The 223237-nt window shown below is 66.3% G+C and carries 221 protein-coding genes, 2 tRNA genes, 1 pseudogene and 1 riboswitch (2 of these 225 cut by a window edge); of the genes and pseudogenes, 122 read left to right on the top strand and 102 right to left on the bottom strand.

Annotation, left to right across the window (positions count from 1 at the left end):
- Positions 1-61 carry the final stretch of a G8 domain-containing protein gene (locus FN976_RS06810; protein WP_255440209.1) on the top strand. It extends 2735 nt beyond the left edge of the window, so only the last 61 of its 2796 coding nucleotides appear in the window; its start codon lies beyond the left edge, outside the window; its stop codon occupies positions 59-61.
- Positions 62-67: 6 nt separating this feature from the next.
- Here FN976_RS06810 and FN976_RS06805 read toward each other — a convergent pair whose 3' ends face one another.
- Entirely contained in the window at positions 68-1867 is a 1800-nt protein-coding gene (locus FN976_RS06805) for an ATP-binding response regulator (RefSeq protein WP_186510771.1), read from the bottom strand.
- Positions 1868-2025: 158 nt separating this feature from the next.
- Here FN976_RS06805 and FN976_RS06800 point away from each other — a divergent pair, with 158 nt between their 5' ends.
- A complete protein-coding gene (locus FN976_RS06800) occupies positions 2026-4035 on the top strand; it encodes an NHL repeat-containing protein (RefSeq protein WP_186510770.1) in 2010 nt (669 codons plus the stop codon).
- A gap of 3 nt (positions 4036-4038) precedes the next feature.
- Here the strand turns inward: FN976_RS06800 and FN976_RS06795 are convergent, their stop codons facing one another.
- Together FN976_RS06795 and FN976_RS06790 are read right to left on the bottom strand one after the other, a co-directional pair.
- Positions 4039-4542, bottom strand: coding sequence for a hypothetical protein (locus FN976_RS06795; protein WP_145892225.1), 504 nt, complete (start codon positions 4540-4542; stop codon positions 4039-4041).
- 6 nt (positions 4543-4548) lie between these two features.
- Entirely contained in the window at positions 4549-5241 is a 693-nt protein-coding gene (locus FN976_RS06790) for a M12 family metallopeptidase (protein ID WP_145892224.1), read from the bottom strand.
- A 114-nt stretch (positions 5242-5355) separates the two neighbouring features.
- Between FN976_RS06790 and FN976_RS06785 the strand changes: the two genes are divergently transcribed.
- The 6 genes from FN976_RS06785 (at position 5356) to FN976_RS06760 (ending at position 13000) form a co-directional block, all read left to right on the top strand.
- Positions 5356-6393, top strand: a complete 1038-nt coding sequence (locus FN976_RS06785; protein WP_145892223.1) for an adenosine deaminase — start codon at positions 5356-5358, stop codon at positions 6391-6393.
- Between the two features lie 87 nt (positions 6394-6480).
- On the top strand, positions 6481-7560 hold the full coding sequence (locus tag FN976_RS06780; RefSeq protein ID WP_145892222.1) for a BMP family ABC transporter substrate-binding protein: 1080 nt from the start codon (positions 6481-6483) through the stop codon (positions 7558-7560).
- A 6-nt stretch (positions 7561-7566) separates the two neighbouring features.
- Entirely contained in the window at positions 7567-8853 is a 1287-nt protein-coding gene (guaD, locus tag FN976_RS06775) for a guanine deaminase (RefSeq protein ID WP_145892221.1), read from the top strand.
- A gap of 101 nt (positions 8854-8954) precedes the next feature.
- Positions 8955-11510, top strand: coding sequence for a glycosyl hydrolase 53 family protein (locus FN976_RS06770; protein WP_145892220.1), 2556 nt, complete (start codon positions 8955-8957; stop codon positions 11508-11510).
- An 84-nt stretch (positions 11511-11594) separates the two neighbouring features.
- On the top strand, positions 11595-12161 hold the full coding sequence (gene dcd / locus FN976_RS06765; RefSeq protein WP_145892219.1) for a dCTP deaminase: 567 nt from the start codon (positions 11595-11597) through the stop codon (positions 12159-12161).
- Complete coding sequence (locus FN976_RS06760) at positions 12161-13000, top strand: hypothetical protein (RefSeq protein WP_145892218.1); 840 nt, start codon at positions 12161-12163, stop codon at positions 12998-13000. The genes dcd and FN976_RS06760 overlap by 1 nt, the downstream gene beginning before the upstream one ends.
- Here the strand turns inward: FN976_RS06760 and FN976_RS06755 are convergent.
- Complete coding sequence (locus FN976_RS06755) at positions 12993-13904, bottom strand: delta(1)-pyrroline-2-carboxylate reductase family protein (protein WP_145892217.1); 912 nt, start codon at positions 13902-13904, stop codon at positions 12993-12995. The two genes, FN976_RS06760 and FN976_RS06755, sit on opposite strands and share 8 nt — an antisense overlap.
- Before the next feature lie 116 nt (positions 13905-14020).
- Here FN976_RS06755 and FN976_RS06750 point away from each other — a divergent pair, with 116 nt between their 5' ends.
- Together FN976_RS06750 and FN976_RS06745 are read left to right on the top strand one after the other, a co-directional pair.
- Positions 14021-14365 carry a hypothetical protein gene (locus FN976_RS06750; protein WP_145892216.1) on the top strand — a complete coding sequence of 115 codons (345 nt, stop codon included), beginning with the start codon at positions 14021-14023 and terminating at the stop codon, positions 14363-14365.
- A gap of 7 nt (positions 14366-14372) precedes the next feature.
- Positions 14373-14693 carry a hypothetical protein gene (locus FN976_RS06745; RefSeq protein WP_145892215.1) on the top strand — a complete coding sequence of 107 codons (321 nt, stop codon included), beginning with the start codon at positions 14373-14375 and terminating at the stop codon, positions 14691-14693.
- Between the two features lie 10 nt (positions 14694-14703).
- On the opposite strand, the gene FN976_RS06740 is transcribed toward FN976_RS06745, so the two are convergent.
- Positions 14704-16641 (bottom strand): PAS domain-containing hybrid sensor histidine kinase/response regulator, encoded by a 1938-nt coding sequence (locus tag FN976_RS06740; RefSeq protein ID WP_255440184.1) that lies wholly within the window; start codon positions 16639-16641, stop codon positions 14704-14706.
- Between the two features lie 146 nt (positions 16642-16787).
- On the opposite strand from FN976_RS06740, the gene FN976_RS06735 reads away from it, so the two are divergent.
- The 4 genes from FN976_RS06735 (at position 16788) to FN976_RS06720 (ending at position 22775) form a co-directional block, all read left to right on the top strand.
- Positions 16788-18038 carry a saccharopine dehydrogenase family protein gene (locus tag FN976_RS06735; RefSeq protein WP_145892213.1) on the top strand — a complete coding sequence of 417 codons (1251 nt, stop codon included), beginning with the start codon at positions 16788-16790 and terminating at the stop codon, positions 18036-18038.
- 106 nt (positions 18039-18144) lie between these two features.
- A complete protein-coding gene (locus FN976_RS06730; RefSeq protein WP_255440183.1) occupies positions 18145-20016 on the top strand; it encodes an AI-2E family transporter in 1872 nt (623 codons plus the stop codon).
- Between the two features lie 129 nt (positions 20017-20145).
- A complete protein-coding gene (locus FN976_RS06725; protein WP_145892212.1) occupies positions 20146-21645 on the top strand; it encodes a glycosyltransferase family 2 protein in 1500 nt (499 codons plus the stop codon).
- Positions 21642-22775 carry a DegT/DnrJ/EryC1/StrS family aminotransferase gene (locus tag FN976_RS06720; RefSeq protein ID WP_145892211.1) on the top strand — a complete coding sequence of 378 codons (1134 nt, stop codon included), beginning with the start codon at positions 21642-21644 and terminating at the stop codon, positions 22773-22775. Before FN976_RS06725 ends, FN976_RS06720 begins: the two co-directional genes overlap by 4 nt.
- A gap of 7 nt (positions 22776-22782) precedes the next feature.
- Here FN976_RS06720 and FN976_RS06715 read toward each other — a convergent pair whose 3' ends face one another.
- The 3 genes from FN976_RS06715 to FN976_RS06705 form a co-directional block, all read right to left on the bottom strand.
- Positions 22783-23214 (bottom strand): hypothetical protein, encoded by a 432-nt coding sequence (locus FN976_RS06715; RefSeq protein ID WP_145892210.1) that lies wholly within the window; start codon positions 23212-23214, stop codon positions 22783-22785.
- 135 nt (positions 23215-23349) lie between these two features.
- Entirely contained in the window at positions 23350-24327 is a 978-nt protein-coding gene (locus tag FN976_RS06710; RefSeq protein WP_145892209.1) for a tripartite tricarboxylate transporter substrate-binding protein, read from the bottom strand.
- Positions 24328-24354: 27 nt separating this feature from the next.
- Positions 24355-25521: a mandelate racemase/muconate lactonizing enzyme family protein gene (locus FN976_RS06705; protein WP_145892208.1), complete on the bottom strand. Its 1167-nt coding sequence runs from the start codon at positions 25519-25521 to the stop codon at positions 24355-24357.
- A 103-nt stretch (positions 25522-25624) separates the two neighbouring features.
- Here FN976_RS06705 and FN976_RS06700 point away from each other — a divergent pair, with 103 nt between their 5' ends.
- Positions 25625-26545 carry a LysR family transcriptional regulator gene (locus FN976_RS06700; protein WP_145892207.1) on the top strand — a complete coding sequence of 307 codons (921 nt, stop codon included), beginning with the start codon at positions 25625-25627 and terminating at the stop codon, positions 26543-26545.
- A 44-nt stretch (positions 26546-26589) separates the two neighbouring features.
- Here FN976_RS06700 and FN976_RS06695 read toward each other — a convergent pair whose 3' ends face one another.
- Together FN976_RS06695 and FN976_RS06690 are read right to left on the bottom strand one after the other, a co-directional pair.
- Entirely contained in the window at positions 26590-26838 is a 249-nt protein-coding gene (locus FN976_RS06695; RefSeq protein WP_145892206.1) for a hypothetical protein, read from the bottom strand.
- Between the two features lie 40 nt (positions 26839-26878).
- Positions 26879-27316 (bottom strand): hemerythrin domain-containing protein, encoded by a 438-nt coding sequence (locus FN976_RS06690; protein WP_145892205.1) that lies wholly within the window; start codon positions 27314-27316, stop codon positions 26879-26881.
- 140 nt (positions 27317-27456) lie between these two features.
- Positions 27457-27561, top strand: a riboswitch (TPP riboswitch).
- A 73-nt stretch (positions 27562-27634) separates the two neighbouring features.
- On the opposite strand from FN976_RS06690, the gene FN976_RS06685 reads away from it, so the two are divergent.
- Positions 27635-28072, top strand: coding sequence for a thiamine-binding protein (locus FN976_RS06685; protein WP_222432778.1), 438 nt, complete (start codon positions 27635-27637; stop codon positions 28070-28072).
- An 18-nt stretch (positions 28073-28090) separates the two neighbouring features.
- Here the strand turns inward: FN976_RS06685 and FN976_RS06680 are convergent, their stop codons facing one another.
- Genes FN976_RS06680 through FN976_RS06660 form a run of 5 tightly spaced genes read right to left on the bottom strand, consistent with a single transcriptional unit; the run spans position 28091 to position 33080 of the window.
- The gene (locus FN976_RS06680; RefSeq protein ID WP_186510769.1) at positions 28091-28852 is read right to left on the bottom strand and encodes an ABC transporter permease; all 762 of its coding nucleotides are present in this window, start codon (positions 28850-28852) and stop codon (positions 28091-28093) included.
- A gap of 4 nt (positions 28853-28856) precedes the next feature.
- Positions 28857-30473 carry an amidohydrolase gene (locus FN976_RS06675; protein ID WP_186510768.1) on the bottom strand — a complete coding sequence of 539 codons (1617 nt, stop codon included), beginning with the start codon at positions 30471-30473 and terminating at the stop codon, positions 28857-28859.
- Positions 30474-30486: 13 nt separating this feature from the next.
- Positions 30487-31458, bottom strand: coding sequence for an ABC transporter substrate-binding protein (locus FN976_RS06670; protein WP_145892202.1), 972 nt, complete (start codon positions 31456-31458; stop codon positions 30487-30489).
- Positions 31459-31509: 51 nt separating this feature from the next.
- On the bottom strand, positions 31510-32289 hold the full coding sequence (locus FN976_RS06665; protein WP_145892201.1) for an ABC transporter permease: 780 nt from the start codon (positions 32287-32289) through the stop codon (positions 31510-31512).
- Positions 32286-33080: an ABC transporter ATP-binding protein gene (locus FN976_RS06660; RefSeq protein ID WP_145892200.1), complete on the bottom strand. Its 795-nt coding sequence runs from the start codon at positions 33078-33080 to the stop codon at positions 32286-32288. The genes FN976_RS06665 and FN976_RS06660 overlap by 4 nt, the downstream gene beginning before the upstream one ends.
- 92 nt (positions 33081-33172) lie before the next feature.
- Between FN976_RS06660 and FN976_RS06655 the strand changes: the two genes are divergently transcribed.
- Entirely contained in the window at positions 33173-33895 is a 723-nt protein-coding gene (locus tag FN976_RS06655) for a GntR family transcriptional regulator (protein ID WP_145892199.1), read from the top strand.
- A 49-nt stretch (positions 33896-33944) separates the two neighbouring features.
- Here the strand turns inward: FN976_RS06655 and FN976_RS06650 are convergent, their stop codons facing one another.
- Positions 33945-34427 (bottom strand): DUF456 domain-containing protein, encoded by a 483-nt coding sequence (locus FN976_RS06650; RefSeq protein WP_145892198.1) that lies wholly within the window; start codon positions 34425-34427, stop codon positions 33945-33947.
- A gap of 108 nt (positions 34428-34535) precedes the next feature.
- On the opposite strand from FN976_RS06650, the gene FN976_RS06645 reads away from it, so the two are divergent.
- Genes FN976_RS06645 through FN976_RS06635 form a run of 3 tightly spaced genes read left to right on the top strand, consistent with a single transcriptional unit; the run spans position 34536 to position 38162 of the window.
- Positions 34536-36224, top strand: coding sequence for an FAD-dependent oxidoreductase (locus tag FN976_RS06645; protein ID WP_145892197.1), 1689 nt, complete (start codon positions 34536-34538; stop codon positions 36222-36224).
- Positions 36225-36277: 53 nt separating this feature from the next.
- Positions 36278-37267 carry a hypothetical protein gene (locus tag FN976_RS06640; RefSeq protein WP_145892196.1) on the top strand — a complete coding sequence of 330 codons (990 nt, stop codon included), beginning with the start codon at positions 36278-36280 and terminating at the stop codon, positions 37265-37267.
- 25 nt (positions 37268-37292) lie between these two features.
- A complete protein-coding gene (locus FN976_RS06635; RefSeq protein ID WP_255440180.1) occupies positions 37293-38162 on the top strand; it encodes an alpha/beta fold hydrolase in 870 nt (289 codons plus the stop codon).
- A 13-nt stretch (positions 38163-38175) separates the two neighbouring features.
- Here FN976_RS06635 and FN976_RS06630 read toward each other — a convergent pair whose 3' ends face one another.
- From FN976_RS06630 to FN976_RS06610, 5 genes are all read right to left on the bottom strand, one after another.
- Positions 38176-39084, bottom strand: coding sequence for a pirin family protein (locus FN976_RS06630; protein ID WP_145892195.1), 909 nt, complete (start codon positions 39082-39084; stop codon positions 38176-38178).
- A 76-nt stretch (positions 39085-39160) separates the two neighbouring features.
- Positions 39161-39517 carry a hypothetical protein gene (locus tag FN976_RS06625; RefSeq protein ID WP_145892194.1) on the bottom strand — a complete coding sequence of 119 codons (357 nt, stop codon included), beginning with the start codon at positions 39515-39517 and terminating at the stop codon, positions 39161-39163.
- Between the two features lie 59 nt (positions 39518-39576).
- Entirely contained in the window at positions 39577-40107 is a 531-nt protein-coding gene (locus FN976_RS06620; protein ID WP_145892193.1) for an AAA family ATPase, read from the bottom strand.
- 5 nt (positions 40108-40112) lie between these two features.
- Positions 40113-41825, bottom strand: a complete 1713-nt coding sequence (gene recJ, locus FN976_RS06615; protein WP_145892192.1) for a single-stranded-DNA-specific exonuclease RecJ — start codon at positions 41823-41825, stop codon at positions 40113-40115.
- On the bottom strand, positions 41822-42730 hold the full coding sequence (locus FN976_RS06610) for a phosphoglycerate mutase (RefSeq protein ID WP_255440178.1): 909 nt from the start codon (positions 42728-42730) through the stop codon (positions 41822-41824). The genes recJ and FN976_RS06610 overlap by 4 nt, the downstream gene beginning before the upstream one ends.
- Positions 42731-42782: 52 nt before the next feature.
- Between FN976_RS06610 and FN976_RS06605 the strand changes: the two genes are divergently transcribed.
- Both FN976_RS06605 and FN976_RS06600 read left to right on the top strand, forming a co-directional pair.
- On the top strand, positions 42783-44036 hold the full coding sequence (locus FN976_RS06605) for a lipoprotein-releasing ABC transporter permease subunit (RefSeq protein WP_145892190.1): 1254 nt from the start codon (positions 42783-42785) through the stop codon (positions 44034-44036).
- Entirely contained in the window at positions 44029-44712 is a 684-nt protein-coding gene (locus tag FN976_RS06600; RefSeq protein ID WP_145892189.1) for an ABC transporter ATP-binding protein, read from the top strand. The genes FN976_RS06605 and FN976_RS06600 overlap by 8 nt, the downstream gene beginning before the upstream one ends.
- A 34-nt stretch (positions 44713-44746) precedes the next feature.
- On the opposite strand, the gene FN976_RS06595 is transcribed toward FN976_RS06600, so the two are convergent.
- Positions 44747-45598, bottom strand: coding sequence for an alpha/beta fold hydrolase (locus FN976_RS06595; RefSeq protein ID WP_145892188.1), 852 nt, complete (start codon positions 45596-45598; stop codon positions 44747-44749).
- 38 nt (positions 45599-45636) lie between these two features.
- Between FN976_RS06595 and FN976_RS06590 the strand changes: the two genes are divergently transcribed.
- Positions 45637-45855 carry a hypothetical protein gene (locus FN976_RS06590; protein WP_145892187.1) on the top strand — a complete coding sequence of 73 codons (219 nt, stop codon included), beginning with the start codon at positions 45637-45639 and terminating at the stop codon, positions 45853-45855.
- 37 nt (positions 45856-45892) lie between these two features.
- Here the strand turns inward: FN976_RS06590 and FN976_RS06585 are convergent, their stop codons facing one another.
- Genes FN976_RS06585 through FN976_RS06570 form a run of 4 tightly spaced genes read right to left on the bottom strand, consistent with a single transcriptional unit; the run spans position 45893 to position 50032 of the window.
- Positions 45893-46930: a VWA domain-containing protein gene (locus tag FN976_RS06585; protein WP_145892186.1), complete on the bottom strand. Its 1038-nt coding sequence runs from the start codon at positions 46928-46930 to the stop codon at positions 45893-45895.
- Between the two features lie 42 nt (positions 46931-46972).
- Positions 46973-47974, bottom strand: a complete 1002-nt coding sequence (locus FN976_RS06580) for a DUF58 domain-containing protein (RefSeq protein WP_145892185.1) — start codon at positions 47972-47974, stop codon at positions 46973-46975.
- A complete protein-coding gene (locus tag FN976_RS06575; protein WP_145892184.1) occupies positions 47955-48968 on the bottom strand; it encodes an AAA family ATPase in 1014 nt (337 codons plus the stop codon). Before FN976_RS06575 ends, FN976_RS06580 begins: the two co-directional genes overlap by 20 nt.
- Positions 48969-49012: 44 nt before the next feature.
- Positions 49013-50032 (bottom strand): S1C family serine protease, encoded by a 1020-nt coding sequence (locus FN976_RS06570; protein WP_145892183.1) that lies wholly within the window; start codon positions 50030-50032, stop codon positions 49013-49015.
- An 85-nt stretch (positions 50033-50117) separates the two neighbouring features.
- Here FN976_RS06570 and FN976_RS06565 point away from each other — a divergent pair, with 85 nt between their 5' ends.
- The 7 genes from FN976_RS06565 (at position 50118) to FN976_RS06535 (ending at position 58091) form a co-directional block, all read left to right on the top strand.
- The gene (locus FN976_RS06565) at positions 50118-50984 is read left to right on the top strand and encodes a TatD family hydrolase (protein WP_145892182.1); all 867 of its coding nucleotides are present in this window, start codon (positions 50118-50120) and stop codon (positions 50982-50984) included.
- Positions 50981-51745, top strand: a complete 765-nt coding sequence (locus FN976_RS06560) for a spermine/spermidine synthase domain-containing protein (protein WP_145892181.1) — start codon at positions 50981-50983, stop codon at positions 51743-51745. The genes FN976_RS06565 and FN976_RS06560 overlap by 4 nt, the downstream gene beginning before the upstream one ends.
- Positions 51746-51780: 35 nt before the next feature.
- Positions 51781-53577, top strand: a complete 1797-nt coding sequence (tfpB, locus tag FN976_RS06555) for a type IV pilus assembly ATPase TfpB (RefSeq protein WP_145892180.1) — start codon at positions 51781-51783, stop codon at positions 53575-53577.
- A gap of 134 nt (positions 53578-53711) precedes the next feature.
- Entirely contained in the window at positions 53712-54200 is a 489-nt protein-coding gene (locus FN976_RS06550) for a tripartite tricarboxylate transporter TctB family protein (protein WP_145892179.1), read from the top strand.
- Positions 54201-54216: 16 nt separating this feature from the next.
- The gene (locus FN976_RS06545; protein WP_145892178.1) at positions 54217-55734 is read left to right on the top strand and encodes a tripartite tricarboxylate transporter permease; all 1518 of its coding nucleotides are present in this window, start codon (positions 54217-54219) and stop codon (positions 55732-55734) included.
- A gap of 171 nt (positions 55735-55905) precedes the next feature.
- Positions 55906-57189: a DUF3422 family protein gene (locus tag FN976_RS06540; protein WP_145892177.1), complete on the top strand. Its 1284-nt coding sequence runs from the start codon at positions 55906-55908 to the stop codon at positions 57187-57189.
- On the top strand, positions 57189-58091 hold the full coding sequence (locus FN976_RS06535) for a DMT family transporter (RefSeq protein ID WP_145892176.1): 903 nt from the start codon (positions 57189-57191) through the stop codon (positions 58089-58091). Before FN976_RS06540 ends, FN976_RS06535 begins: the two co-directional genes overlap by 1 nt.
- Here the strand turns inward: FN976_RS06535 and FN976_RS06530 are convergent.
- Together FN976_RS06530 and FN976_RS06525 are read right to left on the bottom strand one after the other, a co-directional pair.
- A complete protein-coding gene (locus tag FN976_RS06530; protein WP_145892175.1) occupies positions 58088-59008 on the bottom strand; it encodes a M48 family metalloprotease in 921 nt (306 codons plus the stop codon). The two genes, FN976_RS06535 and FN976_RS06530, sit on opposite strands and share 4 nt — an antisense overlap.
- A gap of 7 nt (positions 59009-59015) precedes the next feature.
- Positions 59016-59600 (bottom strand): SH3 domain-containing protein, encoded by a 585-nt coding sequence (locus tag FN976_RS06525; protein ID WP_145892174.1) that lies wholly within the window; start codon positions 59598-59600, stop codon positions 59016-59018.
- A gap of 33 nt (positions 59601-59633) precedes the next feature.
- On the opposite strand from FN976_RS06525, the gene FN976_RS06520 reads away from it, so the two are divergent.
- A complete protein-coding gene (locus tag FN976_RS06520) occupies positions 59634-60431 on the top strand; it encodes an SDR family oxidoreductase (protein WP_145892173.1) in 798 nt (265 codons plus the stop codon).
- Positions 60432-60444: 13 nt separating this feature from the next.
- On the opposite strand, the gene FN976_RS06515 is transcribed toward FN976_RS06520, so the two are convergent.
- Positions 60445-61344, bottom strand: a complete 900-nt coding sequence (locus tag FN976_RS06515; protein WP_145892172.1) for a DMT family transporter — start codon at positions 61342-61344, stop codon at positions 60445-60447.
- Between the two features lie 113 nt (positions 61345-61457).
- Between FN976_RS06515 and FN976_RS06510 the strand changes: the two genes are divergently transcribed.
- The 4 genes from FN976_RS06510 to FN976_RS06495 all read left to right on the top strand — a co-directional run bounded on the left by FN976_RS06510 (position 61458) and on the right by FN976_RS06495 (position 64408).
- Positions 61458-62441, top strand: a complete 984-nt coding sequence (locus FN976_RS06510; protein WP_145892171.1) for a quinone oxidoreductase family protein — start codon at positions 61458-61460, stop codon at positions 62439-62441.
- Positions 62442-62513: 72 nt separating this feature from the next.
- Positions 62514-63149, top strand: coding sequence for a hypothetical protein (locus FN976_RS06505; RefSeq protein WP_145892170.1), 636 nt, complete (start codon positions 62514-62516; stop codon positions 63147-63149).
- A gap of 6 nt (positions 63150-63155) precedes the next feature.
- Positions 63156-63953, top strand: coding sequence for an NUDIX hydrolase (locus FN976_RS06500; protein WP_145892169.1), 798 nt, complete (start codon positions 63156-63158; stop codon positions 63951-63953).
- 89 nt (positions 63954-64042) lie between these two features.
- Positions 64043-64408, top strand: coding sequence for a response regulator (locus tag FN976_RS06495; RefSeq protein WP_145892168.1), 366 nt, complete (start codon positions 64043-64045; stop codon positions 64406-64408).
- Here the strand turns inward: FN976_RS06495 and FN976_RS06490 are convergent.
- The 4 genes from FN976_RS06490 to FN976_RS06475 all read right to left on the bottom strand — a co-directional run bounded on the left by FN976_RS06490 (position 64393) and on the right by FN976_RS06475 (position 70555).
- Positions 64393-66063 (bottom strand): Na/Pi cotransporter family protein, encoded by a 1671-nt coding sequence (locus FN976_RS06490; RefSeq protein WP_145892167.1) that lies wholly within the window; start codon positions 66061-66063, stop codon positions 64393-64395. The two genes, FN976_RS06495 and FN976_RS06490, sit on opposite strands and share 16 nt — an antisense overlap.
- A 32-nt stretch (positions 66064-66095) precedes the next feature.
- Positions 66096-66602, bottom strand: coding sequence for a signal peptidase II (gene lspA, locus FN976_RS06485; protein WP_145892166.1), 507 nt, complete (start codon positions 66600-66602; stop codon positions 66096-66098).
- On the bottom strand, positions 66602-69442 hold the full coding sequence (gene ileS, locus FN976_RS06480) for an isoleucine--tRNA ligase (protein WP_145892164.1): 2841 nt from the start codon (positions 69440-69442) through the stop codon (positions 66602-66604). Before ileS ends, lspA begins: the two co-directional genes overlap by 1 nt.
- Before the next feature lie 102 nt (positions 69443-69544).
- Entirely contained in the window at positions 69545-70555 is a 1011-nt protein-coding gene (locus tag FN976_RS06475) for a bifunctional riboflavin kinase/FAD synthetase (RefSeq protein ID WP_145892162.1), read from the bottom strand.
- A 225-nt stretch (positions 70556-70780) separates the two neighbouring features.
- Here FN976_RS06475 and FN976_RS06470 point away from each other — a divergent pair, with 225 nt between their 5' ends.
- Positions 70781-71341, top strand: a complete 561-nt coding sequence (locus FN976_RS06470) for an HNH endonuclease (protein ID WP_145892160.1) — start codon at positions 70781-70783, stop codon at positions 71339-71341.
- A gap of 95 nt (positions 71342-71436) precedes the next feature.
- Here FN976_RS06470 and FN976_RS06465 read toward each other — a convergent pair whose 3' ends face one another.
- The 4 genes from FN976_RS06465 to FN976_RS06450 all read right to left on the bottom strand — a co-directional run bounded on the left by FN976_RS06465 (position 71437) and on the right by FN976_RS06450 (position 75892).
- A complete protein-coding gene (locus FN976_RS06465; protein ID WP_145892158.1) occupies positions 71437-72816 on the bottom strand; it encodes an alpha/beta fold hydrolase in 1380 nt (459 codons plus the stop codon).
- 66 nt (positions 72817-72882) lie between these two features.
- Positions 72883-73998, bottom strand: coding sequence for an acyl-CoA dehydrogenase family protein (locus FN976_RS06460; RefSeq protein ID WP_145892156.1), 1116 nt, complete (start codon positions 73996-73998; stop codon positions 72883-72885).
- Between the two features lie 13 nt (positions 73999-74011).
- Complete coding sequence (locus FN976_RS06455) at positions 74012-75190, bottom strand: acyl-CoA dehydrogenase family protein (protein ID WP_145892154.1); 1179 nt, start codon at positions 75188-75190, stop codon at positions 74012-74014.
- A 27-nt stretch (positions 75191-75217) separates the two neighbouring features.
- Positions 75218-75892 (bottom strand): YceH family protein, encoded by a 675-nt coding sequence (locus tag FN976_RS06450; RefSeq protein WP_145892152.1) that lies wholly within the window; start codon positions 75890-75892, stop codon positions 75218-75220.
- A 24-nt stretch (positions 75893-75916) separates the two neighbouring features.
- On the opposite strand from FN976_RS06450, the gene purN reads away from it, so the two are divergent.
- The 4 genes from purN to FN976_RS06430 all read left to right on the top strand — a co-directional run bounded on the left by purN (position 75917) and on the right by FN976_RS06430 (position 79701).
- Complete coding sequence (gene purN, locus FN976_RS06445) at positions 75917-76498, top strand: phosphoribosylglycinamide formyltransferase (protein WP_145892150.1); 582 nt, start codon at positions 75917-75919, stop codon at positions 76496-76498.
- Positions 76498-77766, top strand: a complete 1269-nt coding sequence (locus FN976_RS06440) for an RsmB/NOP family class I SAM-dependent RNA methyltransferase (protein WP_145892148.1) — start codon at positions 76498-76500, stop codon at positions 77764-77766. The genes purN and FN976_RS06440 overlap by 1 nt, the downstream gene beginning before the upstream one ends.
- Before the next feature lie 132 nt (positions 77767-77898).
- Positions 77899-79113: a DesA family fatty acid desaturase gene (locus tag FN976_RS06435; protein ID WP_145892146.1), complete on the top strand. Its 1215-nt coding sequence runs from the start codon at positions 77899-77901 to the stop codon at positions 79111-79113.
- Positions 79114-79185: 72 nt separating this feature from the next.
- Complete coding sequence (locus tag FN976_RS06430; RefSeq protein ID WP_145892145.1) at positions 79186-79701, top strand: hypothetical protein; 516 nt, start codon at positions 79186-79188, stop codon at positions 79699-79701.
- A gap of 7 nt (positions 79702-79708) precedes the next feature.
- On the opposite strand, the gene FN976_RS06425 is transcribed toward FN976_RS06430, so the two are convergent.
- Positions 79709-80839: an IS1595 family transposase gene (locus FN976_RS06425; protein WP_186510766.1), complete on the bottom strand. Its 1131-nt coding sequence runs from the start codon at positions 80837-80839 to the stop codon at positions 79709-79711.
- A gap of 156 nt (positions 80840-80995) precedes the next feature.
- Between FN976_RS06425 and FN976_RS06420 the strand changes: the two genes are divergently transcribed.
- Positions 80996-81268 (top strand): DUF6471 domain-containing protein, encoded by a 273-nt coding sequence (locus FN976_RS06420; protein ID WP_145892141.1) that lies wholly within the window; start codon positions 80996-80998, stop codon positions 81266-81268.
- 233 nt (positions 81269-81501) lie between these two features.
- Here FN976_RS06420 and FN976_RS06415 read toward each other — a convergent pair whose 3' ends face one another.
- Positions 81502-82848 carry an ATP-binding protein gene (locus FN976_RS06415; protein ID WP_186510765.1) on the bottom strand — a complete coding sequence of 449 codons (1347 nt, stop codon included), beginning with the start codon at positions 82846-82848 and terminating at the stop codon, positions 81502-81504.
- Between the two features lie 228 nt (positions 82849-83076).
- Here FN976_RS06415 and FN976_RS06410 point away from each other — a divergent pair.
- Positions 83077-83154 (top strand) — tRNA-Ile (locus FN976_RS06410).
- Positions 83155-83219: 65 nt separating this feature from the next.
- Here the strand turns inward: FN976_RS06410 and FN976_RS06405 are convergent.
- Entirely contained in the window at positions 83220-84116 is an 897-nt protein-coding gene (locus FN976_RS06405) for a LysR family transcriptional regulator (RefSeq protein WP_145892136.1), read from the bottom strand.
- Positions 84117-84257: 141 nt separating this feature from the next.
- On the opposite strand from FN976_RS06405, the gene FN976_RS06400 reads away from it, so the two are divergent.
- The 3 genes from FN976_RS06400 to FN976_RS06390 are packed head-to-tail and all read left to right on the top strand — an operon-like array spanning position 84258 to position 86358.
- On the top strand, positions 84258-85238 hold the full coding sequence (locus FN976_RS06400) for an aldo/keto reductase (protein WP_145892134.1): 981 nt from the start codon (positions 84258-84260) through the stop codon (positions 85236-85238).
- A 10-nt stretch (positions 85239-85248) separates the two neighbouring features.
- On the top strand, positions 85249-86022 hold the full coding sequence (locus FN976_RS06395; protein ID WP_145892132.1) for an SDR family oxidoreductase: 774 nt from the start codon (positions 85249-85251) through the stop codon (positions 86020-86022).
- 12 nt (positions 86023-86034) lie between these two features.
- Positions 86035-86358 (top strand): putative quinol monooxygenase, encoded by a 324-nt coding sequence (locus FN976_RS06390; RefSeq protein WP_255440174.1) that lies wholly within the window; start codon positions 86035-86037, stop codon positions 86356-86358.
- A 712-nt stretch (positions 86359-87070) separates the two neighbouring features.
- Here FN976_RS06390 and rpmG read toward each other — a convergent pair.
- The 3 genes from rpmG to trxB all read right to left on the bottom strand — a co-directional run bounded on the left by rpmG (position 87071) and on the right by trxB (position 88632).
- Positions 87071-87241 carry a 50S ribosomal protein L33 gene (gene rpmG / locus FN976_RS06385; RefSeq protein ID WP_055899695.1) on the bottom strand — a complete coding sequence of 57 codons (171 nt, stop codon included), beginning with the start codon at positions 87239-87241 and terminating at the stop codon, positions 87071-87073.
- Between the two features lie 11 nt (positions 87242-87252).
- Entirely contained in the window at positions 87253-87486 is a 234-nt protein-coding gene (gene rpmB, locus FN976_RS06380) for a 50S ribosomal protein L28 (protein ID WP_145892130.1), read from the bottom strand.
- 192 nt (positions 87487-87678) lie between these two features.
- On the bottom strand, positions 87679-88632 hold the full coding sequence (gene trxB, locus FN976_RS06375; RefSeq protein WP_145892128.1) for a thioredoxin-disulfide reductase: 954 nt from the start codon (positions 88630-88632) through the stop codon (positions 87679-87681).
- A gap of 157 nt (positions 88633-88789) precedes the next feature.
- On the opposite strand from trxB, the gene FN976_RS06370 reads away from it, so the two are divergent.
- The 3 genes from FN976_RS06370 to lolA all read left to right on the top strand — a co-directional run bounded on the left by FN976_RS06370 (position 88790) and on the right by lolA (position 92632).
- On the top strand, positions 88790-89464 hold the full coding sequence (locus tag FN976_RS06370; RefSeq protein WP_145892126.1) for a Crp/Fnr family transcriptional regulator: 675 nt from the start codon (positions 88790-88792) through the stop codon (positions 89462-89464).
- A 139-nt stretch (positions 89465-89603) separates the two neighbouring features.
- Positions 89604-91931 carry a DNA translocase FtsK gene (locus tag FN976_RS06365; RefSeq protein ID WP_145892124.1) on the top strand — a complete coding sequence of 776 codons (2328 nt, stop codon included), beginning with the start codon at positions 89604-89606 and terminating at the stop codon, positions 91929-91931.
- Between the two features lie 65 nt (positions 91932-91996).
- Positions 91997-92632 (top strand): outer membrane lipoprotein periplasmic chaperone LolA, encoded by a 636-nt coding sequence (gene lolA / locus FN976_RS06360; RefSeq protein WP_145892122.1) that lies wholly within the window; start codon positions 91997-91999, stop codon positions 92630-92632.
- Positions 92633-92730: 98 nt separating this feature from the next.
- On the opposite strand, the gene FN976_RS06355 is transcribed toward lolA, so the two are convergent.
- Positions 92731-93102 carry a hypothetical protein gene (locus FN976_RS06355; protein WP_145892120.1) on the bottom strand — a complete coding sequence of 124 codons (372 nt, stop codon included), beginning with the start codon at positions 93100-93102 and terminating at the stop codon, positions 92731-92733.
- A 26-nt stretch (positions 93103-93128) separates the two neighbouring features.
- Here FN976_RS06355 and FN976_RS06350 point away from each other — a divergent pair, with 26 nt between their 5' ends.
- The 6 genes from FN976_RS06350 (at position 93129) to FN976_RS06325 (ending at position 98964) form a co-directional block, all read left to right on the top strand.
- Positions 93129-94421, top strand: a complete 1293-nt coding sequence (locus tag FN976_RS06350) for a replication-associated recombination protein A (RefSeq protein WP_145892118.1) — start codon at positions 93129-93131, stop codon at positions 94419-94421.
- Between the two features lie 246 nt (positions 94422-94667).
- Positions 94668-95597: a branched-chain amino acid ABC transporter permease gene (locus FN976_RS06345; RefSeq protein WP_145892116.1), complete on the top strand. Its 930-nt coding sequence runs from the start codon at positions 94668-94670 to the stop codon at positions 95595-95597.
- Between the two features lie 13 nt (positions 95598-95610).
- Positions 95611-96744 carry a branched-chain amino acid ABC transporter permease gene (locus FN976_RS06340; RefSeq protein ID WP_145892354.1) on the top strand — a complete coding sequence of 378 codons (1134 nt, stop codon included), beginning with the start codon at positions 95611-95613 and terminating at the stop codon, positions 96742-96744.
- On the top strand, positions 96741-97565 hold the full coding sequence (locus FN976_RS06335; RefSeq protein WP_255440173.1) for an ABC transporter ATP-binding protein: 825 nt from the start codon (positions 96741-96743) through the stop codon (positions 97563-97565). The genes FN976_RS06340 and FN976_RS06335 overlap by 4 nt, the downstream gene beginning before the upstream one ends.
- Complete coding sequence (locus FN976_RS06330) at positions 97562-98284, top strand: ABC transporter ATP-binding protein (RefSeq protein ID WP_145892114.1); 723 nt, start codon at positions 97562-97564, stop codon at positions 98282-98284. Before FN976_RS06335 ends, FN976_RS06330 begins: the two co-directional genes overlap by 4 nt.
- A 101-nt stretch (positions 98285-98385) precedes the next feature.
- Positions 98386-98964 (top strand): hypothetical protein, encoded by a 579-nt coding sequence (locus FN976_RS06325; RefSeq protein WP_145892112.1) that lies wholly within the window; start codon positions 98386-98388, stop codon positions 98962-98964.
- Positions 98965-99028: 64 nt separating this feature from the next.
- Here FN976_RS06325 and FN976_RS29125 read toward each other — a convergent pair whose 3' ends face one another.
- The 3 genes from FN976_RS29125 to FN976_RS06310 all read right to left on the bottom strand — a co-directional run bounded on the left by FN976_RS29125 (position 99029) and on the right by FN976_RS06310 (position 101855).
- A complete protein-coding gene (locus FN976_RS29125) occupies positions 99029-99526 on the bottom strand; it encodes an outer membrane beta-barrel protein (protein ID WP_349291351.1) in 498 nt (165 codons plus the stop codon).
- A gap of 126 nt (positions 99527-99652) precedes the next feature.
- Positions 99653-100612, bottom strand: coding sequence for a Bug family tripartite tricarboxylate transporter substrate binding protein (locus FN976_RS06315; RefSeq protein ID WP_145892108.1), 960 nt, complete (start codon positions 100610-100612; stop codon positions 99653-99655).
- 184 nt (positions 100613-100796) lie between these two features.
- A complete protein-coding gene (locus FN976_RS06310; protein ID WP_145892106.1) occupies positions 100797-101855 on the bottom strand; it encodes a CDP-6-deoxy-delta-3,4-glucoseen reductase in 1059 nt (352 codons plus the stop codon).
- Between the two features lie 44 nt (positions 101856-101899).
- Between FN976_RS06310 and FN976_RS06305 the strand changes: the two genes are divergently transcribed.
- From FN976_RS06305 to FN976_RS06295, 3 genes are all read left to right on the top strand, one after another.
- Positions 101900-102823 (top strand): SDR family oxidoreductase, encoded by a 924-nt coding sequence (locus FN976_RS06305; protein WP_145892103.1) that lies wholly within the window; start codon positions 101900-101902, stop codon positions 102821-102823.
- Positions 102824-102909: 86 nt separating this feature from the next.
- A complete protein-coding gene (locus FN976_RS06300) occupies positions 102910-103233 on the top strand; it encodes an H-NS histone family protein (protein ID WP_145892101.1) in 324 nt (107 codons plus the stop codon).
- 131 nt (positions 103234-103364) lie between these two features.
- The gene (locus FN976_RS06295; protein WP_145892099.1) at positions 103365-104753 is read left to right on the top strand and encodes a UDP-glucose dehydrogenase family protein; all 1389 of its coding nucleotides are present in this window, start codon (positions 103365-103367) and stop codon (positions 104751-104753) included.
- Positions 104754-105140: 387 nt separating this feature from the next.
- On the opposite strand, the gene FN976_RS06290 is transcribed toward FN976_RS06295, so the two are convergent.
- Positions 105141-106064 carry a S1C family serine protease gene (locus tag FN976_RS06290; RefSeq protein WP_255440170.1) on the bottom strand — a complete coding sequence of 308 codons (924 nt, stop codon included), beginning with the start codon at positions 106062-106064 and terminating at the stop codon, positions 105141-105143.
- Between the two features lie 180 nt (positions 106065-106244).
- Here FN976_RS06290 and FN976_RS06285 point away from each other — a divergent pair, with 180 nt between their 5' ends.
- Positions 106245-107489 (top strand): glycosyltransferase WbuB, encoded by a 1245-nt coding sequence (locus FN976_RS06285; protein WP_145892095.1) that lies wholly within the window; start codon positions 106245-106247, stop codon positions 107487-107489.
- On the opposite strand, the gene FN976_RS06280 is transcribed toward FN976_RS06285, so the two are convergent.
- Positions 107474-108910 carry a mannose-1-phosphate guanylyltransferase/mannose-6-phosphate isomerase gene (locus FN976_RS06280; RefSeq protein WP_145892093.1) on the bottom strand — a complete coding sequence of 479 codons (1437 nt, stop codon included), beginning with the start codon at positions 108908-108910 and terminating at the stop codon, positions 107474-107476. The two genes, FN976_RS06285 and FN976_RS06280, sit on opposite strands and share 16 nt — an antisense overlap.
- A 132-nt stretch (positions 108911-109042) precedes the next feature.
- On the opposite strand from FN976_RS06280, the gene FN976_RS06275 reads away from it, so the two are divergent.
- The 11 genes from FN976_RS06275 (at position 109043) to FN976_RS06225 (ending at position 121359) form a co-directional block, all read left to right on the top strand.
- Positions 109043-109786 carry a sugar transferase gene (locus tag FN976_RS06275; RefSeq protein WP_255440168.1) on the top strand — a complete coding sequence of 248 codons (744 nt, stop codon included), beginning with the start codon at positions 109043-109045 and terminating at the stop codon, positions 109784-109786.
- 125 nt (positions 109787-109911) lie between these two features.
- Positions 109912-110568: an LbetaH domain-containing protein gene (locus tag FN976_RS29755; RefSeq protein ID WP_145892091.1), complete on the top strand. Its 657-nt coding sequence runs from the start codon at positions 109912-109914 to the stop codon at positions 110566-110568.
- 26 nt (positions 110569-110594) lie between these two features.
- Positions 110595-111548, top strand: coding sequence for a glycosyltransferase family 2 protein (locus tag FN976_RS06265; RefSeq protein ID WP_255440208.1), 954 nt, complete (start codon positions 110595-110597; stop codon positions 111546-111548).
- A 139-nt stretch (positions 111549-111687) separates the two neighbouring features.
- Positions 111688-112683 (top strand): FAD-binding oxidoreductase, encoded by a 996-nt coding sequence (locus tag FN976_RS06260; protein WP_145892088.1) that lies wholly within the window; start codon positions 111688-111690, stop codon positions 112681-112683.
- Positions 112684-112697: 14 nt separating this feature from the next.
- Positions 112698-113471, top strand: coding sequence for a glucose-1-phosphate cytidylyltransferase (gene rfbF, locus FN976_RS06255; protein ID WP_145892086.1), 774 nt, complete (start codon positions 112698-112700; stop codon positions 113469-113471).
- A complete protein-coding gene (gene rfbG / locus FN976_RS06250; protein WP_145892084.1) occupies positions 113462-114538 on the top strand; it encodes a CDP-glucose 4,6-dehydratase in 1077 nt (358 codons plus the stop codon). Before rfbF ends, rfbG begins: the two co-directional genes overlap by 10 nt.
- A 10-nt stretch (positions 114539-114548) precedes the next feature.
- Complete coding sequence (gene rfbH, locus FN976_RS06245) at positions 114549-115892, top strand: lipopolysaccharide biosynthesis protein RfbH (RefSeq protein ID WP_145892082.1); 1344 nt, start codon at positions 114549-114551, stop codon at positions 115890-115892.
- Between the two features lie 10 nt (positions 115893-115902).
- Entirely contained in the window at positions 115903-116787 is an 885-nt protein-coding gene (locus FN976_RS06240) for an NAD-dependent epimerase/dehydratase family protein (protein ID WP_145892081.1), read from the top strand.
- Positions 116784-117818: a GDP-mannose 4,6-dehydratase gene (locus tag FN976_RS06235; protein ID WP_145892079.1), complete on the top strand. Its 1035-nt coding sequence runs from the start codon at positions 116784-116786 to the stop codon at positions 117816-117818. Before FN976_RS06240 ends, FN976_RS06235 begins: the two co-directional genes overlap by 4 nt.
- Positions 117819-118137: 319 nt before the next feature.
- Positions 118138-119295: a glycosyltransferase gene (locus FN976_RS06230; RefSeq protein WP_255440207.1), complete on the top strand. Its 1158-nt coding sequence runs from the start codon at positions 118138-118140 to the stop codon at positions 119293-119295.
- A 960-nt stretch (positions 119296-120255) separates the two neighbouring features.
- A complete protein-coding gene (locus tag FN976_RS06225) occupies positions 120256-121359 on the top strand; it encodes a glycosyltransferase family 2 protein (protein WP_145892075.1) in 1104 nt (367 codons plus the stop codon).
- 88 nt (positions 121360-121447) lie between these two features.
- On the opposite strand, the gene FN976_RS06220 is transcribed toward FN976_RS06225, so the two are convergent.
- Entirely contained in the window at positions 121448-122668 is a 1221-nt protein-coding gene (locus tag FN976_RS06220; RefSeq protein ID WP_145892073.1) for an O-antigen ligase family protein, read from the bottom strand.
- Between the two features lie 183 nt (positions 122669-122851).
- Complete coding sequence (locus FN976_RS06215) at positions 122852-124006, bottom strand: hypothetical protein (protein ID WP_145892071.1); 1155 nt, start codon at positions 124004-124006, stop codon at positions 122852-122854.
- A gap of 508 nt (positions 124007-124514) precedes the next feature.
- Here FN976_RS06215 and FN976_RS06210 point away from each other — a divergent pair.
- Positions 124515-125438 (top strand): glycosyltransferase family 2 protein, encoded by a 924-nt coding sequence (locus tag FN976_RS06210; RefSeq protein ID WP_145892070.1) that lies wholly within the window; start codon positions 124515-124517, stop codon positions 125436-125438.
- Here the strand turns inward: FN976_RS06210 and FN976_RS06205 are convergent.
- From FN976_RS06205 to FN976_RS06180, 6 genes are all read right to left on the bottom strand, one after another.
- Positions 125422-125649, bottom strand: a complete 228-nt coding sequence (locus FN976_RS06205) for a hypothetical protein (RefSeq protein ID WP_145892068.1) — start codon at positions 125647-125649, stop codon at positions 125422-125424. The genes FN976_RS06210 and FN976_RS06205 overlap by 17 nt on opposite strands.
- 388 nt (positions 125650-126037) lie before the next feature.
- Positions 126038-126280, bottom strand: a complete 243-nt coding sequence (locus FN976_RS06200; RefSeq protein ID WP_145892067.1) for a hypothetical protein — start codon at positions 126278-126280, stop codon at positions 126038-126040.
- A gap of 82 nt (positions 126281-126362) precedes the next feature.
- Positions 126363-128624, bottom strand: a complete 2262-nt coding sequence (locus FN976_RS06195; protein ID WP_349291344.1) for a polysaccharide biosynthesis tyrosine autokinase — start codon at positions 128622-128624, stop codon at positions 126363-126365.
- 27 nt (positions 128625-128651) lie between these two features.
- A complete protein-coding gene (locus FN976_RS06190) occupies positions 128652-129083 on the bottom strand; it encodes a low molecular weight protein-tyrosine-phosphatase (RefSeq protein ID WP_145892065.1) in 432 nt (143 codons plus the stop codon).
- Positions 129083-130243: a polysaccharide biosynthesis/export family protein gene (locus FN976_RS06185; protein ID WP_145892063.1), complete on the bottom strand. Its 1161-nt coding sequence runs from the start codon at positions 130241-130243 to the stop codon at positions 129083-129085. The genes FN976_RS06190 and FN976_RS06185 overlap by 1 nt, the downstream gene beginning before the upstream one ends.
- 122 nt (positions 130244-130365) lie before the next feature.
- A complete protein-coding gene (locus FN976_RS06180; RefSeq protein ID WP_145892061.1) occupies positions 130366-132576 on the bottom strand; it encodes a YjbH domain-containing protein in 2211 nt (736 codons plus the stop codon).
- Positions 132577-132802: 226 nt separating this feature from the next.
- Here FN976_RS06180 and FN976_RS06175 point away from each other — a divergent pair, with 226 nt between their 5' ends.
- The gene (locus tag FN976_RS06175; protein WP_145892059.1) at positions 132803-133402 is read left to right on the top strand and encodes a hypothetical protein; all 600 of its coding nucleotides are present in this window, start codon (positions 132803-132805) and stop codon (positions 133400-133402) included.
- On the opposite strand, the gene galE is transcribed toward FN976_RS06175, so the two are convergent.
- The 4 genes from galE to FN976_RS06155 form a co-directional block, all read right to left on the bottom strand.
- A complete protein-coding gene (galE, locus tag FN976_RS06170; protein ID WP_432417850.1) occupies positions 133399-134328 on the bottom strand; it encodes a UDP-glucose 4-epimerase GalE in 930 nt (309 codons plus the stop codon). The genes FN976_RS06175 and galE overlap by 4 nt on opposite strands.
- Positions 134329-134395: 67 nt before the next feature.
- Positions 134396-134629 carry a hypothetical protein gene (locus FN976_RS06165; protein ID WP_145892056.1) on the bottom strand — a complete coding sequence of 78 codons (234 nt, stop codon included), beginning with the start codon at positions 134627-134629 and terminating at the stop codon, positions 134396-134398.
- Positions 134630-134781: 152 nt separating this feature from the next.
- On the bottom strand, positions 134782-135141 hold the full coding sequence (locus FN976_RS06160; protein ID WP_145892054.1) for a VanZ family protein: 360 nt from the start codon (positions 135139-135141) through the stop codon (positions 134782-134784).
- A gap of 18 nt (positions 135142-135159) precedes the next feature.
- A tRNA-Leu gene (locus FN976_RS06155) sits at positions 135160-135246 on the bottom strand.
- A gap of 41 nt (positions 135247-135287) precedes the next feature.
- On the opposite strand from FN976_RS06155, the gene cysM reads away from it, so the two are divergent.
- Together cysM and FN976_RS06145 are read left to right on the top strand one after the other, a co-directional pair.
- Positions 135288-136205 (top strand): cysteine synthase CysM, encoded by a 918-nt coding sequence (gene cysM / locus FN976_RS06150; RefSeq protein ID WP_145892052.1) that lies wholly within the window; start codon positions 135288-135290, stop codon positions 136203-136205.
- Positions 136202-136729, top strand: coding sequence for an NUDIX hydrolase (locus tag FN976_RS06145; RefSeq protein WP_145892050.1), 528 nt, complete (start codon positions 136202-136204; stop codon positions 136727-136729). Before cysM ends, FN976_RS06145 begins: the two co-directional genes overlap by 4 nt.
- A gap of 13 nt (positions 136730-136742) precedes the next feature.
- Here the strand turns inward: FN976_RS06145 and fcl are convergent, their stop codons facing one another.
- Positions 136743-137708 (bottom strand): GDP-L-fucose synthase, encoded by a 966-nt coding sequence (gene fcl, locus FN976_RS06140; RefSeq protein WP_145892048.1) that lies wholly within the window; start codon positions 137706-137708, stop codon positions 136743-136745.
- Positions 137705-138832 (bottom strand): GDP-mannose 4,6-dehydratase, encoded by a 1128-nt coding sequence (gmd, locus tag FN976_RS06135; protein WP_145892046.1) that lies wholly within the window; start codon positions 138830-138832, stop codon positions 137705-137707. Before gmd ends, fcl begins: the two co-directional genes overlap by 4 nt.
- A gap of 85 nt (positions 138833-138917) precedes the next feature.
- Here gmd and FN976_RS06130 point away from each other — a divergent pair, with 85 nt between their 5' ends.
- Positions 138918-139145 (top strand): sulfurtransferase TusA family protein, encoded by a 228-nt coding sequence (locus FN976_RS06130; RefSeq protein ID WP_145892044.1) that lies wholly within the window; start codon positions 138918-138920, stop codon positions 139143-139145.
- Here the strand turns inward: FN976_RS06130 and galU are convergent.
- Positions 139142-140029, bottom strand: a complete 888-nt coding sequence (gene galU, locus FN976_RS06125; protein ID WP_145892042.1) for a UTP--glucose-1-phosphate uridylyltransferase GalU — start codon at positions 140027-140029, stop codon at positions 139142-139144. The genes FN976_RS06130 and galU overlap by 4 nt on opposite strands.
- Positions 140030-140134: 105 nt before the next feature.
- On the opposite strand from galU, the gene FN976_RS06120 reads away from it, so the two are divergent.
- Complete coding sequence (locus tag FN976_RS06120) at positions 140135-141148, top strand: NAD(P)-dependent oxidoreductase (protein WP_145892040.1); 1014 nt, start codon at positions 140135-140137, stop codon at positions 141146-141148.
- A gap of 18 nt (positions 141149-141166) precedes the next feature.
- Here the strand turns inward: FN976_RS06120 and FN976_RS06115 are convergent, their stop codons facing one another.
- From FN976_RS06115 to FN976_RS06095, 5 genes are all read right to left on the bottom strand, one after another.
- Complete coding sequence (locus FN976_RS06115) at positions 141167-142969, bottom strand: polysaccharide biosynthesis protein (protein WP_145892038.1); 1803 nt, start codon at positions 142967-142969, stop codon at positions 141167-141169.
- Between the two features lie 56 nt (positions 142970-143025).
- Positions 143026-145839 carry a valine--tRNA ligase gene (locus tag FN976_RS06110; RefSeq protein ID WP_145892036.1) on the bottom strand — a complete coding sequence of 938 codons (2814 nt, stop codon included), beginning with the start codon at positions 145837-145839 and terminating at the stop codon, positions 143026-143028.
- Positions 145840-145848: 9 nt separating this feature from the next.
- Positions 145849-146037 carry a DUF2783 domain-containing protein gene (locus FN976_RS06105; RefSeq protein WP_145892034.1) on the bottom strand — a complete coding sequence of 63 codons (189 nt, stop codon included), beginning with the start codon at positions 146035-146037 and terminating at the stop codon, positions 145849-145851.
- Entirely contained in the window at positions 146037-147752 is a 1716-nt protein-coding gene (locus FN976_RS06100) for an FAD-dependent oxidoreductase (RefSeq protein ID WP_145892032.1), read from the bottom strand. The genes FN976_RS06105 and FN976_RS06100 overlap by 1 nt, the downstream gene beginning before the upstream one ends.
- 106 nt (positions 147753-147858) lie before the next feature.
- Entirely contained in the window at positions 147859-148476 is a 618-nt protein-coding gene (locus FN976_RS06095; RefSeq protein WP_145892030.1) for a VOC family protein, read from the bottom strand.
- Between the two features lie 213 nt (positions 148477-148689).
- Between FN976_RS06095 and FN976_RS06090 the strand changes: the two genes are divergently transcribed.
- From FN976_RS06090 to FN976_RS06080, 3 genes are all read left to right on the top strand, one after another.
- A complete protein-coding gene (locus tag FN976_RS06090) occupies positions 148690-149112 on the top strand; it encodes a rubrerythrin family protein (protein ID WP_145892028.1) in 423 nt (140 codons plus the stop codon).
- A 93-nt stretch (positions 149113-149205) separates the two neighbouring features.
- Positions 149206-150558, top strand: coding sequence for a (Fe-S)-binding protein (locus FN976_RS06085; protein WP_145892026.1), 1353 nt, complete (start codon positions 149206-149208; stop codon positions 150556-150558).
- 4 nt (positions 150559-150562) lie between these two features.
- On the top strand, positions 150563-151153 hold the full coding sequence (locus FN976_RS06080; protein ID WP_145892024.1) for a DUF3501 family protein: 591 nt from the start codon (positions 150563-150565) through the stop codon (positions 151151-151153).
- 105 nt (positions 151154-151258) lie between these two features.
- On the opposite strand, the gene ugpQ is transcribed toward FN976_RS06080, so the two are convergent.
- The 5 genes from ugpQ to ugpB all read right to left on the bottom strand — a co-directional run bounded on the left by ugpQ (position 151259) and on the right by ugpB (position 156298).
- Positions 151259-151993, bottom strand: a complete 735-nt coding sequence (gene ugpQ / locus FN976_RS06075) for a glycerophosphodiester phosphodiesterase (RefSeq protein ID WP_145892022.1) — start codon at positions 151991-151993, stop codon at positions 151259-151261.
- 13 nt (positions 151994-152006) lie between these two features.
- Complete coding sequence (locus FN976_RS06070; protein WP_145892020.1) at positions 152007-153014, bottom strand: sn-glycerol-3-phosphate import ATP-binding protein UgpC; 1008 nt, start codon at positions 153012-153014, stop codon at positions 152007-152009.
- A gap of 6 nt (positions 153015-153020) precedes the next feature.
- Complete coding sequence (ugpE, locus tag FN976_RS06065) at positions 153021-153875, bottom strand: sn-glycerol-3-phosphate ABC transporter permease UgpE (RefSeq protein WP_145892018.1); 855 nt, start codon at positions 153873-153875, stop codon at positions 153021-153023.
- Positions 153876-153919: 44 nt separating this feature from the next.
- Complete coding sequence (ugpA, locus tag FN976_RS06060; protein ID WP_145892016.1) at positions 153920-154801, bottom strand: sn-glycerol-3-phosphate ABC transporter permease UgpA; 882 nt, start codon at positions 154799-154801, stop codon at positions 153920-153922.
- Positions 154802-154990: 189 nt separating this feature from the next.
- Entirely contained in the window at positions 154991-156298 is a 1308-nt protein-coding gene (ugpB, locus tag FN976_RS06055) for a sn-glycerol-3-phosphate ABC transporter substrate-binding protein UgpB (RefSeq protein ID WP_145892014.1), read from the bottom strand.
- Between the two features lie 175 nt (positions 156299-156473).
- Between ugpB and FN976_RS06050 the strand changes: the two genes are divergently transcribed.
- The 25 genes and pseudogenes from FN976_RS06050 (at position 156474) to FN976_RS05935 (ending at position 182111) form a co-directional block, all read left to right on the top strand.
- On the top strand, positions 156474-160364 hold the full coding sequence (locus FN976_RS06050) for a DUF3683 domain-containing protein (RefSeq protein ID WP_145892012.1): 3891 nt from the start codon (positions 156474-156476) through the stop codon (positions 160362-160364).
- Between the two features lie 238 nt (positions 160365-160602).
- On the top strand, positions 160603-161901 hold the full coding sequence (locus FN976_RS06045; RefSeq protein ID WP_186510761.1) for a FecR family protein: 1299 nt from the start codon (positions 160603-160605) through the stop codon (positions 161899-161901).
- Between the two features lie 214 nt (positions 161902-162115).
- Entirely contained in the window at positions 162116-163630 is a 1515-nt protein-coding gene (locus tag FN976_RS06040) for a ShlB/FhaC/HecB family hemolysin secretion/activation protein (RefSeq protein WP_186510760.1), read from the top strand.
- A 36-nt stretch (positions 163631-163666) separates the two neighbouring features.
- Entirely contained in the window at positions 163667-164080 is a 414-nt protein-coding gene (locus FN976_RS06035; protein WP_145892006.1) for a gamma-butyrobetaine hydroxylase family protein, read from the top strand.
- 7 nt (positions 164081-164087) lie between these two features.
- Entirely contained in the window at positions 164088-164819 is a 732-nt protein-coding gene (ubiE, locus tag FN976_RS06030; RefSeq protein WP_145892004.1) for a bifunctional demethylmenaquinone methyltransferase/2-methoxy-6-polyprenyl-1,4-benzoquinol methylase UbiE, read from the top strand.
- 46 nt (positions 164820-164865) lie between these two features.
- Positions 164866-165819 carry a Tim44 domain-containing protein gene (locus FN976_RS06025; RefSeq protein ID WP_255440163.1) on the top strand — a complete coding sequence of 318 codons (954 nt, stop codon included), beginning with the start codon at positions 164866-164868 and terminating at the stop codon, positions 165817-165819.
- Between the two features lie 33 nt (positions 165820-165852).
- Positions 165853-166440, top strand: coding sequence for a ubiquinone biosynthesis accessory factor UbiJ (locus tag FN976_RS06020; protein WP_145892000.1), 588 nt, complete (start codon positions 165853-165855; stop codon positions 166438-166440).
- Positions 166437-167993: a ubiquinone biosynthesis regulatory protein kinase UbiB gene (ubiB, locus tag FN976_RS06015; RefSeq protein ID WP_145891998.1), complete on the top strand. Its 1557-nt coding sequence runs from the start codon at positions 166437-166439 to the stop codon at positions 167991-167993. Before FN976_RS06020 ends, ubiB begins: the two co-directional genes overlap by 4 nt.
- 43 nt (positions 167994-168036) lie before the next feature.
- Positions 168037-168402: pseudogene (locus tag FN976_RS29685) on the top strand (sodium:solute symporter family transporter); the annotation flags it as partial.
- Between the two features lie 61 nt (positions 168403-168463).
- Positions 168464-169480, top strand: coding sequence for a sodium:solute symporter family transporter (locus FN976_RS06010; RefSeq protein ID WP_349291343.1), 1017 nt, complete (start codon positions 168464-168466; stop codon positions 169478-169480).
- A 76-nt stretch (positions 169481-169556) separates the two neighbouring features.
- Positions 169557-169913, top strand: coding sequence for an FmdB family zinc ribbon protein (locus tag FN976_RS06005; RefSeq protein ID WP_145891996.1), 357 nt, complete (start codon positions 169557-169559; stop codon positions 169911-169913).
- 5 nt (positions 169914-169918) lie between these two features.
- The gene (locus FN976_RS06000; RefSeq protein ID WP_145891994.1) at positions 169919-170527 is read left to right on the top strand and encodes a DUF502 domain-containing protein; all 609 of its coding nucleotides are present in this window, start codon (positions 169919-169921) and stop codon (positions 170525-170527) included.
- A 49-nt stretch (positions 170528-170576) separates the two neighbouring features.
- A complete protein-coding gene (gene aspS / locus FN976_RS05995) occupies positions 170577-172364 on the top strand; it encodes an aspartate--tRNA ligase (protein WP_145891992.1) in 1788 nt (595 codons plus the stop codon).
- A 46-nt stretch (positions 172365-172410) separates the two neighbouring features.
- Positions 172411-172860, top strand: coding sequence for a dihydroneopterin triphosphate diphosphatase (gene nudB, locus FN976_RS05990; RefSeq protein WP_145891990.1), 450 nt, complete (start codon positions 172411-172413; stop codon positions 172858-172860).
- Positions 172857-173585: an endonuclease/exonuclease/phosphatase family protein gene (locus tag FN976_RS05985; protein ID WP_145891988.1), complete on the top strand. Its 729-nt coding sequence runs from the start codon at positions 172857-172859 to the stop codon at positions 173583-173585. The genes nudB and FN976_RS05985 overlap by 4 nt, the downstream gene beginning before the upstream one ends.
- An 8-nt stretch (positions 173586-173593) precedes the next feature.
- The gene (gene clsB, locus FN976_RS05980; RefSeq protein WP_145891986.1) at positions 173594-174808 is read left to right on the top strand and encodes a cardiolipin synthase ClsB; all 1215 of its coding nucleotides are present in this window, start codon (positions 173594-173596) and stop codon (positions 174806-174808) included.
- A gap of 8 nt (positions 174809-174816) precedes the next feature.
- Positions 174817-175845: a ligase-associated DNA damage response exonuclease gene (locus tag FN976_RS05975; RefSeq protein ID WP_145891984.1), complete on the top strand. Its 1029-nt coding sequence runs from the start codon at positions 174817-174819 to the stop codon at positions 175843-175845.
- 1 nt (position 175846) lies between these two features.
- On the top strand, positions 175847-177541 hold the full coding sequence (locus tag FN976_RS05970) for an ATP-dependent DNA ligase (RefSeq protein WP_145891982.1): 1695 nt from the start codon (positions 175847-175849) through the stop codon (positions 177539-177541).
- A complete protein-coding gene (locus tag FN976_RS05965) occupies positions 177538-178368 on the top strand; it encodes a DUF4124 domain-containing protein (protein ID WP_145891979.1) in 831 nt (276 codons plus the stop codon). Before FN976_RS05970 ends, FN976_RS05965 begins: the two co-directional genes overlap by 4 nt.
- A gap of 58 nt (positions 178369-178426) precedes the next feature.
- Positions 178427-179149, top strand: coding sequence for a GTP cyclohydrolase I (gene folE, locus FN976_RS05960; protein ID WP_432417849.1), 723 nt, complete (start codon positions 178427-178429; stop codon positions 179147-179149).
- Between the two features lie 17 nt (positions 179150-179166).
- Positions 179167-179589: a BLUF domain-containing protein gene (locus FN976_RS05955; protein WP_145891975.1), complete on the top strand. Its 423-nt coding sequence runs from the start codon at positions 179167-179169 to the stop codon at positions 179587-179589.
- Between the two features lie 10 nt (positions 179590-179599).
- Positions 179600-180478, top strand: a complete 879-nt coding sequence (locus FN976_RS05950) for a DMT family transporter (protein WP_145891973.1) — start codon at positions 179600-179602, stop codon at positions 180476-180478.
- On the top strand, positions 180475-181290 hold the full coding sequence (locus FN976_RS05945) for a DUF429 domain-containing protein (protein ID WP_145891971.1): 816 nt from the start codon (positions 180475-180477) through the stop codon (positions 181288-181290). The genes FN976_RS05950 and FN976_RS05945 overlap by 4 nt, the downstream gene beginning before the upstream one ends.
- 7 nt (positions 181291-181297) lie before the next feature.
- Entirely contained in the window at positions 181298-181666 is a 369-nt protein-coding gene (locus FN976_RS05940) for a DUF2784 domain-containing protein (RefSeq protein ID WP_145891969.1), read from the top strand.
- Between the two features lie 49 nt (positions 181667-181715).
- Positions 181716-182111: a DUF6841 family protein gene (locus FN976_RS05935; RefSeq protein ID WP_145891967.1), complete on the top strand. Its 396-nt coding sequence runs from the start codon at positions 181716-181718 to the stop codon at positions 182109-182111.
- A 9-nt stretch (positions 182112-182120) separates the two neighbouring features.
- Here FN976_RS05935 and FN976_RS05930 read toward each other — a convergent pair whose 3' ends face one another.
- The 4 genes from FN976_RS05930 to FN976_RS05915 form a co-directional block, all read right to left on the bottom strand.
- A complete protein-coding gene (locus tag FN976_RS05930; RefSeq protein WP_145891965.1) occupies positions 182121-183770 on the bottom strand; it encodes a SulP family inorganic anion transporter in 1650 nt (549 codons plus the stop codon).
- A gap of 126 nt (positions 183771-183896) precedes the next feature.
- Positions 183897-185216 carry a sulfatase family protein gene (locus tag FN976_RS05925; protein ID WP_145891963.1) on the bottom strand — a complete coding sequence of 440 codons (1320 nt, stop codon included), beginning with the start codon at positions 185214-185216 and terminating at the stop codon, positions 183897-183899.
- Positions 185216-186211, bottom strand: a complete 996-nt coding sequence (locus FN976_RS05920) for a Bug family tripartite tricarboxylate transporter substrate binding protein (protein ID WP_145891961.1) — start codon at positions 186209-186211, stop codon at positions 185216-185218. The genes FN976_RS05925 and FN976_RS05920 overlap by 1 nt, the downstream gene beginning before the upstream one ends.
- A 12-nt stretch (positions 186212-186223) precedes the next feature.
- A complete protein-coding gene (locus FN976_RS05915) occupies positions 186224-187189 on the bottom strand; it encodes a Bug family tripartite tricarboxylate transporter substrate binding protein (protein WP_145891959.1) in 966 nt (321 codons plus the stop codon).
- A 96-nt stretch (positions 187190-187285) separates the two neighbouring features.
- On the opposite strand from FN976_RS05915, the gene FN976_RS05910 reads away from it, so the two are divergent.
- From FN976_RS05910 to FN976_RS05900, 3 genes are all read left to right on the top strand, one after another.
- Positions 187286-187804: a MarR family winged helix-turn-helix transcriptional regulator gene (locus FN976_RS05910; RefSeq protein ID WP_145891956.1), complete on the top strand. Its 519-nt coding sequence runs from the start codon at positions 187286-187288 to the stop codon at positions 187802-187804.
- Positions 187801-190254 (top strand): ligase-associated DNA damage response DEXH box helicase, encoded by a 2454-nt coding sequence (locus FN976_RS05905; RefSeq protein WP_145891954.1) that lies wholly within the window; start codon positions 187801-187803, stop codon positions 190252-190254. Before FN976_RS05910 ends, FN976_RS05905 begins: the two co-directional genes overlap by 4 nt.
- Positions 190255-190378: 124 nt before the next feature.
- Entirely contained in the window at positions 190379-190810 is a 432-nt protein-coding gene (locus FN976_RS05900) for a BON domain-containing protein (RefSeq protein ID WP_145891952.1), read from the top strand.
- A 42-nt stretch (positions 190811-190852) separates the two neighbouring features.
- On the opposite strand, the gene FN976_RS05895 is transcribed toward FN976_RS05900, so the two are convergent.
- From FN976_RS05895 to FN976_RS05870, 6 genes are all read right to left on the bottom strand, one after another.
- Positions 190853-192025, bottom strand: coding sequence for a zinc-binding metallopeptidase family protein (locus tag FN976_RS05895; protein WP_145891950.1), 1173 nt, complete (start codon positions 192023-192025; stop codon positions 190853-190855).
- A gap of 64 nt (positions 192026-192089) precedes the next feature.
- A complete protein-coding gene (locus tag FN976_RS05890; protein ID WP_145891948.1) occupies positions 192090-192404 on the bottom strand; it encodes a BON domain-containing protein in 315 nt (104 codons plus the stop codon).
- Positions 192405-192493: 89 nt separating this feature from the next.
- A complete protein-coding gene (locus FN976_RS05885) occupies positions 192494-192946 on the bottom strand; it encodes a hypothetical protein (RefSeq protein ID WP_145891946.1) in 453 nt (150 codons plus the stop codon).
- A gap of 27 nt (positions 192947-192973) precedes the next feature.
- Complete coding sequence (locus FN976_RS05880; protein WP_145891944.1) at positions 192974-193348, bottom strand: hypothetical protein; 375 nt, start codon at positions 193346-193348, stop codon at positions 192974-192976.
- Positions 193349-193359: 11 nt separating this feature from the next.
- A complete protein-coding gene (locus FN976_RS05875; RefSeq protein WP_145891942.1) occupies positions 193360-193674 on the bottom strand; it encodes a DUF883 family protein in 315 nt (104 codons plus the stop codon).
- A 136-nt stretch (positions 193675-193810) separates the two neighbouring features.
- Positions 193811-195187 (bottom strand): CHASE3 domain-containing protein, encoded by a 1377-nt coding sequence (locus FN976_RS05870; RefSeq protein ID WP_145891940.1) that lies wholly within the window; start codon positions 195185-195187, stop codon positions 193811-193813.
- Between the two features lie 142 nt (positions 195188-195329).
- Here FN976_RS05870 and FN976_RS05865 point away from each other — a divergent pair, with 142 nt between their 5' ends.
- Positions 195330-195962, top strand: a complete 633-nt coding sequence (locus FN976_RS05865; protein ID WP_145891938.1) for a response regulator — start codon at positions 195330-195332, stop codon at positions 195960-195962.
- Here FN976_RS05865 and FN976_RS05860 read toward each other — a convergent pair.
- The gene (locus FN976_RS05860; RefSeq protein ID WP_145891936.1) at positions 195959-196357 is read right to left on the bottom strand and encodes a response regulator; all 399 of its coding nucleotides are present in this window, start codon (positions 196355-196357) and stop codon (positions 195959-195961) included. The two genes, FN976_RS05865 and FN976_RS05860, sit on opposite strands and share 4 nt — an antisense overlap.
- A gap of 209 nt (positions 196358-196566) precedes the next feature.
- On the opposite strand from FN976_RS05860, the gene FN976_RS28785 reads away from it, so the two are divergent.
- The 4 genes from FN976_RS28785 to FN976_RS05845 all read left to right on the top strand — a co-directional run bounded on the left by FN976_RS28785 (position 196567) and on the right by FN976_RS05845 (position 199263).
- Positions 196567-196719, top strand: a complete 153-nt coding sequence (locus FN976_RS28785) for a hypothetical protein (RefSeq protein WP_186510759.1) — start codon at positions 196567-196569, stop codon at positions 196717-196719.
- Between the two features lie 83 nt (positions 196720-196802).
- The gene (locus FN976_RS05855) at positions 196803-197084 is read left to right on the top strand and encodes a UxaA family hydrolase (protein ID WP_145891933.1); all 282 of its coding nucleotides are present in this window, start codon (positions 196803-196805) and stop codon (positions 197082-197084) included.
- Between the two features lie 14 nt (positions 197085-197098).
- Positions 197099-198274 carry a UxaA family hydrolase gene (locus FN976_RS05850; RefSeq protein ID WP_145891931.1) on the top strand — a complete coding sequence of 392 codons (1176 nt, stop codon included), beginning with the start codon at positions 197099-197101 and terminating at the stop codon, positions 198272-198274.
- Between the two features lie 2 nt (positions 198275-198276).
- On the top strand, positions 198277-199263 hold the full coding sequence (locus tag FN976_RS05845) for an Ldh family oxidoreductase (RefSeq protein ID WP_145891929.1): 987 nt from the start codon (positions 198277-198279) through the stop codon (positions 199261-199263).
- Positions 199264-199356: 93 nt separating this feature from the next.
- Here the strand turns inward: FN976_RS05845 and FN976_RS05835 are convergent, their stop codons facing one another.
- From FN976_RS05835 to gpmA, 3 genes are all read right to left on the bottom strand, one after another.
- Positions 199357-200118: a HesA/MoeB/ThiF family protein gene (locus tag FN976_RS05835; RefSeq protein WP_145891927.1), complete on the bottom strand. Its 762-nt coding sequence runs from the start codon at positions 200116-200118 to the stop codon at positions 199357-199359.
- A 135-nt stretch (positions 200119-200253) separates the two neighbouring features.
- Positions 200254-201693 (bottom strand): S41 family peptidase, encoded by a 1440-nt coding sequence (locus FN976_RS05830; RefSeq protein WP_145891925.1) that lies wholly within the window; start codon positions 201691-201693, stop codon positions 200254-200256.
- 153 nt (positions 201694-201846) lie between these two features.
- Positions 201847-202593 (bottom strand): 2,3-diphosphoglycerate-dependent phosphoglycerate mutase, encoded by a 747-nt coding sequence (gene gpmA / locus FN976_RS05825; protein WP_145891923.1) that lies wholly within the window; start codon positions 202591-202593, stop codon positions 201847-201849.
- A 58-nt stretch (positions 202594-202651) separates the two neighbouring features.
- Here gpmA and FN976_RS05820 point away from each other — a divergent pair, with 58 nt between their 5' ends.
- The 4 genes from FN976_RS05820 to FN976_RS05805 all read left to right on the top strand — a co-directional run bounded on the left by FN976_RS05820 (position 202652) and on the right by FN976_RS05805 (position 204924).
- Positions 202652-203062: a rhodanese-like domain-containing protein gene (locus FN976_RS05820; RefSeq protein ID WP_145891921.1), complete on the top strand. Its 411-nt coding sequence runs from the start codon at positions 202652-202654 to the stop codon at positions 203060-203062.
- Between the two features lie 20 nt (positions 203063-203082).
- Entirely contained in the window at positions 203083-203349 is a 267-nt protein-coding gene (grxC, locus tag FN976_RS05815) for a glutaredoxin 3 (RefSeq protein WP_145891919.1), read from the top strand.
- Between the two features lie 83 nt (positions 203350-203432).
- Complete coding sequence (gene secB / locus FN976_RS05810) at positions 203433-203900, top strand: protein-export chaperone SecB (protein ID WP_145891917.1); 468 nt, start codon at positions 203433-203435, stop codon at positions 203898-203900.
- Positions 203901-203919: 19 nt separating this feature from the next.
- Positions 203920-204924 (top strand): NAD(P)H-dependent glycerol-3-phosphate dehydrogenase, encoded by a 1005-nt coding sequence (locus FN976_RS05805; RefSeq protein WP_145891915.1) that lies wholly within the window; start codon positions 203920-203922, stop codon positions 204922-204924.
- A gap of 22 nt (positions 204925-204946) precedes the next feature.
- On the opposite strand, the gene FN976_RS05800 is transcribed toward FN976_RS05805, so the two are convergent.
- Positions 204947-205270 carry a thioredoxin family protein gene (locus tag FN976_RS05800; RefSeq protein ID WP_145891913.1) on the bottom strand — a complete coding sequence of 108 codons (324 nt, stop codon included), beginning with the start codon at positions 205268-205270 and terminating at the stop codon, positions 204947-204949.
- An 86-nt stretch (positions 205271-205356) separates the two neighbouring features.
- On the opposite strand from FN976_RS05800, the gene FN976_RS05790 reads away from it, so the two are divergent.
- Positions 205357-205683, top strand: coding sequence for a hypothetical protein (locus FN976_RS05790; RefSeq protein WP_186510758.1), 327 nt, complete (start codon positions 205357-205359; stop codon positions 205681-205683).
- Positions 205684-205692: 9 nt separating this feature from the next.
- Here the strand turns inward: FN976_RS05790 and FN976_RS05785 are convergent, their stop codons facing one another.
- The 3 genes from FN976_RS05785 to FN976_RS05775 all read right to left on the bottom strand — a co-directional run bounded on the left by FN976_RS05785 (position 205693) and on the right by FN976_RS05775 (position 209363).
- Complete coding sequence (locus FN976_RS05785; RefSeq protein ID WP_145891911.1) at positions 205693-207477, bottom strand: CHASE domain-containing sensor histidine kinase; 1785 nt, start codon at positions 207475-207477, stop codon at positions 205693-205695.
- Positions 207474-208757, bottom strand: coding sequence for an ABC transporter substrate-binding protein (locus FN976_RS05780; protein ID WP_145891909.1), 1284 nt, complete (start codon positions 208755-208757; stop codon positions 207474-207476). The genes FN976_RS05785 and FN976_RS05780 overlap by 4 nt, the downstream gene beginning before the upstream one ends.
- 204 nt (positions 208758-208961) lie before the next feature.
- Positions 208962-209363 (bottom strand): PaaI family thioesterase, encoded by a 402-nt coding sequence (locus FN976_RS05775; RefSeq protein ID WP_145891907.1) that lies wholly within the window; start codon positions 209361-209363, stop codon positions 208962-208964.
- Between the two features lie 59 nt (positions 209364-209422).
- Here FN976_RS05775 and nadC point away from each other — a divergent pair, with 59 nt between their 5' ends.
- The 5 genes from nadC to FN976_RS05750 all read left to right on the top strand — a co-directional run bounded on the left by nadC (position 209423) and on the right by FN976_RS05750 (position 213648).
- Positions 209423-210280: a carboxylating nicotinate-nucleotide diphosphorylase gene (gene nadC, locus FN976_RS05770; protein WP_145891905.1), complete on the top strand. Its 858-nt coding sequence runs from the start codon at positions 209423-209425 to the stop codon at positions 210278-210280.
- A gap of 124 nt (positions 210281-210404) precedes the next feature.
- Entirely contained in the window at positions 210405-211532 is a 1128-nt protein-coding gene (gene nadA / locus FN976_RS05765; protein WP_145891903.1) for a quinolinate synthase NadA, read from the top strand.
- The gene (locus FN976_RS05760; RefSeq protein ID WP_145891901.1) at positions 211529-211975 is read left to right on the top strand and encodes a hotdog domain-containing protein; all 447 of its coding nucleotides are present in this window, start codon (positions 211529-211531) and stop codon (positions 211973-211975) included. The genes nadA and FN976_RS05760 overlap by 4 nt, the downstream gene beginning before the upstream one ends.
- A 93-nt stretch (positions 211976-212068) precedes the next feature.
- A complete protein-coding gene (locus tag FN976_RS05755; protein WP_145891899.1) occupies positions 212069-212416 on the top strand; it encodes a YciI family protein in 348 nt (115 codons plus the stop codon).
- A gap of 5 nt (positions 212417-212421) precedes the next feature.
- Positions 212422-213648 carry an RNA polymerase sigma factor gene (locus FN976_RS05750; protein ID WP_255440160.1) on the top strand — a complete coding sequence of 409 codons (1227 nt, stop codon included), beginning with the start codon at positions 212422-212424 and terminating at the stop codon, positions 213646-213648.
- 37 nt (positions 213649-213685) lie between these two features.
- Here the strand turns inward: FN976_RS05750 and FN976_RS05745 are convergent, their stop codons facing one another.
- The 10 genes from FN976_RS05745 to FN976_RS29370 all read right to left on the bottom strand — a co-directional run bounded on the left by FN976_RS05745 (position 213686) and on the right by FN976_RS29370 (position 222959).
- Positions 213686-215074 (bottom strand): FkbM family methyltransferase, encoded by a 1389-nt coding sequence (locus FN976_RS05745; protein WP_145891895.1) that lies wholly within the window; start codon positions 215072-215074, stop codon positions 213686-213688.
- A 30-nt stretch (positions 215075-215104) separates the two neighbouring features.
- Positions 215105-215497, bottom strand: a complete 393-nt coding sequence (locus FN976_RS05740; protein ID WP_145891893.1) for a VOC family protein — start codon at positions 215495-215497, stop codon at positions 215105-215107.
- A 10-nt stretch (positions 215498-215507) separates the two neighbouring features.
- Positions 215508-216131: a hypothetical protein gene (locus tag FN976_RS05735; protein ID WP_186510757.1), complete on the bottom strand. Its 624-nt coding sequence runs from the start codon at positions 216129-216131 to the stop codon at positions 215508-215510.
- A gap of 220 nt (positions 216132-216351) precedes the next feature.
- Positions 216352-217932 carry an L-aspartate oxidase gene (gene nadB, locus FN976_RS05730; protein WP_145891888.1) on the bottom strand — a complete coding sequence of 527 codons (1581 nt, stop codon included), beginning with the start codon at positions 217930-217932 and terminating at the stop codon, positions 216352-216354.
- A 3-nt stretch (positions 217933-217935) separates the two neighbouring features.
- Complete coding sequence (locus FN976_RS05725; protein ID WP_186510756.1) at positions 217936-218787, bottom strand: segregation and condensation protein A; 852 nt, start codon at positions 218785-218787, stop codon at positions 217936-217938.
- A 1-nt stretch (position 218788) separates the two neighbouring features.
- A complete protein-coding gene (locus FN976_RS05720; protein WP_145891886.1) occupies positions 218789-219016 on the bottom strand; it encodes a DUF3460 family protein in 228 nt (75 codons plus the stop codon).
- 19 nt (positions 219017-219035) lie between these two features.
- Positions 219036-220688: a SulP family inorganic anion transporter gene (locus FN976_RS05715; protein ID WP_145891884.1), complete on the bottom strand. Its 1653-nt coding sequence runs from the start codon at positions 220686-220688 to the stop codon at positions 219036-219038.
- A gap of 152 nt (positions 220689-220840) precedes the next feature.
- Entirely contained in the window at positions 220841-221065 is a 225-nt protein-coding gene (locus tag FN976_RS05710; RefSeq protein ID WP_222432775.1) for a hypothetical protein, read from the bottom strand.
- Positions 221066-221077: 12 nt separating this feature from the next.
- Positions 221078-221971, bottom strand: coding sequence for an N-formylglutamate amidohydrolase (locus FN976_RS05705; RefSeq protein WP_255440156.1), 894 nt, complete (start codon positions 221969-221971; stop codon positions 221078-221080).
- 4 nt (positions 221972-221975) lie between these two features.
- Positions 221976-222959, bottom strand: a complete 984-nt coding sequence (locus FN976_RS29370; protein WP_145891880.1) for a Bug family tripartite tricarboxylate transporter substrate binding protein — start codon at positions 222957-222959, stop codon at positions 221976-221978.
- Between the two features lie 130 nt (positions 222960-223089).
- Between FN976_RS29370 and FN976_RS05695 the strand changes: the two genes are divergently transcribed.
- A protein-coding gene (locus FN976_RS05695; RefSeq protein ID WP_255440155.1) for a LysR substrate-binding domain-containing protein crosses the window boundary here: on the top strand, positions 223090-223237 show its start. The gene runs 719 nt beyond the window's last position; 148 of the gene's 867 nt are visible here — the first part of the coding sequence; its start codon is at positions 223090-223092; its stop codon lies off the right edge, out of view.

Here is a 223237-nt window from a genome sequence, read left to right as displayed (position 1 = left end):
CCCGTCGGCGTTCAGCGACGAGACGCTGTACCGGCCGTTCTACCTGCGCGTGACGCAGTGAAGGATGCTATGCCGGTTGCGGCCGGCAAGCCGAAGAGAGGGCCTCCAGCAGCCGCGGCGCGCTGACCGGCTTGAACACGGTCGGCAGGCCCGACTCGCGGACCTGCCGCAAGGCCTCGGGACCGGTCTCGCCGGTCACCATGACGGTCGCCACGTGGATGCCGTGCTCGGGCCCGAGGCTGCTCGCGAACTCCAGGCCGCTCGTGCCGCTGCCCAGGCGCCAGTCGCACAGGAATGCGTCGATGCGCCCGGCCCAGCGTGGATCCTGCAGCAAGGCAAGCGCCTGCTGGCAATCGGACGCCGTGAGCACCTCGATGCGGTGGCCGGACAGCACGCTGCGCACCGCCGCCAGGATGTCGTCCTCGTCATCCAGGACGAGCACGCAGGAGGGCAGGGCGAGCGGCGTGACGGGCGCCGCGGCCGGCAGTCGTGCCGCCGCCGGCACCGTGCTCGCGGCGAGCGCCTTGCCGGCGGGCACTTCGATGCGAAACACGCTGCCGCGCCCCGGGGTGGACTGCAGGCGGACCGGCAACCCGAGCAGCGCCGAGAGCCGGCGCACCACGGCCAGGCCGATGCCCAGGCCCTGCGAGCGGTCGCGGCCAGGATTCCCCAACTGGAAGAACTCTTCGAAGATGCGTTCGTGCTGGCCGGCCGGCACGCCCATGCCCGTGTCCCAGACCTCGATCGCCAGGCCCGCGCCGCGCGGCCGGGCGGCCACCAGCACGCCGCCGCGCGCGGTGTACTTGATGGCGTTGCTGACCAGGTTGGCCAGCATGCGCTCGAGGTGGCGTTCGTCGGTCAGCACGACGGCCGTGGTCGAGCGGAAGCGCAGGTGCAGGCCTTTCTCGTTGGCCTGCGGGGCGAACAGCGCATTCAACCGCTGGAACACGTGCTGCAACGGCACGCCGGCTTCCAGCACCTGCACGACGCCGGCGTCGAGCTTCGACACGTCCAGCATCGCGTCGAGCGATTCGCTGAGTGCGCGCACCGCGTCGAGCGAACGCGAAGCGCTCTCGTGCTGTGGCGTTCCGCGCAGGTCGTGCTCCAGCGCCGCGCTGAAGAGGGCGATGGCATGCATGGGCTGCCGCAGGTCGTGGCTGGCGGCGGCGAAGAAGCGGGATTTTTCGGTGCTGGCGAGTTCCACCACCGCCAGCTGTTCCGACAGGCGTGCGTTCAATGCCGCGTTCAGGAAGTGCGCGTGCAGCGAGTCCGCCAGCATCTGGTTGTGCTGCAGCGCGAAGCGCATGCTCAGGTAGAGATAGAGGAACGCCAGGACGGCCGCGACCCGCAGCGTGGCGCTGTCGTGCAACGCGAGCGCGATGCACAGCTGCACGATGATGGGCAGGCAGAAGGCGAGGATGGCGCCGCGCACCGGCGCCACCCAGGTCTGGCCGCCGCTGTGGATGGCCAGCACGCTCACGGTGACGAGCGCCAGCCCGGCCATGTCGTTCGCATCGAACATCACCAGTGGCGCAGCGCCCCAGATCGCGCCGTTGATGCCCAGCCGCAGCAGGTAGCCGCGCACCCAACCCGGGTCGTGCACCACCGAGGGATCGCGGAAGTAGCGGCCAACCCAGAAGGAGCGCACGAGCTGCGTGAAGTGCATGGCGCCGCCCCACACCAGCGCCCACGAATTGCCGAGCCGGAAGTACATGTACATCCACAGCACCAGGGCCATGGAGATCGCCACCACGTTGGAGTTGCGGTTGGTGCGGAAGATGAGCGAGAACTGCTCTTCCCGCACCAGCCGACGGATGCGCTGTTCTTCCTCGGCAGGGATGTCGATCGGCGCGGCCGTGATGGTCATGCGGGCTTTCTTGGTGCGCGCCAGCATAGTCGGGCTGCCACGGCCGGGCAACCCGTCGCGCCCTTTTTCGATTCTTTACCGGTGCGATGCGTCCGTGTGTCATCTCCCGGGGAGGTGCCATGCTAATTTTGCTGCGACCGATCCAGACGAGACGTCCCATGCAGATCCAGACCCTCCTTCTTCGTTGGCGCGTTGCGGCGCCATGGCTCATGGCCGCGGCCCTCGTGGCTTGCGGTGGGGGCGGCGGCAGCCCCGGCGAGAACCCACCTCCGGCCGCGCAGATCACACTGCTGGCAGGCTCCCTGCAGTCCGCGGGGACGGCGGACGGCATCGGCACGGCGGCGCAGTTCAACGGTCCTCGCGCGGCCGCGCAGGCGCCGGACGGCACCATCTTCGTGGCGGACACCGGCAACCACACCATCCGGCGCATCGCTCCGGATGGCGCGGTCTCGACGCTCGCCGGCGCCGCCGGACAGGCGGGTGCGGCCGACGGCGCCGCCACCAGCGCGCGGTTCTCGTCGCCTTCCGGCATCGTGCGCAGTGCGCAAGGCGAGCTGTTCGTTGCGGACACCGGCAATCACACCATTCGCCGGATCGCCATCGACGGAACGGTCTTCACGTTGGCGGGTTCCGCCGGGCAGCGCGGCGCCGTGGACGGCACCGGGGCGGCAGCGCGCTTCGATGCGCCGCGTTCGCTCGCCTTCCATGCGGACGGGACCCTGCTGGTGGCCGATCGCAGCGGGGCGATCCGGCGCGTCCGCACGGACGGCCAGGTCACCACCTTCGCGGGGCAATTGGGCCAGAGCGGCTTCGTCGTCGCGGATGGAACAGCGGCGCGCTTCACCATCTTGAACGGCATCGCGGTCGACGGTGCGGGCAACGTCGTGGTGTCGGAATTCGACGCCGCCGGCTCCACCTCGGTGGGACGCCTGCGCCGCTTCGATTCGCTGGCGCGTGCCCTGCCGTGGGGTGCCAGGCCGCAGGGCGTGGTGGAAGTGCCCATGCCGATGGGCATTGCCGCGCTCGGTTCCGGCGAGGTCCTCGTCGCATCGAGCGGCGTGTTCGCGCCGGTGCCGAGCGTCAACGACGTCCACAACAGCATCCTGCGCATTGACCTGGCGGGCGAGTCGCGCGTGATCGCCGGCGAGAACGGGCCGCTCGGGCGCGGCAGTGCGGATGGGCCAGGCGCGGCTGCACGGTTCAACCATCCGGAAGGCGTCGCTGTCGGCATCGGCGGGCGCATCCTCGTGGCCGATACGCAGAACCACGCGATCCGGCAGATCGACGATCGCGGCCTGGTGACCACCGTGGCCGGCGGCGCCGGCATCGGCCTGGTGGACGGGGGCGGTGCCGCCGCGCGCTTCCACGCACCGGCGAGCATCGCGGCGCTGCCGGATGGCTCCTTCCTCGTCGCGGACAGCGGCAATGCGCGCGTCCGCCGCGTGACGCGCAGCGGCCAGGTCAGCACCTTGACCTTCACCGGCGAAGCCGGCACGCCGGCGACAGGGAGCTTCCAGACCCTGGGCCGCAGCGTGACCGCGTTGGCGGCATCGCCCCAGGGCGACGTCTACGCCAGCCGCGTCTTCACCAACAGCCTCTACGACCTGGTGGAGATCGAAGGAACTGTCGTGCGTTCGCTGCTCCCGGTGTGGTCCCCGGTGCTCGCCGCCGGCCGCGATGGCTCCCTGTACTTCGCCAGCGGGGGTGGCGCCACGCTGGACCGCCTGCGGGCCGACGGCACCCGCGAGGTGCTGGCCTCCGGGTTCCAGTCCGCTGCGTTGGCGGTCAACGAGGCCGGCACGGTCTATTCCGCCGGGTTCGACCACGTGATCCGCACCGTGAGTCCGGCGGGCCAGGTGCGCGTGCTGGCCGGCGCGGCGGGCCAGGCCGGCGCGAACGATGGCGACCTGCAATCCGTGCGGTTCAACCAGCCGCGCGCCTTGACGCTGGACGCCGCAGGCCGCTTGTACGTGGCCGATGCGACGGGCATCCGCCGGATCGGGGTGGACGGCAGTGTCGAGCGCATCGTGGGCGGCGCGGGCCAGGTCGGTGCGGGGGACGATCCGCTGCTGCGCGCGGTCCGGCGGATCATGGGCTTGGCATGGCTGGACGGGGTGCTCTATGCCACCGTCGACCACGCCGTCCTGCGGATCGATGCGGCCCGCTGACGCTCAGCCGAGCCGGGGCGGCAAGGGTGGCGGGCTCTGCGGCGGCGGCGGTGCCGGCCGGCCGCTCCGCTGCTCCCAGGTGGCGGGGCGCAGCAGCACGAGAGACAGCGCCACCCGGCCGCCAGCGTGCTCGACGGCAAGCTCCAGGACCAGGTGATCCTGTTCCGGCGATTCCCAGGCCAGCGGCCGCGCCCCGCCTGCCGCATCTTCCAGGCTCGTGATGGCCGTTTCCGCGGGCAGATGGATGCGCACCGGCCCCAGGCCGCCGGGGAGATGCAAGGCGATGGCCGCGCTCGCGGCGTCATCCTCCCCCCAGGCGCCGAGCCAAAGCGCCTCCTCGGGCCAGCAGGGCACCGCCAGTGATGCGGAGTCCAGCACGACGAGCGGCGCGACGCCCCAGCTGCGCAGGCGCGCGTCGGCCCGCCAGTGCGCCAGCGCGATGCGCTGCAGCGCGATCCGCACCGCGCCGATGGCGAGCACCTCCCGATCGACGCGCCAGGCTTGCACCGTTTCCTATCCGTAGAGTTTCCTGATGGTGGCCTTGTCCCCCGTCGACAGCCGCGGCGAAGGCAGGAAGCTGCTGCCGTCGGTGGTCCAGTGCGCGGGGACGGTGTAGATCATGACCGAGACGTCGTCGAAGTCCGTGACGGCCTGGCCGGCCGCGAACTTCGCGAATACGTTGTCGTCGATGGTCCGCTTGTCCCAGTTGTTGGGTTTGTCCCCGAGTTCGGCGTAGACGGCCGGCTTGTTCCAGCTGATGCCGGCCTTCGGGTGGTTGTGTTCGTGCAGCAGGCCCAGCGCGTGGCCGAACTCGTGGATCACGACGCTGGAGAAGTCGTCCTCGGCCGTGTCCAGGGTGGCCCAGCCCAGGTTCATCGTCGGCTTGTCCGCGGCGATGTCGAGGCACTCGGTGCCGACGTACGACCAGGAGCCCGCGCGCTCCTTGAAGGCGATCCGCATGTCCGACCTCTCGCCAGCACGGGCGGGCACCATGCTGAGTTTCACACCACTCACCAGCCAGGCGCGTGCCGCCGCCAGCACCCGGTCGTGCAGGGCGGGGCTTCCTTCGAGGAAGCGGATTTTCAGTTCCGTCCCTTTCGGCCAGCACCTGTCGACTTTGGCCACCCCGCGGGTGGCCTTCTCGCTCACCCGCCTGCCGCCCGGCACGTCCCGTGCCGTGCAAACCCACTGCTTCCGGTCTGTCATGGAATTCCTCCTGAATGTCGCTGGCCGTCGGATGGCCGGCCGAAGGCGATTGCGCGGTCATCTCCGGGCCGCGTCAACCCGCATTTGAGGTACGGCTGCGTGACAATGGCACCCATGACCGCCATCCGCCCCATCCCCTCCGACCGCCTGCCCGCCCTCCTGGCCGCGATGCCGAAGGCGGAGCTGCACATCCACATCGAAGGCTCGCTCGAGCCGGAGCTGATCTTCGCACTCGCCCAGCGCAACGGCGTTGCCATTCCGTACGCCAGTGTCGAGGAACTGCGCAAGGCCTATGCCTTCACCAACCTGCAAAGCTTCCTGGACATCTACTACGCCGGGGCCAGCGTGCTGCTGAAGGAGCAGGATTTCTACGACATGACGTGGGCTTACCTGGAAAAGGCCGCGGCCGACAACGTCGTGCGCTCCGAGATCTTTTTCGACCCGCAGACCCACACCGCACGCGGGGTCGCCATGCAGACGGTCATCGACGGGCTGCATCGCGCCTGCACCGATGCGAAGGCCAAGCTCGGTGTGGATGCCGAGCTGATCCTCTGCTTCCTGCGCCACCTGAGCGAGGAAGATGCTTTCGACACGCTGGAGCAGGCCCTGCCCTTCAAGGACAAGTTCATCGGCGTCGGGCTGGACTCCAGCGAGGTGGGCCATCCGCCGGAGAAGTTCGCGCGTGTGTTCGCCAAGTGCCGTGCGCTCGGCCTGCACCTGGTGGCGCACGCTGGCGAGGAAGGACCGCCCGCCTATGTGTGGTCGGCGCTCGACGTGCTGAAGGTCGAGCGCATCGACCACGGCGTGCAGTCCCCGAAGGATCCGGAGCTGGTCAAGCGGCTGGCGAAGGACCGCATCCCGCTCACCGTGTGCCCGCTGTCCAATCTCAAGCTGTGTGTGTTCCCGCAGTTGGCCGATCACAACCTGAAGGCGCTGCTCGATGCCGGGCTGGTGGCCACCGTCAATTCGGACGACCCGGCCTACTTCGGTGGCTACATGAACGAGAACTTCCTGCAGACCTTCGCCGCCACCGGCATGACTGCGCAGCATGCGTACCAGCTGGCGCGCAACAGTTTCGAGGGGAGTTTCGCCCGGGAGGCGGACAAGCGGCGCTACATCGAAAAGCTGGACGCCGCTTTCGCGGCCGCCTGAAACGGCAGGCCGCGAGGGGCGGTAAAATCGCGAAGCCGCTGTGCCCCCAGCGGCTTTTCCGTTCCAGGGGCCATGTAGAGGACCACCATGTACAAAAACCTCGCAGCCGCGCTCGCGGCCGCCTGTTGTTTTCTTCTCCCATCCGTTTCCAACGCGCAGCAGGCCGGGCCGCTGAAGATCGGCTTCGTCCATGTCGGGCCCATCACCGACGCCGGCTGGGTGCGCCAGCACGAGGACGGCCGGCTGGCGGTGCAGGCCGCGCTTGGCACCCGCGTCAAGACGACCGCTGTCGAGAACGTGCCCGAAGGCCCGGACGCCGAGCGTGTCATCCGTGACCTGGCAGCCACCGGCCACCAGCTGATCTTCACGCCCAGCTTCGGCTACATGGAGCCCACGCTCAAGGTGGCGAAGGACTTCCCCGATGTGAAGTTCGAATCGATCACCGGCTACAAGACGGCGACCAACGTGGCCGTGGCCAACGCGCGCTATTACGAGGGCCGCTACCTGGCCGGCATCGCTGCCGGGCGCATGACGAAATCCAATGTGGCCGGCTACGTCGCCGGGTTTCCGATTCCCGAGGTGCTGCAGGGCATCAATGCCTTCACGCTCGGCATGCGTTCGGTGAACCCGAAGGCGCAGGTGAAGGTGGTGTGGCTGAACGCCTGGTTCGACCCGCCGAAGGAGCGCGATGCGGCCATGGCGCTGTTCAACCAGGATGTGGACGTCATCGCCTTCCACACCGCCTCCACGGCCGTGATGGCCGCGGCGCAGGAACGCGGCAAGCTCGCCGTGGCCTATCACTCCGACATGCGCAAGGCGGCGCCGGACGCCCAGATCGTCGCGGTGACGCACCAGTGGGGCGACTACTACACGCGGCGCGCGCGCGCCGTGCTGGACGGAAAGTGGACCAGCGGCAATGTGTGGGGCGGCGTCAAGGAAGGCATGATCCGCGTCGGCCACTTCGGGCCCAAGGTGCCGAAGGCCGTGCAAGAGGAAGTGCTGGCGCGCCAGAAGGACATCGCCGCCGGCAAGCTGCGCCCTTTCGCGGGACCGATCGCGGACAACGAGGGCAAGGCGGTCGTTTCGGCGGGGCAGGGCATGACGGACGAACAGATACTGTCCATGAACTTTCTCGTATCGGGGGTGCAGGGGAAGATTGCACAATGAAGGACCATGCAAGCCTTCCGCGCCGCCCTCCTGCGATTCGCTGACGACCGTTCGGCCCTTTACGAAGAAGACGGCCTGCTCGTGGTCGGGCCGGACGCACAGGGCCGGCCGGTGGTGCGAGCCGCCGGGGGCTACGCGGCGCTGGCGCCCAACTACCCGGGCGTCGCGATCGAGCACCTGCCAGGCCGCATCCTCGCCCCGGGCTTCATCGACCTGCATGTGCACTTCCCGCAGACGGACGTGATCGGTTCGCCGGCCGAGGGCCTGCTGCCCTGGCTGGAGAACTACACCTTCCCGCACGAGTCGCGTTTCGCCGACCACGCGTATGCCTGCGGTGTCGCATCGGTGTTCCTCGACGAGCTGCAGCGCAACGGCGTGACGACCGCGCTCACCTTCTGCACTTCGCATCCGCACTCGGTCGATGCGCTGATGGAGGAATCGCAGCGGCGCGGCCTGCGCATGATCGGCGGCAAGGTGCTGCAAGACCGGCATTCGCCCGATGGCGTGCGCGACGAAACCGAGCAGTCGCTGATCGACACCGAAGCGCTCATCCGGCGCTGGCACGGGCAGGGCCGTCTCGGCTATGCCATCACGCCGCGCTTCGCGCCGAGCTGCACCGAGGCGCAGCTGCGCGGCGCCGGCGAACTGGCGGCGCAGCACCCCGACGTCTGGATCCAGTCGCACGTGGCGGAGAACAAGGAAGAAGTGCGCTGGGCCCGCGAGCTGTTTCCGGCGGCGCGCAGCTATCTCTCGATCTACCAGGACTTCGGCCTGCTGCGCGAGCGCGCCATCTACGCGCACTGCATCCATTTCGACGACGACGACCGCGCGTTGATGCGCGACACGGGCGCGGCGGCGGCGGTCAGCCCCACCAGCAACCTTTTCCTGGGCAGCGGCTTCTTCGATTACGAGGGCGCGGACCGCATCGGCTTCAAGTACGGCCTGGCCAGCGACGTCGGCGGCGGCACCAGCTTCAGCCCGTTCCACACCATGCTGGCGGCCTACTACGTGGCACGCGAAGGGCAGACCAAGCCCGGCTTGTCGCTCAGCCCGCAGCATTTGTGGTGGCAGCACACGGCGGGCGCCGCGCAGGCGCTGGGGCTGGACGGCGTGGTCGGCAACCTGCAGCCTGGCTGCGAAGCGGATTTCGTGGTGCTGAACCCGAAGGCCACGCCACTGCTGGCACGCAAGACGGCCGCCGCGCGCGACCTGGGCGAACTGCTGTTCTCGCTGATCGTCCTGGGGGACGACCGGGTCGTGGAACGCGTGCACATCACGGGCGGCGCCACCTAGCTTCTGCGCTACGGACCCTGTATTGCTGCGCGCGGGTCAATGGGGCACACTGCCCGAGTCGCACGCGCGCGCAAGACGCACGAACGCCGCCGGAGGAATTCATGCACTTTTCGATCAGCTTCAGTCGGCGGCTCGCTACTGCTTTCGCACTCGCCACGGGCCTGTGGCAATCGCCGGCCGCGGCGGTGGAGGACCGCTTCGACGGCAACGCGCTAGACTGGTGCAAGTGGGAGGATGTGAGCACCAGTGGCACCGTGCGCCAAAACGGCGAACTGATCCTCACCAGTCAGCCCGCGCCTTCTTTCGGCAGTGCGCGTGTCTTGACGCAATACCGGCTGACTGGTGACTTCGACATGCAGGTGGACTACCGGCGCGTGGCCGGTTTCGACGCCGCGCTGGCGCCCTCCGGCCCTACCGTCTTCGACCAGTTGAACGTTGCGCTGGGTCTGCATTGGAACGAATCGCGCTTCATCCAGTTCTCCCGCTCCAAGACGTCAGGCGGCGAACAGGTGTCGGTCTACTCGAGCCTGCCTGCGCACGCCGGCCAGAATGGGACCCCGGCCGATGCCAGCGGAAGCACCGGCTCGCTGCGCTTGGTGCGCACGGGAACCCGCCTGGCCTATCTGCACGGCACCAGCGGCAACTGGACACCCGTGGGGCAGCTGGAGGTGCCGTCTACGCCCGTGTCGGCCTACCTCGCGGCAACCACCGTCGTGAGCGGGACCAGCGGGCCATCGATCAGCGCGGCATTCGACAACTTCAAGGTCAACAGCGGCGCGACCGACCAGACGGATCCGCCGGCGCTGGCGCCCTTCGCCCGCCGGTCCGACTTCCTCGTGGGCGGTGTTTCGGAGAATTGGCCGGCTTTCCGCTACCAGTCAAGTTCCAGGATCGACCCGAACCTGCTGGCGCGTTTTCGCGCCGAAGGCATGGGCTGGATCAGGGTGGGCGTGACCACGGCTTCCGTGCCCATCCTGGACGCCATGCCCCCCGGCCGCTGGAACACACTGCAGTACGACCCGGCGACCTGGGGTTCGCGAGAGTACGCGGCGGCGACGCTGCAGGATGCGGCGGCGGCCGGCATGCGGCTGTACGCCTATCTCTATTTCAGCGACCGGGCCGCCAACTGGGGCAATCAGAAAGCACCGGCCGCCTGGGCGGGCAAAAGCGTACAGGAGACGGCGCAACTGATGGAGCAGCACGCCTTCGACACCGCCTCGTACTTCAAATCGCGCGGCCTGAACGTCGAGATCTACGAGCTCGGCAACGAGACCGACCTCGGGATGGCGGGCTTCGAACCCGGAGGCCGCATCTCCGTCCCGTCTGGCGTGGATTTCGTGAACAACCATGAATGGCTGCGCGACAACGTCTGGAACATCCAGGCGGAGCTGCTCAAGGCGGCGGCGCGCGGCATCCGGCGCGCTGCGCCGCAAGCGCGCATCGCCTTGCACCCAGCGGGGGTGGAAGTCGGCGTGGGCACCGGTTTCGCACCGGCCTTCTATGCCGCCATGCGCGACTTCGGCGTCGATTACGACATCGCGGCCCTGTCCCACCCCTACGCCTATTTCGACTGGAAACTGCACCGCTATTCCACCATGTGCTGGTTCAAGCGGCTGGGCCAGATCGTGGACCGTGTGGCCAGCCCCGGCCGACCGGCGATGCTGGTGGAGGTTTCGTATCCGCACGATCCGCGCGGCCTGCGGGCCCAGCCGATGGCGGATTTCCCGTTCACTCCGGCGGGACAGTCCGGCTGGCTGCTCGCGCAGCTCGGGTTTGCCAGCCGGCACCCCGCGCTGGCCGGGTGGTTCTATTTCTATCCTGAGTTCCACCCGGCGATCGGGTCGTACGACCCTCCGCTTGACTACGGTGGCCTCATGGCGAGCTCGAGCGCGGCCCAGCCTGCGCTCAGCCAGCTGCGCGCCAACCTCGAGAGCTCGCTCGCGCCGCTGCAACCGCAAACCGGCGTCTGGGGGATCGATGCGGAACTCAACGGCCAGCCGGGACGAGGCTTCCAGCTGGCCGCCAGCGGCAACAATCTCGTCCTGAGTTTCTACGGTTACGAGCCGAATGGGGCCGCGCGCTTCTGGCTCGCTGTCGGGCCGATGGCCGACAACCTGTTCAGCGGCACGCTGCTCGCCTATGACGGTGGCACGGCCTTCGGCGACAACTACAAGCCGGCGCGGTTCTCCGGGCCGGCCGGTGCGGTGCAATTGCGCTTCACGTCTTCCACCGAAGGGGAAATCACCTTACCCGGTGAAGCGCCCAAGCGCATTTCGCGCGTGCGCTTCGGCAGTGGCGGCACGGGCAACGCCATCACGCCGCGGCGCGGCGTCTGGTCCATCGACGTGGAGACCAATGGCCAGCCCGGCCGCGGTTTCCAGCTGGACCACCAGGGCAGCACCATGGCGCTGTCCTTCTATGGCTACACGGCCTCGGGTGCCAGCCGCTTCTGGCTGGCACTGGGTTCGCTCGCCGACAACCGCTTCGGCGGCGAGCTGGAGTCGTACGACGGCGGCACCGCTTTCGCCGGCGCGTACCGCCCGGCCCAGCGTGGCGCGAGCGCCGGCCCGGTGACCCTGGTGTTCACGGGCGAGCGGACGGGCATCCTCACATTGCCTGGTGAGGCGCCCAAGGCGGTGTCGCTGCTGGAGTTCTGACCATGCCGTTCTCGCGCCAAGGCGCAAGCACCTTTCGTGGGCGCGGCTGCGCTTGCCTAGAATGTGCCCAGAGGACATCCCACAATGACGATCAAGAGCGACAAATGGATCCGGCGCATGGCCGAGCAGCACGGGCTGATCGAGCCCTTCGAGCCGCAGCAGGTGCGCCAGGTGGACGGCCGCCGCGTCATCAGCTACGGCACCTCGAGCTACGGCTACGACATCCGCTGCGCGCCCGAGTTCAAGGTCTTCACCAACATCCACAGCACGGTGGTGGATCCGAAGAACTTCGACGAGAAGAGCTTCGTCGACTTCCACGACGACGTCTGCATCATCCCGCCCAACAGCTTCGCGCTGGCCCGCACATTGGAGTACTTCCGCATCCCGCGCAACGTGCTGACGATCTGCCTCGGCAAATCGACGTATGCCCGCTGCGGCATCATCGTGAACGTGACGCCTTTCGAGCCCGAATGGGAAGGCTATGTGACGCTGGAGTTTTCGAACACGACGCCGCTGCCTGCAAAAATCTACGCGGGCGAGGGCTGCGCGCAGGTGCTGTTCTTCGAGAGCGACGAGGTCTGCGAGACCAGCTACAAGGACCGCGGTGGCAAGTACCAGGGCCAGCGCGGGGTGACGCTGCCGAAGGCCTAGTGGCCCACATCCGCCTGCTGTTGGGGCCGGCACTGTGGTGCGTGCTGCTTGCGGCCGCGGCGGCGGATCCGCAGCGCATCCAGCTTTCTGCCGATGCCGGGGAGGCACGGGTGGTCGCCAGCGCCATCCACGACTATCGCAGCGCCGCACAGGCCATCGCCGGCGTTCTGGGCAACGAGCTGCGACTGCCGGTGCCCGCGTACACGATGGAGGTGCATGCGACCCGCGCCGGCTTCGAGGCCGGGCTGGTCCAGCACCTGAAACTCACGCCGGAAAGCGCGCGCAGCACCGCCGCCTTCGCGAAGGCGGCGGTGGGCGGCCGCCGCGTGCTGGTGAACGATCCGCTGTTGTCCGCCGATCCGTGGCCCGAGCGGCTGGTGACGATTGCGCACGAGGTCGTGCACGCCAGCCAGCTCGAGCTGGCTGGCAATCGCTCGCTGGTGCGCAACCAGTGGCTCGTGGAGGGCTTCGCGGAATGGGTCGCCTTCCGCATCGTGCATGAACTGGGCGTGCGCCGGCTGCCTGAAGAGAAGGCGAAGATGCTCTCGCAGGTGCGGGGCGCGCAGGCCAAGGTCGGTCTTGCCCCGCTCGCCGACATGGACACGCTGGCGCAATGGCTGCTGGTGCGCCAGGCGCGCGGCTTCGATGCGACCTACCCCTACGCTTTCCTGGCGACCGATTTCCTCATCGAGCGCCATTCGTACGACAAGGTGCTCGCGTACTTCCGCCGGCATCGCAATTCGGCGGATTCGCAGGCGAACTTCGTGGCGGTGTTCGGCGAAACGCTGCCGGCGTTCCAGCTGGCGCTGGACGCGCACCTGGCGCGGACGCTCAATTGAGGAGGGCGGCGCGCGCCGCCGCCAGGTCCCAGCCGGCCCAGCCGCAGCTCTTGAACAACACCGGGCCGCGCGGGGCCGCATCCGGGGTGGCCAGCACGTCTGCCAGCGCCGGATAGCCGGCAACGTCCAGTCCGGCCTGCATCAGGTCACCGGCCTCGTGTTCCGCATCACGGGTGTCGACGACGATGCGGCCCGCCAAGTCGCAGTGGCGGCACAGCGCGGGGCCGAGTTCCACCATCGCGGGCGTGAAGGCGCCGACGGCGGCCAGGAACGCATCGTCACGCGGCAAGGCTTTCAGGACCACGGCGTTGGCCGGCGTGCAGGTGACCACCAGGGGGCATTCGGCCAGCGCCGCATCCGGGTCGCCGACGACGCGCGCGCGCAGCCCGAATCGACGCGCGAGGTCCGCCAAGGCGTTCGCACTGGCTCCGCTGCGTGAATGGATCAGCACTTCGCGGATGCCCAAGCACTCCGCGAACGCCTCCAGGTGGCTGCGTCCCTGCGTGCCGGCCCCGACGATGAGCAGCGGCCCGGCGGAGTTGGGTGCGAGCCGTTGCGCCGCCAGCAGGGAGACCGCCGCCGTCCGCCGTGCCGTCACCGTGGGTCCGTCGAGCACCAGCCGGCGCTCGCCGGTCTCGACGTCGAAAACCACGACGTCGCCCTGGATGGTCGGCCTGCCGGCTTTGGCATTGCCGGGGGTGAACGTGATCAATTTGGTGATCGCCACCCGGGCATCGTGCGCCGGCATCACGAAGAGGCTGCCGCCGCCGGGTAGGGGCTGCACCAGCCGCGCCGGGACGCGGACCCCGGGATCCCCCAGTACCGAGGCGATTTCGCGGACCAGGGCGGGGTAGGGCAGCCGGGCAGCCGTGGCCGCGGCGTCGAGGAGGAGGAGGTGAGACATGAAAAAGAGTGTGGCTCGTCCATACCGATTTTGTCCTACAGCGGGTCGAGCTACTTCTCGCTGGCGGGCCGGCAAGCCGGTTTCTACATTCGAATCACTCCACAAGGAACCCCGCCATGCAGTCCGCCATCGATTCGTTCGCCCCCGAAACCGGCCCGATCGCGACACGCAGCAAGTGGTTCTGGGTGGGCTGGGGCGCCGTCGCCGCCAGCCAGCTCGTCGCCTTCTGGCTCCTGTGCAACAACCAGGTCAAAGTGGCCGAAGCGCGCCGCGCCGACGCCATCGTCCAGCAGCTGGCGCTGGCCGACTGCCTGCAATACACCCCCCGCGCGACCGTGGCGAGCTGCAAGGTCCAGATGCAGGCCGCCCAGCCCACGACGGTGATCGTGCCGGCGGTGACCATGCCGGCCATGCCCAGGCCTGTCGCCGGCGCCATGACCGTGAACTACACCTTCCGCTGAGGCCGCCATGCAGACGCCGCACGCCAACCCTGTTTCATCCGAGCGCGCCGCGGGTGGCTCGCTCGAAGCTTCCGATGATTTCGCCGACGCCGGCGGGTCGCCGCGCTATTGCCCCACGGGGCTGCTGGCCAGCTTCGCCCTGCTGATGGCCGGCCATGGCCGTTGCGTCAACACCGCCATGATGCTGGGCGACCGCGAATATGCGATGTGGCAACTGGCCTGCGCCCGCGCGATGGACGACGCCGAACTTGGCGCGCTGGCAGCGCGCCTGTTCGGCTACTTCGACGACCCGCAACACTCGGCCATGCCCGTCCTCGGGACGGCCTGACGGCCTTCCGTCAACTCCGGGCGGGCGGGGCGACACCACGCAGCGCCGCCTGGAGCAGCCGCGGATCCAGCGGTTTCACCAGATGCAGGTCGAAGCCCGCCTGGCGTGACAGCTCGCGGTCCTTGTCCTGCCCATAACCGGTCAGTGCGATGAAGGTCGCGGCCGCGAATTGCTTGCGCAGCAGGCGAGCGAGCTGGTAGCCATCGATGCCGGGCAGGCCGATGTCCAGGATGAGGACGTCGGCAGCGAAGCCGTGTGCAATCTCCAACGCGGCGGTGGCGTCGCCGGCCGTACGCACGTCATGCCCTTCGATCTCCAGCAACGCCGCCAGGGTATCGGCCGCATCCGCGTTGTCGTCCACGACCATGATGCGCAAGCCGCGGCTGGACGCAGGCCCGCGCTCCGCTGGCTGCGGCGCTTGCGGCACCGCATCGGCCACCAGCGGCAGCGTGACGGTGAAGACACTGCCCTGGCCGAGGCCCTGGCTGTCCACCTTCACTTCGCCACCGTGCAGCTGCACCAGGCTCTTGACCAGGGCCAGGCCGATGCCGAGCCCACCCTGCGAGCGGTCCGGCGCGCGCTGCGCCTGGGTGAAGAGCTCGAACACATGGGGCTGGAAGGCTGGATCGATGCCGATGCCCTCGTCGCCCACGCTGATGCTCACCTGGCCCTCTGCCACGCTCACCTGCAGCTGGATCGGACTGCCCGGCGGGCTGTACTTGATGGCGTTGTTCAACAGGTTCACCAGCACCTGCACCAGCCGGATGCGGTCCCCGCGCACGTGGATGCGCTCCAGCCCCGGCGGCTGCGCCACGCTGCGGCCGGACGCTTGCAGCAGCGGCTGCATCTGCTCCAGCGCATTCGAGACGACGCCCGCCAGGTCCAGCGTGTCCATGTGCAGCGTGACCAGGCCACGGGTGACGCGGGACACGTCAAGCAGGTCGTCCACCAGCTTGGTCATGTGCCGCACCTGCCGTTCGATGACTTCGCCGGCGCGCAGCACCAGGTCCGGCGCCGCGCCGGCATGCCGCAACAATTGGGCGGCGGTGCTGATCGGCGCCAGCGGATTGCGCAGTTCATGCGCCAGCATCGCCAGGAATTCGTCCTTGCGCCGCTCACCCTCCTGCCGCACCTGTTCGGCATCGTGCAGCGGCGAGACGTCGGTGTTGGTGCCGAACCATTGCACGACCTGGCCGGTGTCGTCCCGCAAAGGCGCCACCAGCGTGAAGAAGGGACGATGCGTGCCGTCGCGGCCCCGCATCGGCACGGTCATCTGGAACGGTTCGCCGGTGGCGACGGAATGCGCCCACCGTTCGATCACGTGGGGCAGCACCTCCGGATGCGGCACGCTCTGCCAGCCGTCCCCCCGCATCTCCTCCGGCGTGGTGCCCGTGTACTCGTACCAGCGGTCGTTGTACCACTGGGGCACGCCCTCGGCGTCGGCGATCCAGGCCAGCTGCGGGATGGTGTTGGCCAGCTGGCGCAGGCGCATTTCGCTGGCCCGCAACTGGCGTTCAGCGAGGAAGCGTTCGGTCACGTCCTCGTGGATGAGCATGACCTCCAGCACGCTGCCATCGGCCGCCTTGATCGGGCGCGCCGTCGCTTCCACCCAGCGGGCCCGGCCCGGTTTCCCGATTTCGGCCGGGTCGTACCAGGCCGCCGGGATGCGCACGGGCTCGCCGGCGAACGCGCGGCGCAGGTAGGGCGTCACGCCCTTGGCCTCGAGCTGGGGATCGGCGAGCATGTCGTACTCGCTCAGCACCCACCGCAGCAGGGGATCGCCCTCCTGCGTGCCCCACAGGTCCTTCCAGGCCTGGTTCACCATCAGCGTCCGGCCCGCGGCCGACAGGAGTTGCACGCTGAACGGCGCCTGCTCGAACAGGGTCCGGAAACGCTGCTCCGGCTCGGGGGAGGAAGCGGCGTCAGCGGGCGGAACGGTCGGGGGCACCTGGGCATTGTGCCAACTCGCCCTGCCGCACGGGGGTCTTGCGGACATCGAGATGCAGTTTGCGGCCGCTGCATTCCGGCTGGCCCGGAACGGGCGCCGGAGACCTTTCAACCGCTATAGTGGTCCGGCAACCCAGGAGGCCCAGCGTGCCCGCCAGCCCACCCGCCGCCCAACGTGCCTACGACGTCATCCTGTACGGCGCCACGGGATTCGTCGGCCGCCAGACCGTCGCCTATTTCGCCCAGCACGCGGGCGGCTTGCGCTGGGCATTGGCCGGACGCTCCGCGGCCCGGCTCGAGGCCGTGCGGGCCGAATGCGGCCCCGGCGCGGCCGGCGCCGGCATCGTCGTCGCCGATGCGCAGGATGCCGCGGCCCTGGACCGGCTGGCGGCGCAGGCCCGCGTGGTGCTCAGCACGGCCGGACCGTTCGCGCTGTACGGCAGTGCGCTGGTCGCAGCCTGCGTGGTCCGCCGTACGCACTATGTCGACATCACCGGCGAAACGCCATGGGTGCGCACGCTGATTGACCAGCACCACGAGCGGGCCGCGCAGGATGGCACGCGTATCATCCCGTGCTGCGGCTTCGACTCGGTGCCTTCGGACCTGGGCGCGCTGCTGGTGGTGGAGGCCATGTGGGCCCAGCACCGCGAACCCTGCGCCAGCGTGAAGGCCTGCCATTCGATCCGCGGCGGCCTGAATGGCGGCACCCTCGCCTCGGCCATGAACATGATGGAGTCGGGCCAAGGCAAGCTGCTGGCCGACCCGTTCCTGCTCAATCCCGCCGGGACGGCGCCGGCGCGGCGGCACCCGCACGCCGACCCCATGCTGCCGCACCACGATGAAGACTTCGGCGCCTGGGTCGGTCCGTTCGCGATGGGGCCGGTGAACACGCGCGTCGTCCGCCGCAGCGCCGCGCTGCTCGGTGCGACCGGTACCAAGGCCTACGGTGAAGATTTCCGCTACCAGGAGTACCAGCGCTTCGGCCGCGGGCCCCTGGGCGCCGCGGCGGCCGGCGGCATCACCACGGCCATGACCATGGGCCTGCTCGCGCTGCGTTTCCAGCCGGCGCGCCGCGTCGGCCGCATGCTGGGCCCCGCGCCCGGCGGAGGACCGTCGGAGCGGACCATGGACGCGGGTTCGTTCCGCTGCGATCTCGTGGGCATCAGCCCCAGCGGCCATCGGGTGCAGGGGCGAATCGCGGGCGAGGGCGACCCCGGCAATCGAGCCACCACGCGCTTCGTGTGCGAGTCGGCGCTGGCGCTGGCCTTGCAGCTGGAAGAGTTGCCGGGCGGACGGCAGCGTGGCGGCTTGCTCACCCCGGCTTCGGGGCTGGGCGTGGTGCTGGCGCGGCGCCTTGCGGCCACAGGCCGGATGACGCTGGAGCCGTTGCCGGCCTGACGCCGGTTTCCGAAACTTCGCTTCCGCCAGGCGATCTGGCCGCACAAGTCGCGAATCGGCCCGACAATGCAGCCAGTTGGCACCCCATGCCGGCACGGGAACCTCCTTGTTGCCGCTCATACCGCCACCCCCTGGTTCGCGCCCAGGCCGCATCGTCGCCACCGCGTGTGTCCTCGCGATGCTCTACTTCGGCCGCGCATTCCTGGCGCCGCTCGCCCTGGCCGCCATCCTCAGCCTGCTCATTGCGCCACTCAAGCGCAAGCTGGCGCGCATCGGGCTGGGCCATACGGCGGGCGCCCTGGTCTCGGTCGTGCTGGTGGGCGCCTCCCTCGCCGCGGTGACCGCGGTGCTGGGTTCGCAACTGGTGACGGTCGCCGCTGACCTGCCCCAGTATCGGGAAGCCGTCCGCTCCAAGCTGGCGCATGCCAGGGAACTCACGGTCGGCCCGCTCGAGCAACTCGAATCGGTGCTGCGCACCGTGGTCCCGGCGGCGCACCCGGCGGCCAGCGGCAAGCAGCGCGAGCGCGGTGGCGCTGCGAGCGCCGACCCGCAGGCCCCCCCAGTCCAGAACAGGGCGCCGACGACAGCCACCGAAGCCATCAGCTGGCTCTTCTCGTGCCTTTGGGGGCCCGTGGGCCAGGCGGGGATCGTGCTGGTGCTGCTGGTCTTCATCCTGCTGGAACACGAAGGCCTGCGCGATCGCATGATCAGCCTGGCCGGCGAGGCGGAAGCCGGCCGGACGATGCGGGCCGTGGAAGATGCGGCCCAGGGCGTCTCCCGGTTCTTCGTTTCGCAGTTCGTCGTGAACGTGACCTTCGCCCTGGTGCTCGGCTCCGCGCTGTGGCTCGTGGGCGTCCCGCACGCCGCGCTGTGGGGCGCGTTGGGCGGCCTGGCGCGCTTCGTCCCCTACGTCGGCGCCTTGGCCGCGGGCGCGGTCATCGCCGCTTTTGCCGCCGCGGTCGATCCGGGCTGGTCCCTCATGTTCTGGTGCGCGGGCTTGTTCGTCGCGCTGGAAGCGGTGGTCGTGCATGTGGTGGAGCCCCGGGTCTACGGCCAGAGCAGCGGCCTGGCGCCTCTGGGTGTGATCGTCTCCGCGCTGTTCTGGGGAGCCCTCTGGGGCCCCTTGGGCCTGCTGCTGGCGACGCCGATGACGCTGTGCCTCGTGGTGGCGGGGCGCCACGTGCGCGCACTGGAGCCCATCTCCATCCTGCTGGGCGAGGCGCCCGGCCTCACCGCGGGATTGCGGTTCTACCAGCGCGCGCTCTCCGGTGAACCGGGCGAGATCGTTGCGGCTGCGCGCGTGTACCTGCAGCGCAGCAACTTCGCCCGCTATTGCGACCAGATCCTGCTGCCCGGGCTGGCCCTCGCCGCGGCCGACTTCCGGGCCGGCCGGATCGGCAGCGAGCAGCAGGACCGGATCCGCCTCACCATCGCGGCGGTCGCGGAATCCCTCAGCGCGGTCGAACGACAGGACGGCGCCAGCCGCAAGCGCCGGTCGACCTCGCTGCTGGAGGCGAACGTGGGCGCGCACCTGCACGCGCAGCGCGACCAGGGGCTCGGCCGCTGGCACGGCACGCCGCCACTGCGGGCCGCCCAGGGTGTCCTCTGCGCCGGCCTGGGAACCGCGCGCGACGACGTGCTCACGCAACTGCTGGTGCAGGCACTCCGCGACGAAGGCATCCAGGCCGCCAGCCTGTCGCTGGCCCGAAGACTCGATGCCCCGGGCGAGGGCAAGGCGGATCCCTTTTCGACGGTGTTCCTGGCCTACCCGCTCGAGGAGAGCCAGGATGACTGGCAAGCCGCCGTGGCGGACGTGCGGGCCTCGTTCCCGAAGGCCATGCTGCTGACGGTGAAGCTGCCCCTGGAGGACGGTGTCGCGGACGAAGCGCTCGTGCAAGGGAGCGTGGACCTGGTCGTCCGGTCGTTCTCGGAAGCGGTCGCGTTCGAGCTTGGGGGGCGCGTGGACGAGGTGAGCTGACCCAGCGAGCTCGTCCGCGCATGCGCGTGCCGGTGATGCGCAGCTGGTGGCGGCTTCGGCCGCTGGCTCGAACACGGCTTTACACGGGCTGCATGCGAGGCGCGGGGAAGGTCCCTAGAATCGGCCGCCATGACCAGCCCGGCGGATCGCTGCGATGAACGAGTGGCCGCCGATCCAGGCTTCCTGGCACAGGTCTACCTGCACGACGGGACCAGCTTCGCCGAGGAGCGGTCGATCCGGAGGACCGGGCAACTCGCCGGCGGCCTGCAGGAGCTGGTCTTCCCCTTGCCAGCCGGCGCCGCGGGCCTGAGGCTGGATCCGGCGGACCGCCCGGGCTTCATCGACCTGCAGGCCATCCGGTTGCTGCGCGATGGCGCAGTCACGTGGGAATGGGTAGTGGCTCGCCAGGGCTGGCGAGCGTTCGATGCTTGCTCGCGCCACCAGGTGCTGCTGCCGCTGGACCCGGGCCCGCTGCTTTCCTGCGGCGACGACCCGTGGATCGAACTGCCCTTGCCAGCCTCTTTGCTGGGCGGCCCGGCCGGGCTGGAGTTGCAGGTTGACCTGGCCTGGACCGGCGACGCAGTGCCGGAGCCCGGCCGCATGGCCCTGCAGGCGCTGGTGCGGCAACTGGAACAACATCGCTTGCTGCAAGCCGAGGCCGCGCAGACGCGGCGGATGTACTTGCACAGCAGGATGGAGGCGCGCCGGCTCGCCAGGGAGCGGGCGGCGCTGCAACGCCGGCTCGACGCCATCGACGGCGCGGCAGCACGCGTCCAGCCGCTCGCGGACACGGTCGACGTGGTGGTGCCGGTCTACCTCGACCTGGGCGAAACGCAGCGCTGCGTGGAGTCTGTGCTGGCCGCTGCCAACCGTTGTGCGTGGCGCCTCGTCATCGTCAACGACGCCAGTCCCGAGCCTGCGCTCGCCGGCTGGCTGCGGGAACTCGCCGGAAGCGACGCGCGGGTCGTGCTGCTGGAGAACCTGGAGAACCTCGGTTACGGCGGGGCGGTCAATCGCGGCATCGGTGCGAGCGAGGCCAACGACGTGATCCTGCTGAACAGCGACACCGAAGTGGCCAACGACTGGATCGATCGCCTGCGGGCCGCGGCCTACTCGGACGCCCGGGTCTTCTCGGTCACGCCGTTCTCGAACAACGCCACCATCTGCAGCTACCCCCGGATGTGCGAGGACAACGCCCTGCCCGCCGGCTGGAACGTGGCCGACCTGGACCGGGCCTTCGCCGAAGCGAACCGCAACGCCGTCCTCGACATCCCCACCGCCGTGGGCTTCTGCATGTATGTCCGCCGGGACGGCCTGCGCGACGTGGGGCTGTTCGACATGGAGCTGTTCGGCAAGGGTTACGGCGAAGAGAACGACCTGTGCCTGCGTGCGGCCGACGCCGGCTGGCGCAACCTGCATGCGCTGGACGTGTTCGTGCGGCACACGGGCGGCGTGAGTTTCGGCGCCAGCAAGAAGCCGCGCGAGGCCGAAGCCATGGTCCTGCTGCGCCAGCTCTATCCCGGCTACGAGCCGGATGTGCACGACTACATCCAGCGCGATCCGCCGGCCCAGGCGCGTGCGCGTGCCGGCGCGGCCCTGGCGGCGATGCGGGAGGAGCCCAGCGCATGACGCCGCCTCCGGCCGCGCTCCGGCCCCTGTTCCGGCCGCACTTCCGCACCGACGAAGTGCTGGCCGAAATTCGCGAGTGCCTCGAGGCAGGGTGGGCCGGCGCCGGCTTCAAGACCCTGGAGTTCGAGCGCCGCTGGTGCGAGTACACGGGATTGCCGCACGCGCATTTCCTGAACTCGGCCACCGCGGGCCTGCACGTCGCGCTGGCCGTGTTGAAGGAAGAGTGCGGCTGGCAGGACGGGGACGAGGTGATCACCACGCCGCTGACCTTCGTGAGCACCAACCACGCGATCCTCTATTGCGGCTTGCGGCCGGTGTTCGCCGACGTGGACGAGTACCTCACGCTGGATCCGGGCGATGTCGAGCGGCGCATCACGCCGCGCACGCGCGCGGTGATGTTCGTCGGCATCGGCGGCAACACCGGCCGGCTCGACGAGGTGCAGGCGCTCTGCCGCGAACGCGGCCTGCGATTGGTGCTGGACGCGTCGCACATGAGCGGCACCCGCTGGCGGGGGCGGCACGTGGGGTCGGACGTGGACGCAGCGGTCTTCAGCTTCCACGCGGTGAAGAACCTGCCCTCGTCGGACGGCGGCGTGCTGTGCATGGCCGGCGCCGGGCTCGACGCGCGGGCCAGGCGCTTCTCGTGGATGGGGATCGACCGCGACACCTTCAGCCGCCTCGGGCGCGACGGCCGGTACAACTGGGACTACGACGTCGCGAGCGTTGGCTACAAGTACCAGGGCAATTCGGTCTCGGCCGCCCTCGCGCTGGTGGGCCTGCGCTACCTGGACGAGGACAACGCCCACCGGCGCGAGCTGGCTGCCGCCTACGACGCCGTCCTCGGCGACGCGGTCGAGCGCGTGCCGCAGGCCCCGGGTTGCCTGAGTTCCCGGCACCTCTACCAGGTGCAGGTGGACGGCCGCGACCAGGTGATCGAGGCTCTCATGGCGGCCGGTGTGCAGTGCGGCGTGCACTACCGCGACAACACGCTGTTTCCCATGTATGCCGGGCCGCTGTGCCCGCAGGCCCGGCGCGCGAGCGAGCGGGTGCTGAGCCTGCCGATGCACTTGCGCATGACCGTGGACGAAGCGCGGGAGATCGGCGGCTTGCTCCTGGCGCTGGCCCGCTGAGGACCGGCTACTGCAGGAAAGCCGGCCCCGTATACGCGCCCACGGTGGCGTTGCGGTCGACGTCGGACCTGCTGAAGAAAATGTCCTTGCCGATGCGGTAGGTGTAGCCACATTGGCGGATGACGGTGCCGAAAGCCGGCACGCGAATGTCGGTGCAACGGCGCCCGTCGGCCGCCAAAGTCCACTCGCCCACCAGCTCGCTCGAGCCTGCGCCCTGCTTGTTGTGGACCATACCCACGGCGGTGCCGTCGCTGCGCAGGGTCATGAAGGCATCGGCGTCGTCGGTGCGGGCGATCGTCCGCAGATCGCCCAAGGCGCGAATCTCATCGGCGCTGAGTTTCTCCCCGCCGAAATCAAGCAGCTCGCCCAGGTTCGCCTGCGCATGGGCCGAAGCGGCGAAGAACGCCAAGGTGATGAGCTGGAGGGAACGGGTTTGCATGGCAACGCCTTGGCGGGTGGATCACTGCGGAGACTTATAGCAAGCAGCGTCTGGCCGGACAAGCAGTTTCTTCGGTCTCCAGCCTCCGGTGCTTCGAGAACATCTCGGTCCAGATCTTTCCTCTCCTGTTGCGAATCAGTCCGCGTACTCGCCGGCGTCCTTGATGACCTTGGCCCAGCGCTGCTTCTCCGCTTCGACGAACTTCCGGTGGCCGCCGGGTTCCAGGCGCTCGTCGCCCACGATCGTGAGCCCCAGGGCTTCCTGGCGCTTGACCAGCTCCGGGTCTTTCAACGCGGCGCGCAGTGCAGCGTTCAACCTGGCGATGACGGGTGCGGGCGTGCCCTTGGGCGCGTAGAGGCCGTGCCAGACCTGCACGTTGAAGTCCTTCAGGCCGGCCTCCGACAGCGTCGGCGTGTCTTTCAACGCTGCAATCGGCAGGCGGGCCAGGCTGGTCACGCCGAAGACCTTGACCTTGCCGCCCTCGATCTGCGGGACGGCGTTGGTGGCCTGCTCGCACATGAGGTCCACCTGGCCGCCGATCAGGTCGGTCATGGCCGGGCCGGTGCCCTTGTACGGCACCGTCGTGACGTTCGTCTTCAGGGCACTCTGGAACATCAAGCCGCACAGATGCGACGCGGAGCCCAGGCCGGCGTTGGCCAGGTTGACCTTGGTGCCGTTGGTCCCGATCCACTGGCGCAGCTCCGCGAAGTTCCTGGCGGCCAGGTTCGTCTTGCCGATCAGGACGGAAGGCGCCTCGTTGATCAGGCCCAGGGGCTCGAAGTCCTCGGGGACCTTGTAGGCGAGCTTCCGGTACAGCGCGGGCGCCGTTGCCATGCCGATGTGATGCACGAGCAGCGTGTAGCCGTCCGGGGCGGCGCGTGCCACCTTGGCGGAGCCGATGGTGCCCCCGGCGCCGGCGGCGTTGTCCACCACGACCGTCTGCCCCAAGGGTTTGCGCAATGCTTCCGCCAGGTCCCGCGCGATCTTGTCGCTTGGCCCGCCGGCGGCAAACGGAACCACCAGGGTCACGGGCTTGTCGGGAAATTGGGCCTGGCTCAGGGTGGCGGCGGTGGCCAGGGCCACGCCGACGAACATGCATCTCGTCGCGTTCATGCTTGACTCCTTGGGTTGTTGGTTCAATCAGGCGGACAGCGCCTGCATCTCGCGGTACAGGTCGGCCTTGCCTTCGAAGCCGATGCCGGGCAGCTCGGGCAGCGTCACGTAGCTGTTGTCGACCCGCACGCCATCAGGGAAGCCGCCGAAAGGCTGGAACAGGTCGGGGTAGGACTCGTTGCCGCCCAGCCCCAGCCCGGCGGCGATGTTCAGCGACATCTGGTGGCCGCCATGCGGGATGCAGCGGCTGGCGGACCAGCCGTGCTCCTTCAGCATGTCCAGCGTGCGCAGGTACTCGACCAATCCATAGCTGAGCGCGCAATCGAACTGCAGCCAGTCACGGTCGGGCCGCATGCCGCCGTAGCGGATCAGGTTGCGCGCGTCCTGCATCGAAAATAGGTCCTCGCCTGTTGCCATGGGATTCTTGTAGTAGTTGCGCAGCGTGGCCTGCAACTCGAAGTCGAGCGGGTCGCCCGGCTCCTCGTACCAGAACAGGTCGTACTGAGAGAGCGCCTTGGCATAGGCGATCGCGGTGTCCAGGTCGAACCGGCCGTTCGCATCCACGCACAGCTTCTGGCCGTCCTGCAGCACGCTCAGGATGGAGTCGATGCGGCGCAGGTCTTCGTCGAGCGAGGCGCCACCGATCTTCTTCTTGACCACCGTGTAGCCCCGGTCGATGTAGCTGCGCATCTCGTCCTTGAGCTTGCCGTGGTCCTGGCCGGGGTAGTAATAGCCACCGGCGGCGTAGACAAAGATCCTGCGGTTGGGCTGGCCGTTGCCGTAGCGGTCCGCCAGCAGCTGGAACAAGGGCTTGCCTTCGATCTTGGCCACCGCGTCCCACACCGCCATGTCGATGGTGCCGATCGCGACCGAACGTTCGCCGTGGCCGCCCGGCTTCTCGTTCGTGAACATCGCGTTCCAGATCTTGTGCGGATCGAGGTTGTTGCCGCTCGCATCGACCAGCGAATCGGGGCTTGCTTCCAGCACGCGGGGAATGAAGCGCTCGCGCATCAGCTTGCCCTGGCCGTAACGGCCATTCGAGTTGAAGCCGTAGCCGACGACGGGCTTGCCGTCCCGGACCACGTCGGTGACGACCGCCACGAGACTCAGCGTCATTTTGCTAAAGTCGATGTACGCGTTGCGGATGGGTGAACTGATGGGGATGGTCTTCTCGCGAATCTCGACGATCTTCATGGCAACTGCGCAGTGCTTTGGATGGAAAGCCGCATGATCGGCAGCAGCCGTTGTTGTGGCCAATGTTCTTTTTGGCTGCCTTGATGCACTGGACGAACCGCGCATGAACCTGGTCTGGCTGGACGATTTCCTCGCACTCGCGGCGACCGGCCATTTCTCGCAGGCGGCGGAGGCGCGCCACGCGTCGCAGCCCGCATTCAGCCGCCGGATTCGCGCGCTGGAAGAGTGGATCGGTGCCGACCTGTTCGACCGGAGCACGCAGCCCGCACGCCTCACCGAGACCGGCGAATGGTTTCGCGTGGTCGCGCAGGATCTGGTGTCCCGCGTGGCCCGCGTTCCGGGCGAGGCGAGGCGGGTCGCCGACGCCAGCTCGGTCACGCTGCGCATTGCAGCCACGCATGCGCTCTCGTTCACGTTCCTGCCACGGTTGCTGCGCAACCTGGAATCCACGGTGACGCTCGGGCCGGTCCAGCTCGTCTCGGACGTCCTGGCGCAGTGCGAGGCGTTGATGCTGCAGAGCAAGGTGCACTTTGTCCTCAGCCATGCGCAGCCGAAAGCGCCCGGCCTGCTCGACACGGACGCCTACCTCTCTTGCGAAGTCGGCACGGACGCGCTACTCACGGTGTCGAAGCCGGATGCCGCGGGAGCACCGATCCACTTCCTGCGCGGAAGTGAGCGGCCGGTGTCGGTCCTGCACTATGCCGAGCCTTCGGGGCTGGGGCGCATCCTGCGCGCGGTGCTCGTGCCCCGGCTCGAGGAAGTACCGACGGAGACGGTGTTCATCGCCCATCTGGCATCCGTCCTGCGGACGATGGTGCTGGACGGACGAGGGCTGGCCTGGCTGCCGCAGTCCTTGATCGTCGACGACTTGCGGGACGGCAGGCTCGTGGAAGCCGCGCCACGAGAGTGGCGCGTGCCGCTGGAGATCCGCCTGTATCGCGAGCGGCAGCTGGTGGGCCGCGCGGCGGACAAGTTCTGGCAGGCGGCGCTCGAAGCTCCGGGCGCGGCAGGGACGTCGTCGTAGCCGCTTGCGAGCTGGCTGCGGAGCCGCCGCAGCCGCTCACACGCTCAGCTGGACTTCGAGCCCATCTTCCCCTGCAGGACGGCCACCAGGTGCTGCTTGGCTTCCGCCAGCTGCGCCTTGTCCGAGTCGTGCACCTTGCGGAAGAACGCGGCGCATTCGGCGGAGCCTGCGGCTTCCGCATCCTTGATGTACTGGTCGTAGGCAAGCAAGGCCTGCGCCTTGTTCTGCATCAGCGTGATCCAGTCATAGGCGAGGTCGCTGAGGGGATGCGGGTCGCTGGATTTTTCTTGCATGGTCTGGCCTTTCGTCGTTGATGAATGGGAGCGTTCCAGCTCAGGCGTTCTGCACCGTCTCCGCCACCTCGGCGCGCCGTGTCTGGATCCGGCCGCCCAGCGTGGCCAGCTCCATGCCGGAGGCCCGGGCCTTGGCGAACATGCCCCGGCGCTCTTCCTCGATGTGGTGCAAGGTGTGCTGCTTGATCGCCTCGACCACGCCGTCGAGGTTTTCGGCCGCGGGCACGCGGGCAATGAGGTCCTTCACTTCCTGATGCTCCTTGAGCGCGTGCTCGAGCATCTCCTCATCGCCCGTGGCCCGGGCGAAGGCGGGATAGAAGATCTCTTCCTCCACCATGGTGTGCAAGGTGAGTTCCATGCAGATGACCTGCGCCAGGTCGAACTTCGCCGAGGGATCGCCCGCCGACTTGTACTCGCGGAAGAGCTCTTCCACGCGGTGATGGTCTGATTCGAGCAAGGCGATTGCGTCCTGGGCCATGTCTGTCTCCTGAGTTGGATGCGGGACGCGCTGAAGCGCACGCGCCCGAACTCATCCAACTTAGCGCGTCCGCAGCGCCATGGCTGTAGGCAGTTCTATACAATCGCGGTCGCCACGCCGGCAGCGCCGCTGCCGATGAGGTCAACCGCTGGGGGTGTTGGCAGGCCGCAAGGCGCGCTGACTGAGAGAGTCCCTTTGAACCTGATTGAGGTAATCCTCGCGCAGGGAAGCACGTTCGAAGGGCCTGCCGGCTTTCTCTTCTCGCACCGGCAGGGCGGCCCCGAACGCTCGCCGACCTGCCATCTGCATGAGTCGCAAATGGCACATCCATCGTCTTCGCATTCCCGCCTTTTTCGCGCCTCGCTGCTGGCGCTGCCGCTTCTTCTGGGCGGCGCGGCCTGGGCCCAACAGCCGCCACCGGCGGCATCCGCCGCGGCGCCGGCCGCGGACCCCGGCCGGCACATGCTGGCCGAAATCCAGGTCATCCCCCGGCCGGTCGGCACGGCAGACGACCGCTACAAGCACGTTGACGCCGCCATCGCCGTCATCCAGGCCTCGGGACTGCGCTACGAGGTGCACGGCCTGGGCACCGTGGTCGAAGGCCCGCCCGAGAAGATCTGGCCGCTGCTGCAAGCCGTCCACGAGGCCACGCTCCAGGCCGGCGCCGAGCGCACGCTGAGCATCATCAAGGTGTCCGGCGGGGCCCAGGCGGGCGGGCCGCGCGTCGAAGACCTGGTGCGCAAGTTCCGCAACTGACTTGAGGCGCGCGCGGGTTCAGTCCTCCCCGCGCCGCCACCAGTGCAGCACGCGGTGCTCGATCGCGAGCAGCGCGAGATTCAAGCTGTAGCCCAGCGCCGCGAGCAGGAAGATCGCGGCGTACATGTCGCTCGGCCGCATGGCGTACTGCATGGTCATGATGTAGTAGCCGATGCCCTGGGAGCCCGCGATCATCTCCGCGACCACGCTGACGATGAGCGCCAGCGCGAGACTCGTGCGCATGCCCGCCAGGATGAAGGGCAGGCTGGCCGGCAGCACCACCGACGTCAGCGTCCGCAGCCGGCCGACCTGGAAGGTGCGCGCGACGTCGAGGGCGGTCGGGTCCACCGCGCGCACGCCAGCCACCGTGTTCACCAGCACCGGGAAGAAGCATGCGAACGACACCGTGAACACCTTCATCGCGTGATCGATGCCCAGCAGCAGGATCAGCGGTGGCACGATGGCCGGCATCGGAATGGGACGCAGCAGCTCGACGAGCGGACGCAGCGCGGCGTCCGCGAGCGGGAGGGTTGCCATCGCGATCCCGAGCAGCACCCCCGCCGCCGAACCGATCGCGAAGCCCGCGGCCATGCGCCACAAGGTGGAGCCGAACACCTGCGCCAGCTCGCCGTTGACCAGCCCGGTCGCGACCGCCTTGAGGATTTCCGTGACAGGCGGCCAGTTGGTGCTGGCCACGCAGCACAAGGCGGTGACCTGCCAGAGCACGAGCAGGAGCACGAGCAGCAGCACGCCCCAGAACCGGTGCGGGAGGGCGCGCATGGAGTCAGGCCTCGTGCACCACGCGGCCATCCACCGCGGTCGCCAGCACGCGCGCGCCGCGCAGGGCCTCCGGGTCGCAGGTGACGGGGTCGACCGACAGCACCGTCCAGTCAGCCAGCAGGCCGGGCCGCAGCACGCCGCGCTCGTGCTCGCTGAAGCTCACGTAGGCGGCGTCCCGTGTGTAGAGCGCCAGTGCCTCCTCGCCGGACACAGCCTGCAGGCGTCCCACGGGTTCGTCGGTACCCGCGATGTGGCGGGTGCGCGCCTGCCACAGCCCCAGCAGAGGCTGGTACGGGGTGACGGGCGAGTCGGAGCCGCCGCCCACCACGACGCCGCCATCGATCCAGCTGCGCACGGGCGTGGCGGTCGCCATCAGTGCCGTGCCGAAGCGCTTCACCAGCAGCGGCCCGAAGGTGTACTGCATCGAGCACTGCGTCGCCACCGTGATGCCCATGCGCGCGGCCTCGCGGATGTTGCGCGCCTCCGGCCACAGGTAGGCGTGGATCAGACTGAAGCGCAGCGGCTTGAGCGGGATCTCCTGGTCGATCTCGGCGAACACCTCCAGCGCGATGTCGATCGCCTTGCCGCCCACCACGTGCACGCCGAGCGACCAGCCCTGCTTCGCGCAGGCCCAGGCGATCTGCCGGAACGACTCCGTCGGCGTCACCTGGATGCCGCAGTTGCAGCGCTCGTCGGGATAGGGTTCGCGCATCAGCGCCGTGCCCAGTGACGCTCCGCCGTCCAGGAAGAGCTTCACTCCACCGAGCTTGAGACGGGCGTCACCGAAGCCCGTGGTGGGCCAGGCATGGGTGATGCTGGCCAGGTTCACCTCCAGCGGCAGGCTGGAGTCCGCCAGCGGCATCACCACCGAACGGATCGTGAGCTCGCCGCGCCGCCACAGCAGCTGGTACAGCCGCATCATCTCCGGCGAGATGCCCGGGTCCATGATGCCGGTGAGGCCGGCCGCGTGGTACGCGCGCTGCATCTCGCGCAAGGCGTCGGCCTGCTCCTCCAGGGAGAGGGGCGGGACGAGGCGCGCCACCTGTTCGAACGCGGACGGCTCGAGGAGCACACCATTGGGATGCCCGTCCGGTTCGCGCTCGAAGCGGCCGCCCGGCGGATCGGGCGTTTCGCGCGCGATGCCGGCCATTTTCAATGCCAGCGTGTTGGCGACGGCCGCATGGCCCACGCGCGGCAGGTAGACCGGCCGGTCCGCGCACACGGCATCGAGTTCCTGCCGCGTCGGGTAGCGGCCCTCGCGCAGGCTTACCACATGCCAGCCGCTGCCGCTCATGATCCAGGGCTTGTCCGGGTTGCGCTGCGCATAGGCGCGCACGGCCTCTTGCACGTCGGCGATCGAGCGGGCCGGCGCGAGGTCGACCAGGCGCGTCTGGATCGCGGTCCACTGCATGTGGTTGTGCGTGTCGATCAGCCCGGGCACCACCGTGCCTTCGCCGTAGCGCACCTCGCGCGGAGCCGGGCCCAGCGCGGCCCGCGCTTCGTCAAGGGTGCCGACCGCCACGATGCGGCCGCCGCGGACCGCCAAGGCCTGGGCGCGCGGCCGGTCCCGATCCATCGTGACGATGTCCCCGGTGACCAGCACCTCTTCCTGCGTCGTCATGGGCGCCTCGGCTTCAGGCCTTGAGGGCCGTGCGGTGGAGGATGGACTTCGGGTCGAACTCCCCCTCCAGCAGGCCATTGCGCCGCATCTGGTCCACCACGGGAACCAGTGCGGCCGGGTCCACGGCCTTCTCGTACGCGGTCACCCCCAGCTTGGCGATCAACTGCGGCGGCATGCGGGTGTAGCCGGAGATGATGTTCAGGAGCTCTTCGGACTTCAGGTTCAGGTTCACCCAGTCCACCCCCTTCTGGTAGGCGCGCACCCAGCCCTCGATCACCTTGGGGTTCTGTTCGATGTAGCTCTTGCTCGCCGCATACTGCGCGGCCGGCAAGCGCTTTTGCACCTGGGTGTAGGGGTAACCGACCACCTGCATGTCGGCGGCGACACCGCCGGAGACGAAAGGCTCGACGGCGAAGGCCGCATCGGCGCGATCCCCGCGCACGGCGTCCACCATCTGCGGGAACGGCACCTCGAGGTACGTGACCGCGTCGGGGTTGCCGCCGGTCGCGCGCACCCAGGCGCGCGCATACAGCCAGATGATGTTGTTGCGGGTGTTGACCGCGATCCGCTTGCCTTCGAAGTCCTTTCCGGTCTTGAAGGGGCTGCCCTTTTTCGCGATCAGCGCCGCCTGGTCCGGCGGCGCGTCGCCCGTGGTGCTGGCCGGCGCGATGATCTGGAGGCCCAGCCCCTGCTTGGCGGCCTGGATGATCGAGACCACGTTGCTGAAGACGACTTGCACCTGTCCCGCGGCCAGCGCGGGAATGCCGGCGGCGCCGCCTTGCGTGGGCGTCGTGTCCACCTCGATGCCCTCGGCGGTGAAGTAGCCCTTGGCGATCGCGACCTGCAGCGGGGCGATGTCGATGATGGGAATGGTGCTGACCCGGACCTTGGTGACCTGGGCGCGCACGAGCGGCGTGGCCAGGCCGAGTGCGGTGGCGGCCATGGTGGCGGCGACGGTCCGCCGGCGCAGGGGGAGGTTGTTCATCGCGTCTTCTCCTGATGGGTTGTGGGGCAAGTGGATTTCCGATGACTGATTTCAGCCGGCGCGCGCGCCGGACCAGTGGATGGCGCGCCGCTCGATGCGCACGAACACCTCGTTGAGCGCATAGCCCAGCACCGCGAGGATCACGACCCAGGCGTACATGTCGACCACGCGGAACGAACGCTGCAGATCGATGATCAGGTACCCGATGCCGCCGGTGCCGGCCATCATCTCGGCGATCACCACCAACACCAGCGCGATGCCGAGGCCGATGCGCATTCCCGCGAGAACAAGCGGCATGGCCGAGGGCAGCACCACCTTCCACAGCAGCGCCGCACGCGAGTGCTGGAACGTGCGCGCGACGTCCACCAGCACCGGATCGACGCCGCGCACGCCCTGGATGGTGTTGATCAGCACCGGGAAAAACACCCCCAGCGCGACTGCCGTGATCTTCATGGTGTCGCCCAGGCCCAGGAACAGCATCAGCGGCGGCAGCAATGCGGGCTTGGGTAGCGGGCGCAGGACTTCGACGAGCGGTTCGAGCAGGCCGTGCACGGGGCGGAACCGCCCCATGAGCACGCCCAGGACGATCGCCAGCACGCAGCCGATCGCATAGGCGACCGCCAGCAAGTACATGGTGCGGCCCAGAGGTTCGAAGAGTTTGCCCGCTGTCACGACCGTGAAGACCCGTTGCGCCACGACCGTCGGCGGCGGCACCAGCACGGCGTTGACCCAGCCGCTGCGCGTGGCGAGCTCCAGCAGCAGCAACAGCGACAAGAGCACGCCCGGGCCGAGCCACGCCTGCAGCCGACGGGCTGGAGGCGCCCCGCTCATGCGCCGTGCCCCAGGAGCATCGCGAGCAGCTCGTGCCGCAGGTCCAGGTAGCGTGGTATCTGCGGCGTCTCCAGGCGGTCGCGCGGCCGTGGCAGCCCGGTCTCCAGCATGCGGACCACGCGTGCCGGCCGGGCCGAGAGCACCGCGATGCGGTCGGCCAGGAAGATCGCTTCGTCCGCATCGTGCGTGACGAGCACCGCGGTGAACCCGTGCTTCTGCCAGAGGTTCTGCACGAGCGCGTGCAGTTCGAGCCGCGTGAGCGCATCGACCGAGCTGAAAGGTTCGTCCATCAACAGCACCCGCGGCTGCGCGGCCAGGGCGCGCGCGATCGTCACGCGCTGCTGCATGCCGCCCGACAGCTGCGCCGGAAAGTGCCCGGCGAAAGCGGCGAGCCCGACCATGTCGAGGTAGGTCCGGCTGCTGTCGCGGGCCCGGGCACGGCTCATGCCAGGCCGGTGCTCCACCGCGAAGGCCACGTTGTCGAGCACGGTGCGCCAGGGGAACAGCGACTTTCCGTACTGCTGGAACAGGTAGACGATGCCCGGCGGCGGTTGCGTCACCTCCTCGCCGTGAAAACGCACGGTGCCACGGGTTGGCCTCGCCAGGCCGGCCGCGATCTGCAGCAGCGTGGACTTGCCGCAGCCGGAGGGCCCCACGACGGCCAGGAATTCGCCTTCGCGCACCTCCAACTCGATCTCCGCCAAGGCCTCGGTCTGCGCGCTGCCGCTGCCGAAGGTCTTGCCGATCCCCGACAGGGTCAGGTCAGCCGGGCTGTTCACGCGGGCATTCATGGTTGGGTGTTCGAGGTGTCCGTCTGGCGTCAACGCGCCTCTCCGGATGAGTCAATGTATACCGTTCTGAAAAATTTGTGTACATTATTTTCATGAACCTCCACGAAACCGTCCTCATGCAGCTGCGGGACCTGCTCCTGCGTGGCGAGTTCGCGCCGGGATCGCGCCTGGGCGAGCAGCAGCTGGCCGAGCGGCTGCACGCCTCGCGCACGCCGGTGCGGGCCGCTTTGGTGAGCCTGGAACAGGAAGGCCTCGTGGAGGCGAACGGAACGGTGGGCTACGTGGTGCGCCGGTTCACCGCGCAGGAGGTGGCGGATGCCATCGGGGTGCGCGGGCACCTGGAGGGCATGGCCGCCCGGCTGGTGGCCGAGCATGGGCTCAGCCGGCAGGTGGCGCGGGAGCTGCGGTCCTGCCTGGACGAAGGCGACAGCGTGATGGCGGCGAATTCACTGCGGGTGGAGGACTATGCGGGTTACGCGGCCATGAACGACCGCTTCCACGCGCTGCTGGTCGAGGCCTGCGGCAACCGGGCGCTGCAGCGCGCCATCGCCCTCAACAACAAGCTGCCCTTCGCGCCGGCCAGCGCCCTGATGCCCATGCAGGGCGCTTTCGCGCTGGACCGCGACTCGATGGTCTACGCGCACCGGCAGCATCACATGCTGTTCGATGCGCTCGAACGGGGGGAGGGCACGCGGGCGCAAGCGCTCGCCGTGGAGCACACCGAAGTCGCGCAGTTCAACTTGCGGCAGGCCCTGGAGCACCGCAACGAGAGCGAGAGCGTGTTGCCTGCGTTCAGGCTGGTGGTGGGGCGGTAGACGCTGCTCCGGCTTCTGGTTCCATCCAGTCTTCCTCGTGCCAGGCGCTTCAAACCGCCAAGGCAAACACGAAGATGCCTACCATCATGAACGCCAGGACGAACTTGGCGAGCATCCCGGCAAGCAGCCCGAGCCAGGTGGCGATGCCGACGCGCAGGGCCTGGCCGTGCTGGCGGCGGGCGATGAACTCGCCGACCGCGGCGCCCACCAGGGGCATGAACAACACGCCGACCAGGCCCATGAAGATGCCCGCCACGGTGCCCACGACGGCGCCGGCGATCGCCAGCCGGCTGGCGCCGGCGCGCTTGGCGCCGAGCATGGCGGCGACGTAATCCATCGCCCAGGCGAGCAACGCCAGCACGGCAATCGCAGCCAGCGCGACCCAGCCGACGCGCGTGAAATCGTCGATCCACGCGCCCAGCACGATTCCCGCAAAGACGAGCAAGGTGCCCGGCAGCGCCGGCAGGACGATGCCGGCGAAGCCGGCGAGGATGAGCGTGCCGCTCAGGATCCACAACAGTGTGTCGTTCACGATGCCCCTTTTCGTGGCGGTCAGGATACGCTGGCTTCCGGCGGCGGATGCCAGCGGACATGGCAACATTGCACCGCAGCCGCGCCAAGGCACAGGAAAGCCCAGCAAATGCTTCTGAACAACGTGGGCGCTGATCCGCCACGCACGATCCAGACCGATGTCCTGATCGCCGGCGGAGGCCCTTGCGGCCTGATGCTCGCCAACGAGCTCGGCCGCCGCGGCATCCAATGCCTGGTGTTGGACCCCAAGCCGGGCACCGCCTTCAATCCACAGGCCAATGCCACCCAGGCGAGAACCATGGAGCACTTCCGCCGGCTGGGTTTTGCCGACGAGATCCGCCGTCTCGGGCTGCCACCCGATCATCCAACGGACATCGTCTACATGACCCGCTACGCGCGGGACGAACTCGCTCGCATCGAGTTGCCCACCGCGGCCCAGGCCGTGGCGCGCATCAAGGCCATGGGCGGCTCCTGGAGCGCCGCCGAGCTGCCGCACCGCGTGTCCCAGAAATTCGTCGAGGCGGTCCTGCGCAAGCATGCGCAACGCTGGCCCAGCGCGGAGGTGCGGTATGGCTGGAAGCTGCGCGACTTCAGCGACAACGGGGCACGCATCGAAGCCACGGTCGAACCCGGCGGCGGCGGCACGGTCGAAACGGTGCATGCCCGCTATCTCGTGGGGGCCGACGGTGCCCGCAGCCAGGTGCGGCGGCAGCTGGGGATCGAGTGGGGCGGGACGACCGGCGCGAAGCGCCAGTTCATGGGCGGCCAGATGTTCGCGCTCTACCTGCGTTGCCCCGGATTCCACTCGGTGCTGCGCCACCCGAAGGCCTGGATGTATGTCGCGGTCAACCACGAGCGCCGCTCCTTCATGGCCTCGGTCGACGGGGTGTCCGAGTACGCTTTCCACGCCGCGGTCCAGCCCGGTGAGGACGCCGCGGACTGGACGGAAGAAGATGCGCGCCGCGTCTTCGCACAGGCGGTCGGGCAGGAGCTTCCGATCGAGATCCTGTCCATGGGGACCTGGATCGCGGGCCACGCGCTGGTGGCCGAGCGTTTCCAGCACGGACGGGTCTTTCTCGCGGGCGACGCGGCCCACCTCTTCACCCCCGCCGGCGGGCTGGGCTACAACACGGCTGTCGAGGACGCTGTGAACCTGGGGTGGAAGCTCGCCAGCGTCATCCGCGGCGCAGCGCCGTCCGCCTTGCTCGACAGCTACGAGATCGAACGCAAGCCGCTGGCCGAGCGCAACACCGGCTATGCGCGCCGCTTCGCCGATTCGATCGGCCTGTTCACGGTGACGCCCACGCTCGAAGAAGCATCGCTCCAAGGCGACGCCGAGCGTGAACGGGCTTCACGGCATCTCAACGAGCACGCGCGCCTGGAGTTCAATATTCCGGGCGTCACCTTCGGCGGCCGGTACGACGCCTCCCCGATCATCGTCGGCGACGGCTCGGTGCCGCCGCCGGATGATCCGAATTCCTATGCGGCTACGGCCTGTCCGGGCGGCCGGCCGCCCCACTCCTGGCTGGAAGACGGCAGTTCCCTGTTCGACAAGTTCCATGCCGAGTGGACCCTGCTGGCGCTCGGGCGCGAAGCGCCCCTCACCGCGCCCTTCGAGTCGTCCGCAAAGACGCTCGGGATCGACCTCCGCGTGGTCCGGCTGCCGCAGCCGGCACTGCTGGATCTGTATGAGCAGCCGCTGGCCTTGATCCGCCCGGACCAGATCGTTGCCTGGCGAGGCGCCGACGCGCGGGACGCACCCCGCATCCTGGCGCGCGCCACGGGCCGCGCTGGCTGACTCTGCCAAAGGACAGTCGTGTATAAAAGCAGGCACCCGCCGAGGATCGTCCCATGAAGCAGTCCGCCGCCGAACGTCCCGACCCAACCCCGCAGCGCAAGGCGGCCATCGCGCGCGGCGCGGCGCTCGAACACACCGGCAAGGTCCGCATCGAACCGATCCCGGACTTCGATCTCGATCGCACCATCTTCAAGACCCTCGAGGGCAAGGCCGCGCGCTACGTGATGACGACGCGGGTCGGCAGGGAGGCCCATTGGGACCCCAACGCCGCGCAGGCCGTGCAAGCCGAGTACAACGCGGCCCGCGCCGCCCACCCGCTCCCGGCGGTGAGCCCGGAGCTGATGCAGTTCCTGGTGAGCGAGTGCGACTTCGACGTGGAGCATGCCGACGGCTCCTTCCTCGACCACCTGTACTTCTGCTTCGAGTACACCGTGCAGCACTACCCAGGGCGGTCGCCCCTGGTCATGTTCCTGCACTCGATCCTGGGGACCGGCACCAACACCTTTGCGATGACGGCCGACAAGATCCCGGCACTGCGCCAGCTGATGTCGCCCGCGGACTGGACCCAGGTCGAGGCCTTCCCCTCCGTGCTGCGGCTGCTCTACGCCGGCCCGCTGCGGCGCGAGCTCCGCGACAACCTCCACCGCACCGGCGCGCTTGCCTCGATCTCGTTCCACCGTGTCATCGACAACGCGCCGATCACGATGAGCGGCGAGGACTTCTGGACCGCGCTGAACTACCAGCTGATCCACCTGGTGGACTTCCTCCCGGTCGCGAACTGGTCGGTGCACCAGAACGACACCTCGTTCATCCTCTTCCGCGACCTTTACGACCTGCTGGAGAAGGCCGGCAAGCGGGAGGCGATCGTGGGCTACACGCCAAGCCCAGTCGCGCGCAAGCTGGAGGGCGAACGGCAGGATGTGGGTGCTTGGCTCACCACGTTGATCCCGGTGAGCGTGAGCGAGCGGATGGCGGCGAAGTCGGTGGCGCGCTTTTCGGAGCGCATCGGGCACTCGCTGGACTACCGGATCACCTGGGGTTGAGCCCCTGCTGCAGGAGTCCGGCAGAGTGGACACGCGCGTGCGACACCGGCAGATGGTGGTGGGCGATGTGGAGATCTTCTATCGCGAGGCCGGGTCGCCGCACGCGCCCGTCGTCTTGCTGCCGCACGGCTATCCTTGTTCTTCGTACGAGTTCCGCAACCTCATGCCGCGGCTGGCCGACCGGTGGCGGTTGTTGGCGCCGGACTACCCGGGAGCCGGCTACAGCAGCACGCCAGACGAGTTCGACTACAGCTTCGATGGGTACGCGGCTTTCCTGGATGCGTTCGTGCGGCAACTCGGCATCGCCCGCTTCGCGCTCTACCTCCATGACTTCGGCTCGCCCATCGGCGCACGGCTGGCCATCCAGGCGCCGGAGCGGATCGCCGCCCTCATCATCCAGAACGGCGACATTCCCTATGAAGATGCGCTCGGACCGAAGTACCAGGACATCGAAAAGGGATGGTCCATGCCGCGAGATGCGATGCGCGCCAAGCTGGCCGAAACCATCAGCGAAGAGACTTTCAAGGAAGAGTTCCAGAATGCGTTGCGGCCTGAGCTCGCCGACCGGATTTCGCCCGACCTATGGAAGCTCCATTGGTCGCTGATGACGCCGAAGCGCAGAGAGATTGCGATCGACCTCATTGCCGGCTTGAAGGAAAACCGCGCCTGGTTCCCGCAGCACCGCCGGTACCTGCGTGAACACCAACCGCCCGCGCTCATCGTCTGGGGTCCGCAGGACCACTACATGCCGGAGGAATCCGCGCGCGCCTACCTCCGCGACCTGCCGCGCGCCGAACTGCATCTGCTCGACGGAGGCCACTGGCTTCTCGAGACCCACCTCGACGAGACCACGGCGCTCATCCGGGACTTCCTGGATCGGGTCCACGCCCCGTGAATTAGCCGCGCGACTAGCGATAGACCGGCACTGTTCCCGCGGCCGTGCGCCGGTCGCCCGCGGCGAGCAGCTTCGCATGCAGATCGGCAATCCGCTGTTCGCCGGTCTTCAGCGCCTGCGCCGTCGTGTGCACCGAGTAGCTGCCCAGGTGCAGCTCGTGCTGGTGGGGGACGGCCGTGCCCAGCACGAACACTGCATCTGCGTCGCCGCCGTTCCTGAGCGCGATCGCCGCCTGGCCATCCTCGAACACCGCCACTTCGCCGGCGAGCAAGGATTCCCCCGCGTCCACGGTGCCGGAGGCGACGGCCATCCAGCCCACCGTGTGCCCGGCCGGAGGCTGGTAAGTCCAGGCCTCACCAGGCCGCAGCGTGACGAGCAGGTAGTTGACGCCGCCCCATGCCGGGACCGGGCTGCGCACCCCGTCGTACTCCCCGACGATGACGTGGGCCGGCCCTGAGCGCGGCATGGCGGAAGCCTCGATGTAGCGGCTTTCCGGCTGCGAACTCTCCAGCTCCTGCGGCAACGCCAGCCAGAGCTGGAAACCCTGGACACGCGGCACGTCGGCCGGCGACATTTCCTGGCCGTGCCAGACGCCTCCGCCCGCGCGCATCCATTCGACGCCGCCATAGTCCAGCGTGCCCGAACCGGCGTCCGGATCCTCGAAATTCATCCGGCCTTGCGTCAGCACGGTCACGGTGGCGATGCCGGAGTGCGGATGGATCGGCATCCGGTTTCCGGGACCGCGCCGCAGGTCCATGTCGAAGATGTCGAGGAAGACGAAGGGCTTGAGGAATCGCCCCAGGTCCGACGGGCTCATGAGCCGCGTGATCGGCCCATGGCCCTGGCCTCGCGTGCGATGCACGACGCGGCGTTGCGTGACTTGTCCGTGGGATGCAGGTGGAGGAGTCTTGGACGTGTTCATCGAACCCATCTTGGGGCCGTTCGACGAATTGCACGAGCCCCGAAAATGCGACGGACCGTTGCCGGAGATGGAACGATCACTTCGCCGGCTTCTTCGGCGACCTGCGTGCGGCTTCCACCGCCGCGGCCTTCTCGGCGTGCTTCTCGGCCCGCGACTTGCGCGCCTTCGGCTTCGTCGTTTCATCGGCGGGATGCGCTTCCTTCCTGCTCTTCTTGCCCTTGGCTTCGGGATGATGCGTCCGCACCAGCCGGTCCAGGGCGCTCGGCCTGGGCAGCAGCGCCTGCGCCTTGCGCTTTTCGCGTTCCTCCTTGAGCGTCCGGCGCTCCTCGGTCAGTTCCGCTACGGCTTCGGCCATCCCGCTCTCCTTCGCGCGATGCAGCGCGAGGCCGTTGGCGGAAATCCGCTTCTTCATCGTTGCGGTACGGATGGGCATTGGCATTCCTTGTCGTGGCTGAAACGCCACTGTAGGCCTGGGCGGGGCGCCATGCAGCCTCAATGCAGTCTGTTACTTGCGTCGCCAGACGCCATGGCGCTCACCACCTGCTGCACGCGCTCTTCGGTCGACGTTTCCCCATCGATGCGCAAGACCGGGCAGCGCCGCCCGGCGAGCCAAGCCAGGTGCTTGGCCAGGCTTCTTCCTTCCGGCGGGCCATCGTCGTACTGGGAGGCCCACAGCAGGAACTCGGGATTGGTCCGGCCAAAGCGTGCGGTTTCGCGCTGCCGCAAGCGCTCCAACCGGATCCCGGTGGGGACGCCGAGGAACACGATCAGCCCGAAGGCGTCCTCGACTTCGCTGCCCCAGCCGAGCAGGCTGCCGGAGGCGATCGCATGACTTGCGGCGTCCAGGTCGCGGCGCAGCAACTGCAGGCGGTCCGGCGCGTCCCGCTTCTGCTGGTACGGCGGGGAGGTCGGCATCCAGTAGTAGTCGTCCAGGTCGAGATGCGCGCAGCGCAGCCGCTGCGCGAGTGCACGCCCCAACGTCGTCGTGCCGGAACCGGATGCCCCAAGGATGAGGATCTTCATGCGGCCTACAGCAGTTCCGCCCCTTCGACCAGGAACCGCACCCGCCGCACCCCCTGCCAATCGTCGGCCTCCAGCCGGAACGCCAGCAGCACGCGCGCCGGCAGCGGCTCGGTGCGGCCGAACCAGATGCCTTCGACCGCCTGGCCCTGGTGCTTGAGCTTCAGCGCCAGGTGCTTGTCGCCCACCAGCTTCTGCGACACCACTTCGACTTCCTCGCTGAAGACCGGCGGTGCGAACCCCTGGCCCCACACCTCGTGGTGCAGCGTGTCCACCAGGTCGGGGCGGCGGAACTCCGGCGCCAACGGCCCATCGGTGTGCAGGCGGCGCAGCAGCGTCGCCGCGTCCAGCCATTCCTGAGCCACCTGCGCCAAGGCCTGTTCGAACACGTCGAGATGCTCTTCCGCCACCGTGCAGCCGGCCGCCATCGCATGGCCTCCGAACCGGAGCAGCACGCCGGGGTGGCGCTTGGCGACGAGGTCGAGCGCGTCGCGCAGGTGAAAGCCGGGGATGGAACGGCCGGAGCCCTTGAGCTCGTGTTCCTTGCCAGGCGCCTGGCTCGGCGCGAAGACGAAGGCGGGCCGGTGCAGCTTGTCCTTGATGCGCGAGGCGACGATGCCGACCACGCCTTCGTGGAAGTCGGGATCGAACACGCAGATGGCGGGTGGCGGCTCCTCGCCTTCCTCGAACAGCGCCTCCACGATGGCCAGCGCCTGCTCGCGCATGTCACCCTCGATCTCGCGCCGCTCGCGGTTGATGGAGTCCAGCGTGCGTGCCAGTTCGTCGGCGCGTGCCGCGTCGTCGGTGAGCAGGCATTCGATGCCCAGTGTCATGTCGGCCAGCCGGCCGGCCGCGTTGACGCGCGGACCCAGCGCGAAGCCGAAGTCGAACGTGGTGGCGGTCTGGGTCTTGCGCGCGGCCACGGTGAACAGGCTGTTCAGGCCGCAGGGCAGCGCGCCCGCGCGGATGCGCTTCAGGCCTTGCGCGACCAGGCGGCGGTTGTTCGCATCGAGCCGGACCACATCCGCCACCGTGCCCAGCGCCACCAGCGGCAGCAGGGCGTCGAGCTTGGGCTGGGTCTGCGCGGTGAAAACGCCACGCGCGCGCAGCTCGGCGCGCAGCGCCAGCAGCACGTAGAACATGACGCCGACGCCCGCGATGGATTTGCTCTCGAATTCGCAGCCGGGCTGGTTCGGGTTGACGATGAGGGCGTCGGCGGGCAGCTCCGGGCCGGGCAGGTGATGGTCGGTCACCAGCACCTGCAGGCCCAGTGCGCGCGCGGCGGCCACGCCGGCCACGCTGGCGATGCCGTTGTCCACGGTGACGAGCAGGTCGGCGCCCTGCGCGTGCACGCGGTGCGCGATGGGCGGGGTGAGGCCGTAGCCGTCGACCACCCGGTCGGGCACCAGGTAGTTGACGTGGTGCGCGCCGAGCAGGCGCAGGCCGCGCAGGGCCACCGCGCAGGCCGTGGCGCCGTCGCAGTCGTAGTCGGCCACGATGCAGATGCGGCGTTGCGCCGCGATCGCGTCCGCCAGCAGCACGCCCGCTTCCGTCACGCCCTTCATCGAAGCCGGCGGCAGCAGGCGGCCCAGATCGTTGTCGAGCTCGTCCTTGGCGAGCACGCCGCGCGCGGCGTACAGGCGGGCCAGCAGCGGATGGATGCCGGCTTGCTCCAGCACCCAGGCGGCGCGCGGCGGGACGTCGCGGGGAATGATTTTCAAAGCGACTCCAGGATGTCGGTGAGGGCGGGCCGGCGCCACAGCGCACCCAGGCGCTGCGCGAGGCTGCGGGTGCCGGCGGCGGACCAGGTGCGGGCGCCGCGTTCGCCGCAAAGCGTGATCCGCGCAAGGGCGGCGTCCGCGAACTCCGCGTCGAGTTGTTCCCAGGCAGCGGACCAGCCGGCCCAGTCGTCACGCAGGGCGGCGCCACGCAGGGCCGTGTTCACCTGCGGTTCGTTCGACGCGATGGTGGCGGCGGGCAAGCGGCCGGTGCCGCTCACCCACATCGAATTCACAGGCAGGTGCCCCCGCGCCTGCCGCTCGTCGTTCCATGGTGCGGTGTAGAGCAGCATCTGCATTTCCTGCTGCAGCCGGCGCAGCGGCCGCGCGGCTTCGCTGCGCGGCATCCAGGGATCGATTTCGCGGCCGATCACCCGGTCCAGCGACGCGGTGGGCAGGTCTTCGAACAGCGCGCCCTGGGCCAGCCAGAGCAAGGGGCCGTGGTAGTGGAGCGTCAAGCCATCCTGCTCGAAATAGGGAGCGGCGATGGCAAGGACCGCCCGCGACCCGGTTTCGTCGAGTTGCAGTTCGCCAGGGTCGGCCATGGCCACGTGGTCGGTGCCCACACGCCAATGGCAGGGCGAGACGCGGGCCCAGCCGCCCGCGCCGTGAGGGAGGCCGGCCTGGTGGGCGTCCCACGCGGCCAGGGGCACCAGGCCATCGGCCACCGGCCAGCCGCGTGCAAGCGCCAGCGCGCGCTCATGCGGTGGAGAAAGGGATTGCGCCTCACCCGCATCGGGCGCGCCCTCGGTCCAGCGGCCGAGAAGCTGCTCCAGGCGGGGCAGCCGAAGGCGGCGGATGGCTTCCCGGCAACCCTCGGTGGGAGAGCTGGCAAAAGGGATGAGCAAGTGGACGCCGTCTGACACAGCCGTATTGTCGGGGATGCCACAATCGCGCCCAATGCGAATTCCTTACGAGCTGGTGCTGGGCTGGCGCTATACGCGCGCCGGCCGGGCCACCCGGCGCAACGGCTTCATCTCCTTCATCTCGGGCGTGTCCATGCTGGGCATCTCGCTCGGCGTGGCGGCGCTCATCATCGTCCTGTCGGTGATGAACGGCTTCCAGAAGGAGGTGCGCGACCGCATGCTCAGCGTCGTCTCGCACATCGAGATCTTCGGCCCCGGCGGCGGCATGCTGCCCGACTACAACCGCACGCTCTCCGAAGTCCGGGCGAACCCGGAAGTGATCGGCGCGGCGCCCTTCGTGGCCGCGCAGTCGCTGATGGCGCGCGGCGAGGACATGCGCGGCGCCATCGTGCGCGGCATCGAACCCAAATTGGAAGCGCAGGTGACGGACCTCGCGGCCACTTCGCAGTCCACCCTGGTGAAGCTGGTGCCGGGCCAGTTCGGCGTGGTGCTGGGCGGCGAGCTGGCGCGCAACCTCGGGGTGCGCGAGGGCGACCCGGTGACGATGATCGCGCCGGGCGGCCAGGTCACGCCGGCCGGCATCGTGCCGCGCCTGAAGCAGATGACGGTGGTGGGCACCTTCGACTCGGGCCATTTCGAATACGACAACGGGCTCGTCCTCATGCACGTGCAGGACGCGCAGCTGATGTTCCGCCTGGAAGGGCCCAGCGGCATCCGGCTGAAGCTGCGTGACCTGCACAAGGCGCGCGAAGTGGCGGCGCAGCTGAGCGGCACCATCACGGGCAGTGTCCTGCTGCGCGACTGGACCCGGCAGAACCGTACCTGGTTCGCGGCGGTCCAGCTCGAGAAGCGGATGATGTTCATCATCCTCACGCTGATCGTCGCCGTGGCGGCGTTCAACCTGGTGAGCACGCTGGTGATGACGGTCACCGACAAGCGCGCCGACATCGCCATCCTGCGCACGCTGGGCGCCAGCCCGGCCAGCATCATGGGCATCTTCGTCGTGCAGGGCGCGCTGGTCGGCGTCATCGGCACGTTGGCCGGCCTGGTGCTCGGCCTGGCGGTGGCGGTCAACATCGACGTGCTGGTGCCGGCCCTGGAAAGCGCGCTCGGTGCGAGTTTCTTGCCGAAGGACATCTACCTGATCAGCCGCATGCCCAGCGACCCGCAAGCATCCGACATCCTGCCGATCGCGATCATTTCACTGGTGCTCGCCTTTCTGGCCACCATCTACCCGAGCTGGCGCGCGAGCCGCGTGAACCCGGCGGAGGCCTTGCGCTATGAGTGAGACGGGAGCCGTTGTCCTGGCCGCGCAAGGCCTGACCAAGCGCTTCAGCGAAGGCGGCCTCGACGTCGAGGTGCTGCGCGGGATCGACCTGCAGGTGCACGCCGGCGAGACGCTGGCGATCGTCGGGGCTTCCGGTTCCGGCAAGAGCACGCTGCTGCACGTGATGGGCGGGCTCGACGCCCCCACCAGCGGAAACGTGCGTCTCATGGGACAGGAGCTGCCGCGGCTCACGCCGGCGGAGCAGGGTGCGCTGCGCAACCAGCACCTGGGCTTCGTCTACCAGTTCCATCACCTGCTGCCCGAGTTCAGCGCCCTCGACAACGTCGGCATGCCGCTGCGCATCCGCCGCGAGCCGCAGGAGGTCGTGGACCGCGCCGCGGCGGAGATGCTCGCGGCTGTCGGTTTGACGGAACGCGTGCGGCACCGTCCCGCGGAGCTGTCGGGCGGGGAGCGCCAGCGCGTGGCGATCGCTCGCGCGCTCGTCACCCACCCGGCCTGTGTGCTGGCCGACGAGCCCACCGGCAACCTGGACCGCGCTTCAGCGGACGGCGTGTTCGAACTGATGCTGCGCCTGGCGCGCGACCGCGGCACGGCGTTCGTGATGGTCACGCACGACGAGTCACTGGCCGCGCGCTGCGGGCGGGTGGTGCGCCTGGTCGCCGGGCAGCTGGCGTAAGGCGTCCGCTTCCGGGGGGCGCCGGGTGCGAGCGTCACTCGCGTGAGATGAACGCTTTCAGCACCTCGAAAGCCCCCTGCGGATCGTCGCGCCAGGCCCCATGCCCGACACCGGGGAACCGCGCGAATTGCGTCCACTGAACGGGCAGGGCCGCCACGATGTCCTCGGCATCCGCGATGGGGCACACCGGGTCTTCTTCCCCCGCCATGACGAGCACCGGGCAGCGCGCCTGCGCCAGGCCCGGCGCCAGGTCCATCGTGCGGATCTCGCCGCCGGCGAAATGGAACAGGATGTCCAGCCGCGCCTGCATGCGCGTGCCGCCCGTCGCATCCGCATTCGCGCGGGTGTTGTAGAGGCCGTGGCAGCCGTCCCAATAGGCCTGGAAGGTGCCGGTGCCGGGATTCCGCCAGAACGCTTCGGCCAGCGCACGGGCGTGGGCACCGCCGCGCCGCTCGAACATCGCCAGCTTGCGCTCGAGCACCCATTGGGCCGAGGTGCTGGAGATGACCACCTTGCCCGGATGCCCGGGATGCCGCGCGAGGTACTTCTGCGCGACCATCCCGCCGAAGGACTGGCCCAGCACGATGGGCTTCGCGATGCCCAGCGCGTCACACAGCCGGACGACGTCGTCGGCCCAGGTGTCCAGCGTCCATTCCGCCGGCGGGCGCGGGTCGCTGCGGCCGTGGCCGCGATGGTCGTAGTAGACCACTTGCGCCACATCCGCCAGTTGCGAGAACGCGGGCTTGAAGCCGCTGTGGTCGAAACCGGGACCGCCGTGCAGGCACAACAGGGTCGGTTTCTCCCGCATCGACGCTCCCTCCGGCACGAGGCCCGAGCCTTCGATGTCCACGTAGAGCCGCACGCCGCCGCCGATGTCGATCTTCATGGGCGCCATCCTGTCATATGCGGGGCTTGGGGCGGGCGGTGCAGGACAAGATTCGCAAGGGCCGCATCGACGCGAACACTTTCATCGCGCTTGATGCCTCGCCCTTGCCCGGTGCCGTGCAGATGCACGCCCACCTGTTTTCCGCGGCCGGTGGGACGCACTGCGTCGAGGTTCACGCAACCAAGGTGGCAACCTCCGAAGCGGACGCAGAAAGCTGGTTCCGCGGGTTCGCAGGTGCGAGGATCGAGGCGCGGTGACGCCCGTGAACCGTGAAGCCCTGCGGCTTGCGGCCCGTCAGAGGATCCGGTTGAACCAGAACAGCGACAGCCCGGCCGACAGCAGGGCGAGCGCGGCCGCGGCCATCGCCAGCAGGGCGGAGACTTCGGTCTCCTTCTTCTCCACCGTGAGCTTGGAGCTGAGCGTCGAATAGACCTTCTTCAGGTCGGCCGCCGTGCCCGCGTAGAAATACTCGGCTGCGGTCTTGTTCGAGATGGCTTTCAGGGTTTCCTCGTCCAGCCGCACCCGCATCGACCAGCCCTCGAACCCGATCGTTTCACCATCCACGGTGCCGATGCCGACGGTGTAGACGCGCACGCCGCGCTCGGAGGCCAGCTTCGCAGCTTCCAGCGGGTCGACGCCCGTCGTGCGCTGGCCGTCCGTCAGCATGATGATCGCGGCGGAGGAAAAGGAGCCGGGGGCGACCGGCGCGACTTCCTTCTTCTCCTTGCGGTCGGAGTCGATTGCGGTGCCGCGTGGGCGCTCGCGCCCGGTCTGCATCGCCGCGAGGTCGATGCCCTGGTCCGGGAACAGGGTGGCCAGCGAAATGACGATGGCGTTGCCGGTGGCCGTGGCGCGCTGCAGCTGGAAGCGGTCGATGGCCGTCACCAGGTCCTCGCGGTTGACCGTGGGCAGCTGCGCGACCTGGGCCGATCCGGCAAAGGCCACGATGCCCACTTTCACGTGGCGCGGCAGTTCCTGGATGAAAGCCTTGGCGGCGTTCTGCGCGGCGACCAGCCGGTTGGGTTGGACGTCGGTGGCGCGCATGCTGCCGGAGACATCCATGGCGAGGATGATGGTCTGCTGGTTGGACGGCAGTGTGACGACGGCAACCGGCCGCGCGGCGGCCAGCAGCATGGCCGCCATGGCCAGCAGGAAGAGAAGCGGGGGGATGTGCCGGCGGAACTGCCGGGTGCCCATGGCCTCTTTCACGATGGACAGCGATGCGTAACGCACGGCCAGCTTCTTCTTGCGCCGCAGCAGCAAGACGTAGAGCAGCACCAGCACCGGCAGGGCCGCCATCAGCCACAGGAATTGGGGCCAGAGGAAGTGCATTCAGGCCTCCTCGTGATTCAGGGACAACATCAACATTCTCCGTCAGGCGGCATGCTTCAGGTGGGCCGGCAGGCTGCCGGACGACAACTGGCTGCGCCGCTTGCGCATTTCGACGAACCGCACGATGGCATCGACCAGGTCGGCGTCAGTGGAAAGTTCAAGCGCGTCCACCCCGCTCTTGACCAGGGCCTCGCGCAGCTCGGATTCCCGCTGCGCGGCAATCCGGCTGAACCGCTTGCGGAAGCCGCCGTCGTGCGTGTCCACCACCACCTGCTCGCCGGTTTCCGCGTCGCGCAGCGTGAGCAGACCCAGGTCGGGCAGTTCGAGTTCCAGCGGGTCCAGCACACGCACCGCCACCACCTCGTGCCGCTGCGCCAGCTGGGCCAGCGGCTTTTCCCAGCCAGGCTCGCTGATGAAGTCGGACACGACGAACACCGTGGAGCGGCGTTTGATCAGGCTGGCGGCCGAGCCCAGCAGTTCATGCAGACGGGTCGGCCCCGAGCCGGTGGGGGCCGGGCGCGACTGGATGCTGTGCAGCAGGTGCAGCACGTGCCGGCGCCCGCTGCGGGTCGGGATGACGGCTTCGACATCGGTGCCGTAGAGCATGGCCCCCACGCGGTTGCCGTGCCGGGTGAGCAGCTTGGCCAGCACGGCGACGAATTCGGCCGAGACGTTGAGCTTGCGTTGCTCGCCCGAACCGAAATCGATGGACGGGCTCAGGTCCAGCAGGAACCAGGCGGACATCTCGCGGTCTTCGGTGAAGACGCGCACGTGCGGAACCTGCAGCCGCGCGGTGACGTTCCAGTCGATGTGGCGCACGTCGTCGTGGTGCTGGTACTCCCGCAGGTCGGCGAGGTCGAGGCCCGCCCCGCGCATCAGCGTGCGGTAGTCGCCCTGCAGGATGCCGTCGAGCCGGCGGATGACTTTCCATTCCAGGCGGCGCAGGACCGTCTCGGCGCTGGAAGGCTTCGCCCCCTCCGCTTGCGCGGACGAGGCCTCGACAGAGGCCTCGTTCTTCGTCCGTTTAGGCCACCAGCTTTTCATGCTCGAGCGGCTTGGGTGGCGGCGGGATCTTCGCCATGATCTTCTGGATCAGCGCATCGGAATTCATGCCGTCCGATAGCGCTTCGTATGACAGCACCACGCGGTGCCGGAGCACATCGGGCACCAGGTCCGTCATGTCCTCGGGCAGGGCGTAGGTGCGGCCGCGCAGCATGGCGAGTGCGCGCGCGCCTTCGGTGAGGTTGATCGTGGCGCGCGGGCTGGCGCCATAGGTGATGAACTTGGTGAGGTCCTTCATCCCGTGCCGGTCCGGCGCGCGGGTGGCGGAAACCAGCTTCACCGCGTACTGCACCAGCGACGGATCGACGTACACCTGCCGGCATTCGCGCTGCAGGGCGGCGAGCTGCTCGGTGGAGGCAACTGGCGTCACGTCCACCGCCGGGCCGGTGACGCGCTGCACGATGACGAACTCTTCCTCGTCGGTCGGGTAGTCCACCAGCACCTTCATCATGAAGCGGTCGACCTGGGCCTCGGGCAGCGGGTAGGTGCCTTCGGTCTCGATCGGGTTCTGCGTCGCCATCACCAGGAAGGGATTCGGCACCTTGTGCGTTTCGCCGGCGATGGTGACCTGCCGCTCCTGCATCACTTCCAGCAGCGCGCTCTGCACCTTGGCCGGCGCGCGGTTGATTTCGTCGGCCAGCAGCAGGTTGGCGAACACCGGGCCGAGCGAGGTGGAGAACTCGCCGTTCTTCTGGTTGAAGATGCGCGTGCCCACCAGGTCGGCCGGCACGAGGTCGGGCGTGAACTGGATGCGCTTGAACTGGCCGCGCATGGTGTTGGCCAGGGTCTTCACGGTCAGCGTCTTGGCCAGGCCGGGGACGCCTTCGACCAGCAGGTGGCCTTGCGCGAGCATGGCGACCATGACGCGTTCGAGGAAGCGGTCCTGGCCGACGACCACGCGCTTCACTTCATACAGGATCTGCTCCATCAACTGGGCGGTGGCGGTGTCGGTGCGGCTCGAGGATTCGATGGACATCTGGAGGAGAGGAAAGGGGAGGGTGAAGGGAAGACCGGCGGCTGTCAGAACGGGGGCAGCCCGGCCGCGGAGGCCGCGTTCTCGATCGGCACGGCGAAGCCGATGCCCAGGAAGGTACGCGCGGACGTCGGGTTCAGGATGGCGGTGACGATGCCGACGACCTCGCCGTCCATGGTAACCAGGGGCCCACCGGAATTGCCCGGGTTGGCGGCGGCGTCGAACTGGATCAGGTTCTTCATTTCCTGCTTGCCTTCGGGGGAGCGGAAGACGCGGCCGAGGCCGGAGACGATGCCGCCCGAGGCCGAGGGGCCGATGCCGAACGGGAAGCCGACGGCCAGCACCTTGTCGCCGGGAGCGAGATCGCTGGTTGAGCGCATGGTCGCGGCGATCATGTCGTCGGGGATCTTGCTGGCCTGCAGCACCGCCAGGTCGTTCTCAGCCTGCACGCCGGTGATGGTGGCCGTGGCCTCCAGGCCGTCATGGAACACCACCTTGATGCGGTCGGCGCCGTTGACCACGTGCAGGTTGGTCAGGATCACGCCCTTGTCGATGATGACCACGCCGGTGCCGACGCCGTTCTCGACCTCGTCGTTGGCGCCGGTGACGTCATCCTGCGCGGGGCCGAGCGGCTTCGGCTTGGGCTTGCCCGTCTTCGGATCTTTCGACTCCTTCGCCAGCTTGGCTTCTTCTTCTTTCAGGCGGCTCTTCTTCACGTAGCTGATGACGCGCACGACCGACGGCCGGATGTTGTCGTAGGCCCGCGCGTATTCGGACGGCATCACCTGCGTTTCCATCGTCTTCAGGACGGCGGCGTTGATGTGTTCCTGCGTCAGCTTGCGCTGCATCGGCTGCAGGGCCAGTGAGGCGGCGAGGGCCGCGCCCAGCAGCAGGATGGCGCTCCACATCAGCACGGGGCTGGCGAGCGCGGCCCGCAGGCGGCTGCGGCGGCTGGAGGGAGGTTTCGCCTCGGCCGGCGTGGCGGCTGGGGCCGCATCGGCGGCGGCCGCCTGCGCAGCAGCAGCCCTGGCCGGGCGGCTGGAACTGTAAAGGGCGGGCCTGCGCATCCGTGGGTCCTTCAGGAGCAATTGGCTATGGCAAACGGTAGCACGGTTTCCCGCCCTGTGCACGGCATGCGGCATCATGTGGAGCATGCCGCCATGGATCGATACGCACTGCCATCTCGATGCCGCGGAATTTCTGCCCGACGTCGATGCGGTGCGGCAACGGGCGGCCGGCGCCGGCGTGGTGCATTGCGTGATCCCCGCCGTCGCCCCGCCCAACTTCACGCAGGTGCGAGAACTCGCCCATCGGCACGGCGACAGCTACGCCCTGGGCATCCACCCGCTTTGCACCGGCGGCGCCACCGAGGCGGACCTGGAGGCGCTGGACACCGAACTCACGGCCCGGCGTGACGATCCGCGGCTGGTCGCCGTCGGCGAGATCGGCCTCGACTTCTTCGTGCCCGGGCTCGACGCGGCGCGTCAGGAACTTTTCTACCGGGAACAGCTCGCGCTGGCGCGCCGCCATGGGCTGCCGGTGCTGCTGCATGTCCGCCGGTCGGCCGACCTGTTGCTCAAACACCTCAGGCGCGTGCCGGTGACGGGCATCGCGCACGCGTTCAACGGCAGCGCGCAGCAAGCGGGCGAGTTCGTCCGCCTCGGCTTCCGGCTGGGCTTCGGCGGCGCCGCCACGTACGAACGCGCGCTGCAGATCCGCCGCCTGGCGGCGGACCTGCCGTTGTCGGCCCTGGTGCTGGAAACCGACGCGCCCGACATCCCGCCGCACTGGCTCTACCAGACGGCCGAGGCGCGCGCCGGCGGCGAGGCCCAGGGCCGCAACGAGCCGGCGCAACTGCCGCGCATCGCCGCGGAGATCGCGGGCTTGCGCCGCATGGCGCCCGGCGAATTGGCGGCGGCCACCACACGCAACGCATGCGAGGCGCTGCCCAGGCTCGCCGCGCTGCTGGCGGCCTTGGGAAGTGACGCGAACGGGGCAGGGATAATCGCGGCCCAGTGAAAGCCGCCCCCGCCCCGTCCTCCGCCCCGCTGCCCGAAGTCAACTTCTCCGACCAGGGCGACGTGCGCTCGCTGCACCTGGGCACGATCTGGATCCAGGGGTCGATGCGGCTCAGCGCGCCCTTCGACATCGAACTGGAGTACGTGCAGCGGATGATGGCGTGGCTGCTCTTCGTGGACCCCGCCAGCGTGGCGAAACGCCACGCGATGCAGCTCGGGCTGGGCGCGGCGGCCCTCACCAAGTTCTGCCACCGCAAGCTGCGGATGGCGAAGGTGACGGCGATCGAGCTCAACCCGCAGGTGGTCGCCGCCTGCCGCCTGTGGTTCAAGCTGCCGGCCGACGACGCCCGGCTGTCCGTGGTCCTCGGCGATGCCGCCGAGGTGGCGGCCCACGCGCACTGGCGCGGCCAGGTCGATGCCTTGCAGGTGGACCTGTACGACCATGAAGCCGCCGCCCCCGTGCTGGACAGCGAGCCGTTCTACCGCGACTGCCGCTCGCTCCTCACCGAGGATGGCTGCATGACGGTCAATCTCTTCGGGCGCTCGTCCAGCTACGAGCGCAGCCTGCGCCACATCCAGGGCGCCTTCGGCATCGAGGCCGTCTGGGCCTTCCGGCCGACGCGCGAAGGCAACATCATCGTGCTGGCGCTGCGGACACCCGCGCATCCGGAACGGGCCGCGCTGGTGGCGCGCGCCGAAGCGGTCGAGGCGCGCTGGGGCCTGCCGGCCCGCAAGTGGCTGCGGGTCTTCAAGCCCGCCTGATTCCGCGCCGGCCCGGCCTTGGGTAGGATGCCGCCATGAGATCCGCCGCCAAGCCGTTCGCCGCCACCGCGCCTGCCGCCCCATCGATGCGCGGCCCGCTCCACTGGCGCCACCTGGTCGAGTGGCTGAGCGAGGACGGCGTGATCTCCGCCGAGGAGGCGCGCCGCACGGTCGGCCGCTGTTCCCAGGCCGAAAGCGCCCAGCATCCGCTCGTGCGGCTGGCTGCGGTCGCCATGACGCGCGCTGCGGACGGCAAGCCGCTGGACATCGAGACGCTCACCCAGTACCTGGCGCGCCGCGCCGGCCTCGACTACCTGCGCATCGACCCGCTGAAGGTGGACGTGTCGAAGGTGGCCGACACCATGAGCGCGGGCTATGCCGAGCGCCACAAGGTGTTGCCGGTGCAGGTGACCGGCAGCACGGTGGTGATCGCGACGGCCGAGCCGTTCGTGGTGGACTGGATCGACGAGGTCGAACGCCAGTCCAAGCGCGGCGTGCGGCGCGTGGTGGCGAACCCGCAGGACATCCACCGGTTCACCGCCGAGTTCTTCTCGCTGGCCAAATCGGTCAAGGCGGCGCAGAAAAGCGGCTCCAACACCGGCGCCAGCTTCGAGCAGCTGGTGGAGCTGGGCAAAAGCAACAAGCAGCTCGACGCCAACGACCAGGGCGTGGTGCAGGTGGTGGAATGGCTGTGGCAGTACGCCTTCGACCAGCGCGCGAGCGACATCCACCTGGAGCCGCGGCGCGAGCAGGGGGTCATCCGCTTCCGGATCGACGGCGTGCTGCATCCGGTCTACCAGATGCCCATGGGCGTGCTGAACGCGATGATCGCCCGGATCAAGCTGCTGGGCCGCATGGACGTGGTGGAGCGGCGCCGTCCGCAGGACGGCCGCATCAAGACGCGCAACCCGCGCGGCGACGAAGTGGAAATGCGGCTGTCGACCCTGCCCACCGCCTTCGGCGAAAAGATGGTGATGCGGATCTTCGATCCCGACACCGCCGTCAAGGATCTCGACGCACTGGGCTTCGCGCCGCACGACGCCGAGCGCTGGGAGCGGCTGGTGGCGCGGCCGCACGGCATCGTGCTGGTGACCGGCCCGACCGGCTCCGGCAAGACGACGACGCTCTATTCCACGCTCAAGCGCATCGCCACCGAAGAGGTGAACGTGAGCACGGTGGAGGACCCGATCGAGATGATCGAGCCGGCCTTCAACCAGACCCAGGTCCAGGTGCAGCTCGACTTCGGCTTCGCCGAGGGCCTGCGCGCGCTCATGCGGCAGGACCCGGACATCATCATGGTCGGTGAAATCCGCGACCTCGCCACGGCCGACATGGCGGTGCAGGCCGCGCTCACCGGCCACCTGGTGTTCTCGACGCTGCACACCAACGACGCGCCCTCGGCCATCACGCGCCTGATGGAACTGGGCGTGCCGTCCTACCTGCTGAACGCCACGGTGGTCGGCGTGCTGGCCCAGCGACTGGTACGCACGCTGTGCAAGCAGTGCCGCGAGCCGGACGTCGACACCGCGCGCACGGCGGTGGACGACGTCGTCAAGCCCTGGAAGATCAGCGGCGACTGGAAACCTTACCGCCCGGTGGGCTGCGTGGACTGCCGCATGACCGGCTTCATGGGCCGCATGGGGCTGTACGAACTGCTCACCGTCAGCGAGGCGCTCAAGGAAAAGATCGTCCAGGAGCCCGATATCGGTGCGCTCAAGCGCCAGGCCATTGCCGACGGCATGCGGCCGCTGCGACTCGCCGGCGCGCTGCGCGTCGCCGAGGGCCTGACCACCATCCAGGAAGTGCTGACGGCAACGCCACCGCTCGACTAGCAGCCTCGGCCGCCCGGCGCTGTCGCCTCGGCAACAGCGTTCCCGGTGCCCGGCCGTAGGTGAAATCCACATCCGGCAGGGGCGGGTTTGCCCGCACAATCCGCCGGTCTGGAAATCCAATCAGGAGACAACACATGAAAATCAAGAGCCAGAAGGATTTCTTCGCCGGGCTCATGTTCCTGTTGATGGGCATCGCCTTCGGCTGGGGCGCCACCAACTACACGATCGGCGAAGGGGCCCGCATGGGCCCGGGCTACTTCCCGCTGGTGCTGGGCGTCCTGCTCGCCGCGATCGGGCTGTTCGTGATCTTCGAATCGCTGGTGGTCGAGACCGAGGACGGCGAGAAGATCGGCAGCATCGCCTGGCGTCCGCTCGGCTTCATCATCGGCGCCAACGTGATCTTCGGCATCATGATCGGCGGCATCCCCAAGATCGGCCTGCCGGCCATGGGGCTGATCGCGGGCATCTACGCGCTCACGTTCGTGGCCTCGCTGGCCGCGGACACGTTCAAGGCCAAGGAAGTGGCGATCCTCGCCACCGTGCTCGCCGTCCTCAGCTACTGCGCGTTCATCCTGCTGCTCAAGCTGCAGTTCCCGGTGTGGCCCACCTTCCTGACGCGCTAAGAACGGAACCCGCACCATGGATCTCGTTTCCAATCTCTCCATCGGGTTCGGCGTCGCGTTCACGCTGCAGAACCTGCTCTATTGCTTCATCGGCTGCCTGCTCGGCACGCTGGTCGGGGTGCTTCCGGGCATCGGCCCCGTGGCCACCATCGCCATGCTGCTGCCGGCGACCTATGCGTTGCCGCCGGTCTCCGCGCTGATCATGCTGGCCGGCATCTACTACGGCTCCCAGTACGGCGGCTCCACCACGGCCATCCTGGTCAACCTGCCCGGGGAATCGTCTTCGGTGGTGACCACGCTCGACGGCTACCAGATGGCCAGGCAGGGCCGCGCCGGGCCCGCCCTCGCGGCGGCGGGCATCGGCTCGTTCTTCGCCGGCTGCGTCGGGACCCTGATCCTCGCGGCTTTCGCCGCGCCGCTGACCGAGGTGGCCTTCAAGTTCGGCCCCGCCGAGTATTTCTCGCTGATGGTGCTGGGCCTGATCGGCGCCGTGGTCCTGGCCTCCGGCTCGCTCATCAAGGCCATCGGCATGATCATCCTGGGCCTGCTGCTGGGCCTGGTCGGCACCGACGTGAACTCCGGCGTCGCCCGCTTCTCGTTCGACATCCCGGAGCTGACCGATGGCATCGGCTTCATCGTCATCGCCATGGGCGTGTTCGGCTACGGTGAAATCATCAGCAACCTCGGCAAGCATGAGAGCGAACGCGAAGTGTTCACCGCCAAGGTCCAGGGCCTGATGCCGACCAAGGACGACTTCATGAAGATGATGCCGGCCATGCTGCGCGGCACGGCGCTCGGTTGCGGCCTGGGCATCCTGCCGGGCGGCGGCGCGCTGCTGTCCGCCTTCGCGGCCTACACCATCGAGAAGAAGATCAAGCTGAAGCCCGGCGAAATGCCGCTCGGCAAGGGCAACATCCGCGGCGTGGCGGCGCCCGAATCGGCCAACAACGCCGGCTCGCAGACCTCCTTCATCCCGCTGCTGACGCTCGGCATTCCCCCCAACGCGGTGATGGCGCTGATGGTCGGCGCGATGACCATCCACAACATCCAGCCGGGCCCGCAGGTGATGACCAGCAACCCGCAGCTGTTCTGGGGCCTGATCGCCTCGATGTGGCTCGGCAACGCGATGCTGATCATCCTGAACCTGCCGCTGATCGGCATCTGGATCAAGCTGCTGACCATTCCCTACCGCTGGCTGTTCCCGGCCATCGTGCTGTTCTGCGCCATCGGCGTGTACTCCACGAACAACAACACCTGGGACATCTGGATGGTGGCGATCTTCGGCGTCATCGGCTACCTGTTCATCAAGCTCGGTTGCGAGCCGGCCCCGCTGCTGCTGGGCCTGATCCTCGGTCCGATGATGGAAGAGAACCTGCGCCGCGCCCTGCTGCTCTCGCGCGGGGACTGGAGCGTGCTGGTCACGCGCCCGCTGTCGGCGGGGCTGCTGGCGGCCGCGGCGCTGCTGGTCATCATCGTGATGATGCCAGCCGTGAAGAACAAGCGGCAAGAAGCCTTCAAGGAAGAAGAAGCCTAGAAATAGGCCCACCCCCGAAGCGCCTGCGGCGCTTCCCCCTCAAGGGGGCGCACCCAGCGGCCCGGCAAAGCCGGTTCCGCGGGTGCCCGCGAATGGTGAAACGGCGCCTCGGGCGCCGTTTCCCGTTGGGCGACAATGGCGGGCTTCCCAGCCCCCAGCGAAGCACCGACGATGGCCCATCCCCAGGCCCACCCCCAAAGGGTGGCGCTGCACAACGAAATCCACGCCCGTCCGCCGGAGGCGATGGCCGCGCCGCTGGCCATCTCGCACATGGTCATGGTGGGCGATGCCGGCCAGCGCGAAGCCAGCCGCGCCCACATGGCGGCCCTGCTGCGCGACCACCACCTGCCGCAGCCGGACGCGCAGAGCACGCACATCCGTATGGACCTGGGCGCGTTCCGCATCCGCTGGGAACTGCACACCGAATTCGTCACCTGGACCTTCACCCGGCAGGTCGAGGCCGACGGCTTCGGCGAGCGCGAGCCGCCGACGGCGGTCGACGCCGTGCCGCAGGACTGGCTGGCCGGACTGCCCGGGCAGAGCCTGGCCGCCCTGCACCTGTGGGTGTTGCCGACCCAGGTGTTCGGCAGCGGCTCGCTGGTCAAGCACGTGCTGCGGGAGGACACCCTGGTGGGCTCCACGGTGGCCGACGGCCTGGGCGAGGTCTACACCGACTTCGCAATCCACGCCGACGGCTTCTCGCGCATGGTGCTGCTGGCCGGCTCGGTGACGCCGCGCCGGCTGGGGCGGCTGGTGCAGCAGCTGCTGGAGATCGACACGTACCGCATGGCCGCGCTGCTCGGGCTGCCGGCCGCGCGCGATGCTTCGGCCGTGCTGGGGTATGCCGAGCGCGAACTGGCGGAGCTGGCGGAATCCATCCGCGTGGCGGGCCGGCACGAGGAGCCGCAGCTGCTGGATCGGCTGACCAAGCTGGCCGGCCAAGTGGAGGGGCAGTATGCCGCCACCCATTCGCGCTTCTCCGCGAGCGCAGCCTATTTCGAGCTGATCGACCGGCGCGTGGACGACATCGCCGAATCGCGCCTGGGCGGGTTGCAGACGCTGGGTGAGTTCATCCAGCGGCGCCTCTCGCCGGCCCGCGCCACCTGCGCCTGGTCGGTGCGGCGGCAGGACGCGCTTTCGCAGCGTGTCTCGCGCATCAGCAACCTGCTGCGCACGCGGGTGGAGATCGAGCAGCAGCAAAGCAGCCAGGCGCTGCTGGCGGCCATGAACGACCGGCAGGGCCTGCAGCTGAAGATGCAGGCGACCGTGGAAGGCCTGTCGGTGGCGGCGATCACCTACTACATCGTCGGGCTCGTGAGCTACCTCGCCAAGGGGGCGCAGGCGCTCGGCTGGCCGTTCAGCCCGGAAGCCACCGCCGCCTGGGCGATCCCGCTGGTGGCGGGCGGCGTCTGGTTCTCGCTGCGGCGCCTGCACGCGCGGGTGCTGCACGCCTGATGGCGGGGCTGCCGGCCACGGGCCTGCTGCTTGCCGCGGCGGGCTCCATCACGTTCGCCGTCAAGGCCATCATCGTCAAGCTGTCCTACCGCCACGGTGTCGACCCGGTGACGCTGATCATGCTGCGCATGCTGTTCGCGCTGCCGATCTTCGTCGTGATGGCGTGGTGGGCGAGCCGCGGCAAGCCGCCGCTGACCCGGTCGGAGTGGCTGGGCGTCGCGGGCCTGGGGTTCGTCGGCTACTACCTCTCCAGCTTCCTGGACTTCGTGGGGCTGCAGTACATCACCGCCGGCCTGGAGCGCCTGATCATCTACGTCACGCCGACGGTGGTGCTGCTGCTGGGCTGGCTGCTCTATCGCAAGACCTGGACGCGGGCGCAGATGGCCGGCATGGCGGTGAGCTATGGCGGGGTGCTGCTGGTGTTCGGGCGCGAGGCCAGCCTCTCGGGCGCCAACGTGGCCCTGGGTGCGGTCCTCGTGTTCGCCAGCACCATCACCTATTCCATCTACCTGGTCTACAGCGGCGAACTGGTGCGCCGGATCGGGTCGCTGCGGCTCGTCGGACTCGCGACGACGGTGGCTTGCATCTGCTGCATCGCCCAGTTCCTGCTGCTGCGGCCCGTGGCCGTGGCGCTGGCGGTCGCGCCGGAGGTGGTCTGGTTGTCCCTTCTCAACGCGACGCTGGGGACGGCGCTGCCGGTGCTGCTGGTCATGATGGCGATCGAGCGCATCGGTGCGGCGGCCACGGCGCAGATCGGCATGATCGGCCCGCTCGCGACGATCGCGCTGGGCATCTGGCTGCTGGGCGAGCCGTTCACGCTGTGGCTCGCGGCGGGAACCGCGCTGGTGCTGGTGGGGATCTTCACCTTCACCCGCGCGCCGCCAGCCTCGAAGGGCGGCTAGCGCCGCAGGCGTTGCGCCACGCTGACCGAAGGCTTGCCAGAAAGAGCGTCGAGCCGCGTCCCCATCGCCTGCTCCAGCTGTTCCAGGCGTTGCTGGGCCGGCGGGTGGGTGGCCAGTGTCAGCGTGAACAGCTGGTTGTCCGGCGTGGCCGTGCGCAGCTGCTGGAGCGCCGACGGCAGGCCGTAGGGATCGAAGCCCGCGCGCGCCGCCAGCGCGACGCCGTTGCGGTCGGCGTCGAATTCGTCGCTCTGGTCGAGGCCGCTGGAATAGAGGTTGCGGCCCAGGGCGAGCATCTGCTGCGAGATGGCGCCGCCCACGTTGTTGCGTACCTGCGAGGCGATCAACTGCGTGAGGAGCCCTGAGCGGGCCTTGGAGCGCAGCGCCTGCAGGTGGTGCTTGCCGGTGACGTGGATGATCTCGTGCGCCAGGATCCCGGCGAGCTCCGCCTCGTCGACCCGGTCGATCAGGCCCTTGGTGACGAACACATAGCCGCCGGGCGTGGCGAACGCGTTGTAGCCGTCGTCGTTGAGCACGCCGAAGGTCCAGGGCAGTTGCGGCCGGGTGGACTGCAGGCTGATCCAGCGCCCCAGGCTGTTCACGTAGCGCTGCAGGCCCATGTCCGGGTGCAGGGGCTTGGTGCCCAGGAGCACGGCCGAGAGCTGGCGGCCGATCTCGATCTCCTTGGCTTCGTCGATCTGGTCCACCGACTCCGAAAGCAGCTGGATCAGGTCGCCCGCATTCGCGCCGCCCGTGTTGCCGCCGGGCGGGGCGAGGTTGATGACGTTCCCGCCGCTGCCGCCTCCGGGGATGGGCAGGTTCCTGAGCAGGTTGCCGAACTGCGCGAAGGCGGGGGCAGCGGCAAGGCTCGCGGCAAGCGCGACGGCAGCTGCGAGCACGGTGCGATGCAATGGGTTCATGGGGTCCTCACTGCTGTGGGTTCGAGGGATCGCCACCAGGGCCCGAAGGTGACAACACGCGGGCGGGCGCGGGCAGCGGGTCCACCGCCACCGGGCGCAGCGCGGCCCCGCCGGCGAAGGCGCGTGCATCCGATTCCGACTGGCGCAACGTTTCCATCTGGCCGACCGCGGCGGGATTCGGTGTCGCCCTCGCGAGATCCTCGGCGCCCAGGCCGCGGATGCCGGAGGCCGACGTGCTGGTGGTCGTGCTGCCGCCACCGAACAGGCCGGCCACACCGCGCAGCGGATTGGCGCTGCCATCGCTGCCAACGCGGGCGCCACCGCCGGCGGCCGGGGCCACGTCGAACAGGTGCACCCAGCCCGTCGCGCCCGCAGCGGTGCGCACCTGCACCCAGGGCCCTTGCCGCTCGGCCAGCCGCGTGAGCGGTGTCTGCGCCGGCAGGGCCGCGAGGGCGGGTGCCGTCGCGGCAGGGGATTGGCGCAGCTCGGTGGCACGCTTGGTCAAGGCCGCTTCCTGGGCGCCGGCGAGCGGCACGAGCAGAGTCAGCGTGAGGAGCGTGAACAGGCGAAGGGGCAGGGCGATGCGTATCATCCGCGGATCGTCATCTCGTTCAAAGCAGGCATTATGGACTTCGGCATCACGGGGAAGTGGGCACTAGTTTGCGGAGCCAGCAAAGGATTGGGGTTCGGTTGCGCGCAGGCGCTGGCGCGCGAGGGCGCGCATGTGCTGCTGGTGGCGCGCGGCGCCGAGGCGCTGCAGGCCGCGGTCGACCGGCTGAAGGCCGACCCGGCGGTGCCGGCCGGCACCACGGTCGAGCACGTCGCCGCCGACATCACCACGGTCGCGGGCCGGGCGGCCGTGTTCGCGCGGCGCAAGGATTTCGACATCGTCATCACCAACGCGGGCGGCCCGCCGCCCGGCGACTTCCGCGACTGGGACCGCGACGCCTGGATCAAGGCGGTGGACGGCAACATGCTGACGCCGATCGAGCTCATCAAGGCCACGGTGGACGGCATGGCCGAGCGCGGCTTCGGCCGCATCGTGAACATCACGTCGAGCGCGGTGAAGGCGCCCATCGACATCCTGGGCCTGTCGAACGGCGCGCGCAGCGGGCTGACCGGTTTCGTCGCGGGCGTCGCGCGTACCAGCAAGCTGGCCTCGCGCAACGTCACCATCAACAACCTGCTGCCGGGCGCTTTCGACACGCACCGGCTGCGTGGGACGATGGAAGGCGCTGCCAAGAAGACCGGGCAGCCGATCGAATCCATCATGGAGGCGCGCAAGAAGACGGTGCCCGCGCTGCGCTTCGGCAATGCCGACGAGTTCGGCGCGACCTGCGCGTTCCTGTGCAGCCAGCACGCGAGCTACATCACCGGGCAGAACGTCCTGATCGACGGCGGGGCGTACCCGGGCACGTACTAGTCGCGCGGGAAACCTATTTGCGTGAAGAAACCACGATCCCGCCGACGATCAGCACGAATGCGACCGCGTGGTACAGGTGGGGGCGGTCGCCCAGGAACAGCGTCGAGAACACGGCGGCGAACAGCGGCGTGAGGTTGGAGAAGAAGCCGGCGACGTTCGGGCCCACGCGCTGCACGCCCAGCCCCCAGCACCGGTAGGCCAGGATCGCAGGGCCCACGGCCACGAAGACCAGGGCGGCCGCCAATGGCCAGCCCCAGGCGATGGCCTGGCCGCCACCCGCCCATTCGCCGCCCGCGAACAGCGCCGACCAGGCCAGCCCGGGGACCACCTGCGCCATCAGGAAGGCGGCCCAGTCGCGGCGGATCTCGGGCGGGTCGTCGGGCCGGGTCAGCAGCCAGCTGTACCAGGCCCAGGCGGCGGTGGCCACGAGCACGTAGATGTCGCCCGGCACGAAGCGGACCTGGGCGAGGTGCCCCAGGTCACCGCGGGACAGCACCAGCAGGACGCCCGCCATGGACAGGACGCCACCGGCGATCTGCCGGCCGGCGATGCGCTGGCCGAAGAACAGGGCACCCATCCCCAGCATGAAGACCGGCGTGCTCGAAGCCACCAGTGTCACGTTGATCGGCGTGGAGGTCTTCAGCGCCAGGTACTGCAGCGCGTTGTAGCAGCCCACCCCCAGCAGGCCCAGCAGGGCATAGCGCCGCATGTTCGGCCACAGCGGGCTGCCGCGCCCCAGCACCCAGGCGGCCAGCGGCAGCAGGATCAGGAAGGCCAGCGCCCAGCGCAGGAAGTTCAGCGTGATGGGCGGCACCAGGCCGCTGACCATGCGGCCGACGACGGCGTTGCCCGCCCACAGCAGCGGCGGCACGGTGAGCAGCAGCGCGGTGGAAAGGGTGAGTCGCTGGTTCATGGGGAGCAGGCACTTTAGCGGGTGGCCCAATCACGGACTGAGGCGGGGCTGACGGATTCGTGGCAGGATGCCCGCCACCCCCTTCCTCACACCTTCGCGCCTAGGAGACCCTCATGAGCCGAGCCGTCCGCATCCGCCAGCCTGGCGGCCCCGATGAACTGGTGGTCGACGATGTCGAAGTGGGCCAGCCGGGCCCCGGCGAGATCCGCATCCGCCACCATGCCGTCGGGCTGAACTTCATCGATGTCTACCACCGCACCGGGCTGTACCCGCTCGCGATGCCGGCCGGCATCGGCATGGAGGCCGCCGGCGTGGTCGAGGCCGTTGGCGACGGAGTCACGCACCTGAAGGCCGGCGACCGCGCCGCCTACGCGAGCCAGCCGCCCGGCGCCTATTGCGAGGTGCGTGTCATGCCCGCCAAGACGGTCTGCAAGCTGCCCGATGCGATCGATTTCGAGACCGGCGCGGCCATGATGCTGAAGGGCCTGACCGCGCAATACCTGCTCAAGCGCACCCAGCCGCAGGGCGGCTTGAAGGAAGGCGACCACGTGCTGTTCCATGCGGCGGCCGGTGGCGTCGGCCTGATCGCCTGTCAGTGGGCCAAGGCGATGGGACTGCAGTTGATCGGCACCGCGGGCACGGACGAAAAGTGCGCACTCGCCAAGTCGCTGGGCGCCACCCACGTCATCAACTACAACCAGGAAGACTTCCTGCCGAAGGTGAAGGAGATCACCGGCGGCCGCGGCGTGAAGGTCGTCTACGACTCGGTGGGCAAGGACACGTGGGACAAATCGCTGGACTGCCTCTCACCGTTCGGGCTGATGGCGAGCTTCGGCAACGCTTCCGGCCCCGTGCCGCCCTTCGCACCGGGCATCCTTGGCGCCAAGGGCTCGCTGTATGTCACACGGCAGACGCTTTTCACCCACATCGCGACGCGCGAGGCCACGCAGCAGATGGCGGACGATCTGTTCGCGGCCGTCACCAGCGGCCAGGTGAAGATCCGCATCGACCAGCGGTATCCGCTGGAGCAGGTGCGGGAGGCGCACCGCGACCTGGAAGCGCGCAAGACGACCGGCTGCACCATTCTCACCTTGTGAATTGGGCGCGTGCGCTCCTATGATGGACGTCCACCAACCAAGGGGACCGACATGAGAACGAGGAGCAGTTGGTTGTACGCGTTCGTGCTGGCAACGGGCGTGATGGGGGTGCAGGCGCAGAGCCTGCCGGGCGATTACGTCGTCGAGGGCCGCGATTTCGACGGCAAGGCGTACACGGGCAAGCTGCGCATCACGGCGGCGGGACCCGTGTTCCGCCTGGCCTACACCGAGGACCGCACCTTGCGAGGCATGGGCATCCAGCGCGGGAACCAGCTGTTCACCGCATGGGGGCCGAACAGCAAGTGCACCGTCAGCGCACTGGAGATCAAGGCGGACGGCAACCTCGAGGGTCCCTGGGGCGACCTGGAGCGCAGCGCGCTCGGCAGCGAATCGCTGAGCAAACAGGCGGGGGCCCCGGGCCAGGTGGACGGCACCTACACCTCCAGGGGCCGCACGCCCGACGGCGAAAGCTACGACGGCGTGACGACCATCGAGGCGCGCGGGCAGGTGTTCAAGGTGAACTTCAAGGACAACGACGGCAACCAGCCGGGCGTCGCCATCCGGCAGGGCCAGTCACTGGCGGTCGCTTACGGCGGGTCGCGCTGCGGCGTCAGTGTCTACACGATCAACGCCGACGGCACGCTGGCCGGGCCTTACGCCGACCCGAGGGACAACCGGCTGGGCACCGAAACCATCCGGCGGCGTTAGGCGCCCATGCGTGGCGGGCTGGCGGCGGTTCCCCAGGCGTGGTGGCAGGCGCTGCAGTCCGAAGCCGACCAGCCGCCCGCCGCGCCGCGTGAGCCACTGCGCTGGGGCAGCGCCGAAATCGGCTCCATCGAACCGGTGCTGTCCAGGCTGGCAGCGCTGGAGTCCTGGCTGGAACGTTCGGGAGATGGCTGGGAGGTGCGCGGCGCCGACCTGAGCAGCGCCCTCGCGGCCATCGCCGTGGTGCTTCGCGATGCCGGCCTGGTGCGCGCGTGGCGCGACGAGCTGCTTGGCGTCCACGATGCGTCGGGTCATGCGGTCGGCAGGATCGAGCGCGGCGCCGTCCGCCTGCTCGGCATCTCGACGCACGCCGTCCACCTGGCCGCCTGGGCGCCGGATGGACGCTTCTGGCTGCAGCAGCGCGCGTTCGACAAACCCAACGATCCCGGCCTGTGGGACACGCTGGTGGGCGGCATGGTCCCGGCGGGCGAGAGCGGGCTCGCGGCGCTGGAGCGCGAAACCTGGGAGGAGGCCGGCTTGCGCTTCGCGCAGCTGGAAGGCCTGGCCCGCGGCGGCTCGTTTCTCACGCGCAGGCCTTCCGCCGAGGTCGCGCATGGCTATGTGGTCGAGCGTCTCGACTGGTACCGTTGCGTGCTGCCGCCAGGCACCGTGCCCGTCAACCAGGACGGGGAAGTGGCCCGGTTCGAGGGCATGGCCGCGCGGGAGGTGGCCCGCCGGCTGCAGCAGGACGAATTCACGCTGGAAGCCGCGCTGATCCTGCGTGCCGCAACGGCGGGCACTGCCTGAGTCGGGCTTTCCTACAGCAGCATGGCCTGCCAGATGGCAACCTGCGGCCACGGGCATGCGCAGAATCGGGGCACAGAAAGACTCCAGCCATGACGGTCCGAACCTACATCATCGAAGACAGCCCCACGATCCGCGACAACCTGATCGAGACCTTGCAGGATCTGGCGCAGGTCCAGACGGTCGGCACCGCCGAGACCGAGCACGAAGGCAAGCGCTGGCTCGCCCAGAACGACGGCACCTGGGACCTGGCCATCGTGGACCTGTTCCTGCGGGAGGGCAGCGGCCTGAACGTATTGGACGCGTTGCGCGAGAGGCGCCGGCCCGGCCAGCGGCTCATCGTGCTGAGCAATCACGCGACCCAGGACGTGCGCTGGCGCTGTGCGCAGCTTGGCGCCGACGCGGTGTTCGACAAGTCCACCGAGATCGAGAAGCTGGTCGCCTACTGCAACGCCTGAGAGTTGTCGTCCACCAGCACGGCCTTGAGCCGGCTCGGGGCCAGTGCCCCCGCGGAGTCGAGGATCGGGTAGGCGATGGAGCAGATGTGCGAGTTGATGCGCTTCAGGTCGCTGATCAGGTCGAGGTGCAGCGAGCTGGTTTCGATGCTCTGCACCGTGTTGTCGGTCAGTCGGATCAGGTGGGTGCCGGCATAGGTGCGTTCCAGGTCGCGGAACCGCACCTTCTCCTCCAGCAGCTTCTGCGCGTCGCGCACGGTTCCGTTGAGGAAGACGCTCATGCCCAGGCGCAGGTTGTCGATCAGCCGGGCGTGGAGCTCGCAGATCTCGGCCATGCCCGCGGCGGAGAAGCTGCGGTTCTTCTTGATCTTCTTGTCCTCGATGTCCTGCAGCACGCGCTCGATGATGTCGCCGATCTGCTCCATGTTGATCGTGAAGCTGATGATGTCCGTCCAGCGGCGGCTTTCTTCCTCGCCCAGCGCCTCGCGCGAGATCTTGGTCAGGTAGTACTTGATCGCCGAATAGAGTTCGTCGACCGTGTCGTCCATCTTGCGCAGCTCCTCGGCGAGCCGCAGGTCGTTGTCCTTGATGACGCGCAGCATGCCGACCATCATGGTCTCGACGATGTCGGCCTGGTGCAGCGCTTCGCGCGCCGCGCAGGAGATGGCCAGCGAGGGCGTCGACAGGGCCGACGGATCGAGGTGATGGGGACGGCCTGAGACCAGCGTCTTGTCCGGCTTCGGCAGCCATGCCTCCACCCGCCTGGCGACGACGGGCGTGAACGGCAGCAGCAGCAGCGCCATCAGCACGTTGAAGCTCAGGTGATACAGCACCACGACGGTCGACGGGTCTCCCAGGTAGGGCCGCACCCAGCGCAGCCACAGCCCCACGAACGGGGCGGCGATCAACACGCCGATGATCTTGAAGATGAGGTTGCCCATCGGCACGTGGCGCACTTCGACCGTGGACTTCGCAGTGGCCAGCACGCCGAGCATGCCGCTGCCCAGGTTGGCGCCGAGCACGAGGCCAAGGGCGACATCCAGCGGGATCGCACCCGAAGCGGCCAGGGTCGCGGTCAGCAGCACGATCGCGAGGCTCGAATACGCCACGACCGCCAGGAACGCGCCCACCGTGATCTCGAGCAGGATGTCGCTGGACAGGGACAGCAGCAGCGCCTTGACGGCGGGCGATTGCACCATGATCGCGGTGGACTCCGCCACGAGCCGCAGCGCCAGCAGCATCAGCCCCAGGCCGATCAGAACGCGGCCGAAACGGCCCACGGGCGTCGCCTGGCTCGAGATGAACAGCACCACGCCGACAAAGATGAAGAGCGGCGACAGCCAGGACAGGTCGAGCGAGAAGACCACCGTCATCAGGCTGGTGCCGACGTCCGCGCCCAGCATCACCGCCAGGGCGGTGGGGAGCGCGACCAGGCCCTGGCCGACGAACGAGGCGACGATCAGTGCGGTGGCGGTACTGGACTGGACGAGGGCCGTGACGCCTACCCCCGCCAGCGCGGCGGCCGGGCGGGTGTCGATGCTGCGGGCCAGCACGTGGCGCAGATTGGCGCCGAAGACCCGCAGGATGCCGGTACGAACGAGATAGGTGCCCCACACCAGCAGCGCCACGGCCGCCAGCAGGTTCAACAAATGCTTCATGTTTGAAGCATCATATCCCACCCCGTCCGGGTCTACTTGCTCTGCCGGACCCGCAGCAGCTCGTCCAGGATCAGGCAGGCGGCGCCGATCGTGATCGCGCTGTCGGCCACGTTGAAGGCGGGGAAGAACCAGCCGCCGTAGTGGACCTGGATGAAGTCCACCACGTAACCGTACAGCACGCGGTCGACCACGTTGCCGATGGCGCCGCCCAGGATGCAAGCCAGAGCGAACGCGAACATCTTCTGCTGGGAGTGCGAGCGCAGCAGCCACAGAATGAACAGCGTCGCGGCCACGCCGATGCCGGTGAACAGCCAGCGCTGCCAGCCGCCCGCGCCGGCCAGAAAGGAAAAGGCCGCGCCCGTGTTGTGCGCCCGCACGATGTTGAAGAAGGGCAACACGTAGGTCGAGTCACCCAGCTTGTAGTAGCCGAGGATCAGCACCTTGGTGAACTGGTCGGCGATCAGGATGATGAGCGCCAGCCCCAGCCAGGGCAGCATGCCGGTGCCGCTGCCGGCGGTCTTGAAGTTGCTGCGGGCCATCAGGCGTGCACCCGCGCTTCGCCGGCGCCGAACAGGTTGCTCACGCAGCGCCCGCAGATCGTGGCGTACTTCGGATCGCTGCCGACGTCGGCGCGCCAATGCCAGCACCGCTCGCACTTCACGTCCGCGCTGGGCACCGCCTGCACGGCAAGGCCATCGCCTTGCTCCAGCCGGACCGCCGAAGCGATGAAGACGAACTTGAGATCGTCTTCCAGGCTGGCCAGCAACGCGTGGTCGTCCGGCCCGGCCGTGACCACCAGGTTGGCCTGCAGCGACGAGCCGACCTGGCCCTTCTCGCGCAGCGCCTCGATCTCCTTGTTGGCGATGGCGCGGATCTCGCCCAGGCGCTTCCAGCGCGCGAGCAAGGCGGAGTCGGGCGCGCCGATCTCGGCGTACTCCTCCAGAAAGATCGAGTCGGAGTTGCCGAACAGCTTCCAGGCTTCCTCGGCGGTGAAGCTGAGGAAGGGCGCCATCCAGCGCAGCATGGCGTGCGTGATGTTCCACAGGGCCGTCTGCGCGCTGCGGCGCGCCAGCGACTTCGGCGCCGTCGTGTAAAGACGGTCCTTCAGGATGTCGAGGTAGAAGGCGCCCAGGTCTTCCGAGCAGTACACCTGCAGCTTGGCCACCACCGGGTGGAATTCGTAGACCTCGAAATGCGCGAGCACCTCGGCCTGGAATTCGGCGGCCCGGGTCAGCGCGTAGCGGTCGATCTCCAGCATCTCGGCCAGCGGCACGGCATCCTTGGCCGGGTCGAAGTCGCTGACGTTGGCCAGCAGGAAGCGCAGCGTATTGCGGATGCGGCGGTACGCGTCTACAACGCGGTCGAGGATCTTCTTGTCCCCCGCGATGTCGCCGGAGTAGTCGGAAGCGGCGACCCAGAGCCGCACGATCTCCGCGCCCAGCTTGGCGTTGACCTCCTGCGGCTCGATGCCGTTGCCGAGCGACTTGCTCATCTTGCGGCCCTGGGCATCGACCGTGAAGCCGTGCGTGAGCAGGCCGCGGTACGGCGCCCGTCCGTACATGGCCGCGGCGGTCAGCAGCGAGCTGTGGAACCAGCCGCGGTGCTGATCGTGGCCTTCCAGGTAGAGGTCGGCTTCGGGGCCGTTCTCATGGGCCGCGCCCGCGTGGGAATGCCGCAGCACAGTGGTGTGCGTGGTGCCGGAGTCGAACCACACCTCGAGGATGTCGGTGCTCTTGTTGTAGCTGGGCGCGTCGGCGGCAGCGCCGACCTTGGCCAGGATCTCCTCGGGCGAGGCCTTGCTCCAGGCCTCGATGCCGCCCGCTTCGACCATGGCTGCCGCCACGTCGAGGATCTCCATCGTCTTCGGATGCAGGTCGTGCGTGTCCTTGTGCAGGAAGAAGGGCAGCGGCACGCCCCAGCTGCGCTGGCGGCTGATGCACCAGTCGGGCCGCCCGGCGATCATGTCGCGCAGGCGCGCCTGGCCGTTCTCGGGGAAGAAGCTGGTTTCCTCGATGGCTTTCAGCGCCGTCTGGCGCAGCGTCTCGGTCGCCTTGTCCTTGGTGAACACGCCTTCGCCCGCGTCCATGCGGATGAACCACTGGGCGGCGGCGCGGTAGATCACCGGCGACTTGTGGCGCCAGCAGTGCGGGTAGCTGTGGACGATGTTCTCGGTGGCGAACACGCGTCCGGCGGCCTTCAGCGCGTCGGTGATGACGGGGACGGCCTTCCAGATGTTCTGGCCGCCGAACAGCGGGAAATCGGCCGCGTAGCTGCCGTTCGCCTGCACCGGGTTGAGAATGTCGTCGTACTGCACGCCGTGCGCGATGCAGCTGTTGAAGTCGTCCAGGCCGTAGGCGGGCGAAGAATGGACGATGCCGGTGCCGTCGTCGGCGGTGGCGTAGTCGGCCAGGTACACCGGTGACAGGCGGCGGTAGCCGGCGTCCACTTCGTACAGCGGATGGCGGAAGTTCAGGCCGCCCAGCTTCTCGCCTTTCACCGTGGCCAACACCGTGCCGTTGAGGCCGTAGCGCGTCATGCACTTTTCCACCAATGACGCGGCCAGGATCAGCTGGCCGCGCTCGGTATCGACCAGCGCGTAGTCCAGCTCCGGGTTCAGGTTCAGGGCCTGGTTGGCCGGGATGGTCCAGGCGGTGGTGGTCCAGATGACGGCGAGGACGGGCTTGCCGCTGCCGGCCGCACCAAATGCCGCCAGCACCTTCGCCGCATCATCCGCCTCGAACCCCACATCGATCGTCTGCGACTTCTTGTCCGCGTACTCGATCTCGAACTCCGCCAGCGACGAGCCGCAGTCGAAGCACCAGTAGACGGGCTTCAGTCCGCGGTAGACAAAGCCGCGCTCGATCACCCGCTTGAACGCGCGGATCTCGTCGGCCTCGTTGCCGGGGTCCATGGTGCGGTAGGGGTGGTCCCAGTCGCCCAGCACGCCCAGCCGCTTGAAGTCGGCCATCTGGATGCCGATCTGCTCGGTGGCGAAAGCGCGGCTTTTGGCCTGCATCTCGTCGCGCGGCAGGTTCCGGCCGTGCTTCTTCTCGATCGCGTTTTCGATCGGCAGGCCATGGCAGTCCCAGCCGGGGATGTAGGCCGCGTCCAGGCCCTTGAGCTGGCGCGACTTGACGATCATGTCCTTCAGGATCTTGTTGACCGCGTGGCCCATGTGGATCTGGCCGTTGGCATAGGGCGGGCCGTCGTGCAGCACGAACTTCTGGCGTCCCTGGCGCGCCACGCGCAGGCGTTTGTAGAGGCCCTGGTCTTCCCACTCCTTCACCCAGCCCGGCTCGCGCTTGGGCAGGTCGCCGCGCATGGGGAAGGGCGTGTCGGGCAGGTTGAGGGTGGCGCGGTAATCGGTCTTGTCGGTCATGGAATGCTTCTAGGTTGTCATTCCGGGCTGGACCCGGAATCCACGGTGGCGTGGTGACCACCGTGGCATGGATTGCAGATCAGGTCCGCAATGACAAGGCCGTTAAATTCGGTCGCGCGTGGTCTGGCGACGCGTCTCGGCGTGCGTGGACGCGAAGAACGCCCGGGCGGCGTCGCAGTCACGGGCGATCCCCGCCTTCAGGGCGTCGAGCCCGTCGTAGCGCAGTTCGTCGTGCAGTTTGTGCAGCAGTTCCACCCGGATGATTTTACCGTAGGCCCCCTCGGGGCCGAGGCCGGCGGGCCATTGCAGGCAATGCGTCTCCAGCAGGACCCGCCCGCCGTTCACGTCCGCGGGGTCGAGCGAAGGCCGCACGCCGAGGTTGGCCACGCCTTCCAGCGGCTTGTCGCCCAGGCCATGCACCTGCACGGCGAAGATGCCGCTGGCGGCGGGCTTCCAGTGCGAAAACCGCAGGTTGAGGGTCTTGAAGCCGAGTTCGCGCCCCAGCTTGCGGCCGTGCACCACGTGCCCGCTGATGCTGTACGGCCGCCCCAGCAACCGGGCGGCGCCAGCCATGTCGCCGCGGCCCAGCGCGTCGCGCACGGCCGAGCTGGACACGCGCAGGCCGTGCACTTCGTAGCTGTTCATCCGGGCGACATCGAAGCCCCGGCGGCTGCCCGCCGAATCGAGCATCGCGTAGTCGCCGGCACGCTTGGCACCGAAGCGGAAGTCGTCGCCCACCAGCACGTACTTCGCGCCCAGGCCTTGCACCAGCACGTCTTCGATGAAGGCCTCGGGAACCTGGCTCGAGAGACGGGAGTCGAACTTGAGCACGATGCACTGGTCCACGCCACAGCGGGCCAGCTCGGTCAGCTTGTCGCGCAGGGTCGCCACCCGCGCCGGTGCGAGCTCCGGCTTGCGGTGCAGGGCCGCGAAGTAATCCCTCGGATGAGGCTCGAACGTGAGCACGCAACTGGGCACGCCGCGGTGCCGGGCCTCGTTGTTCAGCAAGGCCAGCATCGCCTGGTGGCCGCGGTGCACGCCGTCGAAGTTGCCGATGGTCACGGCGCAGGCGGACGCGATTTGCCGGTGGTGGGGGCCTCGGAGGATGTGCATCGGGCGACGCGGTATCTTTTTGATAGCAGCCGGAAGGCGTGGCGCATGGTCCCTGGAGGAATCACCGCCGGGGAGCGCGCAACGAAAACAATGTATATTGTGCTTGAGGTTTCATCGGTTGTTCATCTCAAGTGGAACCGGCTTTGCCGGGCCACTTGAACCCCTCGGGGGCGGGCCGGGCCATTGGCCCGGACCTGGGGGGACTCTTGAAGATGGAGGCGCTGTTTGAAGGTTCTGAAGCTGTCTGCCCAGGGTCTGCCGCAGTCCTGGATTTCGCTCGAGCAGGCCGTGCTGCACTACGCCGCCGACCAGGTGCGCTGGGAGGCCGGGGCCGACGTCGCCGTTTTCCGGGGTGGGACCAACGCCGCCAGCGGCCAGCAATCCATCATCCGCGTCAACAGCATCATCGGCACCAAGGGCGTGCCGAACATCAACCCGTTCGAGCTGAAGCCGGGCCTGACCAACAGCAAGCTGTTTGCCCGCGACCGCAATGTCTGCGCCTACTGCGGCGGGGATTTCCACGAGGAAGACCTGACGCGTGAACACATCATCCCGTTCGCCCAGAACGGCCGCGACCAGTGGATGAATGTCGTCACCGCCTGCCGCGCCTGCAACCACCGCAAAGGCAGCCGGACGCCGGAGCAAGCCGGGATGACGCTGATCTATGCACCGTACGTGCCCAGCCTCTGGGAGGACTTCATCCTGCGCAACCGCCGCATCCTGGCGGACCAGATGGAGTTCCTGATGGCGCATTTGCCGAAGACGTCCCGCTTGCACGATTCTTGACCGGTGCCGCTGGGGTTCGCCTGCGGGCTCACCGCCAGCCTACGCAGCGAACCATTCGTAGTCTGGGGTGAGCCCGAAAGCGAACCCCAGCGATTTCAGTAGGTCAGTTCCAGCACCGACACATGGTTCTCCGCCAGCGGCCAGCTGCGCCCCACGACCCGCTCCCCATTGAATTCCGCCACCACCGCACGCGGCAGGCCAGTGGGCTTGATGCGTGAGGCCGAGACGCCGGCGCCATTCACGGCGCCCGGCGGCGGATTCAGGCCATCGAAGGCCATCTTGTCGCGCAACGGGTCGAGATAGCCGCGCGGCCGGTTCATGATCAGCAGCGAGGGTGCGTTCTTGTCGGCGTCCGGCACCCGCTCCGGGCGCATGTTCACGACCGTGCTGGAGCGCGGGAATGGACTGCGGTAGATGTGGGTGGTGGCGTAGCCGGGGGCGGTGAGCACGAACTCGTAGCGGGTATCACGCTGCGCCGTCATGGGGCCCCAGCGGCCGTCATCGCCGATCACTTGAGAATGCACAGCGCCGCCGCGGCGTTCCCCTGAATTCGGGTCGACCGCGAACACCTCGAGGCGAGCGCCCGGCAGCGGGAGGTTGTTTTCAGAATTGCCGCTGGCCGGATCGGTCGAGCGCAGGCCGAGGCCGGTCACGCGGCCACTCAATGCGATGCGGTCTTCCGGCACGACGTCGCGAGTGGCCGGGTCGCGGCCGGTGATGAACCGGTAGGTCGCCGCGAATGCCTGTGGCGAGAGCGCCGTTTCGCGGTGGTCCACCTTGGGCAGCACCAGGTTCGTCGCACCCCTGAGCTCCGGGCCGGCCACCGTCACCCCGGTGGCGACCCCGCGCTTGCCGACCCACAGGCCGTCGGGTTGCGCGTACTTGTCATTCGAGTCTGACCGCAGGGTGAGCCATCGCACCGGACCCGTGACTTCGTCGCCCGCCGCGTTCTTCGGCCGGTTCAGCGCCTTCAGGAACTCCCCGTGCCCTGCGAACTCGCTGTTGTCCGGCAAACCCTGAATCGGCACGGCCCAGAGGCCATGGTTCGGCGTGCCGCCGAGCACCGCATGGCTCACGGTCTTCTCGCCGCCGCCGTTCTGGATGTAATTGCGAATGATGGTGCCGCCGCGCGAAACCCCGAGCAGGACCACCTGCTTCGCGCCGGTTGCGGCCAGCACCTTGTCGACCTCCGACTTCAGCACAGCCATCTGGTCGGTGTTCGACGTCCGCCCCGGCTGCGGCTTCGTATCGTCATCGCGCGCCAGCGGGTAGGGCAGGTTGATGGCATGCAGCCGCTCGCGCGGCCAGCCGTTCGACTCGAAGCGCCAGATGACCGACTGCCAGATGGCGGCGTTGTCGCCGTTGCCGGGCACGAACACGATGGGAGGAGCTTCGGTCATGGTGGGGCCGGTGGCGCAAGCCGTCGCCAACAGCGTGGCGCTGCCCAGGACGAGGAAGTCGCGGCGAGAGGTCATGGGTGTTCAGTCTCCGGTGAAATGAAAACGCCCGCGGGCGCGGGCGTTGGAGGGTTGCGCGACGCGTCAGGCGAACACGCCCGCCGTGTCCTGCATTCTTTCGGAGACTTCGGCCAGGTGGTGCAGGGTATCCCCGTAAGTCAGCTCCAGCTGCGTGAGCTTCTTGAAATAGTGGCTCCCGATGTATTCGTCGGTGACGCCGATGCCGCCGTGCAGCTGCACCGAGTTCTGCCCGATGAAGCGCATGGACACGCCCAGCTGGTACTTGGCGCGGGCCAGCGCGCGGCGGCGCTCGTCGGCCGGCGCGTTCAGCTTGAGCGAGGCGTAGTAGCTCATGGAGCGCGCCAGTTCCAGCTGCATCTTCATGTCGGCCATCCGGTGGCGCAAGGCCTGGAACGTGGCCAGCGTCGTGCCGAACTGCTTGCGCGTGTTCATGTATTCGGCGGTCACTTCCATGGTCTTGTCCAGCACGCCCACGCCCTCCGCGCAGGCGGCGGCGATGCCGATGTCCACCGCGTGTTCGAGCGCGGCCAAGCCGTCGGCCGCCAGCAGCTGCGCAGGCGCGGCGTCGAACTTGACTTCAGCCGCGCGGGCGCCTTCCTGCGTGCCGTAGCCGCGGGTCGTCACGCCCTTGGCACTGCGCTCGACCAGGTACAGGCCGAGCTTGCCGCCGGACTTGGCGGAGACGATGAAGGCGTCCGCCTGGTCACCCGCCGGAACGATGCTCTTGGCGCCCGTGACGTTCCAGCCACTGCCCGCCGCCGTGGCCTGCGTTTCACAGGCGTCGAGGCGATAGCGCCCATGGCGTTCCTGCTGCGCGAGCACCACGAGGGCCTCGCCGGAGGCGATCTTCGGCAGCCACGCGGCGCGCAGCGCGTCGGGCGCATAGCCACCGAGCACGCCGCTGGCAATCAAGGTCTGGCCCAGCGGCTCCAGCACGATGCCGCGCCCGAGCTCCTCCATCACCACCATCGCTTCCACCGGGCCCATGGCCATGCCGCCGTGCTCCTCGGCCACGTACAGGCCGGTCAGCCCCAGCTCCGCGAGCTCGTTGTAGGCGCCGCGGTCGAAGCCGCCCGCCTTGACGGCGGCGCGCCGGCGCTCGAAGCCGTAGCTGCGGTCCACCCATTTGCGGACCGCGTCGCGCAGCTGTTCCTGGTCGTCGGAAAAGTTGAAATCCATGTTGTTCTCCTGATCAGCCCAGCACGACCTGCGCCACGATGTTGCGTTGGACTTCGTTGCTGCCGCCGTAGATGGTGGTCTTGCGCATGTTGAAGTAGCTCGAAGCCAGCGGAGCCACATGGGCCCCGCCCACGTACTCGCCCTGCCAGCCGGCTTCCATCGCCTCATGGATGAAAGGCAGGGCGAAGGGGCCCGCAGCCAGCATCATGAGCTCGGTGTAGCGCTGCTGGATCTCGCTGCCCTTGATCTTCAGCAGGCCGGCGATGTCCAGCGGGTTCTTGCCTGACCTTTCCGCGGAGAGCACGCGCAGCACCAGCATTTCGAGCGCGACGATGTCCACTTCCAGCTTGGCGACTTCGTCGCGGAAGCGCACGTCTTCATACATGCGCTCGGCCTTGGCGATCCGCTTCAGCCGCTCGAGCTCGCGCTTGGCGCGGTTGACGTCGGCGATGTTGGTGCGCTCGTGCGAGAGCAGGTGCTTGGCGTAGGTCCAGCCCTTGTTCTCCTCGCCGATCAGGTTCTCGGCCGGCACTTCGACGTTGTCGAAGAACACCTCGTTCACCTCGTGCTCGCCGTCCAGCATGATGATGGGCCGCACGGTGACACCGGGCGACTTCATGTCGATCAGCAGGAACGAGATGCCGGTTTGCGGCTTGCCTTCGGTCGAGGTGCGGACCAGGCAGAAGATCCAGTCGCCGTGCTGGGCGAGCGTGGTCCAGGTCTTCTGGCCGTTCACGATGTACTTGTCACCCTTTCGTTCGGCGCGCGTCTTCAGCGACGCCAGGTCCGAGCCCGAGCCCGGCTCGCTGTAGCCCTGGCTCCACCAGACTTCACCGCTCGCGATGCCGGGCAGGAAGCGCTTCTGCTGCTCGGGCGAGCCGAAGGCCATGATCACGGGCGCGACCATCACGGGGCCGAACGGCACGATGCGCGGCGCGCCGGCCAGCGCGGTTTCTTCCTCGAACAGGTGCTTCTGCACAGCGGACCAGCCCGGGCCCCCGAACTCCTTGGCCCAGCCGTAGCCGAGCCAGCCCTTGCGGCCGAGGATCTTCGCCCAGCGCTGCATGTCGTCGCGCGTGAGGCGCAGCGAGTTGTGCACCTTCTGCGAAATCTCCTTGGGCAGGTTTTCCTGCACCCAGGCGCGGATGTCCTCGCGGAATTTCTGTTCTTCGGGGGTGAAAGCTAGATCCATGGGGGTGTCTCCGAAAGCTCGACGATTTTAAGCACGGTCGTTCGATTTTTGATGTCCAAGTGGCGACAAGCCGAGTTCGTTCAGGACGTTTTGCAAAGCGGAACGGAGCTCGGCCACTTCGATTTCCAGCCGGGCGATCCGTTCGTCCTGGACCTCGCCGCCGGCGCTGGCCGTGCCGCCGGACGCCAGGGTCGCCGCGTCGACCGCCCCGCACAGCAGGTGCGCCCAGCGCTGCTCGCGGGCGCCGGGCGCGCGCGGCAGCAGAGTCACCAGCGGCCCGCCCTTTTCCTCGGCGCGGGACTGCAATTCATCCAGGAAGGCCTCGACCGAGGAGATGTCGGCGAAACGGTACCAGCGCTCGCTGTGGATGCGCAGTTCGGCGGCGGTCTGTGGCCCGCGCAGCATCAGCAGGCCCAGCAGCACCGCCGATTGCTCAGGCACGCCAATGCCGCGCTGGAAGTTGTGTTCCCAACGCGGCACGCGGCTGCCGCTGGACTCGAACACCAGCGTGCGTCGCTTCAGCGCGTCGAGTGCGTCCTGCGCCTGGGCCTCGGTCACGTTCATGACCGGGTCGCGGCTGGTCTTCTGGTTGCAGCCGCCCACCAGGGCATTGAGCGACAGCGGATAGCTGTCCGGAACGGTGCGCGCCTTCTCCATGAGGGTGGCCAGCACGCGGGCCTCGACGGGGTTCAGGGCTTCCATGGGGCAGGGATAATCGCGGGGCCAATGAAGAACATCGTGATCCTGATTTCCGGCGGGGGCTCCAACATGGCCGCCATTGTGCGCGCGGCGCAGCGCGACAACTGGCGCCAGCGGTACGGGGCCCAGGTGAGCGCCGTCATCAGCAACCGGCCGGATGCAGGCGGCCTCGGCATCGCCCGGGAACAGATGATCGCCACCGAGGTGGTGGACCACAAGCGCTTCGACAGCCGGGAGGCCTTCGACGAAGCGCTGGGGCGCGCGATCGACGCGCGCCAGCCGGCGCTGGTGGTGCTGGCCGGCTTCATGCGCATCCTCACGCCCGGCTTCGTCGGCCGCTACCAGGGGCGCCTGCTGAACATCCACCCGTCGCTGCTGCCGGCTTTTCCCGGGCTGAATACGCACCAGCGCGCCATCGACACCGGCTGCAGGATCGCCGGGGCCACGGTGCACCAGGTCACGGTGGAACTCGACCTCGGGCCGATCCTGGCCCAGGCCGCGGTGCCCGTGCTGCCGGACGACACGGCCGACAGCCTGGCGGCGCGGGTCAGGGCGCAAGAGCACCTGATCTACCCGCGCGCCATCGCCCAACTGCTGCCGGCGCTCTGATGCATCCGAAGGCGTTGCTGGAAGCCTGCACCGGGCTCGTGGGCGAAATGCTCAAGCTGGAGCACCCCGCGGATGCGGTCGTCGCCCGCTACTTTCGCGAAAACCGCTCGCTCGGCTCGAGGGAACGCGCCACCGCCGCCGAAACCGGCTACGCCGTCCTGCGCAAGCGGGCTTTGCTGGAGCACCTGGCCAGCTCGGGTAGCGGGCCGCGGGCGCGCCGGCTGGCCATTCTCGCGTTCGCCGGCCCGCGTGACCTCCTGCAGGGGGCGCTGAGCGCGGACGAGCAAGCCTGGCTGGCCCAGTGCGACGCCGTCGCCGCAGCCGACCTGCCGGAGCCGCTGCGGCACAACATGCCGGCCTGGCTGGCGCAAGCGCTGCAGGAGCAAGTCGGCGAGGATTTCTGGGCGCTGGTGAAGGCCTTCGACGGCACCGCCCCGCTGGATGTGCGCGTGAACGCGCTGGTAGGCAAGCGCGACGAGGTCCGCCAGGAACTGGCGGCGGCCGGCATCGAAAGCACGCCGACGCCGTATTCGCCATGGGGCTTGCGCATCGCCGGCAAGCCCTCGCTCGGCAAGCTGGATGTCTTCACTCGCGGCGCGATCGAGGTGCAGGACGAAGGCTCGCAATTGCTGGCCCTGCTGCTCGACGCCAGGCGGGGGCAGATGGTCGTCGATTTCTGCGCCGGCGCCGGCGGCAAGACGCTGGCGCTCGGCGCGGCGATGCGCGACACCGGGCGCCTCTATGCCTTCGATGTGTCGGCGCATCGCCTGGAGGCGCTCAAGCCGCGCCTGGCGCGCGCCCGGCTGACCAACGTGCATCCGGCGGCCATCGCCCACGAGCGCGACGAACGCATCGCCCGCCTGGCCGGCAAGATGGACCGCGTGATCGTGGATGCGCCGTGTTCCGGGCTGGGGACGCTCCGGCGCAACCCCGACCTGAAATGGCGGCAGACGCCGCAGGAAATCGAGGAGCTGGTCGCGAAGCAGACGGCGATCCTGGAGAGCGCGGCCCGGCTGCTCAAGCCCGGCGGGCGGCTGGTCTATGCGACTTGCAGCGTGCTCCCGCAAGAGAACGAGCAGGTCGCTGCCGCGTTCAGCCAGGCGCATCGCGATTTCCAGGCCGTGCCGGTTCAAGCGGCTCTGCAGCAGCTCAAGGCGCCGGCAGCCGCCGATCTGTGCAGCGGGGCCGAAGGCGCCTTCCTGCGGCTCTGGCCGCACCGCCATGGCACGGACGGTTTTTTTGCGGCGGCCTGGGAGCGCGCGCGGTAATTAGTCTGAGTTTTCCTGACTAGACGCAAAATCTCTGTGGAAAACCACAGGCCCGGACGGAACCCCCCGCCTTAAAATCCCTCATACCAGCAGTATTTCTACTCCCCTTACAAGAAAGAGACACTTCTCACCATGATGCTCCCCGACTGGGCCGTCCTGACTGCCGCGATCGACTGGCTTGCCAACGGCCTCCTGGACCTGTCCTGGTGGCAGATCGTGATTGCCGCGCTCGTGATGACGCACATCACCATCGCCAGCGTCACGATCTTCCTGCATCGCGCCCAGGCGCACCGCGCGATGGACCTGCACGCGATCCCGTCGCACTTCTTCCGCTTCTGGCTGTGGCTGACCACCGGCATGGTGACCAAGGAATGGGTCGCCATCCACCGCAAGCACCACGCCAAGTGCGAAACGCACGATGACCCGCACAGTCCGCAGACGCGCGGCATCGACACCGTGCTGTACCGCGGGGCTGAGCTCTACCGTGCCGAAGCCAAGAACAAGGAAACGATCGCCAAATTCGGCATCGGCACGCCGGACGACTGGATCGAGCGCAACCTGTACACCCGCTTCAGCTGGCAGGGCGTGGGCTTGATGCTCATCATCGACCTGGCGCTGTTCGGCGCGGTCGGCGCGGCCGTGTGGGCCCTGCAGATGGCGTGGATCCCGATCACCGCGGCCGGCATCATCAACGGCATCGGCCACTTCTGGGGCTACCGCAACTTCGAGGCGCCCGACGCCAGCACGAACATCTCGCCCTGGGGCCTGATCATCGGCGGCGAGGAACTGCACAACAACCATCACACGTACCCGACGTCGGCGCGCTTCTCGGTCAAGCCCTACGAGTTCGACCTCGGCTGGTTCTACATCACGCTGATGACCAAGGTCGGCTGGGCGACGGTCAAGAAGGTCCCGCCGAAGCTGGTGCTGGGCGCCATCAAGCCGGTGGCCGACGAGAAGACGCTCGAGGCCGTCATCGCCAACCGCTACGAGGTCATGGCCGGCTATGCCCGCGAGATGCGCCGCGCCTGCAAGGCGGAGATCGCCATGCTCAAGGCAAAGGGCCAGGACTTCTCCATGCTCAAGTCCGCCAAGCGCTGGATGCACCGCGACGACGACAAGGTGCCGGCCTCCGCCAAGCCGCACCTGGCCCAGGCCCGTGCCGCCCACCCGGTGCTGGACAAGATGGTCACGATGCGCGAAGAGCTGCGCCAGATGTGGATGAACACCTCCCAGTCACGCGAGCAGCTGGCGCTCGACCTGCAGGCGTGGTGCCACCGCGCCGAGGAAAGCGGCATCGACGCGCTGCGGCAGTTCTCGTACAAGCTGCGCGCTGCGCACGCCTAAGCGCCAAGCGCCCAACGGCATTCTCTAGCTGACGCACTGGATTGCTAGCTGTCCCGGTGGAAACATCGGGACATGCCGAAGAATCGAGACTACACGGGCCTGGTGCGCACCCCACCCTCTATGGCTTGGCTCATCCAAGAGGTGGCCAGGCTCAAAGGCAGGATCGACAAGATCGATAAGCTGCTCGAGGCGCTGCCGAGAGAGCGGGTTGAGCTGATGCAGGCTCTCGACGCCCTGCAGCGCGTCATTCCGTTGCACGAGGTGCCCGTTGACCCCCACCAGATCAAAGGCGTAAGCACCTCTCGGCCCAGATTGGTTGGGCATGGAGACATCCGCAAAGGCATCATGGAGTGCCTCAGACTGGCCGAGGGCGAACCCCGCTACACGCTTGAGATCGTGCTGTTCATTGCGCGGAAGAACGGGCTTGACGTGGACGCGATCGGCAAGGAGAACCTGCGCCGAGTGGTGGCCAGGCGGCTGCGTGATATGCGTGATGAAGGCTTGGTGGTGCCTCTTCACGCATCCTCAACGAACAAGCTCGGCGCCTGGAAGTTCGCTGACATGGGCTTGGCTTCCCGACGCGCTTGATTCTTCGCTACGAGCCCTGATCGAGTTGACCCGGGTCGAAGAGGATCTCAGTGGATCGGTTCTGCCCCTGCCAGTACCCGCGCCACCACACTGACGGCTTCTTCAAGGAAGCGGTCAGCAGGGTCTTGACCTGCAACGAGGGTGAGCACCGGCGCATGTCCTCACGCCATGCGACCTCGCTCGTGTAGTCGAACATGTACTTGGGCGTCACTCGGTGAGTCTGGCCGATCACCATCCGCCGAAATCGAGCAAAGTACGACTCCGCGAGGTTGTTGTTCACACCGCCTTTGGGCTTCGTGGAGAACTCTTTGCTGTGATTCACCGTCTGGTGGTCATAGAGCATCGACAACCGGCCGTAGGCGGCCAGCTCGTCGGTCATCACCTTGCTCCCCTTCTTCACGTGTCTCTGGATCAAGGGCTCCACGTGCTCCGCACTCTCTCTGGGGACCACGGCCACGATAGTGCGCACAGCCCCTTCTCCGTCCTCGCCGGCCTGGCGCATGGTCATGATGATGCGACGGTTCTTGTGGAGCACATCCTCTTCAAACGGCACGCGATCACGAGCCTGGCGCTTCGTTGAGGGCGTCTTCACCCGTGGCTTGCGGATCCGCCCTGAGACATGTGCTCCGTCGATGTGCACGACGCCCTCTAGGGGAAGAGTGCTGGTCGCCTCGATGATGCTCTCACGCAGCTTGTGTAGCAGCACGAACCCGGTTTGGTACGCCACCCCCAGCTGGCGAGCCAGCGAGCAGGCACTGATGCCCTTAACGTTGGCGCAGAAGATCAGCATCCCACGCAAGATTGACTTCAGAGGCAGCTTGCGGTCGGCGAACTTCGTCCCTGACGTGACTGAAAAAAATCGGCCGCAGGCCACGTCCTTGCACCGCCATTGCCAGCGAGTCTTGATCCAGTAGTGCTGGTCAATGTTTCCGCACTCGGGACAGACCTGGGTACCGTCGTCACCCCAACGTGCATTGACGAACCAGCTGTGGACCTGAGCCCGGTTCATCTTCTCGACGTGGGCTAGAGAGAAGTCACGCGCCGCACGCGAAAGCAGGAAGTGGCCACCCGAGCGCGCACTCTTCCCCTGCGGCGGTTCATCACCGACGTCGTTGGAAAGTTGCGTGGCATTGGCCATGGCCGCGAGTCTTCCCCTGCCTGAAGGCATCCCTCACTGACAGTGGATTCGAACAAACTCTTAGATGAGTTTTCTTTCAGTACGCGTTGCCATCGCCGATACGATCGGGCCTTTATCGTTTTTGATGCACTCGTGAGACCAGCGAAACGTTCGCCTGTGAGCGCCTTCTATGAGCGGGAAGCACGCAGGCTGATTCGCGACGTCAAGAACAAGCAAGCGAAGCCTGGGAAGCCATTCGCCTACGAGGACCTCGCTGACCTCCTGCGGCGGCAGGGCATGAAGATCTCTCGCCAGTCCTTGACCAACAAGATCACGAGAGGGACCTTCTCCCTGGCGTTCGCCATGGAAGTGCTCGCGCTACTTGGTGAGAACCGGATCGACATCCCGCCCCTGCCGGCAGCAGAGAAGGCCAAGATCCCTCGTCGCTGACGTACTGTTGTTTTATACAGCAACTTGGGGAAGGCAAGCTGCGGCGCAGCAATCCCGACCATCAAACTCGGATGCTTGTTGTTGAGCAGAGCGCGCGCAAGACGCGTCGGGCGAGTTGCGGCACCATGCGCACATGGAAGTGCTGTTCTGGGTTCTCCTCATGGTGCCCGCGGGCCTCGGCGGGGTCGCGCTCCTGGTAGAGCGTCGACGAATGCTGCTCTGACCTAGCTGCTTTACCGACCCGAGCCCCAGGTGTAGCGCCTGCCTTGGTAGGCCGGATGAACACCTTGGGAGCGCGCAGCCGCTGTAAGCGCCTTCGGCTCTGGACCGGGCTCGTGTTCGAGTGCGAGTCGCACGCCCTTCGACTCGGCGACCAGTCGAACGTAGCCCCGAATCAGGTTCTCTGAGAACTGGACCCACCCGCGCCGCGGCATCTCGAGGATGGCGCCGTGGCGTGAAGAGCGAAGACTGGTCAGGTGGGACTGGAAGGTCGTGAAGTCGAGCGGCTTTCGCTGAACGTCTTCCATGATTCGCATGTAAGACTCGTCGTAGATGCGTCGGTTGTTACGCTGTAGCTCGAAATGGTCAGCAACTGCCCAGAGCACTTCCTCATAGCTGTCGCGGTCCTTCTTTGTCGCTTGGTCGTATGCGCTTCGCAGGCGCGACTCCACGCTCGACAGTGCGTCACGGATCGCGTCCATGTAGAACTCTGAGGTGAGCTCGTGAACCACTTCCGAGTCGCGGAACGCACGCCAGCAAAGCTTCTGGCAGATCAGATGGACGTAATGCGGAAAGCCGTCCGAGATCTGTGCGATCCGTAGGCGTGGCGTGTCTTCGATCTTCAGCCCTAGAGCGCCGGAAGCGGAGTCCACGATCTCCCAGCACCCAGTGAACGTCAATGGCGGCGCGGGCAGCGCGATCTCTTCGAGGTACCGGTGCGCTGAGTTGTGCCCCTGCAGCAAGCTGTCCAGGCTCTTGCCTATCCCGCAGAACACCATCGACACGGGGACGCGGCGGTCACTGAGTTGCTTGATCAACTCGGCGAACAGGTGACGATCGTCAATTGTCGGAAGGTTCTCGAATTCGTCGACAACGATGATGCTGCGACCTTGGCGCCGCAGCGCGGCTTCGTTTACAGCAGCCGTCGCTGCATTCAGATCCAGGTTCTCGACACTCTTCGCCTTCTCGAGCTCCGAGTACGAACCTTCGAGTCCCAATGCCTTGCCACCAGCCGTGAGGGTTCTGTCTATGGAGCGAAGCTCAGAGCGCTGATCCAGCTGCGAGACGATGTCGCGCACAATCGAGGCGAAGCTGGTTCCACGTCCGCAAGCGGTGTAAACAGGCTCCCCGTGGGCAGGGTGATGCTTATAGGCTGCCGTGCGAGCAAGCGATGTCTTACCAGCGCCCCGGTCTCCGTAGATGAAGATGTGGCGCCCTGGCGAGATGATCGCTTCTTCAATTTTCTCGAGTTGCTTCTGACGGCCAACAAGGTGCTCGAAAGACTCGATAGGCGAGGACGGGCTCACGTACTCGTTCAGAGTGCGCTCGAACTCCTCCTGCGTGAACCCCTGAATCGCCATGCCATCACCTCCGGACCCTATTGTGGAGCTTCCTTGGTATTCCACTGAAGAGAGCCCCTGTTGCACGAGCAGACGCTCTGTACTGCTGGGACGTGAGCGCCTCATCTCGACGACGGTGCAAGCAATCAGTTGGTGCCTGTATTAGGATGGTGGACATGTGCACTCTGAACTTCGCGCTCATACCTCAGGCCACCTTGGCCTGAGCGGAGCACTGCGCGCCCGCTCAACGCGGGCGTAGCTCAAAGTGGTGAGAGCAGCCGCCTTATAAGCGGCAGGTTCCGGGTTCGACACCCGGCGTCCGCACCAACTACCTAATCCTTGGGGAACTGAAGGTCACCGAACAGCGGGACGGCAGCCGCACGCGCCGCCACTCAGTCCCGCAGCTTCAGCGCCTCCACGACAAGTGCGAAAGCCGGCAGAGATTGCCGACGGCTGGGGTAATACAAGTGATAGCCCGGGAACGTCGGACTCCAGTCATCAAGAACTCGCACCAGGCGGCCGGCTTCGACATGGGGCTGGATCACGTCCTCCGGCGCATAGGTCAGGGCGTGACCTTCCAGTGCGGCGGTCAGCAACTGCGCTGAGGTGTTGAAGATCACCTGGCCGGTCACCTGCACATTCACCTGCTTACCGTCCTTCTCGAACTCCCAGGCATACAGGCCTCCATGCGTCGCCAGGCGGAGGTTGCCGCAGTTGTGGGCAGTGAGATCTTCTGGAACAACTGGCTTTGCGCGCGTCGCGAAGTAAATGGGAGAACCGGCCACGGCCATCTTGATGTCAGGCGAGATTCGGACGGCGATCATGTCCTTGGCAACTTGGTCACCGATGCGGACGCCGGCGTCGAAGCGCTCGGCAACGATGTCGATCAATCCATAGCCAATGTTGATTTCCAGCGTGATGTCCGGGTAGTTGGGCAGCAACTTCGACAGCTTGGGCCAAAGAATCGTCGATGCCGCGTGGTCGTGCGTGGTGATCCGGATGGTGCCAGACGGCTTGTCCCGCAGTTCGCTGATCGCTCCCAGTTCGGCTTCAATGCCTTCGTAGTGCGGCGTCAGCTTGGAAAGGAGCCGCTCCCCTGCCTCCGTCGGTGATGCACCCCGCGTGGTGCGGGCCAAAAGCCGCATGCCCATCCGTTCTTCTAGAGCTCGCATGCTGTGACTTAGGGCCGATTGAGTCGTCCCCAACTGGGCAGCAGCGCGCGTGAAGCTCCGTTCCCGGGCAACCACGATGAATGCCGACAGGCTGTTCAGGTCGATGCGGTTAGCCATGAATCAAGTTCATATCGTTTAGCGAAGTATGGCGGGTTCTCACATGGCCGTCGCTTTCCTAAAGTACCTCCATGCCCTCACGCAGCCACCACTTCCGGTGAGTGCGGCAGAGGACACCAACCAGCCATCCAGGAGCTACGAATGCAAAAGCGCACACTCGGCAAGAACGGTCCGCAAGTCTCGGCCATCGGCCTCGGCTGCATGGGTTTGACCTTCGGCTACGGCCCAGCAACGGAAAAATCGACGGGCATCGAACTGATCCGCGCTGCCTACGAACGCGGCGTCACCTTCTTTGACAGCGCGGAGGCTTACGGCGCGGTCAACGAAGAGATGGTCGGCGAGGCTGTCGCCCCCTTCAGGGACCAGGTCGTGATCGCCACCAAGTTCGGCTTCAGGGACGGCAATGCCGCAGCCGGCCTGGACAGCACGCCTGCGCGCATCCGCATGGTGGCAGAGCAGTCTCTCAAGCGCCTGAAGACCGATCGAATCGACCTGTTCTACCAACACCGCGTCGACCCGAACGTGCCGATGGAAGACGTCGCAGGCACCGTGCGCGACCTCATCCAGGAAGGCAAGGTCAAGCATTTCGGCCTGAGCGAGGCTGGCGTCAAGGCCATCCGTGCAGCGCACGCCGTGCAGCCCGTGGCGGCATTGCAAAGCGAGTATTCGATGTTCACCCGCGAGCCGGAGGCCGAAATCCTGCCCGTCTTGGAGGAGCTCGGCATCGGCTTCGTGTGCTTCAGCCCGCTGGGCAAGGGCTTCCTGACCGGCAAGATCGACGCTGCAACCACCTTCAGTGAAGGCGACGTGCGCAAGAACCTGCCGCGCTTCGCCGATGACGCCCGCGAAGCGAACCACAACCTGGTGAACCTTATCGGTGAGGTGGCCAAGCGCAAGAACGCGACGCCGGCCCAGATCGCCTTGGCTTGGCTGCTGGCTCAAAAGCCCTGGATCACCCCCATCCCGGGCACCACCAAGCTGCACCGCCTCGAAGAAAACATCGGCGGCGCCAGCGTGGAGCTCACGCCCGCCGACCTCAAGGAACTCGCGGATGTTATGGCCAAGGTGCCTGTCAAGGGCGAGCGCTACAACGCGCAGATGATGAAGACGGTCAACCGCTGAAGTGAACACCATGACTGAACAGACTCTCAACGGGCGCGTCGCCCTTGTCACGGGCGGCACCACCGGCATTGGCTTCGGATCCGCCAAGCGCTTGCTCGAGCACGGTGCCACCGTGTACATCACGGGCCGCCGCAAGGACGTCCTTGAAGCCGCTGTCGCCAAGCTTGGCAAAGGCGCTCATGGCATCCAGGCGGACGCCACTGTCAAGGCCGACATGCAGCGTGTGGCTGACGCCATCAAGGCGGCACACGGCCAGCTCGACGTCCTGTTCGCGAACGCCGGCGGGGGTCACGCGACGCCACTGCCGGAGTTGACCGAACAGCAGATCGACAGCGAACTGTCCATCAATATCAAGGGCGTGATCCTGACGATGCAGAGCATGCTGGGTGTGCTGCGTAACGGCGCCTCGGTGGTGCTCAACGCTTCCATCACCGCCGACATGGGACTCAAGGGTTTCGGTGTCTACGCGGCGACCAAGGCGGCCGTCCGCTCGCTCGCCCGCAGCTGGACGACCGACTTGAAAAACCGCGACATCCGCGTCAACACTATCAGTCCGGGCGTGGTGCCCACCGAAGGCTATGGCAAGGAGCAGAAAATGACCGACCAGCAGGTCAAGGACTACGTCGATCGTGTCTCGACCGAGATCCCGGCCGGCCGTGTCGGCACGGTGGAGGACATCGGCGATGCCTTGGTGTTCCTCGCGTCGGACGCCAGTGGCTATGTCCGTGGCATCGACCTGGTGGTGGACGGCGGCATGACCCGCGTCTACGCGGGCAAGAACTGAGATGGTGCTGCCTTGACCGCACCAATCACCGCCGAAAAGCAGGACGAAGTTCATATCGTCTGCGAGCTGCGCTGCGCGCCTGCAAACCGGGAGCGGGTACGCGAACTCGCGCTCCGGTTCGTGGCGCCGGCGCGCGCCGAGCCAGGCTGTCTCTACTACCACCTTCACCAGAAGCTGGACGCGCCTGACACTTTCTTCATCATCGATGGCTGGGCGAATCAAGCGGCCGTCGACGCTCACGCGGGCAACGAGCATGTGGCCGAAGTGATGAAGGAGCTGCGTCCGCTTCTGATCTTCGGGCCATCGCTCACCTTCAGCACGCGTGTGAGCGATTGAGCTTGCCACGCGGCGCCTCACGCTCACGTAGCTGAACGGTTGAGAGCAGCACCTTCAAGGGGCAGGTTCTGGGTTCTCGCGAGCGGGCGCAGAATGTGCCAATGAGTAGCTCCAAAGTCGCAGTAGTGCCTGACGCCCATGCGGCCCTGTGTGAGGGCGTGCGACGTCTGTGCGCCGAGCAGGGCCGGCCGCTGCCCGAGGCGCGGCGGATGCCTGAGCGGTGGCTCACCGCTCAGGAGTGGGTCAGAGCACATGATCGAAGCCCAGTGGGGCCCCAGATCCAGAACGCGCTGGGTGAACCCGATGTCTACTAGCGCTCGAGCTGAAGCGACGGACCTGCACATAGACTCGCGAGAGGAGCGGCCCGCCTTCCTCGAGAGGCTGCCCGCGGCTGCCCCGCTGCCGGCCATTTGCACCGTTCTTAACTCTCGCGACATCCAGCGGGCCATGCAGGATCCGCCTGAGCCCCTGTGATCGTGCCCCCGACAGCAGCCCTTGGTGCAGGCGAACCAAGAGGGCGCTTTGCCGGGAAGCCTTGTTGTTGCATGCAACGCAAAGGCGGGCGTCAATGGCCGCTTTTGCGTTAAGTGCCTATCAGCATTGAATTTTTCAGGATCCTGGTGCGTCAGCTAGAGAATGCCGGCGCCCAAACAAAAGCCCCGCAGTGCGGGGCTTTTTTCTGGATCCCAGCCTGCGCTGGGATGACAGCCGTTTACTTCAACTTGGTCTCTTTGTACTCGACGTGCTTGCGCGCCTTCGGGTCGAACTTCATGATCGACATCTTCTCGGGCATCGTCTTCTTGTTCTTGCTCGTGGTGTAGAAATGGCCGGTGCCCGCGGTGGACTCCAGCTTGATCTTCTCGCGACCGCCTTTGCTTGCCATGTTCGTGCTCCTTAAGCCTGACCGCGGGCGCGCAGGTCTGCGAGCACGGAGTCGATGCCGTTTTTGTCGATGAGGCGGAGGCCGGCGTTGGAGATGCGCAGACGCACCCAGCGGTTTTCGGTCTCGACCCAGAAACGGCGATATTGCAGGTTCGGCATGAACCGGCGCTTGGTCTTGTTGTTGGCGTGGGAGACGTTGTTCCCCACCATCGGGCCTTTGCCCGTCACTTCGCAGACGCGTGCCATGGGCACTTCTCCTTGACCGCCCGTCACATCACGTGAGGGGCTCACCTCGCCCTGACGGGGGCGGTATCCGGCCAGGGCAAGCCCAGCAAAGCCCAAGATTATACCCACCCCCGAAGCGGCTGCGCCGCCTCCCCCTCAAGGGGGCGCCACCAGCAGCCCGGCAAAGCCGGTTCCGCGGTGGCCCGCGAAGGGTCAGCCCTCGTTCTGTTCTAGGAACCGCTGCGCATCCAGCGCCGCCATGCAGCCCGTCCCGGCGCTGGTGATGGCCTGGCGATAGATGTGGTCCTGCACATCGCCCGCGGCAAAGACGCCCGGCACACTGGTCATGGTGGCGAATCCCTGCAGGCCGGACTTCGTCAGGATGTAGCCGTCCTTCATCTCCAGCTGGCCCTGGAAGATCTCGGTGTTCGGCCGGTGGCCGATGGCGATGAAGCAGCCCTGCAGCATCAGGTCTTCGGTGGCGCCGGTCTGCGCATCCTTCAGCCGGACCCCTGTCACGCCCGTCGCGTCGCCCAGCACTTCATCCAGTGTCTTGAACAGCTTCAGCTCGATCTTGCCCGCGGCGACCTTCTCCTTGACCTTGTCGACCAGGATGGGCTCGGCGCGGAACTTGTCGCGGCGGTGCACCAGGTAGACCTTCTTCGCGATGTTCGAGAGGTAAAGCGCTTCCTCCACGGCGGTGTTGCCGCCGCCGATCACGGCAGTGACCTGGTCGCGGTAGAAGAAGCCGTCGCAGGTGGCACAGGCACTGACGCCCTTGCCCATGAAGGCGGTTTCGGATGGCAGGCCCAGGTATTGGGCCGACGCGCCCGTGGCGATGACCAGCGCGTCACAGGTGTAGGTGCCGCTGTCGCCCGTGAGCGTGAAGGGGCGCTTCGAGAAGTCGACCTTGTTGATGTGGTCGAAGATGATCTCCGTCTTGAAGCGCTCCGCGTGCTCCAGGAACCGCTGCATCAGTTCGGGTCCCTGGACGCCGGCGACGTCGGCCGGCCAGTTGTCGACCTCGGTCGTGGTCATCAATTGCCCGCCCTGCGCAATGCCGGTGACGAGCACCGGATTCAGGTTGGCGCGGGCTGCGTAGACGGCGGCGGTGTAGCCGGCGGGGCCGGAGCCGAGGATCAGGACTTTGGCGTGTTTGTTGGTCATGGTGAAAAACCTGTGTGGTAAAAGCCACAGGTCGGTGTACATTTCGGCCCGATTCGCGAAGTATCAACGGTGCGGGCATGCCGCATGCTTGGCACTCATCAATCGGGATGATTGTAAGAAGCCATTGGCCGCCCGCCGGGCAGGAGGGATTAGAGATATGTCGATGCTGTCCAACCTGGAGCTGATCCGCAGGGTGCCCCTGTTCGCTCTGCTGACGGCAAACCAGGCGGAGGCCGTGGCCGACGCAGTCGTCAAGCGCCGCTTCAAGCGCGGCGAAGTGATCGTGGAGCAAGGCGAGAAGTCCAACACGCTGTACATCATCCTCACCGGCCGGATCCGGGTCGTCACGTCCGACAAGCGCGGCCGCGAGGTCATCCTTGCCACCTTGAACCCCGGCGACTACATCGGCGAGATGAGCCTCATCGACAACGAACCGCACTCGGCCACCTGCCGTGCCGAGGTGCAGACCGACATGCTCACGCTGGGCCGCGCGGAGTTCGCGCGCTGCCTGCCCGAGAACAGCTCGATGGCCTACGCCATCATGAAGGGGCTGGTGCAGCGCCTGCGCCACGCCGACCGCAAGATCGAATCGCTGGCCTTGATGGACGTCTATGGCCGTGTCGCCCGAGCGCTGCTGGAATTCGCCCAGCCGGATCGCGACGGCGTCATGATCATCAAGGACCGCATTTCCCGTCAGGACATTGCCAAAATGGTCGGTGCCTCGCGCGAAATGGTCAGCCGGGTCATGAAAGACCTCGAGGACCGGGGCTTTATCGAGACCCGGGAAGACGGCTCGATGGTGGTCAAGGACAGGCTCACCACGCTCGGTTGATCCTTGTCATCCCGGGCAGAGCCTGCCCCGGACTAGATCCGGGGACCCGGGATCCATGGCGGAGCGCCAACACTTTGGAGTGCGTTGCATGGATTGCGGGTCAAGCCCGCAATGACAACCGGTAAGCTCACGCTTGCGCATGACGTATTCGCTGAACACCCTGACCGACCCGACGCCGTCCGCCGCGCGCTCCGGCGCCGCCCGCTTCGCGCACGAAACCATCCTGTTGCTGGCCGCGGTCGCCTGGGTGTTCTGGTTGCTGGCGCTCCTCAGCTATTCGCCGTTGGACCCGGCGTTCTCGACTTCGGGGGACGGCGCGGCCGTGCGCAACTTTGGCGGCCGCCTGGGCGCCTGGGTCGCCGACGGCAGCTATTTCCTGCTGGGCTACTCGGTGTGGTGGTGCCTGGCCGCGGGGCTGCGCGCCTGGGTGGCATCGCTGGCCCGCTGGATGCGAGGCGGCGAACCGACCCCGGTGCCTCCTGGCCCGGCCCGCTGGGTCCGCGGCCGTGCCGGTTTCTGGCTCGGCCTGGCCCTGCTGCTGGCGGCCAGCACCGCGTTGGAGTGGTCGCGGCTGTATCGGTTCGAGGGACGCCTGCCAGACCATGCCGGCGGCGCCCTGGGCTACCTGGTCGGTCCGGCCGGCGTCCAGTGGCTGGGCTTCGCGGGCTCCGGCCTGGTGTTCATCGCGCTGCTGATTCTTGGCGCCGCCGCGGTCTTCCGCTTTTCCTGGAGCCAGGTGGCCGAGCGCATCGGCGCGGCCATCGACGGCTTCATCGAGTCGCGCCGCGAAAAGCGCGAGATGGCGCAGGACCTGGCCTTCGGCCAGCAGGCTGCCCGCGAGCGCGAGGAGACGGTGCAGGTCGAACGCATCGAGATCGAGGAGCACCATCCGGTGCCGGTGGTGATCGAGCCGCTGATCCTCGACCTGCCGAAGAGCGAGCGGGTCGCCAAGGAAAGGCAGAAGCCCCTCTTCGTCGAACTGCCGGACAGCAAGTTGCCGCAGGTCGACCTGCTGGATGGCGCGCTGGCGCGCCAGGAGACCGTGGCGCCCGAGACGCTCGAGATGACTTCCCGCCTGATCGAGAAGAAGCTGAAGGACTTCGGTGTGGAGGTGCGGGTGGTGCTGGCGCAGCCGGGCCCGGTGATCACGCGCTATGAGATCGAGCCGGCGACGGGCGTGAAGGGCTCGCAGATCGTCGGCCTGGCGAAAGACCTGGCGCGTTCACTCAGCCTGGTGTCGATCCGTGTGATCGAAACCATTCCCGGGAAGAACTACATGGCGCTGGAGCTCCCCAACGCCAAGCGGCAGTCGATCAAGCTGTCGGAGATCCTGGGTTCGGCCCAGTACAACGAGGCCAGGTCGCAGCTCACCATGGGCCTGGGCAAGGACATCGTCGGCAACCCCGTCGTGGCCGATCTCGGCAAGATGCCGCACGTGCTGGTGGCCGGCACCACCGGCTCGGGCAAGTCGGTGGGCATCAACGCGATGATCCTCAGCGTGCTGTACAAGGCCGAGGCGCGCGACGTCCGCCTGCTGATGATCGACCCGAAGATGCTCGAAATGTCGGTGTACGAGGGAATCCCGCACCTGCTGGCGCCGGTGGTGACCGACATGCGCCAGGCCGCCAACGGCCTGAACTGGTGCGTGATGGAGATGGAGCGCCGCTACAAGCTGATGAGCAAGCTGGGCGTGCGCAACCTGGCGGGCTACAACGCCAAGATCGACGAGGCGAAGGCGAAGGAGCAGTTCATCTCCAATCCCTTCAGCCTGACGCCCGACAGCCCCGAGCCGCTGGAGCGCTTGCCCTACATCGTCGTCGTCATCGACGAACTGGCCGACCTGATGATGGTGGTCGGGAAAAAGATCGAAGAGCTGATCGCGCGGCTCGCGCAGAAGGCGCGCGCGGCCGGCATCCACCTGATCCTGGCCACGCAGCGCCCGAGCGTGGATGTGATCACGGGCCTGATCAAGGCCAACATCCCGACCCGCATTTCCTTCCAGGTGTCCAGCAAGATCGACAGCCGGACCATCCTGGACCAGATGGGCGCGGAGGCGCTGCTGGGCATGGGCGACATGCTCTACATGGCCAGCGGCACGGGGCTCCCGGTTCGCGTGCACGGCGCCTTCGTCAGCGACGAGGAAGTGCATCGCGTCGTGGCCTACCTGAAGTCGCAGGGCGAGCCGAACTACATCGAAGGCGTGCTGGAAGGCGGAACGGTTGATGGCGAGGAGGGTGCGACGGGTGGCGCCGGCGGCGAGGGCGGGGAGGGCGATCCGCTGTACGACCGCGCCGTCGAAATCGTGCTCAAGAACCAGAAGGCCAGCATTTCCCTCGTGCAAAGACACCTGGCCATCGGTTACAACAAGGCGGCCAACCTGCTGGAAGCCATGGAAAAAGCCGGGCTGGTCACCGCCATGAACGCACGGGGCCAGCGCGAGATCCTGGTCCCGGGCCGGCAGGAATAAACAGTTCGTTGCGAACTTGCCCGCTGGCAGGCCACCCAACGGACAATGTCCTGTTGGGAGAATCCATGAAGAAAACAATTGCCACTCTGCTTTTCGCCGGTGCGGCGCTGGCCGCCCACGCCGGGCCCATCGAGAGTCTGGAGAATTTCATCAAGACCGCCAAGTCGGGCCGTGCCGACTTCACGCAGGTCATCACCGCGCCCGGCCGCGACGGCCAACCCGGCAAGACCCGCACGTCCAACGGCACGTTCGAGTTCCAGCGGCCGGACCGCTTCCGCTTCGTCTACAAGAAACCGTTCGAGCAGACCATCGTGGCCGACGGCCAGACCCTCTGGCTGCACGACATCGGCTTGAACCAGGTCACCTCGCGCAAGCAGGCCCAGGTGCTGGGCACGACGCCCGCGGCGCTGATCGCCGCGTCGCCCGACTTGGCCACGCTCAAGCGCGAGTTCGAACTGGTCGCCTTGCCGGACAAGGACGGCATGCAATGGGTGCAGGCCACGCCGAAGGTGAAGGAAGGCCAGCTGACCAGCATGAAGGTGGGCTTCCGCGGCAATGACCTCGCCGCGCTGGACATCCTGGACAGCTTCGGCCAGCGCTCGGTGCTGACGTTCAACGGCATGCAGCTCAATGCCGGCGTGAGCCCGGATGCGTTCAAGTTCCAGGCGCCGCAAGGGGCGGACGTGGTGCGGGCGCCTTAAAAAGGATGTCATTCCAGCGAAGGCTGGAATCCAGGGGGCGCCTGGATCCCCCTGCCTGCGCAGGGGCAGGCTCTGCCCTTCGCAGGGATGACATCCCTTCAAATCTCCCGCGCGATCTGATCGAGCTGCTTCCGCTCGATGAATTCATCCATCCGCGACAGCAGCCGCCACCACTCCGAGCCGTCTTCGCGATAAACCCGGACGGCACCCGCGCGCACCAGGATCTTGCGCAGCTCGTCGTCGGTAAAGCCTCCGAGATGATTGCGCAGGGTCTCGAATGAGCGGTCGGTGAAGCTCTTGTGCGACAGGAAATGGCGGGCGGTCAGTTCCGCCATGAAGTCGACCTTGTTCTGCTCCTGGAGGATGCGCAGCTGGTTGCGGAACTGCTGGCGATTGAGCAGGATGCTCATAAGACCGCCGACGATCGCTCCCATCAGGGCCGAGAAGGTGTGCCAGAGCGCGTTGTCCATGGTGGGCGGAATATAAACTGCGTGGCATGAGCAGCAAGCCCCCCCTGGCCCACGCGCCGCTGGCCGAAAAGCTGCGGCCGCGCACGCTGGGGGAAGTGATCGGCCAGCAGCACCTGCTGGGCGAAGGCATGCCGCTGCGCATCGCGTTCGAATCGGGCCAGCCCCACAGCTGCATCCTGTGGGGGCCGCCGGGCACCGGCAAGACCACCATCGCACGGCTGATGGCCGACGCGTTCGACGCGCAGTTCATCACCATCAGCGCGGTGCTGGGTGGCGTGAAGGACATCCGCGAAGCCGTGGAGCAAGCCCAGCTCGCACAGGCCACCGGGCGCCGGACCATTGTCTTCGTCGACGAGGTGCACCGCTTCAACAAGAGCCAGCAGGACGCCTTCCTGCCGCATGTCGAGTCCGGGCTCTTCACGTTCATCGGCGCCACCACCGAGAACCCGTCGTTCGAGGTCAACTCCGCGCTGCTCTCGCGCGCCGCGGTGTACGTGCTGCAACCGCTTTCGGAGGACGACCTGCGGCAGATCGTCGCGCGGGCCCAGGCCATCGACGCCGTGCCGGCGATCGAAGCGGAAGCGCTGGACCGGCTCATCGCGTATGCCGACGGCGACGCGCGTCGCCTGCTCAATACCCTCGAGACCCTGGCCGTTGCAGCCACCAAGGAAAGGCGCGCGCAAATCGACGATGCGTGGCTGCTCAAGGTGCTGGGCGAGCGCATGCGCCGCTACGACAAGGGCGGCGAGCAGTTCTACGACACCATCAGCGCCCTGCACAAGTCGGTGCGTGGCTCGGACCCGGACGCCGCGCTCTACTGGCTGGTGCGCATGCTCGATGGCGGCGCCGACCCGCGCTACATGGCGCGCCGCATGATCCGCATGGCGGTGGAAGACATCGGGCTGGCCGACCCGCGCGCGCTGCGCATGGCGCTGGACGCCACCGAGGTGTACGAGCGGCTCGGCACGCCCGAAGGCGAGCTGGCGCTGGCCGAGTGCGTGATCTACCTGGCCGTGGCCCCGAAATCCAATGCGGTCTACAACGCCTACAACGAGGCGCGCACCCTCGTGCGCAAGGAGGGCACCCGCCCGGTGCCCATGCACCTGCGCAACGCACCCACGCGCCTGATGAAGGACTTGGGCTATGGCAAAGGCTACCGGTACGCGCATGACGAGGCGGACGCGTTCGCCGCGGGCGAGACCTACTTCCCCGAAGGCATGTCGCCGCCCGACTTCTATCGGCCCGTGGAGCGGGGCCTGGAAATCCGCATTGCCGATAAGTTGCGGCAGCTGCGCGAACTCAACAATCAGAAAGATTAATCCTCGCGCTGCCCCGTTGCGTGGTCTGATTTTCCAGGGTAAACCCCGGCGGGCGGGGCGTTCAGCCTGTCAGGTGGCGCTACTACAATCCCGGCCGTGAACCCGCCCATGGTTGTGCTTGGCGGGTTTTTTGCTAGATGACGAGGGCGCCTCACAAAGGCGCCTTTGTCGATAAAGAGCGGCCCAGGGTAAGCCCATGGGCTGACCCTGCCGGCCCTGAACGGCAAAGAAACGGAGAAAACCTCTATGGATATCCTGCTGCAGCAGATCATCAACGGTCTGGTTCTCGGCAGCATGTATGCCTTGGTAGCGTTGGGCTACACCATGGTGTACGGCATCATCAACCTGATCAACTTCGCCCACGGCGAAGTGCTCATGGTGGGCGCGCTCACCAGCTGGGCCATCATCACCACCGCACAGGAAGCGATGCCCGGCATGCCCGGCTGGCTGCTGCTGGCCGTGGCGCTCGTGATCTCCTGCATCGTCGCGGCGGCGCTGAACTTCGCCATCGAGAAGATCGCCTACCGGCCCTTGCGCAACAGCCCCAAGCTGGCACCGCTCATCACCGCCATCGGCATGTCGATCCTGCTGCAGACGCTGGCCATGATCATCTTCAAGCCGAACTACAAGCCGTACCCCACGCTGCTGCCGGCGGCGCCCATCCAGGTCGGCGGCGCGGTGATCACCACCACGCAGATCATGATCCTCGGGCTCACCGCGGTGTCGCTGGCGGTGCTGATGTACCTGGTGAACTACACGCGCATGGGCCGCGCGATGCGCGCCACGGCGGAGAACCCGCGCGTGGCGGCGCTGATGGGCGTCAAGCCCGACACGGTCATCTCCATGACCTTCATCATCGGCGCCGTGCTCGCCACCATCGCGGGGGTGATGTACGCCTCGAACTACGGCACGGTGCAGCACACCATGGGCTTCCTGCCCGGCCTGAAGGCCTTCACCGCGGCCGTGTTCGGCGGCATCGGCAACCTGGCCGGCGCGGTGGTGGGCGGCATCCTGCTGGGGCTGATCGAATCGATCGGATCGGGCTACCTCGGTGTGCTCACGGGCGGTGTGCTGGGCAGCCACTACTCCGACATCTTCGCCTTCATCGTGCTGATCGTGGTGCTGACGCTCCGGCCTTCCGGCCTGCTCGGCGAGCGCGTGGCCGACCGGGCTTGAGGAGCCGCACATGATGAATTTCATCAACAAGCAGAACAAGTACGTGGTCTACGCGCTCGGCGCGCTGGCCCTGGCCATCCTGCCGCTGATGCTGCAGGGCATGGGCAATTTCTGGGTGCGCATCGCGGACACGGCGTTGCTCTATGTGCTGCTGGCCCTCGGCCTGAACATCGTGGTCGGCTATGCGGGCCTGCTCGACCTGGGCTTCGTGGCCTTCTTCGCGATCGGCGCCTACATGTATGCGCTGATGGCGTCGCCGCACCTCTCCGAGGCCTTCCCATGGTTCGCTCAGATGTTCCCCAACGGGTTGCACACCTCGCTGTGGCTGGTCGTCCCCATGGCGGCGTTCATCGCGGGCATCCTCGGCGTGTTGCTGGGCGCACCCACGCTCAAGTTGCGCGGAGACTACCTGGCGATCGTCACGCTGGGCTTCGGCGAGATCATCCGGGTGTTCCTGAACAACCTGGACCACCCGGTCAACATCACGAACGGCCCCAAGGGCCTGAGCCAGATCGACTCCGTCACGCTCTTCAAGTTCGACGCCCTGGGCTTGCCCGGCATCAACCTGGGCAAGCCGATGGAGATCGGCAGCTACACGCTGAATTCGGTCACGCAGTACTACTACCTCTTCCTGGTGCTGGTGGTGTTCAGCCTGATCATCTGCCACCGGCTGGAGCTGTCGCGCATCGGCCGCGCCTGGATGGCCATCCGCGAAGACGAGATCGCCGCCAAGGCCATGGGCATCAATACGCGCAACATGAAGCTGCTGGCTTTCGGCATGGGCGCCACCTTCGGCGGCGTGTCGGGCTCCATGTTCGCGGCGTTCCAGGGCTTCGTGTCGCCGGAGTCGTTCAGCCTGATGGAGTCGGTCATGATCGTCGCCATGGTGGTGCTGGGCGGCATCGGCCACCTGCCCGGCGTCATCCTGGGCGCGGTGCTGCTGTCGGCGCTGCCGGAGGTGCTGCGCTGGGTGTCGGGCGTGCTCGACCTGCAGGCCCTCACCGGCGGCCGGCTCGACGCCTCCATCCTGCGCCAGCTGCTGATCGCGCTGGCCATGATCATCGTGATGCTGATGCGGCCGCGCGGCCTGTGGCCGACGCCGGAACACGGCAAGGCCCTGCCGCCCGCTGAGGGGAAGGCAGCATGAGCGGAGAAGTCGTCCTCCGCGTTGCGGGCATCTCCAAGCGTTTCGGCGGGCTGCAAGCCCTGTCGGACGTCGGCCTCACCATCGAGCGTGGCCAGGTCTATGGCCTGATCGGCCCGAACGGCGCCGGCAAGACCACCTTCTTCAACGTGATCACCGGCCTCTACACGCCCGACAGCGGCACCTTCGAGCTGGCCGGCAAGCCTTACCAGCCGACGGCGGTGCATGAAGTCGCCAAGGCCGGCATCGCTCGCACGTTCCAGAACATCCGCCTCTTCGCCGAGATGACGGCGCTCGAGAACGTGATGGTCGGCCGCCACATCCGCACGGGCTCGGGCCTGCTCGGCGCCATCTTCCGCACCAAGAGCTTCGTGGCCGAAGAAGCCGACATCGCCAAGCGCGCCCAGGAGCTCCTCGACTACGTCGGCATCGGCGGCTTCACCGACTACAAGGCGCGCACGCTGTCTTATGGCGACCAGCGCCGCCTGGAGATCGCCCGCGCCCTGGCCACCGACCCGCAACTGATCGCGCTGGACGAACCCGCGGCTGGCATGAACTCCACCGAGAAAGTGGTACTGCGCGAGCTGATCGACCGCATCCGTGGCGACGGCCGCACCATCCTCTTGATCGAGCACGACGTGAAGCTGGTGATGGGCCTGTGCGACCGCGTGACCGTGCTCGACTACGGCAAGCAGATCGCCGAGGGCTCGCCGTACGACGTGCAGCGCAACGAGAAGGTGATCGAGGCCTACCTGGGCCACAGCCACAAGAACACGGCGGGCCCCGGCGAGCAGGCGCCGGCCACGAGCGGAGCGGAAGAATGAGCGACACCCCCACCCTGCTGAAGGTCGGCGGCCTGAAAGTGGCCTACGGCGGCATCCAAGCCGTGAAGGGCGTGGACTTCGAGGTGCACGAGGGCGAACTGGTCACGTTGATCGGCTCCAACGGCGCCGGCAAGACGACCACGATGAAGGCCATCACCGGCCTTCTGCCGTTGAAGGACGGTGACATCCAGTACCTGGGCCAGAGCATCCGGGGCCGCGGCGCCTGGGACCTGGTGAAGCAGGGGCTGGCCATGGTGCCGGAAGGCCGCGGCGTCTTTACGCGCATGACCATCACCGAGAACCTCCAGATGGGCGCGCACATCCGCAACGACAAGGCGGACATCGCGGCGGACATGGACAAGGTGTTCGGCATCTTCCCCCGGCTGAAGGAGCGCAAGGACCAACTGGCGGGCACGATGTCCGGCGGCGAACAGCAGATGCTCGCCATGGGCCGTGCGCTCATGAGCCGGCCCAAGGTGTTGCTGCTGGACGAACCCTCGATGGGCCTGTCGCCCATCATGGTGGACAAGATCTTCGAAGTGGTTCGGGAGGTGCATGCCCAGGGCGTCACCATCCTGCTGGTCGAGCAGAACGCCAGCCGCGCCCTGGAGATCGCGGACCGGGGTTATGTGATGGAGTCCGGGCTGATCACCATGAATGGGGATGCCAAGATGATGTTGAGTGACCCGAAGGTGCGGGCGGCGTACCTGGGGGAGTAGGTTGCAATGGTGCGGCGCAGTATTTTTTGCAACTCGTAACGGGTTGCGGTATGCTGCCGTCAAGACGTTTTTTCAGTACCAATCAACTGGGGGTTAGTGACATGCGCTTTTCCAAGTATTCCTGGGCTGCGGCCGTTGTCGCCGCGCTTGCAACTGCTTCCTGTGGCGGCGGAGGCGATGAGACGCCGGTGGTCGTGGCGGCGGCAGACGTCAAAGTCGCCACGACGCAGGACACGGTCAAGGCTCTTTCCGCCACGAACTTGTCATTCCCCGCCGGCGTCCCCGCGCTCGGGACCACCGGCCCCACCGCGCTGCGGATCGTGGCCCCGGCTGGCGCCGTGACCCCGACGTTCAATCTGGACGCAAATGGCGGGACCGCTTCAGGGACCATGTCGTTCGGCTCCTGTGTTTTCACCGTTTCCACCAGCACCATCCCCTCGCTCCCGGCTGGCACAGTCGTGAGGGTGGATCCTTGCACCATCAACGTGGACACTTCTGGTGATCCTGCGGGGCAAGCCATCGCTCAACCGGTGACCTTGACCCTTGGCACGGCCACGTCGACCGAAGTGACTTTGACAGTCACTGTGAGCAGCACCGGCGCGGTGACGATCAACAACGTGAACAACGAACCTGTCAGCGCTGGCGCCGTCACGACGACGACGGCGACCGGCGGCTCTTGATTCCGTTGCGCCACGAAAAAACGCCCGGCTTGCCGGGCGTTTTTGCTGGACGATTGCGGGCGGTTCAATACCGCCACTGCAGGCCAAGACTCGTCGAGCGGACGGTGTCCCGCTCGCCGCTGGCGAACCGCAGGTCGTAGCTGTCCCATCCCAGGATGGCGGACGCGCTCGGAGAAAAATCCCAGCTGAGGCCGACGCCGTAAGAGACCCCCGCGCCTGGGTCCACACCGGCGCCCAGCACGCTGGTCGGCGCCCGCACGAAAGTCGTCCCCAGGCGGCCGTAGACACCGAACTCCGGCGCCATGCGCGCCCGGCCGACTACCCCGACGGTGGTGCCGTTCAGGCGTCCATCGCGCAGCTGCAGCGCACCCAGTTCCACGCCCACCGGCCGAGCCAGCAAGGCGCCCGAATACAGGGGGAAAGTGGACCCAGCGTCGCAAGGGAATGCAACACTCCCGCAGGGAATGCGAAAGTCAGAGCGCTTCAACTGCAAGCCAAGGTAGCCATCGCGCGCGGAAACCTGGGCGGCTGCCGCCCCGCACATGAACAGACCCAGAAGCATCGAAAGGCTGCGTGGCGCGGTCATGGCGGACTCCTGAGGTGCACTCGGATGAGCCAATGTGAACCCCGGCCGCCGGGCAGTTTGTAGGACGAGTCGTACGGGCGCTGTAGGAAGCGCGGCTCAGCCTCAATCGACCTTGGCGCCCGAGTTTTTCACAACTTTTTCATATTTGGCCAGCTCGGCCTTCATGAAGCTGCCGAACTCCTCCGGCGAGTTGGTTACGGGCTCGGCCATCAGGCCGGCGAATCGCGTTTTCGCCTCCGGCGACTGGAGCGCGGCGACGAAAGCCTGGTTCAGCTTCTGGACGATTTCGCGCGGCGTGCCCGCTGGGGCCACCAGTCCCCACCAGGTGTCGATGGCGAAGCCGTTCAGGGTGTCGGCCACAGGCGGAACATCGGGAAGGCTCGGTGAACGGGCGAGCGTCGTGACGGCGATCGCCTTCAGCTTGCCGCTGCGGATGTTGGCTGCGGCGGTGGCCAGGTTGTCGAAATTGAAGTCGACCTGGCCCGACAGCAGTGCCAGCTGGGCCGGGTTGCCGCCGTTGTAGGGGATGTGCACGACGAAGATGCCGGCGTCGCGCTTGAACATCTCGCCCGCCAGGTGGCCCGCGCTGCCATTGCCGCCGCTGCCGTAGTTCAGCTTCGCGGGGTTGGCCTTGGCGTAAGCGATGAGATCCTTCAGCGTGTTGATCTTCAGCCGCGCAGCGGTGTCCGCGTTCATCACCAGGACGTTGGGGACGCGCACCATCTGCGTGATCGGCGTGAAGTCCTTCGCCGCGTCGTATGGCATCTTCGAGAACAGCCAGGGGTTGATCGCATGCGTGGCCACCGCCGAGATGCCGATGGTCGTGCCGTCGGGCGCGGCCTTGGCCACGGCATCGGCGCCGATGTTGCCGCCGCCGCCCGGCCGATTCTCGATGATGACCGTGCCCAGGGAGTCCTTGACGCGTTCGGCGAGCAGCCGCGCCGTGACGTCGATCGGGCCGCCGGCCGCGTAGGGCACGATGATGCGAAGGGGCTTGGTCTGTGACCAGGCGGCGGGTGCGGCCAGGACGCTGGAAGCAAGAAGAAGGTGTCTGCGTTTCATGGTCCCGATATTGTCGTCATTCCCGCCTGGTAGGCTGTCATTCCCGCGAAGGCGGGAATCTAGAGCATCCTGAATTCGGGAGCCGGAAGCCCTGGATCCCCGCCTCCGCGGGGATGACAGCCATGCTCTTGCTCCCTCTCCCCTCCGGGGAGAGGGTTGGGGTGAGGGGCGCGCGCGGCACCTACTAAGCCGGATCCTTGTGCTTATCCGCCTCAGTCGTGAACGAGTCGGCGAAGAACTCCTCCGCCGGCAACCGGCAACGCTCCGTGTACTCCGCCCGCGCGGAATCGACAACGACCGGCGCGCCGCAGGCATACACCTGGTACCCGGAGAGATCGGGAAAGTCCTCCATCACGGCCTTGTGGACGAAGCCGGTGCGCCCCGTCCAGTTGTCCTCCGGCAACGCGTTGGAGATGACAGGAACGTATTTCAGCTGAGGCATCTCGGCCAGGCGATCCTGGACCCAGGCATCCATGTACAGGTCCAAGGGCCGGCGCCCGCCCCAGTACAGCGTGGCGGGCCGTTGGCTGCCGCGAAACTGCAGGTGTTCGATCAGTGCCTTGATCGGCGCGAAGCCCGTGCCCGATGCCAGCAGCACCATCGGCTTGTCGGAGTCCTCCCGCAGGTAGAAGCTGCCGAACGGCCCCTCGACCCGCAGGATTTCTTTTTCCTTCATCGCCGAGAACACATGGTCCGTGAACTTGCCGCCCGGCATGTGCCGGATGTGCAGTTCCACGCCCGGGCCGTTGTGCGGCGCGTTGCCCATCGAATAGCTGCGGCGCGCGCCGTCGCGCAGGATGAATTCGATGTATTGGCCCGCGTGGTAGCGCATCGTGTCGTTCGCGGGCAGTTGCAGCTTGACGATCATCACGTCGTGCGACACCTTCTCCAGCGAGGTCACGCGCGAAGGCATCTTCTTGATGGGGAACGCGCTTTCGTCGGTCACCTGCCGCGACTCGAGCACCACGTCGGTGCGCGGGACACCGCAGCAGGTCAGGATGAAGCCGTTGGCTTCTTCCTCCGCCGACAGGGCCTTGCTCTGGTGAGCGCCATGCACGACGGTGCCTTCGAGCTTCTTGCACTTGCAGGAGCCGCACGCGCCGTCCTTGCAACCGTAGGGCAGCCCGATGCCCTGCCGGATGGCGGCCTGCAGGATGGCCTCGCCACCGTTGGCCATGAAGCCGCGCCCGCTGGGCTGCACGGTGATCTGGAAAGGGCCGGGCGGGGCCGTGACTCCTGTCATGTGGGTATCCTCGGGCTCTTGTCGATGTCGTCGTTGCCCGGATTTTGCCCGCATTCCAGCACCCCCTCGGCGCCCTGCCCAGCCGCTTCCGGCGCTCGCGCGTCCTGATCGTCGGTTGCGGCGACGTTGGCCTGCGTGTGGCGCGCTTGCTGCCTGCCCGCGTGCGCGTGCTCGCGTTGACCTCCACGGCGGGGCGGTGCGAAACCCTGCGCGGCGCCGGAATCACGCCGTTGATGGGGAACCTGGATGATCCGCGAACGCTGGCGCGGTTGGCCGCACTTGGCACGCGGGTGGCACACCTTGCGCCACCGCCCGCCCACGCCGGACCGGCCTGGTGGCTGGACAGCCGCACGCGGCACCTGCTGCAGGCGCTCCGCCTGCGCAGCCTGCCGCAAGCCGTCGTCTATGCATCGACCTCGGGCGTCTATGGCGATTGCCAGGGTGCGCGCGTCAATGAAGGCCGCCCCGTCCAGCCGCACACCCCGCGCGCGCACAGGCGAGTCGACGCCGAGCGCCGGATCCGCCACTTCGGCCGGGCGACGGGAGTGCGGACCAGCATCCTGCGCATCCCGGGCATCTACGCGCCCGATCGCGTGGGTGGTACGCCGCGCGAACGCCTGCGCAAGGGCACGCCCGTGTTGCGGGCCGAGGACGACGTGTACACCAACCATATCCACGCCGACGACCTCGCCCGAGCCGTGGTGGCCGCGCTCTGGCGGGGGCGGCCGCAACGCGTCTACAACGTGAACGACGACACCGAGTTGAAGATGGGTGACTACTTCGACCTGGCTGCCGATCTGTACGGCCTGCCGCGGCCTCCTCGGGTTTCGCGCGACAGTGCGCGCGAGCAATTGCCGCTCATGCTATTGAGCTTCATGGGGGAGTCCCGGCGATTGGATAACTCGCGGTTGAAGCGGGAATTGCGGGGGCGCCTCAGATATCCGACGGTGGCGAGCGGTTTGGCGTGACATGGGAATTCCTGCGCCAGCAGGGAAAAGATAAATTGACCCATATTGCAATAGAATTCCCCTGCTAAACATCTCAAGGAAATCCATTGGCCACCTATTTGGAACTCAAAGCCAAAGCAGAAAAACTCTTCGCCGAAGCCGAAGAACTACGCGTCAAAGAAATCGACGCCGTCGTCAACGACATCAAGCAAAAAATAGAAACCTACGGGCTGACGCCAAAAGACCTCGGCTTTTCTTCCTCCGCTACCACCCGAGTCCGCAAGACGACGCCCAAGACCACAACGGCAGCAGCAGCCAAATACCGGGGGCCTAATGGGGAAAGTTGGTCTGGCGGCCGCGGCCGCAAGCCCAAGTGGGTGACCGAGGCGCTGGCGAAGGGCAAGAAGATCGAGGATTTTGCCGTCAAATAGCTGTCGAGCTGCTGGCCGCGGCGGGTTGCCAGCACGACGTAGTTCTCGGGTGGCGACCTGAAAGACGGCACAATCCCACAAGACGTAATTCAACGAGCGCGAAGACGCACCGGGATTTTGGATCAGTATCAATGAATATCACCATTGTTGGGACGGGCTACGTTGGGCTCGTCAGCGGAGCTTGCATCGCCGATCTGGGCAACCACGTGGTGTGCCTGGACATCGACCAGTCGAAGATTGACCTGCTGAACGCGGGCGGCGTCCCCATTTATGAAACCGGATTGCGCGAAGTCATCGAACGCAACGTCGACACCGGACGCCTGGTCTTCACGTCAGACACGCAACAGGCCATTGAACACGCTGACCTGATCTTCATTGCGGTGGGAACCCCGGCCGACGAAGATGGCAGTGCCGATCTGCAATACGTGCTGAGCGCCGCGCGCAGCATCGGCCGGTGGATGAAGCACTTCACGGTGATTGTGGAGAAATCCACCGTGCCGGTGGGCACATGCGACAAGATCGCGGAGGCCGTACGCGCGGAACTCGCCGTGCGGTTCCCCAATGCCGATCAGGCACCCGGGTTCACCATCGCGTCGAACCCGGAGTTCTTAAAGGAAGGTGCCGCGGTCGAAGACTTCAGCCGCCCAGACCGCATCGTCGTGGGCATCAGCAAAGACGAAAACGGCCAGCGTGCGCTGGCCATGCTGAGGCAGCTCTACGCGCCTTTCAACCGCAACCATGAGCGCACTCGCGTCATGGACGTCCGCAGCGCGGAGTTCACCAAATACGCCGCCAACGCCATGCTGGCCACGCGCATCAGCTTCATGAACGAACTGGCCAACTTGGCCGACCATGTGGGCGTCGACATCGAACTGGTTCGCCAGGGGATCGGCTCGGATCCGCGCATCGGCTATAGCTTCCTCTATGCCGGCACGGGCTATGGCGGCAGCTGTTTCCCCAAGGATGTTCGAGCACTGATCCGCACGGCCGAAGAGCACGGGCGTGAATTGAAGATCCTGGGAGCGGTGGAAAACGTCAATCGGGACCAGAAGCGTGTGCTGGTCGACAGGATCTTCGCGCACTTCGGCAGTGATCTGCGCGGCCGGACGATTGCCGTCTGGGGGCTGGCGTTCAAGCCGAACACCGACGACATGCGGGACGCGCCCTCACGTGTGGTGGTAGCCGCGTTGTTGCGCGCCGGGGCACGCGTGGTGGCGCACGACCCGGTCGCAGCCGAGGAGGCGCGCCGGGTGCTTGCGCTCGACTTGCACGATGTACCCGCCGCGCTCCAGCAGTTCGACATCGTCGGCAAGCCCATGGACGCGCTGCGCGGGGCGGATGCCCTGGTGATCGTGACCGAATGGAAAGCCTATCGCAGCCCGAACTGGGGCGCGCTGAAGCGGGAGATGCAGCAAGCCATCATCTTCGATGGCCGCAACCTCTACGACCCGCACCTGATGCAGAGCGAGGGCATCGCGTACCACGGCATTGGCAGGGCCGCGGCAGAGGGTAGTCCCTAGTCACGCCATCGGGCAAGCGTTCCCGAACTTGGTGCGCGGCTCCTAAAATGTTTGTCGATGGAGAAGCCCGCGCCCCGATGTCAGTGCCCCAAAAGCCAATGGCGCATGGAGCACCGGCCCGCGTGGCTCAAGCCGGTTCCCGTGCGGAAGTACGTTTGCAGCAAGTGCGGCAAAGCGCACTATCGATGGAAGTCGTGGACAAGCCCCAGTCCCAGTGGCCCTGGCACTTTCCGGCCCCGGCACAAGGCCGTCCACGGCTGGAAAGACGTGCTGTATTGGACGGCGGGAGCCCTGGCGACCTGTGCGGTCACGATCTACATCTTGTCGAGGATGGACCTGTAAGGAGCCCCCGTCATTCCCGCGGAGGCGGGAATCCAGAGCTTTCAACTAAATCCCGGCAGGCTTGCGCATGGTCTCCATGCGATCCACGGCCTTGATGGTCAACTTGCGGATTTCCGCGCCTTGCAAGACGGTGAGCTCGATCTCGTCGGTGGGGTCTGCGTGGGACCAGAGCTTCTTGTAGAAGCCCTCGAGGGTGCTGATCTTTTCCCCGTCCACGGCAAGCACGAAATCACCAGGCTTCAGGCCGGCCGTCTGCGCCGGGCTGTCCTGGTTGACGCGCACGATCTGCACACGGCCGCCTTGTTCCGTGGAGCTCAGGCCCAGCCAGGGGCGGCGGCTCACCTTGGTGGTGCCGGTCTGCTGCATTTCCGCCAGGATCGGCTTGAGCAGATCCACCGGCACGAACATGTTGCCTGGCAAGCGCCGGTTGTCGCCCAGCGCGTCGCCGACGAACAGGCTGCCGATGCCCATGAGTTCGCCACGCTGGTTGAACAGGGGCGCGCCGCTGTGGTTGCGGATGGGCGGGCTCGTGAAGAGCGCACTCTCGATGTGGTATTCCCAATAACCCGAGAAGGGGCGCTTGCTGACCAACTGGGTCATCGACACATCCGCGTCTTCGCCACCGATGGCGGCCATCATGGGCTCGCCGGTCTTTGCCTGGCTGGTTGTGCCCAGCGCCACCGGAGAGATGCCACGCAAGGGCAGCAAAGGCCGGATCAAGCCGAAGCCGGTGGCCAGGTCATAGGCGACGGCCCGTGCGGGCACGGTCTTGTCGTCTTGCGTCACGATCTGGATCGTGTCCGCCTCCAGCATCAGGTAGCCGATGGTGAGAACCAGCCCGTCTTGACCGATCACCACCCCCGAGCCACTGCGCTGCTTGCCGAGAGTTTCCGCGGAGCGCGCGCCATCGGCAGCCGTCACCTGCACACCGACGACGGCGGCATTCGCCTTGGTGAGCGAATCAATCATCCCTTGGTACGCAGGCTCGGGAGTCGCCGCCGCGGCGACGCCGGGCCATAGAAGCTGGCACGCGGCCAATGTTGCTGCAAGCAGCAAGCGGAAAGAATGTACGAAGCGCATGGCGGGCCCCTTGACGCGAGACGTTAGGATGCGCCAAAGCGGACGCCCCCGCAAGCCTGACTTGAACAATTGAAGATCCTCCTCTACGGCATCAACTACGCGCCCGAGCTCACTGGCGTCGGCAAGTACACCGGTGAAATGGCCGAATGGCTCGCGGCCCGCGGCCATCACGTGCGCGTCCTTACCGCTCCGCCGTATTACCCCGCGTGGAAAATAGGGGCGGGGTATTCGGGCAGGAAGTGGAGCCGGGAGCGCGTGAACGGCGTGGATGTCTGGCGCTGCCCTCTTTGGGTGCCAGCCAAGCTTTCGGGACTGAAGCGCCTCGTTCACCTGGCGAGCTTTGCACTGAGCAGCCTGCCCGCCTTGCTGGCGCAGTTGCGGTGGAAGCCCGATGTGACCATGGTGGTCGAGCCGCCGCTGCTCTGCGCACCCGGGGCACTCTTGCTGGCCCGACTGACGGGCGGCAAAGCGTGGCTGCATGTGCAAGACTATGAAGTGGATGCCGCATTTGCCCTCGGCCTGTTGCGTGGGAAGCGCTTGGAGCGCATCGTGCGAGCGATCGAGGGCGGCTTGATGAAGCGTTTCGACCGCGTTTCGTCCATCTCGGGGCGCATGACGGAGCTGGCGCAAAGCAAAGGGGTGCCGGCAGAGCGGGTGTTGCTCTTCGCCAATTGGGTCGACGTGGCGAGCATTCGCCCCTTGACCCGTGACAGCGACTTTCGCCGCGTGCTGGGATTGGCACCTGAGGTGCCGGTCGCCCTTTACTCCGGCAACATGGGTGCCAAACAGGGCTTAGAGGTTCTTGCTGAGACGGCCCGCAGGATGCAAGGCCACAGCCCACTGCGTTTCGTCTTCTGCGGAGACGGCGCGGGCAAAGCTGGTCTGCAGGCGCTGTGCGCGGGCTTGGCCAATGTCGACTTTCTTCCCCTCCAGCCCGTTGAACGGTTGGGCGAGCTGCTTGGGCTGGCCACCATCCACCTGCTACCTCAACGCGCCGACGCGGCCGACTTGGTGTTGCCCTCGAAGTTGACCGGCATGCTGGCCAGCGGGCGCCCGGTTCTGGTCACCGCGGCGCATGGAACTGAATTGGCGCAGGTTGTCGATGAGCGTGCCGGCTGCGGCAAGGTGGTGCCAGCCGAGGACGCGGACGCGATGATCACTGCTTTGGAGGACATGCTGCGCGACCCGGGGGCGCTGGCACGGCAGGGCGCCGCCGGCCGCGCTTTTGCCGAACAACAGATGAGCAAAGACGCGGTGCTGGCGAAACTGGAATCGGATTTTCTGGGGCTGGGGCGCCCTCAATCGCGTTTGTAGTCGTCCTGAAAGCGCACGATGTCGTCTTCCCCCAAGTAGGAGCCCGATTGCACCTCGATCAGGTGCAGCGGCAACCTGCCAGGATTTTCCAGCCGGTGCGTCCGCCCTAGAGGGATGTAGGTGCTCTGGTTCTCGGTGAGCAATTGCTCGTCGCCATTAATGGTGACCTTGGCTGTGCCGCTCACCACAATCCAGTGCTCCGCTCTGTGATGGTGCATCTGCAGTGAAAGGCGCGCCCCAGGTTGGACCATGATGCGCTTGACCTGGAAGCGCTCACCCTGGTCCACGCCCTCGTACCATCCCCACGGCCGGTGCACGCGCAGGTGCTCCAGGTGTTCGCGCCGGCCCTCCTTCTGAAGCTTGGCCACAATGTGCTTCACGTCCTGTGCCTTACTGCGGGGCATCACCAACACCGCGTCGGCTGTCTCAACCACGACCACATCGTCCATGCCGACCACTGCGACCATGCGACCCTGCGAGCGAACATAGCTGTTGCGCGTATCGTGGAGATGGATGTCTCCCTGCGTCACATTGCCCTGCGCGTCCTTCTTGCCGATCTCCCACAGCGCATCCCAAGAGCCCACATCGCTCCAGCCAAACGAAGCTGGCACCACCGCCGCCTTGCGGCTTGACTGCATCACCGCGTAGTCGATGGATTCAGAAGGGCAGGCCTCGAACTCGGCCTTGCCCGGGCGGACAAAGCCCAGGTCTTCCGTGCGTGCATCCCAAGCCTTGCGAACGGCGGCCAGGATGTCAGGCCGGTGGGCGCCCAGCTCTTCCAAGTAGCGGCCAGCCTGGAAGACAAAGATGCCGCTGTTCCAGACGTAGTTGCCCTGCGCCAAGTATTGCGCAGCGCGGGCGGCGTCGGGCTTTTCGACGAAGGAGGCGACGGCGTTGACGCCCTCCTCCTCCCCCAAAGGCCCCCCCACCTGGATGTAGCCATACCCTGTTTCGGGCGACGAAGGCGAGATCCCGAAAGTAACCAGGTATCCCGCTTGAGCTGCCCGCAACGCCCGCGCCACAGCGGCGCCGAACGCGGAAACATCGTCGATCACATGGTCTGCCGGCAAGATCAACATCAGCGCCTGCGGATCGCTCGCTGCCAAATGCAAGGCTGCCAAGGCGATGGCGGGAGCCGTGTTTCGGCCCACTGGCTCAAGGTAAGCCGCCATTGGATCGACTCCCAGCGCCGCCCATTGGTCGCGGATCAGAAACCGATGCTCACTGTTGCACACCAGCAGAGGCGCTTTCGCCGAAGTCAATCCACTGGCCCGGGCAAGAGTTGCCTGTAGCATCGTGGGCTCGCCAGCCAAGGCCAACAACTGCTTGGGATACGCCATCCGAGACAGTGGCCACAGGCGCGAACCTGTGCCTCCGGACAGCACCACCGGGTGAAACGGGAGGGGGGGCAGAAGGCTCATGCTGATAGATTCGGGTATGAAAGCTGCAGGGGATGTGAATTAGTGTGCACCGCATCATTTCTGTACGCCTGATGGGGGATAGACCGCCGTCGCAGCTAAGCTAAGATGCTTCAGAATGTTGCTAACCGTAGCATGGATTTTGCAACTCGCAAGGGCATTCAGGGATTGACAATGTATAGGGTTGACTCAGACGACCGGCTGATCGAGACGCCGCCGCAGGCAATCGCCAGGGACGTGCATGTCCGATCTATTGGTGCTTCAGGTGTGGGCAGGGTCTTGAAGCGCCTGTTGGATATCACTGGTGCAGCGCTGTTCCTCGTGCTTGGAATGCCGCTGTATCTTCTTGTGGCTCTGGGCGTGAAGCTCAGTTCGCCGGGGCCCGTGCATTATTGGCAGTATCGAGTGGGCATTGGCGGGCGGCGCTTTGCCTTCATCAAATTCCGCTCCATGGTGATGGATGGCGATGAGGTGCTGAACAGCTTTTTGGACAGTGACAGCGCTGCCAGGGCCAAGTGGGAGACGCACCAGAAGCTGGAAAGGGATCCGCGAATCACCCGATTTGGGAGTTTTATCCGCCGGACCAGTCTGGATGAATTGCCCCAATTTTGGAATGTGCTGCTCGGTGACATGAGTTTGGTAGGGCCGCGGCCGTGCATGGCGGACCAAGACAAGTACTATGGGGAGCATTGGACAACATATTGCACCATGCGACCGGGAATCACTGGGCTCTGGCAGGTGAGTGGGCGCAACACGCTAACGTATGCGGAACGGGTGCGAATGGACGTGCGCTATGTGCAGGAATGGTCGTTGTGGTTGGACCTCTGCATTCTGCTGAAGACTGTGAAAGTCGTGCTCACGGGTCACGGAGCGCACTAGCCTCAAGCTAGTTCGATCGGCCGCGTACCCAGGATGAGCGCCAAGGCGCATATCTGGAGCCCCCTAGTTGCGATGGTTCGGGCGTTGAGGTGCAGCCTAACGAGTCTGCTGCCAAGAGCCAAGAGATGTTCGGTGAACGGCAGGTCGAAACCCCCCATTTTGGCTCATCTAGTTCATTCTTGGTGCAGACCACTGAGCTATGGGCAGTTGAACTTGCTTCGAAAGTTAGAGGATCTTTGAAAGTCGATCTGCTTCGCACCAAGAGCGGGTGGCCCTTGCGCGTGAAGGCAATGCGAGCTGCATGGGAACCGTTTTCGTGGTTACTCCGTCTGCCCCTAGGTAAGCATTTTTCCGTTATTCGCGTTCTATTGCTTAGAATTTTTGGCGCAAAGATTGGTAGTCGCGTCTTGGTTCATGGGGGCGTACGCGTCTGGTGTCCATGGAATCTCCGTGTAGGTGATTTTTCCGCCATAGCTTGGGGTGTCGAAATTTATAATTTGGCTTCGGTTGAGATTGGTTCAATGACAGTCGTTTCACAGTATTCCTATCTGTGCGCGGCCACGCATGACTTCCAGTCCCCCGTTCTAGATCTCACTTGTATCCCTATAGTTATTAAGGACCAGGTTTGGATCGCAGCGAAGTCTACTGTTCTACCGGGAGTGACGATTGAGCAAGGCGTGGTCGTTGGCGCTTGCTCTGTCGTAACTCGCAACGTACCCGCGTGGACTGTCGTTGCTGGCAATCCAGCTCGTGTCCTGAGGGCTCGGGAGATGATGGTTTGACCTTGAATCGGCCGTTGTTGAGCGTCGTGGTCCCCACGATCGGAAGATGCGAGCTTCTCCGTCATACTTTGTCGGCATTGGCAGGTCAGATCCGGCCTCACCTCGATCAAGTCGAATTACTAGTGATTGACAATGCCTCGGTCGATGGGACTCGTGAATTTCTGTCGTCAGCGGGGCTGCCGGAATTTGCACGGGTTATAACCAATGGCGACCGACTATCATTGGACGACAGCTTCCTGCGCTGTATCGACCAAAGTACGGGTGAGTACATCAACATCTTCGGCGACGATGATGTGCCCTTCCCCGGGTTCATCGAGAAGGCCCTCGCCATAATACGTGGTGGCTCGCCGGGGATGGCCTATTTCAACAGGCTAATTGGTGATGAAGATCTTTCAAATTTCGGCGAACTCGCGCACGACGGATGGGGGATGGTAGATCGGACACTCTCTGCCCCGGAATTCATCCGTCGGTTTACCCACCACCCGGGATTCGTCAGTGCTCTAATATTTTCTAGAACAGTCTGGCGAGATGGCGAAGAGTTTTACAGGAAAGAATTCGACGGCTATAAATTTCTTGCGCGGGTGTATGGGGGATTGCTTGACAGGACCTGCGTTTTCATTGGAATGCCGCTTCTTGTTCAAAGACGAGGAGTGCAAATTTGGAAGAACGATTGGCCGCGGTACTGGCTTGTCAGCATGCCATCACTGTTGTTGGCGCTTGAGGCTGGCGGCAGAACGACGGATGCCGTCGCGACTTGGCGAACGACGGAAGTGTCTGTGATTCGCATTGGGATTGACTGTATTGTGGCGAAAGCATACGGGTATCGCGTTGCCGATCCATTTTGGGCTCACGCTGCAAGTTACCAGTCGCTGAGGCGTCGGGCGTTGATACGGATGCTGCAGTATCTTGTGCCCCCCTCCGTCGCCGGCTGGGTGTACTTCAGACGCGGTAAATACAAGATTAAAAAGGTCCAAAGCTGACGCCGATGGTAGCTCGCGACAAGACTTTGCCGAAGACGTCGGTGATGCGCGTAGGCCGCATGGTTCCAACTTTAGTTGAGACAGTGACGCGGCACCTTGGGTGTTGCATTAATTCGTCGGGCAACCAACAGAGAGAAAGATGACGGCGGACTCTTGGACGGTGACGCTCGCCGATGGAAAGCAATTTGCTGCATCTGGCCAGATGGTATTGCTTGAGGAAGCTCGTACGGCAGGATTGGCGCTTGAACACAGTTGTCGTACTGGTCGCTGTGGCGTTTGCAAGACCTTGCTTGTGAGAGGTGAGACGGCCGTCAGGCGAGATGAAGTGAGTCTGACCGATGCGGAACGTGAGGCAGGTTACATTCTTACGTGCTGTCGGGTTGCGGCCGGCGACTTAGTGCTGGATGGCACAGATTTAGGTGAGCTTGCCGATTTCACGCCGAAAACAATGCCAGCGCGCATTGAGGGTTTAGACCGGTTTGCGGACGATGTGATGAGCGTGCGTCTGCGTTTTCCGCCGGGGTCGGTGATCCGATACATGCCTGGGCAATATCTGGATGTTATCGGGCCGGGCGGGCTTCGCAGAAGTTACTCGATCGCGAACGCGCCACGGTCGGATGGGCGTCTCTGCTTGCACATCCGACGCGTCGAAGGTGGCGCTTTTAGCGCCTATTGGTTTGAGCACGCGAACGTCAATGACTTGCTTCGAATTCATGGCCCGCTTGGCACCTTCAGCTTGCGCAGCGACGCCAAAAGGAATCTGGTGTTTTTGGCGACGGGCACCGGCATCGCACCGGTGAAAGCCATGCTCGAAGCGCTGGCTCAGGCGGACACCACCCATATCCTCCACGTATATTGGGGTGGGCGCACGCCTGCGGACCACTACTTCGACCCTGTCCCTGCGGGCATGCCCGTTCGCTACACGAAAGTGCTTTCGCGAGCGCCGGCGTGTGGCGGCGGTCATCGCAATGGGTACGTGCAACAGGCCGTCCTAGACGACCGGATTCCCCTTGCAGATGCAACTGTGTTTGCGTGCGGCTCTGATGCAATGATCCATGCCGCCCGCGCCAAGCTCGTCGAGCACGGGTTACATCCTCGCCAGTTCCATTCCGATGCCTTTGTCAGCTCGAACTAAATTAGGAAACCGACATGAAAGCCGTCATCTTGGCTGGGGGTCTAGGCACCCGGCTCAGCGAGGAAACTGCCACACGCCCGAAGCCCATGGTGGAGATCGGCGGCCGACCCATCCTCTGGCACATTCTGAAGATGTACTCGCATCACGGCATCAATGATTTCGTCATTTGCTGCGGGTACAAGGGCTATGTGATCAAGGAATACTTTGCCAACTATTTCTTGCACATGTCCGACGTGACGTTCGACATGCGGTCGAACCGAATGGAGGTGCACCAAAAGCGGGCTGAACCGTGGAATGTCACGCTGGTTGACACGGGCGATGAGTCGATGACTGGGGGGCGCTTGCTTCGCGTGGCCAAGTACGTCAAGGACGACGAAGCGTTCTGTTTCACGTATGGAGACGGGGTAGGCGACATCGACATCACCGGCTCCATCGCTTTTCATAGGGAGCATGGCAAGGTGGCTACGATGACCGCGACCTATCCTCCGGGCCGTTTCGGCGCGATCGACATTCAAGATGGGCGGGTGATCAATTTCAAGGAGAAGCCGAGAGGCGACGGTGCTTTGGTCAACGGAGGCTTCTTCGTTCTCAACCCGCAGGTGTTGACATACATCAAGAGCGACAAGACTGTTTGGGAGCAGGAGCCGCTCAACCAGCTTGCAGAAAGTGGCGAGCTGATGGGGTTCAGACATGACGGTTTTTGGCAACCAATGGATACTCTGCGCGACAAGCATCTGTTGGAGGAGTTGTGGGCGAGCGGGCGAGCGCCGTGGAAAAAATGGAACTGAGCATGGACGCCGGATTTTGGCGTGGGCGCCGCGTGTTCCTCACTGGTCATACTGGATTCAAAGGTAGCTGGTTGAGTCTTTGGCTGCAGCAATTGGGCGCGGAAGTGCTGGGATTTGCGCTCGAACCGCCGACGACTCCCAACTTGTTCCAAGAGGCGAAGGTAGCCGAAGGAATGCAGAGCGTGGTTGGCGATGTCCGTGACGCGCAGAAAGTCCTCGCTGTGCTTCGCGCCTTCCGGCCGGAGGTCGTGATCCATATGGCCGCGCAGCCGTTGGTGCGGCTCTCCTACGAACAGCCAGCATTGACCTATGAGACGAACGTCATGGGAACGGTCAATTTGCTGGAAGCCGTTCGAGCGTCCAGCGGAGTGAGGGCCGTCGTGAATGTCACTACGGACAAGTGCTACGAGAACAAGGAATGGCTCTGGCCTTACCGCGAAGACGAGCCGATGGGCGGCCATGATCCGTATAGCAGCAGTAAAGGATGTGCAGAACTCGTGACGAGTGCGTACCGGAAGTCTTTTTTGGCAGATGCTGGGATCCTGGTTGCCTCTGCGCGTGCAGGCAATGTCATTGGCGGTGGCGATTGGGCGGCTGACCGTCTTATCCCGGACATCCTGCGTGCGTTTGAGAAGAGCCAAACTGTCATCGTCCGCAGTCCCCAGGCCACGCGCCCTTGGCAGCATGTCTTGGAGCCGCTTTCTGGCTACATGAGCCTCGCAGCACGGCTTTGCGCAGAGGACGGAGCGCAATTCGCGGAAGGGTGGAACTTCGGCCCCAAGGAGGACGATGCCAAACCCGTCAGCTGGATCGTCGATCGGATGGTGGCTGCATGGGGAGGAGGGACGTCATGGGCGCTGGACGGAAGATCTCATCCTCACGAAGCGAACTCCCTGAAATTAGACATTTCAAAGGCCAGGGCACGACTAGCTTGGCGCCCGCGGTGGACCCTGCCTGAGAGTCTTGACCAAATCGTAAGTTGGCACCGGCACTGGCTGTCCGACGGCGACCCGCGCGAGATGACCTTGCAGCAGATCGCGCGCTATTCAACGTCTTTGCAGAATTGAATCAACAACCATGAGCGTCACTCCCATTTATTTCAGTCAAAAGAACCCGGAAGCTATCCGAACGGAGATTTCCCGGCTCGTGAACCAGTACGCCGAATTGGTTCATGCGCCGCGCCCGTTCGTTCCCGGAGAGTCGCCTGTGCCCGTCTCCGGAAAGGTCATTGGGGCGCGAGAACTCCAATTGATGGTCGAGGCTAGCCTGGATGGTTGGCTCACAACCGGTCGATTCAACGCCGAATTCGAAGAGCGGCTCGCGGCGTTCATTGGCGTCAAGCACGCAATCACGGTTAACTCGGGGTCCTCCGCAAATCTAGTCGCTTTTTCGACGCTGACTTCGCCCAAGCTCGGCGAGCGAGCCATACGACCCGGAGATGAGGTAATCGGAGTCGCAGCAGGGTTCCCGACGACGGTGAACCCGATCTTGCAGTTCGGCGCCGTGCCGGTATTCGTCGATGTCGATCTCGCCACGCACAACATCGATGCCGACAAGATCGAAGCTGCGATCAGTCCGAGGACGAAAGCCATCATGCTGGCTCACAGCCTTGGAAATCCCTTCAACTTGGATGTCGTCACCGCGCTTTGCAGAAAGTACGGGCTGTGGCTGGTCGAGGATTGCTGTGATGCACTTGGCGCCACTTATGACGGCCGTTCGGTAGGGACCTTTGGCGATATCGGCACGCTCAGCTTTTACCCCGCGCATCACATCACTATGGGCGAGGGCGGCGCAGTGTTCACGAACAACGCCGAATTGAAGGTGATTGCGGAATCGTTCCGCGATTGGGGGCGAGACTGTTACTGCCCGCCTGGCAAGGACAATACTTGCAACAAGCGCTTCTGTTGGAAGCTAGGTGACTTGCCGGAAGGCTATGACCACAAGTACACATACAGTCACCTTGGCTACAACCTCAAAATTACGGATATGCAGGCCGCTTGCGCATTGGCTCAAATGGATCGGGTGGAGGATTTCATTCGTATCCGCCGCGAGAATTTCGCGTTCTTGAAGGGGCGACTCCGAACCTGTGAGGAGTTTCTTCACCTGCCTGAGGCCACGCCGAAATCCAACCCGAGCTGGTTCGGGTTTCCGGCAGTTCTAAAGGAGACGAGTGGAGTAAAGCGGGTGGATCTCCTCACATACCTTGACCAGAATCGGGTTGGTACGCGCCTGTTGTTTGCCGGGAATCTCACACGCCAGCCCTACATGCTAGGGCGTAACTACCGAATCAGCGGCGAATTGACCAACACTGACACTGTGATGAATCAGACGTTTTGGTTGGGTGTATATCCCGGTTTGAGTCGCGATCACCTCGAGTACGTCGCGGTGCGCTTGGAAGAATTCTTCGGACTCACGTTCTGAAGTCAAATACATGAAGCTCCTACTGACTGGTGGAACTGGGTTCCTAGGGAGCGCTCTGGCGCGTTACTGGGCAGTAACTGATGCCAAAATTATGTTGCTCATGCGGCGCGACAGTGACTTACGGAAAGTTGGCATTCCGATCACGAGCTCGGCTGTGCTGCGGCCCGAGAGCGACCGAGAGCTCACGGAGGGCATCCGGTCCTTCGAACCCGATGTCATTGTGCATACGGCCTGTTCTTATGGTCGCCAGGGTGAGACGTTGCAAGATGTTTTGGACGCTAATGTTCGACTCGGCCTCGCTCTAATGGATGCGAGTAGCAAGTTTTCAAACAGGGTGACGTTCCTGAACGCCGGCTCAGCACTGGAAGGGCATGTTAACTCCTACGCGCTCAGTAAGAAGCAGTTTTCCGACTGGGGCACGATGTTGGCTGGCCAGTTAGCAGGCCGCATGCAATTTGTCGATGTGGCGCTGCAGCACTTTTACGGACCCAATGATTCTCCCTCGAAGTTCACCACACACGTAATCCGCTCATGTCGTGATCAAGTTTCTGAACTTTCCCTCACTGCCGGCGAGCAGAAGCGTGACTTCATCTACATCGATGATGTTGTATCGGCCTTCGATATATTGGTGCGTGCACGCGGCGATCTGAATACTGTCGAGCGAATTGACGTGGGCACGGGGGAGGCGCCAACTGTGCGTCGTTTTGCGGAGACAGTCCGTGCCGTGACTCAATCGCAAACAAACTTGTTGTTTGGCGCACTGCCATACCGTCAGAACGAGGCCATGAATTGTCGCGCTGACACGCGTCGGATGCGAAGCTTGGGCTGGGTAGCTAGACACGGGCTAACGGAAGGGATAGCCAGAACGGTCGAACTTGAAATGAAAAAATCATGAAGCTTCTCATTACCGGCGGTTGTGGATTTCTCGGCAGCAACCTCGCCGCTCACGCGATCGAGCGTGGTGACGAGCTGGTCATCTTTGACAGTCTCTATCGCAAAGGGTCGATCGACAACCTGCGCTGGCTCCAGTCACTTGGCGAATTTCGACATGTTCATGGAGACGTCCGCAGTGCCAATGATGTGCGTCGTGTCGTCACGGAGTCGTTGCCAGATGCAGTCTTCCACCTTGCCGGTCAGGTGGCAATGACTACCTCAATCGCAAATAGTCGATACGACTTCGAAGTGAACGCATTCGGAACGTTCAATGTGCTCGAAGCTGTGCGAGACGCGGCTCCTGCAGCCGCTATCGTCTATTCATCGACAAACAAGGTGTACGGTGATCTTGAACAGTACGAGTATCAAGAAACCGCGACACGATACGAATGCACTGATCGTCCGCAAGGGTTCGATGAAGAAACCTGTCTCGATTTCCATTCTCCGTATGGATGCTCTAAAGGCGCGGCGGATCAGTACATGCTTGACTTCGCCCGGATATTTGGCCTGCGCACCATAGTATTTCGTCATTCGTCAATGTATGGCGGACGTCAGTTTGCCTCTGCCGACCAAGGATGGGTGGGATGGTTCTGCCAGAAAGCGGCCGAAGTTGCTGGAGGCGTCAGCTCGCAACCATTCACAATATCTGGGTCGGGCAAACAGGTACGGGACGTACTGCATGCGCGTGACATGGTGAGCCTCTATTTCAAGGCGATTGAACATATGGATATCGCGAAGGGTCAAGCGTTCAACATCGGCGGCGGCATCGACAAAAGTCTGTCGTTACTCGAATTGTTCTCGCTGCTGGAAGGCTTTATTGGAAAACCGCTTCAGTATGAAAAGTTGCCTCCTCGAGAGAGTGATCAGCGAGTATTTGTTGCCGACATCTCTAAGGCACGTAGGATGCTTGGTTGGAGTCCAGTCGTGACCCCGTCAGATGGCGTGCGTCAAATGCTTGAGTGGGTGGTTTTGAATGATAGTCCACGCCATTAGTAGACGTATCGACGTCGATCTACAAAACTGAAAATGGTATTTTGGCAATTTGATCAGACACGATTGGAGCCACGCGTGGAAGTAGTATTGGTGGACGCCATTTGCCGAAGGTCGGTGCATCCGGGAAAGGAATGATATTGACGGCGACACAGCGGTGTGCAGCTTTCAGCTACCATCAACCCACCCCCGGAGTACGCCACGCCGCGAATATCGGCTGCTGCAGAATCCGCCGAGCTGACCGTCTTCCTCAATCGCCTTGACAACCTCGCGCATAGTACTTCAGGTCATTCCAACTCTGCATCCCTCTGCTGGTGGCCCAGTGGAGGGAGCGATCTTGCAAGGCCAGGAACTGGCGAAGCGTGGCTGGACAGTCCATACCCTTTGCCTTGATCGACCAGGCGCCAGCGTTGACTCTCGCATTGCCGCGTCCGCTGTAGTCCAGCTTGGGCCCTCGATCGGAGCTTATGGGTTTAATTTTCGCTTGGAACCGTGGCTTCGCTTGAATGCGTCGAAGTACAGCGCCATCCTCGTGCATGGGATGTGGGGTTACCATGGGTATTGCGTTTCCAAGGTTGCACGGCGACAAGGCTTTGCCTACGCTATTTTCTTGCATGGAATGCTGGACCCTTGGTTCAAGCAGCGATACCCGTTTAAGCACCTGAAGAAGTGGCTCTACTGGCCTTGGGGTGAGTACAGGGTGATTCGCGATGCTGGGCTTGTGTTGTTCACCACGGCCGAAGAGCTGCGGCTCGCGCGAAATTCCTTTTGGCTATACAAGGTACGGGAACGATTGGTTGGATACGGGATTGCGAAGCCGATCCTCGTACCCGCCCAGCGGGACCAGTTTACCCAAGCCTTCCCGCAACTAGTAGGAAAGCGCGTGCTACTCTTCCTGTCGCGGCTGCATGAAAAAAAGGGCTGCGAGTTGTTGATCAGGTCGTTTGCGCGAGTCCGTGCAACTAATCCGCAGCTGCACCTAGTTATTGCAGGAAGCGGAAATGCCCAATACGAAGAGACGCTGAAAGATCTTGCACAAGCGTGTGGCGCTGGAAGTTCGATAACTTTCACCGGGATGTTGCTTGGCGATCTTAAATGGGGTGCGATCCAGGCTGCAGAGGTTTTTGTGTTGCCGTCCTACCAAGAGAATTTCGGGATCGCATTGGCAGAAGCATTGGTAGCGGGTGTGCCGGTGGTGACGACCAAAGGTGTCAATATCTGGCGAGAGATCGAGTCCGAGGCGGCAGGCTTGATTGGCGACGCGACTCCGCAGGGGATCGATTCACTACTGGACCGATGGCTCGCCCTGTCCGCCGCCGAGCGCAAGCAGATGGGTGAACGTGCACTGCAATGTTTTGATCGGCACTTCTACATCGAGAATGTGGCAGACAACCTGCATCATGCGTTGATGGATTGCGCAAAGGAGGCCACAGGGCCTTACACATACATAGGAAGAGCCGGCCGAAGTTTAAAGGCGTAGATTGATGGGCGCGGCCTTCGCACCAAGAGCTCGTCTTCGCGTTCCGCGCAGCGTCAAGTATGAACTGTGGGTTTTGACCGCTCCGCTTCTGTCTCGAAATCGCAATGCGCGGACGAAACGCAACAGATGAAAGCACGTTGAATAATCGAGGGCGAAAGCCTGTTCGACGAAGACGTCAATTGTGTGGAAAGCGCATGGAGTCCACTAAAGAATCCGTGAATGCTGTCCAAAAAGCGATAAGCCACTTCTCCGACCGAGTCGAGATTGCATGTCAGACTTAAGGAGCGTCTGAAACAAGTCCACCGAATCTTCCGATGCGCGTTGACTGATGCAAAGGGGCGTGGCGATGAGCCAGATAAGTCTGCGGTCGCGGACTATGCCGGCAAGGGGAAGGAGACCCGGCGCGAGGTGTTCTCGACGCGATGAATGATCCAGCGATGGAGGAGCACTGTTTAAGGTCACCGCGCTTTGCAGCTTCGCGCACCTGAGCCTGAACGAGGCAATTCCCGACGAGAAGCCATCCTGAACTTCCGACATCTGCTGGGGACTAACGACTAGGCGGAGGAGGATATATCTTCAAGGTGGTCAACGTTGCTGGAGCGCAAGGGCCTGCTGCTCAAGCGAGGCGGCATCGAGGACGCCACCACATTGCGGCGCCAAGCTCCACGAAGAACGCCGAGTGCGAACGCAACCCTGAGATGTCCAAGAGGCAATTTGCAAGGGCACATCGCAGCCGGCCGAGCGGCATTGCGAAGATGGCTGAAGCGCGAGCCATAGGCGGCGCTTCGCGCCAATCGACGGGCCTGATGCGGCCTCCAAGTGCGTTTCAGCCTTCTGTAGGTCATCTGACACTTGATTGCGTCAGTCCGATAGACTTTGAGAGAGATCGAGAAGCCTCGCCGGTGTCCACAGAAACCGCCGCAGGCAAGAACCCAAATTACCCGCCCCCTTGGTTGCCCAATGCCTCACGCCCACGTCCCTCCTCTTCTATCTATTTGTATTCCTACGTACAACCGGGAGTCACAACTTATGGCGCAGTTGAGCGCTATCGAAAAGTATGCCTCCGCCGGACTTGAAGTCGTTGTCTCTGACAATGCGTCGACAGACAATTCGTGGTCTCGATTGTCGACGTATGACGGGAATCTGAATCTGGTTGCGCATAGAAATTCTTCGAATTTGGGCGCCGGTGCAAACTGCCTAAAATCCTTAGAATGCGCAACTGGCAACTTCAGATGGCTTATAGGTGATGACAGCTCGGTCACATGGAAAATACTGCCTGAGCTCATTTCAACACTTAGTGCAGCGCAGCCCGATCTTGCATTTTTCCGAAACAAGACCAACTTGCCTTGGTTGGCCGACGTTTCCGAAGTTTCGAGCCTTGAGTTCTTATACAATAACGGCCGAAATTCGTCGGGTGATTTCCATTTTCTGGGAAACTACATATTCAGCAAACGCGTAGTAGAAGAGCAGCTAGGGGCGGCCGGAGAGGCTATTCAGTGGGAACATCCCTACGCCTTAATTGCGTTTTCCTCAATTAGAGCCGAAAGCAGCATGGCACTTCTTGATATGATGCCTTTCGACAATACTGTGCAGCCCCTCGCTTCCTACAATTACCGAGTTCTGCCCCGGTGGCGCGTGGCGAGAAGTCACATCGGCGCATGGAAAACCTCGCGGCAAGCCGTTACCAGCGACCCCAGACTTTTGGCGATGATTGATCGAGCGGAATCGAGGTACCGGTTCAGAACGATTTCTTCGGCTGTGATACGGGACCTCGCTGGGGTGGTACCCTCTGGAATCAATTCGGAGTGGCGGTTCCTGCTAACCAATCTAAAGGGGTTGAAGTTTGTGCTCGCTTGCGGCCTATATTTACTTTGGTGCCTCCGCGGGAGTGCGCTCTTAGTTTCCAGTGTCTTGTATGTGTTTTTTGCCGTCGATCGACGTAGTCGGGAAATTTTTACCTACTACTTGCCAGACATCTCATCCAAAGGGCTGTGGAAAGCGATATTTAAATCTGTCAAAGGGCGTTCAAGATCCCCGCAATTTGAAGTTTCCGCGCAATACTGATCGAGGCACGCCCGAAAAATGGATACGTGCCATTGAGGGCGGTCAGAGTGCCTATTGTTGCGTAGCCAAAGTTGGTTAAGCTCGCACGCTAATGATGCAGAACTGTCCCAAAGTCTTTGCTTTTCATTGGACTTCGTCGCATAGAATTTCCCGCGCTGCGTCCAGCAATAAAAGTGCTGGTAATGACATACATGAATACCGGTAGGCTGAGAAGATCAATCAGGTAACCCTCAAGCATGGCTCCTGTTAGTAGAGATACATGCAAGCAAAACATCATGGTAAAAATTGGCTTATATTCGGACGCCCGAGCGGTCTTCCACAACCGTATTGTCGAAACTACCGCGACGAAGACAAAAGGCACGAAGTACACCAAGCCATAATTCGCGAGTCCCCGAAGGTAGGAATTCTCGGAATAGAAAGTGACCAAACCATGTCCGAAGATGGGCTCTGAAGCGATCAGACCTAGTAAAAAACCCCATGCTTCTGAACGTGTGTCCAAGCCCACCTCCCCGCGATCAAAGGACAACAACAGGTCCGCTGGCACAATGGACAGGATCGCCGCTAGAAATATGGCAAGGGCGATAGCTACCCAAAGAAGAACTGCTAGCTTGAAGCGACTGCGACACAGGACGTAGAGGCCGACGCCGAGGCTGGTCATCAAGAGGCCAGTACGTGACCCGGTGGCGACGAGCAAATACAAACTCGCAAATATTAGCAACCAATTCGGCCAGCTCCGCCGCAATTTATCGGAATAGACTGCCGAGAATAGGACGATGGCGCAGACGGTAAGCTGCACCGCGAGGAAATTTGGATGCGCAGCAGACCCGAAGAACCGCGGATTGCCCAGCACGATGCCATAACCAAAAAGCAGCATCCCGAAGTTCAACACTATGAATATACGAGAGAACCACAATAAGCCACGAACAAGATCGTCGCCGTATCTCAGCATCCCATCACGAGCGATCATGATGTTCGTCGCCAAAACAATCATCGCAAGCAGACCCGCTCCGATCAAAATTTTTACTCCGAGCTCGATGGAGTAGAATCCGCCTCGTAGGGCGGCAGTCATTGCGGTAAGTATCAATACTAACGCGAGATCATTTCGTCGAATTCTGAATTTGGAGCCTTTGAACAGCAGGCGCAGCGTGATCGTTGCCGCTACGGTCAACCAAAGGTAAGAACTCTGCTTTAAAAGTACGACAACTGGTGGCCAAGAGATATCGCTGTACCACTCGGACAAAGCAAAATCTGCGATGTCGTTCTTAAACACCGCACCAGCCAGCAGGAAAACAAAAAAGAGCGAGTTCATATAGCAGTTGGAGCAGTAGTATAGGTCTGCAGAGTTGCAGTGAAAAAACGCAACATGCATCTCTGAGGAAAGCTCACGCGCATGCAAAATTTTTATCTATGTGGTCCTTTGCTCGAATTTAAGATGTCGCGGGAAGTCAGGAATTAATTCGTGATCGCATAAGAGTGCTCATTGAAATACAATTCAGTTGCTCCCTCTGTGGTCCATCAATATGCGATAAGCAATTAAAATGCCCATTTGTAGCATTTCGCCAATTGCCATCGCTAACGCTGGGTTGGTGTTCCAAAGTAGACAAAATACAATCGCGTTCACCATGAGTGCGACTTGTTCCATTTTGAAGATCTGTATCGCTTGACCCTTTGCATGGCTGATCTGAATGGCAATAGATGCAATGGTTTGCAATGGGGCTACGAATAGGAGAATTGTCCAATCTTCCAGTCCAGATCCAATGATCCACAATACGATTGCTGCGATCAACGTTGAAATTATGGAAAAAATAAATGGATTCCGCGTAGTACGCAAAAATTCGCCAAGTCGCAATTGGCGATTTGAATCGATTTCCCCAACCAGCAGGCCCCGAACCAAGGGTCGAAGAATAAATCCGGAAATCAGAACAATTGCAACCTGCAAATATCGTACAATGCCGAAGTTCGCGAGAGATTCCCACCCCAAGGTGGCCAAGAAGAAAATCACAACAAGCCGACCCCAAACTTGACCGTATAGTAGAGGTAGGACTATTGCGGCCGTCTCGCTAAGTGCTCGAGGCGTAGGTAAACGGTTTATTAATTTGAAGTTAGATGTTATGTGGGACCAGAATAAACTGCTGAAGACCACAACGAGCGGCAGAACACCAACTGACCAAAGGGGCATGTCGCCAATCGTTGCATAAAGCATCATTCCCAACGTGGTTGCTAGCCAAGGTAATGCAGACGCGATTGCCACGGCCACGTACGATTGGCGGGCTTCGACTATTGAAACCAAATTGGCAGAGGCCAGTACCGCTATCGCGAAACCCAAGTAGTGAAGACCTTGAAGCTCATTTGATGATTGAGAAGTCATGGTGGCAAAAAGAAGTGCCGCGACGACTGCAATCATTATCCGACATACGACAAAAGAAGATAGGCGATCAAATTCTCTATTGCCGTAATATGAGATTATTCGACCTGCCCCGAGTTCGGAAAATTGAAATCCAAATGAAAGGATGGTAGCTGCCAGCACAGCGATGCCGGCCAACTCGGAATGGCCAGTGGCTTTCGACGCCATTTGGAACAGAAACATCGAGCCTTGACCAGCTAGATACGCACCTGCGAGCGCGATGCTTGCGAACTTGGCTTTCACGAAATCAAAAAGGTCAGTAGCGACGACCTCGTCCGCGAGTAGCGCAGTATCATGGGCAATTTGGTGACGAGATCAGTGTCCGCCATAGCTAGGTTAATCCAGTGAACAATTGCATAAGGGCTTCGGCTTCCGACTTACAGTGAATGAGCCGCGTTGAACAGAAATGTGCCTCAGCTGACAAGCGTGGTCACCCAGATATGGATGTGCCCGACCGACGGTCAATGGTTGTGGGACGCCCCCTGCCTAAATCCGGACATGCATGGCTGCCGGTCAAATGGATGCGGCGCTCGACAAGAATCGTCTAGACACTACTGCCGCCTGCCTCAAAAGAGCAAGCGTTGTGAGAAGTAGCCAGAGGTGACGGGCTGAAAAACATTTTAAGCAGAAAACCAACCTCATGCATCGTCTTCTAGTCGAGTGCTTGCCTCCCTTGCCTCCGTTGCCGCGCTGCACTCCTGTAGAAACAGGTCATACTCTCGATTCATTAAAACTTGAGTCAGAAACTGGAATGGTGGACCTGGCGGTTGTAATACTTGTTCGAAATGAAGCGATTCACTTGGCGCGAGCGCTGGCGTCGGTAAGGAGTGTAGCTTCGGAAATCTTCGTAGTTGACTCGGGGTCAACAGACTCCACGGTGACCATCGCGACGAGTGCAGGGGCGCATGTCTTGAATAATGCATTCGTCAACTACGCTAAGCAGTTCCAGTGGGCGTTGGACAACGCTCCCATCACATGTTCTTGGGTGATGCGGCTGGACGCTGATGAAATCATCGAGCTTGACTTGGCGAACGAGATCGCGGAGAAATTGCCCAGTCTGCCGGCAGACGTCGTTGGCATAAATCTCGATCGCAAGCACATCTTCATGAACCGATGGGTGCGGCACGGCGGTCGCTATCCCCTACGCCTGTTGCGCATTTGGCGTCGTGGTCACGGCCGCATAGAAGACCGCTGGATGGACGAACACATGGTCGTTTGGGGTGGCCGCACTGTCCATTTCAACGGCGGCTTCGCGGACCACAATCTCAACGATCTGACTTTCTTCATTGATAAGCACAACAAATATGCTACGCGTGAGGCAATTGATGCTCTGAATCAGCGAATGCAACTATTCGCCCGCGACGACGGGCTCAACAGCCAGAGCGCGTCATGGCAGGCCTATGTTAAACGCTGGGGCAAGGAACGCGTGTACAACCGATTGCCTTTCACCGTAAGTGCCACGTTATACTTTCTCTGGCGCTACGTCTTTCAGCTGGGATTCCTGGATGGCCGCTCTGGGTTGGTGTACCACTTCTTGCAAGGGTACTGGTATCGCTTCCTGGTCGGTGCCAAGCTCATGGAACTGGAGCAGGCCGTTACCCACCTTAATGACAAGGATGAGATTCTGGCGGAGTTGTCTCGACTGACCGGGCACAAGCTCACGCGCGAGGGCTGACGCCGCCGCTGCTGCGCGCAGAGTTGTGCGCTTGCCGTTGACTTGAAATGATTAGCTGCTGTTCCAGCAATGCGCATCGGCGAATATGCGCAGTCAGGGCAACGGGGTTCTTAACCCCCATGAACTTATCGACCAGTTCGCACTTGCCCATCGAATAGGCGGTCAACGCGGCGCCTTGGCCTTCATTAAGGCTCTTCTCGGAACGCGCCATTCGCGCCGAACTGCACCCCTTGGGCTACCCCGCCGGCGCTGCCAAGCCGAGGCGAGGACCAGTTCATCGGAACGGCGAGCGCCAAGACCGTGCTGGCCGGTGAAGGTCCGTGCGCATGGAAGTTCCCTGAAAAACTGTGACGGCAGCTTCGTGCCGATTTTGATCCCCAATCACGAGCGCGCGCGCTTCCCGGACTTTGACGAATCCAACATTGCCCTGTACGCGCGTGGACTTTGCGCGAGATCCAAGCGTCCTGCGCGACACCTAATACGCCCACGCTTCTGGCGCAATTCATCGGCAACGTGACGAAGCGGTGATGGCCGAAGTCTCCACTTGACAAGCCCGACCGCTCGACCCGACATGCCCGGTGGTCTTCTTTCGGTGCCGGTCAAGATCGAGGAAGACGCTCGTTGGCAACAAGGCGATTTACCTGTTGCCTGACGGCACGCGTGGCATCCTGGTCCTGGATCGCCGCGATGGCCAAGCTCTTCAGCGGACGGCTGCGGCGGCGATGGTTCGTAGGCGCGCTGAACGCGACCCCGCCGGCCGGGTGAGGTACCTGGAGGGTATTCGGAGAGGGCACGAAGCCGGCCGCCTCGACGCGGATAGTGCCCAGCGCGGCGAAGATCATCTCGCGGTCGCCAGTCTCTGCTTCGTGAGCGTCCGCGATGTCGGTCGCTGGAAGGCACGCATCGGCTACGCCCGCGCTATGCTCATGAAGTCGACTTGTAGCCGTAGTTCCGGTATCGGTAGCGGCCGTACTTGTAGCCGTAGCTGCCGTAATGGCGGCGCGTGAGGTCCATGGCATTGAACAACACGCCCGTGACTGCCTTCCCCGACTGGGCCAAGCGCTTGCCGCTCTCGTGCAGCTCGCCCAAGTGCGTCTGTTCGGCGCGCGCCACCATCAGTAGCGTACCTACATGCGGCGCCACCGCCGCAGTGTCGGCCGCAACGAGCACAGGGGGTGTGTCAATGATGACGAGGTCGTAGTGCGGAGAGGTGGCCTGCAGCACCTGAGCCATCGCCGAACTCTGCATTAGCTCCGCAGGATTTGGGGGAATCTGGCCCGTCGGCAGAAAGTCTAGATTGGGCAACACCTGACGCCGGACCGCTTGGGAAGCGGAGATCGACCCCGCCACGAGCTCCGAGAGGCCGTCGGCTCGGGGCAGGCCGAAGTACTGGTTCAGGTAGCCCTTGCGAAGGTCCGCGTCGATCAGCAGCACCCGCTTGCCCGCCGCCGCCATGAGCGCCGCGAAGTTGGCCGCCACGAAGCTCTTGCCCACGCCAGGTGTCGGGCCGGTGATGATGATGCGGTTGTTCGGCGCCTCCAGCATGCCGAATTGCAGCGCCGTGCGCAGGCTGCGCAGACTTTCGATCGCCGGGTCATGTGGCTGGGTCAAGGCGAGCAGGTGCACACCTTTCGCCTTTTCACGCACCTTGCGGGCGAGCCCGTATTGGCCGTCACTGAGCGGAATGGTGCTGTACACGCTCAAGCCGGTATGCGCCTCGATCTCCTGCGGGTTCTTGACGCCACGGAAGAGGGCGTTGCGGCCCAGGGCGACCATGATGCCGCCCAGCAGACCCAGGACACCGGCCAGGGCGACCACAATGCTGGGTTTGGGCTTGACGGGATCTTCAGGGAGGGCGGCTTCATCGATCAGGCGCACGTTGCCTACCTTGCCTTCGCGTACCAGCTGCAGTTGCAGCGCGTTGTTGCGGAGGGACTGGTAGAGCTCGTTGTTGACTTTGACGTCGCGTTCGAGCCGGATGGCGTCTTGCTGCACGGTCGGCATCGTCTTCACACGAGCGTTCAGGCTGGCGATCTCCCGGCTGAACGCGCCGATTTGGGCGTCGATCGTGCGGACGATCGGATGCTCTGCGGTGAAGCGTGCCTCGTTTTCTCGTCGCTTCTGCTGCGCTTCCAGCAGCTTAGACTGCAGATCGGCACTGCGGTTCAGGATGACCTTGGCCTCTTCGTCCAGCGCCACCGTGCCTTGTTGGTTTCGGTATTTGTTGTACGCATCCTCGGCCGCATCGAGTTGCTTCTTGAACTGGGGCAACTGTGTTTCCAGAAAGCTGAGCGTCTTTTGCGCCTCGGCGGCCTTGCGTTCGATGTTCTGCCGCACATACTGACGGCCAATTTCGTTGAGCACTACAGTGAGCTGGACCGGATCCGTGCTTTGCATGGAAACGTCGATGACGCCAGACTGACGGCCTTTTTCCGCCAATTTCAGCTGAGCCTGCAGATGTTCAATCGCGTCGAGACGCGAACGATGGCGCAGATTGAAGTCCGCGCCGGCCTTGCCTAGCAGTTGGCTGATTGTCAGGTTGATAGGGCCCTCGGGTGTGTTCAGTACCAGTGGAACCCCAACCCTGCCTGTGGTCGGCGAGATTTCGGGGTGCGACAGCGTATACGCGCCCGCACCTTGCGAGGTCACCCGAAATCTCTCCCCCTCGAACGCCGAAGGCACCTTGAACGTCTCGATGCCGATCCTTTCTGTGCCGCTGACGTAGCCGCCGAGGCCCAGGAAACCAGGGTCGGAGAGGGTCTTGGCCCGCCGCGCCATCCAGTTGCCGATGAAGGGCACGTAGCGCGGCCTGGCGTCGATGTGCAAGGCTGTGTTGTCCACGGCCTGGCCCACGATCAGGCGTGAACGGATGATTTCAATTTCCGCAGCCGCTGGCGTCTTGACGTCAAAGAGGCTCGAGGCTTCGCCGAGAAAACTCTTCGCCGAACCCGCGGAGTCTTCCACTTGGATCAGCAAGTTCGTCTGGTAAACGGGCCTCGCGACGACGGCGTAGGCGATACCGGCTGCCAGAGCCAGCACCAGCACGCCGAGGATCAGCCAACGATTGTCGACCAGGATGTCCCAATACTCGGCCAAATTGATCTCATCATCCTCGACCATCGGCAACGCCTGAGGTTGCTGCGGCTGCGTGTTCTGCAACTGCTGGAGGTTGAGCGGTGCGTTCATAGGGTTGTCGCCATTTTCGGGGCTCGGTCAGAGTTTGCGGATGCGCTGCAGCCATTGCTGCGCGCCATCGTCGATGATCGCCAGCGCATCACGGAACGCGGCCTCACCTCGCTTGTACGGGTCGGGCACGTCCCGCTTCGCGTGCTCACCGATGCGGAAGACCTTGCCCAGGACGACAGGGTAAGCCTGCTCAAGCTCCTTCTTCTGATCCGTGTCCATGACGAGGATCAGGTCGGCCCAACGGCATACTTCCCGGTGCACCTGCATTGCTCGATGCTTGCTGATGTCTAACCCACGCGCCTGCATGAGGCGCTGCGCACCTTCATCCGCCGGCATGCCGACCATAGCAGCAGTGCCTGCGGAAGCGACGGTCGCATCGGGCAACGCATGTGCAAGCAGTGCCTGCGCCATGGGGCTGCGGCAGATGTTGCCGATGCAAACCGTCAAAATATGCTTCATTAGTTGATGAGCTGCCGACCTACGCTGAGCGTTTGCGCGGAAGGCAAAATAAGACTGATCACGCGGTTCCAGCTCACAAGTGGGACAGGATCGATATAGACCACGTCGCGCGGGCGCAACGAGAAATTGTCCGCCAAAGCCAGTGCACTGGGGGCGGATGCGTTCAAGTGGTAGATCGCCGGATTGCCTTCGGCGGTGTTACGGATCACGTAGATTTGCGCGGTGTTTGCTGTTGCAAGATTGGGGCCACCGGTTTCGCCCAGTGCTTCGTTCAAGCTCAGCTTGCCATTTCGCATCAGCAGCGCGGAGGGTCGCATGATTTCACCCATCACATAGACCTTGTTGTCTTCGCGATTGCGCACGGTCACCAAGTCGCCGTTTTTCAGCAGGATCCGGTTGGGGTTGATGCCCAATTCCTGCAGCATCATCAGGTTGACGATGGTCGTCTCGCCGTCTCGGGTCAGCGTCACGAACGACCGGTCGCCCGCAGGGGTGATCCCACCGGCGCGATTCAACGCCTCCGGCAGCGTCATGGCCACGTCGGTGAAAATCTGGGTGCCTGGGGTACGGACTTCACCATCCACATACGCACGCTGGCTGCGAAAGGATGCAATCCTGACCGTGACTTGGGGGTTCTTGATGAACTTGGCCAATCGGCTCTGAATCAACTCGGACGCTTCGATCTCCGACAACCCGGATACCTTGATGCGGCCGACGAAGGGGAAAGTGACAAGCCCCTCGGAATTCACAATGAAACCCGGGGCGGAACTGATGCCGGTGGGATCAGCCTGCTGACTGATCACGGCACCGGCGTTGGGGAGCAGCTCCGGGTGGTCATAGACGACGATGCTGATGATGTCACTGGGGCCGATCGTGTAGGGTGTGGGGTCTGCGAAAAGCCGCTTCACCCGTGCGGAAACATCGGCTGGGCGTGCCTCCATCTGCGCCTTGACCACCATTGGGGTGATCGGCGTGATGGTGCCTTGCGGCGGATTGTTCACGTCGCCTGGGACATACTGTCCCAGCGTGATGCTTGTGCGCGTCTTCGGGTCCGCATAGTCGAAGCCCGGTGCGGTGACCACGGCGCAGCCTGCCAGCCAAAGCGCTGCCGCCATAAGGATTGCACCGCGCATCACGGCGCAAAATTTCAAAATACCCATATTCTCATTGCCCCTGTCCACAGGGGAGCCTGTGGAGAACTTTAGACCAGAAGCGGGGCCATTTTGTGCCCTGCCACGGTGTGAAACAGACAAGTGTGTCCAACTTGTCACATATTCTGCACTCAGCGGGCCGCGTCGCGAATCCGCCGGGTGTTGTCTTCGAAATAGGTCAGACCCGCCCGGTCCGAATTGAATGTGGCGTCCAGGCTGGGCGTGGGCGGCAACAGGCCATGCCCGATCCGCAGGGGGTTTCCGGCAACATCCTCGCGGAATGAAGTTTCGACGGAATGAGCGAATCGGGGGGTGCCCGTCACCTGCACCAATCTCCCGGGCGACATGTCTTTGCGTGGCCCCAAGGGTAGGGATAACTCCACGCCCAAGAGGTTCCGCGCTGGCGAGTCGCCGAACTGGGTCCGCTTGTAGTACGCGCTCACGGCCACGTCGCTGAACCACTGGCGCATGCCCAGTTGGAAGCCCCGGTCGTTGTTCATGAACTGGCCGGCGGTTGCCTCCAGGTAGGTTCGGGTGGGCATCACGGCGTAACGGTAGCTGGCCAGCAGCGGTTTGGCGGTCTTGGGGCCGAACTGGTCGCGTGCATTGCCGAATTCGTGGTTGTTGAACCAGCCGGCCTGGGCGGTTAGGCGATGCAGACCCTGCCCGGGCTCCCAGCGCAGCATGCCGTGCACGCCGTCGTAGTCCATGCCGAAGCGGCCGACGCTTGCCTGGGCGGTGATGGCGCCCAAGCCAAGGCGGGACACATCGGCAGGGTTCCGCGGAGGGAACCATTGTTCCACTGGTAGGCGCACCGTCTGTACCACCGCGAGCCGCTCGACGCCGGAGCGTACCCGCCGGTTGCCGAACACGCGGGTCGCTTCGAAGTCCTCACTTTTCGCCAGGGCCACGTTGTGCCGGTACTCGACAGTGGCGCCATCCCACAACGGCAGCGCGAAGCCGATGTTGGCGCCGATGGAATAGTCATAAGCTCCGAATTCCGTGCCGATGGTCGTGCGAAGCACGGGCGCCAAGCTCACACGCAATGTTTCGCGGCTGCGGTGGGCATTGCGCACCGCCCAGGCCGCGTCCTGATGCAGCATTTCCAAGGGGCCGGTCCCCGGGGTGGAAAGCTCGCCAGCCGTGCACGAGGGGTCGGTGTTCTGGATCCATTGCAGCAGGCAGTCGGCCTGCCCGGTCACGGCGACCAGCGGAATCTGCCGTTGCGTCATCACCAGGCGGTAACCGGCGCGCGTGGGTGCCAGCGTGCGAGCGACGGTGCCCAATGCAACGCCCAGCGCATCGGCGGAGTTCCAGTTGTAGGTGGCGTTGTTCGCGCGCACCGCGATCGACCGGTCCGGCATGCGGCCGACGGAGATGTCTTCGAAGCCCTTGGCATGGAGCGCCGCCACCAGCTCGTGCAAATGCCGGTCTTCCAGGGGCGCCGCTTGGGGCAGCGCCGGGCGTGCCTGGCTCGCTGCAGTCGCGGGCCCTGACTCCACAGGGATGGACGGTGTCCGGGCTTCATAGGCGGGCAGCCTCTCCTGGCTGCCCGCCAGGGGCGGCAACGGCCCCTTGGACTGGCCCGGCAGGCTGGGCACCTTGTACAGTGGGATCGACATGCCTGCTGTGATCCAGCTGCGCTTGGTCAAGTTGGTCTCGGTCAAGCGGTGATTGCTGCCCACGTAGGCCGACCAGCCCTCCGGCAACCACTGCTGCGGTGCGAACAGGCGCACACCGGCCCAGACGTTGCTGTCGGTGTATTCCACGTGACCGCGGACCCAGGGCAGTGGCTGCCATGCGGCGCTGCCGAACACACCGTGCAAGGGCGACTTGGAGCCGGCGATGCCCGCGCCAGAGCGCCGTGCCAGCCCAGCGCTGGCTTCCAGGGGCCCCTCGTGGTAGGTCAGCACCCCATACATGCTGCGGAAGTAGGTGGCGCCGCCGCCAACGTCAACCACGCCCGCCCCAACGTGGAAGCGGTTGGCTGCGTCGATGCCGATGGCGACCTTGCCGGCGGCAGACAAATCGCGGGCCGCACCGCAGCCAGTGAAGCAGTTGCTATGGATATCGCTGGTCGCCAGCCTCAGCGTGGCTTCCATATTGGGGAGCAAGCCGAATCCGCCCACAAAGTTATGTCCGCTGGGGCTGGCCGCTATGCCCGGCAAGCTGTTGTCGTAAACGAAGCCCGCTTGACCCCAGCCCAGCAGCCGGGCATTGGGCGTCACGCCCAAACCAGTAAATCCGGCAGGCGCCAGGGTGGGCTCGACCGCCTTCGACGTCAGGGTCGCCAATCCCAACGCGATGGCCAGGAAGGCGGAAAACGTAGGCTTGGCGCGCATTTAGGGGCAGTTTTGAATGTAAGTCCGAATCTTACCGGCACTCGGGGACCAGCCCTAGCGTGGCAAGCAGCAGGGCGCTGGGCTTGTGGCGTCGAAACCATAGGAAGGCGCTGCTCCCGCTGCTCGACTGGCACCGGCCGTCAGTCATACGGCATTCGCATGCCGAATAGGTTTACCGGCCTCTTCGTTTCGGCTAACGTCTCTCATCCTTCCGGGAGAACAGAAAATGACGAAGAAGCTTATTAGGCTTGTCCTGGTGCTTGTCGGCGCCGTCGTGTTGGCGTCGTGCGGCGGTGGAGGTGACGACACGCCCGTCGTGGTGGCCTCCGCGGAAGCCGTCGCCCCGATGAATACTGAGGTGGCCGCCGCTGTCCAGTCCGAGGCTTTCGAATTCAACGCAGTGCCTGATCTGGGGACGACGGTCACCACCACCATCGCATTTACCGGCACGACGACCAGCGCAACCGGCACGGGCACAGGCGGGTCGGCGACCAACCCGGGTTTCTCGATTTCGTCGGGCGGTTTCACGGCCTCGGGCGAGACCACGTTCGGCTCGTGCATCTTCCTGATCAAGGCGTCCACATTCCCCGCAGGTCATGCGTTGTCGCTCGGGAGCCAGATCAGGATCGATCCGTGCACGCTCTCGATCATCCTCCAGAACATGCCGGCCAACAGTCAGCCGCTGTCCCGCGCGGCTACCTTGAAGCTGGCCTTGGCCATTTCGCGCGGCCGGCCGATCAATGTGAGCGTCACTTCCACGGGGCAGGTGCTGATTGGTGGGCGCGTCATTGCCACCGTCCCCGTTGCGCGTGTATCTGGCACTTAGGGGCTCGAGCGCCGCTCCCAGGCCCAGGCGTCGCGAATGATCGCGGCCAGATCGGCATGGCGGGGGGCCCAGCCCAGGATCCGCCTCGCCTCGCCGGCGTCGGCCACCAGCCGTGCCGGGTCGCCTTCGCGCCGGCTTTCCACGCGCACCGGAATGTCTCGCCCTGTCACCTGACGGGCGGTCGCGATCACCTGCTGCACCGAAAAGCCTTCGCCGTTGCCCAAGTTGAAGCGGCCACCGGCATCGCCCGCGGTCAGCCGCCGCAAAGCGAGCAGATGCGCGCTGCACAGGTCAGTCACGTGCACGTAGTCGCGGACGCAGGTGCCGTCTAACGTGTCGTAGTCGTCGCCGAAGATCGTGATGTGCGGCCGCCGCCCGGCCGCCGCCTGCAGCACCAGTGGGATCAGGTGGGTTTCAGGTTCATGCCGTTCGCCCAGTTCTCCGTCCGGGTCGGCTCCCGCCGCGTTGAAATACCGCAGGCACACGGACGCCATGCCGTAAGCCCGCCGGTAATCCTGCAGCATCTGCTCCACCATCAGCTTGGACCAGCCGTAGGGGTTGATGGGGGCCAGCGGGTGCTTCTCGTCGATGGGTGTGTAGGCCGGTTCCCCGAACACTGCGGCGGTGGAGGAAAAGACGAAGCGCTTGACTCCGTGCGCCAGCATCGCCTCCAGCAGGTTCTGCGTGTTCAGCACGTTGTTTCGGTAATAGGGCGCGGGGTCGCGGACCGACTCGCCCACCTGGATGAAGGAGGCGAAGTGCATGACGGCGTCGAACCTGTGGGCCGAGAAGACGCGCTGAAGCAATGCCGTGTCGGCGATGCTGCCTCGAACTACCTGACCGTGGAGCACGGCGTCGGCGTGGCCTGAGGAGAGGTCATCGAGTGTGATCACATCCGCGCCGTCCGCATGCAGCGCCTTGACCATATGCGAGCCGATGTAGCCCGCCCCGCCTACTACCAAGACTTTCATGCGTTCGAGTGTAGCCTCGCGCTCAGCGAACCTTGTTCTCCACGGCGCCGGGCCCGGTAGGCACACGGAAGTTTTTCAAGGTCGTGGTCATCCACTGCCGCTCCTCCACCAGGCGCTTGGGCGCCAGGAAAGACTGCTTGCACTTCTTGCAGTCATAGTGTCGAAGCTTCGGAATCAACCGCATCCACCACGTGCGAGGCAGTCGGCCCACCTCGGAAAAGTCGCACTGGTCGCACGACTTCAGAAAGATCTGCATCCCTCGCTCCGCCAAGCAAGCCTTGTTGTTGGGTCTTGTCTTCTTGCCTCGGCTTGGGCTTGCGTTCAGGCCGGGTGTCTTCTCTCAACCCGAACTGTAGCGCTCGCGCGGCGGTTTTGCGATGGCTTTTTTGACGCGAAGCCGCCACGCAGCTACGCACCTTTTGAGGGTGAACTCTGCATCACGGTACGAAGAAGTACGCCGATGCATGTGCCGGACAAGTCGATGAACACATCGCGCACCAGCGGGTGCCGCCCTGGAATCAGGGATTGGAGCAACTCCGTCACCATGGCCAAGAGCAGGGCCAAGGCAAAAATCCGCATCACGGTCCAAGCGCCCCGGCCGTAGACAGGGCAAAGAGCGATCAACGCGAAGAGTACAAAATGCGCGGTGGCGGACCAGGGGATGGTTTGCCACAATTGCCCTTCGATCTCCGCCTTCAGGTCGCCTGGCATGGCTGTGCCCGCCAGCAAGGCGGCGATGAGCAAGGCGAGCGCCAGGTACCTGTTCAAGGTCTGTACGAGAAGGATTGGTGCCGGAGGCCGGAATCGAACCGGCACGGTGTTGCCACCGGCAGATTTTGAGTCTGCTGCGTCTACCGATTTCGCCACTCCGGCAGCGGGTGAAGGCAGCCGGAAATTATGGCACAGTGACGTGGATGGGCAACGCAACGAACAACTATCCCACCATCGAGGACGCCATCGGCAAGACGCCGCTGGTGGCCCTGCAGCGCATCGGCGCCGCCGACAACGCCAAGCGTGGCAACGTCATCCTGGGCAAGCTCGAAGGCAACAACCCGGCGGGTTCCGTCAAGGACAGGCCGGCGCTCTCGATGATCAAGCGCGCAGAGGAGCGGGGCGACATCAAGCCGGGCGACACGCTGATCGAAGCTACCTCCGGCAACACGGGCATCGCGCTGGCGATGGCGGCGGCCATCAAGGGCTACCGCATGGTGCTGATCATGCCGGAGGACCTGTCGGTCGAGCGGGCGCAGACCATGAAGGCCTTCGGCGCCGAGCTGCTGCTCACCCCCAAGAGCGGCGGCATGGAGTACGCCCGCGACCTGGCCGAGAACATGCAGCGCGAGGGCAAAGGCCGCGTGCTGGACCAGTTCGCCAACGCCGACAACCCGCGGATCCACTACGAGACCACCGGCCCGGAACTGTGGGACCAGACGCAGGGGCGCATCACGCATTTCGTCAGCGCGATGGGCACCACCGGCACCATCACCGGCGTCTCGCGTTTCCTCAAGGAGAAGAACGCCGGCATTCGCATCGTGGGCGCCCAGCCGAGCGAAGGCTCGCGCATCCCGGGCATCCGCAAGTGGCCGCAGGAATACCTGCCGAAGATCTACGACGCGACCACGGTGGACGAGCTGGTCTACGTGAGCCAGGACGATGCCGAGGAAATGTGCCGGCGGCTCGCTCGCGAGGAAGGCATCTTCGCCGGCATTTCCGCGGCCGGGGCCTGCTGGGTTGCGCAGCAGATCGCGCAGAAGGTCGAGAACGCCACGATCGTGTTTGTGGTGTGCGACCGCGGCGACCGCTACCTGTCGACCGGGGTGTTTCCGGCATGACCGGCGACTTCAAATTCTGCCCCCAGTGCGCGACAGCGCTGGAGTGGATCGGCCAGCTCGAAGACGGCGGCGAGAAGCAGCGGTTGCGCTGCGTGGCTTGCGGCTGGACGCATTGGAACAACCCGACGCCCGTGCTCGCGGCGGTCATCCAGTACCAGGACAAGGTGCTGCTGGCGCGCAATGCCGCCTGGGCGGGGAAGATGTACGCGCTGATCACCGGCTTCATGGAGGCCGGTGAAACGCCGCAGGAAGGCATCCAGCGGGAAATCAAGGAAGAGACGAATCTCCAAACCCTGGAGCTCAACCTGATCGGCGTCTATGACTTCCAGCGGATGAACCAGGTGATCATCGCCTATCACGCGCGTTGCGAGGGCGAGGTGTCGCTCTCGCCCGAACTCGTCGACTACAAGCTGTATGCGTACGACGAGGTCAAGTGCTGGCCGGCCGGCACAGGCTATGCGCTGGCCGAGTGGCTGCGCGGCAAGGGCTACGAGCCGGAGTTCGTGGAATTCCGGCGGGGTTGAACAGGCGCAGGGATCAGCTTCGAACCGCCTCGGCGTGTTCGAGAAACCACCGATAGGTCTGCCGCATGCCATCAGCCAACGGAATGGTGGCTTTCCACCCCATGCGTTCCAGCTTGGCCACGTCCATCAGCTTGCGCGCCGTGCCGTCCGGCTTGGAGGCATCGAAAACCAGCCGTCCCTTGAACCCGGTCACTTCGGCCACGGTTTCCGCCAGCTCGCGGATGGTGCAATCGACGCCTGTGCCCACGTTGATGTGCGAAAGCATGGGGTCGGTGTTCGCGCGGTAGGTGTCGAACGCCAGGTCCATCACGTGCACGGAAGCGGCCGCCATGTCGTCCACGTGCAGGAATTCTCGCATCGGCTTGCCGCTGCCCCAGACAACAACCTCCTCCTGGCCATTGCGCGCGGCCTCGTGAAAACGGCGCATGAGCGCCGGGATCACGTGGCTGTTCTCGGGGTGGAAATTGTCGTTGGGGCCGTACAGGTTGGTCGGCATCACGCTGCGGTAGTCGCGCCCGTACTCGCGGTTGTAGCTTTCGCACAGCTTGATCCCGGCGATCTTCGCCACCGCGTAGGGCTCGTTGGTGGGTTCGAGCACACCTGTGAGCAACGCGTCCTCGCGCATCGGCTGCGCCACGGCACGGGGATAGATGCATGAGGAGCCGAGCAGCAACAGTTTCTGCACGCCGGCCTTGTGCGCCGTGTGGATCACGTTGCACTCGATCATGAGGTTCTCGTAGATGAACTGCGCGGGGTAGGTGTTGTTGGCATGGATGCCGCCCACCTTGGCCGCCGCCAGGTACACCTGCTCGATCGCATGGCGCTCGAAAAAAGCCTCGACTTGCTCCTGGCGCGTCAGGTCCGCCTCGTCGCGCCCCGCCGTGACGATGTTCTCGCGCCCTAACGCTCGCAGACGCCGCACGATGGCCGAACCGACCATCCCACGGTGCCCCGCCACGAAGATGGCGCCCGCTGTCACGAGGCATTCTCCACGGACACGGGCAGGTGGTATCCGTGCGAGCGCAGCAATGCATGGCGCTTGGCCTCGGCCAGGTCCGCGGCCACCATCTCCTGGCACATGGATTCGGTGGAGACCTCCGGCGTCCAGCCGAGTTTCTCCTTGGCCAGCGTCGGGTCGCCGAGGAGGGTTTCCACTTCCGCCGGACGGAAGTAGCGTGGGTCCACCGCGACGAGCACGTCCCCGGGCTTCACTGCCGGCGCGTCGTCGCCGCGCACAGCAGCCACGATGCCCTTCTCTTCGATGCCAGCACCCTCGAAGCGCAGTTCGATACCGAGGTTGCTTGCCGACATGCGGATGAAATCGCGCACCGAAAACTGCTTGCCGGTCGCGATCACGAAATCGCGCGCTTCCGATTGCTGCAGCATCATCCACTGCATGCGCACATAGTCCTTGGCGTGCCCCCAGTCGCGCAGCGAATCCATGTTGCCCATGAAGAGGCACTGCTCGAGCCCCTGCGCGATGTTGCAAAGCCCGCGCGTGATCTTGCGGGTGACGAAGGTTTCGCCCCGGCGCGGGGACTCGTGGTTGAACAGGATTCCGTTGCACGCGTACAGGCCATAGGCCTCGCGATAGTTCACCGTGATCCAGTAGGCGTAGAGCTTCGCCACGGCATAGGGGGAACGGGGATAGAACGGCGTCGTTTCCTTCTGGGGAGTTTCTTGCACCAGCCCGTAGAGCTCGGAGGTCGATGCCTGGTAGAAGCGCGTCTTGTCTTTGAGCCCCAGGAGCCGGATGGCTTCCAGCAACCGCAGCGTGCCCATGCCATCCACATCGGCCGTGTATTCAGGTGCCTCGAAACTCACGGCCACGTGCGACTGCGCGCCCAGGTTGTAAACCTCGTCCGGCCGCACTTCCTGCATGATGCGCGTGAGGTTGGAGCTGTCCGTCAGGTCCCCGTAGTGCAGGATGAACCGCTTGTTGTCGACGTGCGGGTCCTGGTAGATGTGGTCGATGCGCCCCGTGTTGAACATGGAAGACCGGCGCTTGATGCCATGGACTTCGTAGCCTTTCTCCAGCAGGAATTCGGCGAGGTAGGATCCGTCTTGTCCGGTCACTCCAGTAATGAGTGCGCGCTTTGTCATTGGTGAAGTCCCTGTGCTTGACTGCAATTATGTGACAGGATGTGCGACCTCGTTTCTTTAGAATTGCGAATTCTCGAAGGCTTACATGCAGATCGACAAGGAACTCGACACCCGTGGCCTGAATTGCCCCCTGCCCATCCTGAAGGCCAAGAAGGCGTTGACGGAGATGCAGAGCGGCCAATTGCTCAAGGTCGTCTCCACCGACGGCGGTTCACTCCGGGATTTCCAGGCTTTCTCCAAGCAGACCGGCAACGAGCTGGTCGAGCAGCAGACGGTAGACGGCGAATTCGTCCACGTGCTGCGCCGGCGCTAGTTCTTCAGCGCGGCCAGGTATTCGCGGAACGCAGGCCCCACCTCTGGGTGCTTCAGCGCGAACTCCACGGTGGCTTCCAGGAAGCCTTGCTTGCTGCCGCAGTCGTAGCGCTTGCCCTCGTAAAGGAAGGCGTAGACCCCCTCGGTGGCGATCAGCTGCGCGATGCCGTCGGTGAGCTGGATTTCGCCGCCGCTACCACGGGGCTGGCTGCGGATCTTTTCGAAGACCGCTGGGGTCAAGAGATAGCGGCCGGCAACCCCGAGGCGGGACGGCGCCGTTTCGGGTGATGGCTTTTCCACCATGCGCGATACCTTGACGAGGCGCTCGCCTTGTTTGTCACCCGCGACGATCCCGTAGCGGCGCACGTGCTCCAACGGCACTTCCTGCACGGCCAAAATCGATCGGGGCGTCTCTTGGAATACTTCCACCATTTGAGCGAGCACCCCCGCGCTGCCCTCCGGACCGCACATCAGGTCATCGGCGAGCAACACGGCAAAAGGTTCATCGCCCACCAGCGGCTGCGCGCATAGAACCGCATGGCCCAGTCCCAAGGAACGCGGCTGGCGCACGTACGAAAAGTCCATGTCGTCCGGGGCCAGGGAGCGAACCAGCGAGAGCAACTCCTTCTTGCCCGAAGCCTCCAGCTCACTTTCCAGCTCGTAAGCCGTGTCGAAGTGGTCCTCGATGGCCCGCTTGTTCCGGCCGGTCACAAAGATCATGTGTCGGATGCCGGCGTCGTACGCCTCCTCGACGGCGTACTGAATCAGCGGCTTGTCGACGATGGGCAGCATTTCCTTGGGCTGCGCCTTCGTCGCGGGCAGGAACCGCGTTCCCAATCCTGCAACAGGAAACACGGCTTTGTTAATCTTTGTGACTTTTTTCATCGACTGAAACTCCCGAGACTGGCTACAGTTTGCCCAGTTTTCCACCGGCGCCTGCCATCTACCTTACGGTTTGCTCAGTTTTCTGTTGTAACAAGGTCGAATCAGTTGGACATTTTGCTGCTCGAACGGCTGGTCCCCGAAGCCCAGGCCTGGCTGGAGGCCAGGCACTTGGTCGAGTGCCGCCCGGAGCTGGCCAACGACGCCAGCGCCTTGCGCAAGGCCGTCTACAAGGCGCAGGCGGTCGTGCTGCCCCGCAAGCAGGTCGTCACCCGCGAGTTCCTCGATTTCGCCCCTTTGCTGAGAGCCGTGGCCCGCATGCATGTGGGCAGCGACAACACCGACCTGGAGGCCTGCCGCGAGCGGAAAGTGCGGGTGATCCAGGCGACGACGGCGAGCGTGCGATCCAATGCGGAATACCTCCTGGCCGGCCTGTTGCTGCTGTTTCGGCGCGGCATCGGTTCCTCGCTGATCGGTGACCGGCACGCCGACATCCGGCTGGGCCGCGAGCTCAATGGCAGCGTGGTCGGCCTGCTGGGATTGGCACCCACGGCCCATACCTTAGCGCTCATGCTGCATGGCTTGGGCGCGCGGCTGATCGGCTACGACCCGGCGGTGCACCACACCGCCCCGATCTGGGGCCGCCTTCGGATCCAGCCCGTCAGCCTGGCCGAGGTCATGGGGCAATCCGATGCCGTGTCGGTGCAGGTGATGTACGCGTCGCGCTACAACGGCTTTGTGAACGACAAGGTGCTGGCGCATTGCAAGCCCGGGCAGGTCTGGGTGGGCATCAGCCGGTCGTCGCTGTTCGACGCGAACGCGTTTGCGTCGGCGCTGACGGATGGCCGCATCGAAGCCGCCTTGCTCGATGGCGCGGAGGCAGGCTTTGCCTCCAAGGGTTCGCCACTGCACGAACTGAGCAACCTGTTCCTGACCCCGCGGCTGGGTTCCCACACCAGGGAATCGCGCGTGCGCGCCAGCTGGTATGTGGCCCACCGCATCCACGAAACCCTGTCGCACCCCGGCAATACAGGGTTCGATCAGCTCAATAGCGGCATGATGGGCCTGGACGCGAACCCACAGGACGGCGAGAGCACGGGCCCCAAATTCATCATCCGGTGAGGTCGTCGCGGTGTGGGTTCAACTGCCCCGAGGCGAATACTCGGGCACATAGCTGCGCAGCCAGTCCCGCACCGCCTGCGGCTCCGGGGCCGGCCCGGCTTCCGCCAGCCAGCGCGTGACATTCTCGACCTGCGGCGGCGCCCCGCTCGATTTGGCGATGCGCAGCTTGGCATGAGGGGTGGGCTCGGTCGTTTCGTCGTTGGCCATCAGTTCCTCGTAGAGCTTCTCGCCTGGCCGCAATCCGGAGTAGGTGATGGGAATGTCCTGTTCCGTCTTGCCGGAGAGCCGGATCAGCATGCGCGCCAGATCCACGATCTTCACCGGTTCGCCCATGTCCAGCACGAAAATCTGCCCCGACCGGCCCATCAAGCCCGCCTGCAGCACCAGCTGCGCGGCCTCGGGAATCGTCATGAAGTAGCGCACGATGTCAGGGTGTGTCACCGTCAGCGGCCCACCGCGTGCGATCTGCGTGGTGAAGAGGGGCACCACGGAGCCGCTGGATCCCAGCACATTCCCGAAGCGCACCGACACGAATTGCGTGCCGGGTTCCCCCGCCGCCACCGACTGCACCAACAGTTCGGCCAGGCGCTTGCTTGCGCCCATCACGTTCGTCGGATTGACGGCCTTGTCGGTGGAGATCATCACGAAACGCCTGGCCCCGCATGCCGCGGCCGCTTTCGCGGCGTTGAGAGTGCCGGCCACATTGGTGCGCAGCGCCTCGATTTCGTTGTCTTCCTCCATCAACGGGACATGCTTGTAGGCGGCCGCATGAAACACGACGGCAGGACGGTGCTTTTCGCACAAGGCGCGCAGCCGGTCGAATTCCCGCACGTTCGCGGTGTAGTAGGCGCCATGCATCTGCGGGTGCGCCTGTCGCAACTCCTGCTCCAGCTGGTAGATGGCGTATTCCGACGCATCCACGCAAACCAGGCGCACCACGCCGAAGCGAGCGATCTGCCGGCACAGTTCGGAGCCGATGGAACCGCCGGCTCCCGTCACCAGCACCACCTGGCCCGCGAACAGCTCCGACAGACCAGCCACGTCCAGCGAGACGGGCACGCGGCCCAGCAAATCTTCCAGTTCGACCTTGCGCGGCTCGGCGGATTCGGAACGCAGCCACTCGTCGGCACGCGGCATCGTCAGCAGCGTGATGCGCGCGTCCGCCGCGGCCAGCAGGGCGGTGCGCCTGTCGTTGGAGCCGGGTGGGCTGGCAATGATGGCGGTGGTCGCTCCCATCAATTGGCAGATGTCCGCGAGCTCAGCGATGTCGCCCTTCACGGGCACGTCCTGCAGCGAGCGTCCCGTCTCGGCGTCAATGGGGGAGGCGATGGCCACGGGCCGCCAGCGCTTTGAATCCTTGAGCGTTCGCACGGCGGCCGCGGCATCCTGCAACGCGCCGACCACCACCACGGGCGTACCGCCGTGGTTTCCTCGGCGGCCTTCCGCCACCGTCCGCCACGTGGCTCGCGCGCCGCCCAGCAGCAGGAGCGCCAGCACCGGATGCAGCACGAGCACCGACCGCGGGAAGTCCGGCAGCCGCAGCATGAGAACGGATGCCGCCGTCAACGTCGAACCGAGCAGGACGCCAACGACCAACTGCCGCAATTCCTGCAGCCCGGCAAAAGTCCAGACGTGGCGATAGGCGCGCGCCAGCCACAAGCCAGCGGCGAATGCGAGGAAGCAGATGGGGGCGGACAGCAAGGCCAGCTCCCTGTACGGATCTAGCAACTCCAGGTTGAAGCGCAGCCAGAAGGCGAGCCACCACGCGGCCAGGACCAGGGCCATGTCGATGCCCACCCGGGCCAGGAAAGGCTTTCCCATGACAGGATTCTCCCATGCGGCTCCACAGCGCTATCCCCGGCAGCCCCGCATGCGCACTACAAGCGCTTCAACTGATCGCGCAGCTTCTCCAACAGTGCGGTGAAGTCGGCGACGCGCCTGCGCATCTCCTCGATGACTGCCGGCGGCGCCTTGGCCACGAAAGCCTCATTCGAAAGCTTTCCGTTCGCCTTGGCGAGTTCGCCATCCACCCGGACGATTTCCTTGTTGATGCGCAGCTTCTCGGCGGCGGCATCGATCTCCATGAACAGGCAGAGGCGCGCGTCGCCCACCACCGCCACCGGGGCGGCCTGCGCCGCCGCGGCCCATGCGGCCTCGTCGTCGAAGACCTTCACTTCGTTCAGCTTGGCGAGCGACTGGAGCACGGGTGCCGCCTCGCGGATGAACCCCGCATCACCCAGCACGTAGGCTGGCAGACGCGTGCCCGGCGACACGTTCATCTCGCCGCGCAGGTTGCGGCTGGCGTCCACCACGGCTTTCAGCTTCGCCATCCAGGCTTCGGCAGCCGCGTCGATGTTCGCGGCGTTGGTTTCGGGGTAGGGCGCGACGCTGATGCTCTCGCCGGCCTTGCCCGCGACCGGGGCTACCTTCTGCCAGAGTTCCTCGGTGATGAAGGGGATGACAGGGTGCGCCAGGCGCAGGATCGCTTCCAGCACGCGGATGAGCGTGCGGCGCGTGCCGCGCTGCTGCTCAGCGCTTCCGGCCTGGATCTGCACCTTGGCGATTTCCAGGTACCAGTCGCAGTACTCGTCCCAGATGAACTGGTAGATGGTGTTGGCGACGTTGTCGAGGCGGTACTCGGCGAAGCCCCTGGCGACTTCCGCTTCGGTGCGCTGCAGCAGCGAGATGATCCACCGGTCGGCCGGCGTCAGTGTCGCGCCGGCTTCCGCCAGGTCCTGCCCCTCGCAATTCATCAGCACGAAGCGCGTCGCATTCCAGAGCTTGTTGCAGAAGTTGCGATAGCCCTCGCAGCGCTTGGTGTCGAAGTTGATGTTGCGGCCGAGGCTGGCGTAGCTCGCCATCGTGAAGCGCAAGGCATCGGCGCCATAGGCCGGCATGCCTTCGGGGAACTCCTTTTTCACGCGAGCCGCGACCTTGGGTGCGGTCTCCGGGCGGCGCAGGCCGACGGTCGACTTGTGGACCAGGGTGTCCAGATCGGCGCCCTGGATCAGGTCCACCGGGTCGACCACATTGCCCTCCGACTTGCTCATCTTCTTGCCTTCGCTGTCGCGCACCATCCCGTGGATGTACACGTGGCGGAAAGGCACCTGGCCAGTGAAGTGCGTGGTCATCATGATCATCCGGGCCACCCAGAAGAAGATGATCTCGTAGCCGGTGACGAGCACCGACGAAGGCAGGTACAGGTCCATCTCCTTCGTCTTTTCCGGCCAGCCGAGCGTGGAGAACGGCACCAGCGCCGACGAATACCAGGTGTCGAGCACGTCCGGGTCACGCGTGAGCTTCTTGCCGGGGGCCTGCGCCTGCGCCGAAGCTTCGTCGCGCGCGACGTAGACCTTGCCCTGTTCGTCATACCAGGCGGGAATCTGGTGACCCCACCAGAGCTGCCGCGAGATGCACCAGTCCTGGATGTTGTTCATCCACTGGTTGTACGTGTTGACCCAGTTCTCGGGCACGAATTTCACCTCGCCGGACTGCACCGCATCGATCGCCTTCTGGGCGATCGACTTGCCGGTCGGGTCCTGCGGGCTGACCTTGGTGGTGGCCACGAACCACTGGTCGGTGAGCATGGGCTCCACGACCTGGCCGGTGCGAGCGCAGCGCGGCACCATCAGCTTGTGCTTCTTCGTCTCTTCGAGCAGCCCTTGCGCTTCGAGGTCGGCCACCACTTTCTTGCGCGCCACGAAACGGTCCAGGCCGCGATACGCGGCGGGCGCGTTGTCGTTGATCGTGGCATCGAGATTCAGCACGCCGATCATCGGCAAGCCATGGCGCTGGCCGACCGCGTAGTCGTTGGGGTCGTGCGCCGGCGTGACCTTCACGACGCCGGTGCCGAAGGCGCGGTCGACGTACTCGTCGGCAATGACCGGGATATCGCGGTCACAGAGCGGCAGCTTCACGAACTTGCCGACGAGGTGGCGGTAGCGCTCGTCCTCGGGGTGCACCATCACGGCGGTGTCGCCCAGCATGGTTTCGGGGCGCGTCGTCGCCACCGTCAGGTGGCCATTGCCTTCAGCCAAGGGATACCGGATGTGCCAGAGGTAGCCGTCTTCCTCCTCGCTTTCGACCTCCAGGTCGCTCACGGCGGTCTTCAGTTCGGGGTCCCAGTTCACCAGCCGCTTGCCGCGATAGATGAGGCCCTGCTCATAAAGCTGCACGAAGGTCTGAGTGACGATGGCCGAGAGCTTCTCGTCCATCGTGAAGTACTCGTGCGTCCAGTCCACGCTGTCGCCCATGCGGCGCATCTGCGTGGTGATGATGTTGCCGGACTTCTCTTTCCATTCCCAGACCTTCTTCACGAAGTCGGGGCGGCCCAGGTCGTGGCGGCTCTGGCCCTGCTCCTGCAACTGGCGCTCGACGACGATCTGCGTGGCGATACCCGCGTGATCCGTGCCCGGCACCCACAGCGTGTTGTTGCCCCGCATCCGGTGGTAGCGGGTCAGGCTGTCCATGATGGTCTGGTTGAACGCGTGGCCCATGTGCAGGGTGCCCGTCACGTTCGGCGGTGGCAGCTGGATGGCAAAGGACGGCTCGCCGTCCTTGGGCGCCCCGGTGCCGCGGTAGCCCGCCCGTGCGTAACCACGCTGTTCCCACAGCGGTCCCCACTTCGCCTCGATGGCGGCGGGTTCGAAAGACTTGGAGAGGCTGTCCAGCCCAGGTTGCTTGTTGCTCACCCCGGAATTTTACCGGGGCAGGTCCTTCGCGGCCTGCACGCACTCCTTCAGCACCTTCGCATCGCCGACCTGGTTGGCCAGCAGCAGGATCAGGCGGGCGTTCAGCAGGTCGGACTGTTCCTTGGCCAGCCCTTCATGCGCATCGAGCAGCAGTTCGTAGAAGCCGTCGGCGTCCTGCAGGTTCAGGGTGGTCTTCATCACGCTTCCCCCAGCGCCGCGCCGAGCGACCGGCCGACCGCATGCACCAGCGCGGCGTCGACGCTCTCGCCCGTGGCGGCCACATACGCGTCCGGGCGCACGAGGGCCCAGGCGTGCCCAAACACATGGCAGGCGCCCTGCAGGTGGCCCTTGGGGTCCAGCACATGTTCGCGTGCCTCCGGTCGGTCGTCCGGGCCGACCACCTGCACGCAGCAGACCGGCGCCGTTTCCGCCAGGCTGTGCAGCCGCTCCAGGGCCGCGGGCGGGGCGCCGCCGAACAGCAACAGCAGCAGCCGGCCATCGGCCCAGCGCAGGAGCTGGTTCACCTCGCCCCGCGACCCGTCCGGCCACTGGAAAGCCACGTTCTGCACCGACTGGCCCCCCGTGCGGTCGCAGGCGGCCGACTGCGTGTAGGGATTGGCGATCGCCATGCGCCCCGTGTTGACGAACTGGCGGGCGAACGCGTGCTGCTTGGCCAGGCCCAGCGCCGCGTCCCGGAACATCTTCTCGACCGGCGACCCAGGGCGAAGGAAGCGCGCCGTGCGGTTGGTGACCAGCACGTTCTGCTTCGCCGCTTCGTGGCGCTCGTCGTGGTAGCTGTCCAGCAGGGCCGGCGCGGCGCGCCCCTTGAGCACGGCCGCAAGCTTCCAGGCCAGGTTATCCGCATCGGCAATGCCGGTGTTGCCGCCACGCGCGCCGAACGGGCTGACCACCTTGGCCGAATCGCCGATCATGAAGACCCGGCCGTGGCGCATGCGGTCCACGCATTCGCTGCGGTAGGCGTAAGGGCCGACCCAGACGATCTCGACGCCCGCATCGGCGCCGAATTGCCGGGCCAGGCGCTCCTGCACCACGTCTTCGCGGCTCACGTGGGCGGGGTCCGCGTCAGGTGCCATCTGGTAGTCGATGCGCCAGACGTTGTCGCCCATCAGGTGCTGCCAGACCGCGCGGTTCTCATTGAAAGGCGCCTCGATCCAGGTGTGGCGCTCCACCGGCGGGCGCTTGGTGAAGCGGACATCGGCGATGCACCAGCGGTCGTCGCCCTTCTTCGCCGTCACGGAGGCGCCGACCCACTTGCGGAAGGGGCTGTGCGAACCGGTCGCGTCGATCACGTGGTCGGCGCGCAGCTGGTAGTCGCCAGCCGGCGTGGTCACGCTGAGGGTGGCGCATTCGTTGTCCTGCGAGAAGGCGGTCACCCGGCTGCTCCAGCGCAGCTCGACATGGCCCAGCTCGTAGATGCGCTCGACGAGGTAGCCCTCGATGTAGAACTGCTGGATGTTGATGAAGGGCGGCTGGGTGGAAAGGTTGTAGGCGCTTTGCTGGCGCAAGTCGAACGAATACACCTCGTCGTTGCCGGCGAACGTACGCCCGACGCTCCACTGGATGCCCTTGGCCGCCACCCGCTCGTAGATGCCGAGCCGCTGGAAGATCTCCAGCGACTTCTGCGTGTAGCAGATACCGCGGGACGAGGCGCCTTTCACCCCGACGGTGTTGTCTTCGTCGAGCAGCACCGCGCGGATGCCGAGTTGTGCCAAGGCACAGGCGAGCGTGAGGCCTGCGATACCGCCCCCGACGATCACGATCGGGTGGTGGCTGGCCTGCCCGCTCGCGATTTCGGGTGGCGGCTGGAACGGATATTCGGGCAGCACATAGCCGGTGCCCTGGGTGAATTCGTAGCCGTTCGAGAACGCCGTCTCGGCGTAGCTGTCCGCCATGCGCTTGTCTCCTTGTCCTCCGTCATTCCCGCGAAGGCGGGAATCCAGAGCTTTCATGCATTCAAAACCGGAAGCTCTGGATCCCCGCCTCCGCGGGGATGACAGCCTACTTCTTCACCAGTTCCGGCCGGTCATTCTGCTGCGGCTTGAGCGGCGCGGCGGTCTTGCCTTCGGCGCGCTCCTTGCGCCATTGCTCCTTGCGCGCGGTCCATTCGCGCAGCCGCGCATGCGCCGTCCTGCTTTCCTCCAGCATCTGGAACTCGTCCGCCAGCTGCGCGGTGAGCTCGAGGCGCACGCCGTTGGGGTCGAAGAAATAGATGCTGTGGAAGATGTGGTGGTCGGTGACGCCCAGGACTTCCACGCCGTTGGCTTCCAGCCGCGCCTTCATGTCGAGCAGCGCCTGCACCGAATCCACCCGGAATGAAATGTGGTTCACCCACTTGGGCGTGTTGGGCGACGGCTCCGCCGCTTGGTCGTCGCCCAGGTCGAAGAAGGCGATGAACGAACCGTCCTGCAGCCGGAAGAAGAAGTGGGTGTAGGGGCAGTACTCGCCGGTGCTGGGCACGACGTCGCTCTGGATGATGTGGTAGAGCGGCAGGCCGAGAATGTCTTCGTAGAAATGCCGCGTCTCCTCGGCATCCCTGGCCCGGTAGGCGTAGTGGTGCAGTTGGTGGATCGGGGCCGGGGCGGGCAGGGCGGCGGGGTTTTTCAGGACGGCGGCCATGGATTCCTCGTTTACCTATACGTAATCGATTTACTATATCGTAATTCTGGATGGTTGAGAATCGTTATCAACTGGGCTGGCTTCATAGCCATACCCAATTCATCGGATTGACCTTGGCTATTAGACGGCTGGCCGCGGGCTGACTACCCTGTGACGGTTTCCGGCCGCGCCGGAACGTCCTGCATTGCTTCATCAACCACGAAGGAGATTTCCATGGCAGCACTCAAAGGCTCCAAGACGGAAGAGAACCTGAAGGCCGCGTTCGCCGGCGAGTCACAGGCCAACCGCCGCTACCTGTACTTCGCGAACAAGGCCGATGTGGAGGGCCAGAACGACGTGGCCGCCCTGTTCCGCTCCACGGCGGAAGGTGAGACCGGCCACGCGCACGGCCACCTGGAATGGCTGGAGCAGTGCGGCGATCCCGCGACCGGCCTGCCGATCGGCCCGACGCGCGACAACCTGAAGGCGGCCGTCGCCGGTGAAACCCACGAGTACACCGACATGTACCCGGGCATGGCCAAGACGGCCCGCGACGAAGGCTTCGACGAAGTGGCCGACTGGTTCGAAACGCTGGCGAAGGCCGAGCGCTCGCACGCCAACCGCTACACCAAGGCTTTGAACGAACTGGTGGACTGACCCCGGCTTTCCTCCCTCTCCCTCTGGGAGAGGGCTGGGGTGAGGGCTCGCCACGAGCCACTCATCCCAGCCCCTGAGAACAAGAGACCCCCCATGCCGCCACGCGAAGGCAGTCTCGAGGCGCCCACGCGGCACCCGATCGACTGGAAGTCCCCCGCCTACTACGACGAGGCCGCGACGTTCAAGGAGCTGGAACGCATCTTCGACATCTGCCATGGTTGCCGGCGTTGCGTGAGCCTCTGCGGGGCCTTCCCGACGCTGTTCGACCTGGTGGACGAAGGCAAGACCGGCGAAGTCGAGTCCGTCGAGAAGAAGGACTACTGGAAGGTGGTCGACCAGTGCTACCTGTGCGACCTCTGCTACATGACCAAGTGCCCCTACGTGCCGCCGCACGAGTGGAACCTGGACTTTCCCCACACGATGCTGCGCGCCAAGGCCATCAAGTTCAAGCAGGGTGGCGTGAGCTTCGGCGAGAAATTCCTCTCGTCCACCGACGTGCATGGGCAGTTCGCCGGCATCCCGATCGTGGTGCAGGTCGCGAACGCCGTGAACCAGACCAAGCCGATGCGTTCCCTGATGGAAAGCGCGCTCAACGTCGACCGCAATGCCTGGCTGCCCGCGCTGGCGACGCGCAAATTCCGCAGCGCGGCGCCCGAAACGCGCGACATCATGGTCACCGACGGCCAGCGCACGCCGGGCAAGGTCGCGATCTTCGCCACCTGCTACGTCAACTACAACGAACCCGGCATCGGCATGGACCTCTTGAAGGTCCTCTCCCACAACGGCATCCCCTACGAGCTGGTCGAGAAGGAAAAATGCTGCGGCATGCCCAAGCTGGAACTGGGTGACCTGGAATCGGTCGACCAGAGCAAGCAGGCCAACATCCCGGTGCTCGCGAAGTATGCGAAGGAGGGCTACGCGATCCTCTCCGCCGTGCCGAGCTGCACCCTGATGTTCAAACAGGAAATCCCGCTGATGTACCCGGACGATGCCGACGTGCAGGCCGTCAAGGCGGCGATGTGGGACCCGTTCGAGTACTTGTCCGCCCGCCGCAAGGACGGCCTGCTGCGCATGGAGTTCGCCAAGCCGCTCGGCAAGGTGAGCTACCACGTGCCTTGCCACAGCCGCGTGCAGAACATCGGCCGCAAGACGGAGGAGTTGCTGAAGCTGATCCCCGGCACCATCGTCCACACCACCGAGCGCTGCTCGGGGCACGCCGGTACTTTCGGCGTGAAGAAGCCGTACCACGAGGTCGCCATGAAGATCGGCAAGCCCCTCTTCAAGCGCATGGCAGACCATCCGGAGGGCGGCAAGCCGGACTACATCAGCTCCGACTGCCCGCTCGGCGGCCACCACATCGACCAGGGCTTCGAGCGCAACGGGCTGGGCGCGGTGAAACTGGAGCACCCGCTTTCGCTGGTGCGCATCGCCTACGGGCTGGAGTGAATCGATGCAGTTGACCGGCAAGATCACCCCCGAAAGCCTCATGACGCTGGAGGCTTACAGCAAGTGGCGCAAGGCGCACAAGGCGGACGTGATCGCCCACCGCAAGCTGCGCAGCGTGCGCCTCGGAGAGCACATCTCGGTGCAGTTCGAAAGCGAGCTCAGCATGCGCTACCAGGTGCAGGAGATGCTGCGGATCGAGAAGATCTTCGAGGAGGAAGGCATCCTGCAGGAGATCGACGCTTACCAGCCACTGGTGCCGGACGGCAGCAACTGGAAGGCGACGATGATGATCGAGTACCCCGACGAGAACGAGCGCAGGCGCGAACTCGCCCGGCTGATCGGCGTGGAAGACCGCATGTTCGTCGAGGTCGAGGGGCACGCACGCGTCTATGCGCTGGCCGACGAGGACATGGACCGCGAGAACGACGAGAAGACCTCGGCGGTGCATTTCCTGCGCTTCGAGTTCGCCCCGCCGTTGCGGGAAGCGATCCAGGCGGGTGCTGCGGTGAAGCTCGGGTGCGACCATACCAACTACCCGGCACACGTCGCCATTGCGCCGGAAACGCTGGCGTCGCTCGCGGGCGATCTGAAGTAGGGCAGGGCGCTCTGGATCCCCACGTACGCTTGCGCTCCTCACGCGGGGATGAGGGGGTGAGGTTTCGTCATTCCCGCGGAGGCGGGAATCCAGAGCTTCCGTCTTTCAGACCGGCGCGAACAGGTCCACCCGATCCGTGATGATGCCGTCAGTGCCGAGGTCCAGCAGCCGCTGGACCGCCCATTCGTCGTTGGGCGTGTAACTCAGGCAGCGGAAGCCGGCGCTGTGCGCCTGCGTGACGGTGCTCTTGTCCCACAGGGCGTGGTTGCAGACGATCGCCACGCATTCCAGCGACAAGGCCATCTCCAGCCAGCCCGTCCACAACGTGTCCAGCAGCAGGCCGCGCGGGAGTTCGGGCTGCACGGTTTGCGCGGCTTGCAGCGACTCGGGGCGGAACGAAGTGAGCAGGGGCGGCACCGCCTGACCATGCCAGAGGCGCGCCGCATGCTGCGCCACCACACGGCCCGTCTCCGCTTCGAGACCAGGCGTCGGCTTGATCTCGATGTTCAGGAAATAGCCATTCGCCAGGCAATAGCGGGCGATGTTCTCGAAGGTCGGCAGCGGTTCGCCGGCATGGGCCCGCGAATGCCAGCTGCCGGCATCCAGCCGGGCCAGCTGGTCCCAGGGCTGGTCGCCGCCCGTGCCGACACCATTGGTCGTGCGTTCCAGCGTGGCGTCATGCATCAGGAAGGGCACGCCGTCCACCGAGAGCTTCACGTCGCACTCGAACATGCGGTAGCCGTGCGCGGCGCCCAGGCGGAATGCGGCCAGGGTGTTTTCGGGCGCGAGCTTGCCGGCGCCGCGGTGCGCCACCCAGCGCGGATAGGGCCAGGCCTTCATTTCGATGGGGGGGTCATGTGATGCGCTTGCCGGTCCCGGCGTCGAACCAGTGCAGGCGGTCTTCGCGCGGCTTGACGTGGATGACCTCGTCGGCGGCCGGCGACTTCTGGCCTTCCTCGATCCGCACGATGATCTGCTCGTCGCCGAGGCGTCCGTAGATCAGGCGTTCGGCGCCCAGCAGTTCCACCGTCTCCGTGCGGATCTCCCAGCCCGAGTCACCCACGTCCAGGTGCTCGGGGCGGATGCCGGTGATCGTGCCGGGGCGCCCGCCCTGCGCGTTCTTCAGCAGGTTCATCGGCGGCGAGCCGATGAAGCTGGCGACGAACGTGGACGCGGGCCGGTGGTACACCTCTTCCGGCGTGCCGAACTGCTCCATGTTGCCGGCGTTCATGACGATCATGCGCTGGGCCAGCGTCATGGCTTCGACCTGGTCGTGCGTGACGAAGAGCGAGGTGATGCCCAGTTCGCGGTGCAGCTTCTGGATTTCCAGCCGGGTCTGCGCGCGCAGCTTCGCGTCGAGGTTCGACAACGGTTCGTCGAACAGGAACACCTGCGGCTGGCGCACGATGGCGCGGCCCATGGCGACGCGCTGGCGCTGGCCGCCGGAGAGTTGCCGCGGCTTGCGGTCCAGCAGGTGGCCCAGTTCCAGGATGCCGGCGGCCTTGTCGACGCGCTGCTTGATCTCCTCGATCGGCATCTTGCGGATCTTCAGGCCATAGGCCATGTTCTCGAACACGCTCATGTGCGGATAGAGCGCGTAGTTCTGGAACACCATGGCGATGTCGCGTTCGGCCGGCTCCAGCTGGTTGACGACACGGTTGCCGATCCAGACTTCGCCGCCGGAGATCTCTTCCAGGCCCGCGACCATGCGCAGCAGCGTCGACTTGCCGCAGCCCGAAGGCCCGACGATGACGATGAACTCGCGGTCGGCGACCTCGGCGTTCACGCCGTGGATCACCTGGAGTTCCTGCTTGCCCTTGCCGTACTTCTTGACGACGTTTCTTAGAGAGATTGAAGCCATCTTGTTCTACTTTTCGGTGTCCACGAGGCCCTTGACGAACCACTTCTGCATCAGGATCACGACGATCGCCGGCGGCAGCATTGCCAGAATGGCGGTGGCCATCACCACGTTCCACTCGATGTAGGCCTCGCCGGAGATCAGGCGCTTGATGCCCATCACGATCGGGTACATGCGCTCATCGGTGGTCACCAGCAGCGGCCACAGGTACTGGTTCCAGCCGTAGATGAACTGGATGACGAAGAGCGCCGCCATGGACGTCTTGGACAATGGGAGCAGCACATCCTTGAAGAACCGCATCGGTCCCGCGCCGTCCATGCGTGCCGCCTCCACCAGTTCGTCCGGAACCGTCATGAAGAACTGCCGGAACAGGAAGGTGGCCGTGGCCGAGGCGATGAGCGGAATCGTCAGTCCCGACATCGTGTTGAGCATCTTCAGGTCCGAGATGACCTGGTAGGTCGGCCCGATGCGCACTTCCACCGGAAGCATCAGGGTGACGAAGATCATCCAGAACACCAGGTTCTTGAACGGGAAGCGGAAGTAGACGATGGCGAAGGCCGACAGCAGCGAGATGGCGATCTTGCCGATGGCGATGATCAGCGCACTGGCCAGGCTGATGCCCATCATGGGCAGCGCCGGCGAGACCGTGGCACCGGCCTCCGTCTTGCCGCCGAACAGGGCGAACCGGTAGCTTTCGACCATGTTGGTGCCGGGCAGCAGGGAGATCGGGTTGCTCGCGTTGATCTGCTGCGCCGTCTGCGTCGAGCCGATGAAGGTGACGTAGATGGGGAAGAACACGACGACGACGCCCAGGATGAGGATCGCGTGCGAGATGAAGTCGAGGATGGGATTGCGCTGGATCATGTTTAGTCAGTCGAGGACAGAGCTGAGGTCTGCCCCGCGAAGCCTCAGTAGTGCACCTTCTTCTCGACGAACTTGAACTGGACCACCGTCAACGCGATGACGATCAGCATCAGGATCACGGACTGCGCGGCCGAGCCGTTGACGTCCATGGCCTTGAAGCCGTCGTAGTAGACCTTGTACACCAGGATCGCGGTGTCCTTGCCCGGCCCGCCGCTCGTCGCCGCATCCACGATGGCGAAGGTCTCGAAGAACGCATGCACGACGTTGATCACCAGCAGGAAGAACGTGGTGGGCGACAGCAACGGGAACACGATCGTCCAGAAACGCCGCCAAGGGGTCGCGCCATCGATGGTGGCCGCCTCGATCAAGGAGTGGGGAATCGACTGCAGCCCTGCCAGGAAGAACAGGAAGTTGTACGAGATGTACTTCCAGATGGAGGCGATCACGATCAGGGCCATGGCGTGCCGGCCGTTGAGGAGGTGGTTCCACTCGAATCCCATCTCGATCAGGGCATAGCGGATCACGCCGTAAGGCGAGGCGAACATCATCAGCCACAGCACGCCCGCCACCACCGGGGCCACGGCATACGGCCAGATCAGGAGCGTCTTGTAGACGCCGGCGGCGCGGACCACCCGGTTGGCCATCACCGCCAGCAGGAGCGACAGAGCCAACCCGCCGACCGCGACCAGGGCGGAAAAGACCGCGGTGATGCGAAACGAGTCCAGGTACGAGGGATCCGCGAACAGGCGCTTGAAGTTGTCCAGGCCCACGAATTCCCGGGTGGCGCCGAACGCGTCCTCCTGGAGCACGCTCTGGTACAGGGCCTGGCCGGCGGGCCAGAAGAAGAACACCAGGATGACGGCCATCTGCGGAGCGATCAACGCCCAGGGCAGCCAGCCGGACTTGAAGAGGACCCGTTTTTCCATAAGAGCGCTGTTGTAACCGATGCCGTCATTCCCGACGGCACTTTTCGTCATCCCCGCGCAGAGCCTGCCCCTGCGTAGGCAGGGGCGGGGATCCAGGGCATTCACAAGAAAAGCGGCCCTCGGCCGCTCTTCCTGGATTCCCGCCCCTGCCTGCGCAGGGGCAGGCTCTGGACGGGAATGACGGGCTTCTTAGCCCTTGTTGGCCTGCTGGAAACGCTCAAGCTGCTCGTTGCCGCGCTTGACCGCATTGTCCAGGGCTTCCTTCGGCTGCTTGCTGCCTTGCCAGACGCCTTCGAGTTCCTCATCGATGATGGTACGGATCTGGACGAAGTTGCCCAGGCGCACGCCGCGCGACTTGTCGGTCGTCTTGCGGACCATCTGGTTCACCGAGACGTCGAAGCCCGGATTCTGCTTGTAGAAGCCGGATTTCTCGGTCAGCTCGAACGAAGCCTTGGTCACCGGCAGGTAACCGGTGCGCTGGTGGCTGGCCGCCGCGACTTCGGGCTTGGACAGGTGGTTCAGGAAGGCGGCCACCGCCTTGTATTCCTCCGGCTTCTTGCCGGACATCACCCAGATGCTGCCGCCGCCGATGACGGTGTTCTGCGGGGCGCCCTGCACGTCCGGGTAGTAGGGCAGCGTACCGATGCCGTAGGCGAACTTGCTGTTGCGCTTCACGTTGCCGGAAAGTCCCGAGGAGCCGGTGATCATCGCGCACTCGCCGGACACGAAGGTGGCATCCGCCTTGTTCTCGCGGCCCTTGTAGACGAACAGGCCGGTCTTGGCCATGTTGGCCAGATTCTCGACGTGGCGCACGTGCAGCGGCGTGTTGAACGCCAGGCGCGTGTCCGTGCCGCCGAAGCCGTTGTTCTTGGTGGCGTACAGCACGTTGTGCCACGCCGAGAAGCTCTCCAGCTGGGTCCAGCTGATCCAGCTGGTGGTGAAAGGGCACTTGTGGCCGGAGGCCTTGAGCTTGGCGGCGGCCAGGGCGACTTCGGGCCAGGTGGTCGGGGGCTTCTCCGCATCCAGGCCCGCGGCCTTGAACGCGTCCTTGTTGTAATGGAACACCGGCGTCGAGCTGTTGAACGGGTAGCTCAGCATCTGCCCGTTGGGGGCCGTGTAATAGCCCGAGACCGCCGGCACGTAGATGCTCGGATCGAACTTCAGGCCCGCGTCGCTCATGACCTTGGCGACCGGGACGATGGCGCCCTTGGCGGCCATCATGGTCGCGGTGCCGACTTCGAACACCTGGATCATGTGCGGAGCGTTGCCGGCGCGATAGGCGGCGATGCCCGCCGTCATGGACTCGGCATAGCTGCCCTTGAACGTCGGGGTGATCTTGTAGTCCTTCTGGCTGGCGTTGAATTCCTTGGCGAGGTCGTTGACCCATTCGCCGAGGGCGCCGCCCATGGAATGCCACCACTGGACCTCCACTTGGGCCTGGGCCGGCAGCGCCAGGGCCGCCACGAACGCCAGCGCCGAAAGCTTGATCTTCTGCATGCTTGGATACTCCTGTTGGATGCTCAAAGGCCGCGACTGTACGGCCTATTTGTGACAGCGGATTACACCCACCGGACGAGGCGGCAACAAGCGGGGTTTCCCCAGCGGGTTGCTGCACTGCGGTAACATCTCCGCTCAGCCGAGGTTGCATTCAAATGGCTGACACGCAACAGCCATGAACGCCCCGACGAAAATCGAACAACTCCTGGCCGCCGCGGACGGCGACGCGCCGCGGCTTCGCGAGATCCCGTACAACTACACCTCGTTCTCCGACCGGGAGATCGTGATGCGCCTGCTCGGGGTGCGCGCCTGGGAGGTGCTGAACCAGTTGCGGGAGGAACGCCACACCGGCCGTTCGGCGCGCATGCTGTACGAGATCCTGGGCGACATCTGGGTCGTGCAGCGCAACCCCTACCTGCAGGACGACCTGCTGGACAACCCGCGCCGCCGCAAGCTCCTGGTCGAGGCGCTGCACCACCGCCTGGGTGAGGTCCAGAAGCGCCGCACCCCCGACAGCGACGCGCAGCGCGACGCCCTGGTCGGCGAGTTGCTGGCGCTCGCGAGCGTCGCGGTGCGGCGCTTCGACACGGCTTTCACCGAGACAGCGGAACTGCGCGCCCGCACGACACGCGCCCTGCGCCGGGTCACGGCCAAGGACAACATCAAGTTCGACGGCCTGTCCCGTGTCTCCCACGTGACCGACGCCACCGACTGGCGCGTCGAGTACCCGTTCGTGGTGCTGACGCCGGACACCGAGACCGAGATGGCCGCCCTGGTGCGCGGCTGCATCGAGCTGGGCCTCACCATCATCCCGCGGGGCGGCGGCACCGGCTACACCGGCGGCGCCGTGCCGCTCACCTGGAAGAGCGCGGTGATCAACACCGAGAAGCTCGAGGCGATGACCGAGGTGGAGCACGTCGCCATTCCCGGCCACGCGCAGCCGGTCCCGACGGTCTGGACGGAAGCCGGTGTGGTGACGCAGCGCGTGTCGGACGCCGCCGAACGCGCCGGCTTCGTCTTCGCCGTGGACCCGACGTCGGCCGAGGCCTCCTGCATCGGCGGCAACGTCGCGATGAACGCCGGCGGCAAGAAGGCGGTGCTCTGGGGCACGGCGCTGGACAACCTCGTCTCCTGGCGCATGGTCACGCCACAGGCCGAATGGCTGGAGGTGACCCGTCTCGACCACAACCTGGGCAAGATCCACGACGCGCCGGTCGCGACCTTCGAATGCAGGTACTTCGAGGCGGACGGCAAGACGCCCATCCGCACCGAGAAGCTCGAGATCCCCGGGGCGACCTTCCGCAAGGAAGGCCTGGGCAAGGACGTCACCGACAAGTTCCTCTCGGGCCTGCCCGGCATCCAGAAGGAAGGCTGCGACGGCCTGATCACCAGCGCGCGCTGGGTGGTGCACCGCATGCCGGCGCACACCCGCACGGTCTGCCTGGAGTTCTTCGGCAACGCGAAGGACGCCGTGCCCAGCATCGTCGAGATCAAGGACTTCATGTTCGCCGAGCAGAAACGCTCGGGCGTGGTCCTGGCTGGCCTGGAGCACCTGGACGACCGTTACCTCAAGGCAGTGGGCTACGCGACGAAATCCAAGCGGGTATCGGACGGCCGCGGCGGGCTGCCGAAGATGGTGCTGGTGGGCGACATCGCCGGCGACGACGCCGATGCGGTGGCGCGCGCCACGTCTGAAGTGGTGCGTCTGGCGAACTCGCGCAGCGGTGAGGGCTTCGTCGCCATCAGCCCCGAAGCACGCAAGAAATTCTGGCTGGATCGCAAGCGGACGGCCGCGATCAGCAAGCACACCAACGCCTTCAAGATCAACGAGGACGTCGTGATCCCGCTGCCGCGGATGGCGGAGTACACCGACGGCATCGAGCGCATCAACATCGAGCTGTCGCTGGCCAACAAGATCAGGCTGGCGGACGAGCTCGAGGCCTTTTTCAGCCGCGGCAACCTGCCGCTGGGCCGGCAGGACGACGCCGGCGAGATTCCTTCGGCCGAACTGCTGGAAGACCGGGTGGGGCAGGCGCTGGCGCTGGTGCGCGAGGTGCGGGCCCAATGGCAGGGGTGGCTGGCCGACGTCGACCGCCTGTTCCCTCAACTGCAGGATCACACGTTGCGCGCCAGCTGGAAGGCCCAGATCCGCGCGCCGCTGCAAGGCATCTTCGCCGGCAATGCGTTCGCGGCCATCCTGGCCGAGGTGACCGCCATCCACAAGCAGGTGCTCAAAGGCCGGGTCTGGGTCGCGTTGCACATGCACGCCGGCGACGGCAACGTCCACACCAACATCCCCGTCAACAGCGACAACTACGAGATGCTGCAGACGGCGCATGAGGCGGTGAAGCGCATCATGGTGCTGGCGCGTTCGCTCAACGGCGTGATCTCGGGCGAGCACGGCATCGGCATCACCAAGCTGGAATTCCTGACCGACGAGGAGCTGAAGCCGTTCGCCGACTACAAGCAGCGGGTGGACCCGGAAGGGCGTTTCAACAAGGGCAAGCTGCTGCGGCATGCGCAGGAGGATTCCGAGACCTCGGTCTACGCGGACCTCACCAACGCCTACACGCCCAGCTTCGGCCTGATGGGGCATGAGTCGCTGATCATGCAGCAGTCCGACATCGGCGCCATCGCCGACAGCATCAAGGATTGCCTGCGCTGCGGCAAGTGCAAGCCGGTCTGCGCCACCCACGTGCCGCGCGCCAACCTGCTGTACAGCCCGCGCAACAAGATCCTGGCGACCTCACTGCTGGTGGAAGCTTTCCTGTACGAAGAGCAGACGCGGCGCGGCGTCTCGATCAAGCACTGGGAGGAGTTCGAGGACGTCGCCGACCACTGCACGGTCTGCCACAAGTGCGAGAACCCCTGCCCGGTGAAGATCGACTTCGGCGACGTGTCGATGAACATGCGCAACCTGCTGCGCAAGATGGGGCAGAAGAGTTTCCGCCCCGGCAACGCCGCGGCCATGCTGATGCTGAATGCCACCAACCCCGAGACCATCAAGCTGGTCCGGGGCGCGATGGTCGGCATCGGGTTCAAGGCGCAGCGCATGGCCAACAACCTGCTGCGCGGCTTCGCGCATCTGCAGGTGAAGGCCCCGCCGGCGACCAACGGCACCGCTCCCATCAAGGAGCAGGTGATCCATTTCATCAACAAGAAGCTGCCGGGCAACCTGCCCAAGAAGACGGCGCGGGCACTGCTGGACATCGAGGACAAGGACTACGTCCCGATCATCCGCAACCCCCAGGCCACGACGGCCGAGACCGAGGCGGTCTTCTATTTCCCCGGTTGCGGCTCCGAGCGCCTGTTCTCGCAGGTGGGGCTGGCGACCCAGGCGATGCTGTGGCACGCCGGCGTGCAGACGGTGCTGCCGCCCGGCTACCTGTGCTGCGGCTACCCGCAGCGCGGCTCCGGCCAGTTCGACAAGGCCGAGAAGATCATCACCGACAACCGGGTGTTGTTCCACCGCGTGGCCAACACGTTGAACTACCTGGACATCAAGACGGTGGTCGTGTCCTGCGGCACCTGTTACGACCAGCTCCAGGGCTACGAGTTCGACAAGATCTTCCCCGGCTGCCGCATCATCGACATCCACGAATACCTGCTGGAAAAAGGCATCAGGCTGGAAGCGGCCGGCGCCTACCTGTACCACGACCCCTGCCACAGCCCGATGAAGAAGCAGGAGCCGATGAAGACGGTGAAGGCGCTGGTGGGTGACAACGTCCGCAAGTCGGAACGCTGCTGCGGCGAGTCCGGCACGCTCGGCGTGACCCGGCCGGACATCTCCACCCAGGTTCGCTTCCGCAAGGAGGAGGAACTGCGCAAGGACGAGGCCGCGCTGCGGGCTTCCGGCGCCGTCGGCGCCAAGGAGGACATCAAGATCCTCACCAGCTGCCCGAGCTGCCTGCAAGGGCTCTCGCGCTACAACCACGACCTCCAGAACGGCCTGCTGGAGGCCGACTACATCGTGGTCGAAATGGCGAATCGCCTGCTGGGTGCCAACTGGATGCCGGAGTACGTGCACGCGGCCAACAACGGGGGCATCGAGCGCGTTCTCGTGTAAGGATTGCCCCGCGTGCGCGAAAAGCCCATTGCGCGTGTTGCTGTGCGGCCCGAAAATTGCACCTGATCGTGAAATTCGCAACGGGCACCCATCACGGGGTGCTTCTGCGACATGTTTGTCACACCTGTGACCGTGTATAACGCGATAGGTCAGCAGATTTCCCATTTGCACCGGGTACCGGAGGTCGTTCATGCGCACCGCAAAACATTCAACAAGGTGGCTTGCCGCCCTCGCCGCCATGCAGCTGCTGCTGTTCGCGCCGTCTCTCCACGCCCAATCGGCGGGTCAGGTCGAGTTCTCGCGCGGCGTTGGTTTCGCCCAGACGCCGGGTCAAGGCCCGCGGACCCTGGGCAAGGGCCTGGAACTGCGCGAGGGCGACCGCCTCACCACATCCGACGGCGGTTCCGCCGTGATCAAGCTGCAGGACGGCACCCGCATGACCGTGCGGCCGAATTCGGAGCTGGTGCTGCAGGAATACCGCTTCAAGGAAAGCGCGCCGCAGGACAACAGCTTCCTGATGCAGCTGGTGCGCGGCGGCTTCCGCGCCGTCACCGGCACCATCGCCAAGAGTTCGCCGAACGCCGCCAAGGTGCAGACCAACACGGCCACCATCGGCATCCGCGGCACCGATTTCGACGCCCGGATCTGCACGCGCGATTGCGCCGCAGAAGCGTCCAGGGTCACCGAGAGCGCACGCCCGAATGCCGTGGCCGCCAGTGCCAAGATCGTCGAGGTCACGGGGGAGGTCAACGCGGTCGACCCGGCCGGCCAGCGGCGCCGCGTCGTGGCCGGCGGCAGCATCTATCCCGGCGACACCGTCGAGACCTCCCCGAACACCCAGGCCGTGATGGCCTTCCGCGACGAGTCGAAGATCACCCTCGGCTCGCAGACCCGCTTCCGCGTCGACAACTTCGTGTTCGACCAGAAGAATGCGGGCGAAGGCCGGTTCCTCGTCTCGCTGCTGCGCGGCTCGGCCCGCGCCCTGACGGGCCTGATCGGCAAGGCCAACACCCGCAACGTCGGCTTCTCCACGCCCACCGCCACCATCGGCATCCGGGGCACGGGCTTCGATGTCAGTTTCGATGAGCTGCGGGGCACCCAACTGTGGACCTGGCTGGGCTCCATCGAGGTGGCACAAGGCCTGACCGCCCTTCAGGTGCTGCAGGCCGGCCAGGGGCTGTTCCTGCCGTTGTCCGGCCCGCCGCAGCTGATCACCAACCAGCCCTCGATCGAAGGCAAGCAGCCCGATCAGGTCAACGTCGACAACAAGCAGTTGTTTTCTAGCGACAACAGCTCGGACGCTTCGGAAGGCCTCTTCGTGTTCGTCCGCGACGGCCACATCGAGCTCGTGAGCGCCAAGGAGATCATGCACCTGGGCAAGAACGAAGCGGGATCGGTCGGCAACGACGGCACCACGTCGCGCCCGGTCAACATTCCGAAGTTCCTGGACTTCGACACCGTGCCGCTACCAGACTCGAAGAACCCGCTGCTGGTCAGCATCCTGGGCGAATCGGGCATCGGCAAGGTCTGCAAGTAAGTGACAAGCTGCTGAGTCCCGGCGAAAATGACCGCTCAAATAACGAAGAGCGGCAAGAAACATGAACCGAGGGTTTGAAATGCCCCGCCCGCTGTCTGGGCGGCGCAGGGGACGGTCTCTTCTGGCGCTGTGGGCTTTGGCCGCGGCTGGTTCGGCGGTCGCCCAGGCTCCCGCCGCCCCGCCGACGCCTCCGCCGGCCCCTGCCAATCCCCCGATGGCGGTTGCCGCGCCTTCCCCGGTGTTCACCATCCGGGGCTTCCAGATCACCGGCGAGAACCCCCTGGGCGAGGGAGAGTCCGCCCGCGTCCTGGCCCCTTACCTGCGTGCCAACGCCACCATCGAGACCTTGCAGCAGGCGACCGCTTCGCTCGAAGCCGTCCTGCGCGAGCGCGGTTTCGGCCTCCACAAGGTCGCCTTGCCGCCGCAGGAGCTGGGTGAGACCGTGCGGCTGGCGATCGTCAAGTTCACCATCGGCAAGGTCGGCATCGAGGGCGCCCAGATCTACGACGAGGGCAACATCCGCCGCACGGTGCCCGAGCTGCGCGAAGGCGACAGCCCCAATTTCCGGACTATGGCGATCCAGACCGCGATCGCCAATGAAAACCCAAACAAGCAGGTGCAGGTGGGGCTGCGCGAGTCCGAGGAAGCCGACAAGATCGACGCCACCATCACGGTGAAGGAAGCCAAGCCCTGGACCTTCGGCGTGTCGCTGTCCAATGCGGGCTCCGAGTCATCCGGCGAGGACCGCCTGACCGTGACCGCCGGCCACACCAACCTGTTCAACCGCGACCACCAGATCCAGGCGGCCTACACGACCTCCATCGAGAAGTCGGACGACGTGAAGCAGATCGGCCTGTCCTACCGCGCGCCGCTCTACGAGCTCGGAGGTGTCGTCGGAGCCAGCTACACACGGTCCGACGTGATCGGCAATTTCGGCACGTTCAACAGCACCGGCGCCGGTCATACCGCCGGCATCAACTACACGCACTACCTCGCGCCGGAAGGCGGGCGCCGCAGCTACGTGACGGTCGCCCTCGACGACAAGGTGTTCGACGCCGCCCGCATCAACAACCTCGTCGTGCCCGGTGCGCTCGATCGCCGCAGCCGGCCCATCACCTTCGGCTACACCGCGCGCACGGAAACCGACGCCGCGATCTGGGGCTACAACGCCGACCTGGCCTTCAACACCGGCTCCGGCGACAACAACGACCTCGTGTCCTACCGCAGCGAAGACCCGCGCATCGACACCGTCCACTGGAAAGCCGTTCGCGGCGGCGCCTTCTACACGGCGCCCGTCTTCCAGAGCTGGACCTGGAGCGTCCGCGGCCAGTACCAGTTCAGCCCCGACGTGCTGATTTCAGGCGAACAGTTCGGCCTGGGCGGCCTGGGCTCGGTGCGGGGCACGACGATCGAGCGGCCGCTGTCGGGCGACAAGGGCCTGTTCGGGTCGGTCGAACTGAGCACGCCGGAAGTGGTGCCCGGGCTTCGATTCCTGGGCTTCATCGATGCCGGCTGGCTCGGCAACAACGACGCCAACGGCACCAGCAAGCCTTCGTCCGACCGGCTCGCCAGCGTCGGACTCGGGCTGCGCTATGCCTCCGGCATCTTCGCCGTCACGGCGGACTATGGCCGCCTGCTGGTGAGCAGCAAGGTGCCGCTGACGGTGAATTCGTCCTCGCCCCAGAAGGGCGACGACAAGTTCTACGTGAACCTGTCCGTGCGGTTCTGAACCCCGTGGTTCCGGGCCTGCGCCTACACTAGGCGCATGGCCGGCCTCCGCAAAGACCAACCCGCTCCCCGATCCATCACCCTGCACGGGCAATCGCGCGTGCTGGAGATCGCTTTCGACGACGGCGCGAGTTTCCGCATCCCGTTCGAGCTGATGCGCGTCTATTCGCCCTCCGCCGAGGTGCAGGGCCACGGGCCCGGGCAGGAAGTCCTGCAGACCGGCAAGCGCGAGGTCGACATCGTCGATCTCGAATCGGTGGGCAACTACGCGGTCAAGCCGACGTTCTCCGACGGGCACGACACCGGGATCTTTTCCTGGGACTACCTCCACTTCCTGGGTTCGCAGCAGGGCGAGCTGTGGGCCGAGTACGAAAAGCGGTTGGCTGCCGCCGGGGCCGACCGCGACGCGCCCATGGCCGGCAAGGCCGCGGCCGGTGCCTGCGGACACTGAGGGCGTGATGGCAAAGACCGATTTCGGCTACGAATCCGTCGAGGAACGCGAGAAGGCCCGCCGCGTGCGTGGCGTGTTCGATTCCGTGGCGCCGCGCTACGACATGATGAACGACCTCATGTCGCTCGGCCTGCACCGGGCCTGGAAGGCCTTCACGGTGCTGGCCGCCGACCTGCGGCCCGGCCAGCGCGTGCTCGACATCGCCGGGGGCACGGGCGACCTGGCCCAGGCATTTGCCCGCAAGGTGGGCCCGACCGGCGTGGTCGTGCACACGGACATCAACGCTTCGATGCTGCGGGTCGGCCGCGACCGCCTGCTCGATGCGGGGGTCGTGCTGCCCACGGTCGTCTGTGACGCCGAAAAACTGCCGTTCGCGTCCGGGCATTTCGACCGCGTGTGCGTCGGCTTCGGCCTGCGCAACATGACGCACAAGGACCGCGCCATCGCCGAGATGCAGCGCGTCCTCCAGCCCGGCGGCAAGTTGCTGGTGCTGGAGTTTTCCAGGGTGGCGCAACCGCTGGAAAAGGCTTATGAGTGGTATTCGTTCTCGGTGCTGCCGCGGCTGGGCCGGCTGGTGGCGGGCGACGAGGCCAGCTACCGTTACCTGGCCGAGTCGATCCGCATGCATCCGGGCCAGGAGGAGCTCAAGGCCATGATGAAGAAAGGCGGGTTCGCCCATGTGGACTATCACAACCTCACGGGAGGCGTCGCCGCCTTGCACGTGGGGATCAAGTGCTAGCCGCCGTGCGCCAGCCCTGACGGCTTCGGCCGTCATCCTGGCTGGCGTGCTCGCCCTGGGCGCGCCGGACGCCCAGGCCGCGCGCCTCGGCGGCGGCCCGGCCGGCCAGCAGTCGACCAGCGCCGCGCCCCGGCAGAACACGGCGCCAGCATCGCCCGCCACGGCGACCCCCGACCAGCAGAAGCAGGCCTTGCCCGCCGCGGCTAGCACGGCCCCATCGGCCGGGCGGCCCGGGGCCGGCATGCTCGGCGGCCTGGCTGCCGGCCTCGGGCTGGCCTGGCTGGCGCACACGCTGGGTCTGGGCGCAGCCTTCGGCCAGTTCCTGCTGTTTGCCTTGTTGGCCCTGGTCATCATGGCCGGCATCGGGCTCTTCGTGCGTGCGCGCAGTGGCCCGGCGGCCGCCTGGCATGGTGATGCCTACCAGGGCGCCGGCGCCCCGGCGAACACGGTCACCGCCCGGCAGTACAGCCCCGACAAGGTCGGCAACGACGCTTCGGCCCGGCCGTGGGAACGCAGCAGCATGGCGTTCGAGGTGAGCAAGATCGGCCAGCAGGAACCGCAGGGCAGCGGCGCGCGCACCGGCCCGGCTCTCGAAAGCGGGCAGACCGGCGGGATGCCCGCCGGGTTCGACGCCGCGGGATTCCTGGCGGCCGCGAAGCGCAATTTCATCACCCTGCAGGACGCCTGGGACCGCTCCGACACGGCCAGCCTGCGCAGCATGATGACCGACGAGATGCTGGGCGAGATCCGCCAGCAGCTGGCCGAGCGCGATGGACAGCCGCAGGGCGCGCCCAGCCACACCGACATCGTGCTGCTGGAAGCGCAGTTGCTCGGCGTCGAGGACCAGGGGGGCTTCCACCTGGCGAGCGTGGAGTTCTCGGGGATGATCCGCGAAGACCCGTCCGCGGGGCCCAGCCCGTTTCGCGAAGTCTGGAACATGACCCGGCCCAAGGACGGCGCCGCCGGCTGGCTGGTGGCGGGAGTCCTGGCGCTGCAGTAGAAACCGCCCGGGGTCGTGAATAATCAGGGGACTATGGCCATACAGTCCCCCACTTCGTTTTTCGACCAGATGTTCGACCGCGTGGGCCAGGCCCTGCAGCCTCCCGGCTGGGTGGTGGAGGAAATGCAGCGGCGGCTGGTGCTGCTCATCAACCACGTGCTGCAGCAGGAGCCCGAGGCCCAGGCGCGGCTGAAGCGCCAGGCAGGGCGGCTGATCGAGGCGCACTGGCGGGTCTTCCACATCCGGCTGCAGGCCACCCCGGCCGGCCTGCTGGACCTGGCGCCGCCGGGTGCGCAACCGGACCTGACGCTGACCCTGACCGAGGATTCCCCGTTTGCGCTCGCGCAGGCCGCGCTGCGCGGCGAGAAGCCGCCGGTGCGCATCGCGGGCGACGTGCAGCTGGCCGCCGAGGTGCAATGGCTGGTCGACCACGTCCGCTGGGACCTCGAGGAAGACCTGTCGCGGCTGGTCGGCGATGCGCCGGCCCACGCGATGGGGCAGGTGGCGCGCGCCATGTCCGACGCGTTGCGCCGCTTCGTCGGCAGCGTGGCGCCCGCACCCATCCACACGCCGACGTCCAGTGTCGCCCCCCCGGCCGGTCCCACGCAGGCCGGCGGATGACGCGCTACCTCCGCGCCGGTTTCATCCTCCTGGTGATCCTGCGCTACGGGCTGGACGAACTCGTGCTCACCGGCTTCCGCCTGCGCGGGCTGGCCCGGGTCGTGACGTTCGGGCGCCGCCTCGACGCCCCGCGCGGCCAGCGCCTGCGCCAGGCGCTGGAACACCTGGGCCCCATCTTCGTCAAGTTCGGCCAGGTGCTTTCCACCCGGCGCGACCTGCTGCCGGCCGACGTGGCCGACGAACTCGCGCTGCTGCAGGACCGCGTCCCGCCGTTCCCCTCCGAGGTCGCGGTGGCCACCATCGAGCGGGCCTTCCGCCGCCCCCTGGCCGACATCTTCGAGAGCTTCGAGCACGAGCCGGTCGCCAGCGCTTCCATCGCACAGGTCCACTTCGCGGTGCTGAAGCTGCGCTCCGGCGAGCTGCGCCAGGTGGCGGTCAAGGTCCTGCGGCCCGGCATGCTGCCGGTGATCGACAAGGACCTCGACCTGATGCACATGATGGCCGGCTGGGTCGAAAGCGCGTCGGCCGACGGCCGCCGGCTGAAGCCACGCGAAGTGGTCGCCGAATTCAACAAGTACCTGCACGACGAACTGGACCTGGTGCGCGAAGCGGCCAACGCGGCGCAGCTGCGGCGCAACATGGCGGGCCTCGACCTGGTGCTGATCCCGGAGATGTACTGGGACTTCTGCCACCCCGAAGTGATGGTGATGGAGCGCATGTACGGCGTCCCGATCAGCCACATCGACCGGCTGCGCGCCGCCAACGTCGACATCCCGCAGCTCGCGCGGGACGGCGTGACGATCTTCTTCACCCAGGTGTTCCGCGACGGCTTCTTCCATGCCGACATGCACCCCGGCAATATCCAGGTGAGCCTGGAGCCGGGCACGTTCGGCCGCTACATCTCGCTGGATTTCGGGATCATCGGCACGCTGACCGAGCATGACAAGGAATACCTGGCGCAGAACTTCACCGCCTTCTTCCGGCGCGACTACAAGCGGGTGGCGGAACTGCACGTGGAGTCCGGCTGGGTGCCGCCCAACACACGCGTCGACGAACTCGAAGGTGCGATCCGCGGCGTGTGCGAGCCCTACTTCGACCGGCCGCTGAAGGAAATCTCGCTGGGCATGGTGCTGATGCGTCTGTTCCAGACCTCGCGCCGCTTCCATGTCGAGATCCAGCCGCAGCTGGTGCTGCTGCAGAAGACGCTGCTGAACATCGAGGGCCTCGGCCGCCAGCTCGACCCCGAGCTCGACCTGTGGAGCACGGCCAAACCGTTCCTGGAACGCTGGATGCTGGACCAGGTCGGCCCGCAGAAGCTGATCGAGGAACTGCGCGATCAGGCGCCGCGTTACGCCAAGCTGCTGCCCGACCTGCCGCGCCTGCTGCACACCTACCTGCAGCAGCAGCCTGGCGACGCCCGCCGCGAGATCCGGGAGCTGCTGGCGGAGCAGAAGCGCACCAACCGCCTGCTGCAGGGCCTGGCCTATGCCTTTGCCGGATTCGTCCTGGGGCTGATCGTCATGCAGGTCCTGGTGCGGGTCCGCTGGTTCTGAGCCTGCTCATCTACAATCCTGCGCGGAAAAAGGGGCCGATGCAATGAATGCGCTGATCTGGTTTGTTGTTGCCTACATGGTCGTCACCATCGCCATCGGCCTCATCGCCGCGCGGCGCGTGCATTCCGCGCGGGACTACATGGTGGCGGGGCGCAGCCTCCCGCTCTACATGAACGTGGCGACCGTCTTCGCCACATGGTTCGGCGCGGAAACCGTGTTGTCCGTGTCCGCGACCTTCGCCAAGGACGGCCTCTCCGGCATTCCTGGCGATCCCTTCGGCGCCTCGGTGTGCCTGGTGCTCGCCGCCCTGCTGTTCGCGCGACTGTTCTACCGCATGAACCTGCTGACGATCGGCGACTTCTACAAGCAGCGCTACGGCAAGGCGGTCGAAGTCATCACCAGCTTCGCCATCGTCGCCTCCTACCTGGGCTGGACATCCGCCCAGATGACGGCGCTCGGCCTCGTCATTCATGTTCTCTCGGGGGGGGGCCGTCTCGCTCAATCAGGCGATCCTGCTGGGCTCCGGGGTGGTGCTCGTCTACACGCTCTTCGGCGGCATGTGGTCGGTGGCCTTCACCGACCTGTTCCAGACCGTCGTGATCCTGGTGGGCCTGACGCTGGTGGCCTGGCTGGTCGGCGATCTCGCCGGCGGTGCGGGCAACGTCATCGCCAAGGCGGCGGCCGACGGCAAGCTCGCCTTTTTCCCGTCCGACAGCGCCGGCTGGTGGGCGATGGCGGGCGCGTTCTTCGCATTCGCGTTCGGTTCCATCCCGCAGCAGGACGTGTTCCAGCGCATGACCAGCGCCAAGGACGAAGCCACCGCCGTGCGCGGCACCATCATCGGCGCGCTGATCTATTTCTGCTTCGCCTTTGTCCCGATCTTCATCGCCTATGCGGCCGTCGTGGCCGATCCCGGCGTGGCCAAGCTGTTCGGTGCCGAGGATGCCCGTGAGATCCAGCGCGTGCTTCCCGATCTGGTGCTGGGCAAGATGCCGCTCTGGGCGCAGGTGATGTTCTTCGGTGCCCTGCTGTCGGCGATCCTGTCGACGGCCAGTGGCGCGTTGCTGGCACCCACCTCGCTCTTCACCGAAAACGTGCTGCGGCCGTTTTCGCCGGGCATGAGCGACCGGACGTTTCTGCTGTCCCTGCGCGTGATCCTGGTCATCTTCACGGGCTGCGCGCTCGTCTTCGCCCTGAACAGCACGAGCACCATGTACCAGATGGTGCAGAACGCCTACAACGTCACGCTGGCCGGCGCCTTCGTGCCGCTGCTGGCGGGCGCGTACTGGAAGCGGGCCACCACCCAGGGCGCGCTGCTGTCGTCCATCGGCGGCGTTTCGGCTTGGCTGCTGGTCCAGAATCTGACGGAAGGACTGGTCGTCCCGGCCAACCTGATCGGGTTTTTCGCCTCCATCGTCCTGATGGCCGTGGGATCCCTGGGGCCGCAGATCATCCGCAATCAGGGGCAGGCGATCGTGCGCGCCTGAGCGGCGGCTACGTGAGGGGCGCCGGGCCCCCGGCCTATAATTGAGGGCTTTGCATCCTTCAACCACCTGACGAGCCATGCCCATCTACGCGTACAAGTGCGGCTCCTGTGGCCATGCCAAGGACGTCCTGCAGAAGGTGTCCGACGAGCCCTTGTCGGTGTGCCCGGCCTGCGGCGCGTCCACCTTCGCGAAGCAGCTGACCGCCGCCGGCTTCCAGCTGAAAGGTTCCGGCTGGTACGCCACCGACTTCAAGAACGGCTCCGCCGCGCCCGCTCCCGACAAGGCGGCTGACGCCTCGGCCGAGAAGTCCGGCGACAAGGCCGCGGACAAGGCGCCGGAAAAGGCCGCGGGGGACAAGAGCGCCCCGGCCAAGTCCGAGCCCGCGGCTCCAGCCCCCGCACCCAAGTCCGACGCCCCCAGCGCCGGCGGCTGAAGCTCATGGCAGCACTCCGCAAATGGCTCCTGGCCGGCCTGCTGGTCATCGTCCCGGTGGCCATCACCATCTGGGTGCTGCAGTGGATCATCGGCACGCTGGACCAGACCTTGCTGATCCTGCCGGCGCAATGGCAGCCCGACAGGCTGCTCGGCGTCCACATCCCGGGCTTCGGCGTGCTGCTCACGCTGGGCATCCTGCTGGTCGTCGGCGCGGTGGCGAGCAACTTCGCCGGCAAGCGTCTCGTGGCGCTGGGCGATGCGATCGTGCACCGGATCCCGGTCGTGCGCTCCATCTACTCCAGCGTCAAGCAGGTCTCGGACACGCTGTTCTCGGAAAGCGGCAATGCGTTTCGCGTCGCCGTGCTCGTGCAATGGCCGCGCCCCGACGTCTGGACCATCGGTTTCGTGACGGGGGTCCCCGGTGGCGACGTCATCAACCACCTGCAGGGCGACTACGTCAGCGTCTATGTGCCGACCACGCCCAACCCGACGGGCGGCTATTTCGTCATGCTGCGCCGGGCCGACTGCATCGAATTGAAGATGAGCGTGGACGACGCGCTCAAGTACGTGGTTTCCATGGGCGTTGTCAGCCCTGGCGGTATCAAATCCTAGCAAGGACGCGTCGCCGCAAGGCGGCGCGTTATCCTCCGTGAATCAACAAATGCGTACGACCTACTGCGGTCTGGTGACCGAGGCCCTCCTGGGCCAGACCGTGAGCCTGTGCGGCTGGGTCAACCGGCGCCGCGACCACGGTGGCGTGATCTTCGTGGACCTGCGTGACCGCGAAGGTTACGTCCAGGTGGTCTGCGACCCGGACCGCGCCGACATGTTCAAGCTGGCCGAAAGCCTGCGCAACGAGTTCTGCGTCCAGATCAAGGGCCTGGTGCGCGCCCGCCCCGAGGGCACGACCAACGACAGCCTGAAGAGCGGCAAGGTCGAGGTGCTCTGCCACGAACTGACCGTGCTGAACCCCTCGGTGACGCCGCCTTTCCAGCTGGACGACGAAAACCTGTCGGAAACCACGCGCCTCATGCACCGCGTGCTGGACCTGCGCCGGCCGTACATGCAGAACAACCTGAGGCTGCGCTACAAGGTGACGATGGAGGTGCGGAAGTTCCTCGATGAAAACGGGTTCATCGACGTCGAGACGCCGATGCTCACCAAGAGCACGCCGGAAGGCGCGCGCGACTACCTGGTGCCCAGCCGCGTGCACGACGGCATGTTCTTCGCCCTGCCGCAGTCGCCCCAGCTGTTCAAGCAGCTGCTGATGGTGGCCGGCTTCGACCGCTACTACCAGATCACCAAGTGCTTCCGCGACGAGGACCTGCGCGCCGACCGCCAGCCCGAGTTCACGCAGATCGACGTCGAGACCTCGTTCCTCAAGGAGGAAGAGATCCGCACGATGTTCGAGGGCATGATCCGCAGCACGTTCAAGAAGGCCATCGACGTCGAGCTGGGCGAGTTCCCGGTGATGAAGCATGCCGACGCGATGCGCCTGTATGGCTCCGACAAGCCGGACCTGCGCGTCAAGCTCGAACTGACCGAGCTGACCGAGGTGATGAAGGACGTCGACTTCAAGGTGTTCTCGGGCCCGGCCAACGCCGAAGACGGCCGTGTGGTCGGCCTGCGGGTGCCGGGCGGCGGCGAGATGAGCCGCGGCGAGATCGACGGCTACACCGAGTTCGTCAAGATCTACGGCGCCAAGGGCCTGGCCTGGATCAAGGTGAACGAGGCCGCAAAGGGCCGCGAAGGCTTGCAGTCCCCGATCGTGAAGAACATCCACGATGCCGCGATCGCCGAGATCCTGAAGCGCACGGGCGCGGCCGACGGCGACCTGATCTTCTTCGGCGCCGACAAGGCCAAGATCGTCAACGACGCCATCGGCGCACTGCGCGTGAAGGTGGGCCACAGCGAATTCGGCAAGGCCCGCGGCCTGATCGAAGGCAAGTGGAAGCCGCTGTGGGTGGTCGACTTCCCGATGTTCGAGTTCGACGAGGACGGCCAGCGCTGGAACGCGGTGCACCACCCGTTCACGTCCCCGAAGGACGGGCATGAGGATTGGCTCGAGACCGACCCCGGACGCTGCGTGGCCAAGGCCTACGACGCGGTGCTGAACGGCATCGAGCTGGGCGGCGGCTCCGTGCGGATCCACCGCGAGGAAGTGCAGAGCAAGGTGTTCCGCGCGCTGAAGATCGACGCCGAGGAAGCCCAGGCCAAGTTCGGCTTCCTGCTGGACGCGCTGCAGTACGGCGCGCCGCCGCATGGCGGCATCGCCATCGGCCTGGACCGCTTCGTGATGCTGATGACGGGCGCCGAAAGCCTGCGCGACGTGATCGCCTTCCCGAAGACGCAGCGCGCCCAGTGCCTGCTGACCCAGGCACCGAGCCCGGTGGACGAGAAGCAGCTGCGCGAGCTGCACATCAAGCTGCGCAATACCGCGGCGGCCTGAGGCGGTGGGGCAGAATGAAAGGGCGCCGCGGCGCCCTTTCGCATTCATGGCACGCCCCTACAAGATCCCCCAGTCCGTCCTGGTCGTGGTTCACACGCCCGCGCTCGACGTCCTGCTGATCCGGCGAGCCGACGGTTCGGAACACTGGCAGTCGGTCACCGGGAGCAAGGACACGGAGCAGGAAAGCTTCCAGTCGACCGCCGTGCGCGAGGTGTTCGAGGAGACGGGGATCGTCTGCGCGGACTGCCGCCTCACCGACTGGGAGCTGGAAAACGTCTACGACATCTGGCCGGCGTACCGGCACCGGTATCCGCCCGGTGTGACGAGGAACACCGAGCACGTGTTCGGCCTGCTGGTGCCGCCCGGCACGGCGGTGCGGCTCAACCCGCGCGAACACACGGAGCATCGCTGGCTGAACTATCTCGAGGCGGCGGACGCCTGCTTCTCGCCATCGAACGCCGAAGCCATCCTGATGCTGCCACAATTTGCCGCATGACCCTTTTGCGGATCGCGACCTACAACATCCACAAGGGCGTGCAGGGGATGGGCCCGGCCCGGCGGCTGGAGATCCACAACCTCGGCCATGCCGTCGAGCAGCTCGACGCCGACATCGTGTGCCTGCAAGAGGTGCGCAAGCTCCATCGCACCGAAGCGCGCTATTTCCAACGCTGGCCGGAGCTGCCGCAGGCGGAATTCCTTTGCCCCGAAGGCTACGCCGCGGTCTACCAGACCAACGCCACCACCCGCCATGGCGAGCATGGCAACGCCCTGCTGTCGCGCTGGCCGATGGCATTGCATGCGCACGAGGACATGTCGGATCACCGCTTCGAGCAGCGCGGCCTGCTGCATGTGCCCGTGCGGGTGGGACGCAAGGAAGTGCACGTGATCGTGCTGCACCTGGGGCTGATCCCGGCGAGCCGCCTGCGGCAGATCGAGCAGGTGGGCCGCTACATCGAGCGCGAGGTGCCCCGCACCGCACCAGTCATCGTCGCGGGCGACCTGAACGACTGGGGCGGCAAGCTGCGGGCGGCCATGAACAAGCTGGGATTCAAGGACTTCATCGGCGAGCGCGCCCTGACATACCCCTCGCGCCTGCCCCTGGCGCAGCTGGACTACGTCTACAGCCGTGGATTGAAACCGGTCGGCGTGGAAGTCCCGCGCGGGCGCATCTGGTGGCGCATGTCCGATCACCTTCCGCTGATCGCGGAGTTCAAGATCTAGGACCGGCCATGCCGCGTGGTGCGCCCGTTCCTCGATCAGGTCACACCCTGCGCTTGCTGGAGGGCAGCCGTGAATTCTTTCCCGCGCTGATCGCAGCCATCGAATCCGCGCAGGCCGAGGTGCTCCTGGAGACCTACATCTTCGACTTCACCGGCAGCGGCAGCGAGGTGGCGGACGCCCTGGAGCGGGCGGCGCGGCGCGGCGTCCTGGTGCGGGTGCTGGTCGACGACGTCGGCACCGGCGAGCCACCGGAAGGCCGGCTCACCCGGATGGAATTCGTCGGCGTGCAATGGCAGGCTTTCGCACCGCTCGGTTTCCTGGGCCTGCTGTGGCCCGGGCACTGGCGCCGGCTGCACCGCAAGCTGTGCGTGGTCGACCAGCGCACCGGCTTCTGCGGCGGCATCAACATCCTCGACGACTTCCACGATCCCAACCATGGCGTCCTCGAGTCGCCGCGTTTCGATTTTTCGCTGCGCGTCACGGGGCCCCTGGTGGCCGACATGCACGAGACCATGACCCGCCAGTGGCAGCGCGCGGAAACCATGGGCCGCCTGCGGCAGGCGCGCCTGGGCGGCGCACTCGTCTCATGGCGCGCCATCGGGCAGGCCACGCCCCTGGCCGCGCCGGCGCCGGGGGAGCGGACCGCCGCCAAGGCGGCCCTGCTGCTGCGTGACAACCTGCGCCATCGTGCCCGCATCGAACGCGCGTACCTGCGCGCAATCGGCCGGGCCCGCGAGGAGATCATCATCGCCAACGCCTATTTCGTGCCGGGTGGCCGGATGCGCCGCGCGCTGATCGCGGCCGCGCGCCGCGGCGTGCGCGTCTGCCTGCTGCTGCAGGGTCGCTACGAATACTTCATGCAGTACTACGCGGCGCGCCCGGTCTTCGGTGCCTTGCTTTCCGCCCAGGTGCAGATCCACGAGTACGCGCCCAGTTTCCTGCATGCCAAGGTGGCCGTGATCGACGGCCATTGGGCCACCGTGGGTTCTTCCAACCTCGACCCGCTCAGCCTGCTGCTGGCCCGCGAGGCCAACGTGGTCGTCGACGACCGGGAGTTCGCGCAGGCGTTGCGGTCGCGGCTGGTGCGCGCCATGGAGCTGGAAGGCAAGGCCATGGTGGCCGAGGAGTTCGCGCTCCGGCCGCCGCTGCAGCGCGCCAAGGAATGGCTGGCCTTGGTCGTGATGCGCGTCGCACTGGCCGTGCAGGGCAAGAAATACCTGTAGCGTTCGCGATGGTGGATCTTGTCGTCCAGCGGCCCGAAGGCCTGTATTGCCCGCCGGGGCATTTCTACATCGACCCGTGGCGCCCGGTGGCGCGCGCCGTCATCACCCATGCGCATTCGGACCACGCCCGCATCGGCAGCGGGCAGTACCTGGCGGCCGCGCCGTCCGAGGGCGTGCTGCGCCAGCGGCTCGGCGAGATCCACCTGCAGACGCTGGCCTACGGCGAGGCCATCACGCACCATGGCGTCAAGCTCTCGCTGCATCCCGCCGGCCATGTGCTGGGCTCGGCGCAGGTGCGGCTCGAGCATGGCGGCCAGATCTGGGTGGCCAGTGGCGACTACAAGGTGGCGCCGGATCCGACCTGCGATCCGTTCGAGCCTGTGCGCTGCGACGTCTTCATCACCGAATCCACTTTCGGCCTGCCCATCTACCGCTGGCGGCCCGACGCGGAGACCTTCGCCGACATCAACAGCTGGTGGGCGCGCAACGCCAGCCACGGGCGCGCCAGCGTGCTCACCTGCTACAGCTTCGGCAAGGCGCAGCGGGCGCTCTCCGGCGTCGATGCCAGTATCGGGCCCATCATCGTGCACGGGGCCGTCGATCCCTTGAATCGCGCTTATCGCGCCGCGGGCGTCGTGCTGCCCGACACGCGCATGGTCACGGAAGTGCAGGACAAAGCGGACCTGCGGCGCTGCCTGGTCATCTGCCCTCCGAGCGCGGCCGCCAGCCCGTGGATGCGGCGCTTCGGCGACGCCCGCACGGCCTTCGCCAGCGGCTGGATGCAGGTGCGCGGCAATCGCCGGCGCGGCGGCTACGACCGTGGCTTCGTGCTGTCCGACCATGCCGATTGGCCGGGCCTGATGAGTGCCATCGCAGCCACCGGTGCGCGGCGCGTGATCGTCACGCACGGCAGCATCCCGGTGATGGTCCGTCACCTCGGCGAGCAGGGCTTGCAGGCCGGGTCGTTCGACACCGAGTACGGCGACGACAGCGTGGAAGCCGACGCGCAGGCGGCTCGGGGGGCCGAGGCATCCTGAGGTGAAGCACTTCTCCCGCCTCTTCAGCGAGCTCGACGCCACGACCTCGACCAACGAGAAGGTCGAGGCCCTCGCGCGCTACTTCGACATCGCTCCGCCGCGGGACGCGGCCTGGGCCGTCTATTTCCTGGCCGGGGGGAAGCCGCGCCAGGTCGCGAAGACCGCCACGCTCGCCACGCTGGCTTGCGAAGTCGCGGACATCCCGCCATGGCTGTTCGACGAGTGCTACCAGGCGGTGGGCGACCTGGCGGAGACCATCGCGCTCGTGCTGCCGGCGGGTGCAGCCACCTCGGAAACCGGCCTCGCGGAATGGGTGGAGCAGCGCTTGCTGCCGCTGCGTGGTCTGCCCGACGACGATGTCGCGCGCCGCATGGTGGACTACTGGCGCGAACTCGACACGCAGGGCCGCTTCCTGCTGACCAAGCTGGTCGGTGGCGGCTTTCGCGTCGGAGTGAGCAAGCTGCTGGTGCAGCGCGCCCTGGCTTCGCACGCGGGCATCGACGCCAAGCGCGTGGCCCAGCGGATGATGGGCTACACCGATGGCAAGGTCCTGCCGTCCCCCGAGCGCTACGAGGCCCTGATCGCGCGGACGGAAGAAGCGCTGGAAGGCCCGCGCGACGACGGCCAGCCCTATCCGTTCTTCCTCGCGCACCAGCTGGACCTGCCGCCCGAACTGTTCACCTCGCGCCTGGGGCCGGTCACCGACTGGATGGTCGAATGGAAATACGACGGCATCCGCGGCCAGATCGTGCGCCGTGGCGGCAAGACCTGGGTCTGGTCGCGCGGCGAGGAACTGGTCACCGAGCGATTCCCCGAGATCGAGGCGCTCGCCGCGCAGCTGCCGGACGGCACCGTCATCGACGGCGAGATCCTGGTGTGGCAGGGCGACCGCCCCGCGCCGTTCTCGCTCCTGCAGCAGCGCATCGGCCGCAAGAACGTGACGAAAAAGGTGCTGGCCGATGCGCCGGTGAGCTTCATGGCGTACGACCTGCTGGAGCAGGATGGCACCGACGTGCGGCCCCTGACGCAACGCGAGCGGCGCGCCCGGCTCGAAGCCTTGCTGCAAGACACCGGCGTATTGCTCTCCCCGGTGGAGCAGGACACCTCATGGCTGGGGCTGGCCCGCAAACGCGAGGAATCGCGCGAGCGCGGGGTCGAGGGCTTCATGCTGAAGCGGCTCGATGCCGCCTACGGCACCGGCCGGACGAAAGCGGAAGGCCTGTGGTGGAAGTGGAAGATCGACCCCATGACCATCGATTGCGTGCTGGTCTACGCGCAGGCCGGGCATGGCCGCCGCGCGTCCGTGTACACCGACTACACCTTCGCCGTCTGGAGCCGCCCGCCGGCGGACCAGGCGGAAGTGGATGCGGTGCTCGACGCGATCGCCCGCAAGGAGCCCGCGCAGCCGGGCGCGTTGCAGCTGGTCGCCTTCGCCAAGGCGTACTCCGGCCTCACCGACGAAGAGTTCCGCCAGGTCGACGCCATCATCCGCAAGAACACGATCGAGAAGTTCGGCCCGGTGCGCAGCGTGAAACCCAGCCTGGTGTTCGAACTCGGTTTCGAGGGCATCAACCGCAGCCCGCGCCACAAGAGCGGCATCGCGGTGCGGTTTCCCCGCATGCTGCGCATCCGGCACGACAAGCCCCTGGCAGAGGCCAATACACTGCAGGATCTGGAAACCCTGCTGAACCTGTGAGCTCCGCCTCCACCATCGCCGGATTGCTGCTCGCCATGGCGGCCTCGCTCGCGGCCGGACCAGCGCTGGCGCAGCGGGAGGTGTTCCGCTGTGTCGATGCCGCCGGCAAGGTGACCTACCAGATCCAGGTCTGCGGCGAGGGCCGGCAAGATGCCGTGAAGCTGCACGTCACGCCGGGCCAGGCTGCGCCTTCCGGACCCACGACCCCGCGGAAGGCCTACAAGGCACCGACCGAGGCCGTGCTCGTGTTCACGTACGACCCGCGGGAAGAACCGGTGGGTTTCACCACCGAGCGCATGGAAGCCGCCATTCGTTCCGCCATGGGCGCATGGATGGCCGGCTGCCAGGTGCGGCTGACCTATGCGGGGCGTGCCCCCGCGAAGCTGCCGGGCACGGCCGAGCGCGTGCCGATCCGCTGGGAGCCGAAGTACCTCCGCAGCAACGTGGCCGGCACCGGCGGACTGGCGCACGGGATCGCGTTGAACGTGTGGTTCCGCGAGGAGGACATGCTGCGCGTGCTCACGCACGAGATCGGCCATGTCCTCGGGCTGCCGCACAACCACGACAACCCCGAATCGATCATGAGCTACCTGCAGCACGAGAAAGCACGCCAGGCCGGCCGGGTGTCGGAAGCGGACTTCCTCGCCTGCAACCAGGCGATGCGGGCGAGGTTCGGCAACGAGGAACCCGAGGCGCCCCAGGCGGCCGCGCCTTCGCAGCCCGGTTCCCGCATGAGCGACCGGGAGGCCGTCGAAAAGATGCGCGAGCGCTACCGCGCGGCGAATGCGCCCGCGGACAACTCGCGCTGGCGCCCCGCTTCTCCCTAGATATTGGCGGGATAGGCGACCGGACTGCGCCGGCAAAGCCCTGGTGTTACCATTTCCGATGCTGATGAAAGCCGATCCGTCCAGCCAGCTCGCACCCGCCACCGACGAGGGGACCCCCGTGTCGGTGAAGATCCGCGAGCGCCTCGCTGCCGCGCGCAAGCGCTTCCATGCCAACGACAACATCGCGGACTTCATCCAGCCCGGCGAACTCGAAGCCCTGCTGGATGAGGTCGAGGTCAAGATGCAGGGCGTGCTGGACAGCCTGGTGATCGATACGGTTGGCGACCACAACACGGGCGACACCGCTCGCCGCGTCGCCAAGATGTACCTGAACGAGGTGTTCCGCGGCCGCTACGTCAAGGCGCCCAGCATCACCGAGTTCCCCAACGCCGAGCACCTGAACGAGCTGATGATCGTCGGCCCGATCACCGTGCGTTCGGCCTGCAGCCACCATTTCTGCCCGGTCATCGGCAAGCTCTGGATCGGCGTCATGCCCAACGAGCACACCAACGTGATCGGCCTGTCCAAATACGCGCGGCTGGCCGAATGGGTGATGGGCCGCCCGCAGATCCAGGAAGAAGCCGTGGTGCAACTGGCCGACCTGATCATGGTCAAGACGCAGCCCGACGGCCTGGCGGTGGTCATGGAGGCCAGCCACTACTGCATGGCCTGGCGCGGCGTGAAGGACATGGACAGCAAGATGATCAACTCGGTGATGCGCGGCTCGTTCCTGAAGGACGCCGCGCTGCGCCGCGAGTTCCTGGCGCTGATCCCGCGCTGAAAGCCCAAGGGTTCCCCATGCTGGTCCGTCTCCTGTACTGCAGCCGCGCCGTGGACACCACGCCCGATGCCATCGAATCCATCCTCTCGCAGGCCCGCCAGCACAACCCGGTGAGCGGCATCACGGGCATCCTCTGCTACGGCGGCGGCATCTTCCTGCAGGCCATCGAAGGCGGCCGCATGCAGGTGAGCGAGCTGTTCGGCACCATCCAGAAGGATGCGCGCCACAAGGACGTCGCCCTGCTGCACTACGAAGAGATTTCCGAGCGGCGTTTCGGCGGCTGGAGCATGGGGCAGGTCAACATCTCCAAGCTCAATCACTCCATCCTGCTGAAGTATTCCGAGAAGCCGGAGCTCGATCCGTACGGGGTCTCGGGCAAGGTGTCTCTCGCGCTGCTGGAAGACCTGATGGCCACCGCAGCCATCTGCGGCCGCGCCTGACCAGGCGGCGATGCCGCCGGCCGCGCTGGCGCTCGTCCTGCTCGCCGGGCTGATCCATGCCAGCTGGAACGTCGCCGCCAAGAAGGCCGGTGGCGACGTCCGCTTCGCCGCCTTCACCACGATGGTCATGCTGGTCGCCTGGGCGCCGCTCGGCATCTGGTTCGGCCTGCGGCAACTCCCCGGCTGGGGCTGGCACGAATGGGCCCTGGTCGCCGCCAGCGCCTTGCTGCACACCGGCTACTTCCTCTTTTTGCTGCGCGGCTACCGCAAGGCCGACCTCACGGTGGTCTACCCGCTCGCGCGTGGCTCGGCGCCGCTGCTGTCCTCGCTCACGGCCGTCATCGTGCTGGGCGAGCACATCTCGGCGCTGGGCGTGGCGGGCATCGCCGGCGTCGTCGTGGGCGTGTTTCTCATTGCCGGTGGGCCGGGCTTGTGGCGGGCTTCGCACGATCCCGCGCAGCGGCAGCGCGTGCGCAAGGGCATGGTGTACGGAGTGGCGAGCGGCGCCTTCATCGCGGGCTATACCGTCGTGGATGGTTACGGCGTGAAGGTGTTGCTGATGTCGCCCATCCTCGTCGATTACATGGGCGCGTTGCTGCGGCTCGTGGTCGTCGCGCCGGCGGTACTGCGGGACGTGCCGGCGGCGCGGACGCTCTGGCGCAGCCAGCGCAAGTACGCGCTGTTCGTCGGCGTGGTGAGCCCGGTGTCGTACGTGCTCGTGCTGTATGCGATGCAGATGGCACCGCTCTCGCACGTGGCACCGGCGCGCGAAGTGTCGATGCTGTTCGCCGCGCTGCTGGGCGGGCAGTTGCTGGGTGAGCGTGACCGCGGCCCGCGACTCGTGGGCGCGGCGTGCATCGCGGCCGGCGTGGTGGCGCTCGCCCTATGACGACACCACTGCTCGGCTGCGACTTTTCCAGCGCGCCGACGCGGCGCAAACCCATTGTGCTGGCCCTGGGCACGGCGGACCGTGGCCGCGTGCGGCTGGAACGGCTGGAAAAGCTGGAATCGCTGGCCGCGTTCGCCGCGTGGCTGGCCGAGCCGCGCCCCTGGGTCGGCGGCTTCGATTTCCCTTTCGGCCTGCCGCGGGAACTGGTGGAGCACCTCGGCTGGCCCACGCAGTGGCGCGAGTGCATGCGGCACTACGCGGGGCTCACGCGGCCACAAATCCGCGAGACCTTCGCCGCCTACTGCGACGCGCGCCCCCCGGGCGGCAAGTTCGCGCATCGCCGCTTCGACAAGCTGGCCGGTTCCAGCCCCTCGATGAAGTGGGTCAACCCGCCCGTCGCCTACATGCTGCATGCCGGCGTGCCGCTGCTGCTGGAAGCAGGCGTCCACCTGCCGGGCCTGCATGCGGGCGACCCCGCGCGCGTCGCGCTGGAAGCGTACCCAGGCCTGCTGGCGCGCGAGTGCATCGCGCAGCGCAGCTACAAGGCCGACGACAAGGCCAGGCAGACGCCCGAACGGCTGATCGCACGCAAGGACATCCTGCACGCGCTGGAGCAGGGCAGCACGCGGCTGGGCCTGCGCCTCAAGCTCACGCATGCGCAGCACGAGGCGCTGGTGCACGACGCCAGTGGCGACAGCCTGGATGCGGTGCTCTGCCTGATGCAGGCGGCATGGGCAGCGCAGCACGGGGCGCCCAGCTACGGGCTGCCGGCGGACCTGGACCCGCTGGAGGGCTGGATCGTCAGCGCATGAGGGCGGCATGACGCATCGCCTGCTGGCCGACGCCGTGGTGCTGCTGCACCTCCTGTTCGTGGCATTCGCCGTGGCCGGTGGCCTGCTCGGGTTGCTCTGGCGCCGGGCGCCGGCCGTGCATCTGCCCGCGCTTGCGTGGGCCGCCTGGGTGGAATTCAGCGGCAGCATCTGCCCGCTGACCCCACTGGAAAACCAGCTGCGCCAGGCGGCCGGCGGCGCCGGTTATCCGGGCGGCTTCGTCGAGCACTACCTGCTGCCCGTCCTGTATCCGGCCGGGCTGACCCGTGAGCTGCAGTGGACCCTGGGCGGCGGCCTCCTGCTGTTCAACGCCATCGTCTACGCCTTGCTGGGCTGGCGGGCCTGGCGCCGCGCATGAATTGTTACGTTGGGGTCCGCCGCGCGGGCGCCGACCGTACGCTTGCGGAATGGAACACGACGAAGACGCAGTGCGCGACATGCTCCAGCGCTTCGCGCGCGCCTTCACCAGCGGCGACGGTCCCGGCGCCGCGGCTTGCTGGGAGGTCCCCGCACTGGTGGTGAGCGCCGAAGGCAACCGCGCCGTGGCGACGCTGGACGAAGTGGCTGCCTTCTTCGGTGGGGCCAAGGCGCAGTACAACCAGCAGGGCGTCACCGGCACACGGCCGGATGTCCAGCGCATCGACTGGCACACGCCGCAACTGGCCTCCGTGACGGTGCAGTGGCCGTACCTGGATGCCGACGGCCGGCCGGTCGCCGGTTCGGAATCCAGCGTCTATGTCGTCCGCCTGAAGGAAGGCGCAGCGAAGATCTGCGCCGTCGTGATGCTGGGGACTTCGGAGTGAACGAGCCGGTCAGGGACTGAGCCGGCCGAACGCCAGCAGGGTCTCGGTATCGGTGCGGTACATCTTCAGCAGCGGCCCCTCGTCGAGCGCGCCGGCCTTCAGCAGCACTTTCTCCACCGGCAGCTTGATGCCGCTGATGTGCAGCGTGATGCCGCGCTCGGCGAGCACGGCGCGCAACTGCGTGAACATCTCCACGCCCGTCACGTCGATGCGGTTGATGGGTTGCGCGAACAGGCAGACGTGCCGCACGTCGGGGTGGCTCGACAGGTGTTCCACGATCGCGCGTTCCAGCGCGCTGGCCGACGCGAAGTCCAGCTCGGCGTCCATGCGCAACGCGAAGAGCTGCGGCGCCAGCGGGGCCAGCTTCCAGAGGTGGCGGTCGCGCAGGCTGCCGTCGGGGTGCAGGCCCACCTCGATGATGCGCGGATGCAGCCGCAGGTAGAGGAAGTGCGTGAGCCCCATCAGCACGCCGGTCAGCACGCCCCAGTAGATGCGCGGCGCGCTCAGCAACGTCACGGCGAAGGTGACGACGGCGGTGGCAGCCTCGACGCGGTCCACGTGCCAGAGTTGGCGCAGCGCATGCGGCTTCAGCAGGCCGGCGACGGCGGCGATGACGATCGCCGCCAGCACCGCGCGCGGCACATGCGCCAGCAGCGAAGTGAGCAGGAGCGCGGCCAGGACGAACAACACCGTGGCCACCGTCGCCCAGCCCGTCTTGCCGCCGGCATACAGCGTGATGGCGGAGCGCGAGAAGGAGGTGCTGGTGGGAAAACTGCCCGAGAAGCCCGATGCGAGCTTGGCCAGGCCTTGCGCGAGCAGGTCCTGGTTGTCGTTCCAGCGCTTTCCGTCGCGCTGCGCTTCGATCTTGGCGCTGGACGCCGTCTCCAGGAAGCTCACCAGCGTGATGACCAGGGCCGGCACCAGCAATGCGCCCAGCGTCTCCCAACCGGGCCAGCCCGGCCAGTAGGGGGTGGGCAGGCCGGCCGGCAGGTTTCCGATGACCGCGCCCCGGGCGGAGTAGCCGCTGAAACGGCTGACCAGCGCGCCCACCATCACGACGATCATCACCATCGGCAACCGTGGCGCGAACCGCTTGCCCGCCACCAGCAAGGCCAGGCTGACCAGCCCGAACGCCAGCGTGGCCGGGTCGCCATGCGGATCGCGCAGCAGTCCCAGCGCGCTTCCCTGCGCGCCCAGCAGCGCCGGCAACTGTGAAGCGATGATGAGCAAGGCGGCGGCTTGCGTGAACCCGAGCAGCACCGGGGCACTTACCAGGTTGAGAACCCATGCCATGCCACCCGCGCCCAACGCCAGCTGCATGAGGCCCGAGAGCAGCGCGAGCCAGACCGCGAGCGCCACCCACTGGGGGCTGGCCGGTTCGGCCAGGCCGCTGAGCGACGCCGCGGTCAGCACGCAGGTGAGCGCGGCCGGCCCGACCGACAACCGCGTGGAACTGCCGAACAGCACGGCCACCAGCGGCGGCAGCAAGCCCGCATAGAGGCCCGTCACGAGCGGCATGCCGGCCAGCGCTGCGTAGGCCACGCATTGCGGCACCATCACGAGCGCGACCGTCAATCCCGCCATCAGCTCGTTGCGCAGCAGGTCGGCGCCGGGGCGGGGCCAGTTCAGGAAAGGCAGCCAGCGGGAGAGCTTGGACATCGACTGGAGTATGTCATTGCGGCGTCTTGCAATGCCTGCATGGATCCCGGGTCAAGTCCGGGATGACAACGCCAATGTCATTGCGGGCTCGACCCGCAATCCATGGTGGCCAAGGCACCGCCATCGCTACCGCTGCGGCATGTCCTTCGCGCCGTAGCCCAGGCTCACTGTCGCATCCTCCGGAATCGGCGGCATGGTTTCGTTCCAGCGTTCCCAGGCATCGCGCAGGTCGGCCAGCCGTGCGGGTTCGCGGCCCGCGAGGTTCGCGCGCTCGCGCTCGTCCGCCGTGAGGTCGAACAGGTAGTCGTGGCCGTCCACCCGCAGGTATTTCCATTTGCCGTCGCGCAAGGCGCGCTGGCCGCGGTGGTTCATGCGCCAGTGCAAGGGGCGAGCGAATCCGTGCCCGGGATCGTGCAGCGCCGGCAGCAGCGAAACGCCATCCAGCGGATAGGCCGCATCGGGCGGCGCACCGGCCGCATCCAGCACCGTGGCGGACCAGTCCATCGTCATGCAGGGCTGCGCGCTGACGCCACCAGCCGCGATGGCCGCAGGCCAGTGCGCGATCCATGGCACGCGGATGCCGCCTTCGGTGAGGTCCATCTTGCCCCCCACCAATGGCCAGCTGTCCGAGAAGCGTTCGCCGCCGTTGTCGCTGGTGAAGATCACCAGCGTGTCGCGCTCGAGGCCGTGCCTGCGCAGCGCCTGCATCACCCAGCCGATGCCTTCGTCCATGTGGTGGATCATGCGGCGGTAGGTGTGGATGTTGCCGCCGTGCAGGTGGAACAGGTTGTTCTTCACCTCCTGCGCCAGCGCTTCGTCGTCGCGCGTCTCCCAGGGCCAGTGCGGGGCGGTGTAGTGCAGGCTGAGGAAGAAGGGGGTGTCCCCGTCCGCGGCCACCCGGTCGATGTAGCCGACGGCGCGCTGCGAGATCAGGTCGGTCAGGTAGCCTTCTTCCGCGCGTTCCTCTTCCCCGAACCACAGGTCATGCTGGCCGTTGGAACTGCAGTGGGTGAAGTAGTCGACGCCGCCCGACATCGGCCCGAAGAATTCGTCGTAGCCAGAGCGCAGCGGCCCGAAAGCGGGTGGGTAGCCCAGGTGCCACTTGCCGATCAGCGCCGTCCGGTAGCCGGCCTGCTTCAACAGAGAAGCGACCGTCGGATGCTCCGGCGGCAGGCCCAGTGTCGTGCTGCCCTTGCTCTTGCTGTTGATCGGCTCCTCCGCCGCGCCGCGCAGCCGGTATTGGTAACGCGCCGTCATCAGCGCGAAGCGCGTGGGCGAACACACCGGCGAATTCGAGTAGCCCTGCGTGAAGCGGATGCCGTGCGCGGCCAGGCCATCGAGCACGGGAGAAACCTTGCCGAAGTCCGCATCGCGGCCGCCGTAGCAGCCCAGGTCCGCGAAGCCGAGATCGTCGGCGACGATGAAGATGACGTTCGGGCCGGCCACTAGTTCGCCTTCAGTTCCAGGCGCTTCACCAGGGGTTCCCAGCGCGCCATCTCGGCCTGCATCACCTGGTGCGCCTGCGCGCTGCTGCTGCCTTGCACGACGAGATCCGAGGCCAGCAGCCGGGTGCGGATGTCGGGCTCCTTCAGGATGTCCATCGTCGCGCGTTCGATCGCCGCCAGCACCGGCGCGGGCGTGCCCTTCGCCACCTGCAGCACCAGGCGGAAGCTCACGTCCAGGTTCGGCTGGCTCAAGGCCTTGGCCAGGGTCGGCACGTCGGGCGCGAGCGGCGAGGGCGTGCCGGCCGACACCGCCAGCGCGTTCAGCTTGCCGGCCTTCACGTGCTGGATGACCGTGGGTGTCGCCAGGAAGCCGCAGCCGACCTCGCCGGCCAGCACGGCCTGCGTGGCGGGCGCGGGACCGCGGTACGGCACGTGGTCCATGCGGGCGCCGGACGATTGCAGGAACATCTCGGCGGCCAGGTGGCCGGGCACGCCAGGCCCGCCGGAGGCGTAGGTGATGCGCGTGGACTTGGCCTTGTCGACCAGTTCAGCGGCCGTCTTCACGCCAACCGAAGGGTTGCACACCAGCATCTGGCTGAAGCTCGCGACGATGGACACGGACACCAGGTCGTTGCGCGCATCGAAGCCCTGGTTGCCGTAGACCAGCGGGTTCACCGTGAGCACGGTGTCGGGGCTGAGCACCAGCGTGTGGCCGTCGGGTTCCGCCTTGGCAGCCGCGGCGGCGGCGAGGTTGTTGCCGGCGCCCGGACGGTTCTCCACCAGCGCCGGCTGGCCGGTGCGTTTGGACAGCGCTTCGGCGAACAGGCGTGCCGTGATGTCCGAGGGACCCCCGGGCGGCGAGCCGACCAGCAGTTTCACGGCTTTGGTGGGCCAGGCCGGCGCTTGCGCCAGAGCCGATGGTGCGGCCAGGGTGGTCACGGCGGCCAGCAGCACCGCGGCACATGGCAAAGACTTCGACAGGAAGAAGCGTTTCATGGTGCGACCCTTCTAATCCAGGCTCACGCCGGTGGCCTTGATCGGCTTTTCCCACCGCGCGAGGTCGGCGCGTTGCGCGGCCGCCAGTTCGGCGGAGGTGGAGCCCACCGGCTCGTAGCCCAGCTTGAGCAGGCGTTCCTGCATGGCGGGCTTCTTCACCGCGCCCGACACGGCGCGCTCCAGCCGTGCCAGAGCCTCCGGCGGCACGCCGGCCGGTGCGTACATGGCGAACCACGCGGTGGCTTCCATGTTCACGCCCGACTCTTTCAGCGTCGGCACTTCGGGCACCTGCGGGTCGCGCCGCGGCCCCGTCACCGCGATGATGCGCACCTTGCCCGAGCGGTGCAATTCGGCCGTCTCCGAGACAACGTCGAACTTGTAGCCGATGTGGCCTCCCAGCAGTGCCGTGTTGGCCGGCCCGCCGCCCTGGAACGGGACGTGCGTGAACGACGCGCCGCTGCTCTGCTCCATCAGCACGCCCATGAAGTGCGGCAGGGAGCCGAGCCCGGGTGACCCATACGTGGCGGTCTTCGGATCGGCCTTGGCCTTGGCCAGCATCTCGGCGACGCTCTTCGCGCCGCTGGCCGGGCCGGAGACCACGCCGAACTGGAAATGCGCGATCAGCGAGACGGGGGTGAAGTCCTTCACCGCGTCGTAGTCGAGCTTCTTGTAGACGTGGGGGTACAGGACCATCGGTCCGCTGGGCAAGATGATCACGGTCTGGCCATCGGGCTTGGCGTTCTTCGCCGCCGTCACCGCAATGCGACCGCCCGCCCCGGGCCGGTTCTCGACCGTGACCTGCGCGAAGTCGTCGCGGATCGCGTCACCGACGAGGCGCGCAATCTGGTCGGCCGAGCCGCCCGGCGGGAAACCGACCAGGATCTTCAAGGGCGGCTTGTCCTGGGCGGCGGCCGGCCCGGCCAGCAACGAAGTGAGTGCGATGGCGCAAACGGCGAGCAAGGGGGTGCGGAGGTGCATGGGGTCTTTCGGAGTGGGGTTCGCGCGCGCGGACCATCCACACTCTAGTTGCCCCACAATTGATTGTTCAAATCAATCGTTCACCGCACAAACCCTATGCCTTCCAGGCTCGCTCATCCGCAGGCACTGGATGATTTGCTGCTGTACCGGATGAACCGCGCCCTGCAGGTGGCCGGCGGGATGGTGATCCGCCTGTGCGAGGGCCGCTTCGGCATCACGCGGCGCGAGTGGCGGGTGATCGGCGCGCTGGTGCAGGAGCCGGGCCTGCTGTCCTCGCAATTGGCCGAGCGGGCCCAGCTGGATCGCGCCCGCACCTCGCGCGCGATCACCTCCCTGGTGGCCAAGAAGCTGGTGCGGCGCGCCACCGGCACCGGTGACCGGCGCCAGGCCAGCGTGGCCCTCACCGATGCGGGCCATGCGCTCTACGGCGAGCTGTTTCCGCTGGTGCGCGAGATCAACCAGAGCCTGCTGACGGCATTGCCGGACGCCGATGTGGCTTTGCTCGACACGGCACTGGCCGCACTGCAGCAACGGGCGGAAACCCTGATGGCCCAGGCGGAATTGCCCAAAGCCGACCGGCACCGGGGTGGCCGCGGGCGGACCGCGACTGGATGACGGTGGCAGGGGAACGTTTGCAGGCGTGGCTCGCCGGCCGGGGCTGGGAGCCGTTCGCCTTCCAGCAGGAGGTGTGGCAGGCGGTCGCCGAAGGCCGCAGCGGCATGCTGCACGCCACCACCGGTTCGGGCAAGACCTACGCCGTCTGGCTGGGCATGCTCGAAGCGCTGCTGGGGCGCTATCCGCCGGGCCGCGCGGCGGAACCGCTGCGCGTGGTCTGGCTGACCCCCATGCGGGCGCTGGCGGCGGACACGACGAAGGCGCTGGCCGAGCCCCTGCGTGAGCTGGCGCCCACCTGGAGCATCGGGCTGCGCACCGGCGACACGCCCAGCGCGGAACGGGCCCGGCAGGACCGCAAGTTTCCGACGGTGCTGGTGACGACGCCGGAATCGCTGACGCTGATGCTCACGCGCGAAAACGCCCGCGAAACCTTGTCGTCGGTCGAATACGTGGTCATCGATGAATGGCACGAACTGATCGGCAGCAAGCGCGGCGTGCAGGCGCAGCTGGCGCTGGCACGCTTGCGCACGTTCCAGCCGGCGCTGGTGACCTGGGGACTGAGCGCGACGCTGGGCAACCTGGAGCAGGCGATGCAGGTGCTGTGCGCGCCGGATCCGCGGCCCGCGCCGCGCCTGGTGCGGGGGCGCATCGACAAGACCCTGGCGATCGACACGCTGATCCCGCCCGACCCGGGCAAGTACTCCTGGGCCGGCCATCTCGGTGCCCGCATGAAAGTGCCGGTGGTGGAGGAGATCGAGCGCTCCGGCACCACGCTGGTCTTCACCAACGTGCGCTCGCAGGCCGAGATCTGGTACCAGTTGCTGCTGGAGGAGCGGCCGGACTGGGCCGGCCACATCGCGCTGCACCACGGTTCGCTCGACAAGGCCACCCGCGAATGGGTCGAGCAGGGCCTGAAGCAGGGCACCCTGCGCGCGGTGGTGGCGACCTCGTCGCTCGACCTCGGCGTCGACTTCCTGCCGGTGGAGCGCGTGCTGCAGGTCGGCTCGGCCAAAGGCGTCGCCCGCATGCTGCAGCGCGCCGGCCGCAGCGGCCATGCGCCGGGGCGCCCGAGCCGCATCACGCTGGTGCCGACCAACACGATGGAAATCATCGAATCCGCGGCCGCGCGCTGGGCGGCGCGGGTCGGCCGCGTGGAGAAGCGTGAATCTCCCGAGAAGCCATTCGACGTCCTGGTGCAGCACCTCGTGACCGTGGCACTGGGCGGCGGTTTCACGCCCGAAGCCTTGTTTGCCGAAGTGAGGACCGCGTGGGCTTACCGCGATCTCTCGCAGGCGGAGTTCGCCTGGGCGCTGGCTTTCTGCGAACGCGGCGGCGAGAGCCTGGGCGCCTATCCGGAATACCACCGCATCGTGCGCGGAGAGGATGGCGTGTACCGCGTCACCGACCGCGGCGTTGCGAAGCGGCACCGGCTCGGTGTCGGCACCATCGTCAGCGACGCGGCGATCCAGGTGAAGTACCTGAGTGGCAAGACCCTCGGCACCATGGAGGAGGGCTTCATCGCCCGGCTCAAGGCCGGGGACTGCTTCTTCTTCGCGGGCCGCCTGCTGGAGTTCGTGCGGGTGCGCGAGATGGCCGCGTACGTGCGCAAGGCCACACGCAACAAGGGCACCGTGCCCACCTGGCAGGGCAGCAAGATGGCGCTTTCCACCGAGCTCAGCGACGCCGTGCTCGAGATGATGCAAGCGGCGGCGCAGGGCGACTTCTTCGAGCCCGAACTGGAAGCCGCGCGGCCGATGCTGCAGACACAGCAGCGGCTCTCGCGCATTCCCACGCCCACCACGCTGCTGGTCGAGGCCTTCCAGTCGCGCGAAGGGCAGCATCTCTACGTCTACCCCTTCGCAGGCCGCAATGTGCACCTGGGGCTGGCCAGCCTGCTCGCCTGGCGCCTGGCGCGGGACAAGCCCAACACCTTCAGCATCTCGATCAACGACTATGGCTTCGAGCTCGTGAGCGCCGAGCCGTTCGAGGTGGAGCCCGTGACGAGCGGGCGGATGTTCGCGGCACGCAACCTCATGGCCGACGTGCTGGCTTCGCTCAACTCCTCCGAGCTGGCGCAGCGGCGCTTCCGGGAAATCGCGCGCGTCGCGGGGCTGGTGTCGTCCGGCTACCCCGGCCAGCCCAAAAGCAACAAGCAGTTGCAGGCGTCCAGCGGCCTCTTTTTCGAAGTGTTCCGCAAGTACGACGCCGCCAACCTGTTGCTGACGCAGGCCGAACGCGAAGTGCTGAGCCAGGAGCTGGAAATTTCGCGGCTCGGCGCCACGCTGCAGCGGATGCGGGACAAGCGCATGGATTTCGTGCCGCTGCGGCATCCCAGCCCCATGAGCCTGCCGTTGATGGTGGAGCGCTTTCGCGAAAAGCTGTCGACCGAGCAGTTGTCGCAGCGGCTCGACCGCATCCTGCGTGACATGGAGGCGGACACTTCGTCCTGAAGTCGCGCGTCCTACATCCGTTTCCGGCGCCGCCCGACTGGCCCAGCGGCGGCGGCTGCCTACATTGACTGAGCCGGGACGCAAGCCCGTCCCATTTCAGGATGATCGGAACAAGGAAATCAACATGAGACAGCTGGGCAAGACCCTCGCCGTGGCCTCGTCGCTCGCCGTGCTGCTGGCGCTGGGCGCCTGCGGCGACCGCATCGACACGGCCGACGCCAACGGCAATCCCACCAACCCCGCGCTCCAGGGCCCTGCCGTGGTGGGTGAAGTGAAGACGGAAACCGACGAGACCGTGCGGCCGGCCGACACCAGTGTCATGGGTGCGGGCGCCGAGACTGGCTTGGGGCAGGACGCGCAGATCCTCGTCAAGGTCAAATCGGCGCTGGCGGCCGACCCGGACTTGAGCGCGTTGAAGATCGACGTGGATGCCAGGGAGGGCACCGTCACCCTGCGCGGGACCGCCCCGGATCCGGCCGCCAAGGAACGCGCCGCCGAGGTGGTGCGCCATGTGAAGGATGTGAAGTCGGTGGACAACCAGCTCACGCTCGGCTGAAATCGCCCTTGCGAAATGAAGCCGCCCCGTGGGGCGGCTTTGTCACATCTGGGCTGGCGCCGGTGCCGCCGCAGCGGGATCCGCAGCCTCTGGCGCCGCTGCCACCGCCTGCGCGGCCGGCGCGTGCAAGGTCATCTGCTCCTTGGTTTCACGGATGACGTCGTGCACGAAGCGCAGCTTCTCCAGGGCACCCGCGGACAGCGCGAAGGGGTAGGCGTCCTCCTGACCCAGGCTGCGATTCAGGCTGTTCACGAGCAGGGTCACGGGAACCCATTGGTCCACCAGCACGTTGAAGTCCGGCAGCCCGGTTTCCAGGGGGTTGATCACCTCTTCGACTTCACCCTCGTTCCCGGGGATGCTGAGTTTGGTGTTGTACGAGGCCGCGGCTTCGAGCAGGTCGACCATGTGGAGGTAGTGCGCCCAGGTTTCCGCCCAGTCCTCCCAGGGGTGGGCCGTCGCATAGGCGCTCACGAAGCTGTCCTGCCAGCCCGGCACGGCGCCGCCGCGCGCGTAGTGGTCCTGCAGGGCCTGCTGGTAATCCAGTTGCTCGTCGCCGAAGACTTCCCTGAACGCGTCGACGCGGCCACCATCGCGCACCAGCCGGTCCCAGTAGTAATGGCCGGACTCATGGCGCAGGTGACCGAGCAGCGTGCGGTAGGGCTCGTGCATCTCGACCCGCCGGCGCACGCGCTCGGTGTCGTCCGCTTCGGCCACGTTCAGCGTGATGACGCCGTTGCAGTGGCCCGTCATCACCTGCTGGCCCGGTAGATCGGCGAGGAACTCGAACACCGGCCCGTCGGCGGCACCGTCGGGGGGCGTCATGGAGAGCAGCCCCAGCTTGGCCAGTGTGTAGAACAGGCGGCGCTTCGCGACCTCGGTCCGGTACCAGCGTTCGTGGTTGTCCGGTTGCGACAGGTCGGGCAGCACGCGCGTGAGGCGGCACGACGCGCACAGCGGATTGCTGTCGCTGGCCGGCACGGCGAAGTTGCAGGCCTGGAGCTGCGCGCTGTTGCTGCACAGGCGGTACCTGGCTTGCGAGGCCGCTCCCTTGCGGCGCATGCGCGGGCGCCACAGACCCTCCCCGCGCGGGACGGGTTCGAGAGCCGCCATGGAAAGCCGGTCCGGCAGGAAGGCGAGGGCGCTGCCGCACTGCAGGCACTTCACGTTCTCGAAGAAGATCGGGTGGCCGCAATACTGGCAATGGAATGTTTTCATGAAAAAAAGGCAGGCGCGCGTTGGCGCACCTGCCCCCTGTCAGCTGGTGGACGGGCTTGCCGGCTTACGGGCGCACGACCAGGTTGTTGCGGACTTCGCGCACACCCTTGGTGCTGCGGGCGAGCGCTTCGGCCTGGGACTTCTCCGCGCCGGACTTGGCGAACCCGGACAGGGCCACCGAGCCGTTCAGCACGTCGACGTTGATCGACATGCCGCCGACCATCTTGTCTTCGAGCAGCTTGGCCTTCACCGCGGTGCTGATCGCGCGGTCGTCGACATAAGTGCCGGCGTCGGTCTGGCCACGCATCACGGCGCAGCCGGTGGAGGCCAGGGTGATGCCGGTGAGGATGGCCAGGACAATGGCGCGAGTCTGTTTCATGTGGAGCTCCCTAAAAGTTGAAGTTGGTTTCCAGTGCGGTCTTGCCAAAATGCATACCGGGCCGCCGCACCACGCGGCCCGGCTTGCGTTCATCCGGGTCGGTCGTTGTCCTTGCGATAGTCCGCCGCCGACATCGCGGCCATCAGCAGGCCCGAGAGTTGTGACGATTTCAGGACGGCGACAGCGATGGTCGTGAGCGAAATGAGTTTCCAGGGCCGTGCGAACGTGAGCACCGCACCGGCGGCCGCCGAAATGGCCAGCAGTTGCACCGGCTTGCGCTGGGCATAGGCTTGCAGCATGGGCGTGGCGATGTCGACTGCCATGTGCGCCGGGTGGTAGCGCCACCAGGTCTTGACCGCGTGCTTCATGTGCCCCAGCCAGCCGCTGCCCGGATCGGGAGGATCCGGCGGCTCCGCATCGCCACCCAGGCCGAAGCCCGGCGGCGCCGGCGTTTCGCGGGGATCGTGCCGGCGCTCCCGCCGGTGGATGTGGTCCACGATGGCGAGGCGGCTGCGGGCCAGTTTGTCCGTGGCCTCAGACATGGCAGGCCTTTCCGCGCGGGCCGGCGTTCACGAACGCGCGCCGATCGCGCGCAGTGCCTGCGCATCGGCATCGAGCTGCGCCTTCAGCTCGGTGAACGCCTTTTCCGGCAGGCGCTGGCGCGCCACCGTCCAGCCCCCGATGGCGACCGCCAGCGCGATCCCAGGTGCCACGATCAGCATCCAGTGGAACGCGCCGTGCAGCGCGGCCAGCATGGCCGCGACGCCGGTGAGGATCAGGAACACCAGCAGCCCGAACAGCGCGACGCACCAGGCGACGGCCCGCTTCGCGACCACGAGGCCGACCGTCGAGGCTTCATCCCGCATCAGCGAGGCGTAGCCGGCGACGTGCTCCATCACCAGCTCGGGTTTGCTGATCAGAACGGAGAAGATCGGGTGCACCATGGCGGCGATGCTCAGAAGGAGTTGTCGTTGTTCCGGCGATGGCGCAACGCGAGCACCAGGCCCGCGACCGCGGCGCCGACGGCGGCGGCGATCAAGGCCGACTTCATCGGGTGCTCGGCCACGTAGCGCGTGCTGTTCTGCGCGTACAGGCCCAGCTGGCGTTGCGCGGCGGCGGCGCTGTCGCTCAACGTGTTCACGCCGCGGTGCGTGACGCCCTGCACGGTGTCGCGCCAATCCTTCATGGCGCCCTCGGCTCGTTCCATCGCGTGCGTGGCGATCTGGCGGGTGTTGTCCAGCATGGAAGCGGTCTTTTCTTGCGGGGTCATGGGGTTCCTCTGTGGTGAAACGTGGCGTGCCGCAAGCTTAGGCACCTACGGCCGCGCTTGGATCAGTACCCGGCGTGACCGGGTGTAGTCAGTGACGTTGGGTGCGCGTAGGCGCGCGACTACAGGCGATGCGCCGTCAGGTGGCGTCGGCGGTCGCCGCGGGCGCGGCGGGTGCGGGGGTGGGCGCGACGGGCTTGGGCAGCACGGCCGCGATGCGCGTGCCGTTGCCGGGACGCGAGACCACCGTCAGGCGGCCGCCGGCGGCTTCGACGCGGTGGCGCATGCCGGCGATGCCGTGGCTGGAGGGTCGGGCGCTGCGGGTGTCGAAACCCTTCCCGTCATCCTTGATCTCCACTTCGACGTGGTTGCTGTAGTCGCGCAGGCTGATGTCGACCTGCTTCGCTTCCGCATACTTGCCGACGTTGGTCAGCGACTCCTGCACCAGCCGGTAGATGGTGAGCTGCCGCGACTCGTCGAGTTCCGCCGTCTCCAGCGTGCACACGATCTCGATGCCGGAGCGTTCCGCGAACTCGCGCGCCAGGATCTCGAGGGCGGCGGTCAGGCCGAGGTTCGACAGCGACGACGGCCGCAGGTCCTCGATGATGCGCCGCTTCAGCGCGATGCCGCTGTTGAGCGATTCGGTGAGGTGCTGCAGCCGCTGGCCGATGTCCGGCGTGTTGGCGGCGCCGAGTTTCGATTTCAGCCGGGCCACGTCCAGCTTGGCCGCCGTGAGCAGGGCGCCGAGTTCGTCATGCAATTCGCGCGCCAGGTGGCCCCGCTCTTCCTCACGCACCTGCTGCAGGTGGGTGGCGAGTTCGGCCAGGCTGGCCGTGCGGTCGCGCACCTGGGTTTCGAGCAGGTCGCGCTCCTGCTGCAACACCGCCTGCTGCTGTTCCCCGGCGAGCTTGAGAGCGGTGGTCTGGCGCAGGTAGAGATAGAAGGCGAGCAGGCCCGCCAGCGCGACCGCCGCGATGCCGATGCGCGAGAAGCGCAGCGATTGCTCCACCTGGTCCTGCGCCGCCTCCATCTTGCTGGTCGCGCTGTTGATCAACTTGGCCGCCTGGGCCCGGATGGCGTCCATGTGCTCCTTGCCGATGTCCGTCATCAGCACGAACTTCCAGGCATCCTCGTTGCCCTGCTTGCGCATGCGCACCGACATGTCCATTTCCGCCAGCTTGCGCTGGATGTTGCGTGTCAGCTCCGACACCGTCGCCAGTTCGGGCGCGCCCGGCGCATAGGTCTTGTGCAGGTTGTCCAGGTTCTGGCCGATCTCCGCCACGGCGGCGTTGTACGGCTCCAGGTAACGGGGGTCGCCCGTCAGAAGATAGCCGCGCGACCCGGTTTCAGCGTCCAGCACGTGTTGCAACAGGCGGCTGACGTCGCTTCGTGTCCGGGTGTAACCATCGATTTCGGTCAGTGCGTCGCGCGAGCGCAAATAACCGGTTTCGTTGATGCCGATGAGCACCAGGGCTGCAAATGCCGCGAGGATGAGGCTTACGCCTACACGAGGCATGGAGAAAGACGAAAGCAGTTTCAACCTGAAACCTCATCCTTATGCATAGAATCCGCACACGTCACGACTCAAGGGTAGGCCATTTCCAGCCGGAAGTGGCGCACAATGAAATTCAGGGTGTGACGTCACGAAAAGGTGAAGCATGATCAAAGTCGGCATTGTGGATGACCACGCCATCGTGCGTTCGGGGCTCAAACAGTTCTTTTCCGAACAGGTCGACCTGCGGGTCGCCGGCGAGGCGGCCAGTGGCCGCGAAGCCATCGACCTGGTTCGCACGACCGAAATGGACGTGCTGGTGATGGACTTGTCCATGCCGGGCCAGAGCGGCATCGACGCGTTGGGAATGATCCGGGCCAAAGCGCCGGACGTGGGCATCCTGATCCTGTCCGGGTATCCCGAAGAGCACTACGCGATGAACCTCATCCGCCAGGGTGCGAGCGGCTACCTGAACAAGGAGTGCGAGCCGATGGAGATCGTCAACGCGATCCGCACCATCGCCCTGGGCCGGCGCTACATCTCGCCCGCGGTCGCCGAACTGCTGGCGCAGCAGCTGAATCGCAAGGAAGGCGGCGCGCCGCACGAACAGCTCTCCGAGCGCGAGTTCCAGGTCTTCCTGAAGCTGGCCAAGGGTGAGACGGCGGGTGACATCGCGAAAGCGCTGTCGCTGTCGGTGAAGACCGTGAGCACCTACCGCACGCGGCTGATGGAGAAGATGAATCTCTCGTCCAACAGCGACCTGACGTACTACGCGCTCAAGAACAAGCTGATCGACTAGGAGCCCGGCTCCTGGGGCCGCGGCTCCTCGCTCAACGCGAGGCAGTAGTCGACCAGCGCGTCGATCTCGTTGGACTTGTCGAAGACGGCATCGGCGCCGAGCGCCTTGCAGCGGTTGCGCATGTCCGCCGTCGCATAGTTGCTCAGGACGACCAGGTGCTGACCTGCGTTGCGCTGCCGGCACGCGTCGATCACGCCCAGGCCGCTGCCTTGCTTGAGGAACAGGTCGACGATCGCGAGGTCCCATTGGGCGTGGTGGGCGGCGAACCAGGCCTTGGCCTCGTTCTCGGTCTCGGACCAGCCGAGCGATCGCACGGACGCCAACTCCTCCAGCGTCCCGATCAGGTTCTCGCGGATGGTGGCGTTGTCCTCGACGATGTAGGTTCTCAGTTCCACGATTGGCCGCGGTGCGGCGCCTCCGTCCCGGGGGCATTGTGCCAGCCCGACCCGGGGCACCACGTAGGAGCTCTCCTACCTCCCCATTCTCGTTCTTGTAGGCCTGGCCGCACAGGTGCCTGTGCCGTGCGCTGACTGCCAAGTGCCTGCGCCGCTGGAATAGTGCAACGCAACAAGGCCGACATCCGAGAGGCCGAGGGGCTCATTCCATGAAATTGCTGGTCGAATCTTCCGTCGTCTTCTTCGGGACACTGCTGGCCGCCGCGCTGATGGCGCTGGGGGAGCCTGGGCACGCCGAGCTCGAGATGGCGCATGCCGCGCCGGCGTACGAGACCGTGCTGGCCTCGTTGTTCGCCGACTGATCCCGCCGCGCGGCCCTGTCGCGGGGGCCCTACACTCCCTCCTTTTGCACGCGCCCGACGGCGCGGCAGCGAGGAGACCCCGAATGATCCATTTCATCCTTCATGACGCCCGCGACACCGTCGCGGTCGTCGTCGTCGAAGGCGTCCAGGCCGGCCAGCCACTCAACGGCTGGATCATGGACGACGACCGCACCATCACCCTGCAGGCGCGCCAGGACATCCCCATCGGGCACAAGATCGCGCTGGCCGACCTCGCCGAGGGCGATGCCGCCATCAAGTACGGGATCGCCATCGGCAAGGTGGTGAAGCCCATCGCCGCCGGCGAGCACGCGCACGTCCACAACATCAAGACCCAGCGTTGGTGAACCTCGGAGGCAACATGGCGATCATCCAAAAAGACACCACATTCCTGGGCTACCGCCGCGAGAACGGCCGGGTGGGCGTGCGCAACCACGTCATCGTCCTGCCGCTGGACGACCTGTCCAACGCGGCGGCGGAGGCGGTGGCCCACAACATCAAGGGGGCGCTCGCGATCCCGCACCCCTACGGGCGGCTGCAGTTCGGCGCCGACCTCGAACTGCACTTCCGCACCCTCATCGGCACCGGCTGCAACCCGAACGTGGCGGCCGTGGTGGTGATCGGCATCGAGGACGGCTGGACCAAGAAGGTGGTCGACGGCATCGCCGCCACCGGCAAGCCGGTCTGTGGCTTCGGCATCGAAGGCCACGGCGATCACGAGACGATCATGCGAGCCAGCCGTGCCGCCCGCGAATACGTGCAGTGGGCCAGCGAAAAGCAGCGCGAACGCTGTGCCATCGACGAGCTCTGGGTCTCCACCAAATGCGGCGAGTCGGACACCACCTCCGGCTGCGGCGCCAACCCGGCGGTGGGCAATGCCTTCGACAAGCTCCACGCGCACGGCGCGACGCTGTGCTTCGGCGAGACGACCGAGCTCACCGGTGGCGAGCAGATCGTGGCGGCGCGGTGCGCCAACGATGCGGTGCGCCAGAAGTTCATGTTCATGTTCGACCGCTACCAGCAGGTGATCGAGCGCCACAAGACCTCGGACCTCTCGGAGTCGCAACCGACCAAGGGCAACATCGCCGGCGGCCTGACGACCATCGAGGAGAAGGCGCTCGGCAACATCCAGAAGATCGGCAAGAAGTGCACGGTCGACGGCGTGCTGGACAAGGCCGAAATCCCGACGCACCCTGGCCTGTGGTTCATGGATTCCTCGAGTGCCGCCGCGGAGATGGTGACCTTGTGCGCGGCGTCGGGCTACGCTGTGCACTTCTTCCCCACGGGGCAAGGCAACGTGATCGGCAATCCGATCCTTCCGGTGATCAAGATCTGCGCGAACCCGCGCACGGTGCGGCTCATGAGCGAGCACGTCGATGTCGATGTCACGGGCCTGCTGCAGCGTGAGATGACGTTGGATGACGCCGGCGACCGCCTGCTCGAATCGATGCTGCGCACCGCGAACGGCCGGCTGACGGCCGCCGAGGCGCTGGGCCACCGCGAGTTCGTGCTGACCCGCCTTTACGAATCGGCCTGAAGATGCCGCGGCTGTCGCTGGCCGAAGCGGTGGAGCGTGCGACCGCCGCCTTGCAGGAGGCGGGTGCGAGCTTCGAGATGGCGCGCACCACGGCGCAGGCGCTGGTGCTCGCGGAAGCGCAGGGCATCGCGTCGCACGGCCTGGGGCGAGTGAAGCAGTACGCCACCCATTTGCGCAACGGGCGGGCCGACGGCCGGGCCCAGGCCCGCGTCGTGCGCGAGCACGGCGCCGCGCTGCTGGTGGATGCGGGACAAGGCCTGGCCTTCCCGGCCTGCGCGCTGGCCGTGGAGCGCGGCATTGCCGTGGCTCGTGAAATGGGTGTCTGCTTCGCCGGCGTGACCAGCAGCCACCACGCCGGTGTGCTGGTGGATCATTTGCGGCCCGCCGCCGAGGCGGGCCTCGTCGGCCTGGGGTTTGCCAATTCCCCGGCCGCGATGCCCGCCGCCGGTGGCCGGCATCCGGTGTTCGGGACCAATCCCATGGCGGCCATCTTTCCCCGGCCCGGCCATGATCCGCTGCTCATCGACCTGTCGCTGTCCGAGGTGGCGCGTGGCAAGTTGATGGTGGCGGCGCGCAAGGGGGAAGCCATCCCCACGGGGTGGGCCCTGGACAAGCACGGGCAGCCCACCACCGACGCGCGCGCGGGCCTGGAAGGTTCGATGCTGCCGATCGGCGCCGCATCGTCGCCCAAGGGCGCGATGCTGGCGCTGGTGGTCGAACTGCTGGTGACCGCGCTCACGGGAGCCCGGCTGGGCTTCGAAGCCTCTTCCTTCTTCGTCGACGAAGGCAATGCGCCGCGCATCGGCCAAGCGTTCCTGCTCATCGACCCCGGTGCGCTGGCTGGCCGAGGCGCCTATGACGAGCGCATCGAGGCGCTGTTGGCCGAGATGCTGGTGGATGAGGGCGTGCGGTTGGCGGGGGCGCGGCGGCTGGCGCTGGAGCGGCAGGCGCGGGTCGATGGCCTCGAAGTCGCGGACGGGGTCCTGTGATTGCTGGGGTTGGGGGGGGGGGGGGGGGGGGCCCCCGGGCGGGGGGGGGGGGGGGGGGGGGCCCCCCCCCCCCCCCCCCCCCCACCCCAGCATTCATCCGATGACCGTGCGCTCGGCACAAACCACGCACGCCCGATCACGCCGAACCCGCATCTCGCTCCACTCCATGGATCTCGCGTCCAGCATCTGCAGCCGCCCCGCCAGCGAGCTGCCCACGCCGGCCAGCAGCTTGAGCGCCTCGGCCGCCTGGAGGCTGCCGACGATGCCCACCAGCGGCGCGAACACGCCCAGCGTCGCGCAAAGAGCCTCTTCGAATTGCTGCCTGGCCGGAAAGACGCAGGCATAGCAAGGACAGGCCGCGTCGCGCGGATCGAACACGCTGACCTGCGCGTCGAACCGGATCGCCGCGCCCGACACCAGCGGCTTGCCATGGCGGAAGCACGCGGCGTTCACCAGATGCCGGGTGGCGAAGTTGTCGCAGCAGTCGATGACCACGTCCGCTTGCGGCACCAGGTCGTCCAGCAACTGGGCGTCCGCCTTCAACACCAGCGGCCGGACCAGCACCTCCGGGTTGATGGCGGCCGCCGCATCGCGCGCGGATTCGGCTTTCGGCCGGCCGATGCGTTCGGTGGTGTGCGCGATTTGCCGTTGCAGGTTGGTGAGGTCGACGGCATCGTGGTCCACCAGGGTGATGCGGCCCACGCCGGCCGTGGCCAGGAACAGCGCCACCGGCGAGCCCAACCCGCCGGCGCCGATGACGAGCGCGTGCGCGTCGAGGATGCGCTGCTGGCCTTCGACGCCGATCTCGTCCAGCAGCAGGTGCCGGGAGTAGCGCAGCAGTTGCTCGTCGGTCATCGGGGAATTGTGAGGCCAAACAAAAAGCCAGCCTTGTCGGCTGGCTCTCTGGGTCCCCGCCTGCGCGGGGATGACGCTGCGCGTCACCTGCGCCGGGATGACCTGACTTGCGCCGCCTCGCGGCGCGCCGTCAGGTCAATTCTCTTTCTTCTCGCCCTTGTTCTCGACCACCTGGGTCTTGCTGACGAGCACCGGGCGGCCCTTCAACTGGTTCAGCGCCTGGACCAGCTGGAAGTCCTTGTCGCTGCCGAACTCGGGCGGCCGGCGCGCGTCCGGACCCTTCTTGGCTTCCTCTTCGGCCTTCTTGCGGGCTTCCTCGCGCGCCTTCTCGCGTGCGGGGTCCTTCACCTCAGGGCCCTGGCCGGCGCCCAGGTGCTTGTCGAGATCGGCCTCGCGCGTCCGCAGGACGGAGAACACGTTGCCTTCTTCGGACTCGTCCACCATCACGTCCGGCACGATGCCCTTGGCCTGGATCGACTTGCCGTTCGGTGTGTAGTAGCGCGCCGTGGTCAGCTTCAGGCCGGTGTCCGGGCCCAGCGGACGCACGGTCTGCACGGAGCCCTTGCCGAAGGTCTGGCTGCCGAGGATGGTGGCGCGCTTGTGGTCCTGCAACGCACCGGCGACGATTTCGCTGGCGGAAGCCGAGCCTTCATTCACCAGGACGACCAGTGGCACGTTCTTGATGGCCGCAGGCAGCTTGCGCAGCGGGTCGCTGCCGGCCCGGCGCTGGTAGAACTCCGGCGCGGCCTTGTAGACGAACTTGCTCTCGGCCAGCTGCCCGTTGGTGGACACGACGTTGACGTTCTCGGGCAGGAAGGCGGCCGAAATCGCCACGGCCGCGTCGAGCAGGCCGCCCGGGTCGTTGCGCAGGTCCAGCACCAGGCCCTTGAGGTTGGGCTCGGCCTTGTAGATCTCTTCGACCTTGCGCACGAAGTCGTCGACCGTGCGTTCCTGGAACTGCGACAGGCGGATCCAGCCGTAGCCCGGCTCCATGACCTTGCCCTTGACGGACACGGTCTTGATCTCTTCGCGCGTGATCGTCACGGGGAAGCTGCGGTTCTCGTCCTTGCGGTAGATCGTCAGCATCACCTTGGTGTTGGGCTCGCCGCGCATGCGCTTGACGGCCTCCGACAGGGTGAGCCCCTTGACCGCGGTTTCGTCGATCTTGGTGATCAGGTCGTTGGTCTTCAGCCCGGCGCGGAACGCGGGCGAGCCTTCGATGGGCGACACCACCTTGACCAGGCCGTCTTCCTGCGAGATCTCGATGCCGACGCCGACGAAGCGGCCGGACGTGCCCTCGCGGAATTCCTTGAAGGACTTCTTGTCGAAATACTGGGAGTGCGGGTCGAGGCTGGCCACCATGCCGGAAATGGCGTCGGTGATGAGCTTCTTCTCGTCGATCGGCTCCACATAGTCGGACTTGACCATGCTGAAGACGGCCGCGAGCTGCTGCAGCTCCTCGAGCGGCAGCGGGGCCAGGGAGCCACGCGCGACGGTCTGCAGCGAGACCGTGGTCAGCGCGCCGGCCAACGCGCCTACGGAAATCCAGCCGGCAATCTTGAGTTTGTGGCTCATGGGGTCGTCAACTTCCTCTCGACTTCAATATACACCTGGGAAGTAGCTCTGACGCGCGCGTCTTGCGCTGGTTCCCCCGCCGCTGGGGCGCCAGTGTGAAAAATACGCGTAAAGACGCAGGAAACGTCCTACGCCTCCTCCCTCCGGGTTTCGTCAGGCTTTGCCCTGGCTCGCCACCGCCGCGGCCGCCCGGGCCGCAGCTTCAGGGTCACCCAGGTAGTAGTGGGGCCGCAGCGGTTTGAGGTCCGCGTCGAGCTCGTAGACCAGCGGGATGCCGTTGGGAATGTTGAGGCCGACAATGTCCGCGTCGGAGATGCCGTCCAGGTACTTCACGAGGGCCCGGATCGAGTTGCCGTGCGCCGCGACGACGAGGCGTTTGCCCGCCCGGATGGCTGGCGCCATCGCCTCATTCCAGTAGGGCAGGACCCGCTCGACGGTGTCCTTCAGGCATTCGGTCAGCGGCACTTGGCCCGCTGAAAGTTTGGCGTAGCGGACGTCGGAGCCTTCGTAGCGGGGGTCCGTCGGTTCCAACGCCGGCGGCGGGGTGTCGTAGCTGCGGCGCCACACCAGCACCTGCTCATCGCCGAACTTCTTGGCCGTCTCGGCCTTGTTCAGGCCCTGCAATGCACCATAGTGGCGCTCGTTCAGGCGCCAGGTATGCACGACCGGCAGCCAGGTGCGGTCCAGCTCGTCCAGGCAATGCCAGAGCGTGTGGGTGGCGCGCTTCAGCACGCTGGTGTGGCAGACGTCGAAGTCCCAGCCGCCGGCCTTCAGCAGGCGGCCCGCCTGCCGGGCCTCATCAATCCCCTGCTGGGTCAGCGGGACGTCAGTCCAGCCGGTGAAGCGGTTCTCCAGGTTCCAGGTGGACTGGCCGTGGCGGATCAAAACGAGCTTGTACATGGCCGACATTCTAGAATCCCGGGTTTCCCGGCCTTGCGGCCAGGACCGAAAGGTAAGAATGAAGTTCGTCATGGACAACTGGATGCTGCTGCTGGTGGCGTTCACTTCCGGAGCCATGCTCCTGTGGCCGGCCCTCGGCAAGGGGATGAGCGCGGGCGGGGTGAGCCCGTCCAATGCCGTGCTGATGATGAATCGCGAAAAGGCGGTGGTCGTCGACGTCAGCGAGACGGAGGAGTTCGCCGCAGGCCACGTGGTGGGGTCCAAGAACATCCCGGTCAATGAGCTGGAGAAGCGGCTCACGGAAGTCGTCAAGAACAAGACGGTTCCGCTCATCCTGGTGGACCCCACGGGTGCCCGGGCCAACCGTGCGCTTGGCGTGGCCAAGAGCCTGGGCTACGACAAGGCTCATGCGTTGAGCGGTGGGCTGGCCGCGTGGAAAGAGGCTAATCTCCCCCTGGAGAAAACCTGAAACGCCCCCATTTGAGAACGATGCAGCCCGTCAAGATGTACACCACGGCCGTTTGCCCTTACTGCATTCGCGCCAAGCAGGTCCTGAAGTCCAAGGGTGTCGAAGCCATCGAGGAAATCAGGGTCGACATGCAGCCCGAGGAACGCATGAAGATGATGGAGATCACGGGGCGGCGCACCGTCCCGCAGATCTTCATCGGCGACACCCACGTCGGCGGCTGCGACGACCTGATGGCCCTCGACCGCCAGGGCGGCCTCGAGCCTTTATTGCAGGGTTCGACAGCCTGAGATAATGCGCGGTTGAACCGACGACCCGCCCGCGGAGCCACACGTTCCCGCGGGCTTTTTATTCGCATCGAAAGCACCCCGCCATGGCCGACAACAACGACCCCGTCTTCCAGATCCAGCGCGTCTACATGAAAGAGGCTTCGTTGGAGCAGCCCAATTCCCCCGCCATCCTGCTCGAGCAGGAACAGCCTTCCGTGGACATCCAGCTCGGCGTCGAAGCCCAGCAGGCCGCCGACGGCATGTACGAAGTCTGCGTGTCCGCCACCGTCACCACCAAGATCAAGGACCGCACCGTGTTCCTGGTCGAGGTGAAGCAGGCGGGCATCTTCGAAATCCGCAACCTGCCGCAAGAGCAGATGCAGGGCGTGATGGGCATCGCCTGCCCGCAGATCGTCTACCCCTACCTGCGCAGCAACGTGGCCGACATCGTCACCCGCGCCGGCTTCCCGCCGGTCCACATGGCCGAGATCAACTTCCAGGCCATGTACGAGCAGCAGCAGGCCGACGCGCTGCAGGCCGCCGAGCCGCCGCAGATCATCGCGACCGCCTGAGGCAAACCGCCGGGCCGCCGTGAACATCCTCGTGCTGGGGGCCGGCGCCTGGGGAACGGCGCTGGCCGTCCGCGCGGCGGACCAGCACCAGGTGACCTTGTGGGCCCGCGATGCCGGCCAGGCAAACGCCCTGGCGGCCACGCGCGAAAACACCCGCTATCTGCCCGGCTTCCCATTGCCCGCGGGCGTCAGCGTGCTTGCGTCCGGCCCGTCCGGTATCGCCGGGCTGGCGGCGCAGCATGACCTGGTCATCGTCGCGACCCCCATGGCGGGCCTGCGCGCGATGCTGGCCGGGTTGGCTGCCTGCACGCGGCCGGTCGCCTGGTTGTGCAAGGGCTTCGAGGCGCCGGTCCACGCCGCGGGCGGCCTGCTGGGCCACGAAATCCGCGCCGAAGTGGCGCCCGGCCTCGCATCGGGCGCGCTCAGCGGCCCCAGCTTCGCGCAGGAGGTCGTTCAGGGCCGGCCGACCGCTCTCGTGGCGGCCAGTGAGTCGGAACTGGTGCGCACCGCGTTGGTCGATGCTTTCCATGGCCCGACCATCCGCGTCTATGCGAACGACGACCTGGTGGGCGTGGAAGTGGGCGGCGCGGTCAAGAACGTGCTCGCGATCGCGACGGGCCTGTGCGACGGCCTGTCGCTCGGGCTGAACGCCCGGGCGGCCCTCATCACGCGCGGCCTGGCGGAGATGACGCGGCTGGGCGTGGCCCTGGGCGCGCGGGCCGAGACCTTCATGGGGCTGTCGGGGCTGGGCGACCTGGTGCTCACCGCCACCGGCGACCTGAGCCGCAATCGCCGGGTGGGCCTGCTGCTGGCCCAGGACCGTTCCGTCGAAGAGGCGGTGGACTCGCTGGGTCACGTTGCCGAAGGCGTCTACAGCGCCAGAACGGTGGCCGCGCGCGCCCGCCGCCTCAACGTCGACATGCCCATCACCCGTTGCATGGTCCGCCTGCTCGATGGCGAGCTGCGGCCCGGCCAAGCCGTGGCGGAACTCATGGGCCGGGATCCAGGGGCGGAGACCCGCTGAGGCTGGCGAAGGTGGCGGCTGGCTACGCCGCCGCGATCTCGCGCGCCAGCCGCTCCATCTCGTCCGTGCCATTCGGACGCACCACGCGGCCGACCTCCTGGCCATCCTTCAGGAACACCAGGGTGGGCCACAGCTTCACCCGGTAGCTTCGCCCCAGCGGCTGGCCGGGACCATCCTCGATCTTGATGTGGCGCAGGCCGGGCCGGCCGGCCAGCGCCTTCGCGATGGCCGGCTGGGCGCCCCGGCACCAGCCGCACCACGAGGTGCCGAACTCCAGCACGGTGGCACCAGCCATGGCATCGACTTCGGCACGGCTGGGGTCGGCCTGGGCATGGGTCGCATTCATTTCCGCATTTTCGCGGAGACTGGTCACGCGGCTGTCGGCGGGCCGCGACTGCCCCTGTAGTCGCCGGTGCTAGAGTCCGACCCGTCATGCGCCTTGCCGCCGCCCTGCTGGTCCTGTGCCTGCCCGCCTTCCTGGCGTGCGCGCCCGCCGACGCCGAACCGGGCGCCGCGAAAGCCGGCGGCCGGGCCGCCAGCGCCAGCGCCAGCGACAAGGCCAGCGCCGAGGACGAGAAGGCGATCGCCGAGTGCATCTCCGACAACAAGACCGAAGGCGCCAGGCGGGAAGTCGTGCTCAAGTACTGCACGTGCATGAACGACCAGATGGAAGACCACGAGACCTTGTCGATCTCGGAGTGGGAAAAAAACCATCCCGCATCCGTGAAAGCCTGCGACAAGGTGGCCGGCTGGAAGTAGCGGGTCCGATCAGCGTTCGCCGGCCGCGATGGCCAGCGCCATCCTGGGCAGCCTGACGGAGAACACGGAGCCCCGCCCGGGGACCGAACGCACCTGCACCACCGCGCCCAGCAGCGTGGCCAGCCGCTGCACGATCGCCAGGCCGAGGCCCATGCCGTGCTCCTCCCCGCGCGCCACGTTCGACGGCTGGTAGAACTCGCCGAAGACCTTGGCCGTTTCGTCCGGCGCGATGCCGATGCCGGTGTCCAGCACCTGGATTTCGACCGCTCCGGCCCGCCGCCGGCAGCCGACCAGCACCCGGCCCTTGGGCGTGTACCGCAGGGCATTGGCCACCAGGTTGGACAGCACCCGCCGCAGCACCACCGGGTCGGTGTCCACCCACAGCGCGGACGGCAGCCGCACGCGCAGCTCCAACCCCTTCTCCCGGGCCGGCCCCGCGAACGCCGTGCTCACTTCGGCCAGTACCTCGGCCAGGGGCGTGGCCCGACGGCTGACGGTCACCACGCCGTTTTGCAGGGCGGACAGCTCGAACAAGCCGTCCAGCAGCCGTCCCAGGCCTTGCACGGCCTGCTGCAGCCGCGCGGCAATGTGCGCCACCTCCGGACCGGGCAATTCCGGGCGCCGCGCCATCGATTCCAGCGTCGCCGTGAACAGGCCGAGCGCCTGGATCGGCTGGCGCAGGTCATGGCTGGCCGCCGCCAGGAAGCGTGTCTTGGCCGCGCTCGCGGCTTCGGCGTGGTCCTTGGCCGCCCGCAAGTCCTCATCGGCCCGCAGCAGGCGGATGCGCCGGCGCAGCAGGTACCAGGTGAGCAGGGCGAGCGCCAGGCTCGCCACCGCGCCGGTGCGCGCGACGAGCTGCAGTTTGCTCAGCGCCACCGGCGTCGCGAAGTTCGGCAGCGAGCGTGCCGTCAGCATCCACGAATAGCCGTCGACCTCGACCCGCTGCGAGGCGAAGAACAGCTTCACCGTCGACTCGCCGCCGACCCGGTCGCCGATCGTGTCGACGGCCTGCTCGCCGCCTTGCCCGACGCCCGCGTCCTGCACCTCGATGTCGATGTCGGCGCGTTCCCCCAGGATGTTGCCGGTCAGTCCGTCCATGCTGAAGGCGGCGTAGACCCAGCCGGCGATCGCCGCCCGGCGTTCCTGCACGTTGCCGGTCGGCCGCCCGGGGTGGTAAACGGGCAGCCACATGCGGTAGCCCGCCTGCACCTGCTGGGCGTCCTCGTGCGGCAGCTTCACCTTGTTGGAGATCGCGACACGGCCGGAGTCACGCGCCGCCACCATCGCGTGGCGGCGCGAGGGCTCGGCGAAGTAGTCGGAGCCGAGCGTGCCGAGCAGGCTGGAGCCGGAAGGCTCGAAGAAGACGGCGGACGTGACCTCGTCGACACCGCCGGCGGGTCGCAGCGCATAGGCGGGGAAGCCCTGGCTGCGCACGGCACGCACATGGCGCTCGCGCTCGGTGGCCGGCACGTATTGCGAGTAGCCCAGGCCCTGCAGGCCGGGATGGCTGTCGATGCGCAGCCGCGCGACGAAGGCCTGGAAGTCGCCGCGCTGCACGACCGCCGACGTGGCGAACAGGCCGTGGGTCGCGTGCAGCGCCTGCTCGTAGGCCAGCATGCGTTCACGGAACAGGCTCACCGTCTCACGCACACGCGTGTCGAACTCCGCCTGCAGGCCCGCCTCGATCTCCTGCCGCTCGCGCTCCCACAGCTCGTACGACACGGCGCCGGCGCCCACCAGCACCAGGCCGGGCAGCACGTAGCTGAGCAGGCGCGAGCGCAGGAAGCGTGTCACCGCTGGTAGGGCAGCAGGATGCGCATCGCCTCCTGCTGCGCGTCCTGCAGCGCCTGCTGGGGAGTCTTTGCGCCCGTCAGTGCCGCGGCCAGGCCGGCGTTCAACGCCTGCGTCACCCGCTGGTTCTCGTGCGTGGAGAGCTCGGCGACCGCGTGGGCCAACTGGTCCCGCGCGACGGCCGCCGCCGGGAAGGCGGCCACGTGCTTGCGCATGGCCGGCGTCTCCCAGGCCGCGCGCGACACCGCGATGTAGCCCGAGTCGATGGCCCAGCGCGCCGTGCGTTCCGGGGCGACCATCCACTTGACGAAGCGGAAGGCGGCCTGCTGCTGCGCGGGCGCGCTCTTGCGGAAGATGTAGAAGTTGCCGCCGCCGGTGGGCGAACCGCGCCGCTTCGCAGCCGGCAGCATGGCCGCGCCGAACGGGAAGCCCGCCTTGTCCTTCAGGTCCTGCAGGTTGCCGCTGGTGGTCCAGACCATGGCGGCCTTGCCGGCCAGGAAATTCGCCGGCGTCGTGCCCCATTCGACGATGCCCGGCGGGTGCACGTGGCTCACGCGCGCGAGGTCCACCCAATACTGCAGCGCCGCCACCGCCGCCGGCTGGTCGAAGTAGGTTTCGGTGCCGGTGGCGTTCATCAGCTCCGCGCCGTTGGCGGCCACCAGCCCCTGGAACAGCCAGTACGGAAAGCCGGACGAAGGGATCTGCAGCCCCCACTGCGTCGTGCCGCCCGCCGCGTTGCGGCGCGTGAGCTGCTTCGCATAGTCGGTCATCTCCCGCCAGCTGGCCGGCGGCCGCTCCGGGTCCAGGCCGGCCTGGCGGAACAGCTTCTTGTTCCAGTACAGCAGGATGGTGGAGCGCTGGAACGGCACGCCATACGTCCGCCCTGCGGCGCGGCTGTTGGCCATCAGCGCCGGCTGGAAACCTTGCAGCCAGGCCTTGTCGGCGGCGGTGGTGGCAAGTTCGTCGAACGGCACCACGGCGTCGGCATCCACCAGGGTGTAGATGTCCACCGCGAACAGCACCGCGACGTCCGGCGGCGCGCCCTTGCGGTGCGCCGTCAGGGCCTTCTGGATGGAATCCTTGTAGGTGCCGGTGTAGATCGGGCGCACCCGGATGTCCGGATGCTCCTTCTCGAAGTCTCCCACCAGCGCGCCGATGCGCTTGGCCATCGGGCCGCCCACGGCGATCGGGAAGTAGAAGGAGATCTCGGTCGGCGCGGCGGCGGCAAAGCCCGAGGCCGCCAGCAAGAGCGCCGCCAACACCGCCTTCCAACGTTCCGGCATCACGGACCTCCAGTCACCCCATAGTATCCACGGATGAGCTTGGAACCTCAGTTCCCGCGGTCTTTTCGGCGCTTCCGGGCTGCCGCTTCGAAGACCGCGCGGAGCATCGCGCAGCGCGGTCTCCCTTGGGGCCAGGATCCGGCTTCGCCGGGCCTGGTCTCACTGATCAAACCACTGCAAAAATGCGCAGCATTTTTGCAGTGATCAATCCAGGATCAGCTGGGTCTGGGTCACCACGGAGCAGAGCTTGCCCTGCGCGTTGCGGATGCTGGTCTGCCAGACGTTCGTCGTGCGGCCGCGGTGCAAGGCCACGCATTCGCCGGTGACGGTGGTGTTGACCGCCGCGCCGCCGATGAACTTGGTGCTGGAATCGGTCGTCGTCGTGCGCTTGCCTTCCGGCATGTTCAGGATGGTCCCGACGGCGCCCAGGGTGTCGGCAAAAGCCATGTGCGCGCCGCCGTGCAGGATCCCGCCGGCGGTGCACAGGTCCGGCCGCACCAGCAGCGTCGCCACCACCCGCTCGGGCGTGGCTTCGGTGATGGTGACGCCCATCAACCCCGGAAAAAGCGGGACGATGAGCTTGTTGATCTGGTCGACGGTGGGCATGGGAGGGGATGGTAACCCTGCCGCCGCCCCAGCCCTGGCCTTGCGGCTATGCTTGCCGGATGACTGATTTTTCCTCGGCCGCACTGGCCGAACTGGCGCGTGCGGACGTCGCCCGCGCCCTGGCCGAAGACGTGGGTGCGGGCGACCTCACCGCCGGCCTGGTGGATCCGGCCCGCCGGGCCCGCGCCCTCGTGATCGCGCGCGAGGCCGCCGTCGTGTGCGGCGGCCCCTGGCTGGTCGCCGCCGTGCGGCAGCTGGACCCGCAGGCCACCGTGACGTGGGCGGTGCCGGAAGGGAAGCGCTGCCAGCTGGGGCAGCCGGTCGTGGAAATCCGCGGCCTGGCCCGCGCTATTCTCACGGCCGAACGTACCGCGCTCAACTTCCTGCAGCTGCTCAGCGCGGTGGCGACCAAGACGGCGGTTTACGTGGAAGCGGTGAAGGGCACGAAAGCGCAAATCGTCGATACCCGGAAGACCTTGCCCGGCCTGCGTCTCGCGCAGAAGTACGCGGTGAAGACCGGCGGCGGCACCAACCACCGCATCGGCCTGTACGACGCGGTGCTGATCAAGGAAAACCACATCGCGGCCGCCGGCGGCGTGACGCCGGTGCTGCGGGCCGCCGCCGCCGTGGCGCCGCAGGCCAGCTTCGTGGAGATCGAGGTGGAAACGCTGGCCCAGCTGGAGGAAGCCCTGGGTGCCGGCGCGAAGATGGTGCTGCTGGACAACATGGACCTGCCGACGCTGCGCGAAGCAGTGCGCATCAACGCCGGCCGCGCCATCCTGGAGATCTCCGGCGGCGTCACGCTGGACAGCGTGCGCGCCCTTGCGGAAACCGGCGTGGACCGCATCTCCATCGGGACGCTGACCAAGGACGTGAAGGCCACGGACTTCTCGATGCGTTTCCAGCAGGAGGAATGACCCACCCCCGAAGCGCCTGCGGCGCCTCCCCCTCAAGGGGGCGCCACCAGCGGCCCGGCGGAGCCGGTTCCGCGGTGGCCCGCGTTTGCCGCTCCTGGCTTTCATGCGTTATGAGTTGCCGAATATGAACACCGTCATCCCGATCAAGGAAGTCGAATACGAGCATCCGCTGCCCGGGCAGGCCGGTGCCGCCTGCGACACCAAGTACGCCTGGGCGCGGGTGCCGGCGGAACCGTCGCCGGCCGAACGCACGGCGCTCAAGGACAAGATCAAGCGCCTGCTGAAGGAGCGCAACGCGGTGATGGTGTCGCACTACTACGTGCACCCGGACCTGCAGGACCTGGCGGAGGAGACCGGCGGCATCGTGAGCGACTCGCTGGAGATGGCGCGCTTCGGCCGCGACCATGCCGCGCAGACGCTGGTGGTGTCCGGCGTCAAGTTCATGGGCGAGACGGCCAAGATCCTGTCGCCGGAGAAGACCGTGCTGATGCCGGACCTCGACGCGACCTGCTCGCTGGATCTCGGCTGCCCGCCCGACGAATTCGCCGCGTTCTGCGACCAGCACCCGGACCGCACCGTGGTCGTCTACGCCAACACCAGCGCCGCGGTGAAGGCCCGCTCGGACTGGCTGGTCACTTCGAGTTGCGCGCTCGACATCGCCCGGGCCCTGAAGGACAAGGGCCACAAGATCCTGTGGGCACCCGACAAGCACCTGGGCGGCTACATCCAGCGCCAGACCGGCGCCGACATGGTGTTCTGGAACGGCTCGTGCATCGTGCACGACGAGTTCAAGGCGTTCGAGCTGGAGGACCTGAAGAAGCAATACCCGAAGGCCAAGGTGCTGGTCCACCCGGAGTCACCCGCCGACGTGGTGGCGCTGGCCGACGCGGTCGGGTCGACGTCGGCCATCCTCAAGGCGGCGCGCGAGTTCGATGCGAAGGAATTCATCGTCGCGACCGACAACGGCATGATGCACAAGCTGCGCACGCTGAACCCCGGCAAGGTGTTCATCGAAGCGCCGACCGCCGGCAACAGCGCCACTTGCAAGAGCTGCGCGCACTGCCCCTGGATGGCGATGAACGGCCTGGCCGGGCTGGCGCATGTCCTGGAGACCGGCGCGAACGAGGTGTTCGTGGATGCTGCCGTCGGCGTGCGCGCGCGCCTGCCGATCGACCGCATGCTGGCCTTCACCGCGGCGCTGAAGGCGGGCCAGCCGGCCGGCGCGCTGGTGCCGGAGATCGGCGCGGCGTGAACGCTCAGGCGGCAGCGGCGATCCCGTTCCGCCTGGATGCGGAGCAGCGTGAGCGCGCACTGCGCCTGTTCAACGGGCGGGGCGAGATCCAGTGGTTCCAGTTCGAAGCGGGCATGGATGACGCCATTGCGTCGGTTCGCCTGGCCGCCGGGCCGCACCGGGGCTTGCAAGGCGGTGGTGGCAGCGCTGCGTTGAATGGCGGCGTCATCGCCGCCGGCTTCGACGCCGTGGCGGTGCTCACCGGGCTGGGCCACTACGCCACCGACACCGTCGTCACGGTCGATCTTTCGGTGCAGTTCCTGGCCTTGGCGGATGCCGGCGCGGCACCAGCCTGGCAGGGGTGGGCCACCCGCACCACGCGCAACTTGTGCTTCGTGCAGGCGGTTCTCGCTGGCGGCGGGCAGGTGTTCGCGACGGCCCATGCGGTGGTCAAGCCCGCCTGAGGCGATCAATTTCCGGGCCGATGTCGAAAGCAAGGGTTGCCGGGCGACATTGTCAGGTCGCGCATTTCGCGCCTCCCCAACCAGGAGATTCCCATGGAATACATGCTGTTCATCCACGCCGACGATGGCGCCTTCGACGCCCTCCCGCCCGCCGTCCAGTCGCAGGCGCTGGCGGCCTATGGCGCCTACGCGCAGGCCTTGCGCGAAGCCGGCCTGCTGCGCTCCAGCAACCGCCTGCGTCCCGCCAGCATGTCCACCAACGTCAAGGTGCGCGACGGCAAGACCGAGGTGCTGAACGGCCCTTTCATCGAGACCCGCGAGGAGCTGGGCGGCTACTACCTGATCGACGTGCCGGACCTGGACACCGCGCTCTCCTGGGCCGCACGCTGCCCCGGCGCCAGCCACGGCACAGTCGAGGTCCGCCCCGTTTGGCAGATGTGACTTCCGTGGAGGCCACCGCCGCCGCCGCGGAGGGCGCCGCCCGGCGCAGCTACGGCAAGCTGGTGGCCTTCCTCTCCGCGCGCACGCGCGACCTCGCCGGCGCCGAGGACGCGTTGTCCGAGGCCTTCGCCGCCGCCCTGGCCGGCTGGCCGGTGCACGGCGTCCCGAGGACGCCCGAAGCCTGGCTGCTCACGGTGGCACGCCGCAAGATGGTCGATGCGGTCCGTGCGCGAATCCACGACGAACACGCGAGCGAGCATTTGCAACTGGTGGCGGAGCTGGCCGCGCCCCAGGACGGGGAGGCGGAGCTGCCGGATGAACGCCTCGGGCTGCTCTTCGCCTGCGCCCACCCGGGCATCGAGCCGGTGGCGCGGGCGCCACTGATGCTGCAGACCGTCCTGGGATTCGACGCGGCCGCCATCGCCTCGGCGTTCCTGGTCGCGCCTGCGACGATGGGGCAGCGCCTGGTGCGCGCCAAGGCCAAGATCCGGCAGGCGGGTATCCCCTTTCATGTTCCGGAACGCCACCAGCTGGCGGAACGCCTGGACGCCGTGCTGGGCGCCATCTACGCGGCCTATGCCGAGGGTTGGGCCGACGCGGAGGGCACGGACCCGCGGCGCCGCAACCTGGCGGAGGAAGCCATCTGGCTCGGGCGCCTGCTGGTGAGCCTGCTGCCGGCGGAGCCGGAAGCCGCCGGCCTGCTGGCGCTGATGCTGCACTCGCATTCGCGCCGGCACGCCCGGCGGGACGCGGAAGGCGACTACGTGCCGCTGGCGTTGCAGGACACCACGCGCTGGGATGGGATGCTGCTGGACGAAGCCGAAGCGCTGCTCCAGCAGGCGAGCCGGCGCGGCGCTCCCGGCCGGTACCAGCTGGAGGCCGCGGTGCAGTCCGCGCACGCGATGCGCCGCTTCGGCCGCCCGCCGGACTGGGCGGCCATCGTGATCCTGTACGAGGCGTTGCATGCACTCACCGCTTCGCCGGTCGCGGCCTTGAACCATGCTGTGGCGCTGGCGGAAGCCGAGGGCGCGGCGGCCGGGCTCGCGGCCTTGCGCGAACTGGAGGGCGACGCGCGGCTGCGCGACTACCAGCCCTACTGGGCGGCCCGGGCCGAGCTGCTGGCGCGCAGCGGCGACAAGGCGGGCGCGGCCGAGGCCTACCGGCTGGCCACGGGCCTGGAACGGGACGAGGCCGTGCGGCGCTTCCTGCAGCGCAAGGCAGAGGCCTTGTGACGATGCGCGGCCCGGCGCAGCGCATCGTCTGCGCCCCTCAGGCTCCCGGCAGGTGGAAGCGGCGCCGCACCAGCTGGAGGCGGCGCCGCATCTCCTCGCTGCCCAGCCCCAGCCGCTCGATGATTTCGAGCCGCGGCAGCGACGCCATCTCCGCATAGAAAGCCGAGAACAGCGACAGCCGTTCGAACTCCTCCAGCACGGCGGCCATGATCCAGCTGCCGAAGGAAGCGCCGGGGGCGATCCGCTCGAAGCGTGCCGCAGGTGCCAGGAAGGGCTCGCGCGCGTCGGCCTGCCTGTTCTCGTTCATGGTGTTGGCCAACTGCCCGAGCGCGCTCACCGCGAGCGCGCGTTCGCCGGCTTCCTGGGCGACGCGTGCCAGGCTGGCCAGCCGCATGAAGGACGTGTCCTGGCCGCACACGGTGCGCAGCACGTCCAGGCTCCCCTGCAGCGCGGCATGGCGTTCGGCCAGCGGCCGGGCCGCATCGCGGCTCATCGCGTGCAGCGCCAGCGCCCGCTCGACCTCGGCGCTGACGCCGGCGGCCACCGTCTGCGACCACAGGGAGACGAGCGGGACGGCATACGGGAGTTCCGCCAGCGAGCGGCGCCACCCGTCGGCTTCCGCGGGTTCCGGCGGGGACGCCGGCGGTGCGCGCAGCAGCAGGCCTTCGGCTTCCAGCCGTTCCGCGCGGTCCGGCTTGCAGGCGAACAGGTTGAGCAGGTAGCCGTCGGGCGTCGCCTGCGGGTCGAACGGGACGAGCACACCGAGGCCAGGCACCAGGCGGTACGAGGCATAGCCGCGTGCCGCGAACTGGTCGGCCAGCCCGAGATGCACGGCCGCATCGGCACGGATCTCGTACTGCACAAGAGGCGAGAGGTCGCGGAAGAACCGCACCCCGCCGCGCAGGATGCTGGCCTCCTCGCCTTCCGCGTCGATCTTGACGAAATCGATCGACTGCCAACCGTGGCGCATCAGCGCTTCGTCGAGGGTGGTCACCGGCACGGTCTCGCTGGCGCCGGCCTGCGCCGCCGCGCCCCGCACCAGTGCATTGAGCTCGGAATCCTGGTTCAGCGACAGCTGCGCCTGGCCGATCTCGCTGGAGAGCGCGGCCTTTTCCAGCTTGACCTGGTCGAAACCGTTGGCGGCGATGCCGGCCGCCAGCAGCCGGGCGGTTTCCGAAGCGGGCTCGAAAGCGACCACGCGCCCCGAGGGCCCGACGGTCTTCGCCATCGACAGCGCATAGACGCCGTAGTTGGCGCCGATGTCGAGCACCTGCTGGCCGGGCCGCAGGGCACGGCGCAGGAAGCGGATCTCGTCTTCGAACCAGTCCTGCTGTTCGAGCAGGACGAAGGGGGTGATCAGATCGAGCGAGTCGGGCACGACGACGCGCACGCCGTCCACGATGTCCACGGTGAGGGAACCAGTCATCCCCGGATTGTCGCCGCTCCGGCCAAGGCCTCAGGCCGGCGCGCGCGCGTAGCTCACGGTGAGGATCTCCCATTGATGGCCGTCGGGCTCGTTCCAGTAGACCATGCGGCCGCCGTAGTCCGTGTTGATCCGGCCTTCGCCGCCCCCGCGCACGTCGCTGCGGAACGGGATGCCGGCCGCGCGGATGCGCCCGAGGATGGCGTCGAAATCCGCCTCCGGGACCCGGAAGGCGAAGTGATAGATGGGGAATGCTTCATCGGTCTGGATGAAGTCGAGCGTCAGGCCGTCGTTCAGGTACACCGGCGAAAACGGGCCCAGGGGCGCCTGCGGGGACCAAGGCACGCCCAGCAGGTGGGCGAGGCGTTCCGCGGAGGCCACGGCGGTGTGCGAGGGAACGATGGTGTGGTCGAGTTCGATGGTCATGGCGTGCGAGTCAGGACGAAGGAAGCGCATCGAGCGCGGGTGGAGCGGCTTGCGTCCGCTGGGGAAGCACCTTGAGGTGATAGGTGCGCTCCAGGTCGACCCCCGGCACTTCCACGCGCAGATGAAGTTCCCAATCGTAATGAGTGGTACCTCGCTCGATCTCTGATCCCGGACCATGCCCGTCCATCTGGCGGAAGCGGCGCACTGTCTCCGGCAAGTCGGTCGCCGCCCTTTCTTCAGGGATGTCGAGCCGGATGTCGGCATACGCCGCCCCGCGCCGTGCGCGGATGGGAAACAGCCGCGCGATCGACCAGATCACCTCGTTCTGCATGCTCTCATCCCCGCGCTTGCGGGTGAACCGGAGGCTTTCGAGCTCGACGCGCGCCGCGCTTCCGGCCATCGACGCCGGCAAACGCACCAGCGCCTTCAGGGGCGCGCCGACCCGTGCTTCGCTCTCCAGGTACAGGTGGACCTTGCCGAACCGCATGACGCTCAACGTCATGCGCAAGGCCACCAGAAAAGCGAACAACGCGGCGCAGGTGATGATCCCGCCGCTCAGCATCCAGATGGGCCAGCCGGGCTCGCGGTCCAGGCCGAGGACGATGAAAACCGCGCCGAAGAGCCCGACGATCAAGGCACCCACCCAGGTGCCGAGGGCAGCCTTGGGCCGTTCGTAAGAAGGGACTTCGATCCGCATGGACATGGCCGTGGCTCCGGTGAACACCGGTTTTGTAAAGCCTGGACAGCTGAAAAGCAACGGGCCGAATGACCCAGGCACGGCTCAGTGGGCTTCGATCCTGTTGCCGTGTGCCGGAGCCTCGGCGGCGTCCGGCGGCAGGGCTTGCTTCATGCCTTCAGGCGGGCTTCAGGATCGTCGGCACCGCGACCGGTGCCATGTCGGGGTAGTCGCGGCTGAAATGCAGGCCCCGGCTTTCGTGTCGAGAGCGGGCCGAATCGACGATGAGCTCCGCCACCGTCACGAGGTTGCGCAGTTCGAGCAGGTCGGTGGTGACGTGGAACGCGCTGTAGAACTCCTGGATCTCCTCCTGGAGCAGCTTGATGCGGTGCGCGGCCCGGTCCAGCCGCTTGTTCGTGCGCACGATCCCCACGTAGTCCCACATGAAGCGGCGCAGCTCGTCCCAGTTGTGCGAGATGACGACCGCCTCGTCCGCGTCGGTCACCCGGCTGTCGTCCCAGGCCGGGATCGCCGGCACGGCCGGCAGCTGCGTCGCGATAATGTCCAGCGCCGCCGAGCGGGCGAACACCATGCACTCCACCAGCGAGTTGCTGGCCAGCCGGTTGGCGCCGTGCAGGCCGGTGTACGCGGTCTCGCCGACGGCATGCAAGCCGTCCGCGTCGGTGCGGCCTTGCAGGTCGGTGTGGATGCCGCCGCAGGTGTAGTGCGCCGCCGGCACCACCGGAATGGGTTCGCGCGTGATGTCGATGCCCAGTTCGAGGCAGCGGGCGTAAATGTTGGGGAAGTGCTCTTTCACGAACGCTTCCGGCTGGTGCGAGATGTCCAGGTGCACGCAGTCCAGGCCGTGCTTCTTCATCTCGAAGTCGATCGCGCGGGCCACGACGTCGCGCGGAGCCAGTTCCAGCCGCGCGTCATGGTTCGGCATGAAGCGCGTGCCGTCCGGCAGCAGCAGCCGGCCGCCCTCGCCGCGCACGGCTTCGGTGATGAGGAAGTTCTTGACGTTGGGGTGGTACAGGCAGGTCGGGTGGAACTGGATGAACTCCATGTTCGTCACCCGGCAGCCGGCGCGCCAGGCCGCCGCGATGCCGTCGCCGGTGGCGGTGTCGGGGTTGGTCGTGTACAGGTAGACCTTGCCTGCGCCGCCCGTGGCCAGGATGGTGTGCGGCGCGCGGAAAGTCACCACTTCGTCGGTCGCTTCGTCCAGCGCGTACAGCCCCAGGCAACGGTTCGGCTGCAGGCCCAGCTTGCCGGCCATGATCACGTCGACCAGCATGTGGCGCTCGAACACGGTGACGTTGGGCGTGCGCTTGACGCGCTCGATCAGTGTCCGCTGCACGGCCGCGCCCGTGGCGTCCGTCACGTGCACGATGCGGCGCGCGCTGTGGCCGCCTTCGCGCGTCAGGTGCAGGTGGCCATCCTCCTCGGAGAAGGGCACGCCCAGTTCGCGCAGCCAGGCGATGCTGGCCGGCGCGTTCTCCACGACAAAGCGGGTGGCGGTGGGGTCCGAGAGGCCGGCCCCCGCGACCAGCGTGTCGTCGACGTGCGAGTCGAAGGTGTCGCCTTCGGCCAGCACGGCGGCGATGCCGCCCTGCGCCCAGCCGCTGGAGCCGTCGCTCATGGTGCGCTTGGTCAGGACGGCCACCCGGTGGGTGGGCGCGAGGTGCAGGGCCGCGGACAAGCCGGCAAGCCCGCTGCCGACGATCAGCACGTCGAAATCACGAGGGGATGTGGAGCTCAAGGTTCAAGCCGGCTGGTAGGCCAGGCGGACGTAGATGGGAGCATAGGCCTCGGCCTGGGTCAGCTCGATCAGCGTCTCCTTCGCGAGCTCCAGCGTGGCGATGAAGGTGACGATCAACGTGGGCACGCCCTTGGCCGGGTCGAACAGGTGCTCGAACTCGACGAACTTGCGGCCCTGCAGCTGCTTCAGCACGATGCTCATGTGCTCGCGCACCGACAGTTCCTCGCGGGTGATCTTGTGGTGCTGGATCAGGTTGGCGCGGCGCAGGATGTCGCGCCAGGCCTCCTGCAGGTCGACCACGTTGACGTCGGGAAAGCGCGGCGCCAGCGCCTGCTCGATGAACACCTGGGCCCGCAGCACGTCGCGGCCGATCTGCGGCACTTCGTTCAGGCGGAAAGCCGCGGCCTTCATCTGCTCGTATTCCAGCAGGCGGCGCACCAGCTCGGCCCGTGGGTCCTCCGGCTCCTGGCCTTCCGCCACCTTCTTGGGCGGCAGCAGCATGCGCGACTTGATCTCGATCAGCATCGCGGCCATCAGCAGGTATTCGGCGGCCAGTTCCAGGTTGCGCGTGCGGATCTCGTCCACGTACACCAGGTACTGGCGCGTCACCGCGGCCATCGGGATGTCGAGGATGTTGAAGTTCTGCTTGCGGATCAGGTACAGCAGCAGGTCGAGCGGGCCTTCGAAGGCTTCGAGGAAGATCTCCAGCGCGTCCGGCGGGATGTACAGGTCCTGCGGCATGGCGAACAGGGGTTCGCCATAAAGCCGGGCGAGCGCGACCTGGTCGATCACTTCGGGCAGTCCGGAAGTCTCGGATGCCGGAGCTTCCGGCAGCAGGGCGGCGCTCGAGTCCACGTCAGCGGGGCTGGCGCGGGTCGTCGCCGTAGACGTAGGGCTTTTGCGGCACGCGCGCCTCGCGCCATTCGCCCTGGGCGTCGCGGTCGATGTTCTTGTCCCACCAGATGGCGCGGCCCGCGCGCTGCTGGGCCTCCAGCTCGGGCTTTTCCTCTTTCAGCTTCTCGATGAACTGCGTGACGTCGGACTGGTAGTCGAGCCGGCGGAAAAGGCGGAGGAACTTGGACATGGGCCTATTTTAGGCCTCGCTATCCCGCCACCTCCGCCGACGCCTCATTGCGCCGCAGTTCCGCCCCGAAGCCCGCCCGCTCGATCACCTCGCCGGGCTGCTGCTGCAGGGCCTCGAGGTGCAGCGTGCCCGCGCGCAGCAGCACCGCCTTGTGCAGCTGGCGCAGGGCGTCCAGCCCCGATGTGTCCAGGTGCACCAGTTGCAGCGCGTCCAGCACCACCACCGGCGCCTCAGGGCCGTCTTCCACCGCCTGCACCACCTCATCGATCTTCGCGACCGCGCCGAAGAACAGCGAACCGTACAGCTTGTAGTGCAGCAGCGCGCCCTCGCTGGGGACCCGCTCCACGCGGAAGAGGGAGCTCATCTTCTGGATGAAGAGCACGCAAGCCAGGCCGAGCCCCACCTGCACGGCCACGGTCAGGTCGAACACCACCGTGAGGAAGAACGTGCCCAGCATCAGCACCCGGTAGTGCGTGCTGTATTTCTTCAGGTGGCCGAACTCGCGCCACTCGCCCATGTTCCAGGCGACGAAGAGCAGGATGCCGGCCAGCACCGCCAGCGGCACATGCAGCGCCAGCGGCGCGGCGGCCAGCACGACGACCGCCAGCGTCAGGGCATGGACGATGCCGGCCACGGGCGACGTGGCGCCCGAACGCACGTTGGTGACGGTGCGGGCGATGGTGCCGGTGGCGGGCATGCCGCCGAAGAACGGGACCACGAAGTTGGCGATGCCCTGCGCCATCAGCTCCTGGTTGGGGTCATGCCGCGGCAGGGGAGAGATCTGGTCCGCGACCCGCGCGCAGAGCAGCGATTCGATGGCGCCCAGCATCGCGATGGTGACGGTCGGGGTGACCAGCAGCTTGACCGTTTCCCACGAGAAATCAGGCAGGGCGAAGCCGGGCAGGCCTTGCGGGATGCTGCCGAAGCGGCTGCCGATGGTCTCGACCGGCAGCTGCAGGTACCAGGCCGCGAAGGTGAGCGACACCAGCGCGACGATGGGTCCCGGCAGGCGCGCGCTCAGGCGGGCGGCCCGCTTCATGCCCGGCATGTCGAGCGGGATCTTCACCGGCGAGCTGGCCTGCCAGAGGCGTGGCCAGATGAACAGGCCGGCGAAACACGCGGTGCCGAGCGCGAAAGCGTAGGGGTTGAAGCTGCCCAGGTTCAGCACCAGCGTCTTCAGCTGGGTGAAGAAGTCGGCGGGCATCCTGGCGATCTCCAGCCCCAGCCAGTCCTTCAGCTGCGAAGCCGCGATCAGCACGGCGATGCCGTTGGTGAAGCCGATGACGATGCTGACGGGCACGTAGCGCACCAGCCGCCCGAGCTTCAGCATCCCCAGCAGGAACATCAGCACGCCGGCACAGGCGGTCGCGATCATCAGATTGGCCAGGCCATAGCGCTCGACAATGCCGTAGACGATGACGATGAAGGCACCGGCCGGCCCGCCGATCTGCACGCTGGAGCCCCCCAGTGCGGAAATGAGGAAGCCCGCGATGATGGCCGTCCAGAGGCCGGCTTCGGGCTTCAGGCCGGAAGCGATGGCGAAAGCCATGGCCAGCGGCAGGGCGACGATGCCGACGGTGAGGCCGGCGCCGAGGTCGCGGGCGAAGCGTTCACGGTCGTAGCCGTGCAAGGCGTCCACGAGGCGTGGACGGAAGACGAAGGAAAAGGTCAAGCAGGTCTCCGGAAGTCGAACGGAACGCGTCGGTTCAGTTCGTTGCCGGAGGGCCGCAGTGGTGCAGCCGGGTGATGAAGCGCCTGCGGCGCGAGAGGGGGAGGGCGGCCTTCGCCGTGGGGGCCATGGCGCCCAGTGTACGCCCCGCCGGGTTACTTCTTCTCGTCGCCGCCCGGCGTCACGACATCCACGGCGGCGCCGACGGCCTTGCCCGTGAGCTTGACGACGCCCACCGTGGCATCGACGGCCAGGGAAGCGGCCGTGCCGGCCACCAGGATGACACCGCAGCCGCCGAGGGCGGTGCAAAGCAAGGCAACGCCGCAGGCCGCGGCGACGCGGCGCAGGCCGGGAGAATGAAGCGGTAAATGGGGGGGCATGGAGCCCACATTCTAGGAACCGGCGGCGGTCGCACGTTGTCGATCGCGTAAAGCGTTGCCCTCCCGCGTCACATAGGCGGCCAGGCGAGCCACAACGCCGCCGATGGCCGTGGCCAACGCCGCAAACCCGGGTCCGGGCTCGCGCGTGCCTTCATCCATGTAAAGCGCGCGATTGATCTCCACCTGCAGGCTGTGCCGATGCCGGGCCGGGTCGCCCGAAACGCGAACGAGTTCGGCGCCTTCGTAGGGATCATTCACCGCCACCGTCAGGCCCTGTGCCTCGAAGGCGCTTCGCACCTCGTGCAGGAAACCCGGGCTGCAGGTGCTGCCGTGGCGGTCGCCGAGGACGACGTCGGCCAACGGGCGGGCGGTGCCCAGCCCCAGGCGCTCGTAGGCGTTGCTGGGCATGGAGTGCAGGTTGAGGTGCCACCAGGCGCCATGCGCCTCTTCGCAAAGCGACAGCTGGCGGACGAGCGCCTCGCGGTAGGGCCGCCAATACCGGTCGATCCGGCCTTCGACTTCGGCCGCACCCAGGCGGCGGCGGTAGATCTCGAGGTGTTCGGGCGTGCGCCGCCACACCAGGCCGTTGCCCAGCGCCAGGCCGCGCTGCGACGGCCTGGCTGGCCGCTGCCATTCGCCTTGGAGCATGGACAGGTCGATGTCCGCTTCGTCGCGATTGCAGTCGATGTAGCTGCGCGGGAAGGTCGCGCACAGCAGGGCGGCCCCGGCTCGCGGCAGCGCAGACCACAGCGTGTCCACGTGCGTGTCCTCGCTGCGCCTGAGCGCCGCCAGGTCGATGGCATGACCGAAATCCGCGGGGTACCGGGTGCCGCTGTGGGGCGAGTCGCACACCAGCGGGACCGGCGCCACGCCGGCTGCCGGCAGCTGAAGGATGTAAGGCGGCACGGCGTCAGTCGGGCTTGATGCCGGCGGTGCGCACCACCTCGCGCAGCCTGGCCAGCAGGGCCCCGGCGTCCGCGCGGAACTCCGGCCCGCTGCTCGGGCTGACCGAGGCGGAGACGGCCAGCGTCTTGTCCAGGAACACCCGGTCCACCATGGCCTTGTGGGTGGCCGCGCGAATCTTCGCCAGGATCGGCTCCGGCACGCCGGCCGGCGCCACCAGGCCGAACCACAGCGGCTGCGAGACTTCCGCCAGCCCCAGCTCCGCATAGGTCGGGATGTCCGGCAGCGCCGACACGCGGCGCATGTCGCGCACGGCCAGGGCCCGGATGGCACCGGTCTTCACATGCGGCAGCAGCTCGGGGATGTTGGTGCTCAGCACGTCCAGCTGGCCGGCGATCAGGTCGTTCAGCATGACGCCGCCGCTCTTGTACGGCACCAGCAGCAGCCGCACGTCGGCCAGCCGCATCAGGTACTCGGTCAGCACGTGGCCGGCCGAGCCGATGCCCGGAATGCCGATGCTGATGCGCCCCGGCTTGGTCCGGGCCAGCGCCACCAGTTCCTTGAAGCTGGCGACCGGCATCTTGTTGTTGGTCACCATCAGGCTCGGCACGGTGACCAGCTTGCTGATGTACGAGAAGTCCTTCTGCGGGTCGTAGCGCACGTTGGAAGGCGGGTGCACGGCGGGGCCCGCGCACAAGGTGCTCACCGACGCCAGCCCCAGCGTGTAGCCGTCCGCCTTGGCCCTGGCGACGTGGGTCGCGCCGATCAGGCCGCCCCCGCCGGCCTTGTTTTCCACCACCACCTGGGTGCCCAGCAGCGGCCCCAGGCGGTCAGCCAGCAGGCGTGAGAAGTAATCCGTGTTGCCGCCAGCGGGGAAGGGGTCGATCAGGGTGATCGGCTGCTTGGGCCAGCCGGCCTGGGCGTGTGACGGCAGGGCGATGGTGGCGGCGCCGGCGGCAGCGGCCTGGAGGAGGTGGCGGCGGGTGGTCATGGGTGTGTCCGGTGCTTGGGGTGGAAGTGGCCCGGAGGTTAGGCGCGGCGCGGGCCGCGGGCAAACGACATTCGGGTCCAGGGTGATGACATGATGTAATGAGCAGGTGCTGATTCACAGTCCATCCCTGGTGGAGTTGCACGCCTTCCTGGCGGTGGCGCGCACGGGCAGTTTCCGCAAGGCCGCGGAACAGCTGTGCGTGACGCAGGCGGCCGTCAGCCGCGCGGTGCGCCGGCTGGAAGAGGGGCTGGGCCAGGACATGTTCCACCGCACGCCGG

This window comes from Caenimonas sedimenti (genome assembly GCF_007833165.1).
Taxonomy (GTDB): domain Bacteria; phylum Pseudomonadota; class Gammaproteobacteria; order Burkholderiales; family Burkholderiaceae_C; genus Ramlibacter; species Ramlibacter sedimenti.
Note: the sequence above shows the minus strand (reverse complement) of the source record. Positions and strands in the feature narration are given on the sequence as shown.

Excerpts from the sequence above, each read along its gene's own strand:
- FN976_RS06145 (WP_145892050.1), top strand. The coding sequence starts at position 136,202 with ATGACCGGCGACTTCAAATTCTGCCCCCAGTGCGCGACAGCGCTGGAG.
- FN976_RS06745 (WP_145892215.1), top strand. The coding sequence starts at position 14,373 with ATGCAGACGCCGCACGCCAACCCTGTTTCATCCGAGCGCGCCGCGGGT.
- FN976_RS05800 (WP_145891913.1), bottom strand. The coding sequence starts at position 205,270 with ATGAATGCGACCCATGCCCAGGCCGACCCCAGCCGTGCCGAAGTCGAT.
- tfpB (WP_145892180.1), top strand. The coding sequence starts at position 51,781 with ATGAGATCCGCCGCCAAGCCGTTCGCCGCCACCGCGCCTGCCGCCCCA.
- FN976_RS06105 (WP_145892034.1), bottom strand. The coding sequence starts at position 146,037 with ATGAAGACCACCCTGAACCTGCAGGACGCCGACGGCTTCTACGAACTG.
- FN976_RS05950 (WP_145891973.1), top strand. The coding sequence starts at position 179,600 with ATGCCGCCGGCCGCGCTGGCGCTCGTCCTGCTCGCCGGGCTGATCCAT.
- FN976_RS06575 (WP_145892184.1), bottom strand. The coding sequence starts at position 48,968 with ATGTCCATCGAATCCTCGAGCCGCACCGACACCGCCACCGCCCAGTTG.
- FN976_RS06665 (WP_145892201.1), bottom strand. The coding sequence starts at position 32,289 with ATGAGCGGGGCGCCTCCAGCCCGTCGGCTGCAGGCGTGGCTCGGCCCG.
- FN976_RS05755 (WP_145891899.1), top strand. The coding sequence starts at position 212,069 with ATGGAATACATGCTGTTCATCCACGCCGACGATGGCGCCTTCGACGCC.
- FN976_RS06490 (WP_145892167.1), bottom strand. The coding sequence starts at position 66,063 with ATGAAGCATTTGTTGAACCTGCTGGCGGCCGTGGCGCTGCTGGTGTGG.
- FN976_RS05915 (WP_145891959.1), bottom strand. The coding sequence starts at position 187,189 with ATGCACCTCCGCACCCCCTTGCTCGCCGTTTGCGCCATCGCACTCACT.
- FN976_RS06495 (WP_145892168.1), top strand. The coding sequence starts at position 64,043 with ATGACGGTCCGAACCTACATCATCGAAGACAGCCCCACGATCCGCGAC.
- FN976_RS06715 (WP_145892210.1), bottom strand. The coding sequence starts at position 23,214 with ATGCAAACCCGTTCCCTCCAGCTCATCACCTTGGCGTTCTTCGCCGCT.
- FN976_RS06600 (WP_145892189.1), top strand. The coding sequence starts at position 44,029 with ATGAGTGAGACGGGAGCCGTTGTCCTGGCCGCGCAAGGCCTGACCAAG.
- FN976_RS06405 (WP_145892136.1), bottom strand. The coding sequence starts at position 84,116 with ATGGCTAACCGCATCGACCTGAACAGCCTGTCGGCATTCATCGTGGTT.
- folE (WP_432417849.1), top strand. The coding sequence starts at position 178,427 with ATGCTGATGAAAGCCGATCCGTCCAGCCAGCTCGCACCCGCCACCGAC.
- FN976_RS06130 (WP_145892044.1), top strand. The coding sequence starts at position 138,918 with ATGCAGATCGACAAGGAACTCGACACCCGTGGCCTGAATTGCCCCCTG.
- FN976_RS06235 (WP_145892079.1), top strand. The coding sequence starts at position 116,784 with ATGAAGCTTCTCATTACCGGCGGTTGTGGATTTCTCGGCAGCAACCTC.
- FN976_RS06260 (WP_145892088.1), top strand. The coding sequence starts at position 111,688 with ATGACGGCGGACTCTTGGACGGTGACGCTCGCCGATGGAAAGCAATTT.
- nudB (WP_145891990.1), top strand. The coding sequence starts at position 172,411 with ATGGCACGCCCCTACAAGATCCCCCAGTCCGTCCTGGTCGTGGTTCAC.
- FN976_RS06625 (WP_145892194.1), bottom strand. The coding sequence starts at position 39,517 with ATGCCCATCCGTACCGCAACGATGAAGAAGCGGATTTCCGCCAACGGC.
- FN976_RS06545 (WP_145892178.1), top strand. The coding sequence starts at position 54,217 with ATGGATCTCGTTTCCAATCTCTCCATCGGGTTCGGCGTCGCGTTCACG.
- FN976_RS06700 (WP_145892207.1), top strand. The coding sequence starts at position 25,625 with ATGAACCTGGTCTGGCTGGACGATTTCCTCGCACTCGCGGCGACCGGC.
- ugpQ (WP_145892022.1), bottom strand. The coding sequence starts at position 151,993 with ATGAAGGCCTGGCCCTATCCGCGCTGGGTGGCGCACCGCGGCGCCGGC.
- FN976_RS06620 (WP_145892193.1), bottom strand. The coding sequence starts at position 40,107 with ATGAAGATCCTCATCCTTGGGGCATCCGGTTCCGGCACGACGACGTTG.
- FN976_RS06780 (WP_145892222.1), top strand. The coding sequence starts at position 6,481 with ATGTACAAAAACCTCGCAGCCGCGCTCGCGGCCGCCTGTTGTTTTCTT.
- FN976_RS06095 (WP_145892030.1), bottom strand. The coding sequence starts at position 148,476 with ATGGCCGCCGTCCTGAAAAACCCCGCCGCCCTGCCCGCCCCGGCCCCG.
- FN976_RS06640 (WP_145892196.1), top strand. The coding sequence starts at position 36,278 with ATGAAGCAGTCCGCCGCCGAACGTCCCGACCCAACCCCGCAGCGCAAG.
- FN976_RS06790 (WP_145892224.1), bottom strand. The coding sequence starts at position 5,241 with ATGACAGACCGGAAGCAGTGGGTTTGCACGGCACGGGACGTGCCGGGC.
- FN976_RS06330 (WP_145892114.1), top strand. The coding sequence starts at position 97,562 with ATGAGCGACACCCCCACCCTGCTGAAGGTCGGCGGCCTGAAAGTGGCC.
- aspS (WP_145891992.1), top strand. The coding sequence starts at position 170,577 with ATGCGTACGACCTACTGCGGTCTGGTGACCGAGGCCCTCCTGGGCCAG.
- FN976_RS28785 (WP_186510759.1), top strand. The coding sequence starts at position 196,567 with ATGAAATTGCTGGTCGAATCTTCCGTCGTCTTCTTCGGGACACTGCTG.
- FN976_RS06085 (WP_145892026.1), top strand. The coding sequence starts at position 149,206 with ATGCCGCCACGCGAAGGCAGTCTCGAGGCGCCCACGCGGCACCCGATC.
- FN976_RS06520 (WP_145892173.1), top strand. The coding sequence starts at position 59,634 with ATGGACTTCGGCATCACGGGGAAGTGGGCACTAGTTTGCGGAGCCAGC.
- FN976_RS05985 (WP_145891988.1), top strand. The coding sequence starts at position 172,857 with ATGACCCTTTTGCGGATCGCGACCTACAACATCCACAAGGGCGTGCAG.
- purN (WP_145892150.1), top strand. The coding sequence starts at position 75,917 with ATGAAGAACATCGTGATCCTGATTTCCGGCGGGGGCTCCAACATGGCC.
- FN976_RS06675 (WP_186510768.1), bottom strand. The coding sequence starts at position 30,473 with ATGACGACGCAGGAAGAGGTGCTGGTCACCGGGGACATCGTCACGATG.
- FN976_RS06630 (WP_145892195.1), bottom strand. The coding sequence starts at position 39,084 with ATGAACACGTCCAAGACTCCTCCACCTGCATCCCACGGACAAGTCACG.
- FN976_RS06720 (WP_145892211.1), top strand. The coding sequence starts at position 21,642 with ATGACGCCGCCTCCGGCCGCGCTCCGGCCCCTGTTCCGGCCGCACTTC.
- FN976_RS05780 (WP_145891909.1), bottom strand. The coding sequence starts at position 208,757 with ATGCCGGAACGTTGGAAGGCGGTGTTGGCGGCGCTCTTGCTGGCGGCC.
- FN976_RS06750 (WP_145892216.1), top strand. The coding sequence starts at position 14,021 with ATGCAGTCCGCCATCGATTCGTTCGCCCCCGAAACCGGCCCGATCGCG.
- FN976_RS06425 (WP_186510766.1), bottom strand. The coding sequence starts at position 80,839 with ATGGCCAATGCCACGCAACTTTCCAACGACGTCGGTGATGAACCGCCG.
- rpmB (WP_145892130.1), bottom strand. The coding sequence starts at position 87,486 with ATGGCACGCGTCTGCGAAGTGACGGGCAAAGGCCCGATGGTGGGGAAC.
- FN976_RS06415 (WP_186510765.1), bottom strand. The coding sequence starts at position 82,848 with ATGGCGATTCAGGGGTTCACGCAGGAGGAGTTCGAGCGCACTCTGAAC.
- FN976_RS06585 (WP_145892186.1), bottom strand. The coding sequence starts at position 46,930 with ATGCACTTCCTCTGGCCCCAATTCCTGTGGCTGATGGCGGCCCTGCCG.
- FN976_RS29125 (WP_349291351.1), bottom strand. The coding sequence starts at position 99,526 with ATGCTTCTGGGTCTGTTCATGTGCGGGGCGGCAGCCGCCCAGGTTTCC.
- FN976_RS06210 (WP_145892070.1), top strand. The coding sequence starts at position 124,515 with ATGGTGGACCTGGCGGTTGTAATACTTGTTCGAAATGAAGCGATTCAC.
- ubiB (WP_145891998.1), top strand. The coding sequence starts at position 166,437 with ATGACGCGCTACCTCCGCGCCGGTTTCATCCTCCTGGTGATCCTGCGC.
- grxC (WP_145891919.1), top strand. The coding sequence starts at position 203,083 with ATGCAGCCCGTCAAGATGTACACCACGGCCGTTTGCCCTTACTGCATT.
- guaD (WP_145892221.1), top strand. The coding sequence starts at position 7,567 with ATGCAAGCCTTCCGCGCCGCCCTCCTGCGATTCGCTGACGACCGTTCG.
- FN976_RS06190 (WP_145892065.1), bottom strand. The coding sequence starts at position 129,083 with ATGAAGCATATTTTGACGGTTTGCATCGGCAACATCTGCCGCAGCCCC.
- FN976_RS06225 (WP_145892075.1), top strand. The coding sequence starts at position 120,256 with ATGCCTCACGCCCACGTCCCTCCTCTTCTATCTATTTGTATTCCTACG.
- ugpE (WP_145892018.1), bottom strand. The coding sequence starts at position 153,875 with ATGATCCAGCGCAATCCCATCCTCGACTTCATCTCGCACGCGATCCTC.
- FN976_RS06475 (WP_145892162.1), bottom strand. The coding sequence starts at position 70,555 with ATGCACATCCTCCGAGGCCCCCACCACCGGCAAATCGCGTCCGCCTGC.
- FN976_RS06430 (WP_145892145.1), top strand. The coding sequence starts at position 79,186 with ATGCCGAAGAATCGAGACTACACGGGCCTGGTGCGCACCCCACCCTCT.
- FN976_RS06325 (WP_145892112.1), top strand. The coding sequence starts at position 98,386 with ATGCGCTTTTCCAAGTATTCCTGGGCTGCGGCCGTTGTCGCCGCGCTT.
- FN976_RS06435 (WP_145892146.1), top strand. The coding sequence starts at position 77,899 with ATGATGCTCCCCGACTGGGCCGTCCTGACTGCCGCGATCGACTGGCTT.
- FN976_RS06705 (WP_145892208.1), bottom strand. The coding sequence starts at position 25,521 with ATGAAGATCGTCGAGATTCGCGAGAAGACCATCCCCATCAGTTCACCC.
- FN976_RS06365 (WP_145892124.1), top strand. The coding sequence starts at position 89,604 with ATGACGTATTCGCTGAACACCCTGACCGACCCGACGCCGTCCGCCGCG.
- gmd (WP_145892046.1), bottom strand. The coding sequence starts at position 138,832 with ATGACAAAGCGCGCACTCATTACTGGAGTGACCGGACAAGACGGATCC.
- trxB (WP_145892128.1), bottom strand. The coding sequence starts at position 88,632 with ATGACCAACAAACACGCCAAAGTCCTGATCCTCGGCTCCGGCCCCGCC.
- FN976_RS05710 (WP_222432775.1), bottom strand. The coding sequence starts at position 221,065 with ATGCCCCCCCATTTACCGCTTCATTCTCCCGGCCTGCGCCGCGTCGCC.
- FN976_RS29370 (WP_145891880.1), bottom strand. The coding sequence starts at position 222,959 with ATGACCACCCGCCGCCACCTCCTCCAGGCCGCTGCCGCCGGCGCCGCC.
- FN976_RS06725 (WP_145892212.1), top strand. The coding sequence starts at position 20,146 with ATGACCAGCCCGGCGGATCGCTGCGATGAACGAGTGGCCGCCGATCCA.
- FN976_RS05935 (WP_145891967.1), top strand. The coding sequence starts at position 181,716 with ATGGAACACGACGAAGACGCAGTGCGCGACATGCTCCAGCGCTTCGCG.
- FN976_RS06440 (WP_145892148.1), top strand. The coding sequence starts at position 76,498 with ATGCATCCGAAGGCGTTGCTGGAAGCCTGCACCGGGCTCGTGGGCGAA.
- FN976_RS06010 (WP_349291343.1), top strand. The coding sequence starts at position 168,464 with ATGTTCTCTCGGGGGGGGGCCGTCTCGCTCAATCAGGCGATCCTGCTG.
- FN976_RS06090 (WP_145892028.1), top strand. The coding sequence starts at position 148,690 with ATGGCAGCACTCAAAGGCTCCAAGACGGAAGAGAACCTGAAGGCCGCG.
- FN976_RS06670 (WP_145892202.1), bottom strand. The coding sequence starts at position 31,458 with ATGAACAACCTCCCCCTGCGCCGGCGGACCGTCGCCGCCACCATGGCC.
- ugpB (WP_145892014.1), bottom strand. The coding sequence starts at position 156,298 with ATGCAGAAGATCAAGCTTTCGGCGCTGGCGTTCGTGGCGGCCCTGGCG.
- FN976_RS05920 (WP_145891961.1), bottom strand. The coding sequence starts at position 186,211 with ATGAAACGCTTCTTCCTGTCGAAGTCTTTGCCATGTGCCGCGGTGCTG.
- FN976_RS06595 (WP_145892188.1), bottom strand. The coding sequence starts at position 45,598 with ATGAAGATCGACATCGGCGGCGGCGTGCGGCTCTACGTGGACATCGAA.
- FN976_RS06455 (WP_145892154.1), bottom strand. The coding sequence starts at position 75,190 with ATGGATCTAGCTTTCACCCCCGAAGAACAGAAATTCCGCGAGGACATC.
- FN976_RS06530 (WP_145892175.1), bottom strand. The coding sequence starts at position 59,008 with ATGAACCCATTGCATCGCACCGTGCTCGCAGCTGCCGTCGCGCTTGCC.
- FN976_RS06000 (WP_145891994.1), top strand. The coding sequence starts at position 169,919 with ATGGCAGCACTCCGCAAATGGCTCCTGGCCGGCCTGCTGGTCATCGTC.
- gpmA (WP_145891923.1), bottom strand. The coding sequence starts at position 202,593 with ATGTACAAGCTCGTTTTGATCCGCCACGGCCAGTCCACCTGGAACCTG.
- FN976_RS06655 (WP_145892199.1), top strand. The coding sequence starts at position 33,173 with ATGAACCTCCACGAAACCGTCCTCATGCAGCTGCGGGACCTGCTCCTG.
- FN976_RS06340 (WP_145892354.1), top strand. The coding sequence starts at position 95,611 with ATGAATTTCATCAACAAGCAGAACAAGTACGTGGTCTACGCGCTCGGC.
- FN976_RS06710 (WP_145892209.1), bottom strand. The coding sequence starts at position 24,327 with ATGAACGCGACGAGATGCATGTTCGTCGGCGTGGCCCTGGCCACCGCC.
- FN976_RS06515 (WP_145892172.1), bottom strand. The coding sequence starts at position 61,344 with ATGAACCAGCGACTCACCCTTTCCACCGCGCTGCTGCTCACCGTGCCG.
- FN976_RS05835 (WP_145891927.1), bottom strand. The coding sequence starts at position 200,118 with ATGACCGACGAGCAACTGCTGCGCTACTCCCGGCACCTGCTGCTGGAC.
- FN976_RS06695 (WP_145892206.1), bottom strand. The coding sequence starts at position 26,838 with ATGCAAGAAAAATCCAGCGACCCGCATCCCCTCAGCGACCTCGCCTAT.
- FN976_RS06080 (WP_145892024.1), top strand. The coding sequence starts at position 150,563 with ATGCAGTTGACCGGCAAGATCACCCCCGAAAGCCTCATGACGCTGGAG.
- nadC (WP_145891905.1), top strand. The coding sequence starts at position 209,423 with ATGACTGATTTTTCCTCGGCCGCACTGGCCGAACTGGCGCGTGCGGAC.
- FN976_RS06690 (WP_145892205.1), bottom strand. The coding sequence starts at position 27,316 with ATGGCCCAGGACGCAATCGCCTTGCTCGAATCAGACCATCACCGCGTG.
- FN976_RS05955 (WP_145891975.1), top strand. The coding sequence starts at position 179,167 with ATGCTGGTCCGTCTCCTGTACTGCAGCCGCGCCGTGGACACCACGCCC.
- FN976_RS05745 (WP_145891895.1), bottom strand. The coding sequence starts at position 215,074 with ATGACTGGTTCCCTCACCGTGGACATCGTGGACGGCGTGCGCGTCGTC.
- FN976_RS06035 (WP_145892006.1), top strand. The coding sequence starts at position 163,667 with ATGGCCGGCCTCCGCAAAGACCAACCCGCTCCCCGATCCATCACCCTG.
- FN976_RS06070 (WP_145892020.1), bottom strand. The coding sequence starts at position 153,014 with ATGGCTTCAATCTCTCTAAGAAACGTCGTCAAGAAGTACGGCAAGGGC.
- FN976_RS06280 (WP_145892093.1), bottom strand. The coding sequence starts at position 108,910 with ATGAGCCTTCTGCCCCCCCTCCCGTTTCACCCGGTGGTGCTGTCCGGA.
- FN976_RS05775 (WP_145891907.1), bottom strand. The coding sequence starts at position 209,363 with ATGCCCACCGTCGACCAGATCAACAAGCTCATCGTCCCGCTTTTTCCG.
- FN976_RS05910 (WP_145891956.1), top strand. The coding sequence starts at position 187,286 with ATGCCTTCCAGGCTCGCTCATCCGCAGGCACTGGATGATTTGCTGCTG.
- FN976_RS05845 (WP_145891929.1), top strand. The coding sequence starts at position 198,277 with ATGCCGCGGCTGTCGCTGGCCGAAGCGGTGGAGCGTGCGACCGCCGCC.
- FN976_RS05865 (WP_145891938.1), top strand. The coding sequence starts at position 195,330 with ATGATCAAAGTCGGCATTGTGGATGACCACGCCATCGTGCGTTCGGGG.
- ugpA (WP_145892016.1), bottom strand. The coding sequence starts at position 154,801 with ATGGAAAAACGGGTCCTCTTCAAGTCCGGCTGGCTGCCCTGGGCGTTG.
- FN976_RS06185 (WP_145892063.1), bottom strand. The coding sequence starts at position 130,243 with ATGGGTATTTTGAAATTTTGCGCCGTGATGCGCGGTGCAATCCTTATG.
- FN976_RS06020 (WP_145892000.1), top strand. The coding sequence starts at position 165,853 with ATGGCCATACAGTCCCCCACTTCGTTTTTCGACCAGATGTTCGACCGC.
- FN976_RS06050 (WP_145892012.1), top strand. The coding sequence starts at position 156,474 with ATGAACGCCCCGACGAAAATCGAACAACTCCTGGCCGCCGCGGACGGC.
- FN976_RS06195 (WP_349291344.1), bottom strand. The coding sequence starts at position 128,624 with ATGAACGCACCGCTCAACCTCCAGCAGTTGCAGAACACGCAGCCGCAG.
- FN976_RS06685 (WP_222432778.1), top strand. The coding sequence starts at position 27,635 with ATGGCACATCCATCGTCTTCGCATTCCCGCCTTTTTCGCGCCTCGCTG.
- FN976_RS06800 (WP_186510770.1), top strand. The coding sequence starts at position 2,026 with ATGCAGATCCAGACCCTCCTTCTTCGTTGGCGCGTTGCGGCGCCATGG.
- FN976_RS06580 (WP_145892185.1), bottom strand. The coding sequence starts at position 47,974 with ATGAAAAGCTGGTGGCCTAAACGGACGAAGAACGAGGCCTCTGTCGAG.
- lspA (WP_145892166.1), bottom strand. The coding sequence starts at position 66,602 with ATGGCCCGCAGCAACTTCAAGACCGCCGGCAGCGGCACCGGCATGCTG.
- FN976_RS06535 (WP_145892176.1), top strand. The coding sequence starts at position 57,189 with ATGGCGGGGCTGCCGGCCACGGGCCTGCTGCTTGCCGCGGCGGGCTCC.
- dcd (WP_145892219.1), top strand. The coding sequence starts at position 11,595 with ATGACGATCAAGAGCGACAAATGGATCCGGCGCATGGCCGAGCAGCAC.
- FN976_RS06345 (WP_145892116.1), top strand. The coding sequence starts at position 94,668 with ATGGATATCCTGCTGCAGCAGATCATCAACGGTCTGGTTCTCGGCAGC.
- FN976_RS06770 (WP_145892220.1), top strand. The coding sequence starts at position 8,955 with ATGCACTTTTCGATCAGCTTCAGTCGGCGGCTCGCTACTGCTTTCGCA.
- FN976_RS05880 (WP_145891944.1), bottom strand. The coding sequence starts at position 193,348 with ATGGTGCACCCGATCTTCTCCGTTCTGATCAGCAAACCCGAGCTGGTG.
- secB (WP_145891917.1), top strand. The coding sequence starts at position 203,433 with ATGGCCGACAACAACGACCCCGTCTTCCAGATCCAGCGCGTCTACATG.
- FN976_RS29755 (WP_145892091.1), top strand. The coding sequence starts at position 109,912 with ATGTTCGGTGAACGGCAGGTCGAAACCCCCCATTTTGGCTCATCTAGT.
- FN976_RS06240 (WP_145892081.1), top strand. The coding sequence starts at position 115,903 with ATGAAGCTCCTACTGACTGGTGGAACTGGGTTCCTAGGGAGCGCTCTG.
- cysM (WP_145892052.1), top strand. The coding sequence starts at position 135,288 with ATGGGCAACGCAACGAACAACTATCCCACCATCGAGGACGCCATCGGC.
- FN976_RS06335 (WP_255440173.1), top strand. The coding sequence starts at position 96,741 with ATGAGCGGAGAAGTCGTCCTCCGCGTTGCGGGCATCTCCAAGCGTTTC.
- FN976_RS05930 (WP_145891965.1), bottom strand. The coding sequence starts at position 183,770 with ATGTCCAAGCTCTCCCGCTGGCTGCCTTTCCTGAACTGGCCCCGCCCC.
- FN976_RS06180 (WP_145892061.1), bottom strand. The coding sequence starts at position 132,576 with ATGCGCGCCAAGCCTACGTTTTCCGCCTTCCTGGCCATCGCGTTGGGA.
- FN976_RS06310 (WP_145892106.1), bottom strand. The coding sequence starts at position 101,855 with ATGACAGGAGTCACGGCCCCGCCCGGCCCTTTCCAGATCACCGTGCAG.
- lolA (WP_145892122.1), top strand. The coding sequence starts at position 91,997 with ATGAAGAAAACAATTGCCACTCTGCTTTTCGCCGGTGCGGCGCTGGCC.
- FN976_RS06175 (WP_145892059.1), top strand. The coding sequence starts at position 132,803 with ATGACGAAGAAGCTTATTAGGCTTGTCCTGGTGCTTGTCGGCGCCGTC.
- FN976_RS06165 (WP_145892056.1), bottom strand. The coding sequence starts at position 134,629 with ATGCAGATCTTTCTGAAGTCGTGCGACCAGTGCGACTTTTCCGAGGTG.
- FN976_RS05875 (WP_145891942.1), bottom strand. The coding sequence starts at position 193,674 with ATGACCCCGCAAGAAAAGACCGCTTCCATGCTGGACAACACCCGCCAG.
- FN976_RS06295 (WP_145892099.1), top strand. The coding sequence starts at position 103,365 with ATGAATATCACCATTGTTGGGACGGGCTACGTTGGGCTCGTCAGCGGA.
- FN976_RS05945 (WP_145891971.1), top strand. The coding sequence starts at position 180,475 with ATGACGACACCACTGCTCGGCTGCGACTTTTCCAGCGCGCCGACGCGG.
- FN976_RS06040 (WP_186510760.1), top strand. The coding sequence starts at position 162,116 with ATGGCGGTTGCCGCGCCTTCCCCGGTGTTCACCATCCGGGGCTTCCAG.
- FN976_RS06275 (WP_255440168.1), top strand. The coding sequence starts at position 109,043 with ATGGATTTTGCAACTCGCAAGGGCATTCAGGGATTGACAATGTATAGG.
- FN976_RS06220 (WP_145892073.1), bottom strand. The coding sequence starts at position 122,668 with ATGAACTCGCTCTTTTTTGTTTTCCTGCTGGCTGGTGCGGTGTTTAAG.
- FN976_RS05790 (WP_186510758.1), top strand. The coding sequence starts at position 205,357 with ATGCGCCTTGCCGCCGCCCTGCTGGTCCTGTGCCTGCCCGCCTTCCTG.
- FN976_RS06755 (WP_145892217.1), bottom strand. The coding sequence starts at position 13,904 with ATGTCTCACCTCCTCCTCCTCGACGCCGCGGCCACGGCTGCCCGGCTG.
- FN976_RS05720 (WP_145891886.1), bottom strand. The coding sequence starts at position 219,016 with ATGTCCAAGTTCCTCCGCCTTTTCCGCCGGCTCGACTACCAGTCCGAC.
- FN976_RS05940 (WP_145891969.1), top strand. The coding sequence starts at position 181,298 with ATGACGCATCGCCTGCTGGCCGACGCCGTGGTGCTGCTGCACCTCCTG.
- FN976_RS05870 (WP_145891940.1), bottom strand. The coding sequence starts at position 195,187 with ATGCCTCGTGTAGGCGTAAGCCTCATCCTCGCGGCATTTGCAGCCCTG.
- FN976_RS06645 (WP_145892197.1), top strand. The coding sequence starts at position 34,536 with ATGCTTCTGAACAACGTGGGCGCTGATCCGCCACGCACGATCCAGACC.
- FN976_RS06540 (WP_145892177.1), top strand. The coding sequence starts at position 55,906 with ATGGCCCATCCCCAGGCCCACCCCCAAAGGGTGGCGCTGCACAACGAA.
- FN976_RS05885 (WP_145891946.1), bottom strand. The coding sequence starts at position 192,946 with ATGTCTGAGGCCACGGACAAACTGGCCCGCAGCCGCCTCGCCATCGTG.
- rfbH (WP_145892082.1), top strand. The coding sequence starts at position 114,549 with ATGAGCGTCACTCCCATTTATTTCAGTCAAAAGAACCCGGAAGCTATC.
- FN976_RS06570 (WP_145892183.1), bottom strand. The coding sequence starts at position 50,032 with ATGCGCAGGCCCGCCCTTTACAGTTCCAGCCGCCCGGCCAGGGCTGCT.
- FN976_RS05855 (WP_145891933.1), top strand. The coding sequence starts at position 196,803 with ATGATCCATTTCATCCTTCATGACGCCCGCGACACCGTCGCGGTCGTC.
- clsB (WP_145891986.1), top strand. The coding sequence starts at position 173,594 with ATGCCGCGTGGTGCGCCCGTTCCTCGATCAGGTCACACCCTGCGCTTG.
- FN976_RS06450 (WP_145892152.1), bottom strand. The coding sequence starts at position 75,892 with ATGGAAGCCCTGAACCCCGTCGAGGCCCGCGTGCTGGCCACCCTCATG.
- FN976_RS06395 (WP_145892132.1), top strand. The coding sequence starts at position 85,249 with ATGACTGAACAGACTCTCAACGGGCGCGTCGCCCTTGTCACGGGCGGC.
- FN976_RS06350 (WP_145892118.1), top strand. The coding sequence starts at position 93,129 with ATGAGCAGCAAGCCCCCCCTGGCCCACGCGCCGCTGGCCGAAAAGCTG.
- ileS (WP_145892164.1), bottom strand. The coding sequence starts at position 69,442 with ATGACCGACAAGACCGATTACCGCGCCACCCTCAACCTGCCCGACACG.
- FN976_RS06785 (WP_145892223.1), top strand. The coding sequence starts at position 5,356 with ATGACCGCCATCCGCCCCATCCCCTCCGACCGCCTGCCCGCCCTCCTG.
- FN976_RS05740 (WP_145891893.1), bottom strand. The coding sequence starts at position 215,497 with ATGACCATCGAACTCGACCACACCATCGTTCCCTCGCACACCGCCGTG.
- FN976_RS06005 (WP_145891996.1), top strand. The coding sequence starts at position 169,557 with ATGCCCATCTACGCGTACAAGTGCGGCTCCTGTGGCCATGCCAAGGAC.
- FN976_RS06355 (WP_145892120.1), bottom strand. The coding sequence starts at position 93,102 with ATGGACAACGCGCTCTGGCACACCTTCTCGGCCCTGATGGGAGCGATC.
- FN976_RS06605 (WP_145892190.1), top strand. The coding sequence starts at position 42,783 with ATGCGAATTCCTTACGAGCTGGTGCTGGGCTGGCGCTATACGCGCGCC.
- nadA (WP_145891903.1), top strand. The coding sequence starts at position 210,405 with ATGAACACCGTCATCCCGATCAAGGAAGTCGAATACGAGCATCCGCTG.
- FN976_RS06660 (WP_145892200.1), bottom strand. The coding sequence starts at position 33,080 with ATGAATGCCCGCGTGAACAGCCCGGCTGACCTGACCCTGTCGGGGATC.
- FN976_RS05820 (WP_145891921.1), top strand. The coding sequence starts at position 202,652 with ATGAAGTTCGTCATGGACAACTGGATGCTGCTGCTGGTGGCGTTCACT.
- FN976_RS06370 (WP_145892126.1), top strand. The coding sequence starts at position 88,790 with ATGTCGATGCTGTCCAACCTGGAGCTGATCCGCAGGGTGCCCCTGTTC.
- FN976_RS05895 (WP_145891950.1), bottom strand. The coding sequence starts at position 192,025 with ATGAAAACATTCCATTGCCAGTATTGCGGCCACCCGATCTTCTTCGAG.
- FN976_RS05890 (WP_145891948.1), bottom strand. The coding sequence starts at position 192,404 with ATGAAACAGACTCGCGCCATTGTCCTGGCCATCCTCACCGGCATCACC.
- FN976_RS05900 (WP_145891952.1), top strand. The coding sequence starts at position 190,379 with ATGAGACAGCTGGGCAAGACCCTCGCCGTGGCCTCGTCGCTCGCCGTG.
- FN976_RS06100 (WP_145892032.1), bottom strand. The coding sequence starts at position 147,752 with ATGGCGGACAGCTACGCCGAGACGGCGTTCTCGAACGGCTACGAATTC.
- FN976_RS06680 (WP_186510769.1), bottom strand. The coding sequence starts at position 28,852 with ATGCGCGCCCTCCCGCACCGGTTCTGGGGCGTGCTGCTGCTCGTGCTC.
- FN976_RS06115 (WP_145892038.1), bottom strand. The coding sequence starts at position 142,969 with ATGGGAAAGCCTTTCCTGGCCCGGGTGGGCATCGACATGGCCCTGGTC.
- FN976_RS06805 (WP_186510771.1), bottom strand. The coding sequence starts at position 1,867 with ATGACCATCACGGCCGCGCCGATCGACATCCCTGCCGAGGAAGAACAG.
- FN976_RS05830 (WP_145891925.1), bottom strand. The coding sequence starts at position 201,693 with ATGAGCCACAAACTCAAGATTGCCGGCTGGATTTCCGTAGGCGCGTTG.
- FN976_RS05905 (WP_145891954.1), top strand. The coding sequence starts at position 187,801 with ATGACGGTGGCAGGGGAACGTTTGCAGGCGTGGCTCGCCGGCCGGGGC.
- FN976_RS06200 (WP_145892067.1), bottom strand. The coding sequence starts at position 126,280 with ATGATCTTCGCCGCGCTGGGCACTATCCGCGTCGAGGCGGCCGGCTTC.
- galU (WP_145892042.1), bottom strand. The coding sequence starts at position 140,029 with ATGAAAAAAGTCACAAAGATTAACAAAGCCGTGTTTCCTGTTGCAGGA.
- FN976_RS05850 (WP_145891931.1), top strand. The coding sequence starts at position 197,099 with ATGGCGATCATCCAAAAAGACACCACATTCCTGGGCTACCGCCGCGAG.
- FN976_RS06400 (WP_145892134.1), top strand. The coding sequence starts at position 84,258 with ATGCAAAAGCGCACACTCGGCAAGAACGGTCCGCAAGTCTCGGCCATC.
- FN976_RS06465 (WP_145892158.1), bottom strand. The coding sequence starts at position 72,816 with ATGACCTCTCGCCGCGACTTCCTCGTCCTGGGCAGCGCCACGCTGTTG.
- rpmG (WP_055899695.1), bottom strand. The coding sequence starts at position 87,241 with ATGGCAAGCAAAGGCGGTCGCGAGAAGATCAAGCTGGAGTCCACCGCG.
- FN976_RS06205 (WP_145892068.1), bottom strand. The coding sequence starts at position 125,649 with ATGGCGCGTTCCGAGAAGAGCCTTAATGAAGGCCAAGGCGCCGCGTTG.
- FN976_RS06525 (WP_145892174.1), bottom strand. The coding sequence starts at position 59,600 with ATGATACGCATCGCCCTGCCCCTTCGCCTGTTCACGCTCCTCACGCTG.
- ubiE (WP_145892004.1), top strand. The coding sequence starts at position 164,088 with ATGGCAAAGACCGATTTCGGCTACGAATCCGTCGAGGAACGCGAGAAG.
- rfbG (WP_145892084.1), top strand. The coding sequence starts at position 113,462 with ATGGAACTGAGCATGGACGCCGGATTTTGGCGTGGGCGCCGCGTGTTC.
- FN976_RS06500 (WP_145892169.1), top strand. The coding sequence starts at position 63,156 with ATGCGTGGCGGGCTGGCGGCGGTTCCCCAGGCGTGGTGGCAGGCGCTG.
- FN976_RS06290 (WP_255440170.1), bottom strand. The coding sequence starts at position 106,064 with ATGATTGATTCGCTCACCAAGGCGAATGCCGCCGTCGTCGGTGTGCAG.
- FN976_RS06460 (WP_145892156.1), bottom strand. The coding sequence starts at position 73,998 with ATGGATTTCAACTTTTCCGACGACCAGGAACAGCTGCGCGACGCGGTC.
- FN976_RS06550 (WP_145892179.1), top strand. The coding sequence starts at position 53,712 with ATGAAAATCAAGAGCCAGAAGGATTTCTTCGCCGGGCTCATGTTCCTG.
- FN976_RS06315 (WP_145892108.1), bottom strand. The coding sequence starts at position 100,612 with ATGAAACGCAGACACCTTCTTCTTGCTTCCAGCGTCCTGGCCGCACCC.
- galE (WP_432417850.1), bottom strand. The coding sequence starts at position 134,328 with ATGGTCAAGGCGCTGCATGCGGACGGCGCGGATGTGATCACACTCGAT.
- rfbF (WP_145892086.1), top strand. The coding sequence starts at position 112,698 with ATGAAAGCCGTCATCTTGGCTGGGGGTCTAGGCACCCGGCTCAGCGAG.
- FN976_RS06045 (WP_186510761.1), top strand. The coding sequence starts at position 160,603 with ATGCAGCTGCTGCTGTTCGCGCCGTCTCTCCACGCCCAATCGGCGGGT.
- FN976_RS05975 (WP_145891984.1), top strand. The coding sequence starts at position 174,817 with ATGGTGGATCTTGTCGTCCAGCGGCCCGAAGGCCTGTATTGCCCGCCG.
- FN976_RS06565 (WP_145892182.1), top strand. The coding sequence starts at position 50,118 with ATGCCGCCATGGATCGATACGCACTGCCATCTCGATGCCGCGGAATTT.
- FN976_RS06510 (WP_145892171.1), top strand. The coding sequence starts at position 61,458 with ATGAGCCGAGCCGTCCGCATCCGCCAGCCTGGCGGCCCCGATGAACTG.